Below are 226,912 nucleotides of genomic sequence, written 5' to 3'. Positions count from 1 at the left end.
AACGGTTTTCTTTCGCCCGGAGATGTATGAGAAGACTACGCACGGCGGCGGCAGCAACCCCGTCGCGCGCGATTTGGTCGGCTATGCACCAGCTGGCTCGGGTCGGGGGCCGCTCGCGGTACAGGATGACGCCGGGGGGTTACAGGTCGACGCCGAAGGAGTCCACGTCGCCAGCGAGTTCCGCCATCGCGCCGAGGAGTGCCGCCACGTCGTCGAGGTCGTCGGTCGAGACGACTTCGACGGGCGTGTGCATGTAGCGGTTCGGAATGCCGATGTTGAGCGACGGAATGCCGGAGCGACTCGTGTAGAAGGCGTCGGCATCGGTGCCGGTGTAGCTCCCGGCAGCCTGCAGTTGGACGTCGATGTCTGCCTCGGTCGCAGCGTCGCGGGCGAGCGAGACGACGTTCGGATGGTTGGCGCTGCCGCGGGAGACGACCGGTCCCTCACCGAGTTCGATTGGACCTTTCGCCTTGCCCGGCACGTCCGGGTTGTCCGTCGCGTGGGTCACGTCGACCGCGACCATCGCGTCGGGGTCGAGGTCGTAGCCGACCATCTTCGCACCCTGTACGCCGACTTCTTCTTGGACTGTACTGACTGCGTAGACCGTCGCGTCCACGTCGTTTTCGACGGCGGCGCGAAGCCCTTCGGCGGCCGACCACGTGCCGACGCGATTGTCCATTCCGTTGGCCGCGACGCGGTCGCCCGCGAGGTCGCGCACTCGGGCTTCGACCGTCACGGGGTCGCCGACTTCGACGTAGTCTTTGGCCTCGCCCTTGGTGGTCGCGCCGATGTCGACGAACTGCTCTTCGAGGTCGTCGTACTCTTCGCTGCCGGTGTCCCGGAGGTGAATCGCGGTCTGGCCGATGACGCCGGAGACGTCGCCGTCGTCGGTGTGGACCGTGACGTGCTGGCCTTTCGAGACGGTGCGGTCAGCGCCGCCAATCGCGTCGATGCGGATGAATCCGTTGTCGTCGATGTCGCGGACGATGTAGCCAATCTGGTCGGCGTGGCCGGTAAAGGCGATTTCGGGGCCGGTCCCGGACCCTTCGTGGACGGCGACGGCGTTTCCGTAGGCGTCGACCGTCACGTCGTCGGCGAACTGCGAAACGTAGTCGACCCACACGCGCTGGCCGTCGATTTCGTAACCAGACGGGCTGGGAGTCGTCAGCAAATCGTCGAGGAAGGCACGGCGGTCTTCGTCCATAGAGAGACCTCATTGGTCGTCCGTGAAGAACACAGCGAAAGTGTGCCGCACCGACGCGTTCGCCGCAACGACTATCTCGTTTGTGAGCGTAGTATGAGTATGGCCGATTTTACCCTCTTCGAGGTGCACCTGCACGACGGATTCGAGTTCAGCCCGACCAACCGCGCACCACTCATGGGCGCCCAAGACGAATCAGATGACGACTACGACGTGGAGTTCGAAGACGACGCCGAAGTCGACTACGAAGCCGAATACGAATCGGCGTCCAAAGGCGGGTCCAAGATGGGCCTCCTGTTCGGTCTCGTCCTGCTCATCGGCATCGCCGCCGGCGTCCGCTACCTCCGTGGCGGCGACGACCTCGACGAACTCGCCGACCTCGACGAGCGCGAGGAAGTCGAACTTGGTGCCTGAGCGCGCAGTACACCCTCATTTTGTTCGGCGGGCGATGTCGTAACACAGTGGCGACACCGGTCGGATACGCTTAAGCGAGTCCCACAGAAAGCCCGGAACATGACCGTTTCGAGCGCCCCCGGCAAGGTGTATCTCTTCGGGGAGCACGCCGTCGTCTACGGGGAACCCGCCGTTCCGTGCGCTGTAGAGCGACGCGCGACTGTCTCCGTGACCGCCCGGGACGACGACCACGTTCGCGTCCGTGCCGAAGACCTGAGTCTCAACGGCTTTACCGTCGAGTACAGCGGTTCGACCAGTGACCGTCCGGACGTCGATGTTCCCGCCCCCCTCGTCGAGGCGGCGGTCGGCTACATCGACGCGGCCGTCGAACAGGCACGAGACGCCGCCGACGCGCCCGACGCTGGCTTCGACATCACGGTCCAAAGTGACATCCCGCTCGGCGCTGGCCTCGGTTCGTCCGCGGCCGTCGTCGTCGCCGGAATCGACGCCGCGACCCGCGAACTCGGCGTCGAACTCTCGCCGCGCGAAATTGCTGACCGCGCCTATCAGGCCGAGTACGAAGTCCAAGACGGTCAGGCCTCGCGCGCGGACACGTTCTGCTCCGCGATGGGCGGTGCCGTCCGCGTCGAGGGCGACGACTGCCGAACCATCGACGCGCCCGCCCTTCCGTTCGTCATCGGCTTCGACGGCGGCGCGGGCGACACCGGCGCGCTCGTCGCCGGCGTCCGCGACCTCCGCGAGCAGTACGACTTCGCCGCCGACACCGTCTCGACCATCGGCGACATCGTCCGCCGCGGTGAGACGCTACTAGCCAATGCCGACCCGGACGAGGACCCATCCGACGAGTTCCTCTCCGAACTCGGCGGCTTCATGAACTTCAACCACGGTCTCTTGGAAGCGCTCGGCGTCTCCTCGCGCTCGCTCGATTCGATGGTCTGGTCGGCCCGTGAGGCGGGCGCACACGGGGCGAAGTTGACTGGTGCGGGCGGCGGCGGCTGTATCGTCGCCATCGACCCGACCCCGGAGACGATGACGGCGCTCCGGTTTACACCCGGATGCGAAGACGCCTTCCGCGCCGAGCTTGCGACCGAGGGCGTGCGCGTCGAAGAACCGCCAGAAGCTGCCGAATCGGCGGGAAGCGACGACTCGTTCACGGAGGATTCGGCGTGAGTCTCGTCGTCCTCAAACTCGGCGGGAGCGTCGTCACCGACAAAGACGAGCCAGAGACGGTGGACGAAGCTGGTCTCGCGGCAGCTGCCGACGCGGTCGCTTCCCTCGCCGAGACCGGACAGGTCGTCGTCGTCCACGGCGGCGGGAGCTTCGGTCACCACCACGCGACCGAACACGGCGTCTCTTCGGAGTCCGGGACCGACGACGCGCGCGGCATCCGCGCAATCCACGACGCGATGAAGGACCTGAACGACGCCGTCCTCGACGCCCTCGCCGACCGCGACGTGGCCGCGCTGCCGGTTCACCCGCTTTCGGCCGGTGCCCGCGAGAAAGACGGGTCGCTCTCGCTGTCGCTTTCGGCCACCGACGCGATGCTCGACGAAGGGTTCGTTCCAGTTCTCCACGGCGACGTGATTGCTCACGCCGAGAAGGGCGCGACCATCGTCAGCGGGGACGACCTCGTGGTGTCGCTGGCAAGCGGACTCGACGCCGACCGCGTCGGCCTGTGTTCGACTGTCCCCGGCGTGCTCGACACCGACGGTGACGTGATTCCCGAAATCACGGCGTTCGAGGACGCGGCTGACGCGCTCGGCGGGTCGGACTCGACGGACGTGACCGGCGGCATGGCCGCCAAGGTACAGAAGTTGCTCGCACTCGGTGCGCCCGCGCACATCTTCGGTCCGGACGGACTGTCTGCGTTCGTCGCTGGCGAGTCGCCGGGGACTGTCGTGCGCGGCGAGTAGGCGCAGAACCGACGTGTTCGGGTCGCCGTCAGCCTTCAGCTAGAATTCCAGCACCATCCCGTCTTCTGCGACCGCGACGTCGCCGTCGAAGTGACTCTCGACGCTCTCGACGAGTTCGTCTGTCACGCGGTCGGCGTGCGGATAGAGGTGCGTGAGGTACACCGATTCGATGTCGCTCCCGGAGAGAACTTCGCCGAGTGCACTCGGCGTCGGGTGGTTCGACACCTCGATGTCGTCCGGGAACGAGCAGTCGTGAACGAGGACGCTCGCGCCGTCGGCGAACTCCACGAGGCCGTCGAACGCCTCGGTGTCGCCGGAGAAGACGAAGTCGTTCTCTCCTCGTTCGTGCGTAAACCGGTATGCGAGCGTCGGCATCGAGTGGCGAACCTCGTAGCCCATGACGTCGAATCCGGCGATACCGAACTCGTGCGGGCCGACCTCTCGAATCTGGAGGTCGAGTTTACCCTGCATGTAGTCGTGGACATCGAGCAGCCCTTCGACGAGTGCCTCGGTCCCCTCGGGGCCGACGATTTCGAGGTCGTCTTCGCCGACCAGCCAGCGGGCCTTGATGAGGGGCATGAGGTCCGAGACGTGGTCGAGGTGGTGATGCGTGAGAAGAACCGACGAGATTCCTTCGTACCCGACCGTGGTTTCGGCGAGTCGTTCGAGGACGCCCGACCCGCAGTCGACGAGAATCGCGTTCGTCTCAGATTCGAGCAACAACCCGGTCTGTCCCCGTCCAGAGACGGGCATCGCACTGCCAGTACCGAGAAACGTGACGCGCATACGATGTTATACCACGCTTCGTGCGATAGTACTTGCGTCCTAACATACCAACGGACAATAATGATAAATTTGATATTACACAAGTTTCTTTTCGTGAGTGAGATTGTGTCTCGCATTCGCACACTACTTTCCCACGGTGTCTTCGCCGTTCTCGGCGTCTATGCAGTGGTATCGCTCGCATTCCTCATCGTCGCGCTCACTCCAGACCCCGGTGAGGCGTTCATCGCCCACCAGCTTGCTCGGACGGGGCAGGGCGACAAAATCGAAGCAAAACTACAGGCGTACCGAGCAGCCCGAAACCTCGACAAACCAGTCACCATCCGCTACATCCGGTGGATGATTGACATCACAGTGTTCGACTGGGGTCGCTCGCTCGCAACTGGTCGTCCCGTGCTCGGGATGGTGCGTGGTGGTCTCTCTTACACGCTCTCGTACGTCGTCCCCGGCGTCCTGTTCGGGACGCTCGGCGGTATCTGGGCGGGACTGTCAGGGTCACTCGACGACCAGTCGCGGTCACGACGTGGCCTGTCGGTCGTTTCGTACGTGGCCTTTGGTGTGCCAAGCTTCTGGCTCGCCGCTATGTTCCTCACCGCAATCGCCCCGGAGATATCTTGGTTCCCGGATATTCTCCCAACTGACGGCCTATTTACGTCCCAGACCGCGCTGTTTCTCGTTCCCCCCGCGATAATCGTCGCGGCGAACGTCTTCGCTGGACAGCTCAGGTACGCCCGCACCAAGGGTCGTGAGTACTTCCAGTCCGACTTCGTCCGACAGCACCAGGCAATCGGCATCAGCCGGTGGCGCGTCATGTGGTACGTCCTCCGTGTCGCCGCCGTCCCGTTACTCGCGGTGTCGCTTGCGGACCTCATCGCCATCCTCGTCATCAACATCTTCGTCATCGAATTCGTCTTCAACATCCCCGGCATCGGCCTGCTCACCTATCAGGCCATCCTCGACCGCGACATGCCGGTCGTGTTGGGAATGACGATGGTAGTCGCGCTCACCGGCATCGGTGTGAACTTCCTTCAGGAAGTCGCAAACACGGTTCTGGACCCGCGAATCGGTGACGACGGAGGTGCCGCATGAGCGACCTTCTTCCCAGCCGGTGGACCGACAACGACTCGGTGAACGGTCTCGGACTGCGACCGATTGTCGTCATCGTCGGACTCGTCAGCTTCGCGGCGCTCGCGTGGTACTCGTTTTTCGTCGAGTCGCTTCCGTACCTCGACGGGCTTCGCAGAATCGACTTCCTGTTCATTCCGGCGCTGTTCCTGTTTGCCGTCTACGGCGTCATCCCACTGCTGGTCGAACCGACTCGGGCAAAGCCAGTCTGGGACTACGCGAAAGGACGACCGCTGGTGTTGTTCAGCCTCCTGTGGGTCGTCGGATTCGTCGTCGTCGGACTGGTCGCCCCGATTTTCATCGAGCGGTCGTTCGACCTGAGCGCGACTCACCAGCCGCCAGCGTTCACGACCATCCCGAGTACATTCTCGAACGACTGTCTCGGGACGCTCGCCAATGGGCGCTGTTCTGGCACGCTGGCACACCCCCTCGGAACGACGAGTATCGGTCGTGACGTACTGGCGCTCGCCATCTTCGGGACGCGCGAGGCGCTCACGTTTGCGACTATCGTCGCCGCCCTGCTCGTCCCCATCGCCACCTTCGTCGGCGTCCTCGCCGGATACATCGGCGGCTGGACGGACGAGGTTCTGATGCGGGTCGTCGACGTGCAGCAGACACTCCCGGCGTTCGTCATCTACCTGATTGCGAGCTTCCTCTACGGCGAAAGCCAGTTCCTCCTCGTCGCCGTCTTCGGCCTCACGAGTTGGGGAAGCGTCGCACGAATCGTCCGCAACGAGACGGTCCACCTGCGCGCGAGTGAGTTCGTCTCCGCCGCAGTCGTCGTCGGCGCTGGAACGCCGCACATCCTTCGCAACCACATCCTCCCGAAGCTGTCCGGCTCTATCGTCACCGCTGTCACGCGACAGATTCCGATGTTGCTCCTCGTCGAGGCGGCGCTGTCCTACATGGACCTGACGGTCGTCACCACGGGGTCGTGGGGTGTGACGATTCGAACCGGAATGAACTACTTCCCGCGAGCGTGGTGGGTTTCGGCCGTCCCGGTCGTTGCCCTCTGTATCACGGTCGTCGCCTTCAGCGTGCTCGGTGACGCGCTCCGGCACGTGTTCGACCCGAAGATGAGTAGCTAACTACTCACGGACGCGTGAGTGACTGTCCGCCCCGCGACCGACCGGCTGGCAGGGCACAACCCTCATACTTACGCAGGCTAACCCCCACGCAATGACCCAACGCGGCCGGTCCCTTCTCGCGTCGCGGGCCGACGAGTACGACTTCGACCCCGAAGCCGTCGCTGTCGCCGACGAGGACGTACTCGGCCTCTTGGAACCCGCCGTTCAGGAGTGGTGGGTCGACCAGTTCGGCGAGTTCGTCCCCGGCAACGGCGGCTTTTTCACCCCGCCACAACGCGGTGCGATTCCCCTCATCCACGAGGGGGAAAATTCCCTCATCTGTGCCCCGACCGGGTCCGGCAAGACACTCGCCTCGTTTACGGCCATCATCAACGAGTTGTTCCACCGGGACCGCGAGTCGCCCGACGGTCTCGACAACTCGGTGTACTGTCTGTACGTCTCGCCTCTCAAATCACTCGCCAACGACATCCACCGCAACCTGACCGAACCACTGGACGGAATCGCCGACATCGCCGCCGAGCGTGGCGAGACAATCGACATTCGCCACGCCATCCGCCACGGCGACACCTCGTCGGCAGACCGCCAGAAGATGCTCGACGAGACGCCGCACATCCTGAATACGACGCCGGAGACGCTCGCCATCCTGCTGAACTCGCCGAAGTTCAAAGAGAAACTCCGAACCGTCGAGTACGTCGTCGTCGACGAGATTCACAGCCTCGCCGAGAACAAACGCGGGACGCACCTCTCGGTCTCCTTAGAGCGGTTAGAAGACCTCGCCGAGTCGTCGCCGACGCGCATCGGGTGTTCTGCCACCGTCGAACCCCTCGATACCGTCGCGGAGTATCTCGTCGGCTGTGACGGCGGCGAGCCGCGAGACTACGAAATCGTGGACACGCGCTTCGTCCGCGACTTCGACCTCGAACTTGAATGTCCGACCGATGACCTGATTCGAACGCCGCGAAGCGAGGTTCAATCGCGGTTCTACGACCGCCTCCACGAACTCGTCTCCACACATACAAACACGCTCGTGTTCACGAACACGCGCTCCGGGGCCGAGCGCGTCCTCCACAACCTCCGCAAGGACTTCGACGACATCGACGAGACGAATTCCGGGTGTCACCACGGCAGCCTCTCGAAAGAGCGCAGACAGGAAATCGAGTCGAAACTGAAAGCCGGCGAGTTGCAGGTCGTCACCACCTCGACGAGCCTCGAACTCGGCATCGACATGCCGCACATCGACCTCGTGGTGCAGGTCGGGTCGCCGAAGTCGGTCGCCTCGCTCCTCCAGCGCGTCGGCCGCGCCGGCCACCAACTCGGACAGACCGTCGAAGGTCGGGTCATCGCCCTCGACAGGGACGAACTCGTCGAGTGCGCTGTGATGCTCAAGAAGGCCGAAGAGGGGTTCGTCGACCGCGTGTTCGTCCCCGAGAACACCTTCGACGTGGCCGCCCAGCACGTCTACGGCATGGCCATCAACGAGATTCGCCCGGAGTCCGAGATTCGGGAGACGCTCCGCCGCGCGTACCCTTATCGGAACTTCTCCGACGAGGACTTCGAGCACCTGTTTCGCTACCTGACGGCCGACTACGACGGCCTCGAAGACAAGAACGTCTACGCGAAAGTCTGGCGAGACACCAACGACCCGCCGGACGGCGAGCACCACTACCCGGAGTACCCCGTCGGCGAACCCCTCGTCGGCAAGCGCGGGCGAATGGCGCGCGTCATCTACATGACCAACATCGGGACGATTCCCGACTCCTTTACCTGCGACGTGGTCACTCGCGGGTCGAACGAGTGGGTCGGCACCCTCGACGAGGGCTACCTCGACACGCTGGAGAAAGGCGACGTGTTCGTCCTCGGCGGCGACAACTTCGCTTATCGATACCGCCGCGGGTCGAAGGTGTACGTGGACAGGACCGCCCAGCGGCCGACCGTCCCCTCGTGGTTCTCCGAGCGTCTGCCCCTCTCGTACGACCTCGGGAGAGAGATTGCGTCGTTCCAAGCCGAAATCGCGGCGCGTCTCCAGTCGGGCGGCCAGCCAGCGGTTCGCGCGTGGCTTCGGGACTTCCCGCTCGACGAAAACAGCGTCCGAGCCATCACGCGCATGTTCGACGAGCAACTCCGCTACGCCGGGGTAGAAAGCGTCTCGACACCGGACCGTCTCGTCGTCGAAGCGGAACTCGACCGCGAGACGTACCGCCGACACTTCTACGTCCATTGCACTTTCGGCAGGCAGTTCAACGACGGCCTCTCGCGCCTGCTCGCGTACCACGCGGCCCGACGAACCAACGCGAACGTGCAGGTCGCCGTCGCCGACAACGGCTTTTCGCTGTCGATGCCGCTGAACCGAAAAATCGACCTCGCGGGCATCCTCCGCGACCTCGACCCCGACACCGTGGTCGAAGACCTGCGGGCCGCACTCGGCGGGACCGACCTCCTGAAGCGCTACTTCCGCATCAACGCCACGCGCTCGCTGATGATTCTGAAACGCTACAAGGGCTACGAGAAGTCCGCCGCCCAGCAACAGGTCTCCTCGGAGATGCTCTTGTCGTTCGCACAGGACTTAGACGACTTCGCCGTGATAGAAGAGACCTACCGCGAGATTCTCGAAGACAAACTCAATCTCGCGGCCATTGAGGACGCTGTCTCCGCCATCGCCGCGGGCGAGATGGACGTCGTCGATAAGCAGGTCTCGACGCCGACACCCCGGGCGTTCGGCCTCGCGACGCTCATGGCGAGTGACGTGGTTCTCGCCGAAGACGAGAGCGCGGCGCTCCGGGCGTTCCACGACCGCGTGCTCGACGAAATCGGCGAAGACGACGTCGAGCTCGACGTGTCCTGACCGGCGGGGTTGCGAGCGTCGCCACCGCCCTCGTCACACGAGAAGCGTGTTCAGCGCGTCCGGAACCACGAGAACACGGCTCCCGTCCTCGATTGCGTCTGCGACCGACTCGCGGGCGTGCATGAGACAGTCGTCAACGACATCGGGCGACGCCGAGTTCGTCACGAACACGTCGTAGTCGCGGAGGACGCGCGCGACGACGAAGGCCCGTTGCGCGCCCGGTTCGTACCCCTCGCGCATCGACTCGTAGAGCGATGCTGCGTCCGCTGCGGTCGAGAGGGCGTCGTAAAACCGCTGCTCGCCGGTCCCCTCGCCCGCACCCTCGGGAAGTGCCGCGGGGACGACGAGTCGCCCGCCCTCCCGAAGCGGGTTTCGGTCGCCGAGGGCGACGTAGGTTGCGGCGCGAGTCGCCTGATAGAGATTCGCGTCTTTCGGCGCGCCGACGCCGCAGACGACCGCGTCGTACTCGTCGTCGATGGCGACAGACAGTGCTTCGCGCGCGGCCTCAGCCAAGGACCGGACGACCGAGACTGGGTCACCCGCGGCCGCGCCGAGAAACCCGCTCGGTCCCTTCGTCACGTTGAGACAGAAGTCCGGGCCGCCGACGAGTCCGGCCCGGTCCAGCGTCTCGCGGAAGGGGTTGCCTCGGACGCGACCCAGTCGGACACCGCCACGGGAGAGCATCGTCGGACCGTGAGTATAGCGGATAATCGACTCCGACCCGGCACCGATGACGACGGTCTTCGCGCCACCGGAGAAGCCCGCGTACTGGTGTGGTTCGACCATCCCGGTCGAGAGAACGATGTCGGCTGACGCGATGGCGGGGTGCACTGCGACTGGACAGCCATCGACAGCGCCGAGTGTGACTACCGAACCGGGGTCGTGGTTCACCGCGAGGTCGGCGTACTCGCCGAGTCCGTCGCGGAGTTCCTCGTCGGTCATCGGGCGATGGAGTCCGAGGCCAACGACGACCGTGACGTTCTCGCGTGGGACCGGCAGGTGGTCGAAGAGGACGTCCAAGAGCACGTCGTCGGGCGTGTCGCGGGTTACGTCGGTGACGACGATTGCCACGTCGTCGGTCGAATCGACGAGTGAGGCAAGCGGCGGGCCGTGGGTCGTCTCCATCGCTGCCTCGGCGGCGGTCCGGGGGTCGACCGGGTCGCCACCGGGCGGGCGAGCAACGTCCACGTCGCACGACGGGAGCGAAAGCGAGATGGTCCCGTCTCCGAGGGGGAGGTCCATGCCTCGGAGTTCGGCAGCGGAAAGGTGAATCTGTCGGCGAGTCGATGTCCGGAAGTGGCGGGCAGTAACTATCGCCGCGCCCACTGCAACATCCGGTCGTAGAACGGGTCGGATTCGAGCGCGTCCGCGTCGCCGACGAGACAGAGCGCCTTCTTCGCCCGGGTGAGCGCCACGTTGATGCGACGGTGGTCCTCGAACAGCGGCCCGTCTAAGTCGCCGGTGGCGACGAACGAGACGATGATGACCTCCTTCGACGACCCTTGGAAGCGGTCCACCGTATCGACAGTCACATCGGTTCGACGGGAGATTTCGGCCACCTGCGCGCGGAAGGGCGCGATGACGCCGATGTCCTCGGGCGCGACGCCCGCGGCTTCGTAGGCGGCGACTATCTCTGCCACGCGGTCCGCTTCGGTTGGGTTCGTGTTGCCGACGCGACGCCCGCCGGGGTCGACGAACGAGACCGGGTCGGCGAGAGCGTCGGGCAGGTCGGCGGCGTCCACGTCGAGGTCACGGAGGTGCTGGGCCGCGACGGGGCCGGTCGCTGGGCGGAGTGCACCGTCGTAGAACTCCGCGGAGGCGAACGCCTGAATGCGCTGGGACATCCGGTACTGGCGGTCCAGCATCACCGACGCCTCCGGGTAGGTCTCGATGAGTCGCTGGAACAGCGAGGTCTGGAGGTCGTTTTCGGCGCGGACGACCGGCGGCAGTTGTTTGTGGTCGCCGACGAGGACGAACCGGTCTGCGAGGTTTACGGCGGCGAGCGTGCCGGGTTCGGTCAGTTGCGACGCTTCGTCTACGAGCGCCACGTCGAAGGACTGCTCGCGCATCACGCGCGACCCGCAGGTGGCGGTCGTCGCGGCAACGACCGGGGCGTCGTGGAGGGAACCTGCGAGGGTGTTCGGGTCACCGCTTCGAGAGAGTCGAACGTCCTGCATGTCCTCACGGACGCCCGTCTCGGTTCCGACGCGGACGATGTCTTCGAACCCTTGGTCGCGCAGGGCTTCCAGCGCGTTGTCCACGGCGCGGTTCGTGAAGGCCGACAGGAGAACGCGGTTGCCGTCTTCGACGAGAGCGCGGATGGTCCGGGCAATGGTGTAGGTCTTACCAGTCCCCGGCGGCCCGTGGATGAGTGCCACGTCGTCGGCGTCGACCGCGAGACTGACTGCCTCGTCTTGCTTCTCGTTGTTGTCGATGTAGGTCGTGTCCGGGGAGCGGTCCGAAAACTCGGGGTCGCGGCGGCCGAACAGCACGTCTTTGCGGTCGGGCGACCCCTTGAGAACGGCGTCGTGGAGTGCCGTAAGGAGGCGGTCGACGGTGAGTTCCGAGGGGTACACGTCGAGACGGCGCAGCGGGACCGGTTCGTCGGTGGTGACGACAACTTCCTCGCCGAGTTCGACGATGCGCGCGAGTTCGGCGTGGCCCTCAACCGGGTCGCCGTCACTGGCGAGTGCAACGTCGCCCGCGCGGAGTTTCGAGACGGCATCGTCCGTCTTCTTCGCGCGGAGTTCCCACGTCCCGTCGGGGCGCTCCTCGCGGCCGAGGGGTTCGAGACCGATAACCGCCCGGTCGTCGTCGGCGCGTTCCTCGGCGGACTGTTCCCAGAGTTTGCGGTACTCGTCGTGGACCGCCCGGCGCTCTTCTTCGATGGCGCGGTAGAAGCGGTCGAAGTACTCGCGTTCGTCCTCCGGGACGGGTGTGCCGACGGCCCCGGCTTTCGACTCCTGTCCGAGACAGCCAGAGACGACCATGCAGGTGTCTTTCTCGAAGCAGTACTCGCACTTCGAGTTCGATTCGTAGCCCGTCGGCACCGACACGTCGTGTTCCATCGCCGCGATTTCGTTGCGGGTGCGGACGACGAATTCGAGGAGGCCGCGACCGATAGAGAAGTCCTTGGCGGGCGAGAGGTCGCCCGATTCTTCGGTCCGGTCCAGCGTCGTGTTCTTGGTGTAGAGGAGCGTCCCCGTATCGACTGGGACCCCCCGTTCTTCGAGGATGAGTGCGTACGCCGCCGCCTGAATCTTGTCCTGAAACCGCGGGTCGCGGTTGAGGTTCTTGCCCGTCTTGAGTTCGACAGGTGCCCCGCGGCGGAGGGCGTCAGCGCGTCCTTTGATGCCGAACGTCGGCGAGATGAGGGTGTACTCCGAGCGCCACTCGTCTTCGTCCGTGAGGACGCCCTGTGAGAGCCACCCCTCGATAGCGGCGGCGTTGCGCCGGACTTCGTCTGCGACTTCCTCGACCTCGCGGCCGAGGAGGCCGAGTTCCAGCCCGCGTTCTTCGATGCGTTCGTCGATAGACGAGTCGAGGTCGCGGCCGCGGAGCAGGTCACCGAACACCTCGTGGACGATGGTCCCTTTGACGACGGGGTAGTTCAGCGGGATGCCCGAGAGTTTGTTCAGGTAGTACATCCGCGAGCACTGCACCCACGAGCGAATGTCGGTCACGTCGACGAGGAAGTCGGGTTCGACGACGACGAAGGAGTCGCCGGAGGTGGCGTAGGTCGTCTCGCCTTGATACTCAGATTCCTCCACGTCCGTGACGAGTATGTCCATGCCCGGTTCGGCGTGCTCGGCGGCGTGGGTCCACTTCCCCCAGAGCGTGACGGTCAGTGGGTCGGCCGTTCCGCGCTCGGGGCGGAGCGTCACTTCCGCCAGCGACCGCTCTCCGTAGCGCGTTTCGACCTCCCGTGGCTCGCCGACCTCGACGACCGGACCGCGAAGGTTCACGTCGAATTGCTCGGTGAGGCGCGGGCAAATAGGCGTCGGTCGTTTGGCTTCCCGCTCGACGGCCTGTCGTTCGACGTTGTCGATTTGTCGTTCGACATTGCCGACCTGTCGTTCGACACCGCCAACCTGTCAATCGACACCGCCGCAACCGTCACGTTCTTTCTCTCCGCACCGATATGACCACATATGCGGGTTAGAGATTGGCAAGACATCCTTTCGGACGTCGTCGACGACGGCCGTGACCCGGACGACTGGCGGGCCGTGGCCGGAGAGCGACGCGACGGAATCGGCGAGGACCTCTATCTCGGCCATCCGAGCGCCGGTGTCTACCACCTCAAGACCTACGCGAAGAATCCCTACGACGTTCGCGGGGTCGGAGCGCGCGTCGCCCGTCGTATCGACGACGGCCTCGACTCGCTGTTCCCCCACCGCGAGCGTGACGAGGACGCCGGCCGGTTCGGTGTCCAGCGCCCGCCGGAAGACGAGTCGCAGGCGAAGTCGATGGCGACCCGCCTCGAAGAGACGGTGAAGGTGCACGCGGAGGCACCGACGACGCCAGACGACTTCTTCACCGACGTGATGGAGGCGCTCGATAGCCCCGCGTTCGGGCCGATGGACTACGAGTTCGACGACCGACCCGACCGCCTCGACGACCTCTCTTCGGAATTCACCGACGCGGACGACCTGCTCTCGTCTGAACTCGACGACCTCATCGAGACCGACGAGGTCGGCCGCGGGTTCCACTGACGAACCTCGATTCGGCGTTCGCCTCGCGACAACTCTTTCCGGCGAGCCAGCGGTTTCAAATCGTCCGAGAGCCTACGTTTCCAACATGTACGATTCGTCCACAGACACGCCGTCGGACTCCCCGTTGGACGACCCGGAGGACCAATGGTCGGACCGAGCCTGAGCGACGACGAGACCCGTCTCGCGAACAATCGACTCAAGCTGGGGCTCATCGCGCTCGTTGGCGTCTCTTCCGGCCTCATCGCCGTGACTGCAGATGCGACACTCGTGCAAGCGGGCCTCGCCACCATCGCCGGGCTCGTCGTCGGGTGGCTCCTGACGCGATACATGGCGCAGTGGGGGCGCGAGTTCACAGACGTCAATCGTCGTCGGTGATTCCCCAGTTTTGACATTCAAAAATCATGTCAATTGCGCAATTCATACACAGAATCGTAAACGAAACAAAACGTGTGCCAAAGAATCGCAGGCTATATATCACTCCCAAGAGGACAATTTTTCGCCGGTAACCAGGGCAGGGGCAACGACCTGGTTTTACACCGGATGCCTCGTGGGGTTCCAGGATTGGGCTCCCGGAACAACACGGGGCCCTACCCAAGGTGCGTGCGCGAACCGAACGACGTTCGGTCCTCGGGTGCGCATTTCTGATGGAGTTGCAGTCTCCTCAGGGCGACACCCGTGCGATCCATCGCTCGGGCGCGTCCAATTCTGCGTCTGTCGGCAGGTTCTCCGGATGGTCCCACACACGCGAGGCGGCCGCGAGGCCGCGCTCGTCAGCGACTGCCTCGAAGAATCGAGCGCCGCGTTCGTACTGTCGTCGCTTGAGTCCGAGCCCGAGGAATCTGCGGGCCAGTTTTGCGACGGGGCCGCCACCGCGACGGCGTTCGTCGAGCTTTCGGCGCAGGTCTTCGTACTCGTCGTCGAACGCGCGGTCCATCAGAAGCTCCGCGTAGCCTTCGACAGCCGTCATCGCCGTATCGAGCTCCCGGAACGCCTCTCGGTCGAGGTCACCTTCGACGAGCGCGTCGATACCGCGTTCCATCCGCGATTCGAGGTGAGTCGAGAGCCACGGCGCAGCGCCGAACTCCGCGGCGTGCGAGACTTCGTGGAACGCAATCCAGCGACGGAATCGCGGATAGTCGACGTCGAGTGAGTCGGCGACCCGGCGGATGTTCGGGTGGACGAAGTAGAGGCCGTGGTCGTCGTTGTCGGCGAGAAGCAGCGGGTCGTACTGCCCGAGGACGTTGTTTCCGAGGAACGAGAGAACGAATGCGAACGTGCCAGTGTTGACCGCGCGAGTCAGCCCTGGCAGGAACACTGGACCGTGTTCCTCGAACGGAACCATGACTCGACGGAACGTTTCGACGTTCGCGTCGATCCAGTGGTGACGGTTCTGAACCTCGACGACCGCGGGAACCTCGAAGTCGACGGCGGCGACGCGCCGGAGTCTGTCGCGGGCGTCGCGAACGTCGGTCGCGTAACCGTCGCGCTCGTCGCCCGACAGGTCTATCGACCCCCGGTCGACTGAGGCTTTCGCGGCCTCTCCGACGGCGTCCCAGTCGATGGTGCCTGTCCCAGTCGCCGAGGCGTCGGCAACCGCTCTGACGCTCCGGAAGAAGTTCATACGGGAACGTGGGCGCCACCGGCCAAAACGCTTCGGACGAGCTACAGAACAGTCAGAAGAGACGAACGTACGGCGCGGCGTGCCCGCTAAAGATTAGACGCTCTCTCGCGTTAGGTCTGTATGGACCGAACCATCGACCACTGTGTGTTCGGTGGTCTCGAACTCTACGACCTTCGGACCGCCGCCAACGACGTGGGCCTCACACCGACCTACGGCGGCGAACACAGCACTGGGACGACACACATGGCTGTCGTTCCCTTTCCGGATGGCTCGTATCTCGAACTCATCGCACCCACACTCGGTACCGACGCGGAGAACGCAGACTTCTGGCCGACGCACCTCGCTACGTCCGCCGGCCCGACCGCGTGGTGTGTGGACGTCGACGACGTGAGAGAAACGTCGAAGGCAGCTATCGACGCCGGACTTCCCGTCGACGGACCGCACGAAGCCGCCCGCGAACGGCCGGACGGTCGGCTGGTCGAGTGGGACATGTGCTTCGAAGGCGACGATTGGCGGCTTCCGTTTACCATTCGAGACCGAACACCGCGGGAGTACCGCGTTCCGAGCGCCGCACCGAACACACCGGTTCGCGGGCTACAGACAGTCATCGTCGCAACTCGCGACCGCGACGCGACTGCGGAGTTGTTCGCCCGCCGACACCGATACGCTTCGCCGGTCGAGATTAACGGCCCGTTTTCGAACTTCGCTGTACTTCCGGGGTCGCCCGTCGCCCTCTGCGAACCCGGCGATGGCGTCCTCGCCAAGCGAATCGAAGAGGTCGGCGAGGGGCCGTGTGCGTTCCTCGTCGGCGTCACCGACCTCGATAGAGCGCGCCAGTCGCTCTCGCTCGGCGGCGAGCAACGCTACAGCGACCGGCGGATGGCGTGGTTCGACCACGAGTTGTTCGACGGTCGGTTGGGCGTCGTCGAACTGGCCTAACGCCGCTGGAGTGCGCTTTTAGTCACGCTGCACAATTGTTCGGTCCGAGTTCGAGTTCCGTCGCTTCCTCCTCGCCCGTCACCGTCTCTCGGCCGGTGTTGATGTCGATGACGCGCTCGTAGTTCGGCGGTTTCTCCGGCGTGTCGTCGACGATTCGGTGGACGAACGTCTCTTCATCCATCGACAGTACGTCGAGGTCGCGGCGGAGTTCACCGAGCGTCGCACTCACGAGTTCGCCCGGGCTGGCGACGCCGTAGACACCCTCGGAATCGACCGAGACGTGACCGGGGAGGATTCGCGTGTCGTCGGACAAGGTGAGAATCGACTCGTGGAGCGTCTCGTAGAGGAGTGCTGCCCCTGTCGCCGCGTCCGCGTCACCGGACTGTGTCTGGTGACCTACCGAAGGAGTCTCGGCAACGTCCCCGAACTGGAGTTCGGTTCGACCGACCGATTCGACGAAGAGCGTATCCCCAGTCAAGAGGTAGCGACCATTCACGAGGTAGTTCATCATATCCGAGGTGTGTCCCGGCGCGTATCGCGCCTCGACGTCCACGTCGCCGAGTGTAATCGTGTCGCCCTCGTCGAGCGGGACGAAGTCGGAGGCGACGTCTCTGTCTGCTGCGTGGCTTCCGAGATAATACGGGACGCCGAGCCTGTCGGCCAGCGCCCGCCCACCAGAGACGTGGTCCGCGTGGACGTGCGTGTCGAGGACGCCAGCGATGGTCAGTTGCTCGTCCGCAGCGACGAGTTCGAACTCGTGGTGCTGTCGCGTCGCGTCTACGACGACAGCCTCGCCAGCCGACCGCGACCCCACGACGTATCCGAGACACCCCTTCGCGCGACGCTGGACCTGCGCAATGAACAGTTCGTCGTCGTCTGTCTTGACTTCGACCACCTCGTAGAGCTTGCTCCAGTCTTCCATTCCGCCCTTGACGACCGAGACATCGTCGTATCCGCGACGACTGAGTTCGAACCCCAACGATGTCGAGGACAACCCTTTCCCACAGATAGTGACGAGTGGACCCTCGGCGGCGAGTGCTTCGACTTGCTCCCAGTCCCACCCGTCGCCGAGCCCGTCGATAGGGTGATAGGGGACGTTTACCGCTCCCTCGATGTGCCACGCATCGAAGCTCTCCGACGGCCGGGTGTCGACCACGGTGAACGATTTCCCGGCGTCGAGGTCGGCCGCGAGTTCCTGAACCGTGAGCTGATGGAGGAGTTTTCCCATGGGTTGACGTATGTGAACAGCACTCAAAACCGTTTGCAGCGGCGGGTCTCCGAAAGGTCGCTATCGCGAGCCGACGCCGTCGCTCGGCGCGTGAGTGGTCAGAAAAGTTCGGTCTGAAGCGGGCGACCCGTCTTACAGTTCGGCCTCGAAGTCTTCGAGGGCGTAGACGGTGTCGGTACCGCGGCGGTCGAGCGTCTCGTTGGCGAGAAGCCAGTAGACGACCGACAGTGCGCGGCGACCCTTGTTGTTCGTCGGAACGACGAGGTCAACGTTCGAGGTCTGGTTGTTGGAGTCACACATCGCGATGACGGGGATGCCGACCGTGATGGCCTCCTTGACCGCTTGTGCGTCTCCGATGGGGTCGGTGACGACGACCACGTCGGGTTCGATGTAACCGGCGTAGTCCGGGTTCGTCAGCGTTCCGGGGATGAAGCGACCCGTGCGGGCACGGGCGCCGACTGCGTCGGCGAACTTCTCTGCCGGGAACCGACCGTACTGGCGGGAGGACGTGACCAGAATCTGCTCGGGACTGTAGTTCGCGAGGAAGTCCGCGGCGGTGCGGATTCGCGAGTCCGTCTGGCTCACGTCGAGGACGTACAGACCGTCGTCACGGACGCGGTGGATGAACCGCTCCATGTCCTGGGTCTTCTGCTGGGTACCGATGTGGACACCGGCGGCCAGGTAGTCTTCGACCGGGATGAGCAGGTCGGCATCTTCGTCGGGCATAACGTCCTCGTCGAAGGCCGGTTCCTGCGCTGCTTCTTCAGCCTCGGCAGCCTCGTCGGCCGCCTCGGCGGTCTCTGCTGTCTCGTCTTCGGTGGCGGCCTCGTCGGTGACCGTCTCGGCGACCTCTTCGGCCTCCGTCTCGGTTTCCTCGTCGACGACCTCCACCGCGTCGTTGTCGTTGTCGCTCATGCTGCGTCGTCCGCGATGCGGATGAGTTCGTTCAGCTTTGCAGTTCGCTCGCCCTGGACCGTCCCCGTCTTGATGAACGGAGCGTCGGTCGCAACGGCGAGGTGTGCGATGGTCGTGTCTTCGGTCTCACCAGAACGGTGCGAGATGACGGCGTCCATCCCGTTTCGAGACGCCAGTTCGACGGCGTCGAACGCGTCCGAAAGCGTCCCAATCTGATTCGGCTTGATGAGGATGGAGTTCGCAGCGCCCACGTCGATTCCCTCGGAGAGGCGGTCGACGTTGGTTACGAAGAGGTCGTCACCACAGATGAGTGTGCGGTCGCCCACACGGTCTGTGAGTTCCGCGAAGCCCTCGTAGTCGTTCTCGTCGAGGGGGTCTTCGACGTAGACGAGGTCGTACTCGTCGACCATCTCGGCCACGTAGTCGATTTGCTCGTCCGGCGTCTTCGTCTCGTCTCCGTAGTGGTAGACGCCATCTTCGAACATCTCGGAGGCTGCGATGTCGAGTCCAAAGCGAATCTCGAAGCCGAGGTCGTCCTCGACGTCGGAGACCGCTTCGTCCATAATCTCGAACGCCTCTTCGTCGGAGACGGCAGGTGCCCATGCACCTTCGTCACCCTTCGCGGCGGGAATGCCGCGTTCGTCGAGAATCTCGGACGCACGGGCGTGAACCTGTGCGTTGGCGAAGACTGCCTCGGAGACACTCGGCGCGCCGACCGGCGCGGCGAGGAACTCCTGGATGTTCGTCGCTTCCTTCGCGTGTTCACCGCCACCGATGACGTTCCCGAGCGGTGTCGGGAAGTTCTCACCGCGGAAGGCACCGCCGAGGTGCTGGTACAACGGCGCACCGAGCACGTCGGCTCCGGCCTTTGCGGCAGCCATCGAAATCGCGACGGCGCTGTTGGCGCCGATTTCCGAGAAGTTCTCGGTTCCGTCGGCACCACGAAGTGCGGCGTCGACCTCACGCTGGTTCCCGGCGTAGACCTCGTCTACGAGTCGGGGGACGGCGTGACGGCGTGCAGCCGCAATCGCTTCCGTCGGGGGAAGTTCGATCGCTTCGTACTCGCCGGTGGACGCCCCACTCGGTGCCGCAGCGCGACCGAACCCACCGGATTCGGTGAGCACGTCGGCTTCGACGGTCGGGTTTCCACGGGAATCGAGCACACGGCGTAGGGATACGGATGTGATTCGAGTCATGTTCTTACTGACCCTCTCGTTTTACGGTGAACGGAAGGACTCCTGCGTCGTACTCCTCAGCCGCGATTAATATCGGTTCGGTCTGCTCGCTCTCGACGAGCACAGGCGCGCCGTAGGAGACCTGCAGCGCGCGTGCACCGAGGATTCGGGCCTTCTCGTATCGGTTGTACCGTTGCATCATTGGTAGGGTGACACGACGTCGACGAGGTCCTTGTGCGATACCATCATCCGCCGGCAGCAGGCACGAGTGACTCCAAGGTCGTCGAGGACGTCTGCGGGGTCCTCGTCGCCCTCGCGAGCACGGGCCTTGAATTCGTCCCAGTGTTCGCCGATCACTTTGCCGCAGGTGAAACACCGGACGGGAATCATCATGGGTTGATCACCTCAGCGGTAAGACTTCTGGTAGCGAGCGCGCGCGCCTGGTCCGCCCCACTTCTTGGGTTCGGACTGGCGGACGTCGTTAACCAGCAGCGAGCGGTCGAAGTCCATGTACGCGTCGCGAAGCTCCGCGTCGTTGAGATGCTGCACCAGCCCACGCGCGAGCGCGGTTCGGACTGCGTCGGCCTGACCGGCCACGCCGCCGCCGCTGACACGCACGTCGATGTCGACCTTCGAGCGGAGGTCCTCACCTGCGATGCGGAACGGTTCCAGCATCTTCAGGCGGGCCATCTCCGGTTCGACCAGCTCGACCGGCTGGGAGTTGATACGGACTCGACCTTCGCCCTCGCGCACGGTGGCGCGGGCGATGGCGGTCTTCTTCTTCCCTGACGTGTTCGTTACCATGTGACGTTAGCACCCAGCTTCTCGGAGACCTCTCCGAGAGAGATGAACTTGATGTTCGACAGGCGGTCCAGCGAGGTGTCGTCGAGCATCTCGCCGTCTTCGTCGAACGGATTGCCGACGTAGACGCGGATGTTCGAGAACGCCTCGCGCCCGCGGGGCTTCTTGTACGGAACCATCCCGCGGATGGCACGCTTGAAGATGCGGTCGGGACGCTTCGGGTAGTACGGACCCTGGTCCGAACCGATTTCGGCCCGCTTGCGGTAGACGCCCATCACGTCGTCTTCCGACCCAGTGATGACGGCGTCTTCCGCGTTGATGACGGCGACCTTCTCGCCTGCGAGGGAGCGCTGTGCAACCTCGGAAGCGACGCGGCCCATGATGCAGTTTCGTGCGTCGACGACGACGTCGGCGTCGAATTCTGCGAGGCTCATCGGATCACCCGTACGTTGGACCCTTCGGGGTTCTGTTCAGCGAGTTGTTCCAGTGTCACGGTGTCGCCGACCTGCTCGATCTTCTTTCGAGCGGTGGACGAGAAGTCCACGGCCGCGACTGTGACGTTCTTTTGCAGCACACCGCTACCCAGCACTTTGCCGGGCACGACGACGGTTTCGTCTTCCTGAGCGTATCGTTCGATACGACCAAGGTTGACTTCCGCGTGGGTGCGCCGTGGCTTTTCGAGACGGTCCGCGACATCCTGCCAGACGTTGGCACCGGACTCACGCGAGACCGCCTTCAGCTCGGCGATGAGACTGTTGAGTCTCGGGTTCGTCTTACTCATTGTCTACCTCCAGAGAGAAAGCGGAGTGCAGGGAGCAGGATTTGAACCTGCGGACTCCTATGAGACAGCGCCCTGAACGCTGCGCCGTTGGCCAGACTTGGCTATCCCTGCACGCATTCCGCTCTACTTCATGCCCCGTAAAAACACCTTCGGTCCGACCCGGTGCCGTGGTGCGGTCGCACGCCGTGTGTGTGGCGAGTGCGGCCGCTCCCGGGCGGGGCGAACGTCGGTGTGTGTACGGGGCAGTATTCATTCTTATAGTGCGACCTTCTCTTCGAGCTCGGCAGCGCGGTCGCCAATCGAGGCGACGGCGCGCGTAACCAGCTCGTCAACGGTGAAGGAACCGTCCGTCTCCACGCTGAAGACGAAAGCACCCGGCACGTCGTGCACTTCGACGTCTTTGCCGGGGTACCGCTTCGTCAGGTCGTTCCCGAACTCATCGGTGACGACGAGGTCACCGTCTTCGGCGTCCTCGTCGGCTGCGTGTTCCGCCGCGGCCTCTTCGATGACGCCGCGAAGGATGTTCGGTTCCTGCTCATCGAACTCGCCAGCGTCGCCGACGACCTCCACGCGTTGGAGGTGTCGGTAGCCGACGGAGACCCCGCCCTGGTTTCGGGCGTGGTCCTTCCCGTAGCCGAGGACTGCGTCAGCCTCGAATTCGAGGCGCTGGCCTTCCTTCAGCTCGATGATTGGGACGTTTTCGTCCGCCGGGACGACCATGTCGTCCGCAGACTCGATGTCTCCGGAGTACGCGGTCGCGGGCCCGTCGACTTCGAGCGCGACGGTGACAGAGTCACCAGGCTCGAACTCGTCGAGGGGCGTGGTCAGCGGAACCAGACCGAGGCGAAGCCCGATCATCTCGTCGAACATCACCGACGTGTTCTCCACGAACCGAACGGTCTCGATGGAGAACGTCGGCACGTCGGCGATCATCGCCCGACGGATACCGTTGGCTAGCGCCGGGGTCAGACCGCGCGCGACGAAGCGGGCGCGTCGGTCTTCGCGTTCGATGAACTCGACCTCGAAGTCGTCTGCCATTGTGTGTTAGAGTCGGCTGTTTTTCGGCGCGCGAGTCCCGTCGTGCGGGATCGGCGTCACGTCCTCGATGCGACCGATTTCGAGACCGGCACGGGCGAGGGCGCGAATCGTTGCCTGTGCGCCGGGGCCGGGGCTCTTGTTTCGGTTGCCACCGGGACCACGGACGCGAACGTGCAGGCCCGAGATGCCGGCCGCCTTGATCTGGTCGGCGACGCTCTCGGCCATCTGCATGGCCGCGTACGGGGATGCCTCGTCACGGTTCTGCTTGACGACGGAGCCACCGGACGACTTGACAATCGTCTCGGCGCCCGTGATGTCAGTGACCGTGATGAGCGTGTTGTTGAACGATGCGTGTACGTGGGCGATGCCCCACTTGTCACCGGATTCTGCTTCGCTCATTCTTGGGCCTCCGCGCGCTCAGGGTGCAGTTCGTCCGAGAGCGGCGACGTCTCGTCGAAGCTCACGGCGTCTTCTTCGTCGACTTCGACCTTGCGGGACGGGACGGTGATACGAGCGCCGTCAATCGTCACGTGTCCGTGAACGATGAACTGACGGGCCTGCTGCGGGGTCTGTGCGAGACCCTTGCGGTAGGCGACCGTCTGGAAGCGGCGTTCGAGAATGTCCGTCACGTCGAGACGCAGCGTCTGGGAAATGTCGTCTTCCGCAGACAGGATGCCGTAGCGGCGCAGGCGCGTGATGAACTCGTCACCGAGCGCCTCTGCCTCTTCGACGTCACCCTGGGCCTCACCGAGGAGGCGACGTGCCTCACGGCGGATGTTACGCAGTTCGGACTGCGCACGCCAGAGCTCTTCCTTGGTCGAGAGACCGTATCGAGACAGGAGGTCGGCCTCCTGAGCGATACGCTCGCCCTGGAACGGATGGTTGGGCGTCTCGTAGAACTTAGTGTTGTTACCGGTCGTCATTCTTCAGCCTGCGCCTCCTTGATCTCCTCGACGTTGACACCGATGGTGCCTTCGGTACGTCCAGTGGACTTCGTCCGCTGGCCGCGAACCTTCTGGCCGCGCTGGTGTCGAACGCCCTTGTAGGAGCTGACCATCTTCATGCGGTTGATGTCGTGACGCCGCTTTTCTTCGAGGTCCGACCCGGTGATGTGGGCCGTCTCGCCGGAGTAGAAGTCACGCTGTCGGTTGACCATCCACTCTGGGACGTGGTCCTCGAAGTTCTGGACGACATCGACGACGGAGTCGATCTCGTCTTCGGGAAGTTTACCGAACAGTGCCGTTCGGTCAACATCCGCGGCGTCGGCGATAATGCGCGCTGTGCGCTTGCCGATACCCTTCATGTCTGTCAGGCTTCGCTCTACCGTCTTCGTCCCGTCAAGGTCGGTCTGACCAATTCGGATGAAGTAACGGAGGTCCTCACCCTCCTCCGGAGAGCTATCCTGTGGTTCTTCTGCACTCATGACTTGGAAAGTCGTGTTGTGAGCGTTGCGGCGGGGATTCGAACCCCGGGGGCTTGACGCCACTGAGTTAGCAACCCAGCGCCTTGGGCCAGGCTTGGCTACCGCAACACTGCGTTCGTGTTATTTTCGCCCATTCGGACTCGGGGCCGACGCCCCTACAGCGATTGCATGCGATACGAGACGTGGGCATTACTTAAACATCACGAAAGGGAGCTGTCGTGGGACTGCCGGAGACCGCCCCGCTCGCGCCCGTTTTGCGGTGTGCTATGATTGCTCACCAAAATCATAACACAACTGATTACGTATTCGATGCAATGAGTTCCTCAGATTCGACTGCCACGCCGACGAAGCCCATCCGCATCGAGACCGCCGACGAGTTGGACGCGCTCGTCGCCGACCACGACCGTGTGCTGCTCGACATCTACACCAAGGGGTGTACGCTCTGTCAGAGTATCGAACCGGTGCTCGGAACGGTCGCCAAAGCGACCGACGTGGTGGTCGCGATGATAAACCCGCAGACCGACATGACGATTGCTGAGCGCTACACGATTCGGAGTGTTCCGACGCTCCTGCGCTTCGACGACGGCGAGTTAGTCGGGCGACTCGACGACGGATTCCAGGGTGCGCAAGCAATCATCGACTTCGTCGAAAGCGACGCAGAATAGGAAGCGCGTGAGAAGAGAACGCCTTAGAGGTCGAGGTCGACGTTCGAGGTCGCCACGTCACCGGGTTGGCCGTCGATGGGCATCACGTGGTCGAGCAGGAAGTACACCGACTTCCGCATGGCCTCTACGGACTCGGGGCGCGTCTGCGTGACGCGCATGTCGAGCGTGCGAAGCAGAAACGCCATCAGATTCTCGGCCATCATGTCTGCGTCCATCTCGCGGTAGTTTCCAGCCTCCATCTCCCGTTCGATGAGAGTCGAGACGGTTTCTATCATGTACGACTCCATCTCACCGAACTTCTCGCGGTAGTCCTCGTTGTGGAGGGCCTGCGTTCTGAGTTCGAAGATGACTCGCTGGAAGAGATCCAGTTCGTCGAGTCCGGGTGGGGTCGAATGCTCACAGGGCTGGTCCTTCGGCGGAAGTACGTAGCCGACGAACTTCCGTATCTCTGCGTCGGGGTCGTCGGCGTCCGGGTCTATCGTGGCGATGTTGAGGTCGATAACGTAGTCGAGAAACGCCAAGAGCAGTTCGTCCTTGTTCTCGTAGTGGTAGTACAGAAGTGACGTACTCTTGTCGAACTCCGTACCGATGTTCTGTATCGAGAGGTCGGCGTAGCCGTGTTTGGCGAGCGCGTTGAGCGTGGCGTCCATAATCGCCTGCTCCGTCTCGCTTCGTCCAGTGTCGATTCGGTCTTCGTGCATAGTGTGAATCCTGTATGTTCAGTCGTCAGTCGGTTCGTCGAGGCGAGTCGTACACCAGTGACAGAAGTCGAGGTCGGCGTCGACCTCGCGGCCGCACTGCGGGCACGCCACCGATTCGGCATCGTCGTCGGTCAGCACGCCGGACGGCTCGGAGACCTGCTTCAGGCCGAGGAAAAACGCGTCGACGACGCTCATCAGGCTCACCGAGAGCACGGGAAGGATGTCGGTTAGCGGAGGGAGCGTGCCGCTTCCGTTCGCCGCGTTCGACAGGGCAGTGACCGATTCTGTCGGGACGAACAGCATCAAGACGGCAAACGACAGCGCGACCCAAAGCAGGGCACGTCGCCAACGCCGCAGATAGAGATGGCCGAGGCCAGTAATCGCGAGACCGAGTATCGCGGCGAGCCACGGGCGAACCTTCGTCAGTTCAGACATGGTTGCATTCGGTTGGTTCTGGGTCATGAGCGTTCCGTTCGTGCATCGGGGAGTGTCTGTGTGGTGGGCTGGTTAGCGTGCGATTCGTGCGTGGGGGGCAGGGCAGGGGGCAACCGACCTGTGAGACAGGGCGGCATGCGTGGGGTGTTCGCCGAGTCGGTACGACGCGGCGAACGTGGGCTGTTCGGATGGCGATTCGGTCGGTGGGCATTAGTCTGCGGTGGCCGCCGAGGCGGTCGATTCTGGACTGGTGAGTTGCTCCCAGACGACGATTGTCGGGGGAGTGACGACCAGCGCCGCGAGGTACGAGTAGAAGATACTCATCGCGGTCACGACACCGAACTGACCGAGAACGGGCGTGATAGCGATAGCCAACACACCCAGTCCGGTCGTGGTGGTGAGCATACTCCCGGTGAGTGCGCCACCAGTCCCGCTGACGGTCAGCCGAAGCGCCTCGTCGAGGTCCTGTCCGGTGTTGTACTCGTCGGCGAATCGGTGGACGACGTGGGCAGAGTAGTCGATACCCAACCCGATAGCGATAGACAGGATGGTCGCTGTCAGGGCGTTCAGCGGGATACCGAGGTACCGCATCGACCCCGCGAGGAACCCGAGTGACACCCCGATTGGGACGAGGTTGACCACACCGAGGGTCCACTGGCCTTCGAGGACTTGGTAGATGAACACGAGGAAGACTGCCGTCGCGATGAGGGCGACCGTGAGGCTCTCGATAGCGGACATGAAGATGGTGTCCGAGACAGCCTTGAACACGACCGTGTTCCCCGTCGCCGTCGCGTCCATGCGGAGTCGGTCGGCGACGACTTTCCCGTCTGCGACGATTGCCTTCTGCTCTGCGTCACCTTCGACAGTGTAGACGATGCGCGTCGCGCGGTAGTCCTCGGTGAGGTACGACGATGCCTGTCCCGAGACGGGAGAGGCCATCAGCTCGTCGTATATCGTTTCGAGATTGTCGTCTGGAACGCCGTTTCCGTCGGCGTCGTTCCGGTCGACCAGGGCCGCGAACTCAGGGTCCTGAGCCGCGTAGTCCTGAATGACCGTGACGATACTCGTCGTCTCGGCGCGGCGGTCCTCCTCGACGAAGGTCTCAGGCGGGTCCTCGCCCGCGCGATGAATCATCTCCAGCGACGAGTCTTCCCTGAGTTGCCCTTCGACGTACAGTGTGACGCTGTCACCTTGCGTACTCTCGAAGTTGTCTTCGAGGTAGTTGATGTCGCGCGTGACCGTGTACACGCCGGGCTTGAACGGTTCAGGAAGTTGCTGCAGGTAGTCTGCTTGTTCTTCGGGTGGGAGGAAGTCCTCCTGTGAGAACGACGTGTCGACGCCGGTCCCGTACGCACCGGCAGCGACAGTCGAGAGGAGCACGACAACGAGGAAGGCACGCGGTGCGGTCCGGCCGATAGTGACACCGACCGAGAGCACGCGAGCGAGGGCACCGCCCTCACTGCCGAGTGGTGTAGACCCGAACGACGGAACGCCGTACGTGGTGCGGAGTTGGTCGACGTAGAGCTTGGCCGCGGGGAGGAACACACCGAAGACGAAGAACGTAAACAGGATACCGACCGCCGCGACGAGACCGAAGTCGCGGATGGGTGCGAGGTCGCTCGTGACGTTCGCGAGGAACCCGAGCACTGTCGTCCCGGTGACGATGAAGAACGCGACTGAGAGCTGTCGGACGGTCGTCGCCATCGACGGCACCGGCTCGACGTCTTTCACCCGCTCTTCGCGGTAGCGATTCACCGCGTGGAGGCCGAAGTCGATACCGACCGCCAAGAGGAGCGGCGGCACCGCGATGAGCATCTGGCTGAACGGGATGTCTGCGAGACCCATGAACCCGAACGTCCAGATGACAGCCATCACGAGCGAGACGACGCCCAAGAGTAGGTCGATAGGGTCGCGGTAGGCGACGACGAGGAAGCCGAAGATGAGAAGCACCGCCGCCGGAACGACGAGCAACAGCGAGTCGGAGATGACGTTGCTCAGTTCGCTGGAGATGATACCGCTACCGAACACGCGGATATCGCTGTCGGCAGTCGTAGTCATCGACTGAATCTCGGTCTGAATCCCGGTCATCGGACTCGTCCCGGACGTTCCTGCACTCGACGAGATACCGGGGACCTCGTGGCTGACGACGCCGATAGTCGACGAGGCACGGACCGACTCGCGGTTGAAGTCGTCGCTCAGGAGCGACGCGACCTGCGGGTTCGCCGTCGCTTTCTTCGCTGCGGCGCGAACCTCAGACGGTGACGCCGATTCGAGCGCGTCTATCTGCTGGTCGAGCGTCTTCGCGGAGGGGTCGAGCGTCTGTGCGACCGTCGAGGCGACGCTCGACGCCGAGGTAGCACGGAGATGTGACCGGTCCATGATGCGCTCTTGTAAGCGCAACATGTCGAGCATCGCCGGCTTCGAGAGGACGTTCGAGTCCTGTTGGATGAGCTGTGTACTCCCGCTGCTGGTTTCGAACGGGGGCGAGAACTCGCGGTCGACGTCGTCGAGTGCCTCCTGTGCGGGCGAGTTGTCGGTGAACTGCGAGGTCCCGGCGTCGGTCGAGATGTTCCCGAGGCCGGCCCCGAAGATGAGCGTCGCCACGAGGAACAGGGCGACAACCCTGCCGGGGTTCGTGACGATGTACTCGCCGAGGCGGTCGACGTACACTTCGTAATCAATCATGGTGGGGGAGTGGAGGGTCGATTACCGCCGGTACCAGAGGAAGCCAACGACGCCGAGGCCGACGACGACGAGACCACCGACGAGCGGCATCGAAAGACCGCCGCCGCGCGTCGATTCAGTGACCGTCATGGCCACAGGGTACGAGTCGGAGAGTTTGCGCTCACCGTCTTCGTTTTCGTACTCGAAGTCGATGTCGAACGAGTAGGTCTTCGGGTTCGCAGACGAACTGGCGCTCAGTCCGAGCGTAATCTCCGTGGAGTCGCCGGGGCCGAGTTCTTCGATGAAGGCTGTCTCGTCCGTAAGCGACAGCGGACTGTCGGCGAACGCCTTGGCGTCGATGTTGCGGAACGTCTCGTCGCCGTTGTTGGTCACGACGAGCGTCACCGTCTCCGAGTTACCCGCTTCGAGCGAGCCGTTCTTGACGGAGACGTCGAAGAGGTCCTGCTTGGGCTTCACCTCGGCGTTCATCAAGAGCGCGTCGGAGCGCTGGGTGTCGCCGTCGACGTTGCGGTACTCGACGGTGTAACTCAGTTGACGCTGCCCGGCGTCTGCCGAGTCAGTCACTTCGATAGAGAACGAGAAGTCGCTCGACTCGCCCGCTTCGAGCGTGCCGAGGGCGTACTCGGTCTCTTTGATGTTCGTGTTCGGAGACTTCGAGGAAACGACGACGACCGCGTCACTGGCCGTCTGCGGACCGTCGTTGGTGATGGTCCCGGAGACGGTGGTTTCGCGGCCGACACGAAGGGTCGAATCGGTCGCTTCGAGCGAGAACGACTGCTCGGCCAGCGGGGTTACACCGGTCGCGAGGTTCTTCGATTTCTTCGGGATACCCTCTTCGTTCTCGTAGTTGACGACCGCCGAAAGCGAGTACTGCTGGACTGCCGCAGATGGGGCGACGCCGGTCTCGAATTCGAGGCTGCGCGTCTCGTTGACGGCCCATTCACCGGCGTACCGGCTGGCGGTGGACGCCTGCCCGAAGGTGACTTCGGCGTTCTGCGAGGTCAGCGACACAGACGAATCGAAGGCCGTCTGGCTACCGACGTTGCGCATGGTGACGGTGGTCGTTCCGCTGCCACCGACCTGCGCGGTGGTATTCACGGAGACGACTTCGAACCGAGGCGCTTCCTCGATGACGACAGTGACCGGAATCTTGGTCGTCGTCTCCTCTTCGTTCTTCACGTCGCCGTTGTCACGGACTGATTCGTCGTACTCGTACTCGGCGACCATCGTCATCTCGTAGGTCCCGGGCGTCGCGTTCTCGTTGACTGAGACGGAGAACGTCGCGTCACGCTGGGTCGCGTGCGGGATGTCGCCGACGGGGAGCGTCGCCGTGTTCACTTCGAGCGGTGCCTCACCGTCTTCGAGAGTGAGCCTGACGTTGCGCGCGGAACGAACCTTCGCTTCGAGTTTATTGCGTTGTTGGTCGCTCAGCGAGGCAGAACTCTCTGACGAGGAGAACTTTCGGTACTCGGTGTCGCCGCCATAGTTCGTGACGACGACGTCGAGTGACGTCTCCTGGCCGGGGACGAGCTTGTTACTTGGAGCGTATCCTTGGAGATTCGGTTCGCCGACGATACCGGCCATCGCTGGACTCGGAATCGCGACCAGGACGACCAGCAAGACAACGAGTGTTCGTGAAAATTTCATGGGGTGTGGGACTGAGAGGTGTGGGGAGGTTCGTAGCGTTCAACGGGAATGTATGGTGGTTGAGGGGGGATTCGGGGGGCGTTGATACACGCTCGAACTGGGTCATCGACCCAGTTGACTGAACGTACAATCAACATCGGATACTGTGGACTGGGGTCATATAAATTGAACGAAACTTCAAAAAATCTATTCAGGATTTATTCCTTCGAGGTAACGACGACACAGGTGCACACAGACTGTGGATAGCAACCTTGAGAACGCGAATTAACGAGGGTCGCGAACGCTCGTCGGTCAGGCTCCGATGTACTCTTCGTTGACGACCCAGTCGCCGTCGTCGTCGCGGACGAGGTACTCGCCGTAGTACGGCACCCTGTTAGCGACGACTGCTTCGAAGGTCGTGCGAATCTCCTCGCGGGTCATCTCGCCCATCGAGCGCAGGTCGTCGTTCCGGTTCAGACACCCCTTAAGGTATCCTTCGTGCGTGACGCGCACGCGATGGCAGTTCGCGCAGAATTCGGGATTCTCGACGGGGTCGACGATTTCGACCATCCCCTCTCCGACGTGGTACCGCCGGCGATGGTGCATGTCCCGGCGCTCAGTCTCGTCGGCGATGTCGTCGAGCCACCCGTGGACGCGCTCGATGTCGATATTCCACTCGGGTCGCCCGGTGAGTTCGGGCATGTACTGGATGAGTTGGAGTTGGAGGCCATCGTTTTCGGCGACGTACTCGACCATCTCCTCGACGTATCCGGCGGTGTGAGTGAACACGACCATGTTGAGTTTGACCGGCGTGAGCCCAGCATCGACGGCCGCTCGCACGCCGTCCATCACCTTGTCGTACGCGCCGGATTTCGTAATCTCGGCGAACGCCTCGGGGTCGAGAGCGTCCTGCGAGACGTTCACCCGAGAGAGACCGGCGTCGACGAGGTCTTCGGCGCGACCGGGGAGAAACGTCCCGTTGGTCGTCAGCGACGTCTCCATGGAGTCGGGCGTCCGGCGGAGTATCTCTTCGAGGTCGGCGCGGAGCATCGGCTCGCCGCCGGTGAACTTCACCTTCTCGACGCCGTACTCCTCGACGACTTCGAGAAACCGAACCACGTCGTCGGCACTCATCTCCGAATCCGAGGGGTCCATCGGCCCGCGCGTGTCGCCTAACCCCTCGTTGTGGCAGTAGACGCAGTCGAAGTTACACCGGTCTGTCAGTGAGACACGAACACCGGTTACCTCTCTCCCGAAGTCGTCTGCCAGGACCATGTGTCGAACACTGGGAGTGTACGTTGATAAATTCGCTGTCGGTCGTGCGCCGGATGTAATCGCTTGTAGTTACCTTCGCCAGAACTCCACGGTGTTCGCGTCCACCGCGTGCAGCCAGTGAGGGGTCGTATAGTAAACGACTCCATCGGCGACTGCAGGCGAGCATCTGGACCCAATCGCCCCTAGCCGACGTTTGGGTGCTGCATCAAGCAGTGTTCCCGTCTCTCTGTCGAGTGCGACGAGCGTCCCGTACCCTCCGTCACTGGTGTAGACGATATCGCCGACCACAACAGGGACACCCCATCCGGCAATCAAGCCCTGTTCGTCGTCAACCCAGTCGATTTTCGACGCCCCATCGCTTGCATCTCTGAATGCGCGCCACCGCTCGTCGCCGGTTTCAGCATCGATAGAAAGGAGATACCAGTCACTGGAGAGATAGAGTTCGTCACCGTCGTGAGAGATACCACGGCTGGGCCACGCCCCTCCAATCGCCCGATTCCACACCGTTTCGCCCGTCGTGGCGTCGAGCGCGTACAGCCGGTAGTCGTCCGATTCAGCATCGGTGGCGACAAAGGCGACCCCATTCCGTACCGTCACCGGTGTGTCTGCGGGTATCTCCCGTTTCCACAGCACCGACCCGTCAGTGGCATCGAGAGCGACGACTGTGCTCTGCCAAAACGAGACGAAGACCGTCCCATCTGCTGCTGTCGGACTAAACGTCTCGCCGGGAGCGTACGCCTCCGGTGTAAACCGCCACACTGAGCTTCCGTCCTCGGTATCGACTGCAAAGACTCCTGCCGAGCCAGCGGATTCACCTTCGTCGTCGCTGGTAGTAGACCCATAGGCACCGGTGTACGCCACACCATCGACGACTGCGGGGTGGCAGGTCCCTCCGAAGTCAGGACCTGTGTTTTCGAAGACCCACTGTTCGCGTCCGTCGAAATCGAGTGCCCGGAGGCCACGGAACGTTTGGAGATAGAGCGCATCCTCCGTCGCCGTGAGCGAATCACCGTACCGACGGTTTTGTTCGGGCGTGTAGCGCTCTATCGACCGGGACCAGTGCTTCTCGCCGGTACTGGCGTCGTAGGCGCTGAGAAACGTCTCAGCTACCTCGCCGCTTAGCCCCCCGACCATCGTCCCGAGATACACCGTGTCACCGACGACCACCGGGGACGTCTTGTTCCAGTCGCCGGGGAAAGCCGCTTTCCACCGTCGGTCGAGCGGTGGTTTCGGACCAGATACGTCTTCGGGCGCACCCGTGCGGGCAGCGTCGTAACCGCGGGTCGGCCACGACCCAGTGATTGTCGTGAACCGATTCGTTTCCGAACAGCCGGCTATCCCGGCGAGTGAGACCGCACCAACCGTGGTGAGGAATTTCCGCCGAGAACTATCGGGGCCAGAACCGTCAGCGTTCGAGGAGGGCATTAATGTTATTATTTCAACACTATCTCAAATTCTTTCTCCTTCGGAAGCGGTGACAGCAGCAGGGAATCACGGGCACTCTCCGACACCGGCTTACAAAACCCTTATCGGCCACACCGCCGGATGAACGGGCATGGACGAAGCCGACGTACGCGACCTCCTGCGTGCGGTCGAGGACCCTGACCTCGGAGACGACATCGTCTCGCTCGGACTGGTGAACGCCGTCGAAGTCGATGGCGACACCGCCCGCATCTCGCTCGCGCTCGGGGCACCGTACTCCCCGTCGGAGACGAAAATCGGTCGTCGCATCCGCGAAGTGCTTTCGGACGAAGGGTTGGAGGCCGACCTCACCGCCAAGATTCCGACCGACCGCGACCCCGACGAGGAAGTCCTTCCGGGCGTCAAGAACATCATCGCCGTCGCGTCCGGAAAGGGCGGCGTCGGCAAATCGACCGTCGCGGTCAACCTCGCGGCCGGACTGTCGAAACTCGGCGCGCGCGTCGGTCTGTTCGACGCCGACATCTACGGCCCGAACGTCCCGCGGATGGTCGCCGCCGAGGAAGCCCCGCAGGCGACGCAAGACCAGACTATCGTCCCGCCGGAACGCTACGGGATGAAGCTCATGTCGATGGCGTTCCTCGTCGGCGAGGACGACCCCGTCATCTGGCGCGGTCCGATGGTCCACCAACTCCTCACGCAACTCGTCGAGGACGTAGAGTGGGGCAGTCTCGACTACCTCGTGCTCGACCTTCCGCCGGGAACGGGCGACACGCAACTGACGATTCTCCAGACGCTCCCGCTTACCGGTGCAGTCGTCGTCACGACCCCGCAGGACGTCGCGCTCGACGACGCGAACAAAGGACTTCGAATGTTCGGCAAGCACGACACGAACGTCCTCGGCATCGTCGAGAACATGAGCACGTTCCGCTGTCCGGACTGTGGCAACAGCCACGACATCTTCGGCGCGGGCGGCGGCCGCGACTTCGCCGCTTCGAACGACCTGCCGTTCCTCGGTGCGCTCCCGCTCGACCCCGCGGTTCGTGAGGGCGGCGACGGCGGCCGACCAATCGTCCTCGAAGACGAGAACGAGACGGCCGACGCCTTCCGCGTGATGACCGAGAACGTCGCCGACATGGTCGGCGTGGTACAGCGCCGTCCGATTAGCAAGCAATGAGTGAGGAAACACCTGCAGAAAATGGGACGGACGCAGGCGACGAGACGCCCGCAGACGACGTGGACTGGGAGATGGCCCCCGACTCGGACGCCGAGTTCCCGAACGACCCCGAGAAGGTCGAGTTCATCCGCGAAATCGCCGAGGACATCTACGGCGAGTCCTCCGAGAGCCGACAGGTGTCGGCCATCCTCTACCGCGTGAGCGACCTCTACGACCCCGAAGGCGATACGTCGCCCGAAGAAATCTACCTCAACGTCCGCCACATCATGGATATCAAGGCGCAGGGCGGACTCGACCGCTAAGTCGCGGTCGCAGCCAACCCCCCTATCACTGGCTGATTTTTGAGACCCCATACCCCGCGTTGTTCGGCTTTTACTTTCACCCGCGGGAGGGAGATGATTCGTACGAATACGTCACCACCAAGGACGCAAGGTGTCGTGTCGTGTGTTTTTACTTTCACTCTGCACCCGTGGGTCTTACTCTATGACGTTCTCTGTCGGCGCGTTAGAGACAGTATCAGAGGAGGAAACACAGCGTTGAACACGTTCTGACTCGACCGCGCCGGTTTTGGTTCCGGAGGCGCAAGCACGCGTGTGGACGCCAATCAACGCCAGTTTCGGAACCCCTTCTCGATGGACGCCGAGTGCACCAACTGCGATGCGCTCTGTGAGGTGCGCGAGCAGGTCGTCCACGGCTACGGCGACGTAGGCGCGGAATTTCTGTTCGTCGGCGAGTCGCCGAGTGCGGGGGCAGAACGAACCGGCGTCCCCTTCACCGGCGACGACGCGGGGCAGCGAGTCCAGCGTATCCTCGGAGAACTGGGCTTTTCCCGGTCCGACCCGGACGCGGACGAACCGGACCTCCAGAACGTCTATCTCACCTACTTGACCCGGTGTCGGCACCCCGAGCGTGGGCCGACCGAGAACGAAATCACGACCTGCGAGCCGTTTTTGAACGCCGAGATTCGGATGATAAATCCGCACATCATCGTCCCCGTGGGACAGGCCGCACTGGAGGCGCTCGCGTTCGATTACACGACTCGCTCGCGGGACAGTTTCGATATCGACGCGGAACACGCCACCACGATTCGCGGCCGCGGGTTCGAACTCGTTCCGATGAAAGCCCCCACCCGGCAAACCGACGCGGACACCGAAGCGTTCGTCACGCACGTCATCGAGGAAGTGTTCGACCGCGACTACCGACAGACGAAGGGACGCCGGAGTCGCTGACTCGGCAACCGCAAGCGGCGGGTTGAAGGGTTCGCCGGGCAGAGAGACGTACATGACCGTCATCGCCGTACTCGCGGAGCCACCGCGGCCGGGATTGGTGCTGTCTGACCTCGCAGCGACGAGTCCGCTCTCAGAAGCGGCGGCCGCGGACCTGTACGCCGCGATGCTCAAGGACATCTGCGTCGCCGTCGAGCGCTCGGGTGGCGACCTCCTCGTGAACTACCTCCCCGACGACGAACTCCCCGAAGAGCTCGTGGGCGACACCAGCGCGGAGGCCGAGATTCGCGCCCTCGTTGCCGACGCCCTCGGCGGAACCGAAGACGTGCGATTCGAACCGCAGGTCGGGTCGACGTTCGCGGCCCGCGCCGGCAACACCGTCACGCACCTACTCGAAGAGGAGGCGGTCCACTCCGCCGCCGTGGTTCGCCCCGTCGTCCCGCAACTCGGCCGCACCCACATCGACAGCGCGGCGATGAAACTCCGCAGCACGCCGGTCGTCCTCGGTCCATCGACCGAAGGCCGGGTTCACTTCGCGGGCTTCCGCGACCCTATCGACTTCACCGACGCCTACGACACCCCGGAAGTTCAGACGCTCGCCGAGCGCGCCGACGAGGCGGACTTGGGTCTCGACTACATCCCAATGCTTCCGGTCGTCGAGACCGGAGCGGACCTCGCGACGTTGGTTCCGATGCTCCGCTCACGCGTCGCCTCGGAGCGTGTCGTTCCCGAGCACACGACGACATTCGTTTTCGAACGTGGACTCCGCGTCGAGGAGACGGATGGCGTTCTCGAACTCGTCGTCGACTGACCGAGAGCGACAACTCTTAGGTACCCCGTCTGAAAGTATCGGGCGAAGGTGGGATGGCGGAGTGGCCTAACGCGCCTGCCTTGAAAGCAGGTTTCCTCACGGAATCCTGGGTTCAAATCCCAGTCCCACCGCATTCTCAGAGAACCGAGACGCGCAGTTTCATCTGCGCGTCTCCGGTGAACGTGTGCTGTGGTGATAGCTGGGATTTGAGCAGCGAGCAACGCGAAGCGTTGCGAGTGGGTTCAAATCCCAGTCCCACCGCATTCTCAGAAAAGCCCACTCCGTTCCTCAAAACCGATACGCCATCATCACTTCGTCGACGAACTCGTCGTCGATAGTGTAGTGTTCTCTGCGAATCGCCTCGGTGTCCCACCCGTGGTCGCCGAGGAACTCCATGGCGCGGTCGTTCGTCATGGGAATGCTGTTGTAGACCTTGCGGAAGCCGTTTGCTTCCGCCCAATCGAGGCCGCGCTGGAGGAGCAGACTCCCGATACCCGAGCCACGGAAGTCTTCTTTGACGCCGACGGTCTGCTGGGCGGTCTCCCGGACTTTCTCGACATGTGGGAGGTCGAGATGCGTCCACCCGACGACCTCGCCGTCGACAGTTGCGACGAAGAACACCCGGGAGGCCACTCGGTTGTGGCGCGTGACAGCCTCCTCGTAGAGCAGTTGCTCGGCGATACCCTCGGCGATGACGTAGGTCTTCTCCGAGGTGACGTCCCGAATCGCGTCGATGAGCCCCTCGAAATCCTGCTGGCGACCCGGCCGGATGGTGACTACGCCCACGTCGGTCTGGTGTTCTTCGATTGCACCCACGTCGAGCGCTAACTGGAGTGTCCCGCCGTCCTCCTCCAGATATCCGCGCGTTTTTAGCCGGTCGAGTTCGGCCCCGAACTCGTCGGACGAGACGGGTGCGATATCGAGGAGCACGTTCCGCTTTGCGGTCCCGTGGCGCTCGACGTACTCGTAAATCCGCTTGCTGGCCTCTGATTCGAACGTTGGGTGCTCGGTCGCTCGCATACTCCCCTGAAGATAGGGGGCCATCCGTATATTTCTTGTTCAATGCCATCATATAGCAAGCTTCGGATACCGCTGCGGGCGAGTGGGTGAGTTTGCAGGCGAGTGAACAGGCGGGCGGACGGGCGAACAGACGGGCAGACAGACGAGGGGCGGGCGAACTGCTCGGGTCACTCCAGATACGGGGCCTCAATCGTGCTTTCGCCGTTGATGAGCGTGTTCATGCGGCGCGTAATCCCGTCGAAGATGATGATAAGTGGAAAGAGCAGAATTTCGACGACGCGGATGACCGGGGCGACGACCATCGCCCACCTCTCGGCGTTTCCGAGACCGAACGACTTGGGAACGATTTCTCCGAACACGAGGATGACGAAGCTAGTGATGAGCGTCGTTGCGACGACCGCGGGGCCGGGCGGGAGGTAGCTGACGACCAGCACCGTCACGATACTGGAAATCGCGATGTTCACGACGTTGTTTCCGACGAGGAGCGTCACGAGCAGTCGGTGCGGGTCGTCGGAGAGTTCGGCGAGTGTGGTCGCTCGGGAGTCACCGGTTGCTTCCGCTTGCTGTCGAATCCACTCCCGAGGCAGTGAGAAGATGGCCGTCTCAGAACTGGAAAAGAACGCGCTACACAGCAGCAACAGTGCGATTGCGACGAGGTTGACGGCGAGGAGGGTAGGCGTTGTCATACTCGTAGCTGTATGAGCGGCGCAAAAAATCACTAGCCGCGCTGGAAACGTCTCTCCGCTCGGTGAATCTCGCATGACAGATACCAACAAATGCGTAACGGCTTTGAATCGGCCTGCCAACACTCGGATATGGATTGGCCACACGACCCCGACGGTGAGGAAGGAAGCGAAGGCGGACGGAAGTACGGCCAGGCGATTATCGCGAAGAAAGTCGACGAAGAAGAGGACTTCCCGCTGAGCAAGGCGGAGTTCGTCGACGAATTCGGTGACGAGCCCATCCGACTCGACCACGAGCGCGTCGTCTCGCTGTCGGAAATCTTCGAGCACGTCGAAGGTGAGGAGTTCGGCGGCTTCGTCGAATTCCACAAAGCGGTCGGCAAAGCGATGCGCGAAAACGACTTCTGGTTCTACGAAGGCGCAGAACAGTTCGTCAATAACTCGACCGCGTAATTTCCCGTCTCTTCTCTCGGTTCGACGAACGCTCGGCAAAACGCGAGCAGAGCGGCACCGCCGACTCAGTCGAACGAAGTGCGTTCTTTGACTTCCTGCTCGATAGCTTCGCGCTCCCACGTGCGCGTGGTGCCGCCTTCGACCTCGGCTTGCACCTTCTCTTCAAGGAGCGTGACCGCGACGCTGTTTGCCCCTTCGGGGATGATGAGGTCGGCGTGCTTCTTCGTCGGTTCGATGAACTGCTCGTGCATCGGTTTGACCGTCGAGAGATACTGGTCGATGACGCCCTGTAAGTCGCGGCCGCGGTCGATAGCGTCGCGCTGGATGCGCCGAAGGATACGAACGTCGGCGTCGGTCTCGACGTAGAGCCGAAGGTCGAGCATCTCGTTGACCTGCTCGTCGTAGAGTGCGAGAATCCCTTCGAGGATGATGACGTCGGTCGGTTCGACCGTCACGCGCTCGGGCTTTCGGTTGTGAATCTCGAAATCGTACTGCGGCATCTCGACGGCCCTGCCTTCCAGCAGTTCCGCCAGTTGCTCGCGAAGGAGGTCCCACTCGAACGCCGAAGGGTGGTCGTAGTTGACCTGCTCGCGTTCGGCCATCTCGAGGTGGCTCTGGTCTTTGTAGTAGTTATCAATCGGGATTCGGGTGACTGACTCACCGACGTTCTCCGTGATGAGTCGGGCCACAGTCGTCTTACCGGCACCGCTGCCCCCGGCGATACCGATGACGAACGACGGGATGGTCATCGAACGAAAAACACCCGCGAATGGGTTTGAACGCAGCGATTCTCAGCGTCTCTCGCGTTAGTATATAAAACGCGGTGTTTGTCTGTACCTAACATACAATTCTCGTACCGCCGTATCCCGCAATTGGAGCGGGTTACGAACTGCTGAGAGTTAAATTTATAAACCGCTCTCACCATGGCAATTCACATGGTACGTGATATCGTACGCCGCGACTTCCTCAAGGGAGTGGGAGCCGCGGGAGCGGCAGGCTTGACAGGTTTATCCGGATGTATCGGTGGCGGCGGCGGAGGCGGCGGCCCAGAGGGGCTCGTCGTCATCGGCTACCCCGAGAGTGGTATCCAACTGTTCCGCGACTACTACAGCGCCTCCGACGGGAGCGAAGAGATTCTCGTTCCTGACGGTCTGCGCTCGGGTTCGATGCCCGGGCAGGTCGGTAACGACATGGAGAACGTGACCGGGACGGCACCGGCGGCAGGCGGTCCGAACCAAGAGACGTTCAACCAGTTGTTCCAAGACGAGTACGGAGCAGCACCGGGTGTCTTCACGTCGCAGTGTTACGACTCCGTCGCAGTGCAACTACTGGCGAACGCCGCGGCCGGTGAGAACTCCGGTCCGGCGGTCAAAGAACAGATGCGTCGGATGGCCAATCCCGGCGGAATGACAGTCGGCCCAGACAACCTCATCGAGGGGATGGAAGCGGCCGCAAACGGCGAAGACATCAGCTACGAGGGCGCGTCCTCCTCTGTCAACTTCGACGAGAAGGGTGACCCAGCAGAGGCAGCCTACTCCATCTGGGAGTTCGACGCCGAGAACAACGCGACGAGCGACGTCGACAAGCAGAGCTTCGCAGGCGAGAACCCCGATGGCGCCGGTCCGATGGCCGACAGCGGCCCCGGCGGCTCCGACCGTGAGATTTCGGTCGGGATTCTCCTTCCGGAGACCGGTGACCTCGCAGCAGTCGGTCAGCCGATGATTCAGGCGGCACAGATTCCGGTCAAGCAGGTCAACGAGGCCAACCCGGCAGGAATCTCGGTCAACGCGCAAATCGAAGACACGCAGACGTCGCCGGACGCTGGTGTCTCCGCCGCGCAGTCGCTCGTCTCCGCGGGCGTCCCCTCGGTGTGTGGGTCGGCGTCATCCGGTGTGAACGTCCCTGTCTCACAGCAGGCGTTCATCCCGAACGAGGTCGTCGGTTGCTCGCCGTCCTCGACGGCGCTGTCCGTCTCGAACCTCGAAGACAACGACTTCATCTTCCGGACGGCACCCTCGGACTTCTTGCAGGGGCGCGTCATGGCGCAGGTCATGGCCGAGCGCCTCGAAGTCAGTACCGTCTCGACGCTGTTCGTCAACAACGACTACGGTCAGCAGCTCTCCGAGCGCTTCTCGAACGTCTTCAGCGACCAGTTCGACGGAGAGGTCTACCACCAAGTCGCGTTCAACATCGGCGAGTCGTCGTACTCCTCGGTCATCGAGACGGCGCTGTCCGGCCCGGACAACTAAGCGAACACACAGACCCGACTTTTCTTTCGACGCTCCGCCGTGAGCGACCGCAACGGCTCGTTCGCATTGGTAGTCAGAAATTGACTCCCCACACAGCGCCGCCACAAGGCGCTGAGTGAGGTCCGGATGCGTCAAGCGGGGTGGAAGAGGCTCTGACCCTCAAGACTGGCTATGGGGCCGAGAGGGGGCGAGAGAAACAGCTGCTGTTCTGGAGTCCAACAGCGGTCGAATTATTCTGCCACTGTCGTGGGTGAGCGAGTAGCACAACCGCTGACAGGTAGCGTCGGAAAAATGAGTTCGTGTTCGGGAGGATGAGTTATCCGCCGAGGAAGTCCTGTCTGACCTGTTCGTCTTCGAGGAGTGCCGACCCCGTGTCCATGTAGCGGTTCTGTCCGTTCGCGAGGACGTAGCCACGGTCACAGCGGCGCAGCGCCTCTTTGGCGTTCTGTTCGACCATCAGGATGGCCGTCCCCGCCTCGTTGATTTCGTCGATTTTGTCGAACATCTCGTCGACGAGGTCGGGTGCGAGACCCGCCGATGGCTCGTCGAGGAGGAGCAAGTCGGGGTCGAGCATGAGTGCACGACCCATCGCGAGCATCTGCTGTTGCCCGCCGGACATGGTGCCGGCCTTCTGATGCTTGCGCTCTTCGAGGATGGGGAAGCGGTCGTACACCGCTCGAATCGCGTCTTGCGGAACGTCGTCGAGGATGTACGCGCCCATTTCGAGGTTCTCTTCGACCGTCAGAGCCGAGAAGATGTTGTCGTTCTGCGGGACGTAGCCGACGCCGACGTGGATGATATTTTCCGGTTTGCGACCGGTGATGTCTTTGTCTTTGAACTGAATGTCGCCGCCCATGAGGGCAGTCAGCCCGAAGACGGACTTCATCGTCGTCGATTTTCCGGCCCCGTTCGGCCCGACGATGGTCACGTACTCCCCGTCGAAGACGTCCATGTCGACGTCGGTGAGGATTTGCAGGTCGCCGTATCCGGCGTCGAGACCACGGACGCGCAGGAGCACGTCGCTTCGGTCTTCGATGCCAGCGCCGCTCGTGGCGCTGCGGTTCGCGTCGACGCTCATACGTTCCCTCCGAGGTACGCTTCGATGACCTCTTCGTTGCTCCGAATGTCGTCGGGAGTGCCTTCGGTGAGCACCCGTCCTTGGTGAAGGACGATAACGTGTTCACAGTTGTTCATGATGAGGTCCATGTCGTGTTCGACGAGCAGGAAGGTGTAGCCCTGTTCACGGAGTTCGTGGATGTGTTTGAGGAGTTTCTTCTCCAGCGTCGGGTTGACGCCGGCGAACGGTTCGTCGAGGAGCAGCATGTCCGGGTCCGTGAGGAGCGCCCGCGCCATCTCCAGTAGTTTCCGCTGGCCACCGGAGAGGTTTCCGGCGTACTCTTCGGCAATGTGGCCGATGTCGAAGAAGTCGAGGACTTCCCAGACGCGTTCGAGCAGTTCTTCTTCTTGCTCGCGCACGTCGTTGCGGACGCCCGGAAGGACCGAGCGCCAGAGTTCTTCGCCGCGCTGGCGTTGCGGGGCGAGCATCATGTTTTCGAGGACAGTCATCTCGCTCAGTTCGCGAGCGATTTGGAACGTCCGAACCATCCCGCGGTTTGCGACCTCGTGTGGGTCGCGACCGGTGATATCCTCGCCGTTGAACGTGACAGTACCCGCGTCGGGCTTTATCATCCCGGTGATGAGGTTGAACGTCGTGGACTTCCCGGCACCGTTGGGGCCGATAAGTCCAGTAAGCGACCCGGATTCGACCTGGAAGGTCGCGCCGTCGACGGCGGTGATACCGCCGAACGACTTGCGGAGTCCCTCGACACGCAGGGGGTACTCTTCGGTGGTCTGGACGCCGGACGCGAAAGAGCCCAGTGCGCCTTCGTCGACCTTGGTTGCGACCTCGTCGACGGGTTGGCTGGCATCACTCATCGTCGACACCTCCGTTGCTGTCGGCGACGTCGACGCCGCCGTCAGTCTGGACGTCACCATCCGCCGAGCCGCCGTCGGTGGCGGCAGCCGCCGCTTTCGGACGCGACAGCGAGATGACCGACGCCGTCTCCTTGCGGTGGCCGAGCAGTCCCTCCGGCCGGTTGTGCATCAGCCAGATGAGGACGAGGCCCATCACCACCAACTGGAGTTGGCGGATACTGTCGATGGTGTACAGCAGGAACGGCACGGGGTCGAGTTGCGAGATGAGCGGTCCGACCGCTTGCCCGAATCCCGGCGGGGAGTCGAGGTTGGGAAGCACCGTCGTCACGAGGTTCTGGAAGTACCGCGGCCCCTGGTAGAGGAGAGCTGCGAACGCCGCACCACCGAGCACGCTACCGGTGTTCGACCCGGCACCGCCGATGATGAGTGCGATCCAGATGAAGAACGTCACGCGCGGACGGAAGAAGTTCGGCGTCACAGCGCCCTGCGGCATCAGCCAGAGGATGCCTGCGAGGCCCATGAGCGCACATCCGAGCATGAACGACTTAATCTTGAAGCGGTCGGTGTCCTTGCCGAGCGCGTTGGCGACGTCTTCGTCCTCGCGGATGGCCTTCAGCACGCGGCCGAAGGGAGACTCACCAGTGCGCTTGAGCAGCCAGAAGAACACCGTGACGCCTGCGAGCAAGAGCAGGCCGTAGATGAGGCCGTCGACGACCGGCTTGGGATTCGTCGGAACGATAACCTTCGTCGCGTCCACGAAGCCGAGGTAGACGCCCCACAAGCCCACAGAGCGGAACAGTGCTTCGAGCGGCGGGACGAAGTCGAGGATGAGCCCCGACCCGCCACCGAAGCCGACGCGCGTTCCGAGCAGTTGGAACTGCTGGAGTTCGCCGGAGAGGAAACTGAATCGAACGATTTCTGACATCGCGATTGTCACGATTGCGAGGTAGTCCGCCCGCAACCGGAGCGCCGGAAGCGCGACCACGAATCCGAGGAGTGCGGCCGCGACCATCCCGGCGATGATGCCGACGATGAGCGGGAGTCCGAGACCCCCGACCTGTGCGGCACCACCAGCGACGTAGAGCGGTTTCGAGACGAGTGCCATCACGTACACACCGACGGCCATGAAGCCGACGATGCCGATGTTGAACAGCCCCGTGTACCCCCAGTGGAGGTTGAGCGCGAGCGACAGCATGGCGAACACGCCGATGTAGAACGTCAGCGTCGCGAGGGAGTTCAGTTGTCCGCGAAGGTCGTAGCCGAGCACGACGCCCGCGAGCACGTACAGGATGTACGCCGTCGCGAGCGTGGCGACGATAAGTCCCGCGTCGCCACCCGGCATGCGGGCGGCGATGTCGTCGCGGACGCTCATGCTGTCGACCTCCCACTAAAGAGACCGGACGGTTTCACGAGCAAGATGACGATCATCACGACGAACGCCGCGGCGCGTGCGAACGCCGACGGAATCCAGAGGACCGACATCGACGCGGTCAGGCCGATGACGAGGCCGCCAGTGATTGCCCCGTAGATGGACCCGATACCGCCGAGGATGACGGCTGCGAAGATGAGCAGCAACAGCAGCCACCCGTCGTTGAAGCCGAGAGTCCCCTTCCAGAGGATGAACATGTATCCTGCGATACCCGTGAGACCGCCACCGATAATCCACGTGGAACGGACGACCCGTTCGGTCGGGATGCCGGTGATGCGAGCCAAGTCTTCGTTGTCGGCCATCGCGCGCATCGCCTTGCCGAGTTTCGTCCGCTGGAGCAGCAAGTGAACGCCCAGCATCAGTCCCGACGCGATGACGAGGAGCGTGATGTCGTGCGCGTCGATGAATACCGTCCCGTCGACGAGGTACAGGCCGACAGACGGCGGCTGTGCAGTCGTGCCACGCACGTCAGACCCGAAGACGAACTGCATCAGGTACCGGAGCGCGAACGCGACACCGATACTCGTGATGAGAAGCGTGATGCCCCCCTCGTCACGAATCGGCTTGAAAATGGTGCGGTCGACCGCCAGCGAGAGGAGGATGGTGAATCCTCCGGCGACGACGATGCCCGCGATGACCGCGAGCGGCGTCGACAGCATTCCGATGCCGAGCGTGCCGCCGTAGACGGAGCCTCCGGCACCGACTAACACCAGCGCGCCGATGTCGGCGCGGCCGAGTCCTGCGAGGAGGTACGTGGTCGACCACCCGGAGAACGCGCCGGCGGTGATGTAGTCACCGTGCGAGAAGTTTGCGAAGTTCAGGATGCTGTACGTCATTGACAGGCCGATGCCCGCGAGCCCAATTACGAGCCCGCGCATCAGTCCGTCCCAGACGAGCGAGCCGATGTCGGCGAACTGCGTCTGCCCAGTTACGAGCCCGAGCAGGAGGTCACCCAGCAGGTACGCTGCGATGACTCCGAGCACGAGCGCGAACGGACGCTCGATTGCGAACTCCCTGCCCCGGGAGTATGTTTCGGCGATACCCATTGATAACTATCCTCATGCTATGTGCGGACGATTAACGAACATAAATCTTTCTTCACGCGAGTGGCGAGCAAGTGCCGTCACAATCAGGGCATCCCGGGCCAAGTTGGAGATTCGCGTCAATTTCAGCGACAATTAATTGGTGTTTGGATTCGAAAAAGACACATGCGCGTCACACCAGCCTCGCTGACTGACCTCGACACCCTCACAGACATGTGGGTCGAGCTCGCGGCTGGACAGCAGGAATTCGGCTCTCACCTCCATGCTGACGCGAACAGGTCGGTAGTTCGGGAGTCTCTCGCGCGGCACCTCACTATCGGCGGCGTGTTGGTCGCACGCGCGGGTTCGGAGGCCGAAGCTGACGCTGTAGGGACACGCGACGAAGAGGAGCGGGTCGCAAGACGGGGCAACCGGGAGGACCGCACCACCAACTCGACCACCATCCTTGGCTTCGCGATGTTCGACATCGAATCCGGGTCGTACGAACAGGACGTGACTCGCGGGACCATCAGCAACCTGTTTGTCGTCCCGGGTCGCCGGGGCGACGGAGTCGGAAGCGAACTGCTCGCCGCCGCCGAAGACGAACTCCGCGAGTGGGGTGCCGACGTCGTCGCGCTAGACGTGATGGCTGACAACGAAAACGCCCGAAAATTCTACCGACGGCACGGCTATCAGCCACATCGGATTCAACTGGAGAAATCGATGCGAAACGATACACACTCAAAGGAGGACCGATAATCACCTGACGCGCCAGGAGAGCATGGGCGGTTCATGCACTCGACTTGTAATCGAGACTTCGTGGGTTCGAATCCCACTCCTGGCTCTGTTCTCCGTCTCGTTCTTCGCAGACAGTACTGATTTGACGGCCCCCACTGTCGTGTCCGACGATTTATAATCGGCCGGAAACCTATTTCGAATCGGGACATCCGTCCCGGAGGCGTCGTCCGATGCATGCCTGCCATGGTTGCTTCCCGGCGCCTTCTGCAGTTGCGGCACAGTTCTTCGTTCGGTCTCCGAGACCAGACAGTAAACGAACCATTATTCTTATCTAGTTGTGAATTATCTGTCAATAAGGACGTCGTCGCAGTCGTCGCACCGTGGTACTGACGCAACTACGGTCCAAGTTCACACCACGTTCGTCGGCTCAAACGGGCGACGTCCGAACTCACGTGCCGAGCCACGGCCACGTCTGTCGGTCGTCGACGACGACAAGCTAACAGTCGGCCCGAACCAGTCAGTTACGACCGGACGGTGGCCGAACGCGAACGAGGAGCAACGACCCCGGGACGCCGAGGATGAGCGCCCGAAACGGATTATGGTTGATGATAACGTCCGGGTCGAGCGGTTGGCGCTGGAGTTCGGTGATTCTGAGACACGAGTAGTAGACGGTGACGTGCGTCAGGACGTACGCGAACGTCGCCGGGACGATGAGAGGGTAGTGAATACCGACCGAATGGAGTCCCTCGAAGGCGAACGCGGCGAGCGCCGAAATAGAAAGGAGATTGCCGAGTTGCAGAGTGATGCCAATCAGCGCGGTGATTGCGGTGTCGAACGTGGAGGGGCCGTACGGCGTGTACGAGAGTGCAGTCATGACTGCGACGGCTCCGAGAAAGAGACCGGCGAGCAATCCTGCCAGCGGGTACACGAATTCCATTAGGCGCGTTACGGGGTGAACGGTATGTGGGAATTTAGTTCTACCCCCCTCGTTATCGTGGGAGAAAATTGGGTGTCGGAGGCCGAACACCGGCAGACTGTACAGGGCGTTTCCCTCTATACCCCAGTTCTCGGAGGAAGTACCACGTCGCCACAGTGTTTTATTTTCACGGAGAACGTCATCTGGGTATGGAAGGTACAGACAGGTTCATGCTGGCAGTGACGATTCTTCTGTTCGCCCTCATCTTCTTCGGCGCGTTGCTCGCGTTGCTCTAGGGAGAAAACTTATGCAACATTCCTGAAGGATACTAGATATCATGCCGGAATGTCAGAACTGCGGCTCGTTCGTGACGCCCGCCTACGCTCGCGTATTCGCGCCCGATGGAACAGAGCACCCACGGGTGTGTCCGAACTGCGAAGATATGGTCCGTGACGGCGCGCAAGTCCGAGAAGCCCGCTCGCGACGAACTTAGTTGGCGATGTGGTAGCGCTCTTCGTCCTGTCGAACGAAACCACGCTTGGAGAGCGTCCCGAGGATGCTGTAGAGTGAGATTTTCTTCATTTCGAGTCCATCCTGCAGGTCGGTGATAGACGCACCGTCGTGTGTCGTGAGATAGAGGTACACGAGCTTTGCCGCGGGAGAATTGAGCTCACCCGGAACTTCGATGGTCGGAACCGTCTGTTGCATGGTGGTTGTGCTGTGCTTGTCTTCGACGATAATAAAACACCTCTACAACAATTGTCGAATATTCGCGGACGCGAATGAGGCGTCGAGGTACTCGAATTCGAGCGAATCGTTGTGTTCATAACGAACGTACATTGTAGAAAAGACGGCTATCGACGGGGGGTGCTTTCGACGACAGTCGAAGGCCGGGAATCAGCAGGCGAAGGAGCATGGACACCGAACACCGGGCAGTCAGGCAACGAACACAGTCCACGCCAAAAACTGCGCCGCGGCCGCGACGACCATCGCTACAACAGCGGGAAACGGCGACCTGACGCGCGTGTATCGGACTGCGCCCCAGACCGAAAACGGGAGCGCGAGGAGCGTTGCGAACGTCACTGGGGCTGGAATCACGGTCCCAGTCGCCACCAGAAGCGACCCGTACGCGGCGACGACCCCACCGATGTGGAGACCTCGAAGCGTTCGCGCGGACAGTCGCGTCACGAGCGTCCGCTTCCCGACGGCCGCATCCGGGTCGCGGTCGGGCCACGTCGTCGCCAGCAGGTTGACGAACACTAGCAGTGCGAACGGGACGAACGGGACGAAATCACCGACACCGAGGCTCCCGCTCGCGGCGAGGACGCCGTACGCCGGGAGAAGCAGTCCGCCGAGGATGGCGTTGTCGACTGCGCCAACACCCCGCCACGCGAGCGCCAGCGGCGGGAGCGAGTACTCGACGCCGAGGACGCCGATAGCGAGGAGCAGCGCGACTTCGGCGGTCGAGAGCAGTCCGCCGAGGAATCCGCCAGGGACGACAACTACCGAGAGCAATCCCGAAGCGAGTGTCGCCCGGCGCGCGAGTGACCGCGGCAGCCCCGTTCGGGCAAGCGCTCCGCTCCCGCCCGAAAACGGCGTGCGGTCGGCCAGCAGGTCAGTCTCGTAGTCCGCGTACTCGTTCGCGTAGTGGATGGTGAGCGCGACTGGGACGAAGGCCGCGAACGCGACTCCGAGGTGGTCGAGGTCGGGTGTCGCACCGCGAGCGACTGCGGCCGCGACACCGAGTGCGTACACGAGCGCCATCAACAGCACTTGCTCCGGGCGGGCCATCTCGAACAGCGCGCGGAGTCGTACCCAGTGCGGCCGCTTCTCGGTCGAGGCGTCGAAAGAAGAGTCGTCGTCGTTTGGATGCGTCACAGACGGACTGAGCCGGGAAAGCGGGACGACGCCGCTCAGTAGCTCCGAATCTTCGGCTCGTACGTCTTGTTCTCGCCTTCGAGGATGACCGGCTTGTACCAGAGTTCTGGCTCGCCGTCGTTCCACGAGAGCATCGTGTGCTTGAGCCACTCCTCGTCGCGGCGTTCCTGGTACTCCTTGCGCCAGTGTGCGCCGCGGAACTCGTTGCGCGCGAGCGCGCCGACCGTGATGGCTTCGGCGATATCGAGGATGTTCCGGGTCTCCAGCGTCTGCAGCAGGTCCGTGTTGAACGTCCGCGACTTGTCTGCCACGTACACGTCCTGATACAGTTCGCGCGCCTCGCGGATGTCGCGAAGAGCGTCCTTGAGGGCTTCTTCCTCGCGGAAGACGTTGACGTGCTGCGTCATCGACTTCTGGACGCGCTCGCGGATTTCGGCGTGTTGGATACCGTCTTCTTTCTCCAACAGATGCTCGATGGTCTCGCGCTCGTCGTCGAGGGCGCGCTGGACGACTTCGTCGCCCGAGAGGTCGGCGGTCGCACCGCCGTCGGTTCGCTCACCGCCGTCTGCGACGGCGTCGCCACCGAGTCCGGCCTCACCGAGTTGGACGGGGCTTTCGACGTCGGCAGGTTCGTAGTCGCCGACCTTCCCGGTCGTGATTTCGGCCGTCTTCATGTCCTTGCCCGCGGCGTGGTGACCGGCGCGCTTGCCGAAGACGATGAGTTCGGGCAGTGCGTTGCCGCCGAGGCGGTTGCCACCGTGGACGGAGGCACACGCACACTCACCAGCCGCGTACAGGCCGGTGATGCACGTCTCACCGTTCTCGTCGGTCTCGACGCCACCCATCGCGTAGTGCTGGCCGGGCTTGACCGGCATCGGCGCTTCGAGCGGGTTGACGCCCTCGAAGTCCTCCGAGAGGTGGATGATGTTCTCCAGACGGTCGACGATACGCTCTTCGCCGAGGTGGCGCATGTCGAGGTGGACGTACTCGTCTTCGATACCGCGGCCTTCGTTGACTTCCGTCAGTTCGGCGCGGGAGACGACGTCGCGGGAGGCGAGTTCGCCGAGGTTGTTCGCGTAGCCGTACTCGAACATAAAGCGCTCGCCGTGTTTGTTGTAGAGGATACCACCCTCACCGCGGACACCCTCGGTGATGAGGACACCCGTCGAGGGGAGCGTCGTGGGGTGGAACTGGATGAACTCCATGTCCTCGATTGGCGCACCGGCGCGGTAGGCCATGGCGACGCCGTCGCCGGTGTTGGCGACTGCGTTCGTCGTGTGGTCGTAGACCTGCCCGAGTCCACCGGTTGCGAGGATGACGCCGTTGCGGGCGCGGAAGCCTTCTATCTTCCCGGTCTGCACGTCGTAGGCGACGATGCCGTGACAAGTGCGGTCCTCGGGGTCGTCCTCGTCGGAGACGGCGAGTCGCGTGACGTGCCACTCGTCGTAGACCTTGATGCCGCGCTTGACGAGCTGCTCGTACATCGTGTGGAGCAGCTGGTGGCCGGTCTCTGCACCGGCGTAGGTCGTCCGCGGGAACGAGAGGCCACCGAACGGGCGCTGACTGACGCGTCCGTCGTCGTCACGGGAGAATGCCATCCCCCAGTGTTCGAGTTGGATGGTCTCTTTCGGGCTGTCCTTACAGAGCGTCTCGACTGCCGGCGCGTCGCCGAGATAGTCGGAGCCCTTCATCGTGTCGTACGCGTGGTCCTCCCACGAGTCGCCTTCGCGGAGGGCGGCGTTGATGCCACCTTCCGCCGCGCCCGTGTGACTTCGGACCGGGTGGAGCTTCGACACGATAGCAACGTCGGCTCCTTCTTCGTGTGCCGCAATCGCCGCGCGCAGGCCTGCGCCGCCCGCGCCGACTACGATAACGTCGTGTTCGTACATGGTGTGTTTGAGAGTGTCGTAGGGGTAGTCGAACTTGAGGGTTTCACCGAGAAGTTCACCAGAACTTCAGGTTGTTCTTGATAGCCTCGCGCTTGAGTTCCTGAATGTGCTCCGTGAGGGGGATGTCCTTCGGACACACTTCGGTACAGGAGAACTGGGTCTGGCAGCGCCAGACGCCGTGTTCCTGTTCGAGGATTTCGAGGCGGCGTTGTTTCATCTCCTCGCCCTCGCGTTCGTCCATCGCGAAGCGGTAGGCCTTGTTGATGGCCGCCGGGCCGAGATACTCGTTGTCGCCGGCCGCGATGTTACACGAGGACATACACGCGCTGCACCAGATACAGCGGGTGGACATCTTCACCTTCTCGCGGTTCTCGCGAGTCTGCCGCTGTTCTTCGTCTTCGTCGGGAAGCGAGTTGGTCTGGAAGTACGGCTCGACCGCCTCCATCTGGTCGTAGAAGTGCTCCATGTCGACGACGAGGTCCTTGACCACGTCGGCGTGCGGGAGCGGTTCGACGCGAACCGGTTCGGAGAGGTCCGAAAGCTGCGTCTTACAGCCGAGTCGCTGCGAGCCGTTGACGAACAGCGCGTCGGACCCGCAGATAGCCTGCCGACAGGAGTGCCGGAAGGTAAGCGACGAGTCGTAGTGGTCCCGTGCCCACATCAGCGCGTCGAGGACGGTCATCCCCTGCTTGTAGGGGACGTAGAAGTCGTCGAAGCGGGGTTCCTGTTTGCCCTCCACCTCGGGGTCGTATCGGAAGACCTTGAGGTGGTAGGTGTCGTCGGCGGTGCGCGCTTTTTCGGCCGCTTCGGCCTCGCGCTGCTCTTGGAGACGCTCGGCGCGTTCGCGCTTTTTCGCGTCGCGCTTCTGCTTGCCGGGCGACACCGACTCGGCGGACGATTCGTCTTCGACTTGCTCGGGAACTTGCGTACTCATGGTTAGATGGGGACACCTCCGGCCCACGCGATTGCGGTGCGGACGCCCTGCACGATGAGGACGAGGCTCGCGATGCCGAGAATCGCCTTCACTGCGGTCTTGCGAGACCCGGACAGGCCCTGATTGACGAGGGCGTTGTAGACGCCGTTGACCCCGTGGAACGTCGCCGTGACGAGGAACAGAATCATCAGCGAGAAGTACGTCAACTGCGTCATCCGAGCCTCCGACATGGCGAAGGTGACTTCGTCGGCGTGGTTGACGAAGTGAAGCAGGAAGAAGTGGAACGCCAACACGATGACGAGGAACGCAGCTGTGAGGCGCTGCCAAAGCCATCGGGTTCCACCGGGTTCGAAGGACGTGTATCGTTCTGCCATTAGATGCTCACCCCTGCGAGGAACGTCGGCACGCTCGCGACGACGATGACACCCGTGAGGATAAGCGACGCGTAGAAGCTCTTGTCCTGTGCTTCCAGCCCGACGCCCAGGTCAACGAACAGCAGTCGAAGTCCGTTGAGGATGTGGAACACCGCCACAGCGAGCAGTCCAACTTCGAGAATGCGTACGACGAGCAGACTTTCCAGCGCCTGAATCGTAGTCGTGTACGCTGCCTCGCTTGTGAGGGCCGTCGACAACACGGCAATGTGAGTGAAGAGATATCCCACAAGCACCCAGCCGGTGAACTTGTGGAATATCCAGGCCCACATGCCAGCCGAGAACTCCCGCCATCGGCCGAAGTCCTCGATGAGGCCCCGATTGTAAGACTGACTCATGCTCTTGTGAGTGTCGGGAAGGGGAGGGTATAGAACTTACGTGTATGATGTATCGTGCAGGTTCGCAATACTCGCTGTCCACGAAGGTTTCACGTTACAGTGTCACTATGTCACAAGGACATCTCTGACGCCGCCGACTGTTCTCGCTCGACGACTCGCCGCACGTCGTCTTTGAGTTCGACCAGATGACACAGCGGGTTTCCGGGGTAGACGACGGGGTTCTCCAGGACGCCGACGAGCAGGCCGGTGAAGGGCGCTTCGACGGTGACGTTGTCGTCTTTGAACGGATTCGTGATGGTACAGATGCGGTCTCCCTCGTGGACGAGCGCGCCGCGGTCGTGGTGCATGTCGACGATGCCGCCCGCGTCGGCGCGGAGCCACGTCTTTTCGTTCTCGTCCGAGATGACGGTTCGCCAGCCGGGCCAGTTGACGGTCGAGGTTTCGCGGAGACCGTACTCGGCGAAGACGCTCTCGACGCCAGCGAGCGCCTCGTCGATGAGTTCGCGCTGGAATCGGTGGGCTTCGCCCATCTCGACGGTGATGGCCGGAGTCCCGCGAGCGGCGGCCTCGGTTCGGAGCATGCCGTCGCTGCCCGAACTGTCGATGATGACGTGCGACCCGAAGGCGTTCGCGAGGCGGGCCACGTCGGGGTCCGACATGTCGGCGCGGACGTGGAGCATGTTCGTTCGCCCGCGCGTCGACGTGTGGAAGTCGATGCCGAGGTCACACGGCGCGATGAAGTTCTGGTAGATTCGGTAGGCCATCCGTTTTGCTCCCGTGGACGTCTCCGACCCGGGGAACGAACGATTCAGGTCGCGGTCGTAGATGGGGAGATACCGCTGTTGGGCGATGAATGCGGGGACGTTCACCACGGGCATACAGACGAGCGTCCCGGCGAGGTCCGAGAGGTCCCACTCGTAGGCGACCTCGCGGACGACTTCGATACCGTTCAGTTCGTCTCCGTGGGCGGCAGCAGAGAGGAAGACCGTCGGACCCGGTCGCTCCCCGTTGATAATCGTGACGGGGATGCGGACCGGGTCACCCAGGTACGTCTCCGAGATACCGTACCGGATGTTCTGTGTCTCCCCGGGTTCGACCTTCCCTCCGTTGTAGGTGAAGGCCTCGTTGTCGACCATGCCAGTCGATGCGGTGGCCGGGGTTATAAACCGTCGCGCCGTCGCGCCCCGTGGTAACGAACGGCGACAGTACTGTGGGAGTGGATACTGCGACCGTCATACCTTTGAAAGCTGACTTGCATGGAATGAGTATGTCCACCACTAACGAAGATGCCGTTCGCGTCGGGGTGCTTTCGCTTCACAACAGCAAGGAGACGAAGGCAATCCTGAACGCTGTCGAGGACCTCGGTCACGAACCAGTTTGGCTTCGCCGCGAGAACGCGGCGGTCAACATCAAAGACGGAGAGGTGACAGTCGAACCAGAGGTGGACATCATCGCGAATCGACTCTTACTCTCTAACACCGAAGAACCGGCCGAACTGCTCGGCCTCGCGACCACCTTCAACCGTATCCGACCGATGCTCAACGAACCGGATGCGGTCCTCGCAGCCATTCACAAGTTCGCCACAGCCGCGACACTCGCAAACTGGAACATCAAAGTGCCAGACGCGCTGCTCGCGCTCTCGAACGACCGCCTGAACAAGGGCCGCGAGCGCTTCGGCGACGTCGGCGTCTACAAGTCGGCTATCGGTACTCACGGCGGCGGGACGTGGAAGGTCGACCTCACAGAGCCGGTGAATCCGAAGGTCGGCAACCGGCAGGCGTTTCTCCAGAAGCTCATCGACCGCGACGACGAGCGCCACCGCGACCTGCGCGTCTACATCGTCGACGGCGAAATCATCGGCGCGATGTACCGCTACGCGCCGGAAGGCGACTGGCGAACGAACGTCGCCCTCGGCGGCGACGTGCTCGACGCAACCGACGAGATGCCCGAGGAAGCCAAGGAGACGGCACTCTACACAGCCGACGTGATGGATATGGACTACGTCGGTGTGGACCTCGTCGAGGGCGAAGACGGCTGGTTCGTCCTGGAAGCTAACCCGACCGCCGGGTTCAAAGGACTCTATCAGGCGACGGGCAAGAGCCCCGCGCCGTACATCGCCAAGCTTGCTATCGAGCGGGCTGGCGGCGAGGTCGATGCTGACCGCGTGCGCGACCTCGCGGCGACCCTCGACGACTCCGTCCCGTCCTGTATGCCGAACCAATCGCCCATCGTCGACGGCGAAGCACCCATCATCGGATACATCGAGGAAGTCGTCGTCAACGGCACAAGCGGGTCCCAGCAGGCGCTCGCAAAGTCTGACACCGGCGCGACGCGGACGAGCATCGACACGAGCCTCGCCGCCGAAATCGGTGCCGGTCCCATCAAGAGCATGACGCGCGTCAAGTCCGGCAGCGTCAAGGGCGGGAAAGCGCGTCCGGTCGTCGACCTCGTCATCGGTATCGGCGGCGCACAGCACACGGTCACCGCGAGCGTCGAAGACCGCTCGCACATGGATTACCCGCTGCTTCTCGGCCGCGACATCCTCGAACACTACCGCGTCGACGTTCGCCGCCGTGTCGACGCCGACCGGACGGGCAGCGACGACGAAGAAGAAGAACTCCTCGAAGAGTAACGCAGTTCGGGGACGGACCCGCCTTCCGCGACATCCGAACTCATCTGCGACGACCGCACCCTTCCGCGACAACTGAGCTTTTCTTTTCGCGCGCGTAATCGAGACTCGATGAGCGACGACGCCTACCGCGAACTCCGGGCAGACACGCACCTCGGCGACGTAGTCGAAACTCACGGCCCACTTTCGCTCGACCCGGCAGCCGACCCGTTCGAGCGGTTAGTCGTCTCCATCGTCAACCAACAACTCTCGACGACCGCGGCAGCGACGATTCGAGACCGGCTGTTCGACCGCGTGGAGGTGACGCCTGCTGGACTCCTCGCGGCCGAGGAGTCCGTCCTCCGCGACTGCGGGCTCTCGGGGCAGAAAGTCGGCTACGTGCGCAACGTCGCCGAAGCGTTCCAAAACGGGCTATCGGCCGACTCGCTGCGCACGATGGACGACGACGAGGTTATAGACGCCCTGACCGAGATTCGCGGTGTCGGCGTCTGGACGGCGAAGATGTTTCTCATCTTCGTGCTCGCGCGCGAGGACGTATTCCCGGTGGAGGACCTCGGGATTCGACGCGGCATGGAACACGTCTTCGACGTGGAAGCTGACGCGCTCCCGCGCGCTGAGATGGTCGAACGCGCCGAGTCGTGGGCCCCGTACCGAAGTTACGCCAGCCTCTATCTCTGGCGAGTCGTTGACGACTGAGCGAGTCGCGACGTGGCCCGGATTCGACAGTCGGTGCCACCGGGTGACAGCGTGATTTGACTCCCGCGTGTCGATGACACCCGCGCCGTCGTCGCATTGGACAGCGAGTGGCGGAGTAAACAGCTATTGCGTTTACTTTTTGCGCGAGGGAAACGTTGAAACCAATGGACACTGTAACGTTCGTCCATGAAGGTAGACGATATCAACAGCATCACTGTTCTTGGCGCGGGCAATATGGGCCACGGCATCGCGGAAGTGGCAGCCCTCGCTGGGTACGACGTTGTCCTTCGCGACATCAAAGACGAATTCGTCCAGAAGGGCTACGACCAAATCGAGTGGTCGCTCGACAAGCTTGCGGAGAACGACCGCATCTCGCAAGACGACGCCGACGCCGCACTCGACCGCGTCACACCCGTCGTCGACCTCGAAGAGTCGGTCGCCGACGCCGACGTGGTCATCGAGGCCGTCCCCGAGAAGATGTCCATCAAGAAGGAGGTGTACACGGAACTCGAAGAATACGCACCCGAACACACCATCTTCGCGACCAACACGTCCAGCCTCTCCATCACGGACCTCTCCGAAGTGACAGAGCGCCCCGAGCACTTCTGCGGGATGCACTTTTTCAACCCGCCGGTCCGGATGGACCTCGTCGAAGTCATCTCCGGCGCGCACACCGACGACGAGACGCTCGACGTCATCGAGGACCTCGCCGAAGAGATGGGCAAGACGCCCGTCCGCGTCCGCAAGGACAGCCCCGGGTTCATCGTGAACCGCATCCTCGTCCCCCTGATGAACGAGGCGGCGTGGATTGTCCACTCGGGCGACGCGACGATGGCGGAAGTCGACTCCACGACGAAGTACGACATCGGTCTCCCGATGGGGAGCTTCGAACTCGCCGACTACGTCGGTATCGACGTCGGCTACCACGTCCTCGACTACATGCACGACGTGCTCGGCGACGCCTACGAACCGTGCCCACTCCTCTCTGAGAAGGTCGAAGACGGCGACCTCGGCCAGAAGAGCGGCAAGGGCTTCTACGACTACGAAGACGGCGAGGGCGCAGAGGTCCCCCACGGCGAGGGGAGCGAAGACGTACAGAAGCGACTCCTCGCGCTCATGGCGAACGAAGTCGCGGGCCTCGTCGGCAACGACGTTGCCCCCGCGGGCGAAATCGACCGCGCCGTCAAGCTCGGCGGGCGCTTCCCCGACGGCCCCGCGAAGATGGCCGACGACGCCGGTATCGAGACGCTCGTCGAGACGCTCGACGAACTCCACGAAGAGACCGGCGAAGAGCGCTACGAAGCCGTCGAGTACCTCCGCGAACTCGCGGAGTCCGGCGCAGGCTTCTACGACGACGGGAGCGACGAGGCGGACGACAGCCTCCAGTTCGACAACATCGCCGTCGAAATCCGCGAGGGCGTCGGCCACATCACGCTCGACCGCCCGCACCGTCTCAACACCATCAGCACGGAACTGATGGACGACCTCTCGGACGCACTCGACACGCTCGAAGCCGACGACGAGGTGCGCGCGATTCTCCTGACCGGTGCTGGCGACCGCGCGTTCTCTGCCGGTGCCGACGTGACGAGTATCGCCGCGGGCGGCGGCGACGCCGTCTCGGGCGTCGAACTCTCCCGTAAGGGCCAGCAGACCTTCGGCAAGCTCGAAGAGATGGACAAGCCGGTCGTCGCCGGTATCGACGGCTTCTGTCTCGGCGGTGGGATGGAACTCTCGATGTGCGCCGACCTCCGAATCGCCACGGAGCGCTCGCAGTTCGGCCAGCCCGAGCACGACCTCGGTCTCATCCCCGGCTGGGGCGGCACCGTCCGCCTCCAGCGCATCGTCGGCACCGGTCGCGCGAAGGAGATTATCTTCTCCGCCGAGCGCTACGAGGCCGAGACGATGGCCGATTACGGCTTCGTCAACGAAGTCGTGGACAACGAGGACTTCGAGACGCAGGCGTTCGAGTACGCCCAGAAGTTCGCACAGGGGCCGCCGATTGCACAGCGCTACACCAAGCGCGCCATGCACAACGGCTGGGAGAACACCGACGCTGGTCTCGAAGTCGAGTCACAGGGCTTCGGCCTGCTGTTCACCACGTCTGACCTGATGGAAGGTATCGCGGCGTTCACCAGCGACCGCGACCCCGAGTTCACCGGCGAGTAATCGCACGGCGTGGGTGGGTACCTCTCACTCACTCGACTCGGAACGCAACCCTTAAAATAATCCAACTACCACTCGTGAATGCAGTTGGCTCGGTTGGTGTAGTCCGGCCAATCATCTTGGCCTTTCGAGCCGAGGACAGGGGTTCAAATCCCCTACCGAGCATCTTAAGGCTTCTACCGTCTGTTTTTCCGTGGTCTAGGAGAAACAGCAAATGGTCCATTTAGGCCAAACACGTTTGTCGTACCGTTCCCGTAGCACCGTTGTTCCCCCTTGTAGACGGTCGTCTGTTGCCACAACAGGGGTTTGGAGGCGACAGTAGATGCCGTCTAAATCTAATGAAGGGGCCAAGGAGGATACAGACGGTGAGACAGCCAAAGTCTGTAAAGCACCCCTTGTGACTGAACCTGCCCGAAAACAGCTGAATCAAAGACAGATTGTAGACTACAAAGAAGAAAGGCAGTCATTGTTAACGTGGCTTCGAGACATAGGAAAGAACCCGTCACGGGGGAAGGGCTATGCATCAGATACAGTCTACAACCGTGCTTATCGCATCGATGCGTTCTACCGATGGGTTTGGGAATTTGAAGGGGCCTACACAACCACCCTGACGACGGACCATGCTGATGCCTACTGTCGTGAGTTACTTGCAGGTGACTACTCGGATAACCACCGTGCAAACACACAGAAAGCCCTCAAATCCCTATTCAAGTGGCGTCAATACCAACGTGGGGGTGACAAGTGGGAACCTACGATAACCCTCACAGGCGCACCACCCTCACGACAGCCTAAGGATTTCTTTGAAAAGGATGAACGAACAGCATTACGAGAAGCCGCCTTAGAATACGGTACTGTTCCACACTACAACAGCCTTAGTGCTGATAAACGTCAGACATGGAAACGACACTTGGCCCAACGGTTCGGTATCCCCGTTGAAGGCGTCAATGCGGATACGTTCGAACGGGCAAATGGCTGGAAAATACCGTCCTTGGTACAAGCTACGTTAGACGGTGGACTTCGACCGAAGGAAGTTGGTCGGGCAAGAGTGTCGTGGGTAGATACGGACAATAACGTCCTCCGTATTCCACCCGAGGACGCTACAAAGAGCAATGACGCTTGGACGGTCGCAATCCGACCACAAACGTCACAAGCACTACAACGGTGGATTGGTGAACGGGGGTGCTATGACAAGTATAGTGGAACAGACAGATTGTGGCTAACCAGAGAGTCAAATCCATACGGTTCTACCTCCCTGAATCGACTCTTAGAAAAACTGTGTGAGCAAGCTGAAATTGATACCACACACAGGGACCTAAGTTGGTACTCAATTCGGCATAGTGTCGGTACACTCCTGACTAACGAACGTGACTTAGAAGCCGCAAGAGTACAATTGCGTCACCAGTCACGGACAACGACCATGAAGTATGATTCTGTATCGACTGACGACAGACGAGACGCATTAGACAGAATCGGATAGTCCTCACTCTTTTTCTTTTATAAGGACCAAGTACAGTAGATGTTAATGCAGAAAGCTTCCTTGGAGATTGAGATTGTGATGGATATGGTTCAACGGTTCGTCCTCGAAATACTTTCAGCATTTCTCGTCCTCACGTTGAACCGTTACCGCAAACAGCACAGTACAAATCACAACGTATCTGATAGGTGAAATTGTGACCGCCCTCGGGTGGGGTGGGGTTTATGAGCCGATTTTGCTGTCCAGCGATATTGGAAATTCTAGCAATCTTGATAGAGTCTGTGCTTATAACAAAGCCAGTATAAACAGGATAGCGATAGCTAATACTGTCAAGAAAATAGCTACGTAGGTATTACTTGACGAGATTTGCAAAGGGTCCGAGCTGCGGTCCTTTCGTTTGTGACTTGAATCCATTGTTGCCCAATACACAAACAAGGCAAAAACCCCGAACAGAATAGTAGATATGAACCAACCAGCAACTCTCCTACCACGTAAATCGGCGTCACGCGCAACAATGACTGCGAGTACGAACCAAACAACTGCGATTTCTACCAGCATAACCGTGATATTGTTAATATTTGGGCATTATTAAATTTGTTAGACTAGTGAACCTACCTTCGCACTATATATCATGATTCTTGGTGTGGGGAGGTAGTGGCTGTTGCTGCCCCGAGTGCGGCTTCAATAAGGTTCAACTGTCCTTCGCAATTAATAGAGACGTAGCGGGATTTGATGGACCAACGGTAGGCTGAATAGGGGGGTTTAAATACTGTGTAGTCTTGGTGCGGGGAGGGAAGGGGCGTGCCATAGTGTACCAATACTCCGCTGTCTTGCGATTGTTTTACTAAGTTTGGTTGTCTGTCTTGGACAACGAGGTTTAGCAACAACAATGGAAACCAGATAGTTTGCAATCCGTGAATCTGTTATTTGCAGGACAGATAGGATACAACCATACCCAAAACGTCCTGAGTACCGTCAAAATCCATTTCTTGTTGCAGGTGAATGGTTTCGGTCGTATAGAAATAGAATCCGCTTAGAACTAACTTGAGGTGTCTTAGAATTGATTCGTACATAATGAGTATCGTATCACCCACTACTCGAAGCGATACAGTACGCTCTCAATCGCTCTCAGTCGCCTCACAGTCGGATTGAGGTAGCGGACAAATGGTGTGTTCATGGAATCGCTTAGAACGTCCGTCAGATTCGCCTCAGCCCATTTCTCGCGGTCGCGCTATTGGGGTGCCCCTGTCGGGTAAGGGACGTAAGTTAACTTCAACGAACATATAGTACAACAGATAACGTTCCTAATTAAACAAGGTCCGTATAATATAATATAGTATACTGTAATAATAATCGCGCGTAGAAAACCACGCCCCTACTCACTGAATTACGAAACTCAGTTAACGGTGATGGGGTATTTAAATGACGACTCGTACCACCGTCTCATTCACAGATACCACCCTATCCCATATTTTGCCCCCTAATCCGAATTTTGGGAAATGTTCAGAAATGTGCATAAATCAATCCTATCGACTCGTAGATTCGTATATTCTATGCATATTCTTGTACAAGACATGACCGTTCATAGAGGAATCATCGTAAATGGCGGGGATAAGGATGCTTTTCGGATAGGCATTGTAGGTCATATTTCGGATATGTAGATAGATGCTCTAAGACTCTAGAATTTACCTCAACTACTCTTAGGGTGACAGAGAGGGAACGAACCAGCAACGTTCGTTCAGACATTGTTTCTTGTTCCCCATCTCTGTCCATTTTTCATTCATAACTATGGCACGTCGAAACATTCGAGTCAGAATTTCCGAAGAGACTGATGAATTGATTGAAGAAATTAACGAATACCGCTACGACGGTGAGGTATCTAAAGGGTACATCATTGAGCTTGCAATTAAGGATTATCAAAATTCTGATGTAAACGAGGTGAATTTCTAATGGAAATTGTTAATCAGCCACTTGTAGAAGGAAATACTATTGAATTTGGAAAATATAAGACGAAAAAGCTTACAACTGATTTCCAAACAGCACGTATTCATGCTGTTTGTGAATCTGGTAGCCTTGAAACGTACGTAGTGCTACGGAAGGTGGTGAACCATGCTGATAATGATGTCAGTTTCCCATCTAATTCCGTGGTGTTTGGGATTGAACAAAATCCTTCCAAAGCGAATGTTAGTTTCGTATGGTATGGTGTACCAAAGTCTGCATATGGAACGGGGGGTGAATAAGCGTGAAGGAGTTGTTTGACCTTGAGGAAGCCCATAAGCGGGGCGGGGAGGCTTCAGAACAGCGACCAGATGCTGTAGCAACCCTCCTTGAAGAAACAGAAACGCTCGGTTATCAGCAGGGTGAACCCCTTGGAAATGTCGATTCGTATAACGCCTACCCCGCTGAGCCTGAGGAATTTTACCAGCCTCAAACGGGAAGCCTCCTACAGTCTATTGCTGACTCTGATGCTGTTCACGACCTTATCGACCTTGGCGAAGAACTTGATATGCTGGTTTATAAGGAGGGTGCTGGTGCTACGACGCTTCAATCGGCGGTGGATTTGCATGGAATAAGCCTCCCTGCCAGCGTCCCCGACCATGTTAAGGAAGATTCTACCATTCAAGTTCCTGACGGGGAGGGTGGTACGCTGAGCATCACCAAAGAAGCCCCTGATTGGCCTACTGCATATCACCTATACGTAGTACTTGGGTTGTCTGTAGATGAAATGGCCTCTGTGCTTGATGTTCCGTATAATGAGGTGTATAGCCCTCTGTCGGATTACAACATGGTATAGGGTCTAACAACCTTCAAGCATTTCTTTTCTTTTGCTGTGCGGCTTCGAGGGCGGGGAAAATCAGGTTCAACTTTACTATTTGCTGTGCGGCATATCCAGAAAACTAATTGACACACAATGACAATGATTACGACAATGATGGACCACACAGACGACAGACAGCCACTTGCCCGTGAGGGTGGTGACGGTTCTTTGCCGTCTGGTGATACAATCAAAGACGAAAACACAGAACAGTACAATTGGCGGAATAGTGGTGGCAAACGGACCACATTCTATGCTAGCGATGCTGATGAGCATGGGTTCAATGAAGAACTATTCGACCGTCTATGGCGCTATCACGTCGAACTTGATGTAATTCGTGGGGAAGATAACGTATTTGAGGGTTCTGACAACCGTGGGGAACGTGATAAAAGAAGGCTTGTTGAAAACTTCTCCCAACAATTAGAAACATCAGAAAAAATACAAGAATCTGCGGTGGCTATTGCGTTAGATGCTGATGGGAGACGGTTTAACAAAGTAGGCGGATTGGAGGCAATTTGTTTAGGTTCAATAGTACTTGCACAAAATAGGTGGTGGGAAGGCAAGTACCGTGAACAAGCACTTAGCGGTGATGCTGATTTAGAACAGATAATGTCCTATCGAATACAAAACTGGGAAGATTCTAATGGAAATAAGATACTACTCAGTATGTGTGAACAATTAGACGTGAATCTCAGCAAAACACTCAAATTGCTGAAACAGTAGAAAAGGACAATGATTACGGTAAGGGTAGCCCCCTACATATATAATCTACTGTACTTGATACTTATAAAGGGCAGTTAGTAGAATGATTATTGGCAATGGGCCAAACCACCACCATGTTTATTACAGTCTACTAACTTAGTCGTAACCAGACTGCGGAACAGGCGCTTCAGGACCGTTATTGATTGGATTCGCAGGTTGATATACTGGTTCCAATCATCTTGGCCTTTCGAGCCGAGGACAGGGGTTCAAATCCCCTACCGAGCATTTCTCTGAGGAACAACGTGACGAAGAGAAAGCGGAGCGTAGGGATTTGAACTAGCGAGCAGCGTGCTGCGAGTGAAGTTCAAATCCCCTACCGAGCATCTCAAGGCTTCTACCGCCTGTTTTCAGCCGTGGAGTGACAAAACTATGTTCACCCCACAGGCCAATTCGATTCGTCGTATCGACGACCCCGACGCTGTACAGCGATTAGCGTTTCTGTCAGGCTCAATTCACAAACTGGGGGTTTCCCGATGAGCCTCGAACCCGAAGATTTCCCACTTGTGACCGACAAGAGCCAGGAATTGCTGAACGAGAAGCAAGTGGTCGACTACGAGGCTCACCGCATCGAGTTCGTGCGTTGGCTCATCCATCTCGGAAAGAATCCCGAACTCGCAGAGGGCTACGGACGAGACACTATTCGAGCAACGGCCTACCGGACAGACCAGTTCGCCCGTCAGGTCTGGACGGAACAGGAGGGCGGCTACACGGTTGCATTCACCCACGCGCACGCAGACGCGTACATGACTGAACTCCTCTACTCGGACAACTCTGCCACGCACAAGGCGAACACACAGAAGGCTCTCAAGCGGCTGTTCAAGTGGCGCACCCACGAGAAAGGTGACAAGGAGTGGGAACCGGAGCGCACCTTCAGCAACACCAACAACGACGCTGGCCCCCGAGAGTTCCTCACCATCGAGGAGCGCAAACGAATCCGAGAAGCCGCCTTGGAGTACGGTTCCATCCCGTCGTACAACAGCATTCCCGTCACCGAACGAGACAGTTGGAAGGCTCATCTCGCACAACGCTTCGGGAAGCCCAAGTCGGAGGTTACAGCCGAGGACTGGAACCGGGCGAACAGTTGGAAGTTCACCTCGATGACGTGGGCGAGTCTCGATTGTGGGCTTCGACCCATCGAGGTGGAGCGGGCAAAAGTGTCGTGGGTCGATGTGGAGAACAGCGTGCTTCGTATCCCGAAGGAAGACTCCGCGAAGAACGAGGGGAACTGGGTCGTGGCTCTCTCCGACCGTACTGCCGACGCCCTCGGACGATGGATAGACGAACGGGAACGGTACGAGAAGTACGATGACACTGACGCACTCTGGTTGACCCGCGAAGGGAACCCGTATCAAACACAGAGCCTTCGACGACTGCTGAAGAAACTCTGCGGGATAGCGGGGATTGCGACCGAGAACCGGCGGATGAGTTGGTACGCACTTCGCCACTCCACGGGGACGGCGATGACCCACGAGCGCGATCTTGCGGCGGCGAAGGCACAGTTGCGACACAAGAGCGAACAGACGACGATGAAGTACGACAACGCCCCGGTCGAACACCGACGAGACGCGCTGGAGCGGATGGGATAGCGTAGGAATTCCCCACTATTTTCTGGTGGTTCACTGCATCGAGGGGTGTTGACTGAGCCGAAGTCAAAGAGTTAAGCCTCTAACTCTAAGTCTTTAGTCAGAAAATTGATAAGTATTAAGGCCCGAAGGCGCGTACTATTGGTATGGACGTGTACCAGCCCACCGGTTTCCCCAACAGCGCCACTCCGAGCGATGATATATCTCTGCTGACAAAACACGAAGTGGATGGCGTTGAAAATTTGCTCGCAGAATACGGCACAGCGGATTCAGCCGCTGAGCGTGAAATCATCCAGATGGAAATCCGCCAAAAGACAATCGGTGCGGTCTATCCTGAAGACGCACCTAAAGAGAAAGGCTTCCCGACTGGAACGGGACTGCTCGCGGCACTTCTGAAGTTCCACAGCGATACGGAGGACGGAAACCTGCTTGAACTCATCGAGCGGGAGATTAACGCCGTGTGTGACGGTTCTGTTGACGTTGCTGATTTCGCCCTCCGACCACGGCCCTACGCCGCATACACCGACCACATCGAATCAGCAAAACGCTTCGAGAGTTATGATCGCTCGATGGGTCGATACTTCCGACTTCGAGCATTCGAGTCACGAGGAGCATTCGACGACAAGGGACTCCTCCGAGGACACGATTCCTCGACAGGAACCGTTGAGGGCCTGAACGAAATGCAACGAGAGTATCTGATGGAAGTTCAGGGTCACTTGTGAGCAAAGGTTGAGCCTCCAACCCTAGAGTGGACGTGCCGAACATACCGGTGCATTTCGTTGAATCGTTCTGTTTGAGGTTGTCGAAAACCGAAATCAAAGACCGGCCCCGTAGAGTCCATGTCATATTATTCTCACGGTAGAATTAAGCGGTAGTATCCCGTCTATCTGAGTGAAGGCATCTTCTCGCCGTTAACTCCGCATCTGAGTGTCGACTTTTCGTAGCAGGCTCACTTTGCGGCGCAATTGTCATCATGTCTACCACACAGTCACAACCATCTGAATTCGATTATCGAGCCAAGCACGTAACCGAGAACCATCCTTTCGCTCGAAGCGATGAGTATCTCGATACACGAGTTGGAAAGCACGCCGTCAGCGTGAACGCGCAGAACAGCACCTATCTCGGCATGAACCCCAGTAACCCGACAGACAGGAAGCAGTTCCTGAGTCATGCGACTGATGCACAAATCAACCGATACGCAAGACTGGAACTGTACAACAGAGGAACACACAACCTCAAATGGACGGTCGACGAATCCGCGAAACGCGACAACGACGACTACCTGTTCTGTGATGCGCTCACTAGCCAGATGGGACTCCTCGATTGGCAACGGAAAGCAGTCTGGCGACTGTTCAAGCGGATGGATATGCGGTGGTTCAAGAAGTTCGATGCGAAGCGAGGAGACGGTGAGGGTGGGATACCACGACAGTACAAGCAGTACCTCGTTGCGTTCTGTATCGGCGCACTGCTGTTCAACGAAAACCTGCCAGAACGGTGTGACAAGTGGAGTTACTACCCAACGAAGGAGAACTATCCATGCAAGTCGAAGCGCTATTGGTGTCCTCACGCTCGCTACCGCGCCCAGAAGATGGGAGACGAAGGAGACAGCCACCGCGTTATCGAACGGGTTGCTGAGCAGATGGGTTTCAGCGACGAACAAGTAGAATCCTGCTACCAAATGGTGTTGTCCCGCCTTCGTGAACATCTACAGGGCGACGGAGACTGACTTAAAGAGGGGGAGGGGGTACTTACGGTATCTTGTATTATTGTGGGTGGCGGTGCTTCCCGTGAAACAACCAACCGTCAACGCAGGCAGTTCGCTTCATCGAGCCGTCGGAACACAACGAGACTAGGTCACATGGTGAACCGGAATGAGATTGAAAGCGCCTCGATGCTGTAATTCACTTCGCTGGAACGCTGTAGGTTACGAAGACCAAACCGCACTCTTTCTGCTCGATCGTCTCCAATGAGTCAGGACTAACGACACGGTTCCTTCATTCAGCGACTTCTCACAATAACTAGTAACGATTACTTTCGACACCGCTCGATGCGATAGATCACAAATCTCGAACGGTCGCGTTGAAATCAGCCGAGAGATACGGACTCTTTACCAAGAGGTTCCCCGGGAAGTCTGGCGCGGGGTTTTGACGTACCAGAGTATTCCAGCGACTATTGCGCCCATCACGATCTGGACGACGACCTGACTAACCGACGTGGGTGGCAGGTACTTCGTGAGGAAGTAGTAGGCCATCCCGGAGACAAAGCCGTCACCGATAGTGTGCGTCACCGCTTCGAAGAAGGACATAACCCCGCCTCCGAAGATGTACATCGGAATCGTGTTGAAGAACACGGACATGACGATGTATTTCACCGCACCAATTTCGTATCCGAACGGTTTCGCCATCGGTAATTACCCCTGACTACCTCCGAAGACTGCGAAGCCGAGTCCAACTGCAAGCGCCGTGTACGGGAGAGCGTCCGTAAGCGCGTGCTTGACCGCGCTCCCTTCGTCGGGGTTGTGCTTGTCCATCTCGACCGTGTAGTGGTCGTCGTACTCCCGAATCTGCAGACTGCTGGTTGGTCGCTGGTCGCGGTACACCTCATTCGCGCCCAGCGGAAGCGACATGGGAGATTCCGTGAACTGCGAGGGAACGCCGCCTGCGAACGCCTTCGGAATCTTGATTTTCGTGTTGTACTCCTGCCGAGCCTTGCGGAACGCGCTGTTCCACGAGTATGCTTCTTGCATCGTTTCTGCGTTCAAGCGATAGCGACTTAACAATTTCCGTGATATTTATTTTTGAGTAGTAGATGCACACTACTTCTGAGTAGTAGTACCTATCACCACAGGATTGATGTAGTGTTGTTTTGTGATATTAGTAGTAAGATGGAACAATTGGGCGATGAACTAACCAACCTCGGGTGGAAAAAGTACGAATCAGCGTGCTACCACGCGTTGGTGAAGTTCGGAGAAATGAAAGCGAGTCAAGTTGCGGCTCGAATTGACTCTCAACCGGCCAAAGTGTACCAACCCCTCAACAGCCTCCAAGATAGAGGATACGTCAAGGTGCGGGGAGAAAACCCAAAACGGTACGTCGCCCAGAACCCGCGCTACGTAATCGAAAAGGAACAGGAGCGGTTTGAGTCGGAGTCTGACGAGATTTTGGAATCGCTAGAAACAGCATGGGAAGTCCAGATCGAGCGTGGGCCGGATTCTGGTGATTCTGCATGGGTTCTCTCTGGCCGAGACGGGATGAATACCGAACTGAGAGACGCAATCGAAAATGCAGAACACTCGATCTTCGGGTTCGATACGCGACTAGTGTGGGCCACGAGAGAGGTCATCGAATCGACCGAGAACGCCGTTGAACGTGGCGTTGATGTTCACCTCGTTGGAACACCCCATTCCGAGGAGAGCCTAGAGCGTTTAGAACAGAAGGGAGTTTCGACAGACAAAACCGACGAAATCAACCGTTCATCGTACTACGTCATAGACGAAGAAAGAGTTCTGTTGAATATCGGAACACAGGATGCAACAATCTCATTTGTGGACTCAGACATTGCAGGAATTATGAGGGATGACTTTCAAACGTATACGTACGAAGGAGACGCCCAAGAATGAACATCAGAAAAATGCTCCCGCTCGCGCTCCTGTATGCAGGTGAGGAGCATCACATCGACGGGCGAACTCGCTTCCAGAAACTCATCTTCCTGATGCAGATGGAAGGTAATCTGGATGGGCTAACGCCCACAGATACCTACCGATTTGAACCGTACGATTACGGCCCATTCTCAAGCACCCTCTACGACGATTTAGATGACCACATTGAGCAAGGGTTAATCGAAGATTCGGTTGAGGAGATCGATGAGGACGAGGAGATTGTGAAGTACGAATATCGGTTAAGACCTGAAGGGCGAGAATTCGTCGAAAAGCAGATTGCCGATAGTGAACTGGAGAGCGTCGTGCAAGAAGCAGAGCGAATCGTGCGAGAATACGGTGATATTCGTCTTCCTGAACTCATTGATATTGTCTACTCTAAATACCCGAAATACGCAGAAAACAGCGTTCTGAGGTAGTTAGAACACTTCGAGGTAGTCCTCGATAACCTGCCGTTCGTTGTCGGTCAAGTCGAACAGGTCGTACACCACGTCGTCGATCTCGGCTTCGAGGTCTTCGATGCTCGTCTCCTCGACGGTCTGCCTGTCGGCTTCCAGTGCCTCGATGAGTTGTTCCACGTCTTCCGTACGCTTCGGGATGGGAATCGTCTGTTCCTCTCCCTTCTTCATGTTCCGTCCGTCGACAGCGGCGTGGACGTACTTCGCTCTGAGTTTCCGGTCGTCGCGGTCGCCCTTGTCCATCTGTGGTGCGGTGATTTCGTCGGAGCGTCCGGCGGTCACTGCGAAACGACCATCTTCGAGTTCTTCGATGCTTGCGTTCACCGGGTAGCGTCGAGTCTGCCACTCGTAGTCGATGTACCCGAGTTCGCCATCGAAGTCTCCGAGGTAGGCTTCGGGGAAGCGCTCAGTTCGACTCTCCAAGTCGATGGTGTCTGTGATCTCACCAGCCTTCTTTCGGAGTGTATCAAACTCTCCATCTCGTTCAGCAGTAATACAGGGAAGTTTCTCGACGTACTGGGAACGATATTCGTAGTAGCCACCGGCTTTGACCGTCGTGATGTGTTTGAAGTAGAAGTCGAGTGCGTTCGAGTTCAGTTCACAGGCAATTTCCTGTGTTAATTTTCTGAATTTCGGGGTGAGGAGGACACCATAAGCAGTAGTAAAGTACCACGTTCCCGGCTCGTCGATCATGAACGTGGCATCTTCAGAGATATGGGCTTGGATGATTTTCGGGATTTCAAATTTGTCGAGGTTCTTCGGGTAGATGTACCCATACCAGTCCTCTTGTCCTTCCATTCGACCGCTCTCTCGTGCTTCAAGAGCTTCTTTATGACTGATGAAGAACTGCCAAGTGAGCGGAAGGTTATCTCGGAGGTATTGTTCTGAGTATAGGCCTGAGTCAAATTCGCCATCATCAGTCTGTTCTGTGTAGTAGGGGTGGACAACGTGTAATCCAGACCAATCTCCACGCCATCGTTTCACCTCATCGCCCTGAAGGAATGGCCGTAGCAAGTCAGACTCGATTTCGTACTCTTTCGATTCACCGATTGGTACGATAGTGACTTTCTCTCCTGTATCGTCTGACTCTATCCTGTCGGCATCGAGTACGTCCACAATGTAGATTTTGTTCGCACTCGTCCGAATCCCCTGAAACACTGCATCAGTAACCGACTCAATGCGGTCGTCACCTTTGCTTTCGAGTTTCCGGAACACATCCAACTCCTCCGGCGGCATCATCGACCAGTATCCATCGCCCAACTCGCTCTGTGGGAAGTCGAACACGTCGATGTAGTCGTCAGAGTAACCCGGTTCTCCACGGTGGTCACGGACTGCTGTAATGATTGCCTCGTCTAAGGCCCGTCCAGAATCATCGTCGACGTTCGCCTTCACACGGACGCACCGTATCTCATTCTTATCCCGGGAATCTTTGTCCGGCGCGTCCTCTGCGATGATGATAGCCGGGTAATTAGTTGCGTCCTCGAATACGCCGGAATCACGGAAATCGTACACCTCATCGAGCCGGGAATCTCGACGGAGTACACGGCGGATGCCCTCACCGTAGTCCGTGACCATGAACTGATTCGGCGTGATGTATCCGAGTTTTCCAGTTCCTTCTTTCAGCCAATCGAGGCCTCGTTCGTAGAAGGGACAGTAGAGGTCGTAGTTCCCAGTCGTGGACTCGTACAGTTGCGAGAGCATCGACTTCTGTCGGTCGGGAAGGTGCTGAATCCGAACGTACGGTGGGTTCCCAACGACGTACTCGTAGTCCATGTAGTTCTTGACGACGAGCGAGAGAACCGTGTCCTCGAAAATCTTGAACAGTCGCCCGTCACCGTGTTCAAGTCGAAGGTAGCGCACGGTTTCGAGGATTTCCTGCAGATACGGCTCGAAGAACTCCTCGATGCCGTCGTATTCTCTCGTCGTGTACCGCTCGATGCCTTGTTTCAGGCCACCGTGATACTCCCACTCTCCTTCGTGAAGATACCACTTCGCAACGTCGAGGACGCCCTGAAGCGCCGCATAGTATTCTCCGAAATTCCGAACACCCGTGTTCAATCGGATGTTATCGAACAGTGGCATCCGAACCCTCTGAACCAAGAAGCCGTCCTCGTACTCGGATTCATCGACTTCATCCTCGTCAACTTCGACTGGAAGTGGAACCGGGATACGTACGTCCTGACTGTCCTCGGTCATCGAGTCGAACGTCAGTTGCGCAGTTCCATCGTCGCCGAGATCGACGCCACTCAATTCGCGCTCGTTCCGAAGCGAGTCAGTACGGAAGATGGGAAGCCGACGAATCGTGAAGTCGCCGTTGCTCTGCTTCGCCTCCTTGTACTTCGGCAAGATAGCGACCATGAAGCGAATCTGTGCCATCAGGACGGCGAACGGGTGAATGTCCAGCCCGACGATGTGAGGACGAGTGCAGAGTTTTGTCAGGTGTTCCTCCCAGTCTGGGTCGTCGTTGTAGCGTTCTACGTCCTCGATGTATCGTTCCACGGCTTCGACGAGGAACGTCCCTGAGCCACAGGACGGGTCGATGAGGCGTTCATCGTGAATCCCCATGTCGTAGCCGACACCGTCCATGATGTAGTCCACGACCTCCTGCGGCGTGTAGAACTCACCGAGGGCTTTGCGCGTCTCTGGGTCGAAGTACCGCTGGTACAGGTCGCCAAGCGGGTCGCCTTCGACAGCAGAGAAGTCGAATTTGAGGACAGAGAAGATGACGTGAGCAACAGCCCGGCTAAACCGCTCACGGGTCGCTGGAGAGACACGGGTAACGTCAGTCCCTTCCTTCGCAACGTCGCGGAAGCGGTTGTACGGGTTCTTGTGGAGACTTGCTGTTTCCTCTGCGTAGCCATCTGTCCACCAGATGAAAATGTCGTCCTCGAACAGGCTCTCGACGAGTTGGTTCCGCATATCGTCAATCATCCCGTTCGCCGCGACCGGGTATGCGTCGAGGCTGATAGTCCCGCTGAAGCCACCGAGTTCCCTGAAGTAGCGTTCGAGGCCACGGTCGTCAGGGAAGAACTCGTGGTCGAGAGACGCCTTGGCGAGGAGCAGGCGAGCGAGAAGGGCGTGCCCACTTTCGAGGGCGAACATGAAGTCCCGAAGTTCCTGTTTCCCCCCGTCGATGAGGCCATCCCACGAGTCTGGAATCTCGTCAGGCTCTGATGCGTAACTCGCTTCCCAGAAGTCGTACGCTCCTTTCACGAACTTCGCTTCTTCCTCGTCACGGAGTTCCTGAAGGAGGTCGACCATCGAAGTGACGAGGTCTGCGAACGGGCTGTCTTCCTCTAAGCGAAAAGTCTCGAAGAAGTGTTCACGACCGAGTTCACCAGAGAGTTCCACCGCATCGAGACCGTCGAGGTATTCGTGGACACTCGATGGAGCGGTAATGTCCCACTCCGGTTTCGAGAGTGCCGCACTGAGGTCTGCGGCGTGGCTTGACGTTGCTTCCGAGAGGTGGACGGTGAGCATTTCGTCGTGCCCCTCCCGAGAGTAGAGCCGAATCTCCTCACCGTTGGTCAGCACCCCGTAGTCGGCTTTGAGTTCGTCGACGTAGTGGAACAGTTGGTCTTCTTGTTCCATGCCGAGTTGCTTGCCGGAGGTCTTGAACTCGTAGATGGCAGTCACTGACTCGTTTGCGTCGAGCGTGACGTAGTCCGGTCGTCGGTTGTCCGGAAGTGTCCACTCACTCCGGAGGTCGTGGCCCGCGCCCGAATATCCCAGTATCTCGTAGAAGTCTTCGTTTAGGAAGGCGTTCTCAACGTCCTTCTCGCTCATCCCATCGTCGATGCGCTCCCCAATCCCATGGAGGGCTTCGAGGAGAGCCGACGTATCAGTCATACTACCCCTGTTACGAGTCGAGGTCATAAGATTTCATATCAGGATACCCCGAGCACTTCTCTCGAACACAAACCTCCGAGAGGCCGCTGTGCCCCGCTTCGACAACCGACCCCCTCCCACCCAACCGACCACTTTGATACCATGTGGCACACTTTTAGGTCTATAGAATAAATAGATTATATAGCATGGCCCTCTGTCGGTTACTGCCGACCCCCTCGGGTGGTGAGACGTGATGCTCGAACAGGAAGCACTCTCCATCGACCCCACTGTCTCGCGGTTGTTCATCGCGGCTGCGTTGGGGATGTTCCTCGGTCTAGAACGCGAGCGGTCGAAGAAGACCGCAGGAATGCGGACGTTCACACTGACGAGTCTCATCGGCGGTCTCGCAGTCGTCCTCGACAGCGGTATCGTCCTGGCGATTGGCGGACTGCTAGTCGTCGTACAAGCGGCGTTGCTCGGCGGGCGCGGTCTCGTCGAATGGAACGGGAGGCCCGCCGCGGAGGAGGCTGTTGCCACCGAGGAGATCGGCCCGGTCGCAGCCACCGAAGACGATGATGACGACGACGGCGTGAGCCTGTCGTTGACCACGTCTACCTCCCTGCTCGTGGCCTACGGAGTCGGTGCCGCGGTGGTGGCCGGCTACGTCATCGAGGGGGTCGTCGTCGCGCTCACGTCGTCGCTGTTGTTGGTCCTCCGGCGGGAACTCCACGGATTCGCCCATCGCCTGACGACCGACGAGGTTCGAAGCGCCATCGAGTTAGCCATCATCGCGTTCGTCGTCTACCCCCTACTTCCGAACCGTCCGCTGGGGCCGTGGGACGCCGTCAGACCGCAGACAGTCTGGCTGCTCGTCGTCGCCGTGAGCGCCATCGGCTTCGTCAACTACGTCATCATCAAACGCTACGGCGAACGCGGTATCGCCATCACGGGCTTCTTCGGTGGGCTGGTCAACTCTACGGCCGTCATCGGGGAGATTGCGGGTCGAACACAGCGCAACCCGTCGATTCGGCCTCTCGCCGTCGGTGCGATTCTGATGGCCGATGCGGCGATGGCGATTCGAAACTTGTCGCTCATCGTCGTGTTCGTCCCCGAAATCGCACTGGAGGTCGGACTACCGCTCGGACTCATCGGCCTCGTCGGGGTGAGCTACGCGCTGCACTCCAGAGAGTGGAGCGTCGACCTCGACGTGGCGTTCGAATCGCCGTTTAGCCTCAAGAGTGCACTCCGATTCGGCCTGTTCTTCCTCGTGGTGCTTCTCGCCTCGGCGGCCGCACAAGAGACGTTCGGGACGACCGGGTTCGTGGTGACGAGTTTCCTCGGCGGCTTCGTCTCCAGTGGGTCGGTCGTCACGACGGTTGTCACACTGTACGGCGGTGGCCAAATCGGGAGTACGACCGCCGTCGTCGGGGTACTGGCAGGGACGGCGGCGAGCATCTTCGTCAAGATACTCCTCGCCGCGAGTGTCGACCGCACCCTCCTCGCCCCGGTCGCACGGAAGAGCGCCCTCCTCGTCACCTCCGGGGCAATCGGCGGCTGGCTCGTCGTTCTCATGTGACGCCCCGCTGTCACAACATTCATGGCCCCCTGAGACAGCAATCCAAGCGCACTGGTTCGGTGCATGTTCTGTACCCGAGCAGGCCACAGAAGAGTCGCCCACCGGTCGTCCCCCGGTGTGGCGACGGCCGCTCGTACAACCTACCTAACAGGAAGAGCCGATGGCTTGAGGTTTCCCCCGGCCTATCCTGTGGCAGAGTCGACCACACGCATGAATCGAATCCCGAGACCGAGCCGTGACCACCGCCTATCGGAGTCGAACCGGGGACCGAGGACGACCACCGCGACCGCATCGAGCGGGGAGCAACCCTAATGAGCGACTCGACGCGGGCGATTCTCACTGCAGGGACGCTCGTCGCGCTCGCCGCGACTGCAGGTAGTCTCTACTTCAGTCTCGGCCTCGGGTTGACGCCGTGTGACCTCTGTTGGTATCAGCGCATTCTGATGTATCCGCTGGTGGTGGTCCTCGGCGTCGCCGCAGTCGAAGAACGAGAGGGTGTGTGGAAGTCCGTCTTGCCGCTTTCACTCGGTGGTGTGGCGGTTTCCGGCTATCATACGTATCTGCAAGTCGCGCCCGGTGCGACCTGCACAATCGGCGGCCCGTGTGCGTCCATCCAGTATCCGATGCTCGGCGGGCTACTGACTATCCCACGGCTCGCACTTGTCGCGTTCCTTCTCGTGACACTCCTCGTCGGCGGGATGGCCCTGGCGAGTGGGAGCCGAAACGACCCGTGGCGGGTGTAGGCAGTAGCGGGCTTCGTCGACGTCGCTGAATTCTCTCGTCCCCCTCAGTCCAGTTTTTCGTAGGACGCGTCGAGGTCAACCATCGGTTCGGGGTAGTCGATGCCCAACTGGACGCCGTAGTCGGCTTGCTCGGCGTCGGTCAGTTTCCACGGCTCGTGGGCGTACTCGGGTGGCAGGTCGGCGAGTTCGGGAAGCCAGTGTGTCACGAACTCGGCGTCTGCGTCGTACCGGCGGGCTTGCGCGACGATGTCGAAATACCGGTCGCGCGAGTCGTTGCCGACACCCGCGATGTACGCCCAGTTGCCGTAGTTCGAGGCGGGGTCGTAATCGACCAGTTGCGTCTCGAAGTAGGCCGCACCGCGCCGCCAATCGAGTCGGAGGTTGTTCGCGAGAAACGACGCGGCGTTCTGGCGCGCTCGATTCGACACGTAGCCGGTCGCGTTCAACTCGCGCATGGCCGCATCGACGAAGGGAATCCCGGTTTCGCCCGCGGCCCAGCGGTCGAACTGCGCGTCGTCGTCTCGCCAGTCGATATCGGTCCGGTTGCGGATGCCACTTCGCTGGAAGAACTCGCCTCCGTGTTTGGCGGTCTGGAACTGGAAGAAATCGCGCCAGCGCAGTTCGAACGTCAGCCAGTAGGTCGAGTCGTTCGACACGCGCACGTCTTCGTAGCGTTCGACTTCTGATTGGACGTACCGCGGAGAGAGACATCCCTCGTTCAACCACGGAGAAAACTTCGAGGAGTAGTCGCGGCCGACCAACCCGTTTCGCGTCTCTTTGTACTCCCGAAGGTGGTCTCCCTCCCAGATGTACGACTCGACGCGCTCGCGGCCAGCCGTCTCGCCGCCTTCGAACAAGGGGATTGCCTGTTCGGAGGGGGTTGCCTGTTCGTTGTTGGGGGAAGCCAGGGGTTCGTCTTCCGCCTGCGCCGCATTCGACACGTCCTCGTCGAGGTCCGAGAGCGCAGGTATCTCTCCCGGTTCGGGTACTGAATCGGGGAGTGCTGGAAGTTCTGGGGTGTGCAACGGCTCGCGGATGCTGGCGTCGTTCTCGACTGCCTTCCGAAACGTCGTGTACGTGTCCGGGAGGGCGTCGAGGTCCATCGGGAGGTCATCTGGATGCGTCAGCGTGTGCCCCCAGAACCGCCGCGGTTCGACGCCCACGTTGTCGAGTGCCTGCTGGACCGCCGATTCGACCTGGCGCTCCTCCGGCGTCGGCCATGTGTGCATTGACACGCTGTCGGCACCGACCGCGGTGGCAACGTCTGGAAGGACCGCCTCTGGACGGCCGATTCGAACCACGAGGTCGCTGCCGCGGTCACGGAGCGACGACCGAAGGTCGGCGACCGATTCGAGGCGGAATCGAAGTCGGTGGAGTCCGGTCTTTCGAACGTCGAACGAGTCGGGGCCGCCGTAGGGCTGCTGGCCGTAGCCACGAGGGTCGAAACAGTACACTGGGACGACCCGGTCGGCACCGCAGGCGTCGACGAGTGCCTCGTTGTCGTGGAGCCGAAGGTCGCGGCGGAACCAGACGAGCGCGGTGTGTGAAGACATCGACGGCGGCGCTTAGGATGGGGTGTACTTGAGTCGAGTGGCCGTTCGAGTGGGCAGGTTCGGTCGCCGGATTTAGGCCTTGTTTTGCGTCCACTCGCGGAGTTCGACGCCCGTGACGACCGCGACGAACGCGAGTGAAACGAGTGCGACGAGTCGAGGGTCGACCCACGAGATGAGTGGGACGCCCATCCACTCGCCGACGACGAGCGCGAGGCCGGCGAGACACGACGCGAACGTCAGCGCGGCCGCCGGTCTCGAATCCTCGCCGTCGATATAGTAGGGCGCGAGTTCGGCGGCGTGTTCCGCGAGCGAGACCTCCTTTCCCACCGAGTCGTAGTCGACGATTTCGAGTGCATCGAGCTTCGGGAGATGCGTCTGGTGCAACGAGATGTAGACGCTCTGGCGGACGTTCTTCGGCGGCGGCGACTCGCCGGACTCCACCTCGGCGATGTGCTCGGCGAGGTCGCCGACGGCCTTCGACCCCTCTCGTTCTCGGAGTTGTTCGAGCACGAGTCGTCGGCGATTGTTTCGAAGGACGTCGTGAATCTCGCCCGCGTCCAGCCTGTCGCGGACAGACTGGTCAGCGGTCGTCATCGCCCCGGTTAGAGCCAGTCATCGGGCTTCGTGTCGTAGTCAATCTCTCCCGCAGCGATTCGTTCTTCGAGTTCCGAGTCGAGGTCGTGCGTCTCGAACTCCTCGCCGTCGTACCGAACCCGAATCGCGCGCTCGGTCGGCGTCGGCTCACGCCCGCGTCGCCGGGCGACTTCGACCTCGTGGTCGTCGAACTCCTTGGTGATGGTCATCAGATTGACCGGGCGGCCCCAGAGGTGGTGGACGCGTTCGAGCACGCCCTTCGCTTGCTCCATATCGAGCACGACACCGTTGTACTGGTGGCCCAAGAGCAGTTCGCCGCGGTTGTCGAAGTTGCCGTCGTAGACGGCAATCGTCGGCTTGCCGAAGTTCGTGAACTGGAAGAGGAGTTTCTTCTTGACGTCTTCGTACTGGGTCGACGAGACGCGGAACTGCCGCGACGACTGTGAGTACTCGTAGGCGAAGTAGTGGTTCGACCGGACGAACTCCTCGGTGAGGAACGCGTCGAGGAACGTCACGTCGTTGTGACTCTCGCGAATCTCGCGCATGCGGTCCCACCCGACCGTCTTGTCGACATCCTCAATCGCCTCTTCGACGGTGTCGTAGCGGGTGTCGTCGAACATGTACCGCGTCAGCTGTTCGAGTTCGGACCGCCGGATGCGACTGATGAAGCCGCGGTTCTGCGGTTTGACCAGCGAGTAGTGACGCTCTGCCAGCCCTTCGTACGAGAGCACCTTCCACGGGTAGGTGTCAACGTCGACCGACTCGTCACCCGACAGTGCGCGGTCGAGCATCTCGTGGTCGACACGGGGGTCGTCCGGTCCCAACTCGACGAGTTCGTCCAGCGTCTCGCTCGACACGCTGTCGATGACCGGGTCGGTTTTCAGGAGTCTTTGTACCTCGTCGAAGTCGATTTCCTCGGTGAAGTTACGCCACGTGATACCCTTCACGCGAAGGAGTTTGTCGGCGACTTCGGCGCGGTTCGTCGTGTTCTCGATGTACTCCCAGAGTTCCTTGCCGAGTTTGTAGGGGTTGAGACCGGGCGACCCGAGGACGCGCGCTTGGTGGTCGGCGTACGTGATGAACTCGTCCGTGCCGGCGAACCGTTCGTCGCCCATCATGAGCGACTCCCAGTAGGCGGCCCAGCCTTCGTTCATCACCTTCGTCATCTTCTGGGCGGCGAAGTAGTACGCCTCCTCGCGAAGCATGTCGAGGACGTCCTTCTGCCACGGCTCCATCTCCTCGGCCTTGCCGGTCTCTTCGTCGTAGCGCATCCCGTGTTCGCGGATGTACGCGAGCACGTCTTTCCGTGGGGCCGTTATCTTCGCGGCCTCGCGCTCTGCTTCTTCGACGCGGTCGACCCACTCGTCGTCGAACACCTCGCGCCGGACGTCTTCGGAGATGTTGAGGTTCTTGAGTTGGTCGCGGATGTCGTCGGGGATGCGCTCGTCTCTGTCTTCGGCCGCTTCGCGAATCGACCGGTGTTGGTCGATGGTGTCTTCGAGACAGAGGATGGCGTCGATGAACTTCTCGACCTCGTCGCGGCTCACGTCGGGAAACTCGATGTACCGCTCGATAGTCTCGCCGTGGCGTTCGAGCATCGCTGCGGCGTTCAGGTCGCCCTCGTCGGAGAACAGCCCGAACCACTGATTGTTCTTGAAGAAGTCCGAGTGCGCCTCGACGTGCGTGATGACCGCCTTCTGGTCGGCCAGCGAGTTCGACTCTTGGAGGAACGCGTTCGAGGGGTCGTCGTTGTTGACGATTTCGAACGCCTTTCCCATACCGAACTGGTCTGTCTTGCGCTGTCGGTCGTAGGTCATCCCCCATCGCCAGTGCGGATAGCGGTTCTGGAAGCCACCGTAGGCGATGAGCTGGTTCATCTCGTCGTAGTTGACGACCCAGTAGTTCACCGGGTAGGGGTCCAATCCGAGTTTCTTCGCGAGTGCGCCCGCTTCACGAACTGGTTCGTCGAGTCGGGCGGCCTCTCGCTGTGCGTCTCTGCGGTGTCGTCTCGAAGTCATTCTACTGTCGCCTCCGTGCTGAGTATGCGGTAGATTGCGTCTATCACGTCGTCTGGTTCGGAGACGTATGCCACGACGACGTTGCCCTCGTCACCGAGAAGTCGTTCGACCTCTTCGGCGTGCGTTGCGTTGATGGCGGTGCCACCGGGCTGGGTCTCCACGTAGGCGTGGAGGTTCGCCGGAATCTCTTCCATGAGCGGGACGACCCGCTCTTTGGTGTCGTTCGACGAGTTTTCGGAGTCACCGGCGGCGAAGACGTAGCGGTTCCACTCGTGCCACGGGTAGCGCTCGTCGAGCACTTCCTTCGCCAGTTCGTAGGCCGACGAGATTCGCGTCCCGCCGCCCGAGCGAATGCCGAAGAACTCGTCGCGTTCGACCTCCCACGCCTCAGCGTCGTGGGCGATGTAGACGAACTCCGCGTGGTCGTACTTGCCAGTGAGATACCAGTCCAGCGGCGTGAAGGTGCGCTCGACCAGTTCGCGTTTCGTCTCGCGCATCGACCCCGACACGTCGCGGATGTTGACGACGACGACGTTCGAGCGCTTCTTCTCGATGATTTCGGGGTGGCGGTAGCGTTCGTCCTCACGCCGGAACGGAATCTCTCTGAGTCCATCGCGGCGGATTCGCTGGACGGTCGTCGTGCGCTCGACGTTTTCTTCCATCTCCTCGAAGGAGTCCCACGTCCCGCGCTCATCGTCGGGAATCCGCGTCCACTCGTCTTCGATCCACGCCAGCGAAACGAGGATGTTGTTCTCGCGAGACCAGCGGTAGACGTCGTCCGGCGAGGTGTCTTCGACTTTCATCGCCTCGCGGACGTAGTCGTCGTCGAAGTCGGTCGCCAGCTTTCGCTTCAGCCCCTCTTTGAACAGCCGCTCGAAGTCGAGCGTGCTGTGCGGGCCGGTGCGGGTCACGTCGGTGAAGTCGCCCTCGATTTCGTCGATGACTTCCTTCCCCTTCGGTTCGAGTTCGAGTCCGAGTTCCTCGTCGAGCGCCTCGGCGAACTGCTCGGGGTCCATCTCGTAGTACTCGTGTTCGGCCCCCTCTTCGCCGGGTTCGCCTTCGTCGCCCTCACCAGGGGCGGGTTGCGGCTGGCCGAGTGGCTGGCCCACGTCGGGCGTCCCGCCTTTCCCCTGTCCGACGCCGCCCATGTCGAGGCGGTCGTATTTGAACTCGGGGAGGTCGACGACCTTGATTGGAATCTTGATGTCTTTCGACCCTGATGCGCCGAGGTCGCCGTAGGAGATGAACTCCTTGAGGTCCTCGCGCCGCTCTTCGCCCACTTCACGGAATCGTTCGAGGTCGTCTCTCAGTCCCATTGGGTGCTCACCTGCTCCATGACGGCGCGACTCGTGAGTTCGGCCGATGCGGCGGAGTAGCCGCGTTTCTTCATCTCTTCGATGGTCCGTTTCTTCACGGCCTCCGTCTCGGTGTTCGCCGGTGGGTCGTCCCACTGGCGCGGGTCGAGGTCCTCGAAGAGGCGGCGGACGTCGTCCCAGTCGTGCGTCTCCAAGACGGTTCGGATGACGGGAATCTCGGTCAGGTCGACGTCGCTGACTTCGAAGCCTTCGTCGCGGTTCTCCCACGCGTAGCGATTGAGCGCGGTGATGACCTTCTCGTGACGGAACTCTTCGACGTCGTCGTCGGGGTCGTTCCCGTCGTAGTTGTCCTCGGAGAACCGACCGAGATGCTCCGTCTCGAACAGTTTCATGAGGAGCGGGTCCGGGTCGACGAGACCGTGTTCGGTCTCGATTTGGCCCTCGGAGGCCCACGCGTAGACGTGTTCGACGTACTCTTCGACCGTCTCGCGCTCGACGCCCTTCTCCGCGAGGAGCGCGTCGAGCACGTCGCTTTCCTGCTGTTCGAAGATGTACGCTTCGACCATCTCGATGCGGCCCTCGTACTCGGCGGCCTCGGCGCGCGAGAACACCGGTGCGTCGGGTAACTCGTCGAGCATCGCATCGAGCACGTCGGTCGGCATCACGACCGACGCGACGTCGAGGTCAGGGTGGTGGCGCTCTACTCGGTCGTGCAGCAAGTCGGCGATGACGTCCCGAGTGAACGTCACGGGAATCCCGTGGGTCCCCTCGGAGTCGCCGACGAACTCGAATCCGGAGACCTCGCGGCGCTGGTCGCCGACCTGCAAGTAGCCGCGGTCGAGCAACAGCGCCTTGTCCACGAGGTTCAATTCGAGGTCCGGGTCGTGCGGCACGTCTTCCGGGTCGAGGCGCGTGACGACGCTGTAGAGCGCCGCCGCCTCGATTGCGTGCGGTGCGAGTTCCCGGTGGTGGACCTCGCCCGGACCTTTCCGAACGTCCAGCGTGACCGCCTCGGCGACGATTTCGGCCAGCACTTCCGGTTCTTCGGTCCAGACGCTCGTCTCGTTGGTCAGTTCGCGGCGGATGAGTTCGGCCTCCAACGAGAGGTTCGTCAGGTAGCGGAACTCGTGTTTGTTCAGCCGTCGCTTGAGCGCCTTCAGCGGGTCGCGGCCGTTCCTGTCTGCGAACTTGTCGAGTTCGGCGTCGAGGTCCGGATTCGAGATGATGACGAGTTGGGTGTCGATGTCCATCCCGATTCCCTTGTCCAGTTTGACGCGTCCCTCGTCGGGGACGTTCAACAGTTTCTGGAGCAAGTCGGCGTGCTGCGTCGCGTCCTCGACGATAGTCAAGAGCCCGTTGCCCTGCGAGAGGACGCCATCGAAGCTGAACGCCTGTGGATTCTTCCGCCCGCGAGAGTTCAGTTCGCGGAGCATCCCCGGCATCCACGACCCGACGAGTCGCTCTTTCGGCGACCCGTCGTCTTCGGAGTGGAGGACGCCGATACCGCGTCCCACGTCCACGACGTAGTTTTTCACCCGGAGGTGTTTCGGGTCGGAGATGGCCGAAAACAGGTTCATCTTCCCGGCTCGGCGGTACTGCTCTTCGAGGTAGAAGTACGCCTCGCGGCAGAACGGGTCGAGTTCCTCGTCCACGCTGATTGGGATGTGGTCCGAGTTGGCTCGGTTGAGGTCTCTGAGCAGGCTCTTTCGAACGTCCCACGGGAAGACAGAAAGCGGGTGCGCTTGCACCGGGCTCTCGTACCAGTCTTCGTCGTCGGACTCGAACTCGCCGCCGTAGGACAGGCCACGGGTATCGGTGGCGTTGGCGACGTTCCACTCGACGGTGTAGCGCCGTCCCTCGTCCGTCTTCGAGTACTCGCGGAGTCCGTTGATGAGACAGCGTTTCAACTCGGATTTGCCCGTCGCGGTCGGCCCGTCGAACCAGACGATTTTCTCGGCTTTGCCGCGGTCGGCGGCGATGGTTCGCAGGTCGTCGACGAACGCGTTCAACACGTCCGTGTTGCCGAAGACCGCGTGTTCGCCGTCGTTGGCGGGGTCGTCGAAGAAGTTGTAGCGCTCTTTTTCTTCGCCCTCTTCGATGACGGTTCGGGTCCCCATCGACTCGATGGCTTCCAGCAGGTACTTCGATGCGTGCGAGGCAATCGAGGGAGACTCGAAGGCGGCCTCGACGTACGCGGCGAGGCTCATCGGCTCCTCGTAGGTGCCTTTGAGCGCCTCGTCCGCGGTGCGGATGTAATCTCGCATTGGTCTAGCCTTCCAGTTCGCTCTTGGCCACCTCCGCACCAGCGAACTCGAGTACTTCACGTGCACCCTCGCGCGAGTAGCCCTGGTCGACCAAGGCGTCTATCCACGCGTTGCGTTCGTCGTCGTCCAGTTCGTTCGCGCTCACCAGTGCCGAGAAGTTGATGTTGTGTTTCTTGTCTTCCCAGAGTTTGCGTTCGAGCGCGCGGCGGAGTCGGTCGTTCTGTTGTGGGTCGAACGACGTCCCTTCGCGGGCACGGCGAGAGACCCAGTTGGAGACCTCTTGGCGGAAGTCGTCCTTGCGGTCCTCGGGGATGTTGAGTTTCTCTTCGACCGCCCGGAGGAACTTCTCGTCTGGGTCCTGGTCGCGGCCAGTCAGTTCGTCTTCGACCGTCGCGTCGTCGATGTAGGCCATGACGTGGTCCATGTACTTCTCGCCCTGGCGGCGAATCTCGTCGAGGTCGTACGCGAGTGCGTGCCGAACGTCTTCGATGGCGCGCTCTTTGTACTCCTCGCGGACCATTTCGAGGTAGCGGTGGTAGCGTTCGAGGTTCTCTTCGGGAATCGACCCGTGGCCTTCGAGGTTCTCACCGAGGTGGGTGAACGACGAGAGCGCCGAGAGGTAGGAGCGACCGCGGTGGGTCGAATCCATGATTGCCTCGGCGATTTCGTCGCCGATGAACCGGGCGGAGACGCCGTCCATGCCCTCGCCGATGTCGGCTTTCGACTCGCCTTCCTCGCGGAGTTTCCGCACGTCGATGTCGTCGCCGTCGTCCAACTCGCCGTTGTAGGCCTTCGCCTTCTGGACGAGCGTGATACCGTCGGAGTCGGGTTCGACGATGCGCGTGAGGACGCCGAAGAGGCCGGACATCTCCAGGGTGTGCGGCTCGACGTGGATGTCGGGCACGTCCGCGTTGCGGAGCATCTTCCGGTAGATTTCGGCTTCTTGCTCGTATTCGAGGACGTACGGGAAGTCGATGCGTTTCGTCCGGTCGTTGAACGCCTCCATCTTCTCGTCGCCCTTCTTCTCTCTGTACTCCGGCATGTTCGTCCGGCCGACGATGACCTGGTCGATGTCGATTCGCGGGTTGTTCTTCGGCTTAATCGTCTGTTCCTGCGAGGCGTGCAGGAAGTCGTAGAGGAACTCCCGCTGGAGTTTCAGCAGTTCCTCGCCGGAGAAGATACCCCGGTTGGCGTTACAGAACGCCCCGGAGTAGTCGAACGCCCGCGGGTCGGATTCGCCGTACACCGCGAGTTTCGAGTAGTTGACGTCGCCGGTCAGTTCGGTCTCGTCTTGGTTCTTCTTGTCTTTGGGCTCGAACGTCTCGACGCACTGCCGTTTGTTCTCGGAGGCGACGAGACGGATGATTTCGATATGGTTCTCGACGACTTCTTCGAGGTCGTCGTCGTAGTGGCCCAAGAGACGGTCCATGTAGAACTCCGAGGCGGGGTCGAGCGCCTGGTCGTTCCGAATGGTGTACGGTGCGTCGAGGTTCTCGTTGAGTTGTTCGATGACCATATCGCGCTGCTCTTGGGGGAGCAACACGAGCGGGTCTTGGTTCATCGGCGACTGGACCACGTCGTCGGCGGGGTCCTGGTCACGGATGACGTCGCCGAGGTTCGTCCACCTGAAGGTGTACATCCGTCCCTCGTCGCGCATCGTGTAGTCCTCGAAGTAGCGTCGCGAGAGCCAGTCGAAGTGTGACTTCCCGGAGCCGACGGGGCCGAGGAGGAGTTTGATGCGTTTTTCGGGGCCGAGGCCGCGGGCCCCGGATTTCACCTTGTTGACGAACTCGTGTATCGACTCGTGCACTTCGCGGCCGTAGAAGACGTTCTCTCCATCGTGGAGCGGGTCTTCGGAGGCCATGAGGTACTCCACGACGCCCGCGTCTTCGTCGTAACGGGTGCCGTAGAAGTCGAACATGTCCGCCACGCGTTGGTGGGCGTTGCGAGCGATCTTTGGATCGTCGTAGACCTCTTCGAGGTACCACTCGAAACTCTTCGCCTCGCGGAGGTCCGAGGGGACGGAGTCTTTGTAGTGTTTGCTCAGGTCTGCGAGTGTTTCTATTTCGCCGGTCATTGTTCGTGGAGCCTCGACGGACCAACCGTCCGGAGACGGCCCAATGGCGACGCGCCCGGAGTACGGGTCGCAGACGACACCCCAACGCCTTCGACGACGTAGCCGTGGACTACGGGGACGGGGTTGCTGGGGCACCGCCACCGCTCCGCGCTCACGACGGGGCGACGACGGGCGACAGAATCTACGGGTGAGGATGCGCGGTGCGATTCGCTCGGTCCAGTGACCGAGACTGATTAATACTGAGAGACGTTAGCATATAACGCTTTCTCTGGAATGAGTAACCGAAGTGTCTCGAATGTGGGTAGTTCCAGATTCATACCACAAACGGTGACCCTTCATTCGTGCGATGTATGTCGGTTTAATCGGCGATTCAGTTCGCTGGCAGACCCATTAATCGAATCAGAGAACATTCATGTCGTGGTTTTCTGGTCGTTATTGTTGCTACTTTGTTGTCTGAGGAGCACCAAATTGAGAATGCCATCAGTGTTCTCGCCCTCTGGTGGATGCTTCTACCAGCGCATCTCGACAGAAGTTCGCATTCGACGCTTCGGGAGTCTGCGCTTCGCTGGCGCGCTTCGACAGAGCGAGAAGGCTTAGGATACTGAGCGAATAGCGCCTGTATGACCGACCTGCCCGACGGGTGGACGCTCTGGAACGACGAACACGAGGGACGGCGGATTCTCGCGTATCGTCCCGACGTGTTCGACGGCGAGGAGTTCCCTTCGGAGTGTCTCCCGACTATCTTCGTGTCGAACGGGTCGCGGGCGAATCGCCCCGGTGCGTCACAGATTTCCACCGAGACGTGGCACGCCGTCCTGTTCTTAGAGCCGCAAATCGAGGCCGTCGCCGAGGAGTTCGACTCTCGCGAGGCGGCGCTCGACGGCGCGGAAGACATCGCACGGCGATTCGCCGACGGGGAGGTCGATTACCGGGACGCCTACCAACTTCCGCGCGAGGAGTACTTCGAAAAACTCGACGAACTGACTGGACGAGAGTCTTAATCACCTCGCGAATGAATCACACACTATGACCGCTGTCACACTCATCGGGACTCGCCTCGCGGACACGGGGACCGAGTTCGTCTATCAAGGGGAATCGAGCGCCTGCGAAGGGTGTCCGTACCGACGGCAGTGTCTCAACCTCACCGAAGGGGTTCGCTACCGCGTCGTCGACGTGCGAGAGAACACGCAGGTACTCGACTGCGCCGCCCACGATATCGGCGTTCGCGCCGTCGAAGTCGAACCCGCGCCCGTCCGGGCAAACGTCCCGTCGAAGGGGGCCTACGCCGGAAGCAAGGCCAGTCTACAGGGGCCGTGCCCTCACACCGAGTGCCCCAGCCACCAGTACTGCGTCCCCGACGGGGCGGACTTCGACCAGGAGTACCGCATCGCCGAAGTCGTCGGCGACCCACCACACGACAACTGCTACCTCGACCGGAACCTGACGCTCGTCGAGTTCGAGGCGGCCGACGAGTAAGGGGGACAGACTGAGAAAACAGGCCGACGAGTAAGCAGCCCAGGCCAACCGGTGGGAACAACAGAGCGTTCACACGCCACGGTGCAGACACATCGTGTATGACGACCGCCGTCTTCTTCGACCTCGATTTGACCCTCTTGCAGTACACCGACGACTTCGAGACCATCTTCGAGCGGGCGCTTCCGAACGCTCCAGACGGCGCGTACGAACAGTACGTCGAGGAACTCCTCCACGCGTTCGACCAGCTTTCGACGACACCCTACCACGCGGGGTTCGAGGCCGTCGTCGAGGAGTTCGACGTGGACGCCGAGCCAGCAGAACTGGTCTCTCGATACCACGAGACGGAGCTCGCGGCGACGACAGTTCCAGACGCCACCCACGACGCAGTCACTCGCGTCGCGGCGGAGCAACCGACCGGGATTCTCACGAACGGAACGCCGGAGATGCAGCAGGCCAAACTCGAAGCCCACGGACTCGACGAGGTCGCAGACGCCATCGTGGTGTCGAACGACCCCGACGTAGCCGCCCGAAAGCCAGACCCGGCTATCTTCAGGACCGCCGAGGAGTCGCTTCCGGCAGCCAACTACGTCTACGTCGGCGACACGTACGACGAAGACATCGTGGGCGCGCGCAACGCCGGCTGGGAAGCGTTCCACGTCGGAACCGACGGTCCCGAAGACGCGCCGGAGCGAGTCGCGTCGGTCGAAGAAGCGGCAAAACAGATTCTCGACTGAGAGACCCCGAAACGCTCGGTCGAGACGAGGGCGAACCGTTGCCTACGGGAGCGTTCCGACCTTCTCGCCAGCGTACCCGAAGATGTCGGCGTACCCGTACGCGGAGAGTAAAATCGGATAGAAGTCGCGGTCGGCGACGAACGTCTCGTCGTCGGCGCGGGCGAACGGCTGGCCGCCTTCGACGGGTTCGAAGTTCGTCGCGAGCACTTCGTACTCTTTGGCGGCGGGTTTCGGAATCATCTCGAGGAGACGGTAGACGTCGAGGCTGTTTTCCTCCGGGGCGGCGAGTCGGAGACGGTCGTCTTTCGAGACCGGGCTGTCGCCAGCCCCACCGCCGTCGCCCCCACCGTTTCCGCCGTCACTCGCGACAGCAGGCGCGGGAAGCACGTTCGTCGCCGTGAGGAACGCGCGGATGAGCCAGTAGGCGTTCTTGGCCGCCTCGTCCGACTTCTGCAGTCCGGCTTCGACTTCGACGGTGTGGGCGTGTTCGATGAGTCGCCCCTCTGCGAAGTTGTTCGTCTCGACGACCACGTCGACTGGGAGATGTGGGAGAATCGACCGCGAGATGGCGTCGACGGTGTCGACGATTGCGAAGGGGTCGGCGTACGACTGCGTAGAGTGGATAGAGAAGGCAGTCGTCCCGCGCACTTCGCGCCCGAGGTCGTGGGCGAGGCGTCGCTCGTGGGAGTCCGCGTTCGGGTCGCCCGGGAACGCCCGATTGAGGTCGTCGTCGAGGTACCGAACGTCAGCGTCGAGCGCTTCTTCGTTCGCGATGATGAACTTCACCGGACGTTCGACGTCGGGGTCCTCGGCGACGAGTCGCTCGATTGCTCGTGCGCCACACGGCTCGTCGCCGTGAATCGACCCGATTACAGACACGTCCGGGGTGCCGTCACCGAGTTCGTAGATACGCATTGCTGGGTTCAAGAACCGGAGGCTAAAGGAGTTTTACATTCTGCGACAGGGGATATTCCTCGAATAGTGTCAGTATGAATGAGTAAAACGTCGGTGCCACGTCAGTGGTCGAGTTCCTCGACGTATTCGTAGTCTGCCGGGTACGCAGTCGCCAGTTGGCCATCGATTCGAATCTGCCATCCGTGGAGGACCGTTGGGTCGTCGAGCGCGGTTCGAAGCGTCTCTCGAACGTCGTCTACGTCCACGCCGTAGAAGTCACTGGGCGTCCCTCGAAGGTAGTCCAGCGACGTCCCGAAGAGCGACCGCATCCCCGCGTCGTCCTCGAAGTCGAAGTGCTTGTACGCGCCCGCAGCGACCTGCACCATCCCGTGAAGAAAGGCGCTTTCGGTGGTGCCCGCGCCGTAGTTGTACCACTCGATTTCGAAGCAGTCGTGGCTCTCGTGGAAGTCGCCGGCGTTGAACAGCCTGACACCGTGTTCGACGGCTTTGCGGAGGGTCGCGTGGTCCCACATCCGAATCTCTTCGTTCCACCCCGTGGGGTTCCCGAGCGGCGGGGCAACACTCGGGTCGCGGGTGTGTTCGTCCATACCGTTACTACCGACGTGTGGTCCGGTAACTCCATCGGTGACGGCTCCCTCCGCGGCGGGCTTTTCGCCGAGGAGCACCTGCATAGACGTATGGCCGCGTGCATGTATTGCGGGAGCGACGTACTGCGTCACGACCCGGTGTTCGTCGACGAACTGGACGGTGACGAGCGCACCGAAGTCGGTGCGTTCTGCAACTACGCCTGTCTGTCGGCGTATATCGACGAGGAGGGACTCACCACCGGCGCGTCGTGTGAGTGGAACCCCGCCTGACCACGTACGAGGGAGCATTCGTTCTCGCTGTGTGAGTACACACTCGACAGACAAGTGATAAAACAGCCGTCTGACGGATTCTCGCCGGTAAACACGGGCTATTTACTCACTCACACGCTCGACTCGACAATGGCACTTACAACCGCACTCGTGGCTGGTGGGGTCATCGGCGTCCGGCACGCGCTGGAGCCAGACCACCTCGCTGCCGTCGCGACGATGGTCGAAGGCGATAACAAACCGAGTCTAGTCGGCGCGTCGTGGGGCGTCGGCCACTCGATTCCGATTGTCGTCGTCGGCCTCTCGTTCGTCGCACTCGGCATTCGTCTGCCCGAGTCGGTGACACACTTTTTCGAAGCCGTGGTCGGTGTGATTCTCGTCGCACTCGGCGCGCGAATGCTCCTGCGCACCGCAGGCGTCTCCGTACCGTCGCTCCGAAAACACGACCACGGAGGCGACGCACACCAGCACCTCTCGTTCGGGCCGTTCGCCCTCGGGGCCGAACACTCACACGTCCACGACGAGTCGTTCGCAGTCGGCGTTCTCCACGGGTTCGCCGGGAGCGGGGCGCTCGTCATCGCGATGGTCTCGACCGCACCGGGAATCGACCAAGCCATCGCGTTCCTCGCGGCGTTCAGCATCCTGACGGTGACGACGATGGCCGTCGTCTCGGCGCTTTGGGGCCGGTCGCTGAACGTCGGTGGAACGCGCGTTCTCCGCGGTCTCGCGGGCGTTGGCGGTATTTTATTCGGAGGAATGCTCGTCGTCGAGATGGTCGGAACCGTCGTCTGACGATTCGCAACGTTTTAGCGGCCACCCGGACCAACGTCCATACGCGCGAGGGTAGCTAAGTTAGGAAAAAGCGGCGGACTCAAGATCCGCTCCCGTAGGGGTCCGTGGGTTCAAATCCCTCCCCTCGCACTTGTCCCGAGGAACAACGTGACGAGTGTCACGTGCGTCCGGAGGGTTTGAATCAGGGAGCGTACGCAACCGCGGTTCAAATCCCTCTCCAGGTCTTCTACCGACGTTCGCGACGCTCCCTCCACGTGTTCGAGGCACCGTGTGAACAGACCACGTTTCTGGTGAAAATCAGCCAACATAACGAGGGTGAGAGCCCTCAGGAGACCCAGCATACACACCCCACATACCCTCCAACGAGCGACATCCACGCACGACCGACTTTCAATCGGACACGACGTATCAAAGTTTATCAGAAATATTCATTATGTTACTCGGCCTACTATAGGGTTGCCGGAAGCGCAAGGACGCACCGGATGACCAAACCGAATCTATCGGGCGGTGTGAAAGGCATCGACGATGGTACCCATCGCAAGATGGGGAGGAATGGAATCTGCACGAACACCGAGTCTTTCGTAATAGGAAGACGAGGTCAAAGTGTCGAAGAAGAACCGAATCAGCCCCGTTACCCACTCTGCAAGCGAGTGGCAGGAAGGCCAAGTACCGGACCACGAGAAATCGGAGTTCGGGAAGTCGGCGCAAGCCGAAAACGGCCGTGAGGGTTGTGGAAAACGTCTTCCGTCCGGGTTCTAATTGCGATTTCTGGCGTTCTCTGATTTCTACACCGCGAGCGACGTGTTCGGCCACGACAACGAGCGTTTCGGCTCCCAGTGTTTCCGAACCCAGCGTTTCGGCACCCGAGTGACGACTGCGACGGTAGAATTGTAGCTACGACGATTGCTCTGTGGTTTCGACTATCGACGTCATCGCCCGGAGGTACTCCGACGCCACGAGCGGTTCTTCCGCGGCGGTTCGTTCGACCGCCGCAACCCCGTGGACCAATCGGTCGTGGGTCAAGCCCGGAGGTACCTTAGCTCGGAGGATTCGTGAGACCGTATTCAGCCGGTTGTGCGCAGTCTCGACGTCCCCACTCCTGACAGCGTCCCGCGCCTCGTGGAGTGCTGTCGCGAGGGGCTCTCGGACGGACGCTGGGAGGTCAGCGGTGTTGCTCACGAAGCAAAGATAGACCGGCGAGCCTGTTAAGCATGAGAGACTTGCGTCGGATTCGATGGCCGCAGGCGTCGGAGTAGCAGGCACCGGAGTAGCAAGCATCGGGGTCGGAGAGCGTAGTCGGGCGTCGGTCGGTGGATATAGGCGGCTCCCCGTTACTGTCTCCCCCATGGACGATTTCGATGCTCGCGCAGACCGGGCACAACGAGCAGCACGCGACGGCGGTGCAGTCGCCCGCCGAGCGTTCCGTACGGGAATCACCGTCGAGACGAAGGACGGAAAGACCGACGTCGTCACCCAAGCCGACCGAGACGCCCAGAAACGAGTCGTCGAACGCATCCGCGGGGCGTTCCCCGACGACGCTATCGTCGGCGAGGAAGAAGACGAGCTAAAGGAAGTCCCAGACAGCGGCGCGTCGTGGATTGTCGACCCCATCGACGGGACGAACAACTTCGTCCGAAACGTGCCGGTCTGGGCGACGTCCGTCGCGGCAGCGCTGGACGGCGAACCGGTCGCAGCGGCGAACTTCTTGCCAGCGATGGAGGACCTCTACGCCGCCGACAGTGAGCGTGCCTACAGAAACGGCCAACAGATTTCCGTGAGCCAACGCGACGACCCCGAAGCGTGTGCTGTCTGTCCGACCTTCTGGTGGGACTTCGACGCCCGCGACGAGTACGCGGCGGCGACAGAGGCGCTCGTCACCCGATTCGGTGACATCCGACGCTACGGAAGCATGCAAGTCGTGCTCTCGTTCCTCGCCGACGGTGCACTCGACGGCGTCGTCACAAACAAGCAAGCGAACCCGTGGGACTCTGTTGCCGGCGTCCATCTCGTCCGAATGGCTGGCGGCACTGTCACCGACCTCGACGGCAACGAGTGGCGACACGACTCACAGGGACTCGTCGCGTCGAACGGCCACATCCACGACACGCTTCTCGATGCGGCACGTGAGATAGAATCGTAGCGAACGACCATCGTCATTTCGTTGACGTCTTAATATATCATATCCGCAAGGGGGAAGTTGACCCCCCGTGAAAGGGGTGGCATGGAACTCGACGATACGGACCGGGCAATTCTCCGTATCTTGATGGAGGATGCACGAACTCCGTTCAGTGAAATTGCCCGCCAAATCGACATGTCGAGCGCGACGGTCCACGACCGAGTCGGTCGGATGGAAGACGCCGGCGTCATCGAGGGCTACCACGCGAGTGTGGACGCTCGGGAAGTCGGCCTCGGTACCTCGGCGCTCGTGGGCTTTCGCGTCAAGCAAGGCCACGAAAAGGAAGCGCTTCAGCAACTCCGCGATATCGAAGGCGTCCAAGAGATTCACCTGACGACCGGTGAGTGGGACGTGATTCTCCGAATCTACGCCGAGGATACCGACGCGCTTCGCGAGCTCATGTTCGACCACGTCGCAGAACTCAAAGGCTTCTCTCGGTCGCAGACGATGGTCATCCTCGGAACCGAGTACGACGACCCCGTCTTGCCGATTCAGGACCCCGACGACGAAGACTGAAGCCACGAGCGGTTTGCCGTGGCCAGTGCGCCGCGCGTGCGAAAGACCGGAACCCTAAACAGTCCCGGCGTCGGGGATTTGGCTATGGCAACGGTAGCAGAGCGAACCGGTCTCGACCCCGAGCGCCTCTGGGGCGTCGGTGTCGTGGCCATCCTCGTCGCACTCGTCGGCGGGTCGCTCGCGTTCCCTCGCGTCGTCTACGACGGCTTCATCTGGCACTACTTCTGGGGCCCAGTCCAGGCAGACGCGAACTCGGCAGTGTGTGCCACCCGCGCTGGCGGTGTGACACAGTACCTCGACAGCGCATCGGCCTGCGCGGCCGCCGCCGAACCCGTCGCGTACCCCGGCTACACGCTCGTCTCGGAAGTCGGCTACATGGTGACGCTCATCATCGCACTCACGGGTGTCGTCTTCCTCCTGCGCCGCCTGGACATCGGCGACGACCCGCGATTTTTCTTCTCGCTCGTCCCGTTCATGTTCTTCGGCGGCGCGTTCCGCGTCATCGAGGACGCGAACGACACCCCCGGCGTAGCCGACGCGCTCATCACCTACCCGGTGAACACGCTCATCATCAGCCCGGTCATCTACGTGACCGTCTTCGCAATCACGCTCGTCGCGGTCGTCGGTAGCGTCACCGCAGAACGCTCGGGCCTCATCGACGACTACGTGAAACCCCTGTTCGGTGCAGGTGTCGCAGTGCTCGCGGTCAGTCTCGCGTACCTCCTGTGGGCCGGCCTGACCGGGTCGCAGGGCGCGACGTTCTACCCGCAGGTGCTCGTCGTCATGCTCCTCGGTTCGACTGTCGCCGCCGCCGCGACGTGGTGGCTCATCGAGCGCTTCGCACCCGACGTGAACAAGGGAACCGGAAAAATCGGGCTCATGGTCCTCTGGGGCCACGCCGTCGACGGCGTCGCCAACGTTATCGGCCTCGACTGGATGGTCGCGCTCGGCGCTGGCAACAATCTCATCCCGAAGCACCCAGTCAATCAGGCGGTCGTCGATATCACCGCCTCGACGCTTCCCGATTCAGTTCTCGCCATCACCGGGGATGCGTGGCCGTTCCTGCTCGTCAAACTCGTCGCCGCCACGGCGGTCATCTGGGTGTTCGACGAACAGATATTCGAGGAGAGTCCGCGCTACGCAATCTTGCTGCTCATCGCCGTCCTCGCGGTCGGTCTCGGTCCCGGAACGCGTGACATGCTCCGCGCGACGTTCGGCGTCTGAGCGGCAGCAGACCTCGTTTTCTCGGCCACACGCGCCACCCCGGGTTTCGTTTTCCGTCCCTGAGGTTCATATACGAATCCGCAGCCAGACCGCCCACGATGTGACAACTACCGCGCGGCGGCCAGCGGGTGTCCGGCACACCGCCGTGCGAGGAGTCGTGTGCTGGCTGTCAGCCTCTTTTCAGCGACGACTGTGACTACGGGAACGGGTGGAACTCGCGGTCCAACTGTGGCTCGAAGCCGAGGTCGCGCGGGACGGACTCCGCACGCTCGGCGAAGTAAGGTTCGCCGATGAACAGCGGTTGCGCCTCCGGCACCAGCACCCGCGCGGCTTCGAACCCTAACTGCTCCACGTCTCGGGGCGTGATGCGTGCCGCGTAGGCGTCGAGACCGGCGTCGGTCACGCATTCGACGACGGCGTCGAGTTCGTCTTCTCCTGTTGGAACTGCATCTGGACCCACCGACGACGCGGGAATCGTCGCGTCCGGCGAGACGAAGTCCTGTGCAGGCTCTGGGAAGTCGGCGTAGGTTCCGATTGCGCCGCCCTGCTTCGCCGCCTGCTCGGGACCCATCCCACGGAGTTCGGTCCAGTTCTGGATGGCCTCCGCGAGTGCCGACCGCGCGGCGTCGTTCGGGTCCAGACTCGCACCCGACCCCATGGCGAACTTCGGCCACTCGTCGTCGCGGTGGACCGCAACAGCGACGACAGGCACGTCTATGTCCTGTGTCACGAGCAGTGCGGTCACGTCTAGGTCCTCGGAGCGCGCCCGTGCAGCGAGCGTCTCGAACGTCTCGTCGTCGACGTCGAGTCCGAGTGGCTCGAACGTGGAGTACCACGCGAGCATCGTCGCGTCGCGCTCGATGGTCTCGTACAGTCCGGATAGTAGTGCCTCAGTCCCGGAGTTTCCGAGTCCAAGTCCCGTCGTAATCGACGGCTTGTGACGCTCAGTCGGCGGCGGGTAGTGGACGAACTCCGCGGGAAGCGAGACGCGGTCACGCGTTTCGAGGTGCTCGCCCGCAACCCACTGAATCGACTCGTCTGGGTCGGGGTCGCGGTAGGAGTCGGGGCGAACGAAGCGACTCGGTGCGACGGCACCCGGTTGTGACGAAGCGGGTGCGACCGTGAACTCGCTCGCGCGATAGACGCCCGCAGCGTAGCGTTCGAGCGCCTCGCCGAGCGCCTTCATGTACGCTTCGTCCCACCCGGCCGCAGCGCCACCGGCGAACTCCGCCGCACGGGTGTCGCTATAGGTCGTCGTGTCGGCGGTCTGTGCGACGTAGTACGGAAGCGGGAACGACTCTCGCTCGCCGACCTGCGTGACGATGCCGAGTCTGTCGTCGACGGCCAACTCCGCCCGTGAGAGCGCGTCGTCCAACTCGACCGCCCGGAAGTCGCGTCTGAGAGTCCGGTCCCGGTCGGTCGGAGACGGAGTGGGCAAAAACGAGCGCTCGCGCCCGGGCACTTCGACCACGGTACCCGCGATGTCATCGCCCGAGAGAAGCGACACACCGCGCCGCCCGGCGATAGCACCGGCGAGGCGAACCGCCGCTCTATCGCCCGATGGGCGGCCACTCGACTCGGTGGTCGATGCGACGCGAACACGAAGGTCGTCGAATCCGCCACTGGTGGGGTCGAATGCCGACACCGCAGCGTCGAGTTCGGGGACTGCGTGCCCACCGACGCCACCGACTTCGACTGCCAACCATCGCTCTGCGGTCGCGTCTGCCGCAGCAAACGCGTCGTGGCCAGTCGGCGCGACGACGAAGCCGAGGTCGAAATCGTCGAGCGCATCTGCGTCTGTCTCGGTGACCGACGCATCGATGTCGGCACACGCGGCGCGAATCGACTCGGCGGCGGGACCGCTCCCGACGAGTCCGATGTTCATGCCCGCGACGAGGGACGGCGAGGAGAAAAAGCGGCGGGTCTCGGCAGCCGATTAGGCTTCGAGCAGTTCCTGTGCGATGCCAGCGAGTTCGTCGTTTTCCGCGTCGGCGAGTCGGTCGTCGCCGAGTTTCAGGCGCAGGCGCGGACGACCCACGTCGATGGGGACCTTCTCGGTGTCGATGAGACCGGTGTCTTCGAGTTTGGTCTTCGTACGAGAGAACGTCGCCTTGCTCGCGATGCCGACGTCTTCGCCCCACTTCGAGATGTCGTAGAGCAGGACGTTGTTGCGGGCGGCGACGAGAAGCGAGATAGTCACTTCGTCGAGGCCGTCGCCGTCGCCGCGGGCCGACGACAGCGAACCGAGCACGGCGTCGAAGTCGGTCAGCGTCTCTTCGTTGATGTCTTCGGCGAGAGTCTCGCGGACACGCGAGAGCGCCGGCGTCCGAAGCTTGAATTCCGGGGCGTCCTCCCAGCGTTCCTGGTGCGCCTCGAACGCCGTCTCGACGAACGCTTCGTCGTCGGTGACGAGTCCGGCGACCTTCCCGCCCGCGCCGACGAGCGCGACGACGGAGTTCGGCGTGACGAACAGCGTGTTTTCGACGTCGTCCTGTGCGGTCCGAAGCGAGAGCGTCTCCGCGACGATGAGGTCGGCAGCGTTCGACGCGACGATGAAGTCGTCCATGACGTCTTTCAGGACGGGTTCGTCTGCGACGAGTCGAATCGTCGGGTGGTCGCCGTCTTCGAGACTCGTCGCCACGGTGACGAGCCCTTCGATAACCTCGGCGGTTGGGTTTACCACGAGGACCTCGTCTGCCGTCGAAGAGAGGACAGAGGATATGATATCCTCTACTCCCTCTGCGAGCAGATTAGAACGAATAGCCATATACTCAATATCGCGAGTAATATATTTAATATTAACGTAACCGTGCTATCGGAACGTCTCAGTTATCGCATTGTAACAACTATCTCTTGGGAGAATTGAGCAAACCGATTCAGAAATTTTACGTCTGATTAGAAGGGCGAAAACCACCGTCCGGGAAGGTGAACGCAGCGGATTAGGCCACAAAAGGAGACCGAATAGCGGAACGTCGCGCTCCCCTCGAACGGCCCCTCGGACCGAAAAGTGGACCGAGTGCCTTCGACTTGTTCGTGCATGAGTGACACGGTTTTACCACCCAATCTATGCACATACATGTAATACAACACCGGAAAGCGTGGCCAAAGAGGACACATTTATGCGCTGATTGTGATTGATACTACAACATGGACTACAGCCACGTCCGCGACGTCGACCCCGCAGTGGCAGATGCCCTCGAAGGCGAGGTCGAACGCCAACGCGACACGCTCGCGATGATTGCGTCCGAGAACCACGTCAGCAAAGCGGTCCTCGAAGCGCAGGGGAGTGCCCTGACGAACAAGTACGCAGAAGGCTATCCCGGCAAGCGCTACTACGCCGGCTGTGAGTACGCCGACGAGGTCGAGAACCTCGCTATCGAGCGCGCCACAGAGCTTTGGGGCGCAGAACACGTCAACGTCCAGCCGCACTCCGGTACGCAGGCGAACATGGGCGTCTACCTCGCCATGCTCGAACCGGGCGACAAGATTCTCTCGCTCGACTTGACCCACGGCGGCCACCTGAGCCACGGCCATCCCGCGAACTTCACCGGGAAGCTCTACGACGTCGAGCAGTACGAAGTCGACGCCGAGACGGGTTACATCGACTACGACCAACTGGCTGAGAAGGCCGAGGAGTTCGAACCCGACATCATCGTCTCCGGCTACTCCGCGTACCCGCGCGCCGTCGAGTGGGAGACGATTCAGGACGTCGCCGACTCCGTCGACGCGCTGCACCTCGCCGACATCGCCCACATCACGGGCCTCGTCGCCGCGGGCGTCCACCCGTCGCCGGTCGGCATCGCCGACTTCGTCACCGGTTCGACACACAAGACCATCCGCGCCGGTCGCGGTGGTATCATCATGTGCAAAGAAGAGTACGCTTCCGACATCGACTCCGCCGTCTTCCCCGGCGGTCAGGGCGGCCCCCTCATGCACAACATCGCCGGCAAGGCCGTCGGCTTCGAAGAGGCACTCCAGCCCGAGTTCGAGGAGTACGCCCAACAGGTCGTCGACAACGCGAAGGTCCTCGCTGAGACGTTCCAGGACCACGGTCTCACCGTCGTCTCCGGCGGCACCGATACGCACCTCGTCCTCGTCGACCTGCGTGACTCCCACCCGGACCTCACCGGCGGCGACGCCGAAGACGCGCTGGACTCGACGGGCATCGTCCTCAACGCGAACACCGTCCCCGGCGAGACGCGCTCGGCGTTCAACCCGAGTGGCATCCGCGCCGGTACGCCCGGTCTCACGACCCGCGGCTTCGGCGAAGAAGAGACCCGCGAAGTCGGCGAACTCATCGTGAAGGTCGTCAACAACCACGACGACGAGGACGTGCTCGCAGAAGTCACCGAGCGCGTGCAGGAACTCTGCGACGACCACCCGCTGTACGAGTAAGCGCCGGTCTCCATTCTCGATTCTTTTTCACACCCCGACGAGTCGTGCGTCCGTCTCGACTCACCGACCCGTCTTTTTCAGTCGGTGGTGCGTACGTCCAGTACCCAATGCGCAGACGCATACTCCTCAGCGCGCTCGCTGGTTCCCTCGCCGCGTTGGGTGGGTGTGTGTCGCCAAGTGGGGGCGGGGACGGGACCATGACCGACGAAACCACGACAGCAGTCACAGACGGCGGGCGCACAGACACCGGCGGAGGACAAGCAGACACCGACGCCGACGACCTCGACCTCCGCGAGGCCAACGTGATGGGCGTCGAATTCGAGCGGACGGGCGGCGACTATCGCTTCTCGGTGACGCTCCTGCACGACGATGATGGGGAGGATGGCTACGCGAACTGGTGGGCTGTCGAGACACTCGATGGGGCCGAACTCGGGCGGCGAACGCTCCTGCACGCCCACAGTACGCGCGAGTTCACGCGCTCGGAGACGATTTCGATTCCCGAGGGAACGACGTGCGTCGTCGTCCGGGGACACGACCAGACCCACGGCTACGGCGGGCAGGCGATGCTCGTGAACCTCGAAACGGGCGCAGTGCGGGCAGAGCGACAAGGCTCAGAGCCGAGTTCGTTCGAGGGGGTCGAGTGCTGAGCTGGGCGAAAGCCTCCGCTGAATAACACTATTACTCGCCGGAGCGTACTCTCGCCACGCTATGGCACCGATTCGCCGTCTCGTCCTCGACGTGTTGAAACCGCACTCGCCATCGACGGTCGAGTTCGCCCGACAAGTCTCGTCCGCCTCGGGCGTCGTCGGTGTGAACGCGTCACTTCTGGAAACCGACCGTGAGGTACAGAACATCAGGCTCGTCGTCGAGGGAGAGGCTATCGACGCCGACGAGGTCGAACACCGAATCGAGAGTCTCGGCGGGACAGTCCACTCTATCGACGAGGTCGTCGCCGGCGAGGAGATGGTCGAACCGCGCGACCAACCCCAGGACTGGTTGCCGCCGTGACGCCACGCCGACTCGTCGTTTTGCTTCGACAAGAGCGCGTCAAGGCAATCTCTCGACGGTATCTCGTCTCGAACGGCTTCGACGGTGCCTTGACGTGCATCGGTCTCGTCATCGGTGCGTTTCTCACCGGCGTCTCGGACGGGACGACCGTCGTCAAAATCGGCCTCGGTGCCGCCGTCGGTCTCACGACATCCGGCGTCTGGAGCGTCTGGGAGATAGAGCGCGCCGAGAAGTTAGCCGAACTCGGACGCATCGAAGACGCGATGCTGACCGACCTCAGCGGGACGGCAGTCGAAGCGGACAAGACGGCGGCGAGAGCCATCAACGCTACCGCAAGCGGTCTCGGGCCCCTCATCAGCATTCTCGTCCCGTTGCTCCCGTTTCTCGCCGTCGGGTCGGTGTTTACGATGCTGACCGCGACAGTCGCGTCCGTCACCCTCGGCACGGCGATTCTCTTCTCCTTCGGGGCGTACATGGGGTCGATTTCCGACCAGCGATGGTACGTCGCCGGTCTCCGAATGGGGTTGGCCGGGGTCGCCGTGGCTGCCGTGAACCTGTTGTTCGGCGGGTGATTCTCACCTAATCAATCCACAAACATGTATATTTACTCTATTTTGAAACCCAGAATACGCACGATTCCGAATCTTTGAAATGCGCGGGGCACGGTGTCTGCATCAATGACGACCATCATCGACGGCAACGAGGTCGCCGAGGAGATTCGGGCCGACCTGACCGACGCCATCGACACCCTCGCGGACGCCGGCGTGACCCCGGGCCTCGCCACGGTGCTGATGAGCGAGGACCCCGCGAGCGAGACGTACGTTGCGATGAAACAGCGCGACTGCGAGGAAGTCGGCATCGAGGCGTTCGACTACGAACTCGACCCCGACACGCCCGCTGACGAACTCTACTCGCTCGTCGACGACTTGAACGCAGACGACGACGTTCACGGCATCCTCGTCCAGATGCCCGTTCCGGACCACGTCGACGACCGAACCGTCCTCCGCCGTATCGACCCCGCGAAAGACGTCGACGGGTTCCACCCCGAGAACGTCGGCCGACTCGTCGCGGGCGACGCTCGCTTCAAGCCCTGTACACCCCACGGCGTCCAGAAGCTCCTCGACGCTGTGGACGTGGAGACGGAGGGTGCCGACGTGGTCGTCGTCGGTCGCTCCGACATCGTCGGCAAGCCCATGGCGAACCTACTCATCCAGAAGGCCGAGGGCGGAAACGCCACGGTCACGGTCTGTCACTCCCGCACGAATGACCTCGCCGAGAAAACCCGCGAGGCCGACATCGTCGTCGCCGCCGCGGGCGTCCCCGAACTCGTCACCGGCGACATGCTCTCGGAAGGCGTCGTCGTCATCGACGTGGGCGTCAACCGCGTCGATGCGGACAACGAGAAGGGCTACGAACTCGTCGGCGACGTCGACTTCGACTCCGCGAAAGAGAAGGCGAGCGCCATCACGCCCGTTCCCGGCGGCGTCGGCCCGATGACGCGCGCGATGCTCCTGTGGAACACCGTGAAGGCGGCCGCCGAATCGGCCGACGTGGACGTCGACCTTCCCTGACGCACGGGAGTCGTAGACGTGTCCACCGAAATCGACGGTGAGTGGACGAGAGACGAAGACGGCGTCATCCGGCGGCAAAATCGCCACGACCTCGACGCCGAGGGCTTCGAGAGCGCCTGCGAACGAATCGACGACGGGCTCGAATGGGGTGTCGGCGCACTCTGTGAGCAACGTGGGTCGGTACTTCTCGTCCGACAAGACGACCAGTGGGTACTCCCCGGCGGTGGTGTCGAACCCGGCGAGAGCAAACGGGAGGCGCTCGTCCGCGAGCTGGCCGAAGAGACTGGCCTCGATGCGGACGTGGGGTCGCTTCGGGTGGTGACAGAACAGCAACTTTGCTACGACGGCGACGTGGTGAGCTTCCAGTTCGCAATCTACGACGCGACTGTCACGGGAACCCTCACCGACGACCCGGGGCTCGAAGACGAGTCGATAACCGACGTGTCGTGGTTCGAGACACTCCCCGAGGACACGCTCGACCGCGGGCTGCTTTCGTTTCTCCGAGACGGCTGAGTATAGACTGTCTTTTCGCCTCTCACTCGTGTGTCGAGACGAGCAGTCGCCCGTCCTCGCGCCGGACACAGAGCCTCGTTCCCGGGTCGGGGTCGAAGCTGTGCGCCGGTTGTTCGGAGATGAGTAGTCGGGAGAACGCGTCACCACACGCCGGGCAGGCGACGCCGTCGCGGTTCTCGACGAGCATCGTGTCTCCGGTGTCGCGGAGCATCTTCACGCGGTGCCGAACCTCGTGGATGTCGAATCCGGCAGTCATCGTCGGGAGAGGGTCGGCCGGTGGCAAAAACGTTCGGTGACCTAAGCGCGTGAAAAGCGGTGCACTCTGGCCGTCAGAGAAGCGACGCGAGTCGGTCGCGGGCCGAGGCCAGTGCGTCGAGGTCGTCGTCGACGATGCTCGTGTAGATGTCGCGAGTCGCGAGCACCAGTGTCTCAGACTCGTCGAGTGGCATCGCGCCGTCGAGCGCCTCCGCTCGCTTGACGTAGTTCGAGAGCGTGCCGAGCGTCGTTCGAACCTCGGGGTTCGGGTGGTCGTCTAACCACACCGAGAGGTCGCGGCGGTAGTCGTCGACGGCGTCGGCGTACGCGAGTCCCCGGGCGTCGGCCAGCGAGTCGGGAACCTCACCGGGAGCCGGGCGGTCGCCCGTGTCGACTCCGCGGAGTAAGTCGAGCACGTACAACTGTTCGTCGTCGGTCGGTCGGTTCGACCGGGCGACCACGTCGACAGCGTGGAGGAGTTCGTACGCGACGAGCGTTTCGTCGTCTAACGGACGCAGTTCTCCGCCGTGAATGAAGCCAACTTGGCGGATGTAGTCTCGAAGGTCGGCTTTCAACTCCGGCGCGGCGTCGCGAATCGACGTGTCGCTGACCGCGGCTCGGTGCGGAGACAAGTCGAGTGTCGCGGCCGACGACGTGTGTCGCTCTCTGTCGCCGACACCGACGCTTTTCATGCTCCCGCAGTGCGGACACGACACGCTCCCGGTTTCGAAGTACGACCACTGCCGGCCGCAGGATTTGCACTCTCGCTCTCCACGAATCTCCATGCGTCTGGATTCGTCCCGGGACCGCAAAAACACGGCGACACTCAGGCGAGAAGTGCGAGCGTCGAAAGACAGAGACCGACGGCGGCAACCGCGACGCCGCCACATCGCCAGAGGAAGAGTCCGTGCTGGTCGAGAGGTTCGGGACCACGTGCGAAGTCCCGGAAGTCACACAGCGGTGTCGGGTCGTACGCGACGAGAAGGCCGCCCGTCCCGAGGAGGCTTCCGAGGAGGCTTCCGAGGAGGATAGCGGGGAGGAGGAGCATACGACTGACTATTGAACTGACAATCTATAATGATTACTATTTCTACACCAATGTGGCTGAATCATAGGAAAAGACGAGCAAAACCGGTGGACAGCGGCAACGACAGTTGTGTGAAAAAAGAGGGAAACTGACATACACGTGGCGTCCCAGGAGGGAGGTATGCGAAGTGAATCGGAGGTCCGAGAGCAGTACGAGTTTCTGAAAGAAGAACTCGAATCCGAAGAGATGCGACACGAGGGAGTCCGGAAGCTTATGTCTCACTACAAACGGGCCCTCGGATGGGTCCTCGAAGAAGAGCACATGTAAATTACTGACAGTTTGTGATTCGGGAGAATAGATACCACGAGCGAATATGTTTCGTCGCGTTGTCATCGACTGGCACGCGTCGTTATGTTTAAGTAAAACGGAACAGTACCCGAAAGTGACGCTTCGCTTTGGAGGGCCGAAGCGTCAGCGGGGACCAATTCAGGGCGGCGCGCCGTGCCGGTTTTCGGCACGGCGTGCTTTCCTTCTAGACGAACTCATTCTGTTTCGAGCTACTGGTATTGTAGTACGAACACACGACACGACGACTCACGGGGACGCTCGTCGCGCCCACTGGTCGACAGAGCAGTCGCTCGAAGTCGGTATTCACGAGTCAGTCTGAGTCGTGGCTTGCACTCGGCTCCGTGAGTGCCGACAGTGGCTGGGACTACGACCCGACAGTGACTGGAACTACTACCCGGCAGTACTGAAATCGACCCCACCCTCTCGCTCGCGGTCGCCAGCAATCGAAGGACTATGCTTGCGAATCTCAAAGTCATCCGAACGTGAACATATCCGACTGACGAGAAGACGACAGCTGCGAACTAGTAAATTCAATAACACTAGTCAATCAGTTTGATTCCGGTGAATCTGGCCGCATATCCCGCCAATTCCGAGTCAATGCCGACATGCTTATTTGAATCAGACAGTAACATACATCTCGAATTTACCGATGTACGACCTGACAGGATTCCAGCGCGACCTGCTATACGTCATCGCGGGTCTCGAAGAGCCTCACGGCCTCGCCATAAAAGAAGAACTCGAAGCGTACTACGAGAAAGAGATTCACCACGGTCGTCTCTACCCCAACCTCGACACGCTCGTCGAGAAGGGCCTCGTAGACAAAGGACAGATCGACCGCCGAACGAACTACTACACACTCACCCGTCGCGGTCGTCGCGAGATACAGGCCCGCAGCGAGTGGGAAGCCGACTACATCCCGGAAGACTTCGAGGCCTGAGGCCGTCAGCCGTCGAGGCTCGTGTCTGACGGGGACCGAGAGTCCCGACTCGGTCGCCCGTCGTCGTTGCGGCGCGAGTCTGCGACGTCTACAGGCGTTTCATCGACGTTTTCACGTTCTGTCTCTGTCACATCGTCAGCGTCGTCGCCGGCAGCATCGTCGCCGGCAACTGGTTCGACTGTCTGTGACTCGACGAGGTACGCGGGGTCGACCATGTACGGCCGAATCGGCTTGCCGGCGAGCAGTTCGGGCAGCACGAGACGGCTGAAGTTCACGAGCAACACGAGTATCATCGGCATGAGGAAGATGCCGTACCAGCCGAACAGCAGTGGGCCGAACGTGTACGCAATCATGACGGCCCCGACGTGGAGACTCCGCCCCGAGACGTACGGCCTGAGAACGAGGTCCGGAATCGTATCCACGATGACGAACGAGACGGCTGCAAAGAGGACCACGAACCAGAGTCCCGGCGGGTTGACGAGTGCGGACTGCAGTCCCATATACCCCGCAACTGGGATGTAGACGAGTTTCATCCCGACGACGGGAATGAGACTGGCGACGCCCGCGAGCAATCCCACGAGTGCTGGCGTTGGGATGTTGACGCCTGCCGGTGCGGCGACGTTCAGCAACGAGTAGGCGATGACACCGATAGTTCCGGTGAGCACCGCGTTGAGGATGTTTCCGAAGAAGATATTGTTGAAGTCTCGGTCGACCGCACGCACGTACGCTTCGAGAATACCGCTGTCGTCACCGAACATCGACCGTCCCCAGCGACTGAGTTTGTGGTCGTCGCGGAGGAGGTAGAACGCGAGCGCAATCATGACAAAGAGGTGAATCGCGCCGACGCCGAGGAACGCGAACGTGTTGGCAGCGACACTGAGCGAGTCAAAGACCGAGAGGGCCGCCTCGGGCGTGAGAAGCGATTCGAATTCGTACTCCAAAAGCGCCTGCGGACTGGCGATGCTTTCGAGCAGTTTCGGGTCGATACCGTACGCCGCGGGGTCGAATCCGATGTCGTCGGTCGCGACCTGGTCGGCGAACTTCAGGAACTCGCGAAGCGCAATCGTCGCCGCGTAGACGACGAGCCCCAACGCAGGGAGCGCGAGTGCGAACAGTGCGACTGCCGCCGCGAGACTCGGCGGCCCGACACGGCGACGAATCCGGCGATAGATGGGACGCGTCGCGTAGTAGATGAAGAGTCCAAAGACGAACGTTCCCACGAACGAGTAGGCGACGTAGGTGAGCGCACCGGCGAGGAGGAGGGCAAGAACCCACCACATCACGCGGGAACGTTCGATGTCACGGAGAGCCATACCCAATCACGAACACGGAACGGCCAAAAGCCTATCGTGCGCCCGACACGTAGTTTGGTAGTTAGGTCTTCTCGGTCGCATGCGCCGAGAGACCCCATCTTGAAACCAACCGACGGCGACGCCCTGTCGCTGATTTTGCCCTATTGATAACGAATATCTTAACACATGGGTGTTCGTACCGAGGCGCATGGATCGAGAGACGGTGGAACCACACGTCGAGTCGATGCCGGGCAAACGCGCCCGAGAGTGGGCCGACTACCACCAATCGAATGCTGCACCGAGTACGTACGTCTACGACTTCGTCTGGGACATCACTTCCGAGGCCGAAGGGCCGTTTTGTACCGACGTCGATGGGAACGTCCTCCTCGATTTCACTAGTCACGTTGCCGCCGCGCCTCTCGGGTACAACAACCCGAAGATTATGGACCGCATGGAGGAGTTCGACCTCGTCGACCCAATCAAAATCGCTGGCCAGGACTTCTACGTCAGCGACGGGTCGGACCCCGGCGAGGAAGACATCCCCGGCCCCGCCGCACTGATGGACAAACTGACGGACGTCACGAGCCACTACGGGATGGATACGGTTTTCCTCTCGAACTCCGGCGCGGAGGCCGTCGAGAACGCCATCAAGATTTGCTACGACAACTCCGGCGGCCAGAAGTACGGCATCACCTTCGATGGTGCTTTCCACGGTCGGACGCTCGGCGCGCTCTCGCTCAACCGCTCGAAGTCCGTCTACCGCCGCGATTACCCCGAGATTTCGGGCGTCTTCGACGTGCCGTTCTGTGACGACCAGTCGTGCGGCGACGGAACGTGTACGTGTGGCTTCTTCCCCGACCCCGAATCGACGATGTCGGCCCTTCGAAAGAAACTCCACCCCAAGAAAGGCAACGTCGATGCCGACGAAGTCTCCTACATCATCGTCGAACCGATTCAGGGCGAAGGCGGCTACCGCTTCCCCTCCGACAGGTTCGCCGACGAACTCGCCGCGGTCGTCGACGACTACGACCTGACGCTCATCGCCGACGAGATTCAGACCGGCGTGGGCCGCACCGGCGAGATGTGGGGGTCGGACCACTACCCGATGGAACCCGACGTCATCACCGGCGCGAAGGGCCTCCGCGTGGGCGCGACAATCTCGAACTCGGACGTCTTCCCGTCCGAAAAGAGTCGCCTCTCCTCGACGTGGGGCGCGGGTGACATCCTCTCGTCGATGCAGGGTGTGTTCACGCTCGAAGCAATCGAGGACTACGACCTGCTGGACAACGCCGTCGTCCGCGGCCGCCAGTTCAAAGAGACGATTCGAGACGACGCCCCCGAAACCGTCACCGACGTGCGCGGCAAGGGTCTCCTCCTTGCCGTCGAGTTCGACACCAAAGAGCGCCGCGACGACGTGCAGGAAGCCGCCCTCAAGCGCGGACTCCTGACGCTCGCCTGTGGCTACGACGTTCTCCGTATCCTCCCGCCGCTCGACGTGACTGAGCGCGAAATCGACATCGGTGCGAACATGCTCCTCGACGCTATCGAGGACGTGTCGTAAGCCGACGCCCGTTTTTTCGACGCTTTTTCAGCCCTGTTCGAGTGGCTCGACCACGTCGCCGAGATTGCGGAGCATCCCTTCGGCGACGAGTGAGTACACAGACGAATCGACGCGCTCCCGCCACATTGGCCCGTCACCCATTTCGAGGCCGACGTCGCCGCCGCGAATGAGGCTCGCCGCCTCGCTCGCCACGACGCCCGCGAAGTTCGAATCGTACTCGTCTTTGGTCGTTCGGAACTGACGCATCGCCCGGCGTTTCGCGCGGAACGACCGACTGGAGTCGTAGTCGGTGTCGCCCGGTTCCACGTCGAGTTCCGAGAGTGCGAAGTCGTATGCGCGTCGTTCGAGGAGCGCGCGACCGGTGTCGACGACTCGAAGCACGAGCAAGTCGCGGTCGAGACTGTTCTCGAACACGCGGAAGTCGTTGTCGAAACAGAGCATGAACAACTCCCATCTGGCCACGCCGTAGGGGGTTCGGTCCTCGTCATCGAGTTCCGCTTCGACGGTCGTGCGCATCTCTCCGCGCGTCGGGTACTCTTCGATTTCGGCACGGAAGTCGTCGAGGGAGCTTTGGATGCGACTCCGATGCGACGCGGGGTTGTTTCCGAGGTTCGATTGGTACTGCTCTCGGAAGTGCCGGGCAGTTCGGATGTGCTGCTTCGCTTGGAGGTGCGAACCCCACGTGTCTGCGATGTCGTGGGCGTCGTATTCGTCGGCGTCGGCCGCGCCGCCGGCGAAGATGCCGCTCCGATGCGAGTTCAACCGGGCGAACATGAGTCGTCGCTCGATTGCGTAGAGGTATCCGAGGTCACGGCCCGCATCGGAGACGCGGTACTCGGAGATTGAATCGGCGACGTCGTCTGTTGCGTGTCGGAGGTCGCGGCCGCGCTGGACGACTGCTTGGGAGTCAGTCTCGTCGAGGACGACCTTCGCGGCACCGATTGACTCGCCCGTGTACTGGATGCCTGTCGTCGCGTGGTGGAGTTTGTCTCGGTTATTGTGGTCGCTCTTTGCGGATTCGAGATGCCCACCTGCGGGGTCGGCACGGAGGTAGAATTTGAGGTCCTCGTGGACCGAGTCGACGTCGATACGCGAGCGCAACTCGTTCGCCTGTTCGACTGCCTCCTCCAGCGTCGCCACCGCCTCGTCGGCGTGGTCGTCACTGACGGGCGGCCGCCAGACGTAGTTACTCGATGGGTCCGGGTACAGCGTGGTCAGCGTGTCCGTTACGGGGTCTGGAAGCCACGAGGGGGCGAACCAACTTACGCCAGCGACTGCCGCACTCCCGCCACCGAGAAGGCCGAGGAGTTGTCGGCGCGAAAGGAGTGATGGTGGGTCGTCGGAAGGAGAAGGGTCGTCAGAGGGAGTGGAAGGGGAAGGACTGTCGGAGGGAGTGGAGGGCGAACCGTCGGGGGACATACGCCGGATTTCCAAACGAACCGGCCTAAACGTGTTGGCCCGTGGTCAACTTCATACGGGAGACAATCGCTGTTCGGAAGCCGACTGAGTCGCTATGAGTCGTCGAAAATCGTCTGGAAGACCTCGTCGAAGGCGTGCATCTGCCCTTCGCTGGCGAGGTAGTAGGTCGTCGCCTCGACGCGATTCCGCCACATCGGGAACATCCTGTCGGCCATGTGGATTCCGAGTTCAGCGGCGTGAATCAACTTTGAGGCATACTGAGCCAGAATCCCTGCGAACGGCGAGTCGTACGTCTTTCTGACCGACCTGAACTGACGAACGGCGCGTCGTTTCGCGCGGAAGGTTCGACCGGAGTCGTAATCGGTGTCGTCCGGGTCTACGTCGAGTGCGTCGAGTGCAAACTCGTGGGCGCGTCTGCCGAGAAGTGCGTTTGCCGTCTCGACGAGGCGCTGTACAGTGTGTCCGTGACGATGCCCGTCAGCGCCGTAGTTGAACTGATACTGGTCGTCGAAACATATCGAAAGCAGTTCCCAGCGCGCCGCACCGTACGGTGTCCGCTGGCCGAGGTCGCGCTCGTCTTCGACCCGTTCGCGCATCTCCACGTGCGTCGGAAGCGCCGCTATCGACTGGATAAGTGTCTTCAGCGACGTTGCAAGCGCGTCGGCGTACGGTTCCGTCTGTTCGCCGAGGTTCTCGCGGTACAGGTCGCGGTAGTATCGAGCGTCTTCGAGGTGCTGTTCGGCCTGCAGATACGATGCGTACGTGTCGACGACTGCGTCGTCCGGATAGTCGCTCTCACGTTCTCCCTCCCCGACGACTCTCTCCCAGTGACGCGACTGGGTCCGAGCGGACGCGAGGCTCTCCTCGACGAAATAGAGGTATGCGAGGTCCCGCGTCGGGTCCGAGACAGCGTAGTCGCTGAAGGAATCGAGCACGTCTTCGGCGCGCGATTGAATACGCGTGCCGCGTTCGGCGAGTGCCTCGGGGTCGACTTCGTCGAGGACGGCTTTCGCAGCACCGACGGTTTCGCCCGCAAACATCATGCCGGTGGTGGCGTTTGACAGCCGTTCGTGTGTGTCAGACGCCGATTTGGCTAACTCTAACCACCCGCCCGTGGGGTCTCCCTGCCGGAGGTGAAACTCTAGCCGTCTCGGAACTGAATCGGAGTCGACCCGCTCTTTCAGCGTTTGTGCCCGCTCGACTGTCTGTTCGAGTCGGGCGACTGCTTCGTCGGCGTGTGTCTCTGAAACTTCGGGTCGCCAGACGTGCGCCGGCGGTTCGGGATAGTGAATCACGAACTGGTCGGTGACGACATCTGGGAGCCACGTCGGGGCGAACCAGCCCACACCAGCGAACACTGCGCTCCCGCCGCCGAGGAGGCCGAGGAATTGTCGGCGTGAATGGAGGACAGAGGTATCGTCGGGAGAGGGTGAATCGTTGGAAGGAGACGGAGTATCGTCCGGGGACATACGACAGCAGTCGAAATCGACCGGCCTAAACGTGTTGGCCTGTGGTCACGTCGGGTGCGATTCCAAACCTACGTCCAGCGGTCCAGTCCCGTCTGGACGACCGAGTCTTCGATGCGCTCGAATCCCCGTCGAACCTCGTCGGGGTCGACCTCCCACGTCTCGGTGACGTACTTGCGGGCCGCCTCCACGTCGGGGTCGATGTCGGTGTCGTAGTCGTATTCGTCTGTGACCGGCGGGTCGAGGAAGAACTCGCGCACGCGGTCGGCGTTCGGGATGCTGTCGCCGCGGGCTTCGAGGACGGCCCAGAGGTCGCCGTGCTTCTTGACTTCCTTGACCGCGGTTTTCGGGCCGACACCCGAAATTCCCTCGTTGAAGTCGGTGCCGCAGAGCATGGCGATATCGACCAGTTGCTCCCACGTGATGTCGTGTTTGTCGAGGGTTGCGTCGAGGTCCATCAACTCGGGGTTGCCCTTGCTCGTGAGTTGGCGGAGGGTGTAGGGGGCACCGAACAGGAGCGTGTCGTAGTCCTCGCTGCCGACGTAGTCGGCGTCGCCCTTGCGGGCCATGTAGGACGCTTGTGCCTCGCCCTCGGCGGGGGCTTCGACCACCGGCACGTCGAGGAGCGAGAGGAGTTCGCGACTCGTCTCCTGAATCGTGTCTGTGAGTCGCTGCGTGCGGGCTTCCATCCGAGCGGCTTCGACCGCATCACCGGCTTCGCGGGCCTCTTCGAGACGTTCCTCGGCTTTCTCACGCTGTTCGCGGCGCTTTGCGACCTCGTCGTCTTTCATCTCCGTGACGCCGCCGTCAAAGACGAACACGGGCGTCAGGTCGTGTTCGAAGAACTTGGGGAGTCCCTGGACGATGCCGACGAGGTTCGCGACTTCCTCGCCCTCGCTCGTCGTGTACTTCTCGGAGTTCGTCCACTTGACCGTCGTCGTGAGGTAGCGATACAGCCAGTTGTGGGCGTCCACGGCGACGACGCTCCCGGCAACCTCGTCGAACGGCACCTCAGAGAGGGCGGCGAGCGTTCGAAGGTCTGCGTTTCCCATTTGCTCGGCCTTCGGGAGCCGGGGGTTTGAATCGTGCGAGTTTACGGACTCCCCACAGCTGGTGGGTCAGCACCGTCACGTGCCGCGAGAAACGCCTCTTCGTCCGCTCCGAGGTCGCGGGCGCGGTAGCGGTCGAGCCCCGACTGATACTGGTCTCGTGAGACCGACGCCGGTTCTCCGGCAGGACGCTCCAACACGAGCTCGGCGAGTCCTGTCTCGCGGCCGGTGAAGGCGAACCCGGCTTTGTGGCACGCCTCGTACGCGAATGGGTTGTTGGTAGCGATGCGAACCGTCTCGTAGCCTCGCTCCGCCGCTGCTTCGGCGGTCTTTCGGAGTAGCTCGGGACCGAGACCGTCGCCCCGCCTGTCGTGTCTGACGGTGACGTACCGAAACCAGAGCGTCGTCGGGTCGGTTCGGTCCTCGTTGAACGCTACCGCCGCGACGACGTCCTCGGCGAGCGGGCCGAGCGAGTCGGGACCGCCGGAGGGCGCGGGCCGGTCGTCGTCGAGCAGTGGAAGCTCTCCGTCGGGGTCGCGGATGACCGCCTTCCCCGTCTTCGGCGGTGTGAACTTGCCCGCATACGAGAACCGCCGGTAGTCGAGCCGGAGTCGCGGACCGTCCTCGGGCCACCCGAGGATGACGAAGTCCATACCTGTCGAGAGGGCGCGACGCGCAAGAACCTTGCCGACGGCGACCCACGAACGACCATGCACGGCCCCGGCGACACCCGCTTTTTCGACTGGTTCGCCCCGCTGTACGACCTCGTGATGCCGGCCGCCGACGCGGAACCCCTCGATGTGGCACTCGATAGCGCGTCTCGCCCGGTCGAGCGCGTCGTCGATATCGGCGGTGGGTCGGGGCGCGCGACCCTCGCTCTCGACGTACCGGAGCGAATCGTCTTCGACCTGTCCGAAGGGATGCTCGCTCGGGCACGGGGGCGTGGTCTCGACTGCGTCCGTGGCGACGCTCGTTCGCTTCCCTTCGCCGACGACTCAGTGGACGCGGTGACTGTCGTGGACGCGTTTCACCACATGCCGGGCCAGCAGACGGTGGTCGAGGAAGTCTATCGCGTCCTCGCGCCCGGCGGGGTGTTCGCAGTTCGGGAATTCAATCCCGAGACGATTCGCGGTCGTGGCCTCGTCCTCGCAGAGCGGGCTCTCGGATTCGGGTCGTCGTTTGCCATTCCGCGCGAACTCGCCGACCGACTCGACGGTGCAGGGTTCGAAGCGACTGTGCTCGACACAGGTTTCGAGTACACGGTCGTCGGGAAAAAGCGGGAGAGCCATTAGGGGTGCCACGTATCGTCGCGTATGGCAACCTCGACGTCCTTCCTTGAGGAGCGACTCGATGCCGGGGCGTTACCACTCGCCGTGGGCGACGTCCTCGCCATCTTCCTCCTCGTGACCGTCGGCGTGGTTCAGCACAACGGTACGTCGTACCTCTCGACCGACCCAGTCGGCTGGGTGCTCACCGCCGTTCCGTTCATCATCGCGTGGGCACTCATCGCCCCGATTTTGGGTGCGTACTCGCCGGGTGCCGCCGAGTCGGCGAAGTCGGCCGTCCCGCTTGCGATTCGGTCGTGGATTATCGCCGCCGTCCTCGGCGCAGTGATTCGATGGACACCCCTCTTCGAAGGCGGCGCGGACCCGATTTTCATCGGTGTCATGCTCGTCTTCGGGACGGTCGCCATCAGTCTCTGGCGCACCATCTACTTCCGCATCGTCTGAAAGCACTCGTCCGAACACTCGCCTTCTCGGCCCCCCGCCTCATGCGGGTGTGGCCCGCTTCCGCAACAACGTCACACCGAGGAGCGACGCGGCCGCCGCGAACCCGGCGAGGACGAAAAAGAGCGTCGTCGAGTTCGCAACGTCGAGGACGTACCCGGCGATTGCACCACCGAGTGCGCCCACGCCGAACACGCCGAGGTACGTAAAGCCGTACGAGAGACCGCGGAGGCCCGCGGGCGTGTACTCGGCGACCGTCGCCTGATAGAACGGCTGAACCATGAACAGGAAGAATCCAAGGAGCGCACAGATTGCGAGCAGCGGGACGACGCCGAGGCTCGCGACAGGCAGGAAGGCGACGGCGACGACTGCGAGCGCGGCGAACCCGACGACTAACCCGCGCTCGGTGGGGATGCGGTCGGTGAGCTTACCGCCGACGTACTGGCCGACGACGCCGATGGTGAGAAGTCCGGCGTACACGTACAGTTCCAGTTCGAGTGTGGGCGCACCGGCGGCCGACCCGGGGACGAGTACGGCGGGGAGGAGTGCAGAGAGCGGAACCGGGTCGATGCCGAGGACGCTGTCGATGAGGTCCGGGAGGAACGTCGTCACGCCGCGGTAGTACAGTCCGGAGAACATCACCACCGCGAAGACGAGCGCGAACCCGCTCGCGAAGAGGGCTTTCGACTCGGAGAGGAACTCGCCGAGTGACGAGACGCCGGTCGAAGACTTGTCGGCCGAGGTTCCGCCCCCGCCGTCAGCAGCCGTGACAGCCGCCTGTTCTTCGAAGTCGGCGCGGGTCGCGAACACGGCCGCGACGAGCGCCGGTATCGCGAGGACGCCCGCGACGAGTTGCCAGTCGAAAAACAGCAACAAAAGCGCCGTCAGAAACGGCCCGAAGCCGATTCCGATGTTGCCGGCGATACCGTGATAGGCGAAGCCAGTGCCGCGCTCTTCGACGCCGGTACTGATGAGTCGGAGACCAGCGGGGTGGTAGACGCTCGCCGCGGCACCCCAGAGGACCAACGCGAGCGCGACGACGACGAGGTTCGGGGCTGCCGCGAGGAGGACGAACGACGCCGACATGCCGGCGAGACACGCGACGATGAGGCGTTTCGAGCCCACGCGGTCGACGAGGACGCCGCCGGGGAGCGCGCCGAGACCGAACAGGGCGAAGCCGAGACCGACCATCACACCGAGCGACGCGGTCGTGACCGGAACGGCGGCAAGACCGAGTTCGACGGTGGTGTACTCGCTGAGCCAGATGGAGACGAAGATGGGAATCGACAGTTCGTAGGTGTGGACCATCCCGTGAGCGAGCATCACCAGTGCGACGATTGCGCGGTCGTTGCGATTCACACGCTCTCGCACGGGTCCGACACGGATAATCATGTGGAGTTGCGGCAGTTCGCGCGACACCTGCGACTTGGGGTGCGTGTGAGAACGTCACAGAACCATCAATTGGGTGTTCGAGGAGCGTTCACGACCGGGCTATATCAGAAACTGATATTCTCAGCAGTAATCTACCTCGACGTTGTCTGGCGATTATTTTCTCATAAGTTATGAGGATGTGATATAGAAGTCATGAGGAGAATATCAATCATCTATGGGAAAGAATTATACCACTTACGTCCGTATACTAGTGTATATTATGACCGGATATTACGACTACATTCTTGGGCTCATCCCACTCGCGCTCGTTGGAATCACCGGCTCCCTCGTCGTGGTTGGCTTACAGCTGACCGCGGCGGTTCCGATGGCCGCTGGTGTCGCAGCGTTGCTGACTGGCCACGCCCTCTTCGTGAATGGTCCGTCCGCGCCCACCCCAGTCCGACGACACACCGACCACGCAAGCCACGCCGCTCGCGCGAGTCGCGCAGAATCCGGTCCCGCTGTTCTCGACGCAGACTAATTTCACACGCCGTGCTGACCGACCACCGGGTCGGCCCGCAGGGTTTTGGCCGCAGGCCACGTCTCGCCGAACATGACAGAGACATTGTTCCTCACGAGCGACGACGTGAACGGTCTGGCGACGCCTGCCGAATACGTCGACGCCGTCCGCGACGGGTATCGACAACGCGGTGAGGGCGCTCCCGCCGAACCGCGAACGAAGCTTCTCAACCGCGACCCGCCGGGGATGTTCACCACCTACGCAGCGGTCCTTCCCGAGACGGGTGCGATGGGTGGCTACATGTACTCCGCCGGATTCGGCGCGGAAGACGCGTGGTTCATGACGCCGCTTTTCGACGCCGACTCCGGCGAACCGCTCGCTCTCCTCGACGGCGCGAGCATGAACCCGTTCAAGACCGGCGCAGCGGGCGGAGTCGCGGTCGATGCGCTCGCCCGCGATGACGCCACTTCGGTCGCACTCATCGGAAGCGGCGCGCAGGCCCGCGGCCAGTTACGGGCAGTCGCCGCAGTTCGTGACCTCGACTCCGTGTGGGTGTACTCGCCCACCAAAGAGAGTCGTGAGTCGTTCGCCGGAGAGCTGGACCGCCGACTCGACGCCAGCGTCGCCGCCGTCGCCTCCAGCGCCGCCGCAGTCGAGGGCGCGGATATCGTCATCACCGCGACCACCGCGAGCGACCCGGTCTTCGATGGCGACGTGCTCGAACCCGGGACGCACGTCACCGCGATGGGACAGTACCACCCGGACAAGCGCGAACTCGACGCGACGACCATCGAGCGCGCGACCTACGTCCCCGACCTGCGCGAGCGAGCGACGATGGACGCCGGGTCGTTCCTCGCCGCACTGGACGCAGGCGTCGTGGACGAAGACCACATCCACGCCGAACTGGGCGAGGTCGTCGCCGGCCGGGCCACGGGCCGAACCGACGACGACGAGATTACCGTCTTCGACAGCGGCGGCACGGGAATCGAGACGGTCGCTGCCGCGTACCTGTTGTACGAGAAAGCCGCCGAGGAAGGACTCGGAACGACAATCGAGTTCTCACCCGCGAGTGAATCGCTCACCGGACACTGAGTGAGTCGCCACTGGGTGCGACGAATCGTCGCCGTCTCGCAGCCAAAAGAGGTGGGTGGTGCTACAGTTGCGCGAGAACGGCTAGGAAGACGATACTCAAGCAGGAGAGCCCACCCATGGCCAGACCGAACCGAACCCATCTCACTGGCTCCTCATCGTAGACCGATGGGTCGCTTTTTCCGCCGAGTTCGGCGCTGTACGCCGCAGTTTGTACGTGCGACTCCGCACCGAACACGAGGGCAGTACAGAGTACTCCGACGCCGAGTGCGACAAGCAGAAACAATTCGACCGGCAGGACTCCCAAACCATTGAGAGCGAAGCCGACGGCTACGAGCAACGATGGAGCGAGAACCCCGTCTCTGAGGATGGCTTTTCGCCTCATCAGCGTCTCCCAGCAGTGCATGCTTTTTCAGTATGTTTGACCACTTTCGTTGTCATATACGGGCCAGATTTGAACTGATTGACAATAATCCCTGTGGCTTTTTGACAGATTCAAAAAATAGTACCTACTGACGAGGTACCGATGCTATACCGGTCGTCGCGTAGTTCGTTGGGGCCGCCAGCGAGGACTCAGTAAACTGCCTCACACTGATGCTCTCGCGATGCGCTCGACAGCAGCGACGACAGCAGGAAGGAGCGACAGCGACCCGGTTGCGACCACGGTGGGGACGAGAACGCCCACCCAAAACGTCTCGAAGTGGACCTGTGCGGCCGCACCGAGGAGGGAGGTTCCGCCGACCACGAGACTGTAGTATGCGGACCGAACGGGGAGCGTAGAGAGGTGCCCGGGCCGCGGCCACGACCCAGTCGGGACGTACTCGCCTCTGAAGGTACCGACCGCCAGCGAACTCACTCCGAGGGCCGTCAGCCCCGATAGCGAGACTGCCTCGTGCGGCGTCGCGGCCAAGAGCATCCAGAGTGTCGGGATGACCAGCACCGACACTTCCCAGGCGGCGAAAAACACCTGGTCGAGCCACCTATCGACTCGCTTTATGGTCTTCGGTATCGCACCCCAAGCCACGCTAGGACTTAGGCTTCAAGGGCTAAACGGTTACTCAAGCGAAGGTGAACGCGAGCGCAGACTACTGCAGCCGATACCGGAGAATCGCGGCGATGCCGCCGAGGTTCTTCAGTTGCTCGCCGGGTTGGAACTCGGCGGAAAAGACCGTCACCTCGCCGCCTTTCTGCTCGACGGAGTCGATGATGTCGTTCACGTCGATGTCCCAGTCGCCTTCGCCCTGTCGTTCGGCACGGAGGCGCGAGTCGAGAAGCAACAGGTGTTCGATAGCTCCGTAGTCGGAGGCTTCGGCAACCTGTTCGACCCCGTAGGCGGCTTTCGCGCCCGTCGAGATGTTCTCCATCAACTGGTCGATGAGGTTCGCCTCTTCGGCGATTCGCGTCTGCTTTTGTACGTCGTCGACCGCGCCGCGTTTGAGTACCTCGTGGACGCCGCGGTCGCCGACACCAGCGGTGTCGACAGTGGTGACGATGGTTTCGGCGACTTCGGGATGGTTGTCCTCGAAGTAGTCCATCGCGTCGTTCTTCGTAAAGCCCGGCCCCGCGAGGATGATGGCGTCCACGTCGAGATGTGAGAGTGCAGAGCCGAGTTCGTCGAACAACTCGGAGCGGGGGCGGGCGTATTCGCCCTTGCCGGTCGGTTTGGTGAGCGACGCGTACTCCTCGGTCCCGTACTGGGCGACGGTGTGGATGTAGGCCGCGCCTTCCTCGACCGTCGCGATGGCCACGTCAGGGTTCTCGGCGGCTTCTTCGGCCGTCTCGATGCGGTCTATCTGGTCGGCCTTGAAGTGCTTCTCGATGGTTATCTCGGCGCGTTCTTCGACGTTGAGCGTGTGGTGGTGGCCGAGTTGGTCCTCGCGGGAACACGAGGTGATGACGCCGCCGACGCGAAGTCGATTGGCGAAGCGCGCGAACTCGATGTCCTCGACTTCGATAGTGACGTGGAGGTGCTCGCGCTCGCCGCCGGTGTCACGCATCTGGTCGTCGTCGCGCTGGATGCGGCGGGTCGTATCGCCGGAGACCAAATCGCCCGGTTCGAGGACGTACGAGAGGTGCCAGAGGTCGTCGACGTTCTCGGGGACGAGCGTGATTCGCTCGCGCCCCTCTTCGCCCCGACCGCGGCTCGAAATGCGCATATACGTCGCGTCGTCGCGGAACGGAAAAGAGTCCTGCTATCGCGGGTTACCAGTTAGACTGCATTCCGACACCGTCCGCGAAGCCGCGTGCCCAGAGGTAGTACGTCGTGACCTGTGCGTAGAACAGGATGAGTAAGCCGACGAGGATGATAGCGAGAACGCTTCCAACCGTCCCGAGCACGACGGCGACGACGATTGCGAGGACCCACGCGATGGCGTACTCACTGGTGAGCGCGCCTTTGAGAATCGTCCGAACGTCGAACCCGGCACGGAGACTACCGTTGATAGCGAAGTTCGCCCCTGCCGCGGGGACGAGGTAGCTGACGAGGAGTGAGAGTCCGGTGACGAGGAGCATGCCGACCAACCCGATGATTCCGAGGCCGAGGCTTCCCGCCGTGCTCGGTGCCGCGCCGGGGGCCGACGCCGCCTCCGAGACGACGGCCGACCCGACTCCCACGATGGCGAAGAAGGCGACCGAGGGGACGATAGCGAGGAGCGACCAGACGAACGTCACGACGAACAGTTTCAAGCCATCCACGAACATCCCTCCCCAGTCAGTGAACGAGGGTGCCGACACGTCTCCGCGAGTGGCGGCCTGCATGGTTCTCACGTAGTACCCCTGTAGGAGGATACCGGGGAGGATGAGAACCGAGAGGAGTGAGAGGATTGCACCGATAATTGTCGTCGCAAACCAGTCGTCGCTTCGCTTGAGAAACCTCAATGCGTCGGAGAGCATGACGTCGTGGGGTCGTGTCCCTACCGGCTTAGATATTCCGTCGCAAAAGAAGGTCAGGTCGGCAGCTCAGACGGCCGGTTGCTCGCCCGGCGTCTCGCCTTCGTCCATCATCTCGACGTCGTGGAGTTCGCCCCACGTCGTGCCGATGATGTAGTAGGCGGCCACTGCGGCGTAGAACGTCACGAACGGGCCGAGCAGGAAGCTGGCCAACTGTCCCAAAAGCGGGATGACGTTCAGCACGCTGAGGGCCAAGGACGCCGCGAACAGGACGGCGAAGGCCATGAGCCACGCCGTCGCGTACTTTCCGGACATCAGGATTGGCCGGAGCGTCCCGAAGTCGAACGCCGCACCGATGCGGTCGGTCTCGGCGTAGTTCGATAGCGCCGCTGGGATGATGTACGCGGCGAGCAGGCCGAGAACGAACGCGAGCAGGAGGCCGACGAGGGCGACGATGCCCCCGAAGATGCCTGCCGTCTGCGAGCCGTTACCGGCGACTGCGCCCATGAATCCTGCGAAGCCGAAGACACCGGCGATGATGGCAGGAATCAGCCCGTAGACGAGTGCGATAGCGAACCCTTTCAGGCCGTCTATCGTCATGTCACCCCACTCGTCGAATACGGGTGGTTCTTCGTCGCCGTGCATCGTCGCACGAATAACCCGTAGCAGGTATCCGATGACGACGAACGTCGGGACGATGAGGAAACTCAACAGGCCGAGGACTCCGCCGATGAGGACTGTTCTGACCCAGCCGTCATCGTTACGCGGATAATTGATGGATTCTGATAACATCGGTAATCACCAAGCGCCGCCACCCACCCACGAGTCTGATATCGACTGTCTGAGCCAGTCTCTCGCGACTGCGCTGGCGTTGCCAGTCTGTACCGACTGCTCTGCATTGGGCTATTGCATGCGCTCGGGGGAACGTTACGACGAGAAAGTATATAATCTTGTACCAGATTCCGAGAGATAATTGTCAATTACGCCTGAACGACGGCGTCGCTCCGCTGTCTGCGGCCGTCTCAGTCGTCGACGATGTCGCTTCCGCCCGGCGGGAGGAACTCTTGGATGAGGTCGGGGGATGCGACTTTCCGGACGAACGACGTGTCGGCGAAGCGTTCGCGCAGTCGCCGGTAGCACAGTTTTGCGGCGTCGTTTTGGGCGTACTGCCCCGGTTTGAGTCTGAGCATCGTCTCGGCGCGCGTCTCGATGGCCGACGGCGGCCCGCCCACGACTCGCGTCTCCGGTTCGCACTGGATGCCGACGGCGACTTCGGCCGCAACGTCGTTGTAGTAGGTTCGGTCGCCGCGGATGACGAAGCTCCCTTTTTCGATGTACTCACCCGACTCGGGTGTCTTCGACACCTGCGACGGTTCGACCATGTACGCGTCGTCGGCGAAGCGACCGTCTTTCCAAATAGAGGAGTACGAGACGGCGAACTGCGCGGCCTCGTGCAGCGACGACTCGGGGAAGTCGACTTCCTTCGCGGGTTCACTGGGTCCGGTCGCCTTCAACAGCGTGACTGGCCCCCCACGCGCCTGCGTGTGGAAGAACCGGTCGTGCTTGTCCATGTACTTCTTGACGAGCGCCTCGTTTTGGTCGGCGTTGCGGCCGCCGACGACGAGGTAGCCGTCCGAAGTGTGGAACCACCGGAACTGCTCGTACCAGTAGTCGGTCGATTTGACGGGGACCGACTGCAGCGAGAGCCAGTCTGTCTCTTCTTGTTCCTCCTCGTCTTCCGCGTCGTCTTCGTCGTCGTCGGCCTCCCACTCGTCGCGGCGTCGTTTTACTTCCTCCAGTTCTTCGCGGGTGTCTTCGATGGCAGCGAGCGCACCCTCTTTTTTCTCTTGGATGCGTTTGGCCTCGGTGTAGAGGCGGTCGGCGTTCTTCTCGACGCCCATCGACACGTCGAGGGTGATGGTGGAGTCGTCGAGTTCGATGGTGACAGTTCCCTCCGCGCCGTCGACGTTTGTCACCGCCTCGGCGGCCGGGATGCCCTGTTCGGCACCGGCGTCGAGTTTCTCGGCGATGTCGTCCCACGGGACGCCCTCCTCGCGCGCGTCTCGAACCGTCGAAAGCACGTCGTCGACGAGGTCGTAGTTGGCGTAGAGCAGTTCCGCGCGCTCGCGCTCGGCGGCCGCACGCTCGTCGAAGCCCTCGATAGCACCTTCCTGCTGCTCGATGATGCGCTCTTGTTTGGCGATTTGCGCCTCGAAGTCGGGGCGGTTCGACCCGACGTCCTGTTGCTCGTCGGCGGTGAGGTCGAGACGGAAGAAGTACTCGTCGAGCGCCTCGTTGAACGAGTCGTAGGCTTCCTCGTCGAGGCCGTCGTTCTGGTGTTCGCGAAGCGGGAAGGGCGTCACGTCCACGACGTTTTCGTCGTCGTCGAGGTAGAGACGCGGGTCGAACTCACCGGCACGAACTTGCTCGCGGAGGTCTACGATGGCGTCGAAGACGGCGTCGTAGTCCTCTTCGGTCGCGTCCGAGATGTCGAGCGTCTTGTCGACGCCCGCGCGGGTACACAGCTCTTCGGCGTACAGGCCGCCGAGGTTGAGTTGCGTGGCGAGCGTCCGAACGATGTCGGTGTCGGACTCGTCCATGTTTCGGCCGAGCGCGTCGCGACTGACCGAAAGCGGGTCCAGTCGGGAGGCAGGATACTCGTACTGCGAACCGGGGGCGACCGTCCGCGACTTGAGACGAACGGTCTCCAGACTGCGGACGACTTCGCCCGTCTCGTCGAGGACGGAGATGTTCCCCTGCCCGAACAGTTCGACGACGATTTTGGTGTTCTCGTCGCCGCGTTCGAACGTGAACGTGAGGATGCGGTCGAAGTCGTACTGCTCGACGCCCGCGAAGTCGGCCCCGCTGAGGCGGTTCCGCAGCATCATCGCGAAGTTCGGCGGTCGACCGGGCGCGTCGGGGACGTGCTCCTGTGCGGCGAGGTGGGCGCGCTTGATGTCGCCCACTTCGACGAGGAGTTCGAGTCGCCCGCGGTCGAAATCCCGCATCTTGAGGCGAAGCAGGTCGTCCCCGTAGAGGTATGCCTTGTCGACTTTCGCTCCCTCGTACCGGTTCAGTTCGGTGACGAGGGCCGCGAGGTCGACGCTCGTGAGTTCCCGCTTCGGGTCCATGGACTCGCCTTTTCGCGGCGAGGGAAAAGGGATGTCGTTTCGGCAGGTGCACGAAAGGGGGAAAGCACTTGTAGACCAACCGAAACGTTTCGGGTGATGACCCTCCGCCGAATCTTTCTCGCCCTCCTCGTCGTCAGCGCCGTCCTTCCGGCGGTTGTTGGGCCGACAACCGCCAGTCGACCGCCTGTCCCGGTCTGCGGCGTCTGTAGCGGTCCATTCGAGAACGTCGCCGCAGATGCCGGTGTCGACCTCACTATCGAATCGAGCGACCTACACATTCGAGTCGACGAATCCGGAACCGGCCACTGGACGGCCCGGATGAGGATAAACGACGACGCCGCAGCGACATTCCGAGACGACCCAGTTCTTCTCGATACCGTCGTCCGGCAAGTGTACGAGGGTGACGGCTATTTCGTCGCTGAGCCTCACGACCTCACGGCGCGGATGGACGGAGACACCGCCGTCGTCACCTTCGACGTTCCTGACATGGCACACCGCAGTGTCGGCAACACGCTTCTCGTCGATTATTTCAACGCCGAGGGACACACGCGGTGGGTCAGCCTCGACACCGACCGACTCACCGTCAGTGGGCCAGCGGGAACCGTCTTAGTCAACGACCCACCGGAAGCGAGTACAGAGGATGGAAACGCGACGTGGAGCACAGAAAACGGGGACTACCAGTCTATCGACCGAGAGACGTATCTCGCCTTCGGCCCCGACAGGGGAGTTTCGTCTCTGGCCGCCGCACAGGTCAGTATCGCCGCAGATTCGGCTCCGTACCTCCTCTCCGACTTGTTGTACAGTGCCTTCGTCCCGACGCTTCTGATGCTGTTCGGCGTTCTCGCGGTCCAACGATACACGCGCCGATACGACGCGACTGTCGATTCCTGCCGGACGCTTGCTAGCATCGTCGCCGGACTCGGTGTCGCGTGGATGTCCGGCCTCGTCGCCCTCGGGATGTTTAGTGGAGGACTTAGCGCGATTTCGTGGACCCTCGGTCTCCAATTCGTCGCGTTCGGTGTCGTCGCTCTGCAACGCCCAGAGGCGTTCACGTTCCGGCGTCTCGTCGCCGCGACCGTCGGCCCGCCAGTCGTCGTTGCGGCGGCCGTCTCGATGGCGGCTCCCGTCTCCGAACTTTGGTCCGTTCCGAGCGGTATTTCGTTCGGAGTGACGGTTGCACTGTTCCTTCCCTTTGGGTACGCTGCACGGCGAGGTATGGGGACGCGTCTCTTTACCCTTGCAATCGTCGCCGCACCGACCGTATTCGTTATTCCGGCGCTCCCTATCGGTGGGTTCGGGCCGGTCTTCATGATGGTGCTTCTCGTCGGGTGGACACTTCTCACGCTCGCCGTGGGGACGCTCGTCTACCGCTTGGGGTGGGCACTGGGAGGCGGTGGAGAGCCCGAATCCTCCGCAACGGTCAGGTAGTCGCCCGAAGAATCACCGAGTATGACCGAAACGGAAGTCCGCGTCGCGACCACCGCCGACGAGCTCGAAGACGCGTTCTCGGTCCGAAAGACCGTCTTCGTCGACGAACAGGGAGTCGACGAGTCGCTGGAGTGGGACGAGTACGACGAGTCAGATTCGGACGCCGTCCACTTCGTCGGCTACCGAGACGGCGAGCCAGTCGGTGCGGCGCGCCTCCGAGAAGCAGAAGCAGGTGTCGGGAAGGTCGAACGCGTCGCCGTTCTCGAATCGGCTCGTGGCGAAGGCTGGGGACGCCGGTTGATGGAGGCACTCGAAATCGAAGCCGAAAATCAGGGGTTCGACAAACTCGTCCTCCACGGCCAGACTTCCGCGGAAGGGTTCTACCACGGACTCGACTACGAAACCACCAGTGACGTGTTCGACGAGGCTGGAATCCCGCACGTGAAGATGGCGAAGGAACTCTGAGCGACGTTCTCTCTCCGACTTATGACAATAAACCTATATTAGTGAAAAATTAGTTTTGATAATTGGGCAGCTACCTATATACTGTCGGTCACACGTGACTGAACCATGCTCAGCGCGCTTTCGTCACTCGTTGTGGGGGCAGTTTCGAGTTCTGAACCGCAAGAACGCGGTAACGGCTCGGCGTCAGACGGTAGAAATACCGTTCTAGACGCATTACCAATGCCGATATTCGTTCTCGATGGTGATGGAGTCGTCACCGAATGGAACGAGACGGCGGCCGCGGTACTCCAGATACCAAGAGAAGAGGTCGTCGGAATCTCCGAATCTGAGGCGGCTGAATTCGTCTCGTACGAGGACGAGGGGGCCGCCAAAACGCTCGCAGGGAAAGTACTTGAGACTCCGAGGAGTGTCGACGAGGAATACGACGTGGTTCGCAAGGAAACGCCCGCAGGAATCGTCTACATCGACGAGCGGACGATGGAAAACGGGGCCGGAGAGACCGTCCACACCTCGTTCAAGGCGATTCCAATCTTCGACGACGACGGAGACCTCGATGCAGTCATCGAAATAGTCCAAGACAAGAGTGAGCAGGTTCGACGACGGGAAGCACTCCAAGACCTCGTTTCAGAAGTGACGGAGACGCTCGTCGCACTCGGTGATGGAAATCTGAGCGCGCGGGTCGATTACGACCTCGACGCAGCACGGCACGTCGACGACGAACTCCTGCGTATCCTCGACGAAGTCAACCAGATGGCAGACCGGTTCGAAGGTCTCGTCGGCGACGTGGAGGTCCACGCCTCCGAACTCACGTCGAACGTCTCCAGCGCCGAGTCCGCTGCCAGAGAGATTGCATCGCAGGCCGACGAACAGCGGACTGAAGTCTCCTCTGTGCGCGACGAGATGGAGTCGTTCAGCGCGACGATGGAAGAAGTCGCCGCGAGTTCGACCGAGGTCGCACAGGCATCCTCGCGCGCCCGCAACAACATCGAATCGTCGCTCGAATCGACCAAGGAGACCCAGCAGGTCACCGACGAAGTGAAACGTCGGAGCGACAACCTCGTCGACACCGTCGCGGACCTCGAAGACGAGATGGCCGAAATCGAGGAAGTCGCGGCTGTCATCTCCGACATCGCCGACCGAACCAACATCCTCGCGCTCAACGCCAACATCGAGGCCGCCCGCGCGGGCGAAGCGGGCGAAGGCTTCGCCGTCGTCGCTGGCGAGGTGAAATCGCTCGCCGACGAGACGCAGTCGCACACCGAGCGCATCGCCGACCGTATCACCGCCATCCAAGAGCGCGCGACGAAGACGGTCGACCTGGTCGAAGAGACCCACGAAGACGTGCTCGAAGCCGACGAAGCGATGTCTGAGACGGTCGATTCGCTGAGCGACGCGACCGAAGACGTTGCGGAGGCGACCGACGGCATCACCGAACTCTCGCGGGCCGCCGACGACCAAGCCGACGCCGTCGAGACCGTCACGGCGACTCTCGAAGACGTCAACAGCGGTGCACAGGAGATAACGGATATCTCGGAGGACATCGTCGAGGTGACCGACGAACAGCGTGCGGCCGCCGACGCCCTCGCCCAGAACCTCGACCAGTTCGACGCCCAGTAAGCCGGCAAGTTCGGTGTCGGCGCGGAGTGAGCCAGTCAGTCGTTCGAGGGCGACGACGCCGACTGGGACTCCATCGGTTCCGTCTTCGGCCCTTCACCCCGAATTTTGAATCCCGACGCCTCTTCGCGAGCGAGCAGTTCCCGCTGCGGGTACGGAATCTTGATACCCTCGTGGTCGAACGCGCTCTTGATATTTCTGAGCACCTCGGCCTTGGCGCGCATCCGGCGCGGTGCCGAGGGGTTCGTAATCCAAAAGAGAACCTGGAGTCCGATAGACGAGTCGCCGAACGTCGTCGGCATCACTTGCGGTTCCGGAACCGACTCGACGAACTGGAGGTCCGTGAGCGCGTCTTTCGCGACTTCCTCGGCGTGTTTGATGTCGGCTTCGTAGTCGATACCGACGTTCAGCCTGAGACGAAGCCGGTTTCGCTTCGTTCGGTTGGTAATCTTCGCGTTCGTCACGCGGTCGTTCGGGAAGACGACCGTCTCGCCGTCGGCGTTGCTCAGACGCGTGTTGATGATGGTGATGTCAGTGACGATACCCTCGGCGTCGTCGATTTCTACCCAGTCGCCGAGTTCGAACGGGCGCGAGAACATGAGGACGAACCCCGCGATGAGCGAGCCGAGCGTCTGACGGGCGGCCATACCGACGACGATGCCGAGGAACCCGGCACCGACGAGGAGGCCGCCGATTTCGAACTGCCAAACCGTCAGGGTCGCCATCCCGACTGCGAGGAGGACCACGACCTGCAACACGCGGAAGACGATGCCCTGCTGGTGGGCGTTGATGTGGTCGACCGAGTTCGCGTATGATTCGAGTCTGTCTTCGAGGACGTTCGTGCCGACGAACGCACCGGCGAGGAGGAGGACTGTCGTCACGAGTTTGGCGACGTTCGGAAGTGCCGCTGCGATGATATCCGCGACGGTGATTGCTGCGGCGTCGTAGCCCCAAAGCAGCAACAGCGAGAGTCCGACGCCGAGGAAGATTGTGAGTTGGAGCGTCCTGACGAGTACCGTCGCCGGGAACATCCACGCCACGTCGTGGACCGCATCGGGGACTCTCGGATGTTCGAGCACCCGTTTGTGGAGCTCCGTGGCCGCCCGCGAGACGACTCGCGGGGCGAGATACAGCGCCAGCCCCAGCGCCAGCGTCACTATCGCCGCGGAGATGCCGATTCGTTCTTCGGTCGAGACGAACTGCGCCAGCGTGGACCGAAGGTTCTCGACCCATGACACGATTCCCCCGCCCGTCCCCAGCGGCTCAGCCATACTACCGTGTACTTGGGCGAGAAAATGAAAAGCGTGGCGGAGGAGAATCAGTGGTGAGAACGAGGGGAGCCCTGACGCCTCGCGGTTGTGGCGTGAGTTGCAACTGCTGAAATTGAACTTGGAAAAAACCGCCAGCCGTTACAACCGCTTCGACACTCTACAGCCGCTGCGGCACTCTACAACCGCTTCGACACGTATGGTCCGTCTTGATAGTACCCAAGCTTCTGCTTGTAGTACTGTCGCACTCCGATACCGGAGATAACCGAAATCTTGTCGAAGCCAGCGTCGCGGGCGAGTTCCTCGGCGTGGGCGAGCAGTTCGCGGCCGTAGCCTTTGTGCTGCCAGTCGCCCTCGCCGCCGATGCCGACCTCGGAGCCGTAGACGTGGAGTTCGCGGACGAGCGCCGAGTTCTGGAGTTCGCGCCGTACCGGGTTGCCGGGGAACCGAAGCCGACAGAAGCCGATGAGGAGGTCCTCGACGGGGTCTTCGAACGAGATGAAGTGTTCTGTCCCGCCCGCAACCTCGTAGGTCATCACGTCGAGTTCGACGCGCTCTGGGTCGGGGTCGGCCTCGTTCATCCCGACTTCGCGGGCGCGGATGTCGCGCGTGATGATGCCTTTCTCTTCGGCGCGCTGGGCGGCGAGTTGCCGGAGGTTAGACTTCCAGACACCGGCGTCGATGAAGTCCGCGGGGATGTCGCGCTGGACGCGCTGGAGCCGGGTGTACTTCGGAATCATGCCCATGACCTCGGAGACGACTTCCGCGGCCTCCTCGTTCGTGAGCGGTTCGTACTCGTCGCGCCGCCACATGTCGTAGGTGATGGTGTCGCGGACGACGAGTGTCGGGTAAATCTTGAGGTAGTCCGGCCGCCAGTCCGAGTTCTCGAACAGTTGGCGGAAGTCCTCGATACACATCTCCTTCGTCATCCCCGGCTGGCCGGGCATCATGTGGAAGCCGACCTTGAACGCCGAGTCGCGCAGGCGACGATTGGCGTCGATAGACGCTTGGACGCCGTGGCCGCGGTGCATCTCGCGGTTGATTCGCTCGTAGGTGGTCTGGACGCCGACTTCGACCTTCGTCGCACCCAAATCGAGCATCCGGTCGATTTGCTCGGGGTCACACCAGTCGGGCTTCGTCTCGAAGGTCGTCCCGATGTTACGAATGTCGGCCGTCTCGTTTTCGGCGATGACGTCCTCAACGTACTTGAACTCGACATCCTCCGGGTCGGGTGCGAACGACTGGTCCTCGGCGGGTTCCGGCTCTTTGTCGAGGTCGTAGTCGTTCATGGCTTCGAGCGCGCGCTTGACGAACCACTCCTGATAGTCGTGGCTCCGGGCGGTCATCGTCCCACCCATGAGGATGAGTTCGACCTTGTCCACCGGGTGGCCGATGTGTCGAAGCTGTTCGAGACGGAGCGTGACCTGCCCGTAGGGGTCGTAGTCGTTCTGGACGCCGCGGGCGGCCGCGGGCTCGTGGCCCGTGTACGACTGCGACGACGAGAACTCGCTGGCCGGGCCGCCGGGACAGTAGAGACACTTCCCGTGCGGGCACATGTGCGGCGAGGTCATGATTGCGACCGGCGAGACGCCCGAGGCGGTCCGAACGGGCTTTCGACGGACAACTTCTTTGACCTCTTCGCGGCGGTCCTTGGGGGCGTATTGCAGAATCTCGGCGTTCTTCGGCACCTTCGGTGAGGAGTGTTCCGAGCAGGCGTCGAGCTTGGCCGATTCGAGGTCGTCGCGGTCGATTTCGCCCGCGAGGATGCGCTCGACGAGCGCCTCGCAGGTCCGCTCGAACGCCTCGGACTCGGTTTCGGTCTCGGCGCTCACGGACACACCTCCCGGGTGGCGACGTGGTGACGGCTCATGGGCGCGAATCGGGTCGTTTCGTGGATAAGCGTGTCGCTCGGGAGCGTCGAAGTCGCGGTCCTCCGTCGAGAACGAACGAGGAGGAGTCTGGATTGGCGCTTAGAACTGGTCGGCAGCGGCTTCGAGGACGGCTTCGAGCGCCTCGTCGCGCGCGCCGGTCAGGAACTCGATGCGGCCTTCGCGGATGCCCGCGGCGGCGAGACCCGCGGCGGGAGCCTTCTCGGCGGCCGCCTCGACGACGGCGCGGAGGTCGAGGTGACCCGTGCTGCGAACGTAGAGTTCGTCGGTGCCGAGAACGACCGTCACGAACTTGTCACCCTCGCGGTTGCGGCGGTGGAGTTCGTCGGCGAGGAGGCTCGTCGGCGGGAAGTCGAATCGGTGGCTGTAGGCGTCGGCGTCGAGGACGGCGGCGGAGATGTCCTCCACGTCGCGGAATTCGATGTTCGCCTGCGCCGTCTCGACTTCGTCTTCGAGCTTGATTCGGAACTGCTCGGAGACGTGGCCGGCGAGACCCTCGTCGGCGTCGAACAGCAGGTCGGCGATGAGTTCGCGCTTGTCCTGGTACGACTGGTAGTACGCTTCGAGGGCGACTGCTTCGCGGAGTTCGCGGACGCGGTCGGCGTCGAAGCCGTGGTCGGCGGCGAGGTCGAGATACTGCTCGGGGCAGTGCTCCCAGTAGCTCACTGCGGGGAGGTGCGACACGTCGTCGCGAACGTCTTCGTTGACGGCGACGGAGAGCGTCGAGGCGAGCGCGCCGACCGAGAGGTCGTTCGCGTCGGAGCCTTCGCGGGCGGGGTTGACGAGCACGTCAACTTCGCCTGCGACTTCCTCGTCTGCGGGCGCGGCGTCGACGACGACGCGCTCGGCACCGTAGACGCCGAGGAGACCGAGTCCGTCGAGGGACTCGCTCGTCGAACCCGCGCCGAGAAGGAGCACGAGCGGGAGCTTCTCGTCGTGACGGTCGCGGTCTTCGAGCATGCGCGAGACGTCGTTCGTCGCGGCGTCCATGCCGTAGACGGCCTCTTCGAGCGGACGGCGAGTGAAGTAGTGGTACTCGGCGTCGTCACGCGGGTGCTCCGAGCGAATGAGGGGGAGCACGGCGCGCTCGACGGCGGCACCGGCGACGTAGCCGTCTGCGGTGGCCGTGTGACGAACGACGATTGGGCGCGATTCGAGGACGGCGCGGCGAATCGCTTCGGCGGCGTCGAGCAGCGACTTGCCGACGGCGGCGACCGGTTCGTGGGAGGCGAGCGGTGCGACGGCGTCCGGGCGCGCCTCGTCGGAGAGGGCGTCAGCCAGACGCTGCTGTACCGTCTCGGCCTCGTTTGCGTCGAAGACGTGGAGGTCTTCGGTCTCGATTTGGAGTTCGCCGCGGCGGCGTTCGACCTCGCCGTCGATGCGGACGAAGTCGCCCACGTCGACTTCGGGGTAGGCGCGGACGCCCGCTTCGACGAAGGCGGCGCAGTCGGCGACAGCCGTCTCGTCGCGGAGTTCGAAGACGGTCGGGCCGCCGGTCTGGCGGACGCTGACGATTTCGCCTTCGACGCGGACGTCTTCGCCGACGTGGTCGTCGATGTCTTCGAGGACAGTGCGCTCGCGTTCCGCTTCGGCTTCGTCGGCTGCTTCGGGTTCGGCCTCGACGACTTCCGTGGCTGCTTCCTGCTCGGCCGTCTCGGTTGCTGCGACGGTGCCGACCACGTCAGCAGCGGTAGGCGTACTGTCTTCGTCGACCGGTTCGGTGGCCGATTCACCGGTGGCCGTTTCGTCGGTTGCTGCTTCGACCTCGGTCGTTTCGGAGGTCTCGGCCTCGGCAGCGTCGGAAACGTCGGCTTCGGATGCCTCAGATTCGGCTTCCGTCTTGCTTTCGGTGGTCGCGCCGGCGGGCCGCGTCCGGTTGCCCGACTGCGGGCGCTTCTTGATGGGCTTCGGGCCGCTGTCGTCGCGCTCGCTTTCGACGGGCTGGCCGTCGGCGTCGCCGTCGGGGTCGTGGATGCGAGCGCCGCGGAACTCAGACTCGGTCTCGCGAATCGACCACGCGAGGTCGACGTTACCGTTGTCGCGGACGTTCTTCACCTGAACGAACACGTCGTCGCCGGGCTCCCAATCGAGCGTTTCGAGGCGGCGGTCGAGTTCGCTACGGTGCAGTAAACCAGTGACATTGGCTGCGAGGTCGACGAAGACACCGAAGTCGGCGTAGCCGTCGACGGTGCCTTTGTAAAATCGGCCGGGGACGAGCTGGTGGGGGCTATTGCCCCGGAACTCGAACCAGACGTCCTCCTCGTGCGTAATCCAATCCATTGCGTTGAGCAAACAACCCCTTACTAAAACGATTGTCGAAAAACGCTCGGGAGATACATACGCGCGTATCCGGGTCGTTCGACGAGCGAACCGAGACGTTCAGAGGACCAAAACGCCGTTGAGAAGGGCCGAGAGCGCCCGGAAGCCACCGAACGCGTATCCGAACACTACGCCGGACGGGACGGCAGTCGCGACGAGCGCCTTCGAAAGTGACGTTTGGTGTACCACACTGATACCAATCGCGAGAAGCCCCGCACCGTAGAGTGCGCACACCGTCTGCACGGCCGGAACTGGAATGCCCGCCAGCGCGCAGGGTGCGGCGGCGTAGGCGATGACCTGCACCGTCTCGCTCACACCTGCGCGGCGAGAGAGAAGCGGGATGAGAAGCGCCGTCTGAATCGCCGCGGTGAGGTGGAGAAGCAGCGGCGCGACGAAGAGCGCGACGACGAGGAGTGCGACGATAGCCGAGACGGCGGCCCCACCCTCGATGGCGGGAATCGTCGACGGGGTGAGCACGAACTGCAGTCCCTGATAGACGAGCGCGACGGCAATCGCAAAGACCAGTCCCGGTGCTTGGTCACCGGGCGCGACACCGTCTTGGAAGAACTTCCGGGGGCGGGCGAGCACGGCGACCCACGCGTTGAGGAGACCGACGACACCTCGTTCACGTCCCTCGGCGGGGACTTCGACCCAAGTAGTCACACTAGCCTCTAGTTCCGCCGGAGCGTATGACAGTTCCGGCACCGCGCCTCGTAGGACTCCTCGGCACCGACGAGGATAGTCGGGTCGTCTACGTGGGCGGGTTCGCCGTCGATAAGTCGCTGGTTGCGCGTCGCGGGCTCACCGCAGACGGTGCAGATTGCCTGTAGCTTGTCGACGTACTCCGCGAGTGCCATCAGTTGCGGCAGCGGTTCGAACGGTTCGCCCCGGAACGTCTGGTCTGTGCCCGAAACGAGAACGCGCTTGCCGTCCGCGGCCAACTGCTCGCAGACACCCACCAACTCGGTCGAAAAGAAGTTCGCCTCGTCGATGGCGACGACGTCTTCGCCGTTCAGTTGCTCGTGAATCTTCCAGACACCGTCGCCCTCCGACGGGACGACGCTCGCGTCCCACGACCGACCGACGTGTGACCCGACGGTTGTCTCCCCGTATCGGTCGTCGAGTTCGGGCTTGAACACGGCGACCTCCTGTCCGGCGATTTCCGCGCGACGGAGTCGCCGGAGCAACTCCTCCGTCTTCCCCGAAAACATCGACCCCGAGATGACTTCGATCCACCCGCTTTGCGTGATGGCGTGCATACTACGACAGGGAGACGAGGAGGGTCAAAACGATTGTTCATCTGCCGCGACCGTCTCCGCGGTACGAACAGCTTAAATCACAGACAGTGTCTTGCTGGCGTCGTTCGTCCGGCGCCGAAGTTTGCAGATACCTACTCGAACGTTACCTGGGGATTTGTGAAATTCTTCCAGTACATAACAATCTGGTGACACGGTCACAGGAAACACGGTCGCGGTTGCCGAGATGAGCACCGCGATGGAGCACAACAATGACAGACGACAACATCACCCTCTCTCGGCGGACCCTCCTCGGTGGGATGGCGGGCATCGGGCTCGCGGCAGGTGCGCTCGGGACAGGAACGTACGCGTTGCTGAGTGACACAGAATCCAGTGCCGACAACACGATTACGGCCGGAACGCTGAACCTGAAAGTCGACGGCCAAAACAGCGTCTCGGAGACTATCAACATCAGTTCGGCCGGCTCAGGGTCCTCCGGAAGCGGAACGGCCACGCTGAGCAATACCGGGTCGACGCACGGGAAGCTCGGCTTTGGCATCGAAAACGTCGAAAACTTCGAAGGCGCGAATCCCGAGTCGGAGTCGGGAGATACGAGCAACCCCGGCGAACTCGACCAGTACGTCTGGGTCGAAGTCGGTGTGATACAAAACGGCGTGAAGGTTCCGGGAGTCGGTCCGGCACCGCTGTCGGTACTCGACGACCTCTCGCGGATGACTGGCAGCATCCTCCGTGCCGGTTCCACCGCAACCATGTACATCGACTGGATGGTGCCCGACCTCGGCAACGACGCCCAAGGCGACAGAGCCGAGTTCGACGTCGTCATCGATATCGAAGAACGGCCAGTCTGGAGTGCAGACACCGTAGTCACGAGCGGTGATTCGATTCAGGCAGCTATCGACGCGGCCTCATCTGGGGACGTCATCGAGGTTCGGAACGGGACGTACACTGGCGACCTCGTCATCGACAAGCCGCTCACGCTCCTCTCGAAGAACGGCGCTGAGTACACGAAAATCGTCGGCGACGGAAGCACCGAACCGGGTGGAGCCCCGAACGTCGTCGTCAACGTCACAAGCTCTGACGTGACGGTCGAAGGATTCACCATCGACGGACTGGCCTCGACGCAAGGTGCACTGGACATCGCGGCGACGCTGTCCAACGTCTCCGTCATCTGTAATCGCCTCATCGGAAACGGTGGCAACAACCTCGGGACGCTCCAACCCGGCGACTACAGCGATATCGAGGTTGCGAGGAACGTCTTCGACGGCGCACCGAGCCTCATGGCCTACATCAACGGTGCCGCATCCGGCGGGACACAGAGCCAGAACATCACTGTCGTCGACAACTACTTCGGCGGCGAAATCGACAGCGGGAGCAAGCTCACGATGGGCTTCGAGGCCGACGGCGGCGAAATCGCTCGAAACATGTTCCTGACGGATATCTCCGGCGCGCCGTACGCCCAACTCGAACTCTTCGGGTCGAGCACGACAATCGAAGACAACCTGTTCGAGGTTCCCGCGGGCGGCGTGGGCATCCGCGACGGGAATTCGACCTATAACAACACGACGCTCCGCAACGACAACGCCTTCTTCGGTGACGGAACCGACGTGCAGGGGTAGTTGTCGCCTGCACCCCGTCGCTTCTTTTTCGTCGTCGCCGCTAGCGTCTCAGTGGTAGTCGCCGACTCCTCAGAGTTAGTCGTCGCCGCCGACGTTTTCTGTACTCTCGAACGTCGCCGGTTCGGGTTCGATATTCGCGTAGTTGACCGCGTCACGTCCCAGTCGCTCGACGCGCTCGACGAGGTCCTCGTCGAGGAGTTCGTCGCCATCGAAGGCCGAGGAGACGCTCGGAACCGCGGCTTGGTGCGGGAGCACCCACGCGTTCAGCGCGCGACAGACAGAGCGCAGATGTTCGAGCGCCGTAACCGGGAACGACCCACCGGCGACGGCGAGGACGCCGACGGTCTTCTCACTGAACTCGTCGAATCCGCAGTAGTCGAGAGCGTTCTTGAGGACGCCGGAGAACGACCCGTGGTAGACGGGCGTGCCGAGGAGGACGGCGTCCGCCTCGTCGACGATGCGAATGAGTTCGGCCGAGTCGCCCTGCTCGTCGAGATCGGCGTTCAGCGGCGGCAGGTCGAACTCTCGCAGGTCCACGAGTTCGGTCGTCGCACCCGCGGATTCGGCACCGTCGAGGGCGTACTGGAGGGCGAAACGAGTGTAACTGTGGTCTCGGAGACTGCCAGCGATGGCGACCACGTGTGTCTGCGTCATACTATCTGTCAACAGTGGTGGGATAAAAACAGCGTCGGCATGCGGCGCTGCGCCGCACAGGCGTAACAGAGACGCCGCTGGCCGACGAATGTGGCGTATGAACGTCATCCTCCACATCTCGAGTGGCGACGTCCACGACTGGAAACACGCGCTCTCGAACGCGCGGAACCTCCTCGCCGACGAGACAGTCGAGACAGATGCAGTCACGTTTCTCGCGAATGGCGACGCAGTTCACCTCCTCGTCGAGGGGACGCCCGTCCGCGGCAGAGTCGAAGCACTGCTCGAAGACGGTGTCCGCTGTTGTGCGTGTCGGAACTCGCTTCAGAACCGAGATATCGAACCGAGTTCGCTCGTCGACGAGGTTGTTGCGGTACCGTCCGGTGTCGGTGAACTCGCAACGCGACAGGCGGCAGGTGACGTGTACCTAAAAGTACCGTGAGAGAAGCAAGAACTACTCAGATGGACAGCGAACGTTCGGGTTGAAATTGGCAAGCACGCCGTTCGGGTTGCCTTTCCAGACCCACGCGTGGAGAGCGTAATGTGGGTCTTCTCCGTGCAGCGGGTGTGCTTCGTGACCGAAGAGCGTGAACGGTTCCGTAGACAGATATTCGACCGCGACGAGGTGGCGTTTGCCACCCCGTTGTTCGTACACCAGTACCTCGGGCTCCAAGTGGTCGACGTTGCCGTCGATGAGTTCAGGGTTCACGTAGTGGAACCCCATCGCGCCGTCTCCGTTTGGATTCGACACACAGTGGTTGTCGGTCAGATACCCGTCGGCAATCGCCGTCCGGACATCGTGATACTTCCTCGTGGCCCGTCTGACCTCCGCCAACTGTTTCCGTGCCTCCGAGTGTTCGGAGTGGGCGGACGCCAGTCCGGAACCGGCGGCGACTGCGCCGCTCGCTCCGAGCATTCGGAGTAGCGACCGCCTGGTTAGCTGTGACATTGCATGCTACGATTGTGTGCAATGATGAATTGTTATGCTACACATACCCCAGACTTGGAGCAATAACATCGTATTAACCGTACTGTAGCAACAACACCCGCTGTGAGAGCACTCGTGGGGCGAGTGCCGTTTTCGAAGGCCGTTCGATATCCGACTTCTCAGCCGTTTCTCGCCGCCGGAAGTGTGAGCGTCACGACGGTTCCCGTCGGGTCGTTCGCTTCGATGGAGATGCTCCCACCCAATCTCACGAGCAGCCAATTGACCATCCAGAGGCCCATCCCGTGGCCGTGCATCAACGGCTCTTCGAAGCCCCGTTCGAGCACCTCCTGTTCTACGTTGGGAATCCCCGTCCCGGTGTCTGCCACGGTAATTTCGATGCGGTCGTTCGTCTTCTTCGAAATCGTGATTTCGACGTCTTGGCGCGGCGTTTGGGTGTGGTGTATCGCGTTTTCGAGGAGTTCGTCGAGGGCCAGTTTGAGTGACTCTGTGTCCCCACGAACGCTCACGTCACGTCCCTCGACCCGAACCGACGCGGTCGGGTACTGAGCTTCGAACGCCGAAGCAACCCGCTTTACCAAGGGCAATACCGGTACGTCGTTCATTGGCGGATTGCGTTCGAGGATGCGACTCAACCGACGTGCTCGCTCCGCAATCTCGGCCAATTGTTCCGCGTTTCGTTTAATCTTCGACGCTCGGGACTGTGCCTCGGCGACGGAGAACGGCACCTCCTCGACTGGGAGTTCGTCGTTCTGTTCGAGCGTGTCGAGGTCCTCGCGAAGTAAATCGGCGTTCCCCATCACGACACCGAGTGAATTCCGGATATTGTGTCTGAGGATGCGATTCAACACCATGAGGCGTTGGTCGCGAATCTTCCGCTCGGTGACGTCGCGAATCACACCTCGGAGAATCTTGCTGTCTCCGCGTTGGGTCCGTTCCCCTCGGCAGTTGACCCACCGCTCGCGCCCCTCGGCAGTAATCAACCGAATTTCGACGTTGTACGGCTCTCCGGACTCTCGACACTCCTCGATTGCCTGTTCGAGAATCGGTCTGTCGTTCGGGTGGTAAAAACTGAGTGCCTCGCCAAGTGACGGTTCGTATTCGGGAGACACGTCGTGTATGCGTTTCGTGCCGTCAGTCCAGAGCAGTTCGTTCGTTTCGAGATTCAGTTCCCACCCACCGATATCGGAAATCGTCTCCGCTTCTTCGACGTGCTCGCCGAGCCGGGTGAACGCTTGTTCTCGCTGCACCCGCTCAGTCACGTCCTTACTGATACCAACCACCCGCGTCGGGCTTCCAGTATCGTCGTATTCGACGATTCCCTTCGCCCGAACCCAACACACCTCGTCCCTGACGAGTCGAAATTCGGTTAAGTAGGTTCCCGTTTCTCCGAGTGCCGTCTCTAACGCATCGATGACCTCAGATTGGTCTGCGGAGTGGATGTGACCAAGAAGCTCAGTGAAATCATCGATATCTCCGAACGTCGTCTGTGACGGTGGGTACAGGGAGATGGCGTCCGATTCGAGGTCCCACACCCAGATGACGGTGTCAGTAATCTGTAGCGCATATTCGACAATCGAGTGTTCGTCTTCCCACTGATTGTCGAGCGCCCCGTCATCGAATGGGTCCATATTGATACGTCATCAGTGAACGTATTCAATTTGGTTGTCAGAAGTTGGTTGTAATCCACGCTACTCAGAACCCGTGAGAATCCCGCCTGGTTCCACCAAACTCGAATCGTGACCAACCAGAAGGAAACTGGACGGCAGTTATCGCTTGAGCGATGCGACGGCTCCACTGTCGCCGTCTTCGAAGTCCACGAGGCCGTCGTCGGAGAGGTCTTCGAGAAGTCCCTGTAGCCAGTCGCGTCCGTGGTCGCCGCCGTAGTCGACTCGGACACGCGGCCCGAGTTCGTCCAGCGTCAACTCGTCGTACTCGCCGAGAACGCGGACGACTCGCCCGCGGAACTGGCGTCTACTTCCTTCGAAACTCGGCTGGGTCGGCACGTCGGGCGCGGTGAAGTCACCCGTCTCGTAGGCGTGACAGAAACGTCGCCACGGACAACCCGATTCGTCGCAGGTCGGCGTCTTCCCGCAGGCGACGCCGCCGAGTTCCATGATGGCGTTGTTCCAGACTCTCGATTTTCCATCGGGCATGAGTTCCGCGGCAGCCACCTCGAACACCGAGTCGTCGTCCGGGACCGCGAAGGCGCGGTGGAGCACGCGCTTGACGTTGGTATCGACGACTGCATCCCCGTTGTTGAACGCGAACGAAGCCACTGCGTTGGCGGTGTACGGGCCGACACCCATGAGTTCGGAGAGTTCGTCGGGCGACTCCGGAAACGCGCCGTCGTAGTCGTCGCGGACCTGTTGGGCCGCCTCGTGGAGGTATTTCGCGCGGTTGTTGTAGCCGAGGCTGTGACTCGTCCAGAACGCGACCACGTCCGCGCGGTCGGCCGCTGCGAGGTCCTGTACCGTCGGCCACTCGTCGAGGAATGCCTCCCACGCCTCGACCACGCGGCCGAGTTGCGTCTGCTGGCTCATCACTTCCGAGACGAGAATCTCGTAGGCGTCTTCGGTCCGCCGCCACGGGAAGTCGCGGTGGTCGTCTTCGTACCACTCGACCAGCGCCGTGCGGACCGCCTCTCGGTCGAGGTCCGATGGGAGTGCGGACTCCTCGTCGCTCATCGACCCGGCTTAGGACGGGGTGCGTTTAGCCGTGGCGATGACGGCTGCCTGACTCGGGGGGCTCCAGCGTCGTCTCTTACTCGACCGAGACGATTGAACAGTTGACTGTGGCTGCCCCCGACGCGAGCTGTTCCGCGTCGGTGGCCGAGTTGAGGTCGGAGACGCTACCGAACTCGGCGTTGTCGTAGATGTTCACAAACCACAGCGGAGAGTAGGTCTGGTCGCCCGGAACCGTGGCCACGACGTTGTGGGTCTGGTCGCTTCCCTCCTCGGTCATGAATCCAGACGCGGGACCGCTGCCATCCTCGCCGGGGTTCACGTTGAACGCGACGTAGATTGGCGAGAGCGGGACGCTCCCGTCGTTCACACTGAGTGGTGCCTCAGTGAACTGGAAGTAGGAGACGACTTCGCCTTTGTACCAGCCCTCGACGAGCCCCGCGTCGCCGTCGTCGTAGCGCATAGACGCCGTGGAGCCGTCGGGGACGACCGGACAATTGACAAGCATCTCGGTCGCTTCCGTCTCGTATCCGGCGTCTCCGATGTCCGCCAGACTAGTCACCGTGTTAGCCTCGTACGATTCCGGGACGGTCACTTTGTGGACCTGCCAGAAGTCGTTGTAGCCCCCGTCGCCCGGAATCACGTCGATGACGTTGAGTTGCCCGGAGACGGGCGTATCCTCGCCCTCACGGAAGAGGACGTAGATTGGAGCGGGAGTAGTCGTCTGGACGTCGAAGTTGTAGTATCGAACGACCGAGCCGTCGGGGCCGAGTCCCTGCGTGATAAACGGCATCTGGTCGAAGTCGATTGCCTCGTCGGGGCCGGGTAGGCCGTTCTCGTCGGTCCGGACCATCAACGTCCCGGCGGCCTCACTGAACCGGTCTATCGTCGCTCGCGGTGCCGACATCGGGTCAGTTGCCATCCCGTCGCCCGAGTCCATCCCGGTCGTCGGTTCCGTCATCGTTTCGTCGGCCATCGTCTCGTCACCGTCGCCGTCACTGTCGCCACCGGTGGTTCCGGTACATCCTGCGAGAAGCGTGGCCCCGCCGACGCCTGCCGCGACGAGGAACCGCCGTCGTGTGCTGTGAGTCGTCATCGTCGATTGAAGGGAGCCGCCGTCCGGGGATATTAGTTTTTTAACATCTGACCACACTCTGGATTAAGTCACTACAAACTCTCTTTCGACTCTCTACCAAATTCGGACCTCGAATGCGTGTCGGCCTGCCATCTGCTCGGTCGAAACTCGTATGCCCGTGACTGCCCGATGCACGGGCGATGACGCTCGACGAACTCTCCGACGACGTGCAAGATGCCTACAGCGACCTCGGCAGCGACCTCGACGTGTCGCTGGACCGTGAGACGCGCCACGAACTCGCGATGCTCGTCGCGCTGTTCGACCCCGAGGACACCGACGAACTCGTTCGGCGAGCGATTCACGTCCTCTTTCAGTCGTCGCTCGACCGCGGCCAACTGGACTTCCACCTCCGGCAGGGCTACGACGTCACCTACGACGAGTACCTCTCGGGGATGACCTACGAGGAGATGACCGGGCAGTCGCAGGCCCCGCCGCGAGACGACGTTCGTCGCTACCAGATGTAACTGCGCGAGGAGACAACGCTCTCGGCTGACGAGCAGCGTCTCCCACGCAACCGTTTCGACGACCGTCAGTGTGCTTCGAGTTCGACCGACACGCCATCTCTTCTGACGTAGCGTGTCGGGTCGCCCGGAACGACGTCGAAGGTTCGGAGACGAATCACCAGTCGCTCGTCGCCGACCGTCGCCCGCAACACGACGCCCTCTCCAGTCACGGCCACGTACGGCGGGGCCGCGACCGGCGGTGCTGGCATCGGTCGCCCCGTCGCAGTCACCGCGTCCGCGAGCGCACGGGGGAGTCTCGACAGCGCACCCGACCCGTCGAGTGCCCGGGCGAACGGCGGCACGACGCTGTCGCGGTCGGTCACAGAGTCGCCATCCCACTCGGCAGCGACGGCGTCTGCACACTGTCTGACGACGGTGATGAGTCGGTCGTGTTCTTCCTCCAGCACGCGCTCGGCGTCGTGGAGTGCGACCGAGAGCGGAGTCGTCCCGTCTGTCACAGGTCGTGCTGAGTCGGCATCCAATAAAAACCTCCGTACCGAGGAGCGAGACCGAAGTCCGAGAGGCGAAGCGAGGGAGAGAAAGAGGAAGTGAACGAAGAAGAGAAAGAGAAAGCCAGCGGGAGTCGCGGGGGAGAGTTAGTCGTCTGCCGTTGACGGCGCGTCGGCAGGGACCTCGGTCTCGTCAGTCATCGAGTAGTCTGCGTCGCCGACGGGTGTGTCCAGTTCGGTATCACCGACCGACGCGTCCAGTTCAGCGTCGCCGACCGACGCGTCCACGTCGAACTGTGCGAGTGCATCGTCGAGGTCGGCCGCGCTCTCGACGAGGTCGGTCGCGACCCCGGCGACTTCCTGCAATCTGGCGGCCTGCTCTTCGACGGCCGCGGAGACGCTTTCGGCCTCGCTCGTCGTCTCCTCGCCGATGCTGGCGACTTCGTCTGCCATCCCGAGTACTTCCTGTGTGGTTTCAGCCTGCTGGTCCGTCGCGTTGTCGATTTCGGCGACGCTGTGGTGGGTCTCTTCGACGCGGTCGACGACGCCGTCGAGCGACGAAATCGCCTCTTCGACCGCCTCGGACTCGTCGGTTACGCGTTCGCGCATCTGGTCGATGCGCTCGACGACGACGGCCCGCTGGTCTTGGAGGTCGGAGACGAGTTCCGCAATCGTCGCGGCGTACTCTTGGCTCTCTTCGGCGAGTTGCTTGACCTCCTCGGAGACGACGGCGAATCCTTCGCCCGCCTCGCCCGCCCGTGCCGCCTCGATTGAGGCGTTGAGCGCGAGGATGTTCGTCTGCTCGGCGAGGCCGGAGATGACGTCGGAGATAGATTCGATTTCGGCCAGTCGCTCGTCGAGGGCTTCGACCTCTTCGACCGTCTTGGCCGTCTCGTCGCGGATGTCGTCCATTCCGTCGAGCGCGGCGGAGGCAGCGTCGATACCAGTCTCGGTTCGGTCTGCGGTCTCGGCCGAAAGCGCCGCGAGGTCGCCCGCCGAGGCCGCGACCTGCTCGACCGACGCCGAGAGTTCGTCCATCTCGCCGGAGAGCGCGACGAGGTTGTCGGTCTGCTCTTCGGCCCCGCTGGAGATTTGTTCGACCGAGCGCGCGACCTGGTCGGCGGCGTCTCTGACTTCGGCGGTCGCCTGCGCCACGTCGTTGCTGCGGGCCGTGACTTCGGTGCCGAACTCGGCGACCGAATCGACGGTCGATTCGACCGCGTCCATCATCTCGTTGTACGATTCGGCGACGACGCGCATATCCTGGCTGGTCGAGTCGGTCGGGAGACGAACCGAGAGGTCGCCGTCCGCGGCGCGACCGATTCGCTCGCCGTAATCCTCGGCGTCAGCGCGTTGTTCGGCGAGGTCAGTCCGAAGTTGGTCGATGCCGGCGACGACGTCTCCAAGTTCGTCGGTTCGCCACGTCGGGAGGTCGACGTCGAGGTCGCCATCGCGGAGCCGGTCGACGCGACCGGAGAGTTGTTCGAGCGGTTTTGCGGTGTTCGCGTTGACGACCGCACCCAACCCGGCGAGCGTGACGACCGAGACGAAGACGAGTGCCGCGACGAGGAACCCGACAGTTCGGCCGAGCGAGTACGCGCTCGCGGTGGGGACGTGGACGAGGACGGCTATCTGTTCGCCAGCGGGGGCGTAGGCGACGAGGTGGCGCTCGTCGACGACGCTGTTCGCCGCGACAGTCTTCACGCCGCGGTTGCCTTCGAAGGCAGCGGCGAGAATTTCGAATTCCGAGGACGGGTAGTCGTCGCCGGCCAGCGAGCCAGTTCCTGCTTCGACCGCGCCGTTCGTCGAGACGAGTGACGTGAAACTCCCTTCGGCGGGCGTCTCGAACGACTGCGTGAGGCCCGTGATGTCGGCTTCGACGACGATTGCGCGGTCTGCGAGACCCGGCACGGCGCTCACGAACGAGACGAGTTTGGTTCCGGGGCGTTCGTACACCTCGGTCGTCGCGGTTTGCTCGTGGTCACCGACGGTCAGCGACCCGGTGACGAAATCGACGTCGTTCGGGATGGCGCTGCCGCCGCGGCGGACCTTCGACGAACTCGCGACGACCGTGTTCGTCTCGGTGTTGACGAAGTGAATCGCGTGGACGTCGTCGGGGAGCTTCGAGCGCTCTTTGGTGAAGAACTGCGATATCTCGTCGTGGTCGCCGGTCCAGAGAATTTCGTACTGCGAGAGCATCCGCGCCGACTGGGCGCGCTCGCGGAACCAACTCTGAGTCTGCTCGGCCTGCTGCCCGGCCGTGGCCTTCAGTTCTGCCTGTCTGTTTTCTGTTAATTCGTCCGAGACAGTGAGATATGTCACCCCACCTGCGACGGCCACGACGAGGACCGTCACCGCAAAGCCGAGAGCGAGTTTCCGCAGAAAACTGTCCCGAACTGTCGACGGCAACAGTCGGTCCAGTTGACGTGAGCGTTGCATGAGAGGATGCACCGGCGTCGGCGCGATAAGTGTCCTGCTGTGATTATTAAAACCGAAAATAGAGGAACATATCGGTCGAGAGACTGTATCGAGACACGTACGCTATTTTCTCATATATAGTATCATTAAACAAACGGAGCGGAGTACGTTTTCGGTGCCGCGATGGGTCGGCGGCGCGACCGACGTTCCCGGACGCTTTTTGCCGCCGCCCGCCCCGAATACGCGTATGGATATCGCAGACATCGAGGAACTCATCGAGTCGAACATCGAAGACGCCGACGCGACCGTCTCTCGCCCGCGGAGTTACGACGAGAATCACGAAGACGACCACTACGCCGCCGTCGTCATCTCGCCCGCGTTCGAGGGGAAGCCACTGGTCCAGCAGCACCAACTCGTCTACGACGCCCTCGGCGACCACATGACGACGGACATCCACGCGATGGAACTGAAGACCTACACGCCAGAGGAGTACGAGGCGCTGGAAGAGTGAGGCTAGAGGGGCGAACGCAAGAGTATTGACACGAGAGTGTCAGGTAATACTCGTGGACAAGGTTGTGCTGTATCAGGTGTCGATGAGTATCGTCGGCGCGAGCCTCGCGCTTAACGGCCTCCAAACGCTCCGTGGTGGGTCGGTGAGCATCAGTGCCGGACTGCTCGTTGTCGGTGGGGCCGGACTCGTCGTTTCGACCGGGTATCAGCTTGCGACCGGAAGCAGACCAGATCCCCTCCCCACGTGGACAGTGTGGGGCATGGTCCTCGCAGCAGCGTTGAGTATGGCTGGCATGGTCCTCGTCTTCTTGCCGTGAGCCCGCCACCCGGTGCGAAAAGAAGCGTTCGGCCCGAGCTACGCCTGCGGTTCGGGTTCCGCTAACTCGACAGACTCCAGCGACCGGTTTTTGAGTGCGTCACCGCTGGACGCGTCGAACAGGTGAACGGCGTCTTCGGGAATGTGGGCGTAGACGGTCTCGCCCGCCTCCACGCGGCGCATCCCGCCGACAGTCGCGACGAAGCGAGATTCGTCGCCGAAGTCGAGATAGACGGCGTTTTCGTTACCCATCGGTTCGACAACGTCGACGGTCGTCTCGTAGGTGTGGTCGGCGCTGCCGTCGGCGACGAGTTCGACGTCTTCCGGGCGAATACCGAGCGTCACGTGGTCGCTTCCCGAGACGGCGTCTTCCGACTCGGGCGAAATCGAGTAGGTGAACGAGTCGTCGGCGAGGGTGTCGCCGTGGACTTCCATCTGGAAGAAGTTCATCGACGGTTCGCCGATAAAGCCCGCGACGAAGCGGTTCGCCGGACGGTGGTACGCTTCCAGCGGCGTGGCGACCTGCTGGAGTTCGCCGTCGTTGAGGATGGCGATTCGGTCGCCCATCGTCATCGCCTCCGTCTGGTCGTGGGTGACGTAGACGGTGGTGACGCCGAGGTCCTCTTGGAGGCGCTGGAGTTCCGTCCGCATCTGCGAACGGAGCTTCGCGTCGAGGTTCGACAGCGGCTCGTCCATCAGGAACACTTCGGGGTCGCGGACGATGGCACGGCCGAGCGCGACGCGCTGTTGCTGTCCGCCGGAGAGTTCGCCGGGCTTTCGACCGAGCAGGTCGTCGATGCCGAGCATCTCGGCGGTCTCTTCGACGAGTGAGTCGATTTCGGCGTCGGCCATGTCGGTCGATTCTTCGAGGCCGAATCGCATGTTCCCCCGAACCGACATGTGCGGGTAGAGCGCGTACGACTGGAACACCATCGCAATGTCCCGGTCGCGGGGCGGTTTGTTGTCCATGCGGTCGTCGCCGAGGCGAATCTGCCCCTCGGAGACGGTTTCTAAGCCGGCAATCATTCGAAGCGTCGTGGACTTGCCGCACCCCGAGGGACCGACGAGGACGAGGAACTCCCCGTCTTCGATGGTCACTGAGGCGTCGTCGACGGCGACGACCTTCGAGCCGTCGTCGTCGAAGAACTTCGATACGTGGTCAAGCGTGAGGTCAGCCATGGGTCTGTGTTGGTGTCGTGGTGGTCGTCTGCGGTGCTACGCTGGAGTGGGAGGTCCCCGATGCGATGCTGAGATGGGTGGACGCGGCGGTCATGCTTCGCCCGCGACCCCCTTGGCGAACTTGTCGCCGAACAGGATGTAGACGAGCAACGTCGGCAGGGCGGCGACGAAGGCACCGGCCATCTGCGTGTTGAACGTCTGGATGATGCCACCCGTCAGTTCGTTGAGCGCGATGGTCGCCACCGCCGCGGGGCCGGACCCCGAGGGGATGATGACCAGCGCGAACAGCAGGTCGTTCCAAATCTGCGTGAACTGGTAGATGAGCGTCACCGCGAACATCGGCGTCGAGAGCGGGAGCACGATACGTCGGTAGACGGTAAAGACGCTCGCGCCGTCGAGGCGCGCCGCCTCCAGCATCTCCGTCGAGAGCTTCTTGTAGTAACTCCGGAACAGGAGCGTCGTGATGGGAATCCCGTACGCCGCGTGGGTGATGATGAGATTGATGATGCTCGCGTAGTGCGGGTGCGTGGCGAGTTCCACCGTCCCGAGGACGGGCACCTGCACCGAAAACAGCGTGATATCGAGGACGGGCGCGAGCAACTCTTGTGTGTCGACGATGGCCCAGAGCCGCGACAGCGGAATCAACACGGCCTGGTACGGGATGAAGATACCCGCGATGAACAGCGTGACGACGCCGAGTTGGCCGCGCCACTCGAAGTTCGTGAGGCCGTAGGCCGCGAAGCTCCCGAGCAGGGCCGACAGAATCGTCGCCGGAACCGCGAGCATGATACTGTTCAGGATGGCCGACGCGAGCGTGTCGATGGCGACGCTGAAGGGTTCGAGCGTGAAGCCGTCGGCCGTCGGCGGCACGAACGGCGGCGACGTGGCGAACTCGGCTTCGGTCTTCAGCGCGGTCATCAGCCCCGATTCGAGGGGCGAGAGGTAGAACGCCACGAGGCCGACGAGCGTCCCGTAGAGGACGACGCGAATTGGGTCGACCGCGTCGAAGTCGACGCCGAGTTGGTCGGCGATGTCGTCGCGGACGCTCATAGTTCACCCCGCCGGTACTCGCCGTAGAGGTACGGTGCGACCACCGCCAGCGCCACGAGGAACAGAACCACGGCGATAGCAGAGCCGTAGGCCCACTCGTTCGCGGCGAACGCCTGTCGGTACATCATCGTCGAGAGGATGTCCGCGGTCGGTCCGGGGTTGTTCCCGAACATCACGTACAGGAAGTCGAACGCCTTGAGCGCGAACACCATCAGGACGACGGCGGCGCTCACCGTGGAGGCGCGGAGTTGCGGGAGAATGACCCGGCGGTACATCCGTACCGTGGACGCGCCGTCGACCCGCGCGGCCTCGTACTGGTCGTCGGGAATCGCCCGCAACCCAGCGAGATACACGACCATCGCGTAGCCGCTGAACTGCCAGAGCAGCGCGAAGATGACGGCGAAGAGTTTGAACTGCAGCGTCTCGGGGACGAGCGGAATCGCACTGAGTGCGCCCAGTTCGACGCCGCCAGCGAGCCACTTCGACGCGAGGAAGTCGAGGCCGATTCCCCGCAGGAAGACGTTGATAACGCCCGAATCGAAGTTGTACATCCACCGCCAGAACACCGCCGTCACGACGAACGACAGGCTGAACGGCAGCAGGTAGATGGTTCGGAACCAGTTCTCGAAGCGAATGCCCCGGTCGACGAGGATGGCGAGTCCGAGGCCACCGGCCAGCGAGAGTCCCGTAAACGAGACGAGGAGTACGAACGTGTTCCGCGTGGCGAGCCAGAACTGGCCGTCAGAGAGGGCGCGGCGGTACATCTCCAAGTCGAACGCCGTGGGGTCGTACGTCGGCAGTTGCAGCCCCGCGAAGTCGGTAAAGGAGATGATGACGTTCCAGCCGATAGCGCCGTAGACGAAAAAGCCCATCAGCAGGAACGGCGGGAGCCAGAACGGCGCGGAGCGAACCGCCTCGCTCTCGCGGAGCGACGACACCGCCGACTCGATGCCGTCCCGGAGCGACGCGATATCGTCGGGCAGAGGGCCAGTCCCACTCCCCCCGCTGCCGTCGCGGCCTAGGAGTCGCTTGAGGGTGTTGAGTGACATGATGAAAGTGGAAAGGGAGGAAGTCGCCTATTCGAACGCCGCCTTCAGGTCGGCGTAGGCCGACTCGACGTCGTAGCCGGAGATGAACGACGACATGGCGTCACCGAAGCCGGTGAGGGCGTCGGGACTGACTGCGAGCCCGTGCTGAATCGACAGCGGCTGGGCGTCGGAGTTCGCGAAGTCGTCCATCTGGCTCTGCAGGAACGGACCGAAGGCGTCCTTCGGAACGTCGGTGCGCGGCGGGATGGAACCCTTCTTGGGGTTGAACCGCTTTTGCGCGTCGACGGAGCCGACGTAGCGGAGGAACTTCTTGGTCGCCTCGGGGGACGGGTTGTTCGCCGGGAAGGGGAACGAGTCCATGTTGAGCGCGTAGACGCCCTTCGTCCCCGGGAAGGGAACCTGGTTCCAGTGAGTCTCGTACTCGAAGCCGTCCTGTCCGCGGTACATCCCCGCAGCCCAGTCGCCTTGGTGGAAGAACGCCGCGTCGCCCTCGATGACCTTCGAGTTGGCGTCCTGCCACGAGATGGACCCGGCGTCGTTCGGGTAGTACTCGGAGTACTGCTTCACGATTTTGAGCGACTCTTTGACCGCCTCGGCGTTCGCTTCGACGTTACCCGCCGTGACGTCGGCGTACACGTCTGCACCGAACTCGCCGAGGAGCACCTGCGCCCAGAGCTGGCCGGTGGACCATGCAGACTTCGTCTGCTGGGCCATGCCGACGTAGCCCGCCTCCTCGACCTTCGCCATGGCATCGACGAGTGCGCTCGGCGAGTCGATGCTCGCTGGGTCGACGCCGGCGTCTTCGACGACTTCGACGTTGTAGAAGAGGTTGTTCAGCCGGTGGATGTTGAGGGGGACCGTGACGAACTCCCCTGCGGGCTTGGCTGCCTTCTTCGGCCCGTCGAGGTAGGCGTTCTTCATGTCGTTGTGACCCCACACCGACTCCTCGATGTCGGCCAGCTTGTCGGCGTCCGTGTACGGCTGCAGGTTCGCACCCGGCCACGCCTGCCACGAACTCGGCGGGTCGTTGTTGAGGATGCGCTTTTTGATGACTGCGTGGAGGTTCTGTCCGGCACCACCAGCCACCGGGTTCTCCGTCACTTCGATGTCCGGATACTTCTCTTTGAAGCCCTCGAAGAGCGCCTGGATGGCGGCACCACCGTCGCCGCCGGTCCACCAGTGCTGCACTTCGAGTGCGTTGCCACCGGAACTCCCCTCGCCGCCGCTTTCTGTCGTCTCCGAGTCGCCGGAACTTCCGCCGTCCGACTCGGTTGCCTCGGCGTCCGAATCGCCGTTGCCACCGCCGGTACACCCGGCCAGAAGCGCCGCACTGCCCGCTCCTCCTGCTACTTTCAGATACGTGCGTCGAGAGAGTCCGTCTGTGTCTGGTGTATCAGTCATGATTTTTGAACCGTGACAGCTCTACACATACGGTTTAGATTCGGCTACTTAAATCTTTTTAAATTGTAATTCGTAACCGAGTAAATTTTCATGAGTAATTAATATTAGTTGGTGGAATCGGCAGACTGCGACGGAGTACGTTGGAAATAAATAATTATTCAGATATTAGTTAATTCTTCGATTTCGTGTGAACAGACGGCACAGACCAATGGATTTTATCTGACGCCGCGCGGACCGCCCACGCATGGGTAACGACGAGTTCCGTATCGAGCAGGACAGTCTCGGGGAGATGGAGGTACCGGTCGACGCGTACTGGGGCGCACAGACCCAGCGTGCGGTCGAGAACTTCCCCATCTCGGGAATCACGTTCGGGCGACGCTTCGTGCGCGCGCTGGGCGTCGTCAAGAAGGCCGCCGCGCAGGCGAACCGTGACCTCGGCATGATCGACGAGGACGTCGCCGAGGCAGTCGTCGCCGCGGCCGACGAAGTCATCGCGGGCGAACTCGACGACCAGTTCCCGGTCGACGTCTTCCAGACCGGTTCGGGCACGTCGTCGAACATGAACGTGAACGAGGTCATCGCCAACCGCGCCGCCGAAATCATGGGCAAGGAAATCGGCGACCGCGCCGTCCACCCGAACGACCACGTCAACTTCGGCCAGTCTTCGAACGACGTCATCCCGACCGCGATGCACGTCTCGGCGCTCGAAGCGGTCGAGAAGGACCTCATCCCCGCACTGGAGACACTCGCCGACGCGCTCGCCGACAAAGAAGACGAGTTCGACGGCGTCGTCAAGACCGGCCGCACGCACCTGCAGGACGCGACGCCCGTCCGTCTCGGTCAGGAGTTCGGCGGCTACCGCACGCAGGTCGAAAAGGGCATCCAGCGCGTGCAGAACGTCCGCGACCACCTCGGCGAACTCGCACTCGGCGGCACCGCCGTCGGCACGGGACTGAACACGCACCCCGAGTTCCCCGCGAAGGCGGCCGAGTACATGTCCGAAGAGACCGGCGTCGAGTTCCGCGAGGCCGACAACCACTTCGAGGCGCAGGCCGCCCACGACGCGATGTCCGAGGCACACGGCGCACTCCGCACGGTCGCTGGCTCACTCAACAAGATTGCCAACGACCTCCGCCTGCTCGCCTCCGGTCCCCGCAACGGACTCGGTGAACTCGAACAGCCGGAGAACCAGCCTGGCTCGTCTATCATGCCCGGCAAAATCAACCCCGTCGTCGCCGAGGCGGTCAACCAAGTCCACAAGCAGGTCGTCGGCAACGACGCCGCCATCGCCGCCGGTGCTGCCGAGGGGCAAATCGACCTCAACCTCTACAAGCCCGTGCTCGCGCACAACTTCCTCGAATCGGCGAAACTCCTCGCGAACTCCTCGGAAGTGTTCGCCGAGCGCTTCGTCGCCAAACTCGAAGCCAACGAGGAACACTGCGCAGAGCAGGTCGAACAGTCCATGGCGCTCGCGACGGCGCTCAACCCGGCTATCGGCTACGACAAAGCCTCCAAGGTCGCAAAGAAGGCACTCGCCGAAGATAAGACGGTCCGACAGGTCGCCGTCGACGAAGGCTACCTCACGGAAGCGGAAGCCGACGAGGTTCTCGACCCCGAGAAGATGACCCACCCGGGTATCCTCGGCGACGACTGAGAACTCAATAGATTAGATTCTAGTTTTTTGATGTTTTAGGAACAGCATAAATCACTATGTGAGTGGTTAGCATACCCTTCGTGGAGGACAAATACGAATCTAAACGGCGTTAGATTTACTCTGTATTTGGTCAACAATCACTACACAGCGCCGCCGTGACAATCGTCATCGAACAAGATTTTCACAGGAAATCGCGAAAATCGGTATTTTCAAGCCTCAATTCTACGTCTATAGAGATATGCCCGGACTGCAACAGCAGCGGGCCCATGGGCGAGACATGTTGGAATGTCGAGGTTGTGGGGCCGTCTTCGCGGAGGGGAGAGCGACAAACGATGGTTGGACATATATTTGCCCAGAGTGTGAGCAGGTCGAGGGCATAGGTCAGGGACTTCGCCGTCTCTGACGGCAGACTGATTCCTTTTTTAGTCCCGCGGTCACAGGGAGTACCAATGAGCGAGTACGACTACGAGGACCTCGGACTCGTCGTGGGGCTGGAGATTCACCAGCAACTCGACACTGCGACGAAGCTGTTCTGTAGCTGTCCGACGGCACTTCGCGAGCCCGACGAAGCGGAACGGACGTTCACGCGCTTCCTCCACCCGACGAAGAGTGAGCTCGGCGAACTCGACGAAGCCGCCCTCGAAGAGAGCCGTGTCGACCGCGAGTTCGAGTACCTCGCCTACGACACGACCTGTCTGGTCGAAGAGGACGACGAACCGCCGCACGAACTCGACGTCGAGGCGCGAACCGTGGCGATGCAAATCGCCGAACTGCTCGACATGCAGGTGGTCGACCAGGCGCACGTGATGCGCAAACTCGTCATCGACGGCTCGAACACCTCCGGCTTCCAGCGCACCACGCTCGTCGCGCAGGACGGCGAAATAGACACGAGCGAGGGTCCCGTCTCCATCGTCGACATCATGCTCGAAGAGGAGTCCGCCCAGCGCATCGAAGAGCGCGACGACGGCGTCCTCTTCAGCCTCGACCGCCTCGGCATCCCGCTCGTCGAAATCGGAACCGGCCCGGACATCACCTCGCCCGAGCAGGCGCGCGAGGCGGCCGAGACCATCGGGATGCTCCTGCGCTCTACCGGCAAAGTAAAGCGCGGTCTCGGCACCATCCGCCAAGACGTCAACGTCTCCATCGAAGAGGGTGCGCGCGTCGAAATCAAGGGCGTACAGGCCCTCGACCAAATCGACGAAATCGTCCGCTCCGAAGTCGGCCGACAGGCCGAACTCATCGAGATTCGCGACGAACTGCAGTCCCGCGGGGCGTCCGTCGGCGACGTGACCGACGTGACCGACGTGTTCGAAGACTCTGACTCCGGCGTCATCCGCGGCGCACTCGACTCCGGCGGGAAGGTCATGGGCGTCCGCCTCGCTGGCTTCGACGGCCTCGTCGGCCGCGAACTCCAGCCTGACCGCCGCCTCGGCACCGAGTTCTCCGACCACGCCAAGCGCCACGGCGCGGGCGGCATCTTCCACACCGACGAACTCCCCGCCTACGGCGTCACCGAAGACGAAGTCGAGGCGCTCCGCGATGCGGTCGATGCCGGCTCGGAGGACGCAGTCGCTATCGTCGCGGACGACCCCGAAACCGCGGACCTCGCCATCGAAGCGGTCGCCGACCGCGCCGAAGTCGCAATCGAGGAAGTCCCCGAAGAGACCCGCGGTGCCAACGACGACGGCACGACGCGCTACCTTCGCCCGCTTCCCGGTGCGGCCCGAATGTACCCCGAGACGGACGTCATCCCCGTCGACCTCGACCCCAGCGACGTGGAGACGCCCGAACTCCTCACCGAGAAGGTCGACCGGTATCAGGACGAGTTCGGTCTCGACGCCGGACTCGCCGACCAGGTCGCCTACGGCCGCAAGATGCCGCTGTTCGAGCAGGCGGTCGACGAGGGCATCGACGCGACGTTCGCAGCGGGGCTTCTCGAATCGACGCTCACCGAACTCCGCCGCGACGACGTCGCGGTCGAGAACATCACCGACGACCACCTGCTCGCCGTCATGCACCTCGTCGAAGACGGTGACCTCGCGAAAGAGGGTGTCAACGACGTACTCTCGACCATCGCGGAGAACCCGGACCTCTCTGCTGAGGAAGCGGTCGAAGAAGCAGGCCTCTCGGGCGTCTCCGAAGACGAAGTCCGCGAGGCAATCGCGGAAGTCGTCGAGCGTAACGCCGGACAGGTCGAAGAACAGGGGATGGGCGCGTTCTCCGCCCTCATGGGCGAAGCGATGGGCGCGCTCCGCGGCAAGGCCGACGGCGGCGTCGTGAGCGACGTGCTCCGCGAAGAGATTCAAAAGCGGGCCTAACGCCGGGGCCGCGCAGTCGTCTTTTTTCCGTCCTCACGTCATCGAGCGGTCGCCACCGCGAGTCGCCCGGTTCCAGAGCGTCCGGACGGCGTACTCGGTACCGGCCGCGAGGAAGAGGACGATGACGAGCACCGGTCCGAACAGGGCGAACATCCCGAGTGCGTCAGTCTCGCCGCGGACGTGCAGAAACGACCACCAGACGAGTTCGGTGACGCCGAACAGACCGACGAGCGGGACGAGGAGACCACGACTGGCGTACAACCGGGCCGCAGCGACGACGAACCCCGCGAGTACGGTGAACGAGAACGCGAGGAATCCAGTGGCCGCGACTGGGTCGTCGACGATTCCCGAGGGAAGCGCGTCGGTCGCAAGCCGAGCAACTGCCCAGACCGAGAGCGTTACGGTGGCATACCCGAAGCCAAGCAGTGCCAGCGGTCTCCAGTCGCGAGCCATTCGCCTCCGGGTTGCGTACACCACGGCGACGACCACGAGACCGGTAACTGATGCGACGATGTGCGTCAACACTTGACTGCCGAGTACGGGGTCGGGTGTTCCGGGCATCTTACTTCACCTCGATGTGCGTCATCGACTCGTCGGCCATCGTCTGTAGGCGCTCTACGCGCTCGTCGGTCGCGGGATGGGTCGAAAGCAGGTCCGAGACGGGGTCGTCCACCTCGACTTCGCCGTAGACCCACAGCGGCGACATCCCCCATTTCGGGCGGGACGCACGCTCCAGTTTGCGCAGTGCCGACGCGAGGGCGAGCGGCTTTCCCGTCACCGCCGCGGCTCTGGCGTCGGCGGCGAATTCGCGCTTGCGTGACTGCGAGCGAACGAGAACCGTCAGTCCGAAGCCGAACGCGCCGACGAGCGTATCGAGGAGTCGCCGGAACCGCCCCGGAATCGTCTTGTCCCACTCGCGGGGCGTCCCGCGAATCCACGCGGTCCCGAGCGCGATACCGGTCGTCAGGAACGTCACCGGCGAGACGACGAAGAACCCGACGCCGACGGCGGTCTGGATGATGCTTGCGACGAGCGACTGGACGAGGCTGTCTTTTCGTTCGAGGTGGGCGAGTTCGTGCGCCAACAGCGCCTCGAACTCGTCGCCGTCGAGCAATCGAAACAGCGCCGCGTCGAGGACGACCACGTCGCGTCCGACCGGGTCGAGCGCCATCGCGTTCGGGGCCGCAAAGTGCGCCAGTTTCAGTGACGGCGGCGTGATTCCCATCTGGTCAGACAAGCGGTCGCGGAGGCGGTAGATACGAGGGGCCTCCGACGGGTGTAGGTCACGGGCGTCGAGTTGACTGAGGAGTTGCACCGTCCCGAAGCGGAAACTCAGGTAGCCGAGTACGACCGCGATGCCGACACCGACCAGCGCACCCGTCACGGGGTCGGGGCGCAGTCGCCACAGCGTCACCACCGCAAAGGCGCTGAGGGCGCTGAGCGTCAGATAGAACACGAGGACGGTCACTCCCACCAGAACCATCTGGAAGCGCGAGCGACCTGCAGGCGAGGCCATCTCCTGTGGAGATACGGTGCCGACTTGCAAACGCTTGTCGGCAGTGTGGACCCGCGAATGGGGAGATTCGAAAACCGTCGACATCGGCAGCAGTCTCGGGCCGACGACACAAGAGCTACACGATAGTGATGTGGATAAAGCAACATGTTTGAGTGGTTCTCGAATCGATTCACGGACCCGAGTGCGGTGGCGTTGGTGTTGGGACTCCGTTTTCTCACGTACGCGGCGTCCACGTGGCTGACCGCGGCAGCAGTCGGGCTTCGTTCCCGGCTGACGGCCCTCAGCAGTGGCTTGACGGTCGCCTCAATCGTGCTGATGGTTCTGATTCTGCACCCCGAGGGGCTTCCCAATTCGGCATCCTCCCTCGACATGCTCGTCCACCTGACGTTTCCCGTAATTGCGGGATACGCCGTCTACTCGAACCCATCGGACAGGCGCTGGGTCGGCGTGGCGCTCCTCGTGCTCTCGACGCTGTTTTTCTTCACGGTGTTGCTCGTCCTCTACGCAGACGGCCCGTGAGATGCCGTGTTCGTACACCGCTACTTTCTCGATACTCCCGTCCGAAGCGGGTGATATGCGATTCTTCGAAGACCTCTCAGTCGGCGATATCTACGACTTCGGCGACTACGAGGTGCACAGAGACGAGATTCTGGAGTTCGCCGAACAGTACGACCCGCAGTGGTTCCACACCGACCCTGAGCGGGCGGAAGCCGAGTCGATGTACGGCGGCGTCATCGCCAGCGGGTGGCACACCACCGCGATGACGATGCGCCTCCTCGTGGACGGCTTCCTCAGCGACTCGGCGGCCCTCGGCGCGAAGGGCGTCGACGAACTCCGCTGGTGGAAACCGGTCTACCCCGGCGACACGCTCACCATCGAGAACGAAGTGCTGGAGCTGACGCCCGAGACGGACGACCGCGGACTCGCCGAAATTCGGACGACGACCTACGCGGAGCGCGAGTCGGGCGAGGTGGAGAAGGTCTGTTCGTTCGTCGGTCTCGTGATGTTCGTCCGGCGAGAATCGGAGTAATCCGGAGCGAGGTCAGTCGTCGTCGCGAAAGCGCTCGGGATTCCGAACCTGTTCTGCGGCGCGGCGAAGGACGCCCGTGAGCGTGGCCGCCTCGCGCTCTGTCGGGTGGGCGCGGCCGACGAGTCGGCGCATCATCTGCGACGTCTTCACGCGCTTGTGTTCCCGGTAGTCGATGGCGTCGAGCAAGTCGTCGAAGAAGCGGTAGACGACGTCGATTTCGGCCTCGGAAGCGCGCTCTCGCTCCACGTCGGGAAGTTGTATCTCGCCGACAGTGAAACGACGGAGTTCGTACATGAGGATGGTCGCCGCCTGTCCGAGATTGAGGACAGGATAGCGGTGGTCTGCCGGGATACAGCACACCTCGTCGAGCATCCCGAGTTCCTCGTTGTCGAGACCGGTTCCTTCCCGGCCGAAGACGAGCGCGGTCTTTGTCTTCACCGACTCAAGCGAGTCGGCGACTTCGGCGGGCGTCTTGAACGGGTAGCGGACGTGCCGGGTCGAATCCTCGTGGGAGACGGCAGTCGTTCCGATGGTGTGGAATTCCTCGACGACTTCCTCTAAGGTCGTCTCGGTCGCGTTCGGGAGCACGTCCTCGCGGGCGTGGCCGGCGAATCCGTACGCCTCGCCGTCCGGGTCGAGCGGCGGTGGATTGACGAGACGGAGGTCGTAGATACCGAAGTTCTTCATCGCCCGAGCGATGGTGCCGACGTTGCCGGGCGTCTCGGGTTCGACCACGACGACGACGAACTCGTGGTCCGAGTCGTCGCCAGCCGTCGGAGTCGAGGCTGCGTCGTCGTTCATTTGGTCGGGTAGTCGGTGTCGAGGTCGATGTCGTCGAGGTCGCCTTCTTCGAGGGGCGTCGAGTCGTCGTCCTGCGGGCCGTACTCACGCAGGTTGATTCGTTCGCCCTCGAAGCCCTCTTCGAGACGGCGCTGAATCTCGGACGCGTCCGGCGGCGACGGCAGGTCGTCAGGGTCGGTCTCGACGTGTTCCATGCCCGCGTAGCCCTCCGGGGCGCGGCCGTCGTCTACGAACCACTCGTGGAAGGCGTCTGCGAAGATGTCGTCGCCCGCAAGTTCGCGGCCGCCCGCTTCGCGGAACCAGTAGAGGAAGTCCGGTTCGTGTTGGGAACACAGGAGCACTTCTTCGCCGGGTTCGCCGTAGACGATGGCTGCCTGCCGACACTGTTGAATCTCTTCGTCACCGTGGACGAGATAACAGGCGTCACACGGTTCTTCGACGAGTTTCACGAGTCGAACGAGGCGCTCGCGGGCGTCTTCGGGAATCTCGTCGAGCGGTTTGAACTCACCCTCTTCGGAGAATATTTCGGACTCCTCGAATCGCCACCCTCGGAGTCCAACACTGACCTTCGCCATAGGCCAGCGTTACCGAGCGACGGATAAAAAGAGCGTGATGCCGGTCACGACTTCGAGAGATACCCATCGAGCGTGTCGAGGTTCGCCGTGGCCATTCGCTCGGTCACGGGCACGTACCCGACTCGTGCGGGCACCGTCGACATGGACTGTTGAAGGTAGTAGCGAACGAACGCGGCGACCTCGGGGCGCGACAGTTCGTCCGCAGCGACGTAGATGTACAACGGCCGAGAGAGCGCCCCGTAGGTATCGCTCTTGGCGTGGTCCGGCGACGGCGACACGCATCCCGACCCTTCGTCGATGGAGACCGCTCGCACCGCGTCCTTGTTCTGGAGGTAGTACGCGAGGCCGAAGTATCCCATCGAGTACGTGGCGTCGCTGACGTTCCGGGCGATGACGTTGTCCTGTTCTGTCGTCTCGTGGTCGGTCCGCTGGTCGGTGTCGGACCCGAGGACGGTCTCACCGAAGTAATCGAACGTTCCCGAGGCGGTCGTCGGGCCGTAGAGGTCGAGCGGTTCGTCGGGCCACTCCGGTCGAACGTCACTCCACGTCGTTGCACCGCCGACGCCCCAAATGTCGGCAAGTTCGTCCAGTGTGACGCAGTCTACCCAGTCGGCATCGGGGTTGACGACGACCGTGATGGCGTCGATGGCGATTTGGAAGCCAATCGGCTCGACGCCTGCGCGCTCGCACGCGGCGACTTCGTCATCGGCGATTGCTCGACTCGCGTCGTTGATCGCGGTTCGGTCCGAACAGAAGAAGTCCGCAAATCCGCCGCCGGTCCCGGTCGATGTGACCGAGACCGTGACCTCGGAATGCTCCTTCATGAACGCGTTGCCGACGACGAGTGTCAGCGGGTAGACGGTGCTGCTCCCAGCAATTCGGATGCGTCCAGAGAGGTTTTCTGGGGTCGCGGTCGCCGTGGACTCGTCTGCGGGCGTGCTTGCTTCGCCACCGAGACAGCCCGTGAGTGCGGTGAGTCCGAGAGAGCCAAGCGTTCCGAGGGCTGTCCGGCGATTGACGTGCGCTGTGCTTCGTGTCGAGGGGTCTGTGGGTGTCGAGTCAGTCATTTTTGGCGGGCGAAGGTGTCACGTCCGATTGCTGCATGCGATGCGCTCATACGATGGAGGCTGCGCTCCCGACGTTCGATTCGACGTCGGCCACGTCGGTGAACTCGAAGCGCGCGCCGCCGTCGGTGGCCGTCTCGATGCTGATGGTCCAGCCGTGGGCGTCGGCTACTTGTACGACGATTGGGAGGCCGAATCCGGTGCCGCCGTTGGCACGGTTGGTCGTGTAGCCCGGTTCGAGAACCTCGGACCGGTCCGCAGGGTCGATTCCGGGACCGTCGTCTTCGACGTAGAAGCCGTGTGTCTCAGAGAGCGCGCCGATTCGGACGCTCACGTCGTGGCCACCGTGGTCGACCGCGTTCCGAAAGAGGTTCTCGAAGACGTGGCCGGCGAGGTTCGGGTCGGCCGCGAATCGAAGCGAGTCGTCGACGGTGAGTGTCGCGTCCTTGGTATCGACGTGCGACCACGCCCGCTGGGCGACGTCGTGTAACGTCACCGGGAGCGTGTCCTCGACCCGACTCTGGAGCGCGAGAACCAGCGCGTCGTCGATGATGGCGTCGATTCTGTCGAGCGACTCCAAAAGCGGGGCGACGTGGTCGCTCGCGACGTCTTCTTCGAGGAGTTCTGCGCGCCCAATCGCGACGTTGAGTGGGTTTCGAAGGTCGTGTGAGAGCACGTGTGAGACAGTCTTCAGTTGCTCGTTGCGCGCCTCGACTTCGTCCATCATCTCGTTGAACGACCGGCCGACGACCGCCATCGCCTCGCTTTCGTCGTCCGGGTCGATTCGTTCCGTGAGGTCGCCGTCGGCGCAGGCCTGCATCACCTGGGCGTAGGTCTCGGCGGTTCGTTCGAGATGTCGACGGCGACGCTCGGAGGCCTCCTTTTCGGCCCACGCCTCTTCTCTGGCGTCTTCCGCCTCTCGTCGCGCTCGCTCGGCCGCGACTATCTGGTCACGGAGCGACGTGCGCATCACGTCGAACGCCTCGTAGAGGTCCCCAAACTCGTCTTCGCGGTCGCGCTCGATGGGGACGTCGAGGTTACCATCGCGGAGCGCAGTCGCTTTCGCGGCCAAGGTCTGCACCGCGTCGACGGTGTCACGACCGATGGTAGCGGCGATGACGCCCGCACCGATGCCGACGACCAACAGCGTGGCGAGAATCTGCGTGAGGATGTCTGTCCGAAGCGCGTAGGCCGAGTCAGTCGGGACGCGAGACGTGACGACCCACGCGTGCGCATCGAGGTGCGCATAGCCGACCTCGGTCGAGGTTTCCTGCAGCGACACACCCGAGAGGTACCCCGAGGAATCACCGTACTGCGACCCGTCTAGGCTGTCGGAACTCAGTATCCGTGATTCGTCTTCGGCGAGGACGACGGTCCCCTCGGGGTCGACGACGACGAACCGGCCGTCGGCGTTGTCGTGGAGGTGTGCTCTCGAGAGCGATTCGAGGTTCGCAACGGCGATGACTGCGCGGTTCGGTTCGGCGGGGATGGCCGTCGCAAAGAGAATGACCGGCGCGGCGTCCGGCGAGGGACGGAACGGGTCGGAGATAACCACGTCACCCTGCGTTCGTTGCGCCAGCGCGGTGAACTCCTGTCGGCCGTAGTACTTCGTCACCGACTGTGCCGAGGCGATGCTGGCACTCCCGGTGCCCGTGATGACGGTCTCGTTTTTCGTGTCGATGTAGTAGGCCGCGTCGATGTCGCTGTCGCGTTCGACCACCGACCAGAGGTAGAGACTGATCTCGCGCTGGTCGCCCGACTGGAAGGCCGCAGACTCCGAGAGCGAACGCATCTGCACCTCCATTCGAGTGAGCCACTCATCGAGGTTCTGCGCTTGAATCTCGGCGTCCGCAACCATCTCTGTCCGCGTCTCGTCGCCGATGACGTCGTTCGCGTGCACGTACGAGTACCCGCCGACGAGCGCAATCGCGAACGCCACGACGCCGAGGACGAGGACGAATTTGACAGCGTACCGCTGTCTCACGAACCGGGGAAGGAGACGCGATTTCATCACTAGACGGTTCCACGCGTCGTCATCAGTGGCGCAGTACTACCTCGCCGAGTTCCTCGGTGAGAAGGTCGTCGCGGGCGGCGTCAGCACGCCGGCTGGCGGCACGGTACTCGGCTTTCAGTTCGGCGAATTCGTCCGACATCGAGAGTGAACTGCCGTCACAGGCCGCTTCGAGGACGGCTTTCTTCCGGGCCAACGCGAAGAACTCGCGGACGTGCTCGTCGTACGACCGCCGGGTGAGCAGGTCTCGAACCGTCGAGGTGAGGTCCTCACGTCCGACCGGTTTCACGAGATAATCGTCGAACGGCATCTCGACGATGTCAACGTCGGGTTCGACGCCAGTGACCATCACGACCGGGCAGTCGTAGCCACGAGCACGGAGGTCCTCCAGAACGGCCTCTCCGCTTCGGCCGGGCATCTCTCGGTCGAGCATGACGACGTCGACATCGTGTGCTTCGACGACCTGAAGCGCGTCGTCGCCACCCGCGGCGGTGTGCACGCTGTACTCGTCTCGTAACCACGCCTCGTAGAGTGCTGTCAAGGAAGGCTCGTCGTCGACGGTGAGTACCGTTGGGAGTTCATCGCCAGTCATGAGGGTTCGTGGCGTCAGCCCACAGACGCCAACTTGTTTTCAAGCAGACCAGATAGTTACTAAGTGGTTGCTATGAGAACTCAATAGGCCTCATGTGCACTGGCGAGACGGTTCTCACCCGGTCGGGACGGTACTCATTCGGCCGAGACGATGCTGGCCCGGACGAGACGATACCGACGCAGTGTGTCACACGCGGCCGCAATCGTCCAATCGTCAGACCCTCGTCCGACGCTGACCGTTCGACTAAGAGAAAACTTATACCATCCGACTCTAAAACGGTCCTGTGGACGCCGGAAGGGCACGCGGGTAGGGGTACACGAGTGCCATTCCGGCCCATACAGTTACACTCCTGAGCCACAGCTATGATGTACGCAATCGAACGACAGCGATGAAATTCACCACGTGGAACCCGGTCTATCAGTCGATTTTGGACGACCTCGGATACGACCGCGAGGGAGACGAGCGCGCCCGCGACGTTCTCGCATCGCTCGCGACCCCGTTCGACCGCGACCGACTGGACTGGACCGGCCAAACCGTCGCTATCTGCGGTGCAGCCCCGAGACTCGACGACGACCTCGACCGCCTCGAGGGTGCTGACGCCGTCGTCGCCGCCTCGACTGCCGCCGACGTGGTGCGCGAGGCAGGCTTCGACCTCGATTTGATGGTGACCGACGTAGACAAAAATCCCGAGACCGCGGTCGAATTGACTGAATCCGGGACGCCCGTGGCTGTCGCTGCCCACGGCGATAACATCCCGGTCCTCCGCGAGTGGGTGCCGAAGTTCGACGTTGACCACGTCCTCCCGACGACGCAGGCCGAGCCAGTCGGTCCCGTCGTCAACTGGGGTGGGTTCACCGACGGCGACCGGGCGGCGTTCATCGCCGACGAACTCGGAGCCGACGAACTTCGATTTGCTGGCTGGGACTTCGACGACCCGACTGTCGACCCGGAGAAAGCGCGGAAGTTAGCGTGGGCCGAGCGACTGTTACGGTGGCTCGAACGGCGACGCGGCGACTCGTTTTCGATACTCGACGGGCGGCGAGAGAGCATCGACCCGCTGCCGTAGGAACTCAGCTTGGTTGGTTCTGCATAGAGACTCAGCTTGGTTGGTTCTGTACAGGGGTTCAGCTCGACGGGTTCTGTGTTGGGGTTCAGCTCGACGGGTTCTGCGCCGGGCCTCTGCTCGGTTCGGTCTCCGAGACCCCGCTATCCGACCCTGACATCTCGGCGTCGAACAGTTCGGCGTCACATCCTCGGCAAGTCGCCGTGACGCGGTACGTGGTGTCGTTCGTCCGGACCTTCTCGACGAACACGTCTCCGTCACACGTGGGACACTGCTGTAAACTCAGTCTGAGCGCCCCGAGGACGCGGTTTCGGTCCGGCGTGGAGAGCCGCCACCACGCGGGGTACTGTCGGCGGAACGTCGTGACGGCCGTCAGGTCGGCGACGAACGCGGCACGAGAGGCCCAGCGGCCGATTTCACCGTCGTCGAGGCGAGCGACTAATCCGCGTTCGTCCCAGACGAGTTGGACACGCGAGTTGGACACGCCGAGCAAGTCAGCCAGCGCGCCTTCGTCGTGTTCACGGTCGTCCATCTCGACCATGTTCGTTCGCCACTTCGACCGGAACTGCTCCGATAGCGACGGCGTCTTCGAGGACTCTGCGGAGAACACGTTGGCAGCGCGAAGCGACGCGGTGAGGTCGACGCGACCATCGAGTGCGAGTGGTGTGGTCGATTCGGGCGCCGGAAGCCCCGGTGGGGCTGATTTGCGCCTATCTTGGTATGCAAACCCAAAGACGACGGCGGGTGGGAGAATGCCGAGGAACACTCCGAGCGGCTCCCAGACGAGCCACCCGAGAATCCCACAGAGGAGCGCGAGGACTACGAGTGGAACGAACTCGGCCGCCCGGAGCGGGGGCTGGAGAACGTCCAGTTCCACAGAAGGCTGACGCCCGGACATGTCAGCTACGAGGCTCTGTAGCCGTATAGGTATAGACCGCGTACACCAGATATCCAGAATATAAACGTGTGGTACACCCTGAAATCGGTGGATAACGTACTATTAGGAACGAATGTCAGATTACGTAGGTATTCTGGGATTATACCATCTGGATACCGAATCACTACCTCGGCAGATGCACACTGTCGCACGCCGAGTAGGCCACCGTTTTTCTCGTTTGGAACTGCATACCACCACGACCGCCGACACATTCAGGTGCAGTCCGTCCTGAGGCGCGGATATGCAACTGCACTGGCACCGGCGGGACCTGCGAACTGCCGACAATCGCGGGCTCGCTACAGCCGCCGCGGAGGACGTCGTCGCTCCGCTGTTCGTGTTCGACGACGCAGTTCTCGAACACGCGGGGTCGCCTCGGGTCCGATACATGCTCGACGCCCTCGCCGAACTCCGGGCGTCGTATCGTAGTCGAGGAAGTGACCTCCTCGTCGCTCGTGGCGACCCCCGGTCTCTCGTCCCCGCCGTTGCCGACGCGCTCGATTCCGACCGAGTCGTCTGGAACGTCGATTACTCGGGACTCGCCAAAGAGCGGGACTCCGACGTGCGACTCGCACTCGACGAGGCGGGAACCGACCGCGAGACAGTCCACGACGCCATTATCTTCCCGCCGGGCAGTATCACGACGAACGCGGGCGACCCCTATTCGGTGTACACGTACTTTTGGAAGAAATGGCGCGACCGCGACAAGCCAGACCCGTTTCCTGACCCCGACGCGACCGACCTCGCCGACGCGGAGACCCTCGAATCGGCCGTCTCCTCGGTCGAGAACGTCACGGTCGGGTCGCTGCCGACGCTCTCCGACCTCGGGTTCGACGCCCCGGACGCCGACGTGATTTCCGCGGGAACCGAGGCGGCACGAGCCAGACTGGCTGACTTCTGTGAAGACGACATCTACCGCTACGCTGACGACCGGGACTTTCCCGCACGCGGCGGGACGTCGCGCCTCTCGACGGACCTCAAGTTCGGGACGATTGGCGTCCGCGAGGTGCTCGCGAAGACAGCGGCCGCCCGAGAAGGCGTCGGTGGCGACCGCGACGAGTCGGTCGAGGAGTTCCAATCGCAACTCGCGTGGCGCGAGTTCTACACCCACGTCCTGTGGTTCAACCCGAGCGTCGTCTCCGAGAACTACAAAGAATACGAACACGATATCCAGTGGCGCGACGACCCCGAGGAGCTGACGGCGTGGAAATCTGGACACACCGGCTATCCCATCGTCGACGCCGGGATGCGTCAGCTTCGGGAAGAGGCGTACATGCACAACCGCGTTCGGATGATTGTCGCGTCGTTCCTGACGAAGGACCTGCTGTGCGACTGGCGACACGGCTACGCGCACTTCCGGGAGTATCTCTCGGACCACGACACCGCGAACGACAACGGCGGATGGCAGTGGGCCGCCTCGACGGGCACCGACGCCCAGCCGTACTTCCGCATCTTCAACCCGATGACGCAGGGCGAGCGCTACGACCCTGACGCCGAGTACATCAAGCAGTACGTCCCCGAACTGCGCGAGGCGAGCGCGAACGCCATCCACGAGTGGCACGAGTTGAGCGAGACGGAACGAAACCGGGTCGCACCCGACTACCCCGACCCAATCGTCGACCACGCCGAGCGACGGGAGATGGCGCTCTCGATGTTCGAGACGGCACGCGGCGACGACTGAGTGGACCGTCGCCGCAGCACGAACGGCTAACTCGGTTCGACCCGATTGCCGAGATATGCACGTCTCGATTCTCCTCTACGACGGCTTCGACGAACTCGACGCCGTCGCCCCGTTCGAAGTGTTCCAGAACGCCGGTGCATTCGGTGCGGACTGCACGGCGAGACTCGTCGCGCTCGACGACCGCGACACAGTCACCGCGAGTCACGGGATGCGCGTCGGAATCGACGGTATTCTCGACCCCGACGCAGACGACCCTGACCTTCTCGTCGTCCCCGGCGGCGGGTGGAACTCCCGCGCCGAAGAGAGCGCGTGGGCCGAAGCCGAGAAAGGCGACATTCCCGATGCGATTGCGACCCTTCACGAGTCGGGGACGACCGTCGCGGGCGTCTGTACCGGTGGGATGCTGCTCTCTCGCGCTGGAATCCTCGACGGGCGACCAGCGGTGACACACGGCGACGCGCTGGACGACCTCCGAGCCACCGATGCCGACGTGGTCTCGGCCCGCGTCGTCGACGACGGCGACGTGCTCACTGCTGGCGGCGTCACCTCCGGTCTCGACTTGTCGCTTCACGTGGTCGAACGCGAGTTCGGTGCCGACATCGCCAATCGGGTCGCACGGGAAATCGAATACGAGCGACGAACGACTCCGTTCGAAGGCTGACAAGAACAGGTAGTCGACCCCAAAATCGGGCGAGAAAATACTTCTCGAAAGTCGGAAAATCACCAGACTGCGACCGTGTATTCGTGCCTTATGGTAGCACACCACTCCTCAAGATTTAACATGTTTCCGTCCCACCCAAAGTACGGAGGTTATACATTATGAGCTACGAACTCGACCCGCTTCCGTACGAGTACGACGCGCTTGAACCACACATTTCCGAGCAGGTGCTGACGTGGCATCACGACACCCACCACCAGGGCTACGTCAACGGCTGGAATGCCGCTGAGGAGACGCTCGAAGCGAACCGCGAGGCTGGCGAGTTCGGCTCGTCCGCCGGCGCGCTCCGTAACGTCACCCACAACGGCTCCGGACACATTCTCCACGACCTCTTCTGGCAGAACATGTCGCCGGAAGGCGGCGACGAGCCTGCGGGCGCGCTCGCCGACCGTATCGCGGAGGACTTCGGCTCCTACGAAGCCTGGAAGGGCGAATTCGAAGCCGCAGCCGGTGCCGCCGGCGGCTGGGCACTGCTGGTGTACGACTCGTTCTCGAACCAGCTTCGAAACGTCGTCGTCGACAAGCACGACCAGGGCGCACTCTGGGGCTCGCACCCGATTCTGGCGCTCGACGTCTGGGAACACTCCTACTACCACGACTACGGCCCAGCCCGCGGTGACTTCGTCTCGGCGTTCTTCGAAGTCGTCGACTGGGACGAACCTGCTTCCCGCTACGAGCAGGCCGTCGAACTCTTCGAGTAACGCCCAGAAAACCCCGATATTTCTTTCGACTGCTCGCACCTGACGCGAAGCGCCGTCGTGTTCGTCGCTACGCTCTCTGCTGTCTGCTACACCCCGAGTCGTGACGCCGGGCTCAGTCTTCGAGAAGTGCCTCGACGTCGAGGTCGTCCGCGACGTCCTGGATGCGGTCGTTCAGCGCCGCGAAGTTCCGCCCGGTGTCGGTCGCGTCGAAGCCCGCGAACACGCCGACCGGCTTGTCGCCGACGAACGTCCGGAACTGCTCGAACGTGTCGAAACCGCGGATGGTGTAGCTGTAATCTGCGTAGTAGAGTGCTTCGTAGGTGTCACGGGTGATGTACCCGTATCGCTCGTTGTCGACGAGGTGAGAGACGTCCACGTCCGCGATGGCTGTCTCGATGTCGTCCCTGAGGTATAGCGGTTGGTGCCCGTCTCGGTCGAAGACCCAAACGTCCCGAAGCGCATCCCCGCCGAACTCCCGGAAGACTTCGACGAATCGGGAGGCTGCATCGCTCATTACCTCCGAGTCTCTCGTATCGTGTGATAAAGGTTGTCTTATAAAACATATGATAGCATACCGGAAGGACGGGTCGGCGGGATTTTCCCCATCGGCCGAGAAGCGACGAGTATGCCGAAGCCGAAAGACGACTTCGACGCGCTGTATGGGTACCTTCTGTACGACCCGGTGGACGTTCTCGACGCCGACTACATGTACACAGTTCCCGAGATTGCGCGGATGCTGCAGGGCCTCGACCCGACGACCGACCTCGACGACGAGACGGAAGACCGACTCGTCGAGTGGACGATTCCGTGGATTATCGCCAACGAGTCGGACTTCGTCATCAACGACCCACGCGGCGACGAACCGGGGTACTTCGGTCTCCACCCGGACGTCGTTCCCGAGGAAGGCGAAGAGTAGCGCACTGTCACGGTCCAGTCGCCCGTTTTCTCGACCATCGTCGCCCGTTTTCTCGACCATCGTCGCCCGTTTTCTCGACTCTCGTCACTCGTCCTTTCGACCATCGTCACTCGTTCTCTCGAAGTGAGATTCTCGCAAACGGTTATTCATCAAGCGAGTGTCGTTTCTAACGACGATGGCTCAGTTCGACAACAAGGTAGCAGTGGTGACCGGTGCAGGCTCAGGGATTGGCCGAGCGACCGCAGAAGCGTTCGCACGGGAGGGAGCGAGTGTCGTCGTTTCCGACGTCGACGTCGAGGGCGGCGAAGAGACCGTCTCGCACATCGAGGCGGCTGGTGGACAGGCGACGTTCGTCGAAACGGACGTGACAGACGAGGACGCGGTGGCCGCCATGGTCGAGACGGCCGTCTCGGAGTACGGACGGCTCGACTTCGCCTGCAACAACGCGGGCATCGGTGGGGAGCAAAAGCCGACTGCCGACCTCTCGTTCGACGAGTGGGAGCGAGTCATCGACGTGAACCTCCACGGCGTATGGCGGTCGATGCGGTACGAAATTCCGGCGATGCTCGACGGCGACGGCGGCGTCGTGGTCAACATGGCGTCGATTCTCGGGCGCGTCGGGTTCGAGAACGCCAGTGCCTACGTCACCGCCAAGCACGGACTGCTCGGACTGACGAAGACCGCGGCCATGGAGTACGCCCAGAAAGGCGTCCGAGTCAACGCAGTCTGTCCCGGCTTTATCGACACGCCGCTCCTCTCGGAAGGTGGCCTCGACGACCCGGAAGCCCGCAAGGGAATCGAGGCGATGCACCCGATGAACCGACTCGGAGACGTGGACGAGATTGCCTCCGCGGTCGTGTGGCTCTGTTCGGAGGGCGCGTCGTTCACGACGGGCGAGGCGCTGACCGTCGACGGCGGGTACACGAGCCGATAACAGGCGATGGTCGCTGGGTGGTGAACGTAGCTACTGACCCATCCGCGCGGCTTTCGCCGCGAGTTCGAGGTCATCCTGCGGTCGCGTGACGATGCTCGGTCCGTGGCCGACGTGAATCTCGGAGAGGTCGTCGCCGACGACTTCGCGGAGTGTGTCGATGCTCTCGACGAGTAGCTCACGGTCGCCTTCCGCGAGGTCGGTGCGGCCGAACGCGCCGTTTGCGAACACGAGGTCGCCCGCGAAGCAGATTCCCGACCCCTGGGAGTAGAAACAGAGGTGGTCGTTTTTGTGCCCCGGCGTGTGGACCGCCTGATACACGTCGTCGCCGATTTGGACGCGCTCGCGGTCTTCGATTCTGTTGTCGACCGCGTTGTAGCCGGTGTCGTAGCCCCACGTTTCCACGTCGAAGGCGTCGCGAACGGCGTCGACGTTGCCGATGTGGTCCGGGTGGGTATGGGTGAGGTAGACCGCATCGAGACTGTCGGTTACCTCGCGGATTTTAGGAACGATGTCGAAGTTGGCACCGGTATCGACGAGTGCTGTCGTCTCGCCTTCGACAAGGAACACGTTACTCGTGAAGGCTTGCACTCCCTGCGCGAGGTTTCGAATCATAGGGCAGGGTAGGGCGAGTGGGGTCTTCGATGTTGTGGGCTTGTGGGCTGAACAGACACCAACTGGCGAGAGCCTTTTAGTGGTAAACTTCCCGAAAATCTATACCGACGCTTCACTACTGTACTGATATGAGTGAGGCCCACGCCCCAGATACTCCTGAAAACACAGTCACAATCGTCAAAGAGGATGACTGGTTCGTCGCGACAGACGAGGCTACGGGTGTGGCTAGCCAAGGAAAAACTCGCTCTGAAGCACTTGCAATGCTTGCAGAGGCAATCGAGCTCCATGAATCACCACTCTCAGCAGTCGAAGAGGAATCTGTCGACACACCCGACGCACCCTGGTTCTAACCCCTACCCTTTGTCAATCAGGCAGCCACTACAGCAAGGAACTCCTCAAATCAGGGGTATTTTTACTACAGACACTAACGGGAAACTACTGTGTCACGGCGGACATTCAGTGGCCAAGAGGTTGTCAAAGCCCTCCGGAAAATGCGATACCGTCCCGCTGGGCGAACCGGGAGCCATGTCCGTCTCGTGTACAAACACCCAGATGGTGAAACGCGTCGTGTGACGGTTCCGATGCACAAAGAGATCGCAACGGGAACCTTACGGAAAATCGCAGAACAAGCCGGTGCAAAGGATTTCGACAGTTTCTGTGATTGGATTGACAATCTTTCGTAAGCCGTTTCTACCCACTAAGGAGAGTCAAACAGCACAAGCGAATTGATGGGTATTAGTAGGCCCCAGCAACGACCAAGAACAAACCCAGGGAACACCATATGCGCCAATATCTCGACCTCGTCACGGACGTTCTCGGCACCGGCCAGTACAAGCCCAATCGGACGGGCGTAGACACCATCTCCGGGTTCTCGAAGCACTACGAAGTCGACCTTCAGGAGGGCTTCCCGCTTCTCACGACGAAGGACCTCTCCGGATTTCGCTGGAACTCGCTCATCCACGAACTCCTGTGGTATCTCTCTGGCGAAGAGCACATTCGGAACCTCCGCGAGGAGACGGGTATCTGGGACGCGTGGGCCGACGACGAGGGGAATCTCGACACGGCCTACGGGCGCTTCTGGCGACGCTATCCCGTTCCGGAAGACGGCTTGCCGGGCGAGGCGTGGCCCGACGAGAGCCACCGCTGGATGAACGACGAGGGTACCTTCGACCAACTCGCCTACGTCCTCGACACGCTTGACGAGAATCCCAACTCTCGCCGGATGGTCATCAACGCGTGGCACCCCGCGAACGCGGCCGTCTCGACGCTCCCGCCGTGTCACTACACGTTCGTCTTCAACGTTCAGGGAGACCGGCTCAACGTCCACCTGACGCAGCGTTCGGGTGACATCGCGCTCGGTATCCCGTTCAACATCGCGGCGTACGCGATTCTCGCCCAAATCGTCGCCCAACGGAAGGGGTTCGAACTCGGGAAGTTCGCGCACACGATTGTCGACGCCCACGTCTACTGCGGCACTGGCGAGCGCGGCGCGTGGTACGGCGACCACCTCGACGAACTCCAGTCCCGACTGGCGGACGTCGAGTCGCGAGAGGACTACCTCGACGTGCGCGAGTGGCTTCTCGACACCGCGCCCGAGGAAGCCGAGGGCGAAGAACACTACGACCACGTGCCCGGACTGCTCCTGCAGGCCTCGCGCGAGCCTCGTGAGCGCCCGACGCTCGACGTGGCCGACGTGCCACTGTCGGACCTGACGTTCGACGATATCGTCCTCCGCGACTACGACCCGGCAGAGGGAATTCGCTTCTCGGTGGCCGAATGACGGGCGACACTACTGAGGAGGGCACGTCCGGGAATGGCACTGCCGAGGGGACCCCCCAGTTCGTCCTCGTCGCCGCCGTCGCCGCGAACGGCGTCATCGGCCGCGACGAGGGCATGCCGTGGCACCTCCCCGAGGACATGAAGCACTTCAAGCAGACGACGATGGGCCATCCGGTCGTCATGGGGCGGACGACCTACGAGAGCATCGCCCGGCAGATAGACGGCCCGCTGCCCGGTCGCCACAGCATCGTCCTCACGAGCCGTGATATCGACCTTCCGGACGGTGCGGAGACGGTGTCGTCGCTGGACGAGGCTGTCGCCGCTGCCGAAAACGCCGCGGACGAGATGGGCGTCGAGACGGTCTACGTCGTCGGCGGGGCGACCGTCTACGAGCAGTTTTTCGACCGCGCCTCGAAACTCGTCCTTACCGAACTCGATACCGCCTACGACGGGGATACGCACTTCCCCGAGTGGGACACCGAGGAGTGGGTCGAAATCGACCGCGACGACCGCGACGAGTTTTCCTTCGTGGAATACGAGCGACGAGATGGAGCGGAGGACGAACGATGACAGATTCCATCGACACCGAGTGGGAGTACAAAATCATCCGAACGAGCGACGGCGGCCTGTTCAGCGGCGACACTGGTCCGATGGAAGACGCGCTGAACTCGCTGGGTGGCGATGGCTGGGAACTCGTCGATACCATCTCCGACTCCCGCGGGGCGGGTGCCGGAAGCGGACAGACGGCACTCGTGTTCAAACGGCCGCAATCGTAAGATTGTGAGCGTAAGGCCGCAAGCGTAACCAGACTGACGGGCGTACTTGGGTGGACCCCTGTCACCGTCAACGTTCACCCTTCGAGCGTTCTGAAGAGTGGATTCGACCCGTCGTTCTCGATTGTCACCAACTCCTCGCCGTCGACCGTCACCGTGAACGACTCGTACTCGCTCGGAACCGAGACGACCGCATCCAGCTTCGTTCTCGGGGTGCAGTCCTCGCTGGGGGGCTTCTCACTGTCTTCGTCTGGACTCGTCGTGAGTCGGTAGACGTAGACGCCGTCTGCCTGTTCCTCGACCGTGCCCTCGATTCGGACGCTCGGCGCGTCGTGAGTGAACGTGCGGTTGAATACGAATGTCGTCCGGTCGCCTGCCGGTGCGCGAGCGACCCACGAGGTCGGCGCGGATTCGTCGGGCCCGAGACACCCCGTCGCGGCCGCGGTAGACGAAGTGGGTGAGACAGTCAGGTCAGTCGGCGTGGCGAACGCGACGACGCCAGCGCCGACGACCAGTCCGACGAACAGCGCTGCGAGCACCGCGGTCGCCGGGTACGAAGTGGAGGGCATATCTGAATAGACGGTCCGAAACCCGATAAGAGAGGGGTGTGCTGCCGATAGGTTATCCGAGGCTACCCTCCATTTCGAGTTCGACCAATCGGTTGAGTTCGACCGCGTACTCGATTGGGAGTTCTTTCGTGATGGGTTCGATGAACCCCGACACGATGAGTTGCTTCGCCTCGTCGTCGTCGAGACCGCGCGACTGGAGGTAGAACACGTCCTCGTCGCCAATCTTCCCGACTGTCGCCTCGTGGGCGACATCCACCCGGTTCTCGTTGATTTCGATGTGAGGCATCGTATCCGAGAGCGAGTCGTTGTCGAACATCAGCGCGTCGCACTCGACGGAACACGACGAGTCGGTCGCTCCGTTCGAGATGCGGACCAGACCGCGGTAGTTGGTGCGGCCGCCCTTCCGGGAGATAGACTTCGAAACGATGGTCGACTTCGTCTCGGGGGCGTTGTGGTAGACCTTCGCGCCGGTGTCGATGTTCTGGCCCTCGCTGGCGAAGGCGATGGTGATGTGATTGTCGGAGGCGCCGCGACCCTTGAGAATTGTCGCGGGATAGAGCATCGTCACTTTCGAGCCCATCGAGCCCGAAATCCACTCCATACGACCGCCTTTGTCGACGAGCGCGCGCTTGGTGTTGAGGTTGTAGGTGTTCTTCGACCAGTTCTGGACGGTCGAGTACTGCACGTGAGCACCCTCCTTGACGAACACCTCCACGCAGCCAGAATGGAGGTTAAACACGGCGTACTTTGGCGCGGAACAACCCTCGATGTAGTGGACCTCGGAGTTCTTCTCGGCGACGATGAGCGTGTGTTCGAACTGGCCCATCCCCGCGGAGTTCATGCGGAAGTACGCCTGTACCGGCATGTCGACAGTGACGCCCTCGGGAACGTAGACGAACGAGCCACCGGACCAGATGGCACCGTGAAGCGCGGCGAACTTGTTGTCGCTCGGAGGGACGCACTTCGTCATGAAGTACTCCTCGACGATATCGGGGTGGTCGCGGACGGCCTTGTCCATGTCCATGAAGATGACGCCCTTTTCTTCCCACTGCTCGCGCATGTTCTGGTAGACGATTTCGGACTCGTACTGCGCGCCGACGCCGGAGAGAGCGTTCTTCTCCGCTTCCGGGATGCCGAGTTTGTCGAAGGTGTCCTTGATGTCGTCCGGCAGGTCGTGCCAGTCGCGGACGCCACCCCGTGTCTCGACGTCGGGTCGGATGTACGGAATGATGGCGTTTACGTCCACCTCCGAGAGGTCGGGTTGGCCGGGCCAGCCACTCGGCATCGGCATCTTCTGGAACTGCTCAAGGGCGCGGAGACGCCGCTCCAGCATCCACTCGGGTTCGTCTTTGTCTTCGGAGATGACTCTGACCGTCTCCGCTGTCAGACCCTTCTCGACCTCGAAGGCCGACTTTTGTTCTTTCTTGAAGTCGAACCGGGTCTGTACGTCAGTATCTTCGAAGTGTTTCTCCTCTCGGGTGCTCATACGTTCGGGTATCGGCACCCGAACGGTAAGAGCATGTCCGCTCTACAGCCCCTCACACGCGTGAATACAAGATAGTCTGCCAGACGAGGACGTAGTCCGTCAGGCGAGATCAGTGTTCTCGTCTGGTTCGAACGCGCCACTTTCATCGACTGCACTCCCCCTCCACGTCAACCAGTGACAGACATACAACATATATTCGAGGACGGCGTACGGGGCGGTATGGGTGCTCGATTCGAAGTCTACGCGGACGCAGAAGGGAAGTATCGCTGGCGACTCGTCCACGACAACGGGAACATCCTCGCCGACTCCGGGGAGGGGTACGCGTCGAAACAGAAGGCCAAACAGGGGATAGAGAGCGTGAAAACCAACGCACCCGACGCCCCAGTCGTCGAGAAGTAACCGCGGACGCGTGAACCCCACACCCCTGCCGCGTGTGGAGGCTTTTTCCGCCTCGGGAACGGACCACGGGGTAATGACGAACGTTGCCGCTGTGCGAGTGGTGGTTCTTCGATGAACCGAAACGACAAACAGGCGTACGACCGCGGTACGTCGCTGTTCTCTCCCGACGGCCGCATCTATCAGGTCGAGTACGCTCGTGAAGCCGTCAAACGCGGTGCGCCCGTCGTCGGCGTCCGGACGAAAGACGGCGTCGTGCTCGCTGCCCGTCGCTCTGCCCGTTCGCCGCTTCTGGAAGCGGGGAGCATCGAGAAGCTCCACAAAATCGACGAGGGGCTCGGAGCCGCCAGCGCCGGGCACGTCGCAGACGCCCGCAAGCTCGTCGACTTCGCCCGTGAGACGGCACAGAGAGAGCGCCTCCGCTACGATGAGCCAATGAGCGTCGAATCACTCTCGAAGGCTATCACCGACAACATACAGGAGAGCACGCAGTACGGCGGCACGCGCCCCTACGGTGCCTCCCTCCTCATCGGCGGGTACGACGACCAACCGCGTCTGTTCGCGACCGACCCCTCGGGAACGCCGCACGAGTGGCGCGCAGTCGCCATCGGCGGCCACCGAGAAGACGTGCAGGCCGTCCTCGAAGACAACTACTCCGACGACCTCTCACTCGAAGACGGTCTCCTTCTGGCACTGCAGGCGCTCGCCGAGTCTGATTCGGAGCTGAACGCCGAGGAACTGGACGTTGCGACGGTCTCCGCGGATGGCTACGAGACGGTCGGTGCGGACGAGGTCGCCGAAGTGTTCGCCGAAGTCGCCGACGAGCACGAAGACGAGCAGCCCGACGAGGAGTAAATGACGAACGGGAACGACGCCACCGGACAGTCACCGACGACACACGGCGTGACCCTCGACCGAATCGCCGTCTACCCGGTGAAGTCACTCGACCCGGAGTTCGTCGAGACCGCCGACGTCGTCGAAAACGGTGGGCTCGGTGGCGACCGCGAGTACGCCATCTTCGACGCCGACGGAAACTACGTCAACGGGAAGCGAGAGCGTGCAATCCACCGAATCCGGAGTTCGGTCGACCTCGACGACCGGACGATTCACCTCGCTGCGCCCGGACAGGACGACTACCGCGGCCCTATCGACGAAGCCGACGACTGGCTCTCGTCGTACTTCGGATACGACGTCGAACTCCGGCGCGACACGGCCGGTGGGTTCCCCGACGACACCGCCGCGACGGGTCCGACAGTCATCTCGACCGCGACTATCGAAACGGTCGCGTCGTGGTTCGAGGGCGTCGATACCGACGAGATGCGCCGGCGACTTCGTCCGAATCTCGAACTCGACGCACCCGACCCGTTCTGGGAGGACCACCTGTTCGACACTCGCGAGACGACCGTCGAATTCGAGGTCGGAGACGTGTCGTTCCGAGGCGTCAACCCCTGTCAGCGCTGTGTCGTCCCGACGCGTGACCCAGACACCGGTGTGGAAACGCCCGACTTCCGAACGACGTTCATGACGCGCCGCCGCGAGACGCTCCCCGAGTGGTCCGGTGGCGACTGGTTCGACCACGACTTCCGTCTCATGGTCAACACGAGCGTTCCGGACTCCTCGTGGGGCGAGACGCTCGCCGTCGGCGACGAGGTCGTCGTCGGCGACATCGTCTCTGCCTGAGTCACGTCCGGCACTTTTCTCACCTCGACCCACCTCGACCCACCTCGACCCACCTCACCTCAACTCACCTCACTTCGCCGACACCCTCGTATTTACGTCGCAGCACGGGCGACGAGAGATATGTTCACACTCACCGATGCAACCGTCGTCGACGTAGATGGGGTGCGAGAAGCGAACGTCGTCGTCGACGAGGCGACCGGCAGAATCGACTCGGTCGGCGACCGAGTCGACGGAGAGGAACGAGACGTGTCGGGACTGTTCGTCGCCCCCGGTCTCGTCGATGCACACGTCCATCTGATGATGGACGGACGACCCGACGTTTCGGGGTACAAGCACGAACCCGTCGAACGCGCCTGCTACCGCGCGGCCGCCAACTTACGACACACGCTCGCTGCGGGCGTGACGACGGTCCGCGACCTCGGCGCACCGGGTAACGTCGCGACGAGCGCGAAAGCCGCTGTCGCCGCGGGCGAACTCGACGGCCCGCGAATCCACGCTGCTGGCGAAAATATCGTCATGACTGGAGGACACGGCCACTGGTTCGGCCGCGAGGCGGACGGTCCCGAGGAAGTCCGAAAGGCGGCCCGCGAGCAACTGAAACGCGGTGCTGACGTGGTGAAGTGCATGGCAACCGGCGGCGTTCTCACCGAGGGCGCAATCACCGGCGCGCCAGAACTCACCGAAGCGGAGATGCGTGCAATCGTCGAGGCGGCGAGCGCGAAAGGCATCCCGACTGCCGCGCACGCCCACGGGGAGACGGGCATCAAGAACGCCGCTCGCGCCGGTATCACCAGTATCGAACACGGGATGTTCATGGACGAGGAGGCGGCGAGCCTGCTCGTCGAAAACGGCACCTACTGGGTGCCGACTGCGTCCGCCGTCCGGGAAATCGTCGAAGCGGGCGTCGAGGCTGGTATTCCCGAAGAGGCTGTCGCGAAGGCCGAAGACGCCGCCGGACGGTTCGAGGTCGCGTGGGAGCACGCGCTCGACGCGCGCGTGACAATCGCGATGGGGACCGATGCCGGGACACCCGTCAACGACCACGGACAGAACGCCCTCCGCGAGATGGAACTGATGGTCGAATACGGACTCTCGCCCGACGAGGCGCTGGAAGCCGCGACAGTCAACGGTGCCGACTTGCTCGGCCTCGACGACGTCGGGAAAGTCGCCGAGGGGTACGTGGCCGATTTGGTCGTCCTCGACGCCGACCCGAGCGAAGACGCGAGTGCGTGGCGGACCGTCGAAGGGGTGTATCGCGAGGGGGTAAAAGTCGTCTAATCGCAACACGGCAGGGGGTGTCACGGCCGATTTGAAGCGACAACCTTTTACGAAACCACGCGGTAACAGTGTATGTACCAACGTGCTCTGTTGGTGTAGTCCGGCCAATCATATCACCCTCTCACGGTGATGACCAGGGTTCGAATCCCTGACGGAGCACTTCTCTGACGAACTACCTTCTGAGCGACCGCTGTGCGTGTCGCTCGGACTGCGAGTCCGTGTGTGCGGCGGAAGGGATTCGAATCAGGGAGCGAAGCGACCGTGGTTCGAATCCCTGACCGAAGATAGCGGCACCTGACCAGCGATGCCACCCGCTGACAGAGCCGATTCCCTACCTATTTCCCCATCGCTCTACTAGCCGAACGAGGATGTTACTCGCGGGAACGGTCGTCGCGGACGCGACCACCATCATCGAAGACGGCGCAGTCGTCACCGAGGGCGACCGTATCGTCGCAGTCGGCGAGCAGGAGACACTCGTGGAGACGTACCCGGACCACGAGCGCCGGGAACTCGATATCGTCGCACCGGGGCTCGTCGGCGGTCACGTTCACTCGGTCCAGTCGCTCGGTCGCGGTATCGCCGACGACACCGCACTGCTCGATTGGCTGTTCGACCACGTGCTCCCGATGGAAGCGGGCCTCGACGCCGACGGAATGCGCGTCGCGGCGGAACTCGGCTATCTCGAATGTATCGAGTCGGGAACGACCGGCGTCGTCGACCACTTGTCCGTCCGTCACGCCGACGAAGCCTTCGAAGCGGCGGGTGAGATGGGCATCCGCGGGCGACTCGGGAAAGTGCTCATGGACTCGAACTCGCCCGACGGGCTCCAGGAGGACACCGACGACGCACTCGCCGAAACGGAGGCCCTCATCCGACGCTATCACGACACCTTCGATGGGCGACTCCAGTACGCGGTTACGCCGCGCTTCGCCATCACGTGTTCCGAAGACTGCCTCCGCGGAGCGCGAGAACTCGCCGACGCCTACGACGGCGTCCGTATCCACACCCACGCGAGCGAGAACCGAGACGAAGTTGCCACCGTCGAATCCGAGACGGGAATGCGAAACATCCACTGGCTGGACGAAGTGGGGCTGACCGGCGACGACGTGGTGCTCGCCCACTGCGTCCACACCGACGACTCCGAACGCGAGGTGCTCGCAGAGACCGGGACGCACGTCACCTACTGCCCGTCGTCGAACATGAAACTCGCCTCGGGTATCGCGCCCATCCGCGACTACCTCGACCGCGGTATCAACGTCGCGCTCGGAAACGACGGCCCGCCGTGTAACAACACGCTCGACCCCTTCACGGAGATGCGGCAGGCGAGTCTCCTCCAGAAAGTCGACTCGCTCGACCCGACGAGTACCCCCGCCGCGACCATCTTCCAGATGGCGACGATAAACGGAGCCAAAGCCGCCGGATTCGACCGCGTCGGCGCACTCCGCGCTGGCTGGAAAGCCGATATCGTCGGTCTCACCACCGACCTGACGCGTGCGACACCCCTCCACGACGTACTCTCTCACCTCGTCTTTTCTGCCCACGGCGACGACGTGGTGTTTACCATGGTCGACGGCGACGTGCTCTACGACGACGGTGAACACGTCCACGCCGACGCCAACCGAATCCGCCGGCAGGCCCGCGAGTATGCCGACGCTCTCGGCGACGACTGAGTGACTGTCCGGGGGCTATACGGCCGCCAAACCAGCCGCCACCGTCGCTTCTTTCTGTCCGCTCGCGACACCAGCAGTATGGCAGTTCTTCTCCGCGCCGCTACGGAGTCCGACCTTCCTGCGATTCGAGACATCTACGCGCCGTTCGTCGACGAGACGGCGATTACCTTCGCCTACGACTCACCGACTGTCGAGGATTTGCGGACGAAACTCCGACAAAAGACGCATCACCCGTGGCTCGTGTGCGAACTCGACGGACGCGTCGTCGGCTACGCCTATGCCGGTCCCGTTCGCGAGCGAGACGCCTACCAGTGGGCGGTCGAAGCCTCCGTCTACGTCGACCCAGAGTACCAGCGTCGCGGCATCGCCCGCGGTCTGTACGCGGCGCTCTTCGAGATTCTCGAACGACAAGGCTACGTCACCGCCTACGCCGTGATTACGACACCCAACCCCGCTAGCATCGCGTTTCACGAGTCGATGGGCTTCGAGCGCGTCGGCCGATTCGATGCGGTGGGCTACAAACACGGCACGTGGCACGACGTGGAATGGTGGGCACACGACCTTCGCGCCCGCCCCGACGACCCGCAAACACCGTCGTCGGTGTCGAAGGCGAAAGCGTGCGACTGGTGGGACTCTGCACTCGACCGCGGTGCGTCGCTGGTCGACGATGCGTCTGGAAACTAACTGCGACCGTAGTTCGAGAATTTGCCGTTGTTGTGAAATCGCGTCTCTAGACGCTCAGCGTCGGGGACTGCTCGTCGTCTGGCGCGTCCGCGGCCTCGTCGGCCTCCTCGCCGCGTTCGCTCACGTAGTGTTCGACACCTGCCGAGAGCATCGACTCCCAGTCGTCGAACGTCGAGTTCGCTTCGACGTGTCGGTTCCACTCGTGGTCGGGAATCGACTCGAACGATTCCTGGTCTGTGACTTCGAACCCGCTCGCGGCGACGAACTCGTCGATAGACGTCGCATCGCAGTGCGAGTCGACCCACGACGGCGGGAATAAATCTGCAAGCGTCACTTCACCACCCAGACCACCGATTGCAACATCAAGTGATGCTGGTCGGTCCTCGGCCTCACCCATATCCGCTCCTTTGTCTGATTGCATAACGGTGTTGCGGTTGCCGCCGATGTTTGCGGCCGTTCAGTTGGTCGAGACGATTTCGACCACGTCGCGGTGGTCGAGTTCGTGGTCCGACCCGATTTGGCGTTTGGAGTGGCAGTCGATACCGTGGAGGAGGCCGTCGCCGATGTCGGAGTGGAGGTGGTACGCGAAGTCCTCGGTCGTCGAGCCTTCGGGAAGGATGAAGCAGTCGCGGAAGACGCCCTGCGTGTCGGACTTGCCGTTGGCGCTTCCCGGGAAGATTGCAATCGCACCCATCACGTCGAACAGCGCCGTTTCGAGGGACTGCTGGACGCCCGTGCCGTCGTACTCGGTGACGAACTCCCGAATCTGTTCGAGACCTGCTTCCTGTTCCTCGCTCACGTCGCCGACGATATCAAAGTCGTCGTCGCCGGGGCGGTAGTCGACGACGCCACCCTCTTCGGCCTTCTTCAGTGCCTTCTCCGCGTGGGCGCTCGTCGGGACGAACGTCAGGTGGTCGTAGTCGGGGTCCGACGTGATTTCCTCGTAGTTCTCTTGGGAGACCGGCTTGTCCATCTTGTTCGCCGCGATGATGATTGGCTTCGTGCGCTTGCGAATCTCGCGGGCGAGGTCCTCTTTGTCCTCGTCGTCCCACTCGTCGGGGTCGAGGCCGATGTCCAACGCGAGGATGATTTGCTTGATTTCGTCTTTGTTCGTCTTGAACGCCGACATCTGCTCTGCGAGGTCGACTTCGATGTCCTTCTCCTCGCCGTGGTAGCCCGAGCGGTATCGGTCGATTCCTTTCTCCAGAATGCCGAGATACCACATGTCGAGTTCGTTTTCGAGGAAGTCGATGTCTTCGCGTGGGTCGTGGCCCTCCGTGGCCTCGCCTTCGATGTCCGTCTCGCCGGAGAAGTCGACGACGTGAACGAGTACGTCGGCTTCGTTGAGGTCGGTCAAGAACTGATTTCCGAGGCCCTTCCCCTCGTGAGCACCCGGGATGAGACCCGCGACGTCGACGAGTTTAACGGGGACGTAGCGCATTCCATCGTCACAGTAGCCGACTGAGGGCGTGCACGATTCGTCGAATTCGGGGGCCGCACACTCGACGCGGACGTACGCCTCGCCGATGGATGGGTCGATAGTCGTGAATGGATACGCCCCCTCCGGAACGTCGTTCATCGTCGCCGCGTTGAAGAAACTCGATTTCCCGACGGATGGTTTTCCGACGAGACCGATCTTGTAACTCATTCGTTGGTCGGACTGGTGGCTCGAACGCTAATAACGGTTCGACGTTGGACGCCGTTTGCGTGATATTAGCACCCAATATACCCGCTAGACGGTGGTTCTGTAGACGCGACCCCAGGGTATCGACCCCGAAAGATACCGTCTAGTTTCGCAGTTCCGTACTTCGTGGCTATCTTCTATCGCTCCGCGTCCGGTGGCTCTTTGTCCTCACATCCCCGACACCCGGCAATGACTGACCGGGACGAGACGACGACAGAGCGTTCGCCCGATGCCGACGAACCTGCTCGCGGGGACACCTTCGGCGTCGGCGTCCACGTCACAGAGACCGAACTTCGATTCGTGGTGAACGTCCCATCCGACATCGACTCCGGCTGGACCGACCCCGACGAATTCCAGCGACTCGTCGAGCGCGCCACGTGGGAGCGCCTCGACCAAGAGCAAGTCCTCCGAGCTATCGCCACTCACAACCCCGTCGACGAGACGGTCTTTCTCGGTCGTATCACCCTCACACCCGACGGGACCGTCGTCGCTCACGACCTCAGTGAACCGGTGTTCGACGCCGAGTAATCCCACTCCACCTCTCCCAGTACGTGTGACTACGACAGATTTCGACACGTCATCGGCTATTCGCGAGATGCAGGACGCTGCACTCAGTCGCGCGCTGACAGACGACGCAAGCGCCCGACAGTCGCTCGCTATCGCCGGTGCGTTGGAACCCGCTCGTCAAGAGGCGACGAGCACCGACTTCGACACCGACGGAGTTCCCTTCGCTGCGTCACTCGCGTTCGTCTCGACGCTCTTTGCCCATCGTCGGCTTCGAGACTCACTCCGTGGTGTGGTGTCTGCGACAGACGACTCCGCTTGGTATCCGAGCGGGACTCCCGCTCGCGTCGACGACGAACTCGTCGTCCGCGGGGCGCAACTCGCAGTCGAACGACTCGACGCTTCACCTTCGCAACTCAGTTCGCTCGGTGACGTAGACGTCCGCAAGCTTCGAACAGAAGAGTGAGAAGAAAATCGGCGGTTGCGGGACGGCCACGGGGCGGTATGCGTGCCGCCTCCGCGTGGGTGCCTCTGACTAAATTAGCGTGTCGCATCCGTCGTGACGTGGAACGGCCGTCCCAGCCCCGCCGTCGTTATGCCCGGTTACTTGTCGTTGTTCGCGTGCTCTGGCGGACCGCCAGACGTTCCGTCGTCGGTCTCGCTGTCTTCTTCGTCCTCGTTATCTTCGCTGTCTTCTTCGTCGTCGTCAGCTGAGCTCTCGGTCGAGGTGTCGTCCGAGTCGCCGTCCGCCTTGTCTTTCCCGTTCTTGGCGTGTTCCGGCGGACCGCGTTCTTTGCCGTCCTTGTCAGACGCGTTCTTCGAGTTCCCCGGTGCCTCGCCGTTCTTGCCCGCGTGGTCGGGGCGCTTCTCGTCGGCGTTCCCCGGGTTGTTCTCGGTCACGAAGTCAGAGACGGCCTGTCCCATCGGTCCGTCAGTGTCCATCTCCTGGATGCGGTCGACGAAGGCGCTGACCAGCGTTCCGAACGGGTCGTCTTCCGAGACTTCACCCTGCAGCGTCACCGTCGTTTCGGCGGTCTGGCCGTCGTACTCGGCGATGATGTCCACGGTGGTGTTCTGGAGCGGTGCCGCGAGTTCGACCGTTCCGTCACTGCCGGTCTCGTATTCACCAGCATCGGTGTAGTTGCCCGTGACGCTGACCGTCGCATTCTCGACGGCTTCACCGTCCTCGGCCACGCTGATAGTGACCGTCGCGTTCTCGTCCTGCGATACGGAGACCGAAAGGTCGTCACCACCAGCCGTGACCGTTGCCTCCGCGGTCAGGTCGTTGTACGTCGCGACGACGCTCAGGTCGGTCTCGTTTACCGGTTCATCGAACGAGACGGTCCCGTCTGCGTCCGTCTCGTACGTGCTGTTGTCGAAGTCGGTGCCGTTGACCTGCACCGTCGCGTTCTCGACTGGCTCACCGTACTGCGTGACGGTCGCCGTCACCGTGTCGTTGGCGTCGTCAGCCTCGACCGACACGTCCAGCGACGCTTCGAGCGGAACGAGCGTGGCAGATTCGGTCGTGCTGTTGTTCCCGTCGGTCGCAGTGACCGTCACGTTCACCTGCTCTTCCGGGTTCGGGAGTTTGACTGTCCCGTTCGCGTCCGTCTCGTACGTCCCGTTTCCACTGTAGTTCTCGTTCGATTCGACGAGAACTGTCGCGTTCTCGATGGTCGAGTCGTTCTGCGTCACCGTCACCGTGGCGTTCCCCGTCTCGGTATCCTGTGCGATACCGATGTCGAGTGTCGCCTCGGCACTCGCTGCACCGACAGTCGCGGGAACCATCGCGACGGCGACCATCGCGACGACCATGACTGCCGTTGTGAGTTTGGTTCTGTCCATTGCATCTCCCTCTGTGAACCCCACCACGGTAAAAGGGGGAAACGCTATCCTCGGTTTTCGCTGAATTTCACGCCGTTTAACGGAATTGAATCCGGCTTTCGTCTGGCGATTTCGCTCGTTAGGTCAGATTCGAGGCTGAATCGGCTTACCCTTCGTTGTCGCTGTCGGTCACCGTCGGTCACCGCCCATCGGGCGGTGTCCGACCATGCGGCCGACCGGGTGGTACCACGTATTGACGGGAGCGTACTCGGGTGCTGCTGCTCACGGTGTGATCTCTAGTCCACGAGTAGCCGCGGGGAGGAGAGGCGAAGAGGTCTACGAGAGTGCTGCCGCTCGCGGACTTATTGTGAGTGTGCGACTGCACACTCGCTCGTCTGTAAATGAAAAAAGCCCACTGGACAGCAGTCCAGTGGGCTTTCTATGAATAGGGGCGGCGAACTGGATTTCCCAGAGGATCGCTCACTCCAGTACTGACCAGAACGCAGGTGAGCTTAACTTCCGTGTTCGGGATGGGTACGGGTGGAACCTCACCGCTCTGGCCGCCGTAATGCCGATTGACGGAATCGAACCGTCTTCATACCATACCAATATCGGTCTGGCCTCGTCTCCGTGTGTACGTGCAATCCAGTTTGCGCCTGGACCCGTTCCCGAGTCTCAGTGCGTATGAATGTGGCTTGGACTGTTAGTGCTCGCGGGCTTAACAACTCGTTGCCTCGTTGCGTACACCCCGAGTCTATCGAACTCGTCTTCTACGAGTGTCCTCAGTGGAACTTCTTTTCCGTGTGGGTTTCGAGCTTAGATGCGTTCAGCTCTTACCCCGTGGTGCGTAGCTGCCCGGCATCTGCCCTCTCGGACAACCGGTACACCAGTGGCACCCATTCGTAGTTCCTCTCGTACTATACGAACGTTCACGTCAAGTTCCTTCACACCCCCAATAGATAGCAGCCGACCTGTCTCACGACGGTCTAAACCCAGCTCACGACCTCCTTTAATAGGCGAACAACCTCACCCTTGCCCGCTTCTGCACGGGCAGGATGGAGGGAACCGACATCGAGGTAGCAAGCCACCGGGTCGATATGTGCTCTTGCCGGTGACGACTCTGTTATCCCTAAGGTAGCTTTTCTGTCATCTACGGGTCCCATGAATGAACCTCGTAGGTTCGCTAGACCACGCTTTCGCGTCAGCGTCACTCGTTGGGAATGACACTGTCAGACTTCCGTTTGCTCTTGCGCTCTTCCACGAGTTTCCGACTCGCGTGAGGAAATCTTTGGGCGCGCTCGATATCTTTTCGAGCGCGTACCGCCCCAGTCAAACTGCCCGGCTACCGGTGTCCTCCGCCAGGAGTGAGAGTCGCAGTCACTAACGGGTAGTATTTCAATGTTGCCTCGGTGGCCCGCTGGCGCGGGTACCTGTGTAATGGCTCCTACCTATGCTGCACATTAGCGACCACGTCTCAGCGACAGCCTGCAGTAAAGCTCTATAGGGTCTTCGCTTCCCCTTGGGGGTCTCCAGACTCCGCACTGGAACGTACTGTTCACCGGGCCCAACGTTGGGACAGTGACGCTCTCGTTGATCCATTCATGCAAGCCGCTACTGAAGCGGCAAGGTACTACGCTACCTTAAGAGGGTCATAGTTACCCCCGCCGTTGACAGGTCCTTCGTCCTATTGTACTAGGTGTTCAGATACCCGCACTGGGCAGGATTCAGTGACCGTACGAGTCCTTGCGGATTTGCGGTCACCTATGTTGTTACTAGACAGTCGGAGCGTCCGAGTCACTGCGACCTGCTCGGTCAAGAGCAGGCATCCCTTATCGCGAACTTACGGGACTAACTTGCCGAATTCCCTAACGTCGGTTGATCCCGACAGGCCTTGGCTTGCTCTGCCAGCGCACCTGTGTCGGATCTCGGTACGAGCTTCTTGCTTGTCTTTTCACGGGCTCTAGGTACCGCCGAGTTTCCCTATCTCGCCATTCGTCCGCTTCGTGCCATTACGGCTTCCACGGATTTCGACGATTCGACGGGGCGAAGGCCCCGCTCGGTGTTTCCTAAAGCGTCGACTTTCGCTGCAAGAAGGTACTGGAATATTAACCAGTTTCCCTTTCATCTATTTCGAATTACGGATAGACTTAGGATCGACTAACCCTCGGCTGATTGACAGTGCCGAGGAACCCTTGCGCGTAAGGCCGTCGGGGTTCACACCCGACTCTCGCTGCTACTGAGACCATGATTTTCGTTGCTGCTCGGTCCACACGAGTTCTCACCCGTGCTTCCACCCAAACAGTATGCCAACCTACGAGATCGCCCTAATGGGCGCTGTTAGGTCTCGGAGGTGGATTTGAGCCCCGATCATTTTCGACGCCTCGAACCTCGGCCGGTAAGCTGTTACGCTTTTCTTAGAGGGTAGCTGCTTCTAAGCTCACCTCCCGGCTGTTTAGGGCTCGAGACAATCTTCAATCGCACTTAATCCACACTTTGGGTCCTTAACCTAACTCTGGGTTGTCTCCCTCACGGTGCACAAGCTTACCCCGCACACCGGACTCCCTGAGTCGACGACGTTCGTAAGTTCGGAGTTTGACAGGGAAGCGAACTCCTCTCGGAGTCCGGATTCCCAATCGGTCGCTCTACCTCACGAACTATCTCATCAGAGGTCATGCTTCGACATGTTTCGGTTGGAACCAGCTGTTGCCAAGTTCGATGGGCCTTTCACCCCTACACCAGAGTCACGAGAGGGTATTGTAGGACACCAACTCTAACGGGCCTCCACGCAGCTTTCGCCACGCTTCGCCCTGCTCCGGCGTAGATCACTTGGTTTCGGGTCGCATCCGGTTGGCTCCCCGCCCTTGAAGACGGTGGCCCTGGTCAAAGACTGCGGCCGTATCGGTTTCCCTATGCCTCCGGGGGTTCACCCCTTAGACTCGCCAGTCAGATGCACTCCATGGTTCGTTTTTCAAAACGTACGACGTAACATCGGCTTCGTTCGAGTCATACTACGGGATCGCTCCCAGTTCTTTCGTCGAACGACCTTTTATGCCACGTCGCTCTATCGCCAACTGATTTCAAGCCCTATTGCACCGCCCTTTTCGGGGTGCTTTTCAGCGTTCGCTCACGCTACTTGTTCGCTATCGGTCTCGAGGAGTATTTAGTCTTCGCAGTTGATGCCTGCAAAATTCACGAGGGATATCCAACCCCCGCTATTCTGGAACAACCCCGGGACCTGTCTCTTACGTTACGGGGTTTTCACCCTGTATCACGCTCCATTCCAGAAGACTTCACGTAAGATCCAGGTCCGTTATGGGTAGTCCGTACACCACATTGCCCGAAGGCTTCGGTTTGGACTGTATCGCGTTCACTCGCCGTTACTAACGACATCGCGGATTGCTTTCTTTTCCTGCTCCTACTAAGATGTTTCAATTCGGAGCGTTCCCCATTGCGCTAGGCAATTGCTGTGGGGATTCCCATTCGGAGATCTTCAGTTCTTAGCCTCCATGCGGCTCCCTGAAGCTTATCGCAGCTTGGCACGTCCGTCATCGGCTCTCGAGCCGAGCTATCCACCAGCTGGCACAGTAGCCAGTTGATATATGTCACTGTGACCCGGAGAACGGGTCCAGTGGACGCCTGGATTGCACGTACACACGGTTTCATCAAACACCCTCGGTGATCTCCGAGGCGTGTTTTCGACCCTTCCCAACCGCGCTTGCGCGGGTTGGTGCATCAGTCGTCAGTATCCATTCTTCCGAAGTGTCTTCCCACACTTAAGGGGAACGATTGTTTCGGAGTGGAGTACTGCTTACCATGGACCCACAGGGATTCGAACCCTGGGCATCCTCCTTGCAAAGGAGGCACTCTACCACTGAGCTATGGGCCCGTGTCAGCCCTAGTAGTTCTAAGGTGTCCGAACGGACGTCGTGGAACTCGGGAGATCGAAAGTGAGCCACCCCGTCGGGGTGGTCTCGGTCGTTAGGAGGTGATCCAGCCGCAGATTCCCCTACGGCTACCTTGTTACGACTTAAGCCCCCTTGCGAAGCCCAGATTCGACCACCGTGTGGTGGCCTCATCCGGACCTCACTCGGGTGCTTTGACGGGCGGTGTGTGCAAGGAGCAGGGACGTATTCACCGCACTCTTCTGAAATGCGATTACTACCGAATCCAGCTTCATGAGGGCGGGTTTCAGCCCTCAATCCGAACTACGACCGAGTTTAGGAGATTAGCGTTCTCTTTCGAGATAGCAACCCATTGTCTCGGCCATTGTAGCCCGCGTGTAGCCCAGCTCATTCGGGGCATACTGACCTACCGTTGCCCGTTCCTTCCTCCGCTTTAGCAGCGGCAGTCCTTCTAATGTACCCAACCAGTCGAAACTGTTGCTGGCAATTAGAAGTGCGGGTCTCGCTCGTTGCCTGACTTAACAGGACGCCTCACGGTACGAGCTGACGGCGGCCATGCACCTCCTCTCTATAGCGTCGTGGCAAGGTCATCAACCTGACCGTCATTACTATAGTCGGAGCTGGTGAGATGTCCGGCGTTGAGTCCAATTAAACCGCAGGCTCCTCCGGTTGTAGTGCTCCCCCGCCAATTCCTTTAAGTTTCATCCTTGCGGACGTACTTCCCAGGCGGCTCGCTTCTCGGCTTCCCTACGGCACAGCACAGGCTCGTAGCCTGTGCCACACCTAGCGAGCATCGTTTACAGCTAGGACTACCCGGGTATCTAATCCGGTTCGAGACCCTAGCTTTCGTCCCTCACCGTCGGATCCGTCTTCTCGAGGTGCTTTCGCCATCGGTGGTCCGTCCAGGATTACGGGATTTCACTCCTACCCCGGACGTACCCCTCGAGCCTTCCGGTCCCAAGCCACGTGGTTTTCACCGGACGCCCGCCAGTTAAGCTGGCGGATTTCCCGATGAACCTTCGTGGCCGGCTACGGACGCTTTAGGCCCAATAATATCGGTCATCACTTGGGCTGCCGGTATTACCGCGGCGGCTGGCACCGGTCTTGCCCAGCCCTTATTCGCCGACCACCTTACGGTCGGAAAAAGCGAGGACTATATGCCCTCGCACTTGGGGTCCCCTTATCGCACTTGCGTGCAGTGTAAAGGTTTCGCGCCTGCTGCGCCCCGTAGGGCCCGGAATCTTGTCTCAGATTCCGTCTCCGGGCTCTTGCTCTCACAACCCGTACCGATTATCGGCACGGTGGGCCGTTACCCCACCGTCTACCTAATCGGCCGCAGCCACATCCTACGACGCCTGAGCGTTTGGGAGAGTCGGCATTCCAGCGTGACTCTCCTATGACCTATTAGCCTCAGTTTCCCGAGGTTATGGGTCTTCGTAGGGTAGTTTGACCACGTGTTACTGAGCTTTTCGCCACGAGTCTAAACTCGTGCAACTAGCATGGCTAAATCGGACCCCAATAGCAATGACCTCCGGCAGGATCAACCGGAATGGGTCGCGACCATTTAAACCTGGTCGCGGGGTGTTGGCGGGTGAATGGCAGCGTAATGCTGTCAAATCACCGTTCAAAGGTCCGAGTTCGTTGACATCCGTTCGGATGTCACCGAACTACTAGGGCTAACATCAGATACCGTCTTGCGGCGTACCGCAGGGGCGGAATCCTCATTTCCTTCGGATTTGAACCAATGCCGTTGTCGGGTATAAACCCGTCGAACTTCATTGGCTCGCTTCCGGTGTGGCAGGACGCGTTGAATCGCCCTGCAATCGCGGTGTGTCGTACGCATTCTTCCGAAATGCCTTGGACCACTTAAGGCCGTCGTATCGTCGGCGGCCCCGGGAGAGTGTATCATCCCGGTAGGCGCCAGACGGCCTTGGGTCGAGAGGCGTTCGAAAGTGAAGCCGTCGGGGGGAGTGCCCCCGTGCACTTCTTCGCATTATTCCGAATGGCACGGGTACATTTAACCTCGTTGATTTAGTAGCTCTGTGAGAAAAATAGACACGACAAGTGGCAAAAATTCACGCGCGTCATTACGTGACATCAGAATGTAGCCAAGTGAAACAAAGTATTAGTTTCGCGCGCGTGCGAAGAGAGACAGTAACGACCAATTGAAAGCGGTTTATAACGGGTCGCTTTATAAGGCCGGAGGTATGATTGAAAAGCGAGCAATGAGTGGGCCGGCAGACTCCATCGAGATTCAGAACGTAGTCGCATCGACCGGAATCGGTCAGGAGCTCGACCTCGAAGCCCTCGCCGACGACCTCCCCGGCGCCGATTTCAATCCAGACAACTTCCCGGGCCTCGTTTATCGGACACAGGACCCGAAGGCGGCAGCACTTATCTTCCGTTCCGGGAAGATCGTGTGTACTGGTGCAAAGAGCATCGACGACGTACACGAGGCGCTCGGCATCATCTTCGACAAGCTTCGCGAACTGAAGATTCCCGTCGACGACGAACCAGAGATTACGGTTCAGAACATCGTCTCCAGTGCAGACCTCGGTCACAACCTGAACCTGAACGCACTCGCAATCGGTCTCGGTCTCGAAGACGTCGAGTACGAACCAGAGCAGTTCCCTGGACTCGTCTACCGGATGGACGAACCGAAAGTCGTTATTCTCCTCTTCGGTTCCGGAAAGATCGTTATCACCGGTGGCAAGCGTACCGACGATGCAGAGACGGCCGTCGAAGAGATCGTCGAGCGTATCGACGCGCTCGGTCTCCTTGGATAGCCGCGTCTGACAACCTTTTTTTGGCCGCAACACGATGAGCGGTGCACCCAAAATTGTAATTAATTAGACAGCCGAACCGGTACAATATGAGTGCGCGGTCAGATATCTCGTTTCTAGTGGGGTCAGAGAGCAGAACGGCGATACTGGATGCTCTCGCTTCTGAGCCGCAACGACCGACTGACCTTGCGAGGTCCTGTGACTGCGCGCGCGAGACGGCACAACGAACGCTCGCAGGGTTCTGTAACAGAGGCTGGGTCGAGAAATCAGATGGTACCTACCGACTCACGCCCGGGGGAAAGATGGTCTACGACCGCTATCAGGAACTCGTCGCATCGGTCGACCGAGCAGACCGTTTGGGTGAGTTCTTGACCAACGTCGGGGACACCGTGATTGACGTCGAGGCTGACGTTCTCGACCAGTTGACGGTTACGACTGCCACTGATGGCGACCCACACGCACCGCTCGACCGGTATCTAACTATCCTCGGCGACGACACGGTAGACAACTTTCGTGGCGTCACCCCAATCGTCAGTCGCATATTCAACGAGTCGGCAGAGAACGTTCTTGGGGCAGAGACGAAAATGGAACTCGTCATCGACGAGAGCGTCTTAGAACGCGCTAAGTCAACGTATACTGACTCACTCGAACTCGCCTACGAGTTAGAACAGTTCTCACTGCGAGTCACCAAAACCGAACTCGACTGTGGCTTGCTCTTGGTCGACGGCCACGGTGCCGTGGCATCGTACGATAAAGACGGAAATATGGCTGCCATCGTCGATGGGAGCGACGAAGCCGTCCTCGAATGGATCGAATCGCTGTACGAGTCAATCAGAGCACAAGCAGTCCCTATCGAAAGACGAGGATAGTGTCGTAACAGAAGCGACACAGTGAAGGTGAAAACAGCGGACGAGTGTGACCGAACCAATCACACGTGATTATTACAATCACATTCGAGGGAGATAAAATATAAGATGTATCTCGTCAAACGCTGATTCGCAGCGGTGCAGAACTGTGCTCTGCGTTCACTTCGGCCCTCCGAAACGCGAGTAGGCGCGCGAGACACGCCTGCTCAGATGTCTACGTCTTCTGTAAGGACGTCTTTGACCACGTCCGGGTCCTCGAGAAGTTGGTGTTTCGTGTAGCTTCCCTCCGCGCTACCACCGCTGTGTTTCGACTGTTCGATGATGTCGAGGAACGCGTGTTCTTTCAGCAGGTCGCGAACACGGCGAAGCGACAGACTATCAGAGCCCTGCTGTCGGCAGATATTCTCGTAGACTTCGTAGACACGACTCGTTCGGAAGCCGTCTTTCTTCTGGTTCGAGAGAGACAGTATCGCGAGTGCTTGAAGAACGTACCGAGAGTGGGGAGTCGACCCCCGAATGAGTTCACGGAACCGGTCGGTCTCTGCGCGCTGGCGCGCCTGCGTGACGAACTCTTCTTTGACTGTGTTCGCACCAGTGGATTGTGCTATCTCTCCTGCGTATCGAAGGATGTCGATAGCCTTGCGGGCGTCACCGTGTTCGCGCGCAGCGAGCGCGGCCGCCCGCGGAATCGTCGACGGGTCGAGCACGTCGTCGCGGAAGGCGTCGCTCCGGGCGTCCATAATATCTCTAAGCTGGTTGGCGTCGTAGGGAGGGAAGACGAATTCACGCTCACAGAGGCTCGATTTGACGCGTTCGTCCATCCGGTCTTTGTACTGTATCTTGTTACTGATACCGATGACGCCAAGCTTGCAGCCAGCGATTTTCCCGGCTTCCCCGGCCCGCGAGAGTTGCATCAAGATATCGTCGTCGCTCAGTTTGTCAATTTCGTCGAGGATGATGAGTACGACGTCGTAGAGGGCGTCGAGAATTCGCCAGAGACGCTTGTAGTAAGTCGAGGTAGAGAGCCCTTTGTCGGGAACTTTGATACTCGTGAGTGCAGGGTCGTTGACGCTGTCGGCAATCGTCTGAACGGCCTGCGTTTCGGTCGTATCCTGTGCACAGTCGACGTACGCAAACGTCGCTTTCACGCCTTCCTCTTCGGCCGTGTCGACCAACCGCTGTGAGACGTATTTCGCACAGAGCGACTTTCCAGTTCCCGTCTTCCCGTAGATAAGAACGTTACTCGGACTCTGTCCGAAGATGGCAGGGTTGACGGCTGTCGCAAGGTTCGAAATTTCGTCGTCGCGACCGACGATACGACCTTCTCCCGGGAGATGATTGATTTCCAACAACTCCTTGTTGGCGAAGATGGGGTCCTCCCGGGTGAAGAGGTCGTCGCTGGCGTTAGGCATGTTCGCAACACACCACGTTTCCGGTGAAAGGGCTTACCATTCGCCGAGGACACACACACCGGATTTCCGGTGAACACCCACGAACCCCCGTTTCCTGTCCACACGAAATGTAGGTTTTGATTCACCGGAAACGAGGTGTGGGGGTTGGAAGGAAAGGCAGGAGGTGGACGATAGAAGGTCTCAAGTGATGGAATCGCCCCTCAGGAGGGGAGTGTAGTGAACTAGCAGGGAAGAGTACAAAGAGTCGATACTCGGGTATAGACTGGAAACGGAGGTGAAGAGCTGAAAAGCAAAATGAGCCGGAAAACAAGGATGGTGGAGGACGAACAGCGATGACGAACACCAGCGTTCTACCAACTTATCACGAAACACGACGGGTCCACACCGACATCTTGTTCGACTCCAACATTCCTCGAGCGAGGAATTTATTCTTGTCTGCGAGTGTATCAATGGTCGGTAACACAAATGAACTATTTAATGATTTCTATACATGCCGTAACAATCGCTCCAATTGGGACAGATGAGAGAAAATAACGAACGAGAAAGAGTGGGTTCGAACCGTGGGTTGCTCCCATCGGAAACGTCGTGACCGAGCCGTGTTCGATGAGTTCTGTGTCTCAATAGGTCCCTGTCGAAAGGAGGCTATCTAGGCTCTCTCAACCGACTTTTCACCGGAAATGAGGTGTGTGGGTTATAAGTTGAACGATTCGATGTGACCTCGGTCTAGGGTGTTACCGTCAGAGAAGGCGAGACGGTCTAACCTGCTGTCTCTCCCCCCGTAGACACTGAACTACGGTTCACCGGAAACCCGGTGTGTCCGTGCCCGTCTTTCCACGCCTTCCTCCCACTTGGGCCAAACCCCACCACACCGTTTCATGCAATTTCACCGGAAACCCGGTGTCTGTCAGCGTCATAACGTGCTGGCCGGGGGCTGTAAGCTATCGCACTCCCGGTAGTAGAATTGTGAGCTATCGCTCTCCTCCCGATAGTAGAATTCACCGGAAGCGAGGTGTGGGGGGAGACATCACGACACGCCTCATCGAATCTACTCGGCGCACGGTTCCACGCGACACTACCTGCACTATTCGCTCGACCTCGCGTCCTACTGCCCGAGGCTTAATTGAGTTTCGTTCCGATTCACCGGAAACGTGGTGTGTAATCCACTGACGCGTTCTGTGTTCCGCGATAGGTGCAGTACCCGAACAAGTGCTCCTCAGCAGGCACTGATGTTCCCCGATACCTGACTATCCGTTACTCGTGCCGTCAATGCAATTAGCCCGGAACACGAACGTCCTAGATATGCGCATACTCGGCCGCGTGTGGGAGCGCGTCCGTCGACTGATACCTGGGGTGTCCGGCTTCGAGGAGGACTCCGAGTGGTCGCTCGACAAGTCACGACAGATGGAAACGCGATGGTCTCGCGGGGATGAGACCATCGAGTGTTTCCGGTTCGACGACGGGTACGTCACGACAGTCCACGACGACCGCCGAGAGGTGACGTGGCAACTCACCCCGGGACAGGTTCCGTTAGCGAGCGCGCTGGCAACAGCGCAACTCTACCTGGAACACCGACTGACGAGTCAGACGGATCGTGAGGGTCGTCCGTTCATTGGCCTCACCGACAACGGACCCGTACAAGTGTTCGAAGAGATTCCTCCGGAGCCGGTCGAGTACGTCTATCTCGACCAGATTCGGACACTCGAAGAGTTTCCAGACTTCATCACCGTCGACGAGAGTCTCAGAAACGTGTTCGACCGGATGGCACCCGCTCGCTCCAGTTCCAGAACCTCGAGTTGATGCCGGAACCTCGATGCCTAAACAACGTGCTGATGCGCAGAATAGTGCGCTGACGCCCAGGACGAACGGTCTCGTCTCGAGGTTCTTTCGATATCTTATCTAACCTAGTGACGTCTCTGCTGCGTACCCACGTCGGTCTTCCATGGGTGTCGCAAGCCGTTTCCCCCTCGCGTCCCTACGACGTTCGATGACTGCCGAGGACGACGAGCATTCTACGCCTCCGGACGACCCTCGCCAGCAACCCACTGGCGACGGTGTCCTCGACCGACTCTCTGATGTAGCTGAGACACCTCCTCTGGGAGATGAGTCTTCCGTGCCGGACATCGAACGCGGGGACGGTGACGCGGATACGGACACCCCGGCGAAGGACACAGACAGAGAGGTTTCACTTGCAGCGTTCTACGAGGCGCTCGAAGCCGAGGGCCGCCCCGTCGTGACGGCACAACAAGTCGCCCGCCGCCTCGGATTGGCACAGTCCGACGCTGTCGAGGACCTCACCACACTCGCCGACGCCGGGCGACTCCAGAAAGTAGACGTCCAGACCGACCCTATCGTCTGGTATCCGACCGAGTGGGGAGAACTCGCTTCCCGCGAACGCGTCGTGTTGTTCCCGAAGCGCCGGGAAATCGTCGTCGACAACCCCACACAGTACACTCGTGCCCGACTCTCGCAGTTCGCCCACCTCGTCGACACGACAGGCGACCGAGACGGCCGGGGGCGAGGGTACCTATACAGAATCCGTCAGGAGGACGTCTGGCAGGCCCCCTTCGACGACGTTGCGGACCTCGTCGCGTTGCTCTGGTCGGTACTTCCCGACCGGTCGCCCCATCTCGAAGAGTGGGTCGAAGACCAGTGGAAGCGCGCACACCGCTTCCGCCTCTACACGCACGAAGAAGGCTACACCGTTCTCGAATCCGCCACCGAGAGCCTCATGGGGAACGTCGCCATGCAGAAACTCGACGAAGACCACGTCTACGCACCCATCTCCGACACGGAGGCGTGGGTCAGAGACGAGAGCGTCGCGGCCGTCAAACGAATTCTCTACGACGCGGGCTATCCAGTCGAAGACGACCGCGACCTCGAAGAGGGTGAACAACTCGATGTCTCGCTAGGCGTCGAGTTACGGGGCTACCAGCAAGATTGGGTGGACAGATTCCTCGACCAGCGTGCCGGCGTCCTCGTGGGACCGCCGGGGTCTGGAAAGACCATCGCAGGCATCGGTGCCCTCGCCGCAGTCGGTGGAGAGACACTGATTCTCGTCCCGAGTCGGGAACTCGCCCGGCAGTGGCGCGAAGAACTCCTCACCAACACCGACCTCTCGGAAGACCAAATCGGTGAGTACCACGGCGGCGTCAAAGAAATTCGTCCGGTTACAATCGCAACGTACCAGACGGCGGGAATGGACCGACATCGCTCGCTTTTCGACTCGCGTCGCTGGGGACTCATCGTCTACGACGAGGCACACCACATCCCCAGTCGCGTCTTCCAGCGGAGCGCCGACCTCCAGTCCAAACACCGCCTCGGGCTGTCGGCGACACCCATCCGCGAGGACGACAAGGAAGCAGAGATATTCACGCTCGTCGGCCCGCCCATCGGAACCGACTGGGGCAAACTCTTCGACGCGGGCTACGTTCAGGAGCCCGAGGTCGAGATTCGATACGTCGGCTGGGCTGACGACATGGCGCGCAACGAGTGGGCGTCGAGCGACGGACGCGAACGCCACATGCTCGCGGCGATGAACCCCGCGAAGGTGTTCGAAGCCCGTCGCCTCCGGGCCCGTCACCCCGACTCGAAGACACTCATCTTCGTCGATTACCTCGACCAGGGTGAGGAAATCGCCGACGCCCTCGACGTCCCGTTCGTCAGCGGTGAGACACGACACCACCACCGCGAAGGATACTTCAAATCATTCCGCGACGGCGACCTCGACACGCTGGTCATCTCACGCATCGGCGACGAGGGAATCGACCTGCCCAACGCCGAACTCGCTATCGTCGCGTCCGGGCTCGGTGGGTCGCGCAGGCAGGGCTCTCAGCGTGCCGGCCGGACGATGCGCCCCGCTGGAAGCGCACTCGTCTACGTGCTCGCAACACGCGGGACGAGCGAAGAGGACTTCGCACAGCGCCAGATGCAGCACCTCGCTGGGAAGGGAATTCGTGTACGCGAGACGAGCCACGACGACCACGCCTACGGTGACAACGACGATGCCGCTAGCCACGACGACGCTGACAGCCACGATGCCGACCACAGCCAGCAAGACGACGTCGCGGGCGACACGTCGACTTCGGTGCCACAGGAGTAGGTCGGAGCAGCCGACATAGCAGCCATCGGTGGGCTTCAAAATGTGGTGCGCTATCGCCTCTCAGTACCCGGATTTCGGCGCGGAATGAGAATCCTTAAGTCTCGGCGTAGACTCAGAATCTCTTGACCGCTCTTAGCTCAGCCTGGCAGAGCAGCCGACTGTAGATCGGCTTGTCCCCCGTTCAAATCGGGGAGAGCGGACTGAAGTTCAACACTCGTGAGCGGAGCGACCGGTGTTGAACCTGAAGGACTCCTCGACCCGATTTGAGCAACGAGCAACACGAAGCGTTGCGAGTGAGTTCAAATCACCGTGACTCGCGATACTCGTCACGAGCCCCCGTTCGTTTCACTCACGGAGACGGGGAGAGCGGACACGTTTCTGACGCTGCCTGCGAATGGAGTGAGACAGTGACATCGAACGAGACAACGTCATCGAACAGGTGAGAACCACCCTCTCCGAGAATCCTGACTACTACTGAGAGATATTGTGGGTTCATACCAGAACATATCAACATTACAACCTCTTAAGCAGAGAGCGTTCGTAATGTGGAGTATGCCAACCCAGACTTCCGGTCCGGAACTCGTCAGCATACACACCCCGATGAACGACCACGGCTCGATGGTCGTCGAGGTCGCCGAAACCAACGAGACGCGCCACCTCGTCGAGTACGCGTCAGACGAGGTTCGCGAAACGCTCGCACAACTCCCCGAGGAGACGCTCGTTCCGGTCGAGATGGTCCGTGCTGGCTCCCGTTCGAACGTCTGGAAGGCGGTTTCCCTCCACGGCCGGACGACACCCGAAGCCAGCGCCACCGTCTCGACGGCGAACTAATCGACCGACACGACCGGGAGAACAGACTAGAACTGTGGTGCAGTCGCTCCGAACCGCCGAGGCTATATTCCCTGGCCGTGTCGCGCCGACCAATGAGCTTCGTCGCCGAGGTTCCTGTCAGGTTCCGTGACTTCGATTCGTTTGGGCACGTCAACAACGCGGTTTATGCGACGTACTGCGAACAAGCGCGCGTTCAGTACTTCGAGGAAGTCATCGGTGTGCCGCTTTCGGACCCGCACATCGTGGTCGCTCACCTCGAACTCGACTATCAGGCACCTATCGAGCACGTCGGAACTGTCGACGTCGCCGTCGAAGCAGGTGAACCGGGAGGAAAGAGCTTCCCGCTCTACTACGAACTCACCTTCGGCGGTGAGGTTGTCGCGACCGGCGAGACGGTCCAGGTCGCGATGGACGACGAGGGCCGACCGACGACTGTCCCCGAGTCGTGGCGCGAGGCAATCGCCAACCAGCCACTCGACTGACGAGGGCGAGAACGATACCGAGAACTGATTTGGCAGTCTAACACACCCGACTCTCCTCACCCGCTTCACCGATACGTATTCGGTTCGACTGCTCGTTCCAGACCGCCTCCTGTGTCCAATTCGCACGACACTACTGATGTAGGCGGAATTAAGTAGTCCGCAAATAATCTCAGGATATGACTGAGGGAACACCCGACGCGCCGAGTCGGGTCGCTGGCGAGGGCGACACGCGACTGGCGCAGGCGGGAAAGCGAGTCCTCCACATCGGCCGTGACCGGCCAATACGCATCAGTGCGGGGCATCGACTGCTCCACCACGACGGCCGGTGCAGCCGCCCTCACGGACACAACTACGAGATATCCGTCCGTGTCGTGGGTGAACTCACCGAGGAGGGATGGGTCGTCGACAAGGGCGTCGTGACGGACGTCATCGACGAGTGGGACCACCGCTTCCTCGTCGAGTCTGGTGACCCACTCGTGGATGCGTTCGAGGCGTCCGGTGACGAAGATGGAATGGTCGTTCTCGACGCCCCGCCGACGGCCGAAGTCATGGCCGTCCTCCTCGAAGAGAAGTTGCGGGAACGACTCCCCGAGACCGTCTCTGAAGTCTCGGTCGAGGTACGCGAAACCGCCGAACTCTGTGCTGGGTACTGATGCCGGTCTCCGACTCGGTTTCCCGACCTGACACCGACGCCCCCGGCGAACGCCTTCCCATCAACGAACTGTTCGCGTCGCTGCAGGGCGAGGGAAAGCTCTCGGGCGTCCCGAGTACGTTCGTCCGAACCAGCGGGTGCAACCTCCGCTGTTGGTTCTGCGACTCGTACCACACCTCGTGGGAACCGACGCACGCGTGGATGAGCGTCGACGAAATTCTCGCCGAGGTTCGGGGTCTCGCCCCCGACCACGTGGTCGTCACTGGTGGCGAACCGCTCATCCACGACGAGGTGTCGGCGCTTCTCGACCGTCTCGCAGACGACTACCACACCACTGTGGAGACGAACGGAACGCTCGAAACCGACGCGCCGGTCGACCTCGCGAGCATCAGCCCCAAACTCGCGTCGTCGACGCCGACAGCCGAAAACGCGCCGGAAGGCTCCGAACCCGGCGTCTGGACCGAGCAACACGAGTCCCGCCGCATCGACCTCGAATCGCTCGCGTCGCTCGCCGACCACGCCGAGGAGGTACAGCTCAAATTCGTCGTCACGGGCCGAGACGACCTCCCCGAAATCGAGTCGCTCGTCGACGACATACGGGGAGTCACAGCCCGCGAGATTCCTGATACCGATGTCCTCCTCATGCCCGAGGGACAGACTCGTGAGGAACTCGCCCGCACCCGAACCGAGGTCGCCGACCTCGCGGCGGAGTTCGGCTACCGCTACACGCCGCGCCTCCACGTCGACCTCTGGAACGACGCCCCCGAAACGTAACCGAGGTACCGACCTGTAACCACCCAGCGTTCACCTTCAATCTCCACACATGACCGACGACACTCGCGAAGACGAGAAACGCGCCGTCGTGCTCCTCTCCGGCGGCATGGACAGTGCGACGACTGCCTACGAAGCAAAAGCGCGCGGCTACGAACTCTACGCCCTGCACACGTCTTACGGACAGAAGACCGCGTCCAAAGAGTACGAGTGTGCCCGCGCGCTCGCCGACGAACTCGACGTCAATGACTTCCTCCACATCGAGACGAGCCACCTGAAGCAAATCGGTGCGTCGTCGCTCACGGACGAGTCGATGGCTGTCGAAGACGTAGATATGGACGCCGACGAAATCCCGACGTCGTACGTCCCGTTCCGGAACGCCAACCTGCTGTCGATGGCCGTCTCCTACGCCGAGGCGAACGAGTGCGACGCCGTCTTCGTCGGCGCACACTCCGAAGACTACTCGGGCTACCCCGACTGTCGGCCCGAGTTCTTCGACGCCTTCGAAGCGATGGTCGACGTCGGGACCAAGCCGGACACCCACATCTCTCTCGACGTCCCGTTCGTCCACGACTCGAAGACCGATATCGCCCGCCGCGGTATCGAACTCGACGTGCCCTTCGAACACACGTGGTCGTGTTACCGCGCCGAGGAACCGGCCTGCGGCACCTGCGACTCGTGTGCCTTCCGCCTGCAGGCCTTCCAGAACCTCGGCGAGCGCGACCCGATTCCGTACGCCGAGCGCCCGGACTACGTCGACGCGGAGTAAGCACGCAGCTGATTACTGACGGCCCAAATCCTCAATTATCTCCGATACGTCATGTTATAGCATGGCACGAATCGTAGTCATCGGCGGTGGCCCCGCCGGTCTCTCAGCCGCCTTGTTCACCGCGAAGAACGGTCTCGACGTGGATGTCTTCGACACCGACGAGACGTGGTTGCACCACGCGTACCTGTTCAACTACCTCGGAATCGAAGAGAAAGACGGAGACGAGTTCCTCGAAACGGCCCGCGAGCAAGTCTCTGGCTTCGGCGCGACGCTCCACGAAGCCGAGGTCACTGCAGTCGAGCAGTCGGGAGACGGCTTCGTCGTCACCGCCGACAGCGACGACTACGAGGCGGACTACGTCGTCCTCGCGACAGGGTCGTCACGGGACCTCGCCGAAGAGTTGGGGTGTGCCTTCACCGACGACGATGTCGTAGACGTCGACGTGACGATGGAGACCAGCGTCGACGACGTGTACGCGACCGGCGCGATGGTCCGAACCGAAGAGTGGCAGGCCATCATCTCGGCGGGCGACGGTGCTGCGGCCGCTCTCAACGTCCTCTCGAAAGAGAAAGGCGAGCACTTCCACGACTTCGACACGCCCGAAGACGCCGAGTAGGGGAGTAGGGTGGACCGAGGATGCCGAGTAGGCTGAACTCTGTTTGGTCTTCAGTTTCAGCCCTCGACGAGAACGACGCCAGACAGGACCAGCGCCCCGCCGAGGACCGTCACAACCATCACCGGTTCGTCGAGCACGAGCGCGCCCAAAACCAGCGTCGCGGCCGGTTCGACGGTACTCACGATGCTGGCCCGACTCGCTCCGATACGTGACAGTCCAGCGAAGAACGTGAAGATAGGTACGGCCGTCCCGAGGACGGCGATGGCGAGAACGACGCCCCACGACCACGGCGTCGTCGGGACCGACAGCTGACCAGTTGCACTTCCGACGACGACGAACGAAACAGCGGCGGCCGGAAGGACGTGGGCGGTGAGCGTGCGGGAATCGACTGTCGCCAGTTGTCGACGACTCACGACGATGTACGTCGCGTAGATGAAAGCACCGAGGAGGACGACGAGCACGCCGCGTACGTCGACACCGGCAGGGTCGCCTCCGGTGATGAGACCGACGCCTGCGACTGCGAGGACGAGCGCGAAAACGGTTCGCCGCGTGATTGGCTCGTCGAGAAACGCCGCGGCGAGCACGACGACGATGACAGGATAGGTAAACAGGACGATGCCGGTGAGCCCAGCGGTCATGAACTCCAATCCGACGAAGTAGAGGGCGCTCACGGCCGCATACCCAAGACTGCCGAGCCCCAGGCCGACGACGAGAGACCGGCCGGATAAGGGCGACAACTCTCCGCGAGCGCCGAGCCACCCCCAGACGAGAACCGTCGCGAGAAGGAATCGAAACGAGAGAATCGTCGGAATCGAGAGCCCCGCCGCCGCCGCGAGTTTCCCGAAGATACCGAGCGTTCCGAAGCCGACGGCTGAGACGAGAACGAGCCCGGTACCCAGACGGTCACCCATGCACACCGAGTCGGGACCCCGAGCACGTAAAACGATTCGCAAGCGGTAAGCCGTTACCACACATCGCGCGGTGTGTGAACACACCGTCTCTCGGTGCGCCGACTGACGACACTCCCGTCTCCCCGCTTGCCGCACTCGGTATCGCGGTGCTCGCGATTAGCACGAGCGCGATTCTGGTTCGCTGGAGCAGCGCACCCAGCCTCATCAAAGCCTTCTACCGCGTCGCGTTCACTGTCGGACTCCTCGCGCCGGTGGCGCTCGTCCGCTACCGCGACGCGCTCTCGACGTTCTCCGGCCGGGACCTCGTCGCCGCAACCGGGGCTGGTGTCGCGCTCGCGGCACACTTCGCGTCGTGGTTCGAGAGTCTCAACCACACCACGGTCGCTGCGAGCGTCACCCTCGTGCAGTCCCAACCGCTCTTCGTCGCCGTGGGTGCGTGGGCGCTCCTCGACGAGCGCGTCGGTCGGCGGACGGCCGCCGGAATCGCCGTCGCACTCATCGGCATGGTTCTCATGTCCGTCTCCGACCTGGTGGCCCCGAGTAGCGCACCCCGACCACTCTTCGGTAACGCGCTCGCCGTCGTCGGTGCCGTGACTGCCGCCGCGTACGTCCTCACGGGTCGAAGCGTCCGAAGCCGGGTCTCGCTCGTCCCCTACGTGGTCGTCGTCTACAGCGTCTGTGCGGCCACACTCCTCGTCGTCGCAGTCGGAAACGGTGACCCACTGACAGGCTATCCACCCCGCGAGTGGGTCTTGTTCCTCGCGATGGCAGTCGGTCCGGGCATCTTCGGCCACACGGTCATCAACTGGGCGCTCGCACACCTCGAATCGAGCGTCGTCTCCGTTTCGCTCCTCGGGGAACCACTCGGCAGTACCATCCTCGCCCTGTTTCTCTTTGGTGAGATTCCGACGCTCCCGCTCGTCGTCGGCGGAGCTATCGTCCTCTTCGGAATTTACGTCACTGCGTCGTAATCTCACGCGGCCGATATGGTCAGTATCGCGTTCATGTGTGGTGTGTTGTCTTCCCGTGGTTTTGGGGTTCAACATCGGGATATATCATGGCTGATAATCGCAACACAACGCTCATTACTGAGACTCCACGCATGAGTGTATGGACGACGGGTCCGGTGTCGACGTTCGTGTTCTCCACGTCGACGACGAACCGAGCCTCACAGACCTCGTATCTGTCTACCTCGAACGCGAGGCGGGCGATGTCGACCTGTCGGTGACGACGTCGGCTTCTGGCGCAGACGCACTCGACCGCCTCCGCGAAGAGCAAGTGGATTGTGTCGTTTCGGACTACGACATGCCTGATATCGACGGATTAGAATTTCTCCGTGCAGTCCGCTCTGAACATCCGGACCTCCCTTTCATTCTGTTTACTGGCAAGGGCTCTGAAGAAGTCGCGCGAGATGCGTTCCGCGTCGGCGCGACCGACTACATGCAGAAAGACACTGGCACCGACCAGTACACGGTACTCGCAAATCGCGTTCTCAACGCCGTCTCTCAGTACCGTGCCAAAGAAGCCTCAGAACGCTACGGAGCCGCCATCGAGGCCCTCGATAGTGGGGTATACTCGCTCGACGACAGCGGGCACTTCACCGAAGTCGACAGCGTCTTTTGTGAGTTGACGGGCTACGAGCGCGACGATATTCTCGAACAGCACATTACTGACCTCGCGATGGAGGACGGCGGCGACCTTTCGGATGCCTTCGAGACGGTCACTTCCACTGAGGGTGCCGATACCGAACGGTTCGAGACTATCCTCGCGCCGGGTCCGTACGCCGACCACGACGAGATACTGTGTGAAGGCCACCTCGCGGCCCGGCAGGACGGCGACGAAGAACCCGGCGTCATCGGCACGCTGCAAGACGTCACAGAGCGCAGTCGCCACCGCGAACGACTCCACTACGAGACGCGACTGAAAGACGCCGTGTTGGACACGTCGACGTCGCTGATGAGCGCCGAAGCGGACGAAATCGGCACCAAAATCGAGTGGACGCTCCAGACGGTTGGCGAAGTCTCGGACCTCGCTCGCTGCTCTGTGTTCCTCTACGACGACGAGACGAACGTCGCCGTACAGATGCACGACTGGCAGGAAGATGGGTGTCAGGTAGCTCACCCGGAACGCGTCGCCCTCGACGACGCCGACTGGTTGGTCGAGCGACTCAACCGATTCGAGAACATTCGGTTACACAACACCTCGGACCTCCCGCCCGAGGCATCGAACACGAAAGAAATCCTCGAAACCGCAGATACTGGTGGGTTCGTCTCGGTTCCGATGGTCTCGAAGTGGACGCTCATCGGGTTCATCGTCTTCGACGTGACCGACGAGGGTCGGTCGTGGACCGATACCGAGGTCGACCTCCTCCGGTCTGTCGGCGACAACGTCGCACACACGCTCGCACGCCAGCGACGAGAGCACGAACTGCAACGACAGAACGAGCGACTCGAAGAGTTCGCCTCGGTCGTCTCACACGACCTTCGAAACCCGCTCAACGTCGCCAAGGGATTCGTCGAACTCGCCAGCGAGGAAAACGACGTGTCGCACCTCAGCAGGGCCCTCGACGGTCTCACTCGAATGGACACGCTTCTCAACGACGTTCTCACACTCGCCAGACAGGGTCGGAAAGTCGGCGACACGGAACCGGTCACAGTCGCACAGGTGGCAGAGCGCGCGTGGAAGGCCGTCGAGACGGGCGATGCAGTTCTCGTCGTCGAAGACGGGATTGGCTCGACACAGGCCGACCAGGGACGACTGCAGCAAGCGTTCGAGAACCTGTTCCGAAACGCAGTCGAACACGGCAGCGACGGAGACGCCGCAGAAACAGAGACGCTCGTCCGCGTCGGTCCAACTGAAACCGGATTCTACGTCGCGGACAACGGGTCGGGAATCCCGGAGCAGGACCGCGACACAGTGTTCGAACACGGGCATACGACCTCCGAGTCCGGGTCCGGGTTCGGTCTCTCTATCGTCGAGAGCATTGTCGAGGCCCACGGCTGGGAAATCGTCGCCACGGCTCCCGAACCGGACCTCGGCGGTGCTCGGTTCGAGTTCGACGTGGGCGGCGTCCGGCCGGAAGTCGAACCGCGGTTCTCACTGAGCGACGACTGACCGTCGTCTGCGTTTGAATTACGACTGACTGTCGTCTACGCTTCAAATCACTCCAGCAGCTGCTTCGTCCGCCGGTGTCGGTCGCGAAACATCGGTTCGAACCCGAGACCACCGAAGACGCCGGCGACACGTCCGAGTGGGCCGAACGGAAGTTGGTACTCGACGCGGTCTTCGACGAGTGTCTCGTCTCCGTCGGCGGTGAACCGATGCGTGTGGACCCACCGCGAGAACGGTCCACCGACCATGTCGTCGCGGAACCACGCGGTCGTCTCGCCTTCGTCGCGGTCGAGGATACGCGACGTCCAGCGCTGTCGGGGGCCGACGCCGAACGGTCGCATGGACATCTCGATTTCGGTCCCAGCGAGGAGTTCGTCGGGTGTCTCTTCCCCGTCTGGGCCGCGGACGCCCTCGATTTCGAGGTTCATCCACCCCGGCGTGAGCGCTTCGAGACCGGAGATATCGGAGTGAAATTCCCAGACGGCTTCGAGCGGCGCAGCCACGCGAGTTCGGCGCTGGTAGACCGGCATACCTGTCTATTGGCGTGAACGTGGATAAGCAGTGGTGGTGGACTAAGGACAAGCAGGCGGCTCTCGGAGACTCGGGACCGCCCACGCGACAACTCTGTGCACGGGACGCGCGGGCGACTGCAAGGGAACACCAGCCACGTTGGAATTCGGGCTCACTGAAGGTGGAGACAATGGCTGGCGTGTCACCGCGAACGTGTCGCGGTATAGACACCAACTGATGGATAACCCTTAATTTTTTATCATTTACTCTTGCTTTCCTCTCGCATACAACTCGACGGCGGTCGACGATTCGGTTGCTGGGCGCTCGCTGTACAGTCTCTGTTCGGTGTGAGTCGCTAGAAGAAAACGCGCCCGTCGCGGGTCCGTGCCCGCTTAGAGTGTGAACCGAGAGACGGACGTTCCGGCAGCCGTCAAGTCCTCGTCGCTGGCGGCGGCGACAGTCACTTGATTTTCGCCGTACTCGATGGCGACTTCGACTTCGAAGGTCTCCTTTTTCGGTTCGACGAGCGTCGTCTCGCCGGGCGTCTTCACCGCGACGATAGCGGCGTCGGTCTGCCCGGAGACGACGAGTTTGTCGCCTTTGAACCGCGTGCTCACGCGGAGGCTCGGCCCTGCCGGGCGGTCCTGCTCGACGTAGCGGTCCTGAACGAACTTCGGCATCTCGACAGGCTCGCCGACGTCGATACTGTGTGCGAGGCGGACGAACTGCGCCATCGACCACGCGAGCGGCGTCGCGCTGCCGGTCCCCTCGCCAAACTCCCAGTTGTAGGCGGTCGCGTGCTCGCGGTCCCAGACCTGCTCTGCGAGCATGCGCCCGGAGTTGGCGAAGGCGGCCATCGTCCGAAGCATGCTCTGTGGTTCGAGTTCGCCTTCCGTGGTTCCGGCGAGGAGTTCGTACTCGGCGCGCTCGCCCGTGAAGATGGGCCAGAGACGGCCCTTTCCTTTGGCGTCGATAGACCACGGTGCGCCCTCTTCGTTGCGTTCGAGTTCGCCGTAGCCGTCGCCGTTGTAGCGGTAGAACGCCGGTCCGTGCGGTGTATCGACGCGAATCGTCTCGTCGACTTCTGCCAGGGAGTTCCTGATGACCTCGTCGTCGGGCGACTTGATACCGAGACGCGTCAGTTCGAGGAAGCCGGCGTCGATGACTTCGCGCTCGTCGAGTGTCGGCCCGTTGTTGGCGAGAGTTCTGAGATGCCCCGCGTCGGGTTCGCCGTCGCGGGTGACGCGCACGTAGTAGGGCGTGTTGTCGTGGCGGTCGGTCCCCGTCTGTGTCGCGGTCCAGTCTTCGACGCGGTCGGTCCAGTCGTCGGCGAGTGCAAGCCAGACGAGTGCGTCGGCCCGCCGTCCTTCGTCGAGCGCGATGGCTCCGGCGGATGCGAGGCCGGCGATTTCGGCCGCGATGGACGACGGCGAGTAGCCCGCTTCTTCCTCCCAGCGTTCCTGTGCGGTCGGCGGCCCGTTTCGAGCCACGTAATCGGCGGAGCGCTTGACGTTCACGTAGTCGTAGTCGACGTCTTCGAAGCCGACACCGCGCTCTTTCAGCATGTAGGCCATCACCTGCGGGAACGAGATGTTGTCCATCTGCTCGCCGCCCCAGCGGGTGCGCCCGTTGAGGTAGGTGTTCTGCGGGATGAACCCACGATTGTCCTGCTGGTAGGTGTAGATGTACTCCAGCGCCTCGATGGCCGTCTCGATGTCGCCGACCGCTTCGAAGACGGTAAACACCTGATAGAGGTCCCGCGACCAGACGAAGTTGTAACCGTACCCCTTCGACTCCTCGGCAGGGACTGCTTCGCCCCACGGAACCGACGGCGAGGCGATGCCCGCTCCGAGGTACGTCTTGTCTTCGACCGCTCGAAGGCTCATGAGGCTCGTCTTGTACTGTTCGGTGAGTTCCGGGTCACCGCTCACGGACGCTGGAAGCTCTTTGTCGACGAGGAAATTCGCCCACGTGTCGGTGTAGGCCGACCTGACCGTCTCGTAGCCACGGGTCAGTGCACCCGCCGCTTCACCGAGCGCGGCCGCGGTGTCGGCGTGTTCGGCGAGGCCGAGCGCCAGCGTCTCCGAGAGGTCGTCACCGGTCCCGATGCGACCGACGAGGACGACGTTCTCGTCGTCGATGCGCTCCTGTGGCGCGGGCAGTTCACCCTTCGAGAAGAACTCTGCGAGGTACTTCGACCCGGCGACGCCGACCGTCGCCCAGTCGAACCGCCCGGCGGTCGTGAGCGCGATAGCGACGCTGTACTCCTGTCCGTTCTCGTCGATGAGGAGCGGTTCACCGGTGCTTCCGGCGTCGAACGCACCCGCGTCGCGGGCGACGAGATGGTAGCTTCCGAGTTGGCCGAGGCGGATACCGCGGTCCATCGCCCCGGTGTTAGCGAGCGCCGTGTCTGCAACCGTGTAGAGTTCGTATTTGCTGTCGTCGAGCGCTTCGAACTGCACGTCCGCGAGGAGCGCGTCGTGCTCGGGGTCGATAGCGTACTCGACGGTGAGTTCCCACTCGTGGCCACGGCCGTCGCCCGTCTCGGTGACGACGTGGCGGAAGACGAGCGCGTCTTCGTCGACGATTTCCGCCCGGCGTTCGACCGTGTCGGCGTGATCGTCCCGGCGCGTCTCGTTGTGCGTCCGAGCCGTGTAGTCGCTTTTCGGATCGGCGTCGACGACAAGGAAGTCGAGCGTTCGGAGGTTCATCAGGTCGACCCGCGGGAAGCGAACTTCGGTGAGTGCGCCTTCGGTCAACGTGAACCAAACGCGTGAGGGGTCGTCGGCCCGGTGGTCGGCGACGGTCGCGATACCGTATTTCTCACCGGTCGTCCACCGCGGCCGGTTCTCCGGGCCGGTCGGGGCCGGTTTCGGTGCCGGAAGCGCGTCGAGTTCCGAGAGAATCGCCGTCGTCTCCGTTCGGATGGCGTGCGGCCAGCCGAGCGGGGTCGCGCTGTCGAAACTCCCGTCGTCGAACACTTGTTCGGCGAGGTAGCCCGCGTCGGTCGACAGCGGCCCGTCGGGTTGCAGGAGTTCGTACAGGTTGGTCGCCCGCTCGACGAACCGGCGGCCGTCGAGACCGAGTCGCTCGCAGAGTCGTCCGAACTTCGCGGCGGCGTTCGCACCCCACGCAGTCGAGACCGACCACACCTTCTCGCCTTCCTGCCCGTCGGCGCGCCAGTAGTCGTCTTCGAACCGGACCAAGCCAGCAACCTCGCTGCGGGGATTCCGGTACAACCCCTTCAGCGTCGCGGCCATGTGTTTGACGAGGCGCGTCCCCGTCTCGTTGTCGACCTCTTCGACGTCGGCGTAGGCGTCCATGGCGTCGACGAGGGCGAACGTCGCGGAGTCGAGGCGGTCGTCGAGAGTGCCGTTCTGGTCGATTCGCAGCGCGTACACCTCTCTCTCTTCGGACCACAGCTCGTCGAGGCCCTCGTAGACAGTGGTCGCCTGCTTGCGGGCGTGGTCGCGCAGGTCCTCGTTGAGCGGCGCGGCCGCGACCGCCGAATACGCCTGCAAGAACGTCGCAGCAGTGTGGGTGAACCGACCAGCCATGTTCTCCCAGGCGTTCTGGCAGACCGTGGGCAGGCCGTCGTCTTCCAGACTGGAGTCGAGACCGTCGACACCCGCGGCAATCGTCGAGCGAATGCGCCCGACGAGTTCGTCGCCGAGTTCGTCGCGCCGTTCCGCGAGAAGCGTCGCGAGGTACGTCAGGACGCTCGCCGTCTGGTCTGCTTGATACTCTTCGTCGCCAGCGCCCTCGACGCGGCCGTGTGCCCATCCGGGCGCGAGCGACCCATCGACGGCCCAAGCGCGGTGTGGCCACGTGCCGTCGGCGAGTTGCGTCTCGCAGTAAAACTCCGCGCTCGTCGCGAGTCTGTCGCGAAGGTCGAGGTCGAGCGCTTCGTCGGCGTGCAGGAGGGCGCGCGAAACCTCCGAGTCGTCGCGGAACCACGTGTAGCCGTAGCCGCCGGAGTGGGCGTAGAAGGGGTCGAATTCCGGACCGGCGATACGGGCCCCACTCGGCGCGGTCAGAAGTGACAGCGCCCGGAGGTCAGAGCGTACGATACGCTCGCGCGGCGTGTCTTCGGGGACGTACACCTCGGCCTGTTCACGAGCGGCGGCGCGGAGTGAATCCGCCGTCGCGTGCTGGACCGAACAATGCTGGAGGTCTGCGAGGGCGTCTTCGCGCTCCATCTCGGAGTGGTCCGACAGTTGTGTGACGAGGGTCGTTCTGGCGGCGCGACCCTCCTGTTCGAGCGGGGCGCTGACGACGACGTCGCCAGAGAGGTGCGTGTCCTCGTAGCGTTCGAGGACGGCCTCTCGCGGGAAGTCGAACGTGCCCTCGGAGAGGATTTCGTCGAATCGCTCGGGAATCTGGCCGCGAACGTCGTCGAGGCCGGTCGAGGCGGTGACGTAGTCGTGTTCCTCTCTGTGGAACACTTCGACGGCCTGCGTCCCGTTGGGGCCGCCTTCTTCGTGGATGAGGCGGCCGACACGAGTCTCTCGCCCTTCGGGGGCGAACGTGAGGAAGGCTGTGAGGTGGGCGTCTGTGGGGATTGCGCCGCGCAGCTCTACGTGTGTCACGTGAGCGCGACCGAGCGTCAGGTCGTACTGGTGGACGGTGTACTCGCCGGCGTCGTACTCCGTCTCGACGAGCGTAGTCTCTCGGTAGTAGTGCTGGCGGACGGGTTCGAGCTCGTCGAACCAGTGGGTCTCGCCGTTCGTCTCGATGCCGAACCGAGACCGGTCGATTCCGTAGAGGCCCGACAGCGAAGACGAGTAGTCCCGCAGAGACCCGTCGGGGCCGACGTAGACGAGTCGGTCTCCGTGGCCCGAGAACGCGCCTGCCGAGGTAGGACACTCTTCGGGGAAGCGCCCACCTCGGCCGCGCTTGTATTCATTCAACGCGGTCCGGAGTCGCATAGGAGGTAGACGATGGCCTCGAACCATAAGTATTGGCCGTCAACCAACCCAGTTTACCTCTATTTGCCGAGAGATTCGGCAGACGGCGTCGTACCGAATAGAGCGCGTCTCGCGTCCAATCAAGTATTCTCACGGGAGTAAATTCAAAGTCACACGGCACGTTCACTACGTGTATGCATCACCCAGGACCGCCGCAGTTCATGGCTGTCGGTGAGTCGGTCCAACTCGCTCCGCGTGACCCCGACCCCGACGCGACGTACACGTGGCGTGTACACAGTGCCCCCGTTGCTAGCAGTCTCGAACTCCCCGAAGAAACTGCCGTCGTCCAGTTCGACCCCGACGCAGCGGGGAGCTACGTCCTCGAACTCGACGCCCCCGATGGAACGCACACGCTCACTATTCGCGTCTTCCCCGGAACGTACCTTCCGGCGGGCTCGGTCCGCAGCGGCGCGAGCGGCCAGAGTGGGTTCAGCGGATTCAGCGGGCAGAGCGGCTCTGCCCGGCCGACTGGCGTGAGTGGCGGCGCGTCTGGCTCTGGAAGCGGTGCTGGCGAGGCACAGCGCGGTGAAGGCGGTCGCCCGCGCATCCGCCTCGACGCCAGCGTCGAAGACGACGTGGTCGTCGTCCGCGCCGACCCGGAGCCCAACCCCAACAGCGACACCGACCGCGACGACCTCGTGGTCGAGTTCGTCGTCGACGACCGCGACGACGTCGACGAGTCCGCAGTCGAGACCGACGGGTGGGAACTCCGCGTCCCGCTTTCGGCCATCGGCGACAGAATCGGCGTCTACGCCGTCGCACTCGACGAGACCTACAGCGTCCCTGATTCGGTCGTCGTCAAGCGTGACGCCCTCCCGGATGGTGGTGCCGAAGCAGACGCACTGCCAGATGGTGATGCCGAAGACGTTGCCACCGACGGTGGCGTCGCTGAGGCCGAAGCCGAGCAGACGCCACAGAGCGATGGCGCTGGCGGACACGCGACGTCCGTCGCCCGCCCGAACGACCCTCCTGAATGGGCGCAGAACGTCACGCTCTACGAGATTTACGTCCGCGGGTACGCATCTGACGACGAGGTGTCTGCCACCACGTTCGAGGCGCTCGAACAGCGACTCGACTACCTCGAATCGCTCGGTGTCGATTGCCTGTGGCTGACTCCCGTCCTCCAGAACGACCACGCGCCCCACGGGTACAACATCGTGGACTTCTACTCTATCGCCGACGACCTCGGGTCCCGCGAGGACTACGAACAGTTCGTCGAGGCCGCCCACGACCACGGGATGAAGGTCCTCTTCGACCTCGTTCTCAACCACTCCGCCCGCGAGCATCCCTTCTTCAAAGACGCCTACAAGAACCCGGACTCGGACTACTACGACTGGTACGAGTGGCAGGACAACGGCGAACCGGGCACGTACTTCGACTGGGAGTACATCGCCAACTTCGACCATCGCAACCTCGACGTGCGGCGCTATCTCCTTGACGCGGTGGACATGTGGGCCGACGTGGTCGATGGGTTCCGCTGTGACATGGCCTGGGCCGTCCCCGACACCTTCTGGCAGGAGGTACACGACCGCGTCAAGTCCAAAGACCCCGAATTTCTGCTCCTCGACGAGACCATCCCGTACATCGCCGACTTCCACGACGGGATGTTCGACATGCACTTCGACACGACGCTGTACTTCACGCTCCGGCAGGTCGGCCGCGGCGACGCACCCGCCGAGCGAATTCTCGACGCCATCGAGCAGCGCGCCGAAGTCGGCTTCCCGGACCACGCGGCGTTCATGCTCTACATCGAGAACCACGACGAGACGCGCTACATCGTCGAGTGCGGCGAGTCTGCGGCGATGGCCGCCGCGGGTGCGCTCTTTACCCTTCCCGGCGTGCCGATGGTCTACGGCGGCCAAGAAATCGGCCAGCGCGGCCGCCGTGACGCTCTCGCGTGGAAGCACGCCCGCGACGACATCCGCGAACACTACGAGCGACTCATCGAAGTCCGCGACGAGACGCCTGCACTCGGGTACGAAGGGACGTTCCGCCGTATCGACTTCGAGGCCGATACCGACCACGCCCTCGCGTTCGTCCGCGACCACGACGACGGGTCGTACCTCTGTCTGCTGAACTTCGGCGACGACCCCGCGACTGTCGACGTCGGCGACCTCGCGGTCGATGCGACCGACGTCGTCTCCGGCGACCCCGTCGCCGCCGAGGGCGGACTCCACGTCGACGACGTGGCAATCTGCCCACTCGCGTAAGCAGCGCCCGCAACCCGCTTCGAAGCCCGCTTTCATCCGACCACCTGATACACGATGCGCACAGAATACGGCACCCCGACCCAACTGCAGGACCGAACAGACGACCTCGTCTCGTGGCACGAGTCGGTCGTCGCGAACCACAACGACTCCTTCGCGGCCGCGAAAGAACTCTCGACGCGACTGGGCGCGCACGTGGTCGACCGACGAGACTCTGACGACCGACCTGACGGTGACTCCTCACACGTCGAATTCGGCTTCTGGACGCCCGAACTCGTCGACGAAGGCGTCCCTGAATCGGCGGTCGAACTGGAGATTCTCACCCCGCCTGCCGACCTCGACCCCGGCGACACCGACCACCGCGAGGTCACCTTCCAGCGCGACCGCGTCCCGATGCGCCGAGTCGGTGAGTACCACTGGGCGGCCGTCGCAGACGTTCGAGCAGGCACGCGCGAGACGCTCGGGTCGCTGTACCAACTCGTCTACGAGGACGACGACGGCGAGGAACACACGATTCAGGACCCCGTCTCGTACTCGGTTCCCTTCGGCGCGTTCGCTCCCGCGGAGGTCTACGACCTCGACCGACTCGACGAGACGCGCGCGGACCGCGAGTACTTCGAAGCGCTCGGCACCGACGACGAACCCGTCTCGACGAGCGAAGACGACGACCTGCCGCGCATCGACCCCGCGACGAGCATGCTGGAGATTCACCCCGGAACCGCGACCGAGCGCGGGTCGCTCGCCGGACTCGCCGAGGTGTACGAGGGAATCGCGGAGAAACAGCGCGCCGGCGACGACCTCGAACCGTGGGAGCGCGCTTTCGCGGGCTACGACGGCATTCAGGTGATGCCCGTCGAACCGCTGACCGAAAACGAGGAGGAACACGATTTCTGGTCCGTCGCAGACGACCCCGAGGAAGTCGACGCCGGGGACGACGCCAGTGACGCGCTCACCGTCGAAGTCGCCCGCCCCGAGATGATAAACTGGGGCTACGACATCGTCGTCAGCGCCTTCTCCGCACCGAACCCGGCCATCCTCGAAAGCGGTCGCCCGGACGAACTCGTCGACTTTATCGCCGCCTGCCACGACCTGCCGCGTCCAATCAAGGTCGTCTTCGACGTGGCACTCGGCCACGCCGACAATCGCGGCGCGGAACTCCTCTCTGACCGCTACATCCTCGGGCCGGGGATGTACGGCAAGCACCTCGACTACACCGAACCGACCGCTCGCGCCGTCTTCCTCGAAATGCAGCGCCGAAAGATGAACTTCGGTGCCGACGGTATCCGCGTCGACGGCGCACAGGACTTCACTTCCTACGACCCTGAGACGGGCGAGATGTACCACGACGACGACTTCCTCGCCGAGATGGACCGCGTGACACAGGAAGTCGCCGGAACCGAGTACCGTCCGTGGATGATTTACGAGGACGGCCGCCCGTGGCCGCGCGAGGACTGGGAACTCGCCTCTTCGTACCGCGCGCTCATCGAACAGCACCCTCACTCGTTCCAGTGGTCGCCCATCACGTTCGCGCACAACACGCCCGCACTGCTCACCTTCTGGGCGACGAAGTGGTGGCGCGTCCGCGAGGTCGGCGAGTTCGGTGGCAACTGGCTTACTGGCATCGCCAACCACGACACCGTCAGACGGGGGACGCAAATCGACCCGACCGTCGAATTCAATCAGTCGCCGGTCAACCCCTATCTCGGTGAGGGATACCCCGAAACGCTCGACGAGGCCTACGACAACGCCGCGTCGTCGATGCTCTTCCACTGTTTCCTGCCGGGCGTCCCGATGGACTTCGTCCACGCCAACATGCGTGTCCCGTGGGGATTCGTCCGCGACACCGACCCGACGTGGAACGTCAAGGTCGTCTCCGACGAGTCGAAGTTCCTGTACTGGCAGGTGCGCGACGAGGACTTCGAAGACGACCGCTTCTTCTGCCGCGTGAAAGACCTCGGCTTCGACTCGCGCGAGGAACTGCTGACGTTCATGAACGCCCTCTCGTCGGCGGTCAGCGCGACCGACTACGACCTCGACGTGATGGCGGAGATGCTCTCGGCGATGGACCAACCGCTCGGTGACGACCTCTCGGCGGCCGACCTCGAAGCCTACGGCTACGCGTGGATGCGCGACGTTCACGACTTCGCCAACCTGAGCCACTGGCACGACGCGCAGGACGAGGACCGAAGCACGTTCCGCATTCAGACGCGCGAGTTCCGTCACGACCGCCCGTGGCTCTTGTCTGACCTCGACGAGGACGACGACTACTTTACCTACCGCCACCCGACCGACGGGACGGTTCTCTACTACGGATTCCGAACTGCTCCGGACGGAAGTGAGCAACTGCTCTTCGCCGCCAACATGGAGGGCGTCCCGGTCCGGGTGTCGCCCGAGTACCTCGCAGAAGACGCCTCCGAGGACGCGAACGCGCCTGCGATTCCGACCGATGGATGGGAACCCGCCCTCGTCGCGCCCGGCGTCGAAGTGTCGGTGTCGGGTGCCGGTTCGCTCGCGGTCGAACTCGATACCGGCGAGGCAATCGTCTGGCGGCGCGAACCGTAACGGATTCCGCACCGTCAGATTTCAAATCTCGTTAAAACTACTGCTTCAGGGCCTCTATTCTGTTATTTAACTAATAACTTACCGGGGAGCGGGATACCTGAAAACTGGTGTTAGAATGACAACACGAAGAGACGTACTGAGATATGGTGGAATTGCACTTGGGGCGACGGCGCTCTCGGGGGCCGCACACCCGGTACTCGCAGCGAGCCCGAACGCTCGGTTCTCGCTCGACTTCAGTGACGCTGCCGACGTCGCAGACAACACGCCAACGAGTGCTGGATGGGTGTTAGACAGGTATAATCCCAGCCACTCGTCTGGCTATCCTCCGGTATCGTTCGCCAGAGCGATGTTCGATGGTGACTACCGCCTGTGTATCGACATCAGTGAGACGGGGCCAACGAGCGGGTTCTACGCGTATCAGGGGAAGAAGTACCAGGACGCCGACGGAAGCTACTGGAACTCGGGGACCGGCTCGCGATTCAGCTACCGCTTCTACATCGACCCATCGTGGGAAGGCGATGGTGTGGAACAACAGACCGGGGTGTGGTCCGTCCTCGGTAATGCGAACGGCAACATCAGCGCCTACCCGATTCTGGAGTACCAAGACAGCGACGCGAACGACGACGGCGAAGCGGGATTCCGGACGTTCGTCTACGTCTCCGACGAAGACGGCAACTTCGTCGAGGCGAAGTGGGTGTACCTCGGTCTCCCGAAGAAGCTCAAAATCGACCCGGAGGAAGGTGGCTGGGTCGAGGTCGAAGCCCAACTCCACAAGACGAGCGCGGGTGCGGCGCTCAAGTGGCGCGTCAACAACAAACTCGTCGTAGACGAACGTGGCTACAACGTCTTCTCGCCGAGTACGCAGTTCCTCGAATTCATCTTCAACAGCGCGAACTTCGGGACCGACCAGACGTACTACTACGACGATGTCGTGCTCACCGAACCCGGTGCGGCACGGAACCGGTAGGCTGCAGCGAGAGCTGTCGCGCTCTCTGCTTTTTTCGAAAAAGAGCCGGATTAGGGAAGCAACACGCCATCGATGACGTGAACGACGCCATTCGACGCCATGATGTCGGTGGCGACGATATCGGCTTGGCCTTCGTTCAGTTCGGTCCCATCGACGGCAATCGTCTCGCCGTTCAGCGTCGGCAGTTCCTCGACCGGAACGACGGACTGTGCCTTCCGCCGACCTGGAATCACGTGGTACGTCAGAATCTCGCCGAGTGACGCGCCGACCGCCGCCTCGAAGTCGATGTCGCCGACGTTGTCCTTCGTCACGCCCAACGCGGCGAATGCATCGTCAGTCGGTGCAAACACGGTCAACTGGCGGTTCCCGCTGAGGGCGTCTACGAGACCGGCCTCGACGACCGCGGCGACTAGCGTTTCGAATCCCGGCGTGTTCACGGCGATGTCGACTATCGTCTCTCCGTCACGGGGCGGCTTGGCGCTTGCCGCACCGACGCCACCAGCTGCGAGGAACAGCCCTGCACCGCCAATCGTCTTCAGCACCTGCCGCCGCTTGGGATTGTATGTCATATCCAGATACAAGTACAACCGACTCGGCATTGAGAGAGATGCCCTACTAGTTAGGTCCTCCCAGGAATTGCTGAAATAAAGTTAGGAAATACTGAAATTCAGGAGTTCGACACAGTCTATCCGGGTGGCGAGTCGTCACTCACCCGGCGACTGTCGCGTTCGTCTCCACCGACACACCTGCCACGTAGTCTCCGTCGGGGCCGACCCACTGTCCATCCGACCCGCAGTCGAGGCTCAACCGACAGACGCGGGTCTCCGGCGGCCAGATGACGCGAACGTCGCCGTCCGCTCGCTCGACCGAGACTGTCTGCCGATAGGTCACTGTCTCCCCGAAGTCGCCGACGTAGGTCACGGCGAGGTCGACGTCGCTCGCGCCCTCGGGAATCGGCACGCGCCGTACGCCTCCGGCGTGCGGATAGTTCGTCACTCGGACGCCTTCGGCCGTCATCTCCCAGTCGATGGTGTGGTTCTCGGCCATTGGCACGTCGTAGCGGGCGTATTCGCCGTCCGCCTCGACCCTCACGGAGACAGTTCGTGTCTCTTCCGGCGTGCCGAGAACCGTCGTCGCCGTGACGCGCTCGCCTGACAGCACCCGGAGGCGGGTGAGTTCGGGCGTCACAGGGTCTTCGGCACCCGTCCACGACCCCTGGTACGCGAACCGATAGGGCGTCCGGTTCGTCGCGTCGAGCACGGTGAAATCCTGTTCGGGGCCGTCGTCGATGGCGTAGACGACTCGTCCGTCGAATCCGGGGTCGTTTCGGAGCGTCTGGAACGGGTGGGCAGACCAGTCGCCGTACGGGTCGGGATGGAAGACGAGCGCCTTTTTTGTCCCCGCTGCTTCCCCGCTGAAACTCGGGTCTGTCGGCGTCAGTGGCGGCGACTCGAAGCCGGCTTCGAGCAGCGGTTCGTAGGTCGATTCGAGGTTCTCGGTCCGGAGTCGGTTCTCGTCGTACGGCTCTTCGACCGCACCGAGCGTCACACCCCCGGCGACGAGCGCGAACACGAGTGCGACGGCGAAGACGACGCCCCGTGCCTCTGACGGCGAGAAGCGTTCGTGCGCCCGGTGTCGAACGAATCGGAGGCTTCCGACGAGTCCAGCCGCGGCGAAGACGACGAGCGGGACGAGCGCGTCGAAGTGGTAGAACGGTCCGAGAAGGTCGATGAGGCCGTTTCGAAGCCCGTTGTGTGTCCCCCAGAAGAAGACGTTACCGACGAACACCGACCCGAAGACACCGAGGACGATAGCCGCGAGCGCGTCGTCCGAGAGTTCGACGAAGGCCCGGTCGCGGCCACCTAACCCGTGTGCTTGGCGTCGCTCGCTTCCGTGGAGGTTCGTACCGGTTTTGTGTCCCCACCAGCGGAGCACCGCGAAGCCGAGACCGACGACCGCAGCGGCGGTTCCGAGCCATCCCATCGGCCCCCACTGGGTGACGAGCATCTCCAGCACCTCGACACCCGTCTCGACCCCAAGTTCGGGCGTGTACACGAGGTCGTATCCGAGAATCTCGCGGTAGCCGAACCCAACCCCGTCGAGTGGCGCGAACGCCATGTACGGAAATTCCAGTGGGTCACCGGTCACGACAGCGTTGTACGCCAGCGTGAGCCCCACGAACGCGAGACCTGGGAGCCCGATAGCGAGGTAGCGGCGGAAGACGGCCCAGCCGGTGCCGGCGCGCCACGCAGTTCCGAGCGCCCACAGTGAATGGGCGATAAACGGAAGCGCGAACAGGACGGCGGTGTACGGGCGAGCGAAGAACGCGAGGCCGACGAGACTTCCCGCGACGACTGCATAGCCCGAGGAGTCGCGACGGGCCGCGCGAACGTAACAGACTGCGAATGCTAGATTCAGCATCGTCGTCGGCGCGTACGCCAGAAACGTCGCGGAGTTGATGAGGAACAGCGGCGAGAAGCCAAGCAATCCGGCGGCGACGATGCCCGTCTGCCGGTCGAACACGTCTGCGCCGAGCACGTACACGAAGGCCGCGTTGGCGGCGGCGACGACGCCCAACACGAGGTTCGGAAGGCCGACCGCCAGGCCGAGGGCGAACATCGTCGGGACGACCGGCGAGTACTTCGAGAACATCTGGACGCCACCGGGTGCACTCGGTGTCTCTTCGACGACGAAGAACCACGGTCTGACGGCCTCCGCCAGCTCACCGGGATACAAAAACAGCTTTCCTTCGAGCAGCATCGCCGCCTGTATCAGGTAGACGCCTTCGTCGTCGTTGACGGTGTGATACGGAAAGAGGTCGACTGCGAGCCACGTCACGAGCAGACCGACGGCGAGAGAGACGACGGCGGCGACGAGCCACAGCTGGGTCTGTTCGGCTTCGATGTCGAAATCGACCGATACGTCGCCGACGATATCGGAGAGCCGTGGTCCGGTTCGACCCATTCTAGTCGGAGTAGAGGCCGGATTCGGGACGCTGTTCGCTCGGGAACCACGCGAGTTCGTGACCGGCGTCGAGGCTCACCTCGACTCGGCCGTCGGTCGGGACGGTCTCGTCGTGGTTGTGCATGCAAAGCAGGTTGTCGCCGCCGTCGAGTTCGACCTCGTAGAGGATGGTCGGCCCGAGGTAGCGCTTGCCGACGACTTCGCCGTGTCCCGACCCGTTACACGCGTGAGCGGACACGTCGTCCGGGCGGACGAGAATATCGATGTCCGTCTCGTCGTATTCGGCCGCTAGCCCGTGAATCTGGTCTCGTGGAACTGTTCCGAGTTCCGTTTTCACCACGTCTCCCGAGACGTGGCCCGGAAGGAAGCCGGCGTAGCCGAGGAAGCTGGCGACGAACCGCGATTCGGGGTGCTGGAACACCTGCTCCGGTTCGCCGATTTGTTCGAGTTTGCCGTCGTTCATGACCGCGACGCGGTCCGAGATAGACATGGCTTCTTCCTGGTCGTGTGTGACCGAGACGGCCGTCACACCCGCTTCTTTGAGGATGCGGCGAACCTCCTCGCGCATCTGGACTCGGAGGTCCACGTCGAGGTTGGAGAACGGCTCGTCGAGGAGGAGAATCGCCGGTTCCGGAGCGAGCGACCGCGCGAGCGCGACGCGCTGTTGCTGCCCGCCGGAGAGTTCGTCTGGGTAGCTCTCCCCTTGTGTCTCCAGTCCGACGAGGTCCAGTAACTCGTCGACACGCGCCTCACGTTCGGATTTAGAGAGGTGCTTCAGGCCGAACGCGATGTTCTCGGCGGCAGTGAGGTGGGGAAACAACGCGAACTCCTGGAAGACGACGCCAACGCCGCGTTCTTCGGGGGCGACGAAGGAACCGTTCCCAGAGACTGGACTACCGTTCAGACGGACCTCGCCGCGGTCTGGTCGGTCGAGACCGGCGATGAGCCGAAGCGTCGTCGTCTTCCCACACCCGGAGGGACCGAGCAGCGTGAGAATCTCCCCGTTTTGAACCGACAGAGAGAGGTCGTCGATGACCGACTCGGTCCCGTAGGACTTCGAGATGCCGTCGAGTTCGAGGACGATGTCTGTTCGAGCGTTCACGTCTGTTGGTGTGTCGGTCGGGCTGTCTGTATCGGAGCGAGACTCCTGTGCGGTCGAATCGTCGGACGTGCCGAGTGTGCTATTTGACATCGTATCCCTCTTGGGTAATAATGACGAGCATCGACAGCCCGGAGACGAAAAGTAAGATGAGCGCGGGGACTGCGGCCTGTCCGAAGTACCCCGACTCGTGGGCTGTCCAGATGTGCGTCACGAGCGTTTTGAACCCTGCGGGACGCAAGAGCAGCGTCGCCGGGAGTTCCTTCATCGTGGTCAAGAAGACCAGCGCCGCGCCGCCGAGAAGGCCGGGCGCGACGAGCGGGAGCGTCACGTGACGGAACGCACCCGTGGGCGTCTCACCCAGCGTCCGTGCCGCTTCCGGGAGCGCCGGGTCGACTCTCAGGAACGACGCGCGGAGTGACCCGACAGCTTGCGGAATAAAGCGGATGACGTAGGCGAAGACGAGTAGATAGAGCGTCTGGTAGATGGGTGTCGCGTAGGAACTGCCGAAGAAGACGAGTGCGAGACCGAGGACGACGCCGGGAACCGCGTAGCCGACGTACGTCGCGCGCTCGAACAGCGTGCTCACCCGAGAGGAGTGCCGTGCCGCGAGATATGCCACTGGGAGAGCGGCGAGTGTTCCGACGATAGCCGTCGCACCGGAGACGAGCACGGAGTTGAACGCGTATTCGGGCTGGAACGCGAGCGAGCGACTCGTCGCGGCGACGCCTTGTGCGAACCACGTGAGCAGGATGCCCAGCGGAACGACGAGGGCGACGAGACCGACGAGCGCCGCGAACCCGACCGCCGGATACTTCCAGCGACCGAGTTCCATCACGCTACCCGAGCGCCCGCCGGTCGTGGTGCGCTCGTCGCCTCGAATCATCGATTCGAGGGTGAGAATGAGGAGCGTCACGCCGACGAGTTGCAGTGAGAGGAGTGTCGCCGTGTCGCGGCCGAACGCCCCGAACTCGACGTAGATGACGCGAGTGAAAGCGTCGAATCGCATGATTGCGGGCGTCCCGAAGTCAGAGAGCGTGTAGAGTGCGGCGAGAAGCGCCCCGGCGGCGACAGCCGGGCGAATCTGCGGTATCGTCACCCGCTTGAACGCCTCCCAGCGGGTGTGATTTAGGGTCCGTGCGGCGTCGATAAGCGTGGTGTCCATCGACTTCAGCGCGGCCCGTGCGGTGATGAACACGTATGGGTACGTGTAGAGTGTCAACACCAGCACCGCTCCCGGGAGGCCGTAGATTTCGGGCAACGACTCGACACCGAGGGGCGCGAGAAGGCGCTGGAACACGCCGCGCGGACCGAACGCCGACACGAACGCGAACGCGCCGATGTAACTCGGGATGACGAGCGGTAGCGAGACGACGACGGTCCAAAAGCGTCTGAACGGGAGGTCGGTTCTGACTGTGAGATACGCGAGCGGGACGCCGAGGCCGACACACGCGGCCGTCACGAGAACGACGAGAACGGTGCTGTTGATGAACACTTGCACCGTCGTCGGGCGCGTGACGAGTGCGAGCGCTTCGGCGAAGCCCACGTCGAGGGCGGTTTTGACGAGCCACAACAGCGGGACGATGACGGCGGCAGCGACAGCACCGCTGGCGATAGTCAGTCCGAGCGGTTGCTCGTCGTCGCCCCCGCCAGTCGTTGTCTGCTGTTCGGTCGCCATGAGTGATTCAGTTCAGAGCACGCCCACCTCACGCAAGAGTCGTACGGTTCCCTCCAGGTCCGACAGTTGCGTCAGGTCGAGCCCTTCCGGCGGGCTGAGTTCGTCGATGCTGGGGAGTTCGCCGATTGGGTCGACGCCCGAGACGAGCGGGTACTCGAACGTGGTGCGGGCGAAGTAGTCCTGCGCTTCGGCCGACAGCAGGTGACGGACGAAGTTTGCCGCGAGCTCGGAATCGTCGGCGGTGTCGAGGACGAGCGCGCCCGCGACGTTGAAGATAGAACCGGCGTCGCCCGCGGTGAAGGCGGTCGAAAGCGGCGCGTTCGGTCGCCCGGCGAGGATGCGCTGGATGTAGTAGTGGTTCGCGAAGCCGGCGTGAATTTCGCCGTCAGCGACGGCCTGCGAGACGAGGAACTCGTCGTTGAACTGGGTGACGCCGAGGTCCTGCATACCCTGCAGCCACTCCTTGGTCGCCTCGTCGCCTTCGAGGACGCGCATCGCCGTGATGAACGCCTGGAACGACGAGTACGTGGGTGCCCAGCCGATGTTGTCGCGGAAGGCCTCCGTTTCGGGGAACTCCATGATGTCGTCCGGAATCTCCGACTCGTCGAACTGGTCGGTGTTGAACGGGATGGTTCGGGCGCGACCCGAGGTACCAGTCCACTGACCGTCGGGGTCCTGGAACTCGTCGCGGACGAGGTCGAGAACCTCGCTCGGGAGGTCCTGTGTCCGGCCGGCGTCCTTCAGTGCGCCGAGCGACCCGGCGTTGACCGAGAAGAACACGTCGGCGGGGCTGTTCTGCCCCTCGGTCTGAATCTGGTTGACGTGTTCGGCCGCGGAGTTGTACCGCGGGACCACGTCGAAGTCGTCGTAGTAGTCCTCGAAGAACGAGATGAGTTCGCCGACGAGTGCCTCGCCGCGACCGGAGTAGAGCGTAAGCTCTCCCGAGAGGTCCGGCATCTCTGCGACGGAGACACCACCGGTGATATCGCGGTCGCCAAACGGCGAGCGGCCGGAGCCAATCTGTCCGACTGGTTCCTCGCCGCCGCTTTCGTCGGCGGCCGTCGTCGTTGCCGTCGATTCTTCGTTACCGCCAGTACAACCGGCGAGTGCGCCGAGACCTAGCGCCGCCGTGGTTGCGACAAACCGACGACGACTGTGGACGCGAGGCTCTCGGTCGTGGTCTTGCATACATGGATTTAGGTAGGCCTAAAACATAAATACCTGCCGGTTCAGCGCCCCAAATCGGTGTAAAACGAGGAATACGTGTCAGTCGTCTGCAGTGACCGCGGCACGAGGTGCCGCCAGCGCGTCCAGACAGTCGAGCCAGTCTTGCATATGGCTCCCCACGTAGTTGAAGAACTCGCCGTTTCGATAGTCGGACCAGTCTCCGTCGGCCAGTTCGTCAGCCATCGCTTCGAACACCTCGGCGTAGGAGTCGGCGTCGTCGCCGACCGCGTCGACGACTTCCCAGAGGTGTTCGTTGAGTTCGAGACCCGGAACTTCGTTGTTCAGGTCGTCGAACGTCGGGCGGGCGGCCTTGTTGTGCTCACACAGTGGATAGCCGGTGATGATGTCTTTCTCCAGCACGTCCGCGGCGCGCTTGAGGAAGACGCCCGACCAGATGTCGTCGAATCGGCCGACTTCCCACTCGTTGTCGTCCATCGGCAACTGGTAGAACGCGGGGATGACCTCGCGCTCGAAGGCGAGATTCATCGAACAGACGGTGAGGTACTGTCCCGGTTCGGCGACGAAGTCGCCGTCGAAGTCGTCGAAGTCGGTTCGGGTCTGGGCCTGTCCCTGCAGGTCGCCGTCCATCAGGATGCGCACGGCGTCGAGGTCGGGAACGTTCGTCCACAGTCCCTGCGAGGCGACCACATCGCGGAGTTCCATGCTGTCCGTCTCGACCGTCTCGCCCATCGCCGAGTAGGGGTATCCCCGGGGGTACAGTCCGTGTTCGTCGGCGTTCTGGTAGAGGACGTTCACCCAGTGTTCGTCGCTGGCGACGGACTCCACTTCGTCGGTGCGGTGGAGGTTCTCCATGTGTCGCCCGAAGAAGTCCCACTCGTCGTGGGGAAGGGTGTCGTCGTCGATGAAGAAGCCGTACTCGAACTCGGGGTGTGCCCACATGTACAGCAAGCCGAAGCTCGTCTGAGCGTGGCTCGCGGCCGGGACGAGATGCCCGTACTCCGAAATCCCCTGTTCGTCGTACCACGCTTCGCGGTCCGATTCGTCGAAGACTGCCCCTGAAACTCCCTCGTCGTCGAGCATCGCGGCCATCTCCTCGGTGTCACAGAAGTCCTCCGTCACGAGGAGGACGAACAGACGGTCGAGGTCGAAGCCGTGTGCGCGGGCGTTGTCGAAGTACGCTCGCATGCACTCGAACTCACGGATGGTCGGAACGACGACGCAGATATCCGAATCCATTGCCAGTATAATTTTAGGCAGACCAAAAATACCTGTTGGTACGTGCCTCAACGTTTCAGACGGCCAACAAGCTGAGAATCGGATGCCCCCATGCTCTCCTCAGGACGAGTTTCGCATCCCCGTCAGCGATTCCAACAACAGCACCGCAGTCTCCTTCTGTAGCGGGTCGTTCGCATTCCCGCACTGCGGCGACTGCACACACGAGGGACAGCCGTCATCGCAGTCACAGTCGGCAATCAGTGCCGCCGTCTGCCGCATCAGTCGCTCGACGATGTCGTAGCCGGCGCGGGTCAGACCCACCCCGCCGGGGTGCCCGTCGTAGATGAAGATGGTCGATTGGTCGGTGTGGCTGTGATACGGCGTCGAGAGACCGCCGATGTCGCCCCGGTCACAGAGCAACGTTAGCGGGAAGAGCGAAATCATCCCGTGTTCGGCGGCGTGGATGCCGCCGTTGAAGGCGTAGTCGCTGCCGACGCTCAAGCCGCCGTCTTCCTCGCTGTTGCCACCCAATTCGCGCATCTCTGACTCCACGTCGCCGGGGACGGTGAAATAGAGGGCCTTTGTCCGCAGGCTCGTCTCGGGCAGGTCGAGCAGTTGTTGGCCGATGGTCGTTCCGCGCTTCGGGTCGCGGCGCTCGAACCCGGTTATCTGCTTGCGCATCGTCACCTCGGCGAAGCGAACCTCGACATCAGAACGTGCAGACAGCGGTTTCGACAGGATGTCGCGTTCGACGGTGATGTGTTTGTCGTGGAGGACACGGGTGTAGTAGTCCGCCCACGTGGGTTGCAGGCGGGCTACGTCGCGGTCCAAGTCGAGGTCTGCGACCTCGTACGTCTGGCCCTGATGGTGATAGACTGCACCGGGATGGGCGTCGCGCAGGGCGTCCTCGAACGCGAGTTTCGCGATGGTCTCGTTGTTCCGCGAGTCCATCAGGCGAATCTCTCGGTCCGTGATGGTTCGGAGGCTCATCGCGTGTTGTGGGCTTCCGCCGCCGTCGTGAGTCCACCGTACTCCGCTGTCGGTGTCTCGCCGCGCCACCGTCCCGTCGTCTTCGAGAGTGGAAACCACGTTCGGGAACGACGAACCGAAGTACTCCTCGTCGGCGGTCGAGAGCCAATTTTCGGACGCAGCACAGGCGACGTGACTGGGGAGCAGGTGGTCGTTTTCGGGGTCGGACACCGCCCGTTCGGGGTCGCCCTCGAAGAACTCGCCGGGGTGTTTCATGAGGTACTGGTCCAACTGGTCCTCGCCACCGACGAGGACGACCAAGGCCGGTCTGTCGCCGCGGCCTGCGCGCCCGGCTTGCTGCCACGCGGACATTCGTGTGCCGGGGTAGCCGTCGATGAGGACCACGTCGAGGCCGCCAACGTCCACACCGAGTTCGAGTGCGTTGGTACTCCAGACGCCCGTGATGTCGCCATCGTGTAAGCCGGACTCTATCTCCCGCCGTCGGTCGTGCGTGAGCGCCGCTTGATAGGCCGCGACCTCGCCCGCACGTCCGTGTTCGCCGCGACTCCTGAGGTCGTTCGCACTCTCGGAAGCGTATCGTTCGGCGGCCTGCCTCGCCCGGGTGAACGCGAGCGTCTGATGACCGCGCGAGACTAAATCGACGAACAGGTTCTTCGTCTCGACGTGGGCCGAGCGTCGGCGTCCCGACCCGCCAGCGTCGGGATTCTCGTACTCCGGCGGATTCCACAACAGCCAGTGTGTCTCGCCGGTTCCGCTCGCGTCGCCATCGACGAGCGTGTACGACCCTTCCGGCTCACCGGTGATTCGTGCGGCGTGTTCGACCGGGTTGCCGATGGTCGCCGAACAGCAGACGAACTGCGGGTCAGAGCCGAAGCGTTCGCAGACACGCTTGAGTCGCCGAAGCAACAAGGCGACGTGGCTCCCGAAGACCCCGCGGTACCCGTGAACCTCGTCGATGACGACTGTCTCCAGTGAGGAGAAAAACCACTCCCAGAGGCGGTGCGCGTGCGGGAGGAGTGCGTAGTGAACCATATCAGGGTTCGAAAGCAGGACGGTCGGTCGTCGCTTCCGAACGTCACGTTTCTCCGATTTCGACAGTCGGCCGGTGTACTGGTCGACCGAGACGCGACTGCCGAATCCGAGGCCGTGCGCGAGGTCCGAGAGCGTGTCCAGTTGGTCGGACACGAGGGCGTTCTGTGGGCCGAGATACAGCGTGCGGCCGCCGTGGTCCATCGCGCGCTCGAACGCCGGAACCGTGTACGCGAGGCTCTTTCCGCTCGCGGTTCTGGTCGCGAGGACGACGTTGTCTCCGTCACGCACGGCGTCGACTGCCTCGGCCTGATGGCGGTACAGGCGGTCGATACCGCGGTCGTCGAGAGCCGACGCCAACCGCGGTTCGAGGTCGACGTCGGCGAAGGTGGGGTCGCGTGCTTCGAACTGCCGGTGGGCGCGAATCTGCCCCTCGTAGTACGGACGCGTTCGAAGCCACTCGATGATGTCGTCCACGCTCTCACCTCGGACTTCGCCGTCCTAACGCTGTCGGAGATTGCTATACGATGGCACGATTTCTTCATCCGCCGCGCTATTTTTGTCCTTCGGGTCCTCACGAGAGCGTATGAACGCGGACGCCGTCCTCGTCTACGACGGGGAGTGCCCCTACTGCTCCGTGGCCGCGACTGCCCTCAAGCGCCTCGACGACGTGGAGGCGATTTCGTGGTACGACGACGCCGCACAGGAGTTCCTCGCGGCCCAGTTCGACGAGGTTCCCTTCGCGATGGTCCTCGCCGACAGGAACGAAGGACAGGTCTACGCGGGCGGTGCGGCCGCGAAAGAACTCGCCGACAGGGCGGGGACGCCCGGCATCGTCGGCAGTCTCGTCCGCGACAACTACGACACTATCGCCAAGGCCGTCGGCATTGCGAGCGGCCGCGGACGCGACCCGGACGACTTCCACAGCGTCTACCCGCTCAAAACAGCGGCCGCCGACGTGTTCGACCGCCTCGCCTCGAACGCCGAACCACATCCCGCCGACCTTTCGTAGGCCCCGTTTCAACACCCGTCAGTGACCGTCCACTCCCTCGCACCCGAAACGCTCGGTACTGACGACGGCCCGCTCGAACTCGACACTCACTCGCCGAGTGGAACCTACGCACTCGTCTTCGACGTGCCCGAACTCACTATCGAGGTCGGTGCCCTCGGCGAACAGCGAGTTCCGACAGGGAGCTACGTGTACCTCGGGAGCGCCTTCGGTACCGGCGGGCTTCGTCGGGTACTTCGCCACCGGCGTGTCGCAGAGGGTAACCACGATGCTCGACATTGGCACGTCGATTACCTCGGCGGCCACCCGGACGTCACGCTCTCTCGTGTCGTTTGCGTGGTCGACAGCGACGTCGAGTGCGACGTGGCCGCGACGCTCGCCGACGGGCCAATCGCTGGCTTTGGGTCCTCCGACTGCGACTGCACGTCACACCTCGCTCGATACGAGACCGTAGACGAGGCGCTCGCTGCTTCGACTGCGGTATTTCGTCAGAAAGGATGAGGGAATTCCCTCCGTCGTGCCTGCCGGACCGGGCACCCCGGGAGGCACGACGCTGCCGGTAGTCAGAGGCACCCCGGCGGACCTACCTACAACGTGGAGTGGCTTTACCTCATCTTTCGGCGATGGCTCTCAACCATCGATTACTGGTATATGAATATTCTGGCTCTTTATATACAAACGGTCGTTTTTTACGCTCTTTTATATGGGGGTGATTCACAATGGCACCAGCGTCTTCCGATAGTGGTCCTCGAACCCGTTCGGTCAGACCCCAACGACTTACGCTGCGGCTTTCGAAGAGGCGGCAATGACGACGACGTTTCCCTCGATTCCCTACCTCGACTGGATTATCGGCCGCACCGACGAGGTGACACACGACCTCGCGACGAGCGATTTACGACCGACAGCTTCGTTCGAGGGGCTCGTTCCGCCGTCACTCGCGGGACTTCCTGACCCGGACGATGCGACGCTCACCGGCCAACTCGCCGACCGATACGGCGTTTCCGAATCGAACGTTCTCGTCACAGCGGGCGCGACGCACGCGAACTTCCTCGCAGCCTGTGCCCTCCTCGACCGAGCCAAGCGCCGGCGCCACGAGGCAGACGCGAGCGAGGCGACCGACGCAACCAGCCCAACCGACGCAGCCGACCCAACCGAGGCGACCGACGCAGCCGACGCACCGAAACCGCAGGTTCTCGTCGAGAAACCGGGCTATCAGCCACTCTGTGAGACGCCCGAGGCACTCGGTGCTCGCGTCGACCGATTCCTTCGCCCGCCGGAGTTCGACCACGCGCTCGAACCGCATCGCATCGAGAGCGCGGCCATCGACTCGTTCGCCTACGCGATGGTCACGAACCGTCACAACCCGTCCGGCCGCCTCGCCACCCGCGCCGAACTCGCGGAGATGGCACGACACGCCGCCGACGTGGGCGGGTATCTCCTCGTCGACGAAGTGTACGCTCCTTACGTCGACCCGGCCGACGACGGCCCGTTCGGTGGCGTCACCGCTGCCGGATTGCCGAACGTCGTCGTCACCGGGTCGCTGACGAAATTCTACGGGCTGGGTGGTCTTCGCGTCGGCTGGCTCGTCGGCCCGGAAGACGTCGTCGAACGGGCGCGTCAGGCCTCGATGCACCTCCCGTCGGTCGCCGACCCGAGTAAGAAACTCGCGCGGCGCGCCCTCCACAACAGCGAGCAACTGGACGCCGCTGCGCGTACACACCTCTCGGCGAACCACGAGTTGCTGGCGTCGTTCCTCGCCGAGCGACCGAACCTCGACGGACGAATCCACGCTGGCGGGTCGTTCGCCCTACTGGAACACGAGACACACAGCGGCGACGAGGTGGTCGAAGCCGCCCTCGACGGTGACGTGCTCGTCGTACCCGGCCGGTTTTTCGACCGCTCGGACGCGTTCCGCACCTCGCTCGGCGGCGACCCGGAAGCGATGGCCGCCGCGCTCGATGCCTTCGGCTCGGTCCTCGACGAGTTGTGAGAAGAGAGCACCGAGAGAGTCGAGTGTGAATGTATGCCGACTCGGACCAGCCCAGTCCGAGTCAGCGGATTTCAGCCTCGATTACCTCAGTGCCCAAGCCCGCTTGATTCAGTGCCAACGTCCGGTCGCGTCAGCCCCAATGCCCGCTTGCCTCTGTCGTTCACCGAACCCGTGCCAATTGGTTGGGGGTGTCTCTGATTTTCGCGTCGAGACTGCTGTCGCTCCGTGAGAGCCGACTACACCGTAATGGCGCGGTCGAGCATCTCGACGGGGTGTGGCGGTTCGTCGTCGACGCCCATGTCTTCGAGTTGCGACCGACAGGATGCCCCCGGCGCGACGACGATGTCGCCCGGACTGTCGGCCACCTGGTCCGAGAGAATGCTCCCGATAGCCATCGACATGGAGTAGTGTTCGGCCTCGTAGCCGAACGACCCCGACATTCCACAGCACGTCGAATCCAGCGGGTCCACGTCGTAGCCAGCCCGCCGAAGGACGCCAACAGCGTGGTGGTCCTTCTTCGTGGACTTCTGGTGACAGTGGCCGTGGTACGTCAGGGCGTCGTCCTGCGGGAGGAACGAGAGCTCGTCGTCCAAACGGAACGTGTCGAAGTACTCCATGATGCCGTAGGAGTTGGCGGCGACGGCCTCGACGTCGTCACCGGAGAGCAAGTCGAGATAGTCCGACTGGAACATCACCGCGTCCGAGGGTTCACAGAGGACGATGTCCCACCCCTCCTCGACGAAGGGTGCGAGCACGTCTACGTTCTGTTCCGCGTCGGCGCGGGCGCGGTCGAGGAAGCCCTTCGAGTGTGGCGGCCGACCCGACCCGGCGACGCCATCGGGAATGCGAACGTGGACGTTGGCGGCTTCGAGCGCCCGCACGGCGGCCTTCCCGACGTCCGGGTGGTTGTAGTTTGTGTAGGTGTCGGGGAACAACAGCACTCTGCGGTCGGCTTGCGCCTCCGGGATGCCCGCCGAGCCGCGTGATTCGAACCACTCGACGAAGCTCGTCGAGTGGAACTCCGGGAGTGTGCGCTCTTTCGCGATACCGATGGTCTTCTCCATCAGCGTGCGTGCACCCGGAATCTTCGTCGCGCCGTTTGCGAGCGGCGCGAACTTCGACCCGAGTTTCGACAGCGCGTCGATGTTGGCGAACACCTTGTCGCGGAGGCTCGACCCGTTGCGCTGGTGGTACTCGTGGACCACTTCGGCTTTCATCTTCGCCATGTCGACGCCGCTCGGGCAGTCTTTCGAACAGCCCTTACAGCCGACACAGAGGTCCAGCACCTCGTGGACGAACTCATCTGTGAACATCTCGTCTTCCGAGAGACCGCCGCTCATCGCCTG

The 226,912-nt window shown here is 61.9% G+C and carries 215 protein-coding genes, 10 tRNA genes and 3 rRNA genes (1 of these 228 only partly in view); 112 read left to right on the top strand and 116 right to left on the bottom strand.

Annotated elements, in window-relative coordinates:
* Positions 1–139 precede the first annotated feature (139 nt).
* A complete protein-coding gene (locus KU306_RS14835) occupies positions 140–1,204 on the bottom strand; it encodes a zinc-binding metallopeptidase family protein (protein ID WP_007543506.1) in 1,065 nt (354 codons plus the stop codon).
* A 99-nt stretch (positions 1,205–1,303) separates the two neighbouring features.
* Here KU306_RS14835 and KU306_RS14830 point away from each other — a divergent pair, with 99 nt between their 5' ends.
* The 3 genes from KU306_RS14830 (at position 1,304) to KU306_RS14820 (ending at position 3,528) form a co-directional block, all read left to right on the top strand.
* Positions 1,304–1,615, top strand: coding sequence for a hypothetical protein (locus KU306_RS14830; protein WP_258302381.1), 312 nt, complete (start codon positions 1,304–1,306; stop codon positions 1,613–1,615).
* Positions 1,616–1,714: 99 nt separating this feature from the next.
* Positions 1,715–2,785: a mevalonate kinase gene (gene mvk, locus KU306_RS14825; RefSeq protein WP_258302380.1), complete on the top strand. Its 1,071-nt coding sequence runs from the start codon at positions 1,715–1,717 to the stop codon at positions 2,783–2,785.
* Positions 2,782–3,528: an isopentenyl phosphate kinase gene (locus KU306_RS14820; RefSeq protein ID WP_258302379.1), complete on the top strand. Its 747-nt coding sequence runs from the start codon at positions 2,782–2,784 to the stop codon at positions 3,526–3,528. Before mvk ends, KU306_RS14820 begins: the two co-directional genes overlap by 4 nt.
* Positions 3,529–3,567: 39 nt before the next feature.
* On the opposite strand, the gene KU306_RS14815 is transcribed toward KU306_RS14820, so the two are convergent.
* The gene (locus KU306_RS14815; RefSeq protein ID WP_007543512.1) at positions 3,568–4,314 is read right to left on the bottom strand and encodes an MBL fold metallo-hydrolase; all 747 of its coding nucleotides are present in this window, start codon (positions 4,312–4,314) and stop codon (positions 3,568–3,570) included.
* 60 nt (positions 4,315–4,374) lie between these two features.
* Between KU306_RS14815 and KU306_RS14810 the strand changes: the two genes are divergently transcribed.
* The 3 genes from KU306_RS14810 (at position 4,375) to KU306_RS14800 (ending at position 9,366) form a co-directional block, all read left to right on the top strand.
* Positions 4,375–5,400: an ABC transporter permease gene (locus tag KU306_RS14810; RefSeq protein ID WP_309138737.1), complete on the top strand. Its 1,026-nt coding sequence runs from the start codon at positions 4,375–4,377 to the stop codon at positions 5,398–5,400.
* A complete protein-coding gene (locus KU306_RS14805; protein WP_258302377.1) occupies positions 5,397–6,524 on the top strand; it encodes an ABC transporter permease in 1,128 nt (375 codons plus the stop codon). Before KU306_RS14810 ends, KU306_RS14805 begins: the two co-directional genes overlap by 4 nt.
* Before the next feature lie 91 nt (positions 6,525–6,615).
* Entirely contained in the window at positions 6,616–9,366 is a 2,751-nt protein-coding gene (locus tag KU306_RS14800) for an ATP-dependent helicase (protein WP_258302376.1), read from the top strand.
* A 33-nt stretch (positions 9,367–9,399) separates the two neighbouring features.
* Here the strand turns inward: KU306_RS14800 and KU306_RS14795 are convergent, their stop codons facing one another.
* Both KU306_RS14795 and KU306_RS14790 read right to left on the bottom strand, forming a co-directional pair.
* Positions 9,400–10,608 (bottom strand): lactate racemase domain-containing protein, encoded by a 1,209-nt coding sequence (locus tag KU306_RS14795; protein ID WP_258302375.1) that lies wholly within the window; start codon positions 10,606–10,608, stop codon positions 9,400–9,402.
* A gap of 68 nt (positions 10,609–10,676) precedes the next feature.
* Positions 10,677–13,331: an AAA domain-containing protein gene (locus tag KU306_RS14790; protein ID WP_258302374.1), complete on the bottom strand. Its 2,655-nt coding sequence runs from the start codon at positions 13,329–13,331 to the stop codon at positions 10,677–10,679.
* Positions 13,332–13,517: 186 nt separating this feature from the next.
* On the opposite strand from KU306_RS14790, the gene KU306_RS14785 reads away from it, so the two are divergent.
* Positions 13,518–14,078, top strand: coding sequence for a hypothetical protein (locus KU306_RS14785; RefSeq protein ID WP_258302373.1), 561 nt, complete (start codon positions 13,518–13,520; stop codon positions 14,076–14,078).
* 144 nt (positions 14,079–14,222) lie between these two features.
* Positions 14,223–14,453, top strand: coding sequence for a hypothetical protein (locus KU306_RS14780; RefSeq protein WP_007543517.1), 231 nt, complete (start codon positions 14,223–14,225; stop codon positions 14,451–14,453).
* 286 nt (positions 14,454–14,739) lie between these two features.
* Here KU306_RS14780 and KU306_RS14775 read toward each other — a convergent pair whose 3' ends face one another.
* On the bottom strand, positions 14,740–15,699 hold the full coding sequence (locus KU306_RS14775; RefSeq protein ID WP_007543518.1) for a zinc-dependent metalloprotease: 960 nt from the start codon (positions 15,697–15,699) through the stop codon (positions 14,740–14,742).
* A gap of 120 nt (positions 15,700–15,819) precedes the next feature.
* On the opposite strand from KU306_RS14775, the gene KU306_RS14770 reads away from it, so the two are divergent.
* Positions 15,820–16,638, top strand: coding sequence for a VOC family protein (locus KU306_RS14770; protein WP_007543519.1), 819 nt, complete (start codon positions 15,820–15,822; stop codon positions 16,636–16,638).
* A 22-nt stretch (positions 16,639–16,660) separates the two neighbouring features.
* Here KU306_RS14770 and KU306_RS14765 read toward each other — a convergent pair whose 3' ends face one another.
* The 14 genes from KU306_RS14765 to KU306_RS14700 form a co-directional block, all read right to left on the bottom strand.
* Positions 16,661–17,866, bottom strand: coding sequence for an MBL fold metallo-hydrolase (locus tag KU306_RS14765; RefSeq protein ID WP_258302372.1), 1,206 nt, complete (start codon positions 17,864–17,866; stop codon positions 16,661–16,663).
* A 132-nt stretch (positions 17,867–17,998) separates the two neighbouring features.
* Positions 17,999–18,781, bottom strand: coding sequence for a 30S ribosomal protein S2 (gene rpsB / locus KU306_RS14760; protein WP_007543521.1), 783 nt, complete (start codon positions 18,779–18,781; stop codon positions 17,999–18,001).
* Positions 18,778–19,977, bottom strand: coding sequence for a phosphopyruvate hydratase (gene eno / locus KU306_RS14755; RefSeq protein WP_258302371.1), 1,200 nt, complete (start codon positions 19,975–19,977; stop codon positions 18,778–18,780). Before eno ends, rpsB begins: the two co-directional genes overlap by 4 nt.
* A 4-nt stretch (positions 19,978–19,981) precedes the next feature.
* Positions 19,982–20,158 carry a DNA-directed RNA polymerase subunit K gene (locus KU306_RS14750; protein WP_049918782.1) on the bottom strand — a complete coding sequence of 59 codons (177 nt, stop codon included), beginning with the start codon at positions 20,156–20,158 and terminating at the stop codon, positions 19,982–19,984.
* A complete protein-coding gene (locus KU306_RS14745; RefSeq protein ID WP_007543524.1) occupies positions 20,155–20,349 on the bottom strand; it encodes a DNA-directed RNA polymerase subunit N in 195 nt (64 codons plus the stop codon). The genes KU306_RS14750 and KU306_RS14745 overlap by 4 nt, the downstream gene beginning before the upstream one ends.
* A gap of 12 nt (positions 20,350–20,361) precedes the next feature.
* Positions 20,362–20,760, bottom strand: coding sequence for a 30S ribosomal protein S9 (locus tag KU306_RS14740; protein ID WP_007543525.1), 399 nt, complete (start codon positions 20,758–20,760; stop codon positions 20,362–20,364).
* Positions 20,754–21,191: a 50S ribosomal protein L13 gene (locus KU306_RS14735; RefSeq protein ID WP_007543526.1), complete on the bottom strand. Its 438-nt coding sequence runs from the start codon at positions 21,189–21,191 to the stop codon at positions 20,754–20,756. The genes KU306_RS14740 and KU306_RS14735 overlap by 7 nt, the downstream gene beginning before the upstream one ends.
* Positions 21,188–21,538 (bottom strand): 50S ribosomal protein L18e, encoded by a 351-nt coding sequence (locus KU306_RS14730; RefSeq protein ID WP_007543527.1) that lies wholly within the window; start codon positions 21,536–21,538, stop codon positions 21,188–21,190. The genes KU306_RS14735 and KU306_RS14730 overlap by 4 nt, the downstream gene beginning before the upstream one ends.
* 26 nt (positions 21,539–21,564) lie before the next feature.
* Positions 21,565–21,649: transfer RNA gene (locus KU306_RS14725), tRNA-Leu, on the bottom strand.
* A gap of 144 nt (positions 21,650–21,793) precedes the next feature.
* Positions 21,794–22,576: a DNA-directed RNA polymerase subunit D gene (locus KU306_RS14720; RefSeq protein WP_007543529.1), complete on the bottom strand. Its 783-nt coding sequence runs from the start codon at positions 22,574–22,576 to the stop codon at positions 21,794–21,796.
* Positions 22,577–22,582: 6 nt separating this feature from the next.
* Complete coding sequence (locus KU306_RS14715) at positions 22,583–22,975, bottom strand: 30S ribosomal protein S11 (protein ID WP_007543530.1); 393 nt, start codon at positions 22,973–22,975, stop codon at positions 22,583–22,585.
* Positions 22,972–23,499 carry a 30S ribosomal protein S4 gene (locus tag KU306_RS14710; RefSeq protein ID WP_007543533.1) on the bottom strand — a complete coding sequence of 176 codons (528 nt, stop codon included), beginning with the start codon at positions 23,497–23,499 and terminating at the stop codon, positions 22,972–22,974. The genes KU306_RS14715 and KU306_RS14710 overlap by 4 nt, the downstream gene beginning before the upstream one ends.
* Positions 23,496–23,999: a 30S ribosomal protein S13 gene (locus KU306_RS14705; RefSeq protein WP_007543534.1), complete on the bottom strand. Its 504-nt coding sequence runs from the start codon at positions 23,997–23,999 to the stop codon at positions 23,496–23,498. The genes KU306_RS14710 and KU306_RS14705 overlap by 4 nt, the downstream gene beginning before the upstream one ends.
* Before the next feature lie 23 nt (positions 24,000–24,022).
* Positions 24,023–24,107: transfer RNA gene (locus KU306_RS14700), tRNA-Ser, on the bottom strand.
* 206 nt (positions 24,108–24,313) lie between these two features.
* On the opposite strand from KU306_RS14700, the gene KU306_RS14695 reads away from it, so the two are divergent.
* Positions 24,314–24,664 (top strand): thioredoxin family protein, encoded by a 351-nt coding sequence (locus KU306_RS14695; protein ID WP_258302370.1) that lies wholly within the window; start codon positions 24,314–24,316, stop codon positions 24,662–24,664.
* A 23-nt stretch (positions 24,665–24,687) separates the two neighbouring features.
* Here the strand turns inward: KU306_RS14695 and KU306_RS14690 are convergent, their stop codons facing one another.
* From KU306_RS14690 to KU306_RS14665, 6 genes are all read right to left on the bottom strand, one after another.
* Positions 24,688–25,365, bottom strand: a complete 678-nt coding sequence (locus KU306_RS14690) for a TetR/AcrR family transcriptional regulator (RefSeq protein ID WP_258302369.1) — start codon at positions 25,363–25,365, stop codon at positions 24,688–24,690.
* 18 nt (positions 25,366–25,383) lie between these two features.
* Positions 25,384–25,800 carry a zinc ribbon domain-containing protein gene (locus KU306_RS14685; protein ID WP_007543540.1) on the bottom strand — a complete coding sequence of 139 codons (417 nt, stop codon included), beginning with the start codon at positions 25,798–25,800 and terminating at the stop codon, positions 25,384–25,386.
* A gap of 210 nt (positions 25,801–26,010) precedes the next feature.
* A complete protein-coding gene (locus tag KU306_RS14680) occupies positions 26,011–28,485 on the bottom strand; it encodes an efflux RND transporter permease subunit (protein ID WP_258302368.1) in 2,475 nt (824 codons plus the stop codon).
* 21 nt (positions 28,486–28,506) lie between these two features.
* On the bottom strand, positions 28,507–30,132 hold the full coding sequence (locus KU306_RS14675; protein ID WP_007543543.1) for a COG1361 S-layer family protein: 1,626 nt from the start codon (positions 30,130–30,132) through the stop codon (positions 28,507–28,509).
* Positions 30,133–30,423: 291 nt separating this feature from the next.
* Positions 30,424–31,386 carry a GTP 3',8-cyclase MoaA gene (moaA, locus tag KU306_RS14670; RefSeq protein ID WP_007543545.1) on the bottom strand — a complete coding sequence of 321 codons (963 nt, stop codon included), beginning with the start codon at positions 31,384–31,386 and terminating at the stop codon, positions 30,424–30,426.
* A 69-nt stretch (positions 31,387–31,455) separates the two neighbouring features.
* Positions 31,456–32,811 (bottom strand): PQQ-binding-like beta-propeller repeat protein, encoded by a 1,356-nt coding sequence (locus KU306_RS14665; RefSeq protein ID WP_258302367.1) that lies wholly within the window; start codon positions 32,809–32,811, stop codon positions 31,456–31,458.
* A gap of 130 nt (positions 32,812–32,941) precedes the next feature.
* Between KU306_RS14665 and KU306_RS14660 the strand changes: the two genes are divergently transcribed.
* The 5 genes from KU306_RS14660 to KU306_RS14640 all read left to right on the top strand — a co-directional run bounded on the left by KU306_RS14660 (position 32,942) and on the right by KU306_RS14640 (position 36,150).
* Positions 32,942–33,982 carry an Mrp/NBP35 family ATP-binding protein gene (locus KU306_RS14660; RefSeq protein WP_007543549.1) on the top strand — a complete coding sequence of 347 codons (1,041 nt, stop codon included), beginning with the start codon at positions 32,942–32,944 and terminating at the stop codon, positions 33,980–33,982.
* Complete coding sequence (locus KU306_RS14655) at positions 33,979–34,284, top strand: DUF7976 family protein (protein ID WP_007543551.1); 306 nt, start codon at positions 33,979–33,981, stop codon at positions 34,282–34,284. The genes KU306_RS14660 and KU306_RS14655 overlap by 4 nt, the downstream gene beginning before the upstream one ends.
* A gap of 291 nt (positions 34,285–34,575) precedes the next feature.
* Positions 34,576–35,211 carry a uracil-DNA glycosylase gene (locus tag KU306_RS14650; protein ID WP_007543553.1) on the top strand — a complete coding sequence of 212 codons (636 nt, stop codon included), beginning with the start codon at positions 34,576–34,578 and terminating at the stop codon, positions 35,209–35,211.
* A gap of 52 nt (positions 35,212–35,263) precedes the next feature.
* Positions 35,264–36,019 (top strand): glycosyltransferase family protein, encoded by a 756-nt coding sequence (locus tag KU306_RS14645; protein ID WP_258302366.1) that lies wholly within the window; start codon positions 35,264–35,266, stop codon positions 36,017–36,019.
* A gap of 47 nt (positions 36,020–36,066) precedes the next feature.
* A tRNA-Ser gene (locus tag KU306_RS14640) sits at positions 36,067–36,150 on the top strand.
* Positions 36,151–36,307: 157 nt separating this feature from the next.
* On the opposite strand, the gene KU306_RS14635 is transcribed toward KU306_RS14640, so the two are convergent.
* Together KU306_RS14635 and KU306_RS14630 are read right to left on the bottom strand one after the other, a co-directional pair.
* Positions 36,308–37,039: a GNAT family N-acetyltransferase gene (locus KU306_RS14635; RefSeq protein ID WP_007543556.1), complete on the bottom strand. Its 732-nt coding sequence runs from the start codon at positions 37,037–37,039 to the stop codon at positions 36,308–36,310.
* A gap of 167 nt (positions 37,040–37,206) precedes the next feature.
* The gene (locus KU306_RS14630) at positions 37,207–37,725 is read right to left on the bottom strand and encodes a DUF21 domain-containing protein (protein WP_258302365.1); all 519 of its coding nucleotides are present in this window, start codon (positions 37,723–37,725) and stop codon (positions 37,207–37,209) included.
* 129 nt (positions 37,726–37,854) lie between these two features.
* On the opposite strand from KU306_RS14630, the gene KU306_RS14625 reads away from it, so the two are divergent.
* Complete coding sequence (locus tag KU306_RS14625) at positions 37,855–38,175, top strand: DUF5785 family protein (protein WP_258302364.1); 321 nt, start codon at positions 37,855–37,857, stop codon at positions 38,173–38,175.
* Positions 38,176–38,240: 65 nt separating this feature from the next.
* Here KU306_RS14625 and udk read toward each other — a convergent pair whose 3' ends face one another.
* Positions 38,241–38,924, bottom strand: a complete 684-nt coding sequence (udk, locus tag KU306_RS14620; protein WP_007543561.1) for a uridine kinase — start codon at positions 38,922–38,924, stop codon at positions 38,241–38,243.
* A 186-nt stretch (positions 38,925–39,110) separates the two neighbouring features.
* Here udk and KU306_RS14615 point away from each other — a divergent pair, with 186 nt between their 5' ends.
* On the top strand, positions 39,111–40,424 hold the full coding sequence (locus KU306_RS14615; protein WP_007543563.1) for an ABC transporter substrate-binding protein: 1,314 nt from the start codon (positions 39,111–39,113) through the stop codon (positions 40,422–40,424).
* Positions 40,425–40,740: 316 nt separating this feature from the next.
* Here the strand turns inward: KU306_RS14615 and KU306_RS14610 are convergent, their stop codons facing one another.
* The 4 genes from KU306_RS14610 to KU306_RS14595 are packed head-to-tail and all read right to left on the bottom strand — an operon-like array spanning position 40,741 to position 44,834.
* Positions 40,741–41,502: an ABC transporter ATP-binding protein gene (locus tag KU306_RS14610; RefSeq protein WP_258302363.1), complete on the bottom strand. Its 762-nt coding sequence runs from the start codon at positions 41,500–41,502 to the stop codon at positions 40,741–40,743.
* Complete coding sequence (locus KU306_RS14605; RefSeq protein WP_258302362.1) at positions 41,499–42,359, bottom strand: ABC transporter ATP-binding protein; 861 nt, start codon at positions 42,357–42,359, stop codon at positions 41,499–41,501. Before KU306_RS14605 ends, KU306_RS14610 begins: the two co-directional genes overlap by 4 nt.
* Positions 42,352–43,731 (bottom strand): branched-chain amino acid ABC transporter permease, encoded by a 1,380-nt coding sequence (locus KU306_RS14600; protein WP_258302361.1) that lies wholly within the window; start codon positions 43,729–43,731, stop codon positions 42,352–42,354. Before KU306_RS14600 ends, KU306_RS14605 begins: the two co-directional genes overlap by 8 nt.
* Positions 43,728–44,834: a branched-chain amino acid ABC transporter permease gene (locus tag KU306_RS14595; protein WP_007543571.1), complete on the bottom strand. Its 1,107-nt coding sequence runs from the start codon at positions 44,832–44,834 to the stop codon at positions 43,728–43,730. Before KU306_RS14595 ends, KU306_RS14600 begins: the two co-directional genes overlap by 4 nt.
* 162 nt (positions 44,835–44,996) lie before the next feature.
* Between KU306_RS14595 and KU306_RS14590 the strand changes: the two genes are divergently transcribed.
* The gene (locus KU306_RS14590) at positions 44,997–45,569 is read left to right on the top strand and encodes a GNAT family N-acetyltransferase (protein ID WP_258302360.1); all 573 of its coding nucleotides are present in this window, start codon (positions 44,997–44,999) and stop codon (positions 45,567–45,569) included.
* An 11-nt stretch (positions 45,570–45,580) separates the two neighbouring features.
* A tRNA-Thr gene (locus tag KU306_RS14585) sits at positions 45,581–45,654 on the top strand.
* Between the two features lie 411 nt (positions 45,655–46,065).
* Here the strand turns inward: KU306_RS14585 and KU306_RS14580 are convergent.
* Positions 46,066–46,485, bottom strand: coding sequence for a DUF8133 family membrane protein (locus KU306_RS14580; RefSeq protein WP_007543574.1), 420 nt, complete (start codon positions 46,483–46,485; stop codon positions 46,066–46,068).
* A 316-nt stretch (positions 46,486–46,801) separates the two neighbouring features.
* Here KU306_RS14580 and KU306_RS19070 point away from each other — a divergent pair, with 316 nt between their 5' ends.
* The gene (locus tag KU306_RS19070; RefSeq protein ID WP_425499528.1) at positions 46,802–46,957 is read left to right on the top strand and encodes a DUF7563 family protein; all 156 of its coding nucleotides are present in this window, start codon (positions 46,802–46,804) and stop codon (positions 46,955–46,957) included.
* On the opposite strand, the gene KU306_RS14575 is transcribed toward KU306_RS19070, so the two are convergent.
* The 7 genes from KU306_RS14575 to KU306_RS14545 form a co-directional block, all read right to left on the bottom strand.
* Positions 46,954–47,172, bottom strand: coding sequence for a helix-turn-helix domain-containing protein (locus tag KU306_RS14575; RefSeq protein WP_008325185.1), 219 nt, complete (start codon positions 47,170–47,172; stop codon positions 46,954–46,956). The genes KU306_RS19070 and KU306_RS14575 overlap by 4 nt on opposite strands.
* Before the next feature lie 228 nt (positions 47,173–47,400).
* Positions 47,401–48,342 (bottom strand): prenyltransferase, encoded by a 942-nt coding sequence (locus KU306_RS14570; protein WP_258302359.1) that lies wholly within the window; start codon positions 48,340–48,342, stop codon positions 47,401–47,403.
* A gap of 35 nt (positions 48,343–48,377) precedes the next feature.
* Complete coding sequence (locus KU306_RS14565; protein ID WP_007543578.1) at positions 48,378–50,231, bottom strand: FAD-binding protein; 1,854 nt, start codon at positions 50,229–50,231, stop codon at positions 48,378–48,380.
* Positions 50,232–50,286: 55 nt separating this feature from the next.
* On the bottom strand, positions 50,287–51,165 hold the full coding sequence (locus tag KU306_RS14560; RefSeq protein ID WP_007543579.1) for a succinate dehydrogenase/fumarate reductase iron-sulfur subunit: 879 nt from the start codon (positions 51,163–51,165) through the stop codon (positions 50,287–50,289).
* Positions 51,166–51,167: 2 nt separating this feature from the next.
* Positions 51,168–51,539: a succinate dehydrogenase hydrophobic membrane anchor subunit gene (locus tag KU306_RS14555; protein WP_007543580.1), complete on the bottom strand. Its 372-nt coding sequence runs from the start codon at positions 51,537–51,539 to the stop codon at positions 51,168–51,170.
* Positions 51,539–51,934: a succinate dehydrogenase, cytochrome b556 subunit gene (gene sdhC / locus KU306_RS14550; protein WP_007543581.1), complete on the bottom strand. Its 396-nt coding sequence runs from the start codon at positions 51,932–51,934 to the stop codon at positions 51,539–51,541. Before sdhC ends, KU306_RS14555 begins: the two co-directional genes overlap by 1 nt.
* Before the next feature lie 110 nt (positions 51,935–52,044).
* Positions 52,045–53,070, bottom strand: a complete 1,026-nt coding sequence (locus KU306_RS14545; RefSeq protein ID WP_007543582.1) for a succinylglutamate desuccinylase/aspartoacylase family protein — start codon at positions 53,068–53,070, stop codon at positions 52,045–52,047.
* A gap of 131 nt (positions 53,071–53,201) precedes the next feature.
* Between KU306_RS14545 and KU306_RS14540 the strand changes: the two genes are divergently transcribed.
* The 12 genes from KU306_RS14540 to KU306_RS14485 all read left to right on the top strand — a co-directional run bounded on the left by KU306_RS14540 (position 53,202) and on the right by KU306_RS14485 (position 65,782).
* Entirely contained in the window at positions 53,202–54,566 is a 1,365-nt protein-coding gene (locus tag KU306_RS14540; RefSeq protein ID WP_049918809.1) for a putative ATP-dependent zinc protease, read from the top strand.
* Positions 54,567–54,674: 108 nt separating this feature from the next.
* Positions 54,675–55,259, top strand: coding sequence for a DNA-3-methyladenine glycosylase family protein (locus tag KU306_RS14535; protein ID WP_007543584.1), 585 nt, complete (start codon positions 54,675–54,677; stop codon positions 55,257–55,259).
* Between the two features lie 186 nt (positions 55,260–55,445).
* Positions 55,446–57,425 (top strand): 3-hydroxyacyl-CoA dehydrogenase/enoyl-CoA hydratase family protein, encoded by a 1,980-nt coding sequence (locus KU306_RS14530; RefSeq protein WP_258302358.1) that lies wholly within the window; start codon positions 55,446–55,448, stop codon positions 57,423–57,425.
* A gap of 87 nt (positions 57,426–57,512) precedes the next feature.
* A tRNA-Glu gene (locus KU306_RS14525) sits at positions 57,513–57,587 on the top strand.
* Between the two features lie 157 nt (positions 57,588–57,744).
* Complete coding sequence (locus KU306_RS14520) at positions 57,745–58,899, top strand: tyrosine-type recombinase/integrase (protein ID WP_258302357.1); 1,155 nt, start codon at positions 57,745–57,747, stop codon at positions 58,897–58,899.
* A gap of 1,946 nt (positions 58,900–60,845) precedes the next feature.
* Entirely contained in the window at positions 60,846–61,136 is a 291-nt protein-coding gene (locus tag KU306_RS14515; RefSeq protein WP_258302356.1) for a hypothetical protein, read from the top strand.
* Positions 61,137–61,138: 2 nt separating this feature from the next.
* Positions 61,139–61,690 (top strand): hypothetical protein, encoded by a 552-nt coding sequence (locus KU306_RS14510; RefSeq protein WP_258302355.1) that lies wholly within the window; start codon positions 61,139–61,141, stop codon positions 61,688–61,690.
* 135 nt (positions 61,691–61,825) lie between these two features.
* On the top strand, positions 61,826–62,434 hold the full coding sequence (locus KU306_RS14505; RefSeq protein ID WP_258302354.1) for a DndE family protein: 609 nt from the start codon (positions 61,826–61,828) through the stop codon (positions 62,432–62,434).
* Between the two features lie 193 nt (positions 62,435–62,627).
* A tRNA-Glu gene (locus KU306_RS14500) sits at positions 62,628–62,698 on the top strand.
* Positions 62,699–62,946: 248 nt separating this feature from the next.
* Positions 62,947–64,059 carry a tyrosine-type recombinase/integrase gene (locus tag KU306_RS14495; RefSeq protein WP_258302353.1) on the top strand — a complete coding sequence of 371 codons (1,113 nt, stop codon included), beginning with the start codon at positions 62,947–62,949 and terminating at the stop codon, positions 64,057–64,059.
* A gap of 143 nt (positions 64,060–64,202) precedes the next feature.
* Positions 64,203–64,778 (top strand): hypothetical protein, encoded by a 576-nt coding sequence (locus KU306_RS14490; protein ID WP_258302352.1) that lies wholly within the window; start codon positions 64,203–64,205, stop codon positions 64,776–64,778.
* Between the two features lie 404 nt (positions 64,779–65,182).
* The gene (locus tag KU306_RS14485; RefSeq protein ID WP_258302351.1) at positions 65,183–65,782 is read left to right on the top strand and encodes a hypothetical protein; all 600 of its coding nucleotides are present in this window, start codon (positions 65,183–65,185) and stop codon (positions 65,780–65,782) included.
* Positions 65,783–66,163: 381 nt separating this feature from the next.
* Here the strand turns inward: KU306_RS14485 and KU306_RS14480 are convergent, their stop codons facing one another.
* Together KU306_RS14480 and KU306_RS14475 are read right to left on the bottom strand one after the other, a co-directional pair.
* Positions 66,164–66,460 carry a hypothetical protein gene (locus KU306_RS14480; protein ID WP_258302350.1) on the bottom strand — a complete coding sequence of 99 codons (297 nt, stop codon included), beginning with the start codon at positions 66,458–66,460 and terminating at the stop codon, positions 66,164–66,166.
* Positions 66,461–66,466: 6 nt separating this feature from the next.
* A complete protein-coding gene (locus KU306_RS14475; protein ID WP_258302349.1) occupies positions 66,467–66,802 on the bottom strand; it encodes a hypothetical protein in 336 nt (111 codons plus the stop codon).
* Between the two features lie 138 nt (positions 66,803–66,940).
* Here KU306_RS14475 and KU306_RS14470 point away from each other — a divergent pair, with 138 nt between their 5' ends.
* The gene (locus KU306_RS14470; protein ID WP_258302348.1) at positions 66,941–67,675 is read left to right on the top strand and encodes a TrmB family transcriptional regulator; all 735 of its coding nucleotides are present in this window, start codon (positions 66,941–66,943) and stop codon (positions 67,673–67,675) included.
* The gene (locus KU306_RS14465) at positions 67,672–68,130 is read left to right on the top strand and encodes a type II toxin-antitoxin system antitoxin SocA domain-containing protein (RefSeq protein ID WP_258302347.1); all 459 of its coding nucleotides are present in this window, start codon (positions 67,672–67,674) and stop codon (positions 68,128–68,130) included. The genes KU306_RS14470 and KU306_RS14465 overlap by 4 nt, the downstream gene beginning before the upstream one ends.
* Here the strand turns inward: KU306_RS14465 and KU306_RS14460 are convergent, their stop codons facing one another.
* Positions 68,131–72,018, bottom strand: coding sequence for an Eco57I restriction-modification methylase domain-containing protein (locus KU306_RS14460; RefSeq protein ID WP_258302346.1), 3,888 nt, complete (start codon positions 72,016–72,018; stop codon positions 68,131–68,133).
* A 232-nt stretch (positions 72,019–72,250) separates the two neighbouring features.
* Between KU306_RS14460 and KU306_RS14455 the strand changes: the two genes are divergently transcribed.
* On the top strand, positions 72,251–73,573 hold the full coding sequence (locus KU306_RS14455; RefSeq protein ID WP_258302345.1) for an MgtC/SapB family protein: 1,323 nt from the start codon (positions 72,251–72,253) through the stop codon (positions 73,571–73,573).
* A 311-nt stretch (positions 73,574–73,884) separates the two neighbouring features.
* Positions 73,885–74,316, top strand: a complete 432-nt coding sequence (locus KU306_RS14450) for a disulfide bond formation protein B (RefSeq protein ID WP_258302344.1) — start codon at positions 73,885–73,887, stop codon at positions 74,314–74,316.
* Positions 74,317–74,360: 44 nt separating this feature from the next.
* Here KU306_RS14450 and KU306_RS14445 read toward each other — a convergent pair whose 3' ends face one another.
* The 6 genes from KU306_RS14445 to KU306_RS14420 all read right to left on the bottom strand — a co-directional run bounded on the left by KU306_RS14445 (position 74,361) and on the right by KU306_RS14420 (position 84,138).
* Entirely contained in the window at positions 74,361–75,869 is a 1,509-nt protein-coding gene (locus KU306_RS14445; RefSeq protein ID WP_258302343.1) for a DASH family cryptochrome, read from the bottom strand.
* Between the two features lie 72 nt (positions 75,870–75,941).
* Positions 75,942–76,463, bottom strand: a complete 522-nt coding sequence (locus KU306_RS14440) for a DUF7344 domain-containing protein (protein WP_007543599.1) — start codon at positions 76,461–76,463, stop codon at positions 75,942–75,944.
* Positions 76,464–76,471: 8 nt separating this feature from the next.
* Entirely contained in the window at positions 76,472–78,481 is a 2,010-nt protein-coding gene (locus KU306_RS14435; RefSeq protein WP_258302342.1) for a SpoVR family protein, read from the bottom strand.
* Positions 78,478–79,797, bottom strand: a complete 1,320-nt coding sequence (locus tag KU306_RS14430; RefSeq protein ID WP_007543603.1) for a YeaH/YhbH family protein — start codon at positions 79,795–79,797, stop codon at positions 78,478–78,480. The genes KU306_RS14435 and KU306_RS14430 overlap by 4 nt, the downstream gene beginning before the upstream one ends.
* Entirely contained in the window at positions 79,788–82,061 is a 2,274-nt protein-coding gene (locus KU306_RS14425; protein WP_007543605.1) for a PrkA family serine protein kinase, read from the bottom strand. Before KU306_RS14425 ends, KU306_RS14430 begins: the two co-directional genes overlap by 10 nt.
* 4 nt (positions 82,062–82,065) lie before the next feature.
* Entirely contained in the window at positions 82,066–84,138 is a 2,073-nt protein-coding gene (locus KU306_RS14420) for a PrkA family serine protein kinase (protein ID WP_007543607.1), read from the bottom strand.
* A gap of 5 nt (positions 84,139–84,143) precedes the next feature.
* Between KU306_RS14420 and KU306_RS14415 the strand changes: the two genes are divergently transcribed.
* The 4 genes from KU306_RS14415 to KU306_RS14400 all read left to right on the top strand — a co-directional run bounded on the left by KU306_RS14415 (position 84,144) and on the right by KU306_RS14400 (position 86,348).
* Entirely contained in the window at positions 84,144–84,329 is a 186-nt protein-coding gene (locus tag KU306_RS14415; protein WP_152417771.1) for a hypothetical protein, read from the top strand.
* Positions 84,330–84,758: 429 nt separating this feature from the next.
* A complete protein-coding gene (locus KU306_RS14410) occupies positions 84,759–85,139 on the top strand; it encodes a DUF5820 family protein (RefSeq protein WP_007543609.1) in 381 nt (126 codons plus the stop codon).
* 25 nt (positions 85,140–85,164) lie between these two features.
* Positions 85,165–85,614 carry a UPF0179 family protein gene (locus KU306_RS14405; RefSeq protein WP_007543611.1) on the top strand — a complete coding sequence of 150 codons (450 nt, stop codon included), beginning with the start codon at positions 85,165–85,167 and terminating at the stop codon, positions 85,612–85,614.
* A gap of 98 nt (positions 85,615–85,712) precedes the next feature.
* A complete protein-coding gene (locus KU306_RS14400; RefSeq protein ID WP_258302341.1) occupies positions 85,713–86,348 on the top strand; it encodes an HAD family hydrolase in 636 nt (211 codons plus the stop codon).
* Positions 86,349–86,390: 42 nt separating this feature from the next.
* On the opposite strand, the gene KU306_RS14395 is transcribed toward KU306_RS14400, so the two are convergent.
* Both KU306_RS14395 and KU306_RS14390 read right to left on the bottom strand, forming a co-directional pair.
* Positions 86,391–87,263, bottom strand: coding sequence for a M14 family metallopeptidase (locus tag KU306_RS14395; protein ID WP_007543615.1), 873 nt, complete (start codon positions 87,261–87,263; stop codon positions 86,391–86,393).
* 101 nt (positions 87,264–87,364) lie between these two features.
* Positions 87,365–87,850: a DUF309 domain-containing protein gene (locus tag KU306_RS14390; protein WP_007543618.1), complete on the bottom strand. Its 486-nt coding sequence runs from the start codon at positions 87,848–87,850 to the stop codon at positions 87,365–87,367.
* Between the two features lie 90 nt (positions 87,851–87,940).
* Between KU306_RS14390 and KU306_RS14385 the strand changes: the two genes are divergently transcribed.
* The 4 genes from KU306_RS14385 (at position 87,941) to KU306_RS14370 (ending at position 89,668) form a co-directional block, all read left to right on the top strand.
* On the top strand, positions 87,941–88,120 hold the full coding sequence (locus KU306_RS14385; protein ID WP_049918784.1) for a hypothetical protein: 180 nt from the start codon (positions 87,941–87,943) through the stop codon (positions 88,118–88,120).
* Positions 88,121–88,249: 129 nt separating this feature from the next.
* The gene (locus tag KU306_RS14380; RefSeq protein WP_258302340.1) at positions 88,250–88,909 is read left to right on the top strand and encodes a high-affinity nickel-transporter protein; all 660 of its coding nucleotides are present in this window, start codon (positions 88,250–88,252) and stop codon (positions 88,907–88,909) included.
* A gap of 45 nt (positions 88,910–88,954) precedes the next feature.
* Positions 88,955–89,038, top strand: a tRNA-Leu gene (locus tag KU306_RS14375).
* 474 nt (positions 89,039–89,512) lie between these two features.
* The gene (locus tag KU306_RS14370; RefSeq protein ID WP_007543624.1) at positions 89,513–89,668 is read left to right on the top strand and encodes a hypothetical protein; all 156 of its coding nucleotides are present in this window, start codon (positions 89,513–89,515) and stop codon (positions 89,666–89,668) included.
* A 135-nt stretch (positions 89,669–89,803) separates the two neighbouring features.
* Here KU306_RS14370 and KU306_RS14365 read toward each other — a convergent pair whose 3' ends face one another.
* Complete coding sequence (locus KU306_RS14365; RefSeq protein ID WP_007543626.1) at positions 89,804–90,088, bottom strand: DUF8101 family protein; 285 nt, start codon at positions 90,086–90,088, stop codon at positions 89,804–89,806.
* A 166-nt stretch (positions 90,089–90,254) separates the two neighbouring features.
* On the opposite strand from KU306_RS14365, the gene KU306_RS14360 reads away from it, so the two are divergent.
* The 3 genes from KU306_RS14360 to KU306_RS14350 all read left to right on the top strand — a co-directional run bounded on the left by KU306_RS14360 (position 90,255) and on the right by KU306_RS14350 (position 92,825).
* Positions 90,255–91,049 (top strand): inositol monophosphatase family protein, encoded by a 795-nt coding sequence (locus KU306_RS14360; protein ID WP_258302339.1) that lies wholly within the window; start codon positions 90,255–90,257, stop codon positions 91,047–91,049.
* An 81-nt stretch (positions 91,050–91,130) separates the two neighbouring features.
* Positions 91,131–91,601: an Lrp/AsnC family transcriptional regulator gene (locus KU306_RS14355; RefSeq protein ID WP_007543630.1), complete on the top strand. Its 471-nt coding sequence runs from the start codon at positions 91,131–91,133 to the stop codon at positions 91,599–91,601.
* A gap of 84 nt (positions 91,602–91,685) precedes the next feature.
* Positions 91,686–92,825, top strand: a complete 1,140-nt coding sequence (locus KU306_RS14350) for a DUF63 family protein (RefSeq protein ID WP_007543631.1) — start codon at positions 91,686–91,688, stop codon at positions 92,823–92,825.
* Between the two features lie 196 nt (positions 92,826–93,021).
* Here KU306_RS14350 and KU306_RS14345 read toward each other — a convergent pair whose 3' ends face one another.
* Entirely contained in the window at positions 93,022–94,710 is a 1,689-nt protein-coding gene (locus tag KU306_RS14345; RefSeq protein WP_258302338.1) for a YcaO-like family protein, read from the bottom strand.
* A gap of 51 nt (positions 94,711–94,761) precedes the next feature.
* Entirely contained in the window at positions 94,762–95,592 is an 831-nt protein-coding gene (gene tbsP / locus KU306_RS14340) for a transcriptional regulator TbsP (RefSeq protein WP_007543635.1), read from the bottom strand.
* Positions 95,593–95,972: 380 nt separating this feature from the next.
* Here tbsP and glyA point away from each other — a divergent pair, with 380 nt between their 5' ends.
* From glyA to KU306_RS14310, 6 genes are all read left to right on the top strand, one after another.
* Positions 95,973–97,220 carry a serine hydroxymethyltransferase gene (gene glyA / locus KU306_RS14335; RefSeq protein ID WP_258302337.1) on the top strand — a complete coding sequence of 416 codons (1,248 nt, stop codon included), beginning with the start codon at positions 95,973–95,975 and terminating at the stop codon, positions 97,218–97,220.
* 107 nt (positions 97,221–97,327) lie between these two features.
* Positions 97,328–97,867, top strand: coding sequence for a hypothetical protein (locus KU306_RS14330; RefSeq protein ID WP_049918785.1), 540 nt, complete (start codon positions 97,328–97,330; stop codon positions 97,865–97,867).
* Between the two features lie 61 nt (positions 97,868–97,928).
* Positions 97,929–98,228 carry a DUF211 domain-containing protein gene (locus KU306_RS14325; RefSeq protein ID WP_007543638.1) on the top strand — a complete coding sequence of 100 codons (300 nt, stop codon included), beginning with the start codon at positions 97,929–97,931 and terminating at the stop codon, positions 98,226–98,228.
* Positions 98,225–98,800 carry a VIT1/CCC1 transporter family protein gene (locus KU306_RS14320; protein ID WP_007543639.1) on the top strand — a complete coding sequence of 192 codons (576 nt, stop codon included), beginning with the start codon at positions 98,225–98,227 and terminating at the stop codon, positions 98,798–98,800. The genes KU306_RS14325 and KU306_RS14320 overlap by 4 nt, the downstream gene beginning before the upstream one ends.
* A gap of 105 nt (positions 98,801–98,905) precedes the next feature.
* The gene (gene folD / locus KU306_RS14315; RefSeq protein WP_007543640.1) at positions 98,906–99,799 is read left to right on the top strand and encodes a bifunctional methylenetetrahydrofolate dehydrogenase/methenyltetrahydrofolate cyclohydrolase FolD; all 894 of its coding nucleotides are present in this window, start codon (positions 98,906–98,908) and stop codon (positions 99,797–99,799) included.
* A gap of 18 nt (positions 99,800–99,817) precedes the next feature.
* The gene (locus KU306_RS14310; RefSeq protein ID WP_309138736.1) at positions 99,818–100,312 is read left to right on the top strand and encodes an NUDIX domain-containing protein; all 495 of its coding nucleotides are present in this window, start codon (positions 99,818–99,820) and stop codon (positions 100,310–100,312) included.
* A gap of 22 nt (positions 100,313–100,334) precedes the next feature.
* Here KU306_RS14310 and KU306_RS14305 read toward each other — a convergent pair whose 3' ends face one another.
* The 3 genes from KU306_RS14305 to KU306_RS14295 all read right to left on the bottom strand — a co-directional run bounded on the left by KU306_RS14305 (position 100,335) and on the right by KU306_RS14295 (position 101,615).
* Positions 100,335–100,568, bottom strand: a complete 234-nt coding sequence (locus KU306_RS14305) for a DUF7385 family protein (protein WP_258302336.1) — start codon at positions 100,566–100,568, stop codon at positions 100,335–100,337.
* Positions 100,569–100,641: 73 nt separating this feature from the next.
* On the bottom strand, positions 100,642–101,352 hold the full coding sequence (locus KU306_RS14300; protein WP_170836925.1) for a TFIIB-type zinc ribbon-containing protein: 711 nt from the start codon (positions 101,350–101,352) through the stop codon (positions 100,642–100,644).
* A gap of 41 nt (positions 101,353–101,393) precedes the next feature.
* Positions 101,394–101,615 carry a hypothetical protein gene (locus KU306_RS14295; protein ID WP_258302335.1) on the bottom strand — a complete coding sequence of 74 codons (222 nt, stop codon included), beginning with the start codon at positions 101,613–101,615 and terminating at the stop codon, positions 101,394–101,396.
* A 159-nt stretch (positions 101,616–101,774) separates the two neighbouring features.
* Between KU306_RS14295 and KU306_RS14290 the strand changes: the two genes are divergently transcribed.
* Together KU306_RS14290 and KU306_RS14285 are read left to right on the top strand one after the other, a co-directional pair.
* Complete coding sequence (locus KU306_RS14290) at positions 101,775–101,921, top strand: hypothetical protein (RefSeq protein WP_007543647.1); 147 nt, start codon at positions 101,775–101,777, stop codon at positions 101,919–101,921.
* A 670-nt stretch (positions 101,922–102,591) separates the two neighbouring features.
* The gene (locus KU306_RS14285; protein ID WP_007543649.1) at positions 102,592–102,879 is read left to right on the top strand and encodes a PadR family transcriptional regulator; all 288 of its coding nucleotides are present in this window, start codon (positions 102,592–102,594) and stop codon (positions 102,877–102,879) included.
* Positions 102,880–102,884: 5 nt separating this feature from the next.
* On the opposite strand, the gene KU306_RS14280 is transcribed toward KU306_RS14285, so the two are convergent.
* Entirely contained in the window at positions 102,885–104,159 is a 1,275-nt protein-coding gene (locus tag KU306_RS14280) for an AI-2E family transporter (RefSeq protein ID WP_258303405.1), read from the bottom strand.
* Positions 104,160–104,379: 220 nt separating this feature from the next.
* Between KU306_RS14280 and KU306_RS14275 the strand changes: the two genes are divergently transcribed.
* Positions 104,380–105,732, top strand: a complete 1,353-nt coding sequence (locus KU306_RS14275) for a class-III pyridoxal-phosphate-dependent aminotransferase (RefSeq protein WP_007543653.1) — start codon at positions 104,380–104,382, stop codon at positions 105,730–105,732.
* A 27-nt stretch (positions 105,733–105,759) separates the two neighbouring features.
* Here KU306_RS14275 and KU306_RS14270 read toward each other — a convergent pair whose 3' ends face one another.
* From KU306_RS14270 to KU306_RS14255, 4 genes are all read right to left on the bottom strand, one after another.
* Entirely contained in the window at positions 105,760–107,151 is a 1,392-nt protein-coding gene (locus tag KU306_RS14270; RefSeq protein WP_049918786.1) for a hypothetical protein, read from the bottom strand.
* A gap of 92 nt (positions 107,152–107,243) precedes the next feature.
* Positions 107,244–108,620, bottom strand: a complete 1,377-nt coding sequence (locus KU306_RS14265) for a transcriptional initiation protein Tat (protein WP_258302334.1) — start codon at positions 108,618–108,620, stop codon at positions 107,244–107,246.
* 68 nt (positions 108,621–108,688) lie between these two features.
* Positions 108,689–109,669, bottom strand: a complete 981-nt coding sequence (gene fen / locus KU306_RS14260) for a flap endonuclease-1 (protein ID WP_007543658.1) — start codon at positions 109,667–109,669, stop codon at positions 108,689–108,691.
* A 41-nt stretch (positions 109,670–109,710) separates the two neighbouring features.
* Positions 109,711–110,319, bottom strand: coding sequence for a GNAT family N-acetyltransferase (locus KU306_RS14255; RefSeq protein WP_258302333.1), 609 nt, complete (start codon positions 110,317–110,319; stop codon positions 109,711–109,713).
* Positions 110,320–110,376: 57 nt separating this feature from the next.
* Between KU306_RS14255 and KU306_RS14250 the strand changes: the two genes are divergently transcribed.
* Positions 110,377–110,958, top strand: a complete 582-nt coding sequence (locus tag KU306_RS14250) for a class I SAM-dependent methyltransferase (RefSeq protein ID WP_258302332.1) — start codon at positions 110,377–110,379, stop codon at positions 110,956–110,958.
* A gap of 21 nt (positions 110,959–110,979) precedes the next feature.
* Positions 110,980–111,396: a DUF3054 domain-containing protein gene (locus KU306_RS14245; protein ID WP_074794841.1), complete on the top strand. Its 417-nt coding sequence runs from the start codon at positions 110,980–110,982 to the stop codon at positions 111,394–111,396.
* Between the two features lie 39 nt (positions 111,397–111,435).
* On the opposite strand, the gene KU306_RS14240 is transcribed toward KU306_RS14245, so the two are convergent.
* Positions 111,436–112,779, bottom strand: coding sequence for an MFS transporter (locus KU306_RS14240; protein WP_425499546.1), 1,344 nt, complete (start codon positions 112,777–112,779; stop codon positions 111,436–111,438).
* A 265-nt stretch (positions 112,780–113,044) separates the two neighbouring features.
* Here KU306_RS14240 and KU306_RS14235 point away from each other — a divergent pair, with 265 nt between their 5' ends.
* Complete coding sequence (locus KU306_RS14235; RefSeq protein WP_049918814.1) at positions 113,045–113,305, top strand: DUF8015 family protein; 261 nt, start codon at positions 113,045–113,047, stop codon at positions 113,303–113,305.
* Positions 113,306–113,377: 72 nt separating this feature from the next.
* Positions 113,378–114,376 carry an ornithine cyclodeaminase family protein gene (locus tag KU306_RS14230; RefSeq protein WP_258302331.1) on the top strand — a complete coding sequence of 333 codons (999 nt, stop codon included), beginning with the start codon at positions 113,378–113,380 and terminating at the stop codon, positions 114,374–114,376.
* Between the two features lie 61 nt (positions 114,377–114,437).
* Here the strand turns inward: KU306_RS14230 and KU306_RS14225 are convergent, their stop codons facing one another.
* The 6 genes from KU306_RS14225 to rqcH all read right to left on the bottom strand — a co-directional run bounded on the left by KU306_RS14225 (position 114,438) and on the right by rqcH (position 120,393).
* Positions 114,438–114,758, bottom strand: coding sequence for a hypothetical protein (locus tag KU306_RS14225; protein ID WP_244509668.1), 321 nt, complete (start codon positions 114,756–114,758; stop codon positions 114,438–114,440).
* Positions 114,759–114,959: 201 nt separating this feature from the next.
* Entirely contained in the window at positions 114,960–115,340 is a 381-nt protein-coding gene (locus tag KU306_RS14220; RefSeq protein WP_007543706.1) for a DUF8215 family protein, read from the bottom strand.
* A 118-nt stretch (positions 115,341–115,458) separates the two neighbouring features.
* On the bottom strand, positions 115,459–116,529 hold the full coding sequence (locus KU306_RS14215; RefSeq protein WP_007543707.1) for an mRNA surveillance protein pelota: 1,071 nt from the start codon (positions 116,527–116,529) through the stop codon (positions 115,459–115,461).
* Between the two features lie 46 nt (positions 116,530–116,575).
* Positions 116,576–117,265: a DUF4013 domain-containing protein gene (locus KU306_RS14210; protein WP_258302330.1), complete on the bottom strand. Its 690-nt coding sequence runs from the start codon at positions 117,263–117,265 to the stop codon at positions 116,576–116,578.
* A 66-nt stretch (positions 117,266–117,331) separates the two neighbouring features.
* On the bottom strand, positions 117,332–118,054 hold the full coding sequence (locus KU306_RS14205; protein WP_258302329.1) for a DUF4013 domain-containing protein: 723 nt from the start codon (positions 118,052–118,054) through the stop codon (positions 117,332–117,334).
* Positions 118,055–118,284: 230 nt separating this feature from the next.
* A complete protein-coding gene (gene rqcH, locus KU306_RS14200; RefSeq protein WP_007543711.1) occupies positions 118,285–120,393 on the bottom strand; it encodes a ribosome rescue protein RqcH in 2,109 nt (702 codons plus the stop codon).
* A gap of 96 nt (positions 120,394–120,489) precedes the next feature.
* On the opposite strand from rqcH, the gene KU306_RS14195 reads away from it, so the two are divergent.
* The 3 genes from KU306_RS14195 (at position 120,490) to KU306_RS14185 (ending at position 123,903) form a co-directional block, all read left to right on the top strand.
* A complete protein-coding gene (locus KU306_RS14195; RefSeq protein WP_258302328.1) occupies positions 120,490–121,821 on the top strand; it encodes a hypothetical protein in 1,332 nt (443 codons plus the stop codon).
* Between the two features lie 21 nt (positions 121,822–121,842).
* The gene (locus KU306_RS14190; protein WP_258302327.1) at positions 121,843–122,286 is read left to right on the top strand and encodes a GNAT family N-acetyltransferase; all 444 of its coding nucleotides are present in this window, start codon (positions 121,843–121,845) and stop codon (positions 122,284–122,286) included.
* 219 nt (positions 122,287–122,505) lie between these two features.
* Positions 122,506–123,903, top strand: coding sequence for a methyl-accepting chemotaxis protein (locus KU306_RS14185; protein ID WP_007543714.1), 1,398 nt, complete (start codon positions 122,506–122,508; stop codon positions 123,901–123,903).
* 35 nt (positions 123,904–123,938) lie between these two features.
* Here the strand turns inward: KU306_RS14185 and KU306_RS14180 are convergent, their stop codons facing one another.
* From KU306_RS14180 to KU306_RS14160, 5 genes are all read right to left on the bottom strand, one after another.
* Positions 123,939–125,171, bottom strand: coding sequence for a mechanosensitive ion channel family protein (locus KU306_RS14180; protein ID WP_007543715.1), 1,233 nt, complete (start codon positions 125,169–125,171; stop codon positions 123,939–123,941).
* A gap of 176 nt (positions 125,172–125,347) precedes the next feature.
* Positions 125,348–127,006 (bottom strand): tRNA uridine(34) 5-carboxymethylaminomethyl modification radical SAM/GNAT enzyme Elp3, encoded by a 1,659-nt coding sequence (locus KU306_RS14175; RefSeq protein WP_258302326.1) that lies wholly within the window; start codon positions 127,004–127,006, stop codon positions 125,348–125,350.
* A gap of 132 nt (positions 127,007–127,138) precedes the next feature.
* Complete coding sequence (locus KU306_RS14170; protein ID WP_258302325.1) at positions 127,139–129,337, bottom strand: DHH family phosphoesterase; 2,199 nt, start codon at positions 129,335–129,337, stop codon at positions 127,139–127,141.
* Between the two features lie 99 nt (positions 129,338–129,436).
* Positions 129,437–129,964 carry a YIP1 family protein gene (locus KU306_RS14165; RefSeq protein ID WP_193788128.1) on the bottom strand — a complete coding sequence of 176 codons (528 nt, stop codon included), beginning with the start codon at positions 129,962–129,964 and terminating at the stop codon, positions 129,437–129,439.
* Positions 129,965–130,047: 83 nt separating this feature from the next.
* Positions 130,048–130,635, bottom strand: coding sequence for a thymidine kinase (locus KU306_RS14160; protein WP_007543719.1), 588 nt, complete (start codon positions 130,633–130,635; stop codon positions 130,048–130,050).
* Between the two features lie 248 nt (positions 130,636–130,883).
* Between KU306_RS14160 and KU306_RS14155 the strand changes: the two genes are divergently transcribed.
* Complete coding sequence (locus KU306_RS14155; protein WP_007543720.1) at positions 130,884–132,248, top strand: right-handed parallel beta-helix repeat-containing protein; 1,365 nt, start codon at positions 130,884–130,886, stop codon at positions 132,246–132,248.
* A 75-nt stretch (positions 132,249–132,323) separates the two neighbouring features.
* On the opposite strand, the gene KU306_RS14150 is transcribed toward KU306_RS14155, so the two are convergent.
* Entirely contained in the window at positions 132,324–132,902 is a 579-nt protein-coding gene (locus KU306_RS14150) for an NADPH-dependent FMN reductase (RefSeq protein WP_007543721.1), read from the bottom strand.
* Positions 132,903–132,999: 97 nt separating this feature from the next.
* On the opposite strand from KU306_RS14150, the gene KU306_RS14145 reads away from it, so the two are divergent.
* Positions 133,000–133,341 (top strand): DsrE family protein, encoded by a 342-nt coding sequence (locus KU306_RS14145; protein WP_007543722.1) that lies wholly within the window; start codon positions 133,000–133,002, stop codon positions 133,339–133,341.
* Between the two features lie 12 nt (positions 133,342–133,353).
* On the opposite strand, the gene KU306_RS14140 is transcribed toward KU306_RS14145, so the two are convergent.
* From KU306_RS14140 to KU306_RS14125, 4 genes are all read right to left on the bottom strand, one after another.
* Positions 133,354–133,848 (bottom strand): hypothetical protein, encoded by a 495-nt coding sequence (locus KU306_RS14140; RefSeq protein WP_258302324.1) that lies wholly within the window; start codon positions 133,846–133,848, stop codon positions 133,354–133,356.
* Between the two features lie 158 nt (positions 133,849–134,006).
* The gene (locus KU306_RS14135; protein ID WP_258302323.1) at positions 134,007–135,476 is read right to left on the bottom strand and encodes a PAS domain-containing sensor histidine kinase; all 1,470 of its coding nucleotides are present in this window, start codon (positions 135,474–135,476) and stop codon (positions 134,007–134,009) included.
* A 138-nt stretch (positions 135,477–135,614) separates the two neighbouring features.
* The gene (locus KU306_RS14130; RefSeq protein ID WP_007543725.1) at positions 135,615–136,532 is read right to left on the bottom strand and encodes an HhH-GPD family protein; all 918 of its coding nucleotides are present in this window, start codon (positions 136,530–136,532) and stop codon (positions 135,615–135,617) included.
* A gap of 76 nt (positions 136,533–136,608) precedes the next feature.
* On the bottom strand, positions 136,609–137,625 hold the full coding sequence (locus KU306_RS14125) for a hypothetical protein (protein WP_258302322.1): 1,017 nt from the start codon (positions 137,623–137,625) through the stop codon (positions 136,609–136,611).
* Positions 137,626–137,804: 179 nt separating this feature from the next.
* On the opposite strand from KU306_RS14125, the gene KU306_RS14120 reads away from it, so the two are divergent.
* Entirely contained in the window at positions 137,805–138,128 is a 324-nt protein-coding gene (locus tag KU306_RS14120; RefSeq protein WP_007543729.1) for a ribbon-helix-helix protein, read from the top strand.
* A 65-nt stretch (positions 138,129–138,193) separates the two neighbouring features.
* Here the strand turns inward: KU306_RS14120 and KU306_RS14115 are convergent, their stop codons facing one another.
* Positions 138,194–138,625 carry a DUF7988 family protein gene (locus tag KU306_RS14115; RefSeq protein ID WP_074794779.1) on the bottom strand — a complete coding sequence of 144 codons (432 nt, stop codon included), beginning with the start codon at positions 138,623–138,625 and terminating at the stop codon, positions 138,194–138,196.
* 138 nt (positions 138,626–138,763) lie between these two features.
* Entirely contained in the window at positions 138,764–141,055 is a 2,292-nt protein-coding gene (locus KU306_RS14110; protein ID WP_258302321.1) for a methyl-accepting chemotaxis protein, read from the bottom strand.
* Between the two features lie 226 nt (positions 141,056–141,281).
* Here KU306_RS14110 and KU306_RS14105 point away from each other — a divergent pair, with 226 nt between their 5' ends.
* Together KU306_RS14105 and KU306_RS14100 are read left to right on the top strand one after the other, a co-directional pair.
* Positions 141,282–141,545, top strand: coding sequence for a BolA family protein (locus KU306_RS14105; protein ID WP_074794772.1), 264 nt, complete (start codon positions 141,282–141,284; stop codon positions 141,543–141,545).
* Between the two features lie 52 nt (positions 141,546–141,597).
* Positions 141,598–141,861: a hypothetical protein gene (locus KU306_RS14100; RefSeq protein ID WP_258302320.1), complete on the top strand. Its 264-nt coding sequence runs from the start codon at positions 141,598–141,600 to the stop codon at positions 141,859–141,861.
* 38 nt (positions 141,862–141,899) lie between these two features.
* Here the strand turns inward: KU306_RS14100 and KU306_RS14095 are convergent, their stop codons facing one another.
* From KU306_RS14095 to KU306_RS14080, 4 genes are all read right to left on the bottom strand, one after another.
* Entirely contained in the window at positions 141,900–143,039 is a 1,140-nt protein-coding gene (locus KU306_RS14095) for an ABC transporter ATP-binding protein (RefSeq protein ID WP_258302319.1), read from the bottom strand.
* Between the two features lie 90 nt (positions 143,040–143,129).
* Positions 143,130–144,089, bottom strand: a complete 960-nt coding sequence (locus KU306_RS14090; RefSeq protein WP_258302318.1) for a carbohydrate ABC transporter permease — start codon at positions 144,087–144,089, stop codon at positions 143,130–143,132.
* Positions 144,086–145,138, bottom strand: coding sequence for a carbohydrate ABC transporter permease (locus KU306_RS14085; protein WP_258302317.1), 1,053 nt, complete (start codon positions 145,136–145,138; stop codon positions 144,086–144,088). The genes KU306_RS14090 and KU306_RS14085 overlap by 4 nt, the downstream gene beginning before the upstream one ends.
* 27 nt (positions 145,139–145,165) lie before the next feature.
* Positions 145,166–146,539, bottom strand: coding sequence for an ABC transporter substrate-binding protein (locus KU306_RS14080; RefSeq protein ID WP_007543749.1), 1,374 nt, complete (start codon positions 146,537–146,539; stop codon positions 145,166–145,168).
* A gap of 244 nt (positions 146,540–146,783) precedes the next feature.
* Between KU306_RS14080 and KU306_RS14075 the strand changes: the two genes are divergently transcribed.
* The 3 genes from KU306_RS14075 (at position 146,784) to gatE (ending at position 150,511) form a co-directional block, all read left to right on the top strand.
* Positions 146,784–148,193 (top strand): class II fumarate hydratase, encoded by a 1,410-nt coding sequence (locus KU306_RS14075; RefSeq protein ID WP_258302316.1) that lies wholly within the window; start codon positions 146,784–146,786, stop codon positions 148,191–148,193.
* A gap of 238 nt (positions 148,194–148,431) precedes the next feature.
* Positions 148,432–148,596, top strand: a complete 165-nt coding sequence (locus KU306_RS18990) for an HVO_2901 family zinc finger protein (protein ID WP_309138735.1) — start codon at positions 148,432–148,434, stop codon at positions 148,594–148,596.
* A 46-nt stretch (positions 148,597–148,642) separates the two neighbouring features.
* On the top strand, positions 148,643–150,511 hold the full coding sequence (gene gatE, locus KU306_RS14070) for a Glu-tRNA(Gln) amidotransferase subunit GatE (protein ID WP_258302315.1): 1,869 nt from the start codon (positions 148,643–148,645) through the stop codon (positions 150,509–150,511).
* Positions 150,512–150,544: 33 nt separating this feature from the next.
* Here the strand turns inward: gatE and KU306_RS14065 are convergent, their stop codons facing one another.
* Together KU306_RS14065 and KU306_RS14060 are read right to left on the bottom strand one after the other, a co-directional pair.
* Complete coding sequence (locus KU306_RS14065) at positions 150,545–151,072, bottom strand: hypothetical protein (protein WP_258302314.1); 528 nt, start codon at positions 151,070–151,072, stop codon at positions 150,545–150,547.
* A gap of 1 nt (position 151,073) precedes the next feature.
* Positions 151,074–151,994, bottom strand: a complete 921-nt coding sequence (locus KU306_RS14060) for a M48 family metallopeptidase (RefSeq protein ID WP_258303403.1) — start codon at positions 151,992–151,994, stop codon at positions 151,074–151,076.
* A gap of 177 nt (positions 151,995–152,171) precedes the next feature.
* Between KU306_RS14060 and KU306_RS14055 the strand changes: the two genes are divergently transcribed.
* Positions 152,172–152,546, top strand: a complete 375-nt coding sequence (locus tag KU306_RS14055; protein WP_258302312.1) for a hypothetical protein — start codon at positions 152,172–152,174, stop codon at positions 152,544–152,546.
* Positions 152,547–152,601: 55 nt separating this feature from the next.
* Positions 152,602–153,057: a MaoC family dehydratase gene (locus KU306_RS14050; RefSeq protein ID WP_258302311.1), complete on the top strand. Its 456-nt coding sequence runs from the start codon at positions 152,602–152,604 to the stop codon at positions 153,055–153,057.
* Positions 153,058–153,069: 12 nt separating this feature from the next.
* Here the strand turns inward: KU306_RS14050 and KU306_RS14045 are convergent, their stop codons facing one another.
* Genes KU306_RS14045 through KU306_RS14025 form a run of 5 tightly spaced genes read right to left on the bottom strand, consistent with a single transcriptional unit; the run spans position 153,070 to position 158,100 of the window.
* Entirely contained in the window at positions 153,070–153,858 is a 789-nt protein-coding gene (locus KU306_RS14045; protein WP_258302310.1) for an RNA methyltransferase, read from the bottom strand.
* On the bottom strand, positions 153,855–154,433 hold the full coding sequence (locus KU306_RS14040; RefSeq protein WP_007543764.1) for a DUF8114 family protein: 579 nt from the start codon (positions 154,431–154,433) through the stop codon (positions 153,855–153,857). The genes KU306_RS14045 and KU306_RS14040 overlap by 4 nt, the downstream gene beginning before the upstream one ends.
* Before the next feature lie 44 nt (positions 154,434–154,477).
* Positions 154,478–155,500 carry a PstS family phosphate ABC transporter substrate-binding protein gene (locus tag KU306_RS14035; RefSeq protein ID WP_258302309.1) on the bottom strand — a complete coding sequence of 341 codons (1,023 nt, stop codon included), beginning with the start codon at positions 155,498–155,500 and terminating at the stop codon, positions 154,478–154,480.
* A 46-nt stretch (positions 155,501–155,546) separates the two neighbouring features.
* On the bottom strand, positions 155,547–157,508 hold the full coding sequence (locus KU306_RS14030) for a HAMP domain-containing sensor histidine kinase (RefSeq protein WP_258302308.1): 1,962 nt from the start codon (positions 157,506–157,508) through the stop codon (positions 155,547–155,549).
* 25 nt (positions 157,509–157,533) lie between these two features.
* Complete coding sequence (locus tag KU306_RS14025) at positions 157,534–158,100, bottom strand: response regulator (protein WP_258302307.1); 567 nt, start codon at positions 158,098–158,100, stop codon at positions 157,534–157,536.
* Between the two features lie 388 nt (positions 158,101–158,488).
* Between KU306_RS14025 and KU306_RS14020 the strand changes: the two genes are divergently transcribed.
* Positions 158,489–159,166: a 6-hydroxymethylpterin diphosphokinase MptE-like protein gene (locus KU306_RS14020; protein WP_258302306.1), complete on the top strand. Its 678-nt coding sequence runs from the start codon at positions 158,489–158,491 to the stop codon at positions 159,164–159,166.
* An 85-nt stretch (positions 159,167–159,251) separates the two neighbouring features.
* Here KU306_RS14020 and KU306_RS14015 read toward each other — a convergent pair whose 3' ends face one another.
* Complete coding sequence (locus tag KU306_RS14015) at positions 159,252–160,061, bottom strand: DUF8054 domain-containing protein (protein ID WP_258302305.1); 810 nt, start codon at positions 160,059–160,061, stop codon at positions 159,252–159,254.
* A 280-nt stretch (positions 160,062–160,341) separates the two neighbouring features.
* On the opposite strand from KU306_RS14015, the gene KU306_RS14010 reads away from it, so the two are divergent.
* From KU306_RS14010 to sod, 3 genes are all read left to right on the top strand, one after another.
* Positions 160,342–161,778, top strand: coding sequence for a cryptochrome/photolyase family protein (locus KU306_RS14010; protein WP_258302304.1), 1,437 nt, complete (start codon positions 160,342–160,344; stop codon positions 161,776–161,778).
* Between the two features lie 55 nt (positions 161,779–161,833).
* Positions 161,834–162,439 carry a DJ-1/PfpI family protein gene (locus KU306_RS14005; RefSeq protein WP_007543774.1) on the top strand — a complete coding sequence of 202 codons (606 nt, stop codon included), beginning with the start codon at positions 161,834–161,836 and terminating at the stop codon, positions 162,437–162,439.
* Between the two features lie 158 nt (positions 162,440–162,597).
* Positions 162,598–163,197, top strand: coding sequence for a superoxide dismutase (gene sod, locus KU306_RS14000; protein WP_258302303.1), 600 nt, complete (start codon positions 162,598–162,600; stop codon positions 163,195–163,197).
* A gap of 112 nt (positions 163,198–163,309) precedes the next feature.
* Here sod and KU306_RS13995 read toward each other — a convergent pair whose 3' ends face one another.
* Entirely contained in the window at positions 163,310–163,711 is a 402-nt protein-coding gene (locus KU306_RS13995) for a DUF7522 family protein (RefSeq protein WP_007543776.1), read from the bottom strand.
* A 111-nt stretch (positions 163,712–163,822) separates the two neighbouring features.
* Here KU306_RS13995 and KU306_RS13990 point away from each other — a divergent pair, with 111 nt between their 5' ends.
* Together KU306_RS13990 and KU306_RS13985 are read left to right on the top strand one after the other, a co-directional pair.
* Positions 163,823–164,113, top strand: a complete 291-nt coding sequence (locus KU306_RS13990; RefSeq protein WP_258302302.1) for a DUF5827 family protein — start codon at positions 163,823–163,825, stop codon at positions 164,111–164,113.
* Between the two features lie 175 nt (positions 164,114–164,288).
* Positions 164,289–165,047: an SDR family oxidoreductase gene (locus KU306_RS13985; protein ID WP_074796878.1), complete on the top strand. Its 759-nt coding sequence runs from the start codon at positions 164,289–164,291 to the stop codon at positions 165,045–165,047.
* A gap of 30 nt (positions 165,048–165,077) precedes the next feature.
* Here KU306_RS13985 and KU306_RS13980 read toward each other — a convergent pair whose 3' ends face one another.
* A complete protein-coding gene (locus KU306_RS13980; RefSeq protein ID WP_074796876.1) occupies positions 165,078–165,659 on the bottom strand; it encodes an MBL fold metallo-hydrolase in 582 nt (193 codons plus the stop codon).
* A gap of 128 nt (positions 165,660–165,787) precedes the next feature.
* Here KU306_RS13980 and KU306_RS13975 point away from each other — a divergent pair, with 128 nt between their 5' ends.
* The 5 genes from KU306_RS13975 to KU306_RS13955 all read left to right on the top strand — a co-directional run bounded on the left by KU306_RS13975 (position 165,788) and on the right by KU306_RS13955 (position 168,214).
* Positions 165,788–166,009, top strand: coding sequence for a type II toxin-antitoxin system HicB family antitoxin (locus KU306_RS13975; RefSeq protein WP_007543781.1), 222 nt, complete (start codon positions 165,788–165,790; stop codon positions 166,007–166,009).
* A gap of 141 nt (positions 166,010–166,150) precedes the next feature.
* A complete protein-coding gene (locus KU306_RS13970; RefSeq protein WP_425499545.1) occupies positions 166,151–166,342 on the top strand; it encodes a type II toxin-antitoxin system HicA family toxin in 192 nt (63 codons plus the stop codon).
* Between the two features lie 98 nt (positions 166,343–166,440).
* Positions 166,441–167,439, top strand: a complete 999-nt coding sequence (gene thyA, locus KU306_RS13965) for a thymidylate synthase (RefSeq protein ID WP_258302300.1) — start codon at positions 166,441–166,443, stop codon at positions 167,437–167,439.
* Entirely contained in the window at positions 167,436–168,008 is a 573-nt protein-coding gene (locus KU306_RS13960) for a dihydrofolate reductase (RefSeq protein WP_007543785.1), read from the top strand. The genes thyA and KU306_RS13960 overlap by 4 nt, the downstream gene beginning before the upstream one ends.
* Positions 168,005–168,214, top strand: a complete 210-nt coding sequence (locus KU306_RS13955) for a DUF4177 domain-containing protein (protein WP_007543787.1) — start codon at positions 168,005–168,007, stop codon at positions 168,212–168,214. Before KU306_RS13960 ends, KU306_RS13955 begins: the two co-directional genes overlap by 4 nt.
* A gap of 74 nt (positions 168,215–168,288) precedes the next feature.
* Here KU306_RS13955 and KU306_RS13950 read toward each other — a convergent pair whose 3' ends face one another.
* Both KU306_RS13950 and sufB read right to left on the bottom strand, forming a co-directional pair.
* Complete coding sequence (locus KU306_RS13950; RefSeq protein ID WP_258302299.1) at positions 168,289–168,780, bottom strand: hypothetical protein; 492 nt, start codon at positions 168,778–168,780, stop codon at positions 168,289–168,291.
* A 52-nt stretch (positions 168,781–168,832) separates the two neighbouring features.
* A complete protein-coding gene (gene sufB, locus KU306_RS13945) occupies positions 168,833–170,266 on the bottom strand; it encodes a Fe-S cluster assembly protein SufB (RefSeq protein ID WP_258302298.1) in 1,434 nt (477 codons plus the stop codon).
* 219 nt (positions 170,267–170,485) lie between these two features.
* Here sufB and KU306_RS13940 point away from each other — a divergent pair, with 219 nt between their 5' ends.
* The 7 genes from KU306_RS13940 to KU306_RS13910 all read left to right on the top strand — a co-directional run bounded on the left by KU306_RS13940 (position 170,486) and on the right by KU306_RS13910 (position 175,974).
* A complete protein-coding gene (locus KU306_RS13940; RefSeq protein ID WP_007543792.1) occupies positions 170,486–170,665 on the top strand; it encodes an HVO_2922 family protein in 180 nt (59 codons plus the stop codon).
* Between the two features lie 111 nt (positions 170,666–170,776).
* On the top strand, positions 170,777–171,517 hold the full coding sequence (gene psmA, locus KU306_RS13935; protein WP_258302297.1) for an archaeal proteasome endopeptidase complex subunit alpha: 741 nt from the start codon (positions 170,777–170,779) through the stop codon (positions 171,515–171,517).
* On the top strand, positions 171,518–172,342 hold the full coding sequence (locus KU306_RS13930) for an MOSC domain-containing protein (protein ID WP_258302296.1): 825 nt from the start codon (positions 171,518–171,520) through the stop codon (positions 172,340–172,342).
* Positions 172,343–172,462: 120 nt separating this feature from the next.
* A complete protein-coding gene (locus KU306_RS13925; RefSeq protein WP_258302295.1) occupies positions 172,463–173,620 on the top strand; it encodes a metal-dependent hydrolase family protein in 1,158 nt (385 codons plus the stop codon).
* 84 nt (positions 173,621–173,704) lie between these two features.
* A tRNA-Glu gene (locus KU306_RS13920) sits at positions 173,705–173,779 on the top strand.
* A gap of 209 nt (positions 173,780–173,988) precedes the next feature.
* Positions 173,989–175,290, top strand: coding sequence for a 5'-deoxyadenosine deaminase (locus KU306_RS13915; protein WP_258302294.1), 1,302 nt, complete (start codon positions 173,989–173,991; stop codon positions 175,288–175,290).
* A gap of 78 nt (positions 175,291–175,368) precedes the next feature.
* Entirely contained in the window at positions 175,369–175,974 is a 606-nt protein-coding gene (locus KU306_RS13910) for a GNAT family N-acetyltransferase (RefSeq protein ID WP_007543800.1), read from the top strand.
* A 46-nt stretch (positions 175,975–176,020) separates the two neighbouring features.
* Here the strand turns inward: KU306_RS13910 and KU306_RS13905 are convergent, their stop codons facing one another.
* On the bottom strand, positions 176,021–176,371 hold the full coding sequence (locus tag KU306_RS13905; protein WP_007543802.1) for a hypothetical protein: 351 nt from the start codon (positions 176,369–176,371) through the stop codon (positions 176,021–176,023).
* Positions 176,372–176,431: 60 nt separating this feature from the next.
* A complete protein-coding gene (locus KU306_RS13900) occupies positions 176,432–177,622 on the bottom strand; it encodes a redox-regulated ATPase YchF (RefSeq protein ID WP_258302293.1) in 1,191 nt (396 codons plus the stop codon).
* 225 nt (positions 177,623–177,847) lie between these two features.
* Between KU306_RS13900 and KU306_RS13895 the strand changes: the two genes are divergently transcribed.
* Complete coding sequence (locus KU306_RS13895; RefSeq protein WP_258302292.1) at positions 177,848–178,186, top strand: DUF8124 family protein; 339 nt, start codon at positions 177,848–177,850, stop codon at positions 178,184–178,186.
* A 67-nt stretch (positions 178,187–178,253) separates the two neighbouring features.
* The gene (locus tag KU306_RS13890; RefSeq protein WP_007543807.1) at positions 178,254–178,628 is read left to right on the top strand and encodes a hypothetical protein; all 375 of its coding nucleotides are present in this window, start codon (positions 178,254–178,256) and stop codon (positions 178,626–178,628) included.
* Between the two features lie 137 nt (positions 178,629–178,765).
* Here KU306_RS13890 and KU306_RS13885 read toward each other — a convergent pair whose 3' ends face one another.
* The 5 genes from KU306_RS13885 to KU306_RS13865 form a co-directional block, all read right to left on the bottom strand.
* The gene (locus KU306_RS13885) at positions 178,766–180,007 is read right to left on the bottom strand and encodes a hypothetical protein (RefSeq protein ID WP_258302291.1); all 1,242 of its coding nucleotides are present in this window, start codon (positions 180,005–180,007) and stop codon (positions 178,766–178,768) included.
* A 425-nt stretch (positions 180,008–180,432) separates the two neighbouring features.
* Positions 180,433–180,554, bottom strand: a 5S ribosomal RNA gene (gene rrf / locus KU306_RS13880).
* Between the two features lie 117 nt (positions 180,555–180,671).
* Positions 180,672–183,583 (bottom strand): 23S ribosomal RNA (locus tag KU306_RS13875).
* A gap of 217 nt (positions 183,584–183,800) precedes the next feature.
* Positions 183,801–183,872, bottom strand: a tRNA-Ala gene (locus tag KU306_RS13870).
* A gap of 94 nt (positions 183,873–183,966) precedes the next feature.
* Positions 183,967–185,439: ribosomal RNA gene (locus KU306_RS13865) — 16S ribosomal RNA — on the bottom strand.
* The 16S, 23S and 5S rRNA genes sit together here with 1 tRNA gene alongside, the layout of an rRNA operon.
* Positions 185,440–186,113: 674 nt before the next feature.
* Between KU306_RS13865 and KU306_RS13860 the strand changes: the two genes are divergently transcribed.
* Together KU306_RS13860 and KU306_RS13855 are read left to right on the top strand one after the other, a co-directional pair.
* Positions 186,114–186,674, top strand: a complete 561-nt coding sequence (locus KU306_RS13860; RefSeq protein WP_007540652.1) for a TATA-box-binding protein — start codon at positions 186,114–186,116, stop codon at positions 186,672–186,674.
* Positions 186,675–186,760: 86 nt separating this feature from the next.
* The gene (locus KU306_RS13855) at positions 186,761–187,540 is read left to right on the top strand and encodes a helix-turn-helix transcriptional regulator (protein WP_484494622.1); all 780 of its coding nucleotides are present in this window, start codon (positions 186,761–186,763) and stop codon (positions 187,538–187,540) included.
* Positions 187,541–187,743: 203 nt separating this feature from the next.
* Here the strand turns inward: KU306_RS13855 and KU306_RS13850 are convergent, their stop codons facing one another.
* Complete coding sequence (locus KU306_RS13850; protein WP_007540647.1) at positions 187,744–188,949, bottom strand: Cdc6/Cdc18 family protein; 1,206 nt, start codon at positions 188,947–188,949, stop codon at positions 187,744–187,746.
* Positions 188,950–190,248: 1,299 nt separating this feature from the next.
* Here KU306_RS13850 and KU306_RS13845 point away from each other — a divergent pair.
* From KU306_RS13845 to KU306_RS13805, 9 genes are all read left to right on the top strand, one after another.
* Positions 190,249–190,746: a hypothetical protein gene (locus tag KU306_RS13845; RefSeq protein ID WP_007540645.1), complete on the top strand. Its 498-nt coding sequence runs from the start codon at positions 190,249–190,251 to the stop codon at positions 190,744–190,746.
* Positions 190,747–190,933: 187 nt separating this feature from the next.
* Positions 190,934–193,048 carry a DEAD/DEAH box helicase family protein gene (locus tag KU306_RS13840; RefSeq protein ID WP_258302289.1) on the top strand — a complete coding sequence of 705 codons (2,115 nt, stop codon included), beginning with the start codon at positions 190,934–190,936 and terminating at the stop codon, positions 193,046–193,048.
* A gap of 126 nt (positions 193,049–193,174) precedes the next feature.
* Positions 193,175–193,248 (top strand) — tRNA-Tyr (locus tag KU306_RS13835).
* 352 nt (positions 193,249–193,600) lie between these two features.
* The gene (locus KU306_RS13830; protein WP_258302288.1) at positions 193,601–193,879 is read left to right on the top strand and encodes a DUF7999 family protein; all 279 of its coding nucleotides are present in this window, start codon (positions 193,601–193,603) and stop codon (positions 193,877–193,879) included.
* A 92-nt stretch (positions 193,880–193,971) separates the two neighbouring features.
* Positions 193,972–194,361, top strand: a complete 390-nt coding sequence (locus tag KU306_RS13825) for an acyl-CoA thioesterase (protein ID WP_007540639.1) — start codon at positions 193,972–193,974, stop codon at positions 194,359–194,361.
* Positions 194,362–194,537: 176 nt separating this feature from the next.
* Positions 194,538–195,014 carry a 6-pyruvoyl trahydropterin synthase family protein gene (locus KU306_RS13820; protein ID WP_007540638.1) on the top strand — a complete coding sequence of 159 codons (477 nt, stop codon included), beginning with the start codon at positions 194,538–194,540 and terminating at the stop codon, positions 195,012–195,014.
* A complete protein-coding gene (locus tag KU306_RS13815; RefSeq protein ID WP_258302287.1) occupies positions 195,014–195,787 on the top strand; it encodes a 7-carboxy-7-deazaguanine synthase QueE in 774 nt (257 codons plus the stop codon). The genes KU306_RS13820 and KU306_RS13815 overlap by 1 nt, the downstream gene beginning before the upstream one ends.
* A gap of 49 nt (positions 195,788–195,836) precedes the next feature.
* Entirely contained in the window at positions 195,837–196,553 is a 717-nt protein-coding gene (gene queC, locus KU306_RS13810) for a 7-cyano-7-deazaguanine synthase QueC (protein WP_258302286.1), read from the top strand.
* 61 nt (positions 196,554–196,614) lie between these two features.
* Positions 196,615–197,169 (top strand): FAD-dependent oxidoreductase, encoded by a 555-nt coding sequence (locus tag KU306_RS13805; RefSeq protein WP_007540632.1) that lies wholly within the window; start codon positions 196,615–196,617, stop codon positions 197,167–197,169.
* Between the two features lie 56 nt (positions 197,170–197,225).
* Here the strand turns inward: KU306_RS13805 and KU306_RS13800 are convergent, their stop codons facing one another.
* Positions 197,226–198,080 (bottom strand): DMT family transporter, encoded by an 855-nt coding sequence (locus KU306_RS13800; protein ID WP_258302285.1) that lies wholly within the window; start codon positions 198,078–198,080, stop codon positions 197,226–197,228.
* 74 nt (positions 198,081–198,154) lie between these two features.
* On the opposite strand from KU306_RS13800, the gene KU306_RS13795 reads away from it, so the two are divergent.
* Entirely contained in the window at positions 198,155–199,051 is an 897-nt protein-coding gene (locus KU306_RS13795) for a DMT family transporter (protein ID WP_007540628.1), read from the top strand.
* Between the two features lie 139 nt (positions 199,052–199,190).
* Entirely contained in the window at positions 199,191–201,194 is a 2,004-nt protein-coding gene (locus KU306_RS13790) for a response regulator (protein ID WP_258302284.1), read from the top strand.
* A gap of 47 nt (positions 201,195–201,241) precedes the next feature.
* On the opposite strand, the gene KU306_RS13785 is transcribed toward KU306_RS13790, so the two are convergent.
* Positions 201,242–201,721: an SRPBCC family protein gene (locus KU306_RS13785; RefSeq protein ID WP_007540624.1), complete on the bottom strand. Its 480-nt coding sequence runs from the start codon at positions 201,719–201,721 to the stop codon at positions 201,242–201,244.
* A gap of 372 nt (positions 201,722–202,093) precedes the next feature.
* Positions 202,094–206,629: a DUF7997 domain-containing protein gene (locus KU306_RS13780; protein ID WP_258302283.1), complete on the bottom strand. Its 4,536-nt coding sequence runs from the start codon at positions 206,627–206,629 to the stop codon at positions 202,094–202,096.
* 200 nt (positions 206,630–206,829) lie between these two features.
* Between KU306_RS13780 and malA the strand changes: the two genes are divergently transcribed.
* From malA to KU306_RS13765, 3 genes are all read left to right on the top strand, one after another.
* Positions 206,830–208,878, top strand: a complete 2,049-nt coding sequence (gene malA / locus KU306_RS13775; protein ID WP_258303402.1) for an alpha-amylase MalA — start codon at positions 206,830–206,832, stop codon at positions 208,876–208,878.
* 54 nt (positions 208,879–208,932) lie between these two features.
* Entirely contained in the window at positions 208,933–211,437 is a 2,505-nt protein-coding gene (gghA, locus tag KU306_RS13770) for a glucosylglycerol hydrolase (protein WP_258302282.1), read from the top strand.
* Positions 211,438–211,552: 115 nt separating this feature from the next.
* Positions 211,553–212,404, top strand: coding sequence for a hypothetical protein (locus tag KU306_RS13765; RefSeq protein ID WP_258302281.1), 852 nt, complete (start codon positions 211,553–211,555; stop codon positions 212,402–212,404).
* A 50-nt stretch (positions 212,405–212,454) separates the two neighbouring features.
* Here KU306_RS13765 and KU306_RS13760 read toward each other — a convergent pair whose 3' ends face one another.
* The 7 genes from KU306_RS13760 to KU306_RS13730 all read right to left on the bottom strand — a co-directional run bounded on the left by KU306_RS13760 (position 212,455) and on the right by KU306_RS13730 (position 223,044).
* Positions 212,455–212,973 carry a fasciclin domain-containing protein gene (locus KU306_RS13760; protein WP_258302280.1) on the bottom strand — a complete coding sequence of 173 codons (519 nt, stop codon included), beginning with the start codon at positions 212,971–212,973 and terminating at the stop codon, positions 212,455–212,457.
* A gap of 139 nt (positions 212,974–213,112) precedes the next feature.
* Positions 213,113–215,368, bottom strand: coding sequence for a glycosyltransferase family 39 protein (locus KU306_RS13755; RefSeq protein ID WP_258302279.1), 2,256 nt, complete (start codon positions 215,366–215,368; stop codon positions 213,113–213,115).
* A 1-nt stretch (position 215,369) separates the two neighbouring features.
* Positions 215,370–216,560 carry an ABC transporter ATP-binding protein gene (locus KU306_RS13750; protein ID WP_007540600.1) on the bottom strand — a complete coding sequence of 397 codons (1,191 nt, stop codon included), beginning with the start codon at positions 216,558–216,560 and terminating at the stop codon, positions 215,370–215,372.
* Positions 216,550–218,145 carry an ABC transporter permease gene (locus KU306_RS13745; protein WP_007540597.1) on the bottom strand — a complete coding sequence of 532 codons (1,596 nt, stop codon included), beginning with the start codon at positions 218,143–218,145 and terminating at the stop codon, positions 216,550–216,552. Before KU306_RS13745 ends, KU306_RS13750 begins: the two co-directional genes overlap by 11 nt.
* Before the next feature lie 12 nt (positions 218,146–218,157).
* On the bottom strand, positions 218,158–219,333 hold the full coding sequence (locus KU306_RS13740; protein WP_258302278.1) for an iron ABC transporter substrate-binding protein: 1,176 nt from the start codon (positions 219,331–219,333) through the stop codon (positions 218,158–218,160).
* 78 nt (positions 219,334–219,411) lie between these two features.
* Entirely contained in the window at positions 219,412–220,569 is a 1,158-nt protein-coding gene (locus KU306_RS13735; RefSeq protein WP_007540593.1) for a hypothetical protein, read from the bottom strand.
* 99 nt (positions 220,570–220,668) lie between these two features.
* The gene (locus tag KU306_RS13730) at positions 220,669–223,044 is read right to left on the bottom strand and encodes a DEAD/DEAH box helicase (protein ID WP_258302277.1); all 2,376 of its coding nucleotides are present in this window, start codon (positions 223,042–223,044) and stop codon (positions 220,669–220,671) included.
* Positions 223,045–223,153: 109 nt separating this feature from the next.
* Here KU306_RS13730 and KU306_RS13725 point away from each other — a divergent pair, with 109 nt between their 5' ends.
* From KU306_RS13725 to KU306_RS13715, 3 genes are all read left to right on the top strand, one after another.
* Positions 223,154–223,579: a DUF393 domain-containing protein gene (locus KU306_RS13725; RefSeq protein WP_258302276.1), complete on the top strand. Its 426-nt coding sequence runs from the start codon at positions 223,154–223,156 to the stop codon at positions 223,577–223,579.
* A 21-nt stretch (positions 223,580–223,600) separates the two neighbouring features.
* The gene (locus KU306_RS13720) at positions 223,601–224,077 is read left to right on the top strand and encodes a GIY-YIG nuclease family protein (RefSeq protein WP_007540588.1); all 477 of its coding nucleotides are present in this window, start codon (positions 223,601–223,603) and stop codon (positions 224,075–224,077) included.
* Between the two features lie 304 nt (positions 224,078–224,381).
* Complete coding sequence (locus KU306_RS13715; protein ID WP_258302275.1) at positions 224,382–225,566, top strand: pyridoxal phosphate-dependent aminotransferase; 1,185 nt, start codon at positions 224,382–224,384, stop codon at positions 225,564–225,566.
* A 236-nt stretch (positions 225,567–225,802) separates the two neighbouring features.
* Here the strand turns inward: KU306_RS13715 and KU306_RS13710 are convergent, their stop codons facing one another.
* Positions 225,803–226,912: the final stretch of an FAD-binding and (Fe-S)-binding domain-containing protein gene (locus KU306_RS13710; RefSeq protein WP_258302274.1), read on the bottom strand. It continues 1,968 nt past the right edge of the window; 1,110 of the gene's 3,078 nt are visible here — the last part of the coding sequence; its start codon lies off the right edge, out of view — the gene reads right to left on this strand; the stop codon is at positions 225,803–225,805.

Source organism: Haloferax larsenii (genome assembly GCF_024730625.1).
Taxonomy (GTDB): domain Archaea; phylum Halobacteriota; class Halobacteria; order Halobacteriales; family Haloferacaceae; genus Haloferax; species Haloferax larsenii.
The sequence above is the reverse complement of the archived record's forward strand: the minus strand, read 5'-3'. Positions and strand labels throughout refer to the sequence as shown.

What these genes read in the sequence shown, in the direction of transcription:
- KU306_RS14835 (WP_007543506.1), bottom strand. Translation starts at nt 1,204, where the DNA reads ATGGACGAAGACCGCCGTGCCTTCCTCGACGATTTGCTGACGACTCCC.
- KU306_RS14830 (WP_258302381.1), top strand. Translation starts at nt 1,304, where the DNA reads ATGGCCGATTTTACCCTCTTCGAGGTGCACCTGCACGACGGATTCGAG.
- mvk (WP_258302380.1), top strand. Translation starts at nt 1,715, where the DNA reads ATGACCGTTTCGAGCGCCCCCGGCAAGGTGTATCTCTTCGGGGAGCAC.
- KU306_RS14815 (WP_007543512.1), bottom strand. Translation starts at nt 4,314, where the DNA reads ATGCGCGTCACGTTTCTCGGTACTGGCAGTGCGATGCCCGTCTCTGGA.
- KU306_RS14810 (WP_309138737.1), top strand. Translation starts at nt 4,375, where the DNA reads ATGATAAATTTGATATTACACAAGTTTCTTTTCGTGAGTGAGATTGTG.
- KU306_RS14805 (WP_258302377.1), top strand. Translation starts at nt 5,397, where the DNA reads ATGAGCGACCTTCTTCCCAGCCGGTGGACCGACAACGACTCGGTGAAC.
- KU306_RS14800 (WP_258302376.1), top strand. Translation starts at nt 6,616, where the DNA reads ATGACCCAACGCGGCCGGTCCCTTCTCGCGTCGCGGGCCGACGAGTAC.
- KU306_RS14795 (WP_258302375.1), bottom strand. Translation starts at nt 10,608, where the DNA reads ATGGACCTCCCCCTCGGAGACGGGACCATCTCGCTTTCGCTCCCGTCG.
- KU306_RS14785 (WP_258302373.1), top strand. Translation starts at nt 13,518, where the DNA reads ATGCGGGTTAGAGATTGGCAAGACATCCTTTCGGACGTCGTCGACGAC.
- KU306_RS14780 (WP_007543517.1), top strand. Translation starts at nt 14,223, where the DNA reads ATGGTCGGACCGAGCCTGAGCGACGACGAGACCCGTCTCGCGAACAAT.
- KU306_RS14775 (WP_007543518.1), bottom strand. Translation starts at nt 15,699, where the DNA reads ATGAACTTCTTCCGGAGCGTCAGAGCGGTTGCCGACGCCTCGGCGACT.
- KU306_RS14770 (WP_007543519.1), top strand. Translation starts at nt 15,820, where the DNA reads ATGGACCGAACCATCGACCACTGTGTGTTCGGTGGTCTCGAACTCTAC.
- KU306_RS14765 (WP_258302372.1), bottom strand. Translation starts at nt 17,866, where the DNA reads ATGGGAAAACTCCTCCATCAGCTCACGGTTCAGGAACTCGCGGCCGAC.
- rpsB (WP_007543521.1), bottom strand. Translation starts at nt 18,781, where the DNA reads ATGAGCGACAACGACAACGACGCGGTGGAGGTCGTCGACGAGGAAACC.
- eno (WP_258302371.1), bottom strand. Translation starts at nt 19,977, where the DNA reads ATGACTCGAATCACATCCGTATCCCTACGCCGTGTGCTCGATTCCCGT.
- KU306_RS14750 (WP_049918782.1), bottom strand. Translation starts at nt 20,158, where the DNA reads ATGATGCAACGGTACAACCGATACGAGAAGGCCCGAATCCTCGGTGCA.
- KU306_RS14745 (WP_007543524.1), bottom strand. Translation starts at nt 20,349, where the DNA reads ATGATGATTCCCGTCCGGTGTTTCACCTGCGGCAAAGTGATCGGCGAA.
- KU306_RS14740 (WP_007543525.1), bottom strand. Translation starts at nt 20,760, where the DNA reads ATGGTAACGAACACGTCAGGGAAGAAGAAGACCGCCATCGCCCGCGCC.
- KU306_RS14735 (WP_007543526.1), bottom strand. Translation starts at nt 21,191, where the DNA reads ATGAGCCTCGCAGAATTCGACGCCGACGTCGTCGTCGACGCACGAAAC.
- KU306_RS14730 (WP_007543527.1), bottom strand. Translation starts at nt 21,538, where the DNA reads ATGAGTAAGACGAACCCGAGACTCAACAGTCTCATCGCCGAGCTGAAG.
- KU306_RS14720 (WP_007543529.1), bottom strand. Translation starts at nt 22,576, where the DNA reads ATGGCAGACGACTTCGAGGTCGAGTTCATCGAACGCGAAGACCGACGC.
- KU306_RS14715 (WP_007543530.1), bottom strand. Translation starts at nt 22,975, where the DNA reads ATGAGCGAAGCAGAATCCGGTGACAAGTGGGGCATCGCCCACGTACAC.
- KU306_RS14710 (WP_007543533.1), bottom strand. Translation starts at nt 23,499, where the DNA reads ATGACGACCGGTAACAACACTAAGTTCTACGAGACGCCCAACCATCCG.
- KU306_RS14705 (WP_007543534.1), bottom strand. Translation starts at nt 23,999, where the DNA reads ATGAGTGCAGAAGAACCACAGGATAGCTCTCCGGAGGAGGGTGAGGAC.
- KU306_RS14695 (WP_258302370.1), top strand. Translation starts at nt 24,314, where the DNA reads ATGAGTTCCTCAGATTCGACTGCCACGCCGACGAAGCCCATCCGCATC.
- KU306_RS14690 (WP_258302369.1), bottom strand. Translation starts at nt 25,365, where the DNA reads ATGCACGAAGACCGAATCGACACTGGACGAAGCGAGACGGAGCAGGCG.
- KU306_RS14685 (WP_007543540.1), bottom strand. Translation starts at nt 25,800, where the DNA reads ATGTCTGAACTGACGAAGGTTCGCCCGTGGCTCGCCGCGATACTCGGT.
- KU306_RS14680 (WP_258302368.1), bottom strand. Translation starts at nt 28,485, where the DNA reads ATGATTGATTACGAAGTGTACGTCGACCGCCTCGGCGAGTACATCGTC.
- KU306_RS14675 (WP_007543543.1), bottom strand. Translation starts at nt 30,132, where the DNA reads ATGAAATTTTCACGAACACTCGTTGTCTTGCTGGTCGTCCTGGTCGCG.
- moaA (WP_007543545.1), bottom strand. Translation starts at nt 31,386, where the DNA reads ATGGTCCTGGCAGACGACTTCGGGAGAGAGGTAACCGGTGTTCGTGTC.
- KU306_RS14665 (WP_258302367.1), bottom strand. Translation starts at nt 32,811, where the DNA reads ATGCCCTCCTCGAACGCTGACGGTTCTGGCCCCGATAGTTCTCGGCGG.
- KU306_RS14660 (WP_007543549.1), top strand. Translation starts at nt 32,942, where the DNA reads ATGGACGAAGCCGACGTACGCGACCTCCTGCGTGCGGTCGAGGACCCT.
- KU306_RS14655 (WP_007543551.1), top strand. Translation starts at nt 33,979, where the DNA reads ATGAGTGAGGAAACACCTGCAGAAAATGGGACGGACGCAGGCGACGAG.
- KU306_RS14645 (WP_258302366.1), top strand. Translation starts at nt 35,264, where the DNA reads ATGACCGTCATCGCCGTACTCGCGGAGCCACCGCGGCCGGGATTGGTG.
- KU306_RS14635 (WP_007543556.1), bottom strand. Translation starts at nt 37,039, where the DNA reads ATGCGAGCGACCGAGCACCCAACGTTCGAATCAGAGGCCAGCAAGCGG.
- KU306_RS14630 (WP_258302365.1), bottom strand. Translation starts at nt 37,725, where the DNA reads ATGACAACGCCTACCCTCCTCGCCGTCAACCTCGTCGCAATCGCACTG.
- KU306_RS14625 (WP_258302364.1), top strand. Translation starts at nt 37,855, where the DNA reads ATGGATTGGCCACACGACCCCGACGGTGAGGAAGGAAGCGAAGGCGGA.
- udk (WP_007543561.1), bottom strand. Translation starts at nt 38,924, where the DNA reads ATGACCATCCCGTCGTTCGTCATCGGTATCGCCGGGGGCAGCGGTGCC.
- KU306_RS14615 (WP_007543563.1), top strand. Translation starts at nt 39,111, where the DNA reads ATGGTACGTGATATCGTACGCCGCGACTTCCTCAAGGGAGTGGGAGCC.
- KU306_RS14610 (WP_258302363.1), bottom strand. Translation starts at nt 41,502, where the DNA reads ATGAGCGTCGACGCGAACCGCAGCGCCACGAGCGGCGCTGGCATCGAA.
- KU306_RS14605 (WP_258302362.1), bottom strand. Translation starts at nt 42,359, where the DNA reads ATGAGTGATGCCAGCCAACCCGTCGACGAGGTCGCAACCAAGGTCGAC.
- KU306_RS14600 (WP_258302361.1), bottom strand. Translation starts at nt 43,731, where the DNA reads ATGAGCGTCCGCGACGACATCGCCGCCCGCATGCCGGGTGGCGACGCG.
- KU306_RS14595 (WP_007543571.1), bottom strand. Translation starts at nt 44,834, where the DNA reads ATGGGTATCGCCGAAACATACTCCCGGGGCAGGGAGTTCGCAATCGAG.
- KU306_RS14590 (WP_258302360.1), top strand. Translation starts at nt 44,997, where the DNA reads ATGCGCGTCACACCAGCCTCGCTGACTGACCTCGACACCCTCACAGAC.
- KU306_RS14580 (WP_007543574.1), bottom strand. Translation starts at nt 46,485, where the DNA reads ATGGAATTCGTGTACCCGCTGGCAGGATTGCTCGCCGGTCTCTTTCTC.
- KU306_RS19070 (WP_425499528.1), top strand. Translation starts at nt 46,802, where the DNA reads ATGCCGGAATGTCAGAACTGCGGCTCGTTCGTGACGCCCGCCTACGCT.
- KU306_RS14575 (WP_008325185.1), bottom strand. Translation starts at nt 47,172, where the DNA reads ATGCAACAGACGGTTCCGACCATCGAAGTTCCGGGTGAGCTCAATTCT.
- KU306_RS14565 (WP_007543578.1), bottom strand. Translation starts at nt 50,231, where the DNA reads ATGTACGAACACGACGTTATCGTAGTCGGCGCGGGCGGCGCAGGCCTG.
- KU306_RS14560 (WP_007543579.1), bottom strand. Translation starts at nt 51,165, where the DNA reads ATGAGTACGCAAGTTCCCGAGCAAGTCGAAGACGAATCGTCCGCCGAG.
- KU306_RS14555 (WP_007543580.1), bottom strand. Translation starts at nt 51,539, where the DNA reads ATGGCAGAACGATACACGTCCTTCGAACCCGGTGGAACCCGATGGCTT.
- sdhC (WP_007543581.1), bottom strand. Translation starts at nt 51,934, where the DNA reads ATGAGTCAGTCTTACAATCGGGGCCTCATCGAGGACTTCGGCCGATGG.
- KU306_RS14545 (WP_007543582.1), bottom strand. Translation starts at nt 53,070, where the DNA reads ATGGTCGACAACGAGGCCTTCACCTACAACGGAGGGAAGGTCGAACCC.
- KU306_RS14540 (WP_049918809.1), top strand. Translation starts at nt 53,202, where the DNA reads ATGTCCACCACTAACGAAGATGCCGTTCGCGTCGGGGTGCTTTCGCTT.
- KU306_RS14535 (WP_007543584.1), top strand. Translation starts at nt 54,675, where the DNA reads ATGAGCGACGACGCCTACCGCGAACTCCGGGCAGACACGCACCTCGGC.
- KU306_RS14530 (WP_258302358.1), top strand. Translation starts at nt 55,446, where the DNA reads ATGAAGGTAGACGATATCAACAGCATCACTGTTCTTGGCGCGGGCAAT.
- KU306_RS14520 (WP_258302357.1), top strand. Translation starts at nt 57,745, where the DNA reads ATGCCGTCTAAATCTAATGAAGGGGCCAAGGAGGATACAGACGGTGAG.
- KU306_RS14515 (WP_258302356.1), top strand. Translation starts at nt 60,846, where the DNA reads ATGGAAATTGTTAATCAGCCACTTGTAGAAGGAAATACTATTGAATTT.
- KU306_RS14505 (WP_258302354.1), top strand. Translation starts at nt 61,826, where the DNA reads ATGATGGACCACACAGACGACAGACAGCCACTTGCCCGTGAGGGTGGT.
- KU306_RS14495 (WP_258302353.1), top strand. Translation starts at nt 62,947, where the DNA reads ATGAGCCTCGAACCCGAAGATTTCCCACTTGTGACCGACAAGAGCCAG.
- KU306_RS14490 (WP_258302352.1), top strand. Translation starts at nt 64,203, where the DNA reads ATGGACGTGTACCAGCCCACCGGTTTCCCCAACAGCGCCACTCCGAGC.
- KU306_RS14485 (WP_258302351.1), top strand. Translation starts at nt 65,183, where the DNA reads ATGAACCCCAGTAACCCGACAGACAGGAAGCAGTTCCTGAGTCATGCG.
- KU306_RS14480 (WP_258302350.1), bottom strand. Translation starts at nt 66,460, where the DNA reads ATGGCGAAACCGTTCGGATACGAAATTGGTGCGGTGAAATACATCGTC.
- KU306_RS14475 (WP_258302349.1), bottom strand. Translation starts at nt 66,802, where the DNA reads ATGCAAGAAGCATACTCGTGGAACAGCGCGTTCCGCAAGGCTCGGCAG.
- KU306_RS14470 (WP_258302348.1), top strand. Translation starts at nt 66,941, where the DNA reads ATGGAACAATTGGGCGATGAACTAACCAACCTCGGGTGGAAAAAGTAC.
- KU306_RS14465 (WP_258302347.1), top strand. Translation starts at nt 67,672, where the DNA reads ATGAACATCAGAAAAATGCTCCCGCTCGCGCTCCTGTATGCAGGTGAG.
- KU306_RS14460 (WP_258302346.1), bottom strand. Translation starts at nt 72,018, where the DNA reads ATGACTGATACGTCGGCTCTCCTCGAAGCCCTCCATGGGATTGGGGAG.
- KU306_RS14455 (WP_258302345.1), top strand. Translation starts at nt 72,251, where the DNA reads ATGCTCGAACAGGAAGCACTCTCCATCGACCCCACTGTCTCGCGGTTG.
- KU306_RS14450 (WP_258302344.1), top strand. Translation starts at nt 73,885, where the DNA reads ATGAGCGACTCGACGCGGGCGATTCTCACTGCAGGGACGCTCGTCGCG.
- KU306_RS14445 (WP_258302343.1), bottom strand. Translation starts at nt 75,869, where the DNA reads ATGTCTTCACACACCGCGCTCGTCTGGTTCCGCCGCGACCTTCGGCTC.
- KU306_RS14440 (WP_007543599.1), bottom strand. Translation starts at nt 76,463, where the DNA reads ATGACGACCGCTGACCAGTCTGTCCGCGACAGGCTGGACGCGGGCGAG.
- KU306_RS14435 (WP_258302342.1), bottom strand. Translation starts at nt 78,481, where the DNA reads ATGACTTCGAGACGACACCGCAGAGACGCACAGCGAGAGGCCGCCCGA.
- KU306_RS14430 (WP_007543603.1), bottom strand. Translation starts at nt 79,797, where the DNA reads ATGGGACTGAGAGACGACCTCGAACGATTCCGTGAAGTGGGCGAAGAG.
- KU306_RS14425 (WP_007543605.1), bottom strand. Translation starts at nt 82,061, where the DNA reads ATGCGAGATTACATCCGCACCGCGGACGAGGCGCTCAAAGGCACCTAC.
- KU306_RS14420 (WP_007543607.1), bottom strand. Translation starts at nt 84,138, where the DNA reads ATGACCGGCGAAATAGAAACACTCGCAGACCTGAGCAAACACTACAAA.
- KU306_RS14410 (WP_007543609.1), top strand. Translation starts at nt 84,759, where the DNA reads ATGACCGACCTGCCCGACGGGTGGACGCTCTGGAACGACGAACACGAG.
- KU306_RS14405 (WP_007543611.1), top strand. Translation starts at nt 85,165, where the DNA reads ATGACCGCTGTCACACTCATCGGGACTCGCCTCGCGGACACGGGGACC.
- KU306_RS14400 (WP_258302341.1), top strand. Translation starts at nt 85,713, where the DNA reads ATGACGACCGCCGTCTTCTTCGACCTCGATTTGACCCTCTTGCAGTAC.
- KU306_RS14395 (WP_007543615.1), bottom strand. Translation starts at nt 87,263, where the DNA reads ATGCGTATCTACGAACTCGGTGACGGCACCCCGGACGTGTCTGTAATC.
- KU306_RS14390 (WP_007543618.1), bottom strand. Translation starts at nt 87,850, where the DNA reads ATGGACGAACACACCCGCGACCCGAGTGTTGCCCCGCCGCTCGGGAAC.
- KU306_RS14385 (WP_049918784.1), top strand. Translation starts at nt 87,941, where the DNA reads ATGGCCGCGTGCATGTATTGCGGGAGCGACGTACTGCGTCACGACCCG.
- KU306_RS14380 (WP_258302340.1), top strand. Translation starts at nt 88,250, where the DNA reads ATGGCACTTACAACCGCACTCGTGGCTGGTGGGGTCATCGGCGTCCGG.
- KU306_RS14360 (WP_258302339.1), top strand. Translation starts at nt 90,255, where the DNA reads ATGGACGATTTCGATGCTCGCGCAGACCGGGCACAACGAGCAGCACGC.
- KU306_RS14355 (WP_007543630.1), top strand. Translation starts at nt 91,131, where the DNA reads ATGGAACTCGACGATACGGACCGGGCAATTCTCCGTATCTTGATGGAG.
- KU306_RS14350 (WP_007543631.1), top strand. Translation starts at nt 91,686, where the DNA reads ATGGCAACGGTAGCAGAGCGAACCGGTCTCGACCCCGAGCGCCTCTGG.
- KU306_RS14345 (WP_258302338.1), bottom strand. Translation starts at nt 94,710, where the DNA reads ATGAACATCGGACTCGTCGGGAGCGGTCCCGCCGCCGAGTCGATTCGC.
- tbsP (WP_007543635.1), bottom strand. Translation starts at nt 95,592, where the DNA reads ATGGCTATTCGTTCTAATCTGCTCGCAGAGGGAGTAGAGGATATCATA.
- glyA (WP_258302337.1), top strand. Translation starts at nt 95,973, where the DNA reads ATGGACTACAGCCACGTCCGCGACGTCGACCCCGCAGTGGCAGATGCC.
- KU306_RS14330 (WP_049918785.1), top strand. Translation starts at nt 97,328, where the DNA reads ATGCGCAGACGCATACTCCTCAGCGCGCTCGCTGGTTCCCTCGCCGCG.
- KU306_RS14325 (WP_007543638.1), top strand. Translation starts at nt 97,929, where the DNA reads ATGGCACCGATTCGCCGTCTCGTCCTCGACGTGTTGAAACCGCACTCG.
- folD (WP_007543640.1), top strand. Translation starts at nt 98,906, where the DNA reads ATGACGACCATCATCGACGGCAACGAGGTCGCCGAGGAGATTCGGGCC.
- KU306_RS14305 (WP_258302336.1), bottom strand. Translation starts at nt 100,568, where the DNA reads ATGACTGCCGGATTCGACATCCACGAGGTTCGGCACCGCGTGAAGATG.
- KU306_RS14300 (WP_170836925.1), bottom strand. Translation starts at nt 101,352, where the DNA reads ATGGAGATTCGTGGAGAGCGAGAGTGCAAATCCTGCGGCCGGCAGTGG.
- KU306_RS14295 (WP_258302335.1), bottom strand. Translation starts at nt 101,615, where the DNA reads ATGCTCCTCCTCCCCGCTATCCTCCTCGGAAGCCTCCTCGGAAGCCTC.
- KU306_RS14290 (WP_007543647.1), top strand. Translation starts at nt 101,775, where the DNA reads ATGCGAAGTGAATCGGAGGTCCGAGAGCAGTACGAGTTTCTGAAAGAA.
- KU306_RS14285 (WP_007543649.1), top strand. Translation starts at nt 102,592, where the DNA reads ATGTACGACCTGACAGGATTCCAGCGCGACCTGCTATACGTCATCGCG.
- KU306_RS14280 (WP_258303405.1), bottom strand. Translation starts at nt 104,159, where the DNA reads ATGTGGTGGGTTCTTGCCCTCCTCCTCGCCGGTGCGCTCACCTACGTC.
- KU306_RS14275 (WP_007543653.1), top strand. Translation starts at nt 104,380, where the DNA reads ATGGATCGAGAGACGGTGGAACCACACGTCGAGTCGATGCCGGGCAAA.
- KU306_RS14270 (WP_049918786.1), bottom strand. Translation starts at nt 107,151, where the DNA reads ATGTCCCCCGACGGTTCGCCCTCCACTCCCTCCGACAGTCCTTCCCCT.
- KU306_RS14265 (WP_258302334.1), bottom strand. Translation starts at nt 108,620, where the DNA reads ATGTCCCCGGACGATACTCCGTCTCCTTCCAACGATTCACCCTCTCCC.
- fen (WP_007543658.1), bottom strand. Translation starts at nt 109,669, where the DNA reads ATGGGAAACGCAGACCTTCGAACGCTCGCCGCCCTCTCTGAGGTGCCG.
- KU306_RS14255 (WP_258302333.1), bottom strand. Translation starts at nt 110,319, where the DNA reads ATGGACTTCGTCATCCTCGGGTGGCCCGAGGACGGTCCGCGACTCCGG.
- KU306_RS14250 (WP_258302332.1), top strand. Translation starts at nt 110,377, where the DNA reads ATGCACGGCCCCGGCGACACCCGCTTTTTCGACTGGTTCGCCCCGCTG.
- KU306_RS14245 (WP_074794841.1), top strand. Translation starts at nt 110,980, where the DNA reads ATGGCAACCTCGACGTCCTTCCTTGAGGAGCGACTCGATGCCGGGGCG.
- KU306_RS14235 (WP_049918814.1), top strand. Translation starts at nt 113,045, where the DNA reads ATGACCGGATATTACGACTACATTCTTGGGCTCATCCCACTCGCGCTC.
- KU306_RS14230 (WP_258302331.1), top strand. Translation starts at nt 113,378, where the DNA reads ATGACAGAGACATTGTTCCTCACGAGCGACGACGTGAACGGTCTGGCG.
- KU306_RS14225 (WP_244509668.1), bottom strand. Translation starts at nt 114,758, where the DNA reads ATGAGGCGAAAAGCCATCCTCAGAGACGGGGTTCTCGCTCCATCGTTG.
- KU306_RS14215 (WP_007543707.1), bottom strand. Translation starts at nt 116,529, where the DNA reads ATGCGCATTTCGAGCCGCGGTCGGGGCGAAGAGGGGCGCGAGCGAATC.
- KU306_RS14210 (WP_258302330.1), bottom strand. Translation starts at nt 117,265, where the DNA reads ATGCTCTCCGACGCATTGAGGTTTCTCAAGCGAAGCGACGACTGGTTT.
- KU306_RS14205 (WP_258302329.1), bottom strand. Translation starts at nt 118,054, where the DNA reads ATGTTATCAGAATCCATCAATTATCCGCGTAACGATGACGGCTGGGTC.
- rqcH (WP_007543711.1), bottom strand. Translation starts at nt 120,393, where the DNA reads ATGGACCCGAAGCGGGAACTCACGAGCGTCGACCTCGCGGCCCTCGTC.
- KU306_RS14195 (WP_258302328.1), top strand. Translation starts at nt 120,490, where the DNA reads ATGACCCTCCGCCGAATCTTTCTCGCCCTCCTCGTCGTCAGCGCCGTC.
- KU306_RS14190 (WP_258302327.1), top strand. Translation starts at nt 121,843, where the DNA reads ATGACCGAAACGGAAGTCCGCGTCGCGACCACCGCCGACGAGCTCGAA.
- KU306_RS14185 (WP_007543714.1), top strand. Translation starts at nt 122,506, where the DNA reads ATGCCGATATTCGTTCTCGATGGTGATGGAGTCGTCACCGAATGGAAC.
- KU306_RS14180 (WP_007543715.1), bottom strand. Translation starts at nt 125,171, where the DNA reads ATGGCTGAGCCGCTGGGGACGGGCGGGGGAATCGTGTCATGGGTCGAG.
- KU306_RS14170 (WP_258302325.1), bottom strand. Translation starts at nt 129,337, where the DNA reads ATGGATTGGATTACGCACGAGGAGGACGTCTGGTTCGAGTTCCGGGGC.
- KU306_RS14160 (WP_007543719.1), bottom strand. Translation starts at nt 130,635, where the DNA reads ATGCACGCCATCACGCAAAGCGGGTGGATCGAAGTCATCTCGGGGTCG.
- KU306_RS14155 (WP_007543720.1), top strand. Translation starts at nt 130,884, where the DNA reads ATGACAGACGACAACATCACCCTCTCTCGGCGGACCCTCCTCGGTGGG.
- KU306_RS14150 (WP_007543721.1), bottom strand. Translation starts at nt 132,902, where the DNA reads ATGACGCAGACACACGTGGTCGCCATCGCTGGCAGTCTCCGAGACCAC.
- KU306_RS14145 (WP_007543722.1), top strand. Translation starts at nt 133,000, where the DNA reads ATGAACGTCATCCTCCACATCTCGAGTGGCGACGTCCACGACTGGAAA.
- KU306_RS14140 (WP_258302324.1), bottom strand. Translation starts at nt 133,848, where the DNA reads ATGTCACAGCTAACCAGGCGGTCGCTACTCCGAATGCTCGGAGCGAGC.
- KU306_RS14135 (WP_258302323.1), bottom strand. Translation starts at nt 135,476, where the DNA reads ATGGACCCATTCGATGACGGGGCGCTCGACAATCAGTGGGAAGACGAA.
- KU306_RS14130 (WP_007543725.1), bottom strand. Translation starts at nt 136,532, where the DNA reads ATGAGCGACGAGGAGTCCGCACTCCCATCGGACCTCGACCGAGAGGCG.
- KU306_RS14125 (WP_258302322.1), bottom strand. Translation starts at nt 137,625, where the DNA reads ATGACGACTCACAGCACACGACGGCGGTTCCTCGTCGCGGCAGGCGTC.
- KU306_RS14120 (WP_007543729.1), top strand. Translation starts at nt 137,805, where the DNA reads ATGACGCTCGACGAACTCTCCGACGACGTGCAAGATGCCTACAGCGAC.
- KU306_RS14110 (WP_258302321.1), bottom strand. Translation starts at nt 141,055, where the DNA reads ATGCAACGCTCACGTCAACTGGACCGACTGTTGCCGTCGACAGTTCGG.
- KU306_RS14105 (WP_074794772.1), top strand. Translation starts at nt 141,282, where the DNA reads ATGGATATCGCAGACATCGAGGAACTCATCGAGTCGAACATCGAAGAC.
- KU306_RS14095 (WP_258302319.1), bottom strand. Translation starts at nt 143,039, where the DNA reads ATGGCTGACCTCACGCTTGACCACGTATCGAAGTTCTTCGACGACGAC.
- KU306_RS14090 (WP_258302318.1), bottom strand. Translation starts at nt 144,089, where the DNA reads ATGAGCGTCCGCGACGACATCGCCGACCAACTCGGCGTCGACTTCGAC.
- KU306_RS14085 (WP_258302317.1), bottom strand. Translation starts at nt 145,138, where the DNA reads ATGTCACTCAACACCCTCAAGCGACTCCTAGGCCGCGACGGCAGCGGG.
- KU306_RS14080 (WP_007543749.1), bottom strand. Translation starts at nt 146,539, where the DNA reads ATGACTGATACACCAGACACAGACGGACTCTCTCGACGCACGTATCTG.
- KU306_RS14075 (WP_258302316.1), top strand. Translation starts at nt 146,784, where the DNA reads ATGGGTAACGACGAGTTCCGTATCGAGCAGGACAGTCTCGGGGAGATG.
- KU306_RS18990 (WP_309138735.1), top strand. Translation starts at nt 148,432, where the DNA reads ATGCCCGGACTGCAACAGCAGCGGGCCCATGGGCGAGACATGTTGGAA.
- gatE (WP_258302315.1), top strand. Translation starts at nt 148,643, where the DNA reads ATGAGCGAGTACGACTACGAGGACCTCGGACTCGTCGTGGGGCTGGAG.
- KU306_RS14065 (WP_258302314.1), bottom strand. Translation starts at nt 151,072, where the DNA reads ATGCCCGGAACACCCGACCCCGTACTCGGCAGTCAAGTGTTGACGCAC.
- KU306_RS14060 (WP_258303403.1), bottom strand. Translation starts at nt 151,994, where the DNA reads ATGGTTCTGGTGGGAGTGACCGTCCTCGTGTTCTATCTGACGCTCAGC.
- KU306_RS14055 (WP_258302312.1), top strand. Translation starts at nt 152,172, where the DNA reads ATGTTTGAGTGGTTCTCGAATCGATTCACGGACCCGAGTGCGGTGGCG.
- KU306_RS14050 (WP_258302311.1), top strand. Translation starts at nt 152,602, where the DNA reads ATGCGATTCTTCGAAGACCTCTCAGTCGGCGATATCTACGACTTCGGC.
- KU306_RS14045 (WP_258302310.1), bottom strand. Translation starts at nt 153,858, where the DNA reads ATGAACGACGACGCAGCCTCGACTCCGACGGCTGGCGACGACTCGGAC.
- KU306_RS14040 (WP_007543764.1), bottom strand. Translation starts at nt 154,433, where the DNA reads ATGGCGAAGGTCAGTGTTGGACTCCGAGGGTGGCGATTCGAGGAGTCC.
- KU306_RS14035 (WP_258302309.1), bottom strand. Translation starts at nt 155,500, where the DNA reads ATGACTGACTCGACACCCACAGACCCCTCGACACGAAGCACAGCGCAC.
- KU306_RS14030 (WP_258302308.1), bottom strand. Translation starts at nt 157,508, where the DNA reads ATGAAATCGCGTCTCCTTCCCCGGTTCGTGAGACAGCGGTACGCTGTC.
- KU306_RS14025 (WP_258302307.1), bottom strand. Translation starts at nt 158,100, where the DNA reads ATGACTGGCGATGAACTCCCAACGGTACTCACCGTCGACGACGAGCCT.
- KU306_RS14020 (WP_258302306.1), top strand. Translation starts at nt 158,489, where the DNA reads ATGAAATTCACCACGTGGAACCCGGTCTATCAGTCGATTTTGGACGAC.
- KU306_RS14015 (WP_258302305.1), bottom strand. Translation starts at nt 160,061, where the DNA reads ATGTCCGGGCGTCAGCCTTCTGTGGAACTGGACGTTCTCCAGCCCCCG.
- KU306_RS14010 (WP_258302304.1), top strand. Translation starts at nt 160,342, where the DNA reads ATGCAACTGCACTGGCACCGGCGGGACCTGCGAACTGCCGACAATCGC.
- KU306_RS14005 (WP_007543774.1), top strand. Translation starts at nt 161,834, where the DNA reads ATGCACGTCTCGATTCTCCTCTACGACGGCTTCGACGAACTCGACGCC.
- sod (WP_258302303.1), top strand. Translation starts at nt 162,598, where the DNA reads ATGAGCTACGAACTCGACCCGCTTCCGTACGAGTACGACGCGCTTGAA.
- KU306_RS13995 (WP_007543776.1), bottom strand. Translation starts at nt 163,711, where the DNA reads ATGAGCGATGCAGCCTCCCGATTCGTCGAAGTCTTCCGGGAGTTCGGC.
- KU306_RS13990 (WP_258302302.1), top strand. Translation starts at nt 163,823, where the DNA reads ATGCCGAAGCCGAAAGACGACTTCGACGCGCTGTATGGGTACCTTCTG.
- KU306_RS13985 (WP_074796878.1), top strand. Translation starts at nt 164,289, where the DNA reads ATGGCTCAGTTCGACAACAAGGTAGCAGTGGTGACCGGTGCAGGCTCA.
- KU306_RS13980 (WP_074796876.1), bottom strand. Translation starts at nt 165,659, where the DNA reads ATGATTCGAAACCTCGCGCAGGGAGTGCAAGCCTTCACGAGTAACGTG.
- KU306_RS13975 (WP_007543781.1), top strand. Translation starts at nt 165,788, where the DNA reads ATGAGTGAGGCCCACGCCCCAGATACTCCTGAAAACACAGTCACAATC.
- KU306_RS13970 (WP_425499545.1), top strand. Translation starts at nt 166,151, where the DNA reads ATGCGATACCGTCCCGCTGGGCGAACCGGGAGCCATGTCCGTCTCGTG.
- thyA (WP_258302300.1), top strand. Translation starts at nt 166,441, where the DNA reads ATGCGCCAATATCTCGACCTCGTCACGGACGTTCTCGGCACCGGCCAG.
- KU306_RS13960 (WP_007543785.1), top strand. Translation starts at nt 167,436, where the DNA reads ATGACGGGCGACACTACTGAGGAGGGCACGTCCGGGAATGGCACTGCC.
- KU306_RS13955 (WP_007543787.1), top strand. Translation starts at nt 168,005, where the DNA reads ATGACAGATTCCATCGACACCGAGTGGGAGTACAAAATCATCCGAACG.
- KU306_RS13950 (WP_258302299.1), bottom strand. Translation starts at nt 168,780, where the DNA reads ATGCCCTCCACTTCGTACCCGGCGACCGCGGTGCTCGCAGCGCTGTTC.
- sufB (WP_258302298.1), bottom strand. Translation starts at nt 170,266, where the DNA reads ATGAGCACCCGAGAGGAGAAACACTTCGAAGATACTGACGTACAGACC.
- KU306_RS13940 (WP_007543792.1), top strand. Translation starts at nt 170,486, where the DNA reads ATGGGTGCTCGATTCGAAGTCTACGCGGACGCAGAAGGGAAGTATCGC.
- psmA (WP_258302297.1), top strand. Translation starts at nt 170,777, where the DNA reads ATGAACCGAAACGACAAACAGGCGTACGACCGCGGTACGTCGCTGTTC.
- KU306_RS13930 (WP_258302296.1), top strand. Translation starts at nt 171,518, where the DNA reads ATGACGAACGGGAACGACGCCACCGGACAGTCACCGACGACACACGGC.
- KU306_RS13925 (WP_258302295.1), top strand. Translation starts at nt 172,463, where the DNA reads ATGTTCACACTCACCGATGCAACCGTCGTCGACGTAGATGGGGTGCGA.
- KU306_RS13915 (WP_258302294.1), top strand. Translation starts at nt 173,989, where the DNA reads ATGTTACTCGCGGGAACGGTCGTCGCGGACGCGACCACCATCATCGAA.
- KU306_RS13910 (WP_007543800.1), top strand. Translation starts at nt 175,369, where the DNA reads ATGGCAGTTCTTCTCCGCGCCGCTACGGAGTCCGACCTTCCTGCGATT.
- KU306_RS13905 (WP_007543802.1), bottom strand. Translation starts at nt 176,371, where the DNA reads ATGGGTGAGGCCGAGGACCGACCAGCATCACTTGATGTTGCAATCGGT.
- KU306_RS13900 (WP_258302293.1), bottom strand. Translation starts at nt 177,622, where the DNA reads ATGAGTTACAAGATCGGTCTCGTCGGAAAACCATCCGTCGGGAAATCG.
- KU306_RS13895 (WP_258302292.1), top strand. Translation starts at nt 177,848, where the DNA reads ATGACTGACCGGGACGAGACGACGACAGAGCGTTCGCCCGATGCCGAC.
- KU306_RS13890 (WP_007543807.1), top strand. Translation starts at nt 178,254, where the DNA reads ATGCAGGACGCTGCACTCAGTCGCGCGCTGACAGACGACGCAAGCGCC.
- KU306_RS13885 (WP_258302291.1), bottom strand. Translation starts at nt 180,007, where the DNA reads ATGGACAGAACCAAACTCACAACGGCAGTCATGGTCGTCGCGATGGTC.
- KU306_RS13860 (WP_007540652.1), top strand. Translation starts at nt 186,114, where the DNA reads ATGAGTGGGCCGGCAGACTCCATCGAGATTCAGAACGTAGTCGCATCG.
- KU306_RS13855 (WP_484494622.1), top strand. Translation starts at nt 186,761, where the DNA reads ATGAGTGCGCGGTCAGATATCTCGTTTCTAGTGGGGTCAGAGAGCAGA.
- KU306_RS13850 (WP_007540647.1), bottom strand. Translation starts at nt 188,949, where the DNA reads ATGCCTAACGCCAGCGACGACCTCTTCACCCGGGAGGACCCCATCTTC.
- KU306_RS13845 (WP_007540645.1), top strand. Translation starts at nt 190,249, where the DNA reads ATGCGCATACTCGGCCGCGTGTGGGAGCGCGTCCGTCGACTGATACCT.
- KU306_RS13840 (WP_258302289.1), top strand. Translation starts at nt 190,934, where the DNA reads ATGACTGCCGAGGACGACGAGCATTCTACGCCTCCGGACGACCCTCGC.
- KU306_RS13830 (WP_258302288.1), top strand. Translation starts at nt 193,601, where the DNA reads ATGCCAACCCAGACTTCCGGTCCGGAACTCGTCAGCATACACACCCCG.
- KU306_RS13825 (WP_007540639.1), top strand. Translation starts at nt 193,972, where the DNA reads ATGAGCTTCGTCGCCGAGGTTCCTGTCAGGTTCCGTGACTTCGATTCG.
- KU306_RS13820 (WP_007540638.1), top strand. Translation starts at nt 194,538, where the DNA reads ATGACTGAGGGAACACCCGACGCGCCGAGTCGGGTCGCTGGCGAGGGC.
- KU306_RS13815 (WP_258302287.1), top strand. Translation starts at nt 195,014, where the DNA reads ATGCCGGTCTCCGACTCGGTTTCCCGACCTGACACCGACGCCCCCGGC.
- queC (WP_258302286.1), top strand. Translation starts at nt 195,837, where the DNA reads ATGACCGACGACACTCGCGAAGACGAGAAACGCGCCGTCGTGCTCCTC.
- KU306_RS13805 (WP_007540632.1), top strand. Translation starts at nt 196,615, where the DNA reads ATGGCACGAATCGTAGTCATCGGCGGTGGCCCCGCCGGTCTCTCAGCC.
- KU306_RS13800 (WP_258302285.1), bottom strand. Translation starts at nt 198,080, where the DNA reads ATGGGTGACCGTCTGGGTACCGGGCTCGTTCTCGTCTCAGCCGTCGGC.
- KU306_RS13790 (WP_258302284.1), top strand. Translation starts at nt 199,191, where the DNA reads ATGGACGACGGGTCCGGTGTCGACGTTCGTGTTCTCCACGTCGACGAC.
- KU306_RS13785 (WP_007540624.1), bottom strand. Translation starts at nt 201,721, where the DNA reads ATGCCGGTCTACCAGCGCCGAACTCGCGTGGCTGCGCCGCTCGAAGCC.
- KU306_RS13780 (WP_258302283.1), bottom strand. Translation starts at nt 206,629, where the DNA reads ATGCGACTCCGGACCGCGTTGAATGAATACAAGCGCGGCCGAGGTGGG.
- malA (WP_258303402.1), top strand. Translation starts at nt 206,830, where the DNA reads ATGGCTGTCGGTGAGTCGGTCCAACTCGCTCCGCGTGACCCCGACCCC.
- gghA (WP_258302282.1), top strand. Translation starts at nt 208,933, where the DNA reads ATGCGCACAGAATACGGCACCCCGACCCAACTGCAGGACCGAACAGAC.
- KU306_RS13765 (WP_258302281.1), top strand. Translation starts at nt 211,553, where the DNA reads ATGACAACACGAAGAGACGTACTGAGATATGGTGGAATTGCACTTGGG.
- KU306_RS13760 (WP_258302280.1), bottom strand. Translation starts at nt 212,973, where the DNA reads ATGACATACAATCCCAAGCGGCGGCAGGTGCTGAAGACGATTGGCGGT.
- KU306_RS13755 (WP_258302279.1), bottom strand. Translation starts at nt 215,368, where the DNA reads ATGGGTCGAACCGGACCACGGCTCTCCGATATCGTCGGCGACGTATCG.
- KU306_RS13750 (WP_007540600.1), bottom strand. Translation starts at nt 216,560, where the DNA reads ATGTCAAATAGCACACTCGGCACGTCCGACGATTCGACCGCACAGGAG.
- KU306_RS13745 (WP_007540597.1), bottom strand. Translation starts at nt 218,145, where the DNA reads ATGGCGACCGAACAGCAGACAACGACTGGCGGGGGCGACGACGAGCAA.
- KU306_RS13740 (WP_258302278.1), bottom strand. Translation starts at nt 219,333, where the DNA reads ATGCAAGACCACGACCGAGAGCCTCGCGTCCACAGTCGTCGTCGGTTT.
- KU306_RS13735 (WP_007540593.1), bottom strand. Translation starts at nt 220,569, where the DNA reads ATGGATTCGGATATCTGCGTCGTCGTTCCGACCATCCGTGAGTTCGAG.
- KU306_RS13725 (WP_258302276.1), top strand. Translation starts at nt 223,154, where the DNA reads ATGAACGCGGACGCCGTCCTCGTCTACGACGGGGAGTGCCCCTACTGC.
- KU306_RS13715 (WP_258302275.1), top strand. Translation starts at nt 224,382, where the DNA reads ATGACGACGACGTTTCCCTCGATTCCCTACCTCGACTGGATTATCGGC.